Origin of the sequence: Dactylosporangium sp. CS-047395, assembly GCF_050942185.1 — a bacterium.
GTDB lineage: Bacteria > Actinomycetota > Actinomycetes > Mycobacteriales > Micromonosporaceae > Dactylosporangium.
This window is the reverse complement of sequence record NZ_CP192015.1, coordinates 6277784-6498427: the sequence shown is the minus strand read 5'-3', so window position 1 is coordinate 6498427 and position 220644 is coordinate 6277784. Positions and strand designations below refer to the sequence as shown.

Annotated in this window: 234 protein-coding genes and 4 pseudogenes (2 of these 238 only partly in view); 133 read left to right on the top strand and 105 right to left on the bottom strand. The window is 73.2% G+C overall.

What is annotated here, in order from left to right; all coding sequences use genetic code 11:
- The 3 genes from ACQP00_RS30615 to ACQP00_RS30605 form a co-directional block, all read right to left on the bottom strand.
- Window positions 1-155, bottom strand: partial view of a carbohydrate ABC transporter permease gene (locus ACQP00_RS30615; protein WP_433201488.1) — the start only. Its footprint begins 706 nt before the window's first position; only the first 155 of its 861 coding nucleotides appear in the window; it begins with the start codon at window positions 153-155; its stop codon lies beyond the left edge, outside the window.
- A complete protein-coding gene (locus ACQP00_RS30610; protein ID WP_433201485.1) occupies window positions 152-1003 on the bottom strand; it encodes a carbohydrate ABC transporter permease in 852 nt (283 codons plus the stop codon). The genes ACQP00_RS30615 and ACQP00_RS30610 overlap by 4 nt, the downstream gene beginning before the upstream one ends.
- 242 nt (window positions 1004-1245) lie before the next feature.
- Complete coding sequence (locus tag ACQP00_RS30605) at window positions 1246-2019, bottom strand: alpha/beta fold hydrolase (protein WP_433201482.1); 774 nt, start codon at window positions 2017-2019, stop codon at window positions 1246-1248.
- A 98-nt stretch (window positions 2020-2117) separates the two neighbouring features.
- Here ACQP00_RS30605 and ACQP00_RS30600 point away from each other — a divergent pair, with 98 nt between their 5' ends.
- Together ACQP00_RS30600 and ACQP00_RS30595 are read left to right on the top strand one after the other, a co-directional pair.
- A complete protein-coding gene (locus tag ACQP00_RS30600) occupies window positions 2118-2759 on the top strand; it encodes a TetR/AcrR family transcriptional regulator (RefSeq protein WP_433201479.1) in 642 nt (213 codons plus the stop codon).
- Window positions 2760-2791: 32 nt separating this feature from the next.
- Window positions 2792-5326, top strand: a complete 2535-nt coding sequence (locus ACQP00_RS30595; protein WP_433201476.1) for an MMPL family transporter — start codon at window positions 2792-2794, stop codon at window positions 5324-5326.
- Here ACQP00_RS30595 and ACQP00_RS30590 read toward each other — a convergent pair.
- Window positions 5323-5796, bottom strand: coding sequence for a hypothetical protein (locus ACQP00_RS30590; protein WP_433201473.1), 474 nt, complete (start codon window positions 5794-5796; stop codon window positions 5323-5325). The two genes, ACQP00_RS30595 and ACQP00_RS30590, sit on opposite strands and share 4 nt — an antisense overlap.
- Window positions 5797-5808: 12 nt before the next feature.
- Window positions 5809-6516, bottom strand: a complete 708-nt coding sequence (locus tag ACQP00_RS30585) for a siderophore-interacting protein (protein ID WP_433201470.1) — start codon at window positions 6514-6516, stop codon at window positions 5809-5811.
- A gap of 88 nt (window positions 6517-6604) precedes the next feature.
- Between ACQP00_RS30585 and ACQP00_RS30580 the strand changes: the two genes are divergently transcribed.
- Window positions 6605-8041, top strand: a complete 1437-nt coding sequence (locus tag ACQP00_RS30580; RefSeq protein WP_433201467.1) for a BTAD domain-containing putative transcriptional regulator — start codon at window positions 6605-6607, stop codon at window positions 8039-8041.
- 90 nt (window positions 8042-8131) lie between these two features.
- Here the strand turns inward: ACQP00_RS30580 and ACQP00_RS30575 are convergent, their stop codons facing one another.
- On the bottom strand, window positions 8132-8329 hold the full coding sequence (locus ACQP00_RS30575; protein ID WP_433201464.1) for a hypothetical protein: 198 nt from the start codon (window positions 8327-8329) through the stop codon (window positions 8132-8134).
- Between the two features lie 135 nt (window positions 8330-8464).
- Here ACQP00_RS30575 and ACQP00_RS30570 point away from each other — a divergent pair, with 135 nt between their 5' ends.
- From ACQP00_RS30570 to ACQP00_RS30530, 9 genes are all read left to right on the top strand, one after another.
- Complete coding sequence (locus ACQP00_RS30570) at window positions 8465-8950, top strand: TlpA family protein disulfide reductase (RefSeq protein WP_433201461.1); 486 nt, start codon at window positions 8465-8467, stop codon at window positions 8948-8950.
- Window positions 8947-9339, top strand: coding sequence for a S26 family signal peptidase (locus tag ACQP00_RS30565; RefSeq protein ID WP_433201458.1), 393 nt, complete (start codon window positions 8947-8949; stop codon window positions 9337-9339). Before ACQP00_RS30570 ends, ACQP00_RS30565 begins: the two co-directional genes overlap by 4 nt.
- Window positions 9336-11132, top strand: coding sequence for an ABC transporter ATP-binding protein (locus tag ACQP00_RS30560; protein ID WP_433201455.1), 1797 nt, complete (start codon window positions 9336-9338; stop codon window positions 11130-11132). Before ACQP00_RS30565 ends, ACQP00_RS30560 begins: the two co-directional genes overlap by 4 nt.
- Complete coding sequence (locus ACQP00_RS30555; RefSeq protein WP_433201452.1) at window positions 11105-11512, top strand: DUF3224 domain-containing protein; 408 nt, start codon at window positions 11105-11107, stop codon at window positions 11510-11512. Before ACQP00_RS30560 ends, ACQP00_RS30555 begins: the two co-directional genes overlap by 28 nt.
- Before the next feature lie 84 nt (window positions 11513-11596).
- On the top strand, window positions 11597-12811 hold the full coding sequence (locus ACQP00_RS30550; protein WP_433201449.1) for a prolyl oligopeptidase family serine peptidase: 1215 nt from the start codon (window positions 11597-11599) through the stop codon (window positions 12809-12811).
- Between the two features lie 101 nt (window positions 12812-12912).
- A complete protein-coding gene (locus ACQP00_RS30545; protein WP_433201446.1) occupies window positions 12913-13671 on the top strand; it encodes a glycosyltransferase family 2 protein in 759 nt (252 codons plus the stop codon).
- A complete protein-coding gene (locus ACQP00_RS30540) occupies window positions 13668-14381 on the top strand; it encodes a polysaccharide deacetylase family protein (RefSeq protein ID WP_433201443.1) in 714 nt (237 codons plus the stop codon). The genes ACQP00_RS30545 and ACQP00_RS30540 overlap by 4 nt, the downstream gene beginning before the upstream one ends.
- 37 nt (window positions 14382-14418) lie before the next feature.
- Window positions 14419-15327, top strand: a complete 909-nt coding sequence (locus tag ACQP00_RS30535) for an alpha/beta hydrolase fold domain-containing protein (protein WP_433201436.1) — start codon at window positions 14419-14421, stop codon at window positions 15325-15327.
- Window positions 15324-16262 carry an RNA polymerase subunit sigma-70 gene (locus ACQP00_RS30530; protein ID WP_433201433.1) on the top strand — a complete coding sequence of 313 codons (939 nt, stop codon included), beginning with the start codon at window positions 15324-15326 and terminating at the stop codon, window positions 16260-16262. The genes ACQP00_RS30535 and ACQP00_RS30530 overlap by 4 nt, the downstream gene beginning before the upstream one ends.
- On the opposite strand, the gene ACQP00_RS30525 is transcribed toward ACQP00_RS30530, so the two are convergent.
- On the bottom strand, window positions 16246-17439 hold the full coding sequence (locus tag ACQP00_RS30525) for a CoA transferase (RefSeq protein WP_433201430.1): 1194 nt from the start codon (window positions 17437-17439) through the stop codon (window positions 16246-16248). The genes ACQP00_RS30530 and ACQP00_RS30525 overlap by 17 nt on opposite strands.
- Window positions 17432-17893 (bottom strand): Lrp/AsnC family transcriptional regulator, encoded by a 462-nt coding sequence (locus ACQP00_RS30520; RefSeq protein WP_433201427.1) that lies wholly within the window; start codon window positions 17891-17893, stop codon window positions 17432-17434. The genes ACQP00_RS30525 and ACQP00_RS30520 overlap by 8 nt, the downstream gene beginning before the upstream one ends.
- A 63-nt stretch (window positions 17894-17956) precedes the next feature.
- On the opposite strand from ACQP00_RS30520, the gene ACQP00_RS30515 reads away from it, so the two are divergent.
- Window positions 17957-18601: a YitT family protein gene (locus tag ACQP00_RS30515; RefSeq protein ID WP_433201424.1), complete on the top strand. Its 645-nt coding sequence runs from the start codon at window positions 17957-17959 to the stop codon at window positions 18599-18601.
- Here the strand turns inward: ACQP00_RS30515 and ACQP00_RS30510 are convergent.
- The 3 genes from ACQP00_RS30510 to ACQP00_RS30500 are packed head-to-tail and all read right to left on the bottom strand — an operon-like array spanning window position 18598 to window position 20033.
- A complete protein-coding gene (locus tag ACQP00_RS30510; protein WP_433201421.1) occupies window positions 18598-19224 on the bottom strand; it encodes a hypothetical protein in 627 nt (208 codons plus the stop codon). The two genes, ACQP00_RS30515 and ACQP00_RS30510, sit on opposite strands and share 4 nt — an antisense overlap.
- 19 nt (window positions 19225-19243) lie before the next feature.
- Complete coding sequence (locus ACQP00_RS30505) at window positions 19244-19711, bottom strand: SRPBCC family protein (RefSeq protein ID WP_433201418.1); 468 nt, start codon at window positions 19709-19711, stop codon at window positions 19244-19246.
- 1 nt (window position 19712) lies between these two features.
- Window positions 19713-20033, bottom strand: coding sequence for an ArsR/SmtB family transcription factor (locus ACQP00_RS30500; protein WP_433201416.1), 321 nt, complete (start codon window positions 20031-20033; stop codon window positions 19713-19715).
- A 72-nt stretch (window positions 20034-20105) separates the two neighbouring features.
- On the opposite strand from ACQP00_RS30500, the gene ACQP00_RS30495 reads away from it, so the two are divergent.
- The gene (locus tag ACQP00_RS30495) at window positions 20106-20879 is read left to right on the top strand and encodes a hypothetical protein (protein WP_433201414.1); all 774 of its coding nucleotides are present in this window, start codon (window positions 20106-20108) and stop codon (window positions 20877-20879) included.
- Between the two features lie 22 nt (window positions 20880-20901).
- Window positions 20902-21075 carry a hypothetical protein gene (locus tag ACQP00_RS30490; protein WP_433201411.1) on the top strand — a complete coding sequence of 58 codons (174 nt, stop codon included), beginning with the start codon at window positions 20902-20904 and terminating at the stop codon, window positions 21073-21075.
- Here ACQP00_RS30490 and ACQP00_RS30485 read toward each other — a convergent pair.
- Window positions 20998-21879, bottom strand: coding sequence for a helix-turn-helix domain-containing protein (locus ACQP00_RS30485; protein WP_433201408.1), 882 nt, complete (start codon window positions 21877-21879; stop codon window positions 20998-21000). The genes ACQP00_RS30490 and ACQP00_RS30485 overlap by 78 nt on opposite strands.
- 101 nt (window positions 21880-21980) lie before the next feature.
- Between ACQP00_RS30485 and ACQP00_RS30480 the strand changes: the two genes are divergently transcribed.
- Together ACQP00_RS30480 and ACQP00_RS30475 are read left to right on the top strand one after the other, a co-directional pair.
- Window positions 21981-22724 carry an SDR family oxidoreductase gene (locus ACQP00_RS30480; RefSeq protein WP_433201405.1) on the top strand — a complete coding sequence of 248 codons (744 nt, stop codon included), beginning with the start codon at window positions 21981-21983 and terminating at the stop codon, window positions 22722-22724.
- Window positions 22725-22785: 61 nt separating this feature from the next.
- Window positions 22786-23268 (top strand): carboxymuconolactone decarboxylase family protein, encoded by a 483-nt coding sequence (locus ACQP00_RS30475; RefSeq protein WP_433201402.1) that lies wholly within the window; start codon window positions 22786-22788, stop codon window positions 23266-23268.
- A 39-nt stretch (window positions 23269-23307) separates the two neighbouring features.
- On the opposite strand, the gene ACQP00_RS30470 is transcribed toward ACQP00_RS30475, so the two are convergent.
- The 3 genes from ACQP00_RS30470 to ACQP00_RS30460 are packed head-to-tail and all read right to left on the bottom strand — an operon-like array spanning window position 23308 to window position 25485.
- Window positions 23308-24060 carry a metallophosphoesterase family protein gene (locus ACQP00_RS30470; RefSeq protein ID WP_433201399.1) on the bottom strand — a complete coding sequence of 251 codons (753 nt, stop codon included), beginning with the start codon at window positions 24058-24060 and terminating at the stop codon, window positions 23308-23310.
- Complete coding sequence (locus ACQP00_RS30465; RefSeq protein WP_433201396.1) at window positions 24057-24560, bottom strand: diacylglycerol/lipid kinase family protein; 504 nt, start codon at window positions 24558-24560, stop codon at window positions 24057-24059. The genes ACQP00_RS30470 and ACQP00_RS30465 overlap by 4 nt, the downstream gene beginning before the upstream one ends.
- A 34-nt stretch (window positions 24561-24594) precedes the next feature.
- Window positions 24595-25485, bottom strand: a complete 891-nt coding sequence (locus ACQP00_RS30460; RefSeq protein WP_433201393.1) for a TIGR03620 family F420-dependent LLM class oxidoreductase — start codon at window positions 25483-25485, stop codon at window positions 24595-24597.
- Window positions 25486-25573: 88 nt separating this feature from the next.
- On the opposite strand from ACQP00_RS30460, the gene ACQP00_RS30455 reads away from it, so the two are divergent.
- From ACQP00_RS30455 to ACQP00_RS30435, 5 genes are read left to right on the top strand one after another with little or no spacing between them, the layout of a single operon-like run.
- Window positions 25574-25735: a hypothetical protein gene (locus tag ACQP00_RS30455; protein WP_433201391.1), complete on the top strand. Its 162-nt coding sequence runs from the start codon at window positions 25574-25576 to the stop codon at window positions 25733-25735.
- A gap of 55 nt (window positions 25736-25790) precedes the next feature.
- Window positions 25791-26678 (top strand): glycosyltransferase family 2 protein, encoded by an 888-nt coding sequence (locus ACQP00_RS30450; protein ID WP_433201388.1) that lies wholly within the window; start codon window positions 25791-25793, stop codon window positions 26676-26678.
- Window positions 26679-26723: 45 nt separating this feature from the next.
- The gene (locus ACQP00_RS30445) at window positions 26724-26882 is read left to right on the top strand and encodes a hypothetical protein (RefSeq protein WP_433201385.1); all 159 of its coding nucleotides are present in this window, start codon (window positions 26724-26726) and stop codon (window positions 26880-26882) included.
- Between the two features lie 50 nt (window positions 26883-26932).
- Window positions 26933-27418 carry a MarR family winged helix-turn-helix transcriptional regulator gene (locus ACQP00_RS30440; protein WP_433201382.1) on the top strand — a complete coding sequence of 162 codons (486 nt, stop codon included), beginning with the start codon at window positions 26933-26935 and terminating at the stop codon, window positions 27416-27418.
- On the top strand, window positions 27415-27870 hold the full coding sequence (locus ACQP00_RS30435) for a hypothetical protein (protein ID WP_433201379.1): 456 nt from the start codon (window positions 27415-27417) through the stop codon (window positions 27868-27870). Before ACQP00_RS30440 ends, ACQP00_RS30435 begins: the two co-directional genes overlap by 4 nt.
- Window positions 27871-27969: 99 nt before the next feature.
- Here ACQP00_RS30435 and ACQP00_RS30430 read toward each other — a convergent pair whose 3' ends face one another.
- Window positions 27970-30165 (bottom strand): discoidin domain-containing protein, encoded by a 2196-nt coding sequence (locus tag ACQP00_RS30430; RefSeq protein ID WP_433201376.1) that lies wholly within the window; start codon window positions 30163-30165, stop codon window positions 27970-27972.
- Between the two features lie 264 nt (window positions 30166-30429).
- Here ACQP00_RS30430 and ACQP00_RS30425 point away from each other — a divergent pair, with 264 nt between their 5' ends.
- Window positions 30430-31281, top strand: a complete 852-nt coding sequence (locus tag ACQP00_RS30425) for a DUF1996 domain-containing protein (protein ID WP_433201373.1) — start codon at window positions 30430-30432, stop codon at window positions 31279-31281.
- Here the strand turns inward: ACQP00_RS30425 and ACQP00_RS30420 are convergent.
- Window positions 31242-32600: an RNA-guided endonuclease InsQ/TnpB family protein gene (locus ACQP00_RS30420; RefSeq protein ID WP_433201370.1), complete on the bottom strand. Its 1359-nt coding sequence runs from the start codon at window positions 32598-32600 to the stop codon at window positions 31242-31244. The two genes, ACQP00_RS30425 and ACQP00_RS30420, sit on opposite strands and share 40 nt — an antisense overlap.
- A 431-nt stretch (window positions 32601-33031) precedes the next feature.
- Here ACQP00_RS30420 and ACQP00_RS30415 point away from each other — a divergent pair, with 431 nt between their 5' ends.
- Genes ACQP00_RS30415 through ACQP00_RS30395 form a run of 5 tightly spaced genes read left to right on the top strand, consistent with a single transcriptional unit; the run spans window position 33032 to window position 41078 of the window.
- Window positions 33032-35623 carry an MGH1-like glycoside hydrolase domain-containing protein gene (locus ACQP00_RS30415; protein ID WP_433201367.1) on the top strand — a complete coding sequence of 864 codons (2592 nt, stop codon included), beginning with the start codon at window positions 33032-33034 and terminating at the stop codon, window positions 35621-35623.
- Window positions 35620-37530: an amylo-alpha-1,6-glucosidase gene (locus ACQP00_RS30410; RefSeq protein WP_433201364.1), complete on the top strand. Its 1911-nt coding sequence runs from the start codon at window positions 35620-35622 to the stop codon at window positions 37528-37530. Before ACQP00_RS30415 ends, ACQP00_RS30410 begins: the two co-directional genes overlap by 4 nt.
- Before the next feature lie 10 nt (window positions 37531-37540).
- Window positions 37541-39745 (top strand): xanthine dehydrogenase family protein molybdopterin-binding subunit, encoded by a 2205-nt coding sequence (locus ACQP00_RS30405; protein ID WP_433201361.1) that lies wholly within the window; start codon window positions 37541-37543, stop codon window positions 39743-39745.
- Window positions 39742-40587, top strand: coding sequence for an FAD binding domain-containing protein (locus tag ACQP00_RS30400; RefSeq protein WP_433201358.1), 846 nt, complete (start codon window positions 39742-39744; stop codon window positions 40585-40587). The genes ACQP00_RS30405 and ACQP00_RS30400 overlap by 4 nt, the downstream gene beginning before the upstream one ends.
- Window positions 40584-41078, top strand: a complete 495-nt coding sequence (locus ACQP00_RS30395; RefSeq protein ID WP_433224044.1) for a (2Fe-2S)-binding protein — start codon at window positions 40584-40586, stop codon at window positions 41076-41078. The genes ACQP00_RS30400 and ACQP00_RS30395 overlap by 4 nt, the downstream gene beginning before the upstream one ends.
- Here ACQP00_RS30395 and ACQP00_RS30390 read toward each other — a convergent pair.
- From ACQP00_RS30390 to ACQP00_RS30375, 4 genes are all read right to left on the bottom strand, one after another.
- A complete protein-coding gene (locus ACQP00_RS30390; protein WP_433201355.1) occupies window positions 41014-41754 on the bottom strand; it encodes an AraC family transcriptional regulator in 741 nt (246 codons plus the stop codon). The two genes, ACQP00_RS30395 and ACQP00_RS30390, sit on opposite strands and share 65 nt — an antisense overlap.
- Window positions 41754-42056 (bottom strand): putative quinol monooxygenase, encoded by a 303-nt coding sequence (locus ACQP00_RS30385; RefSeq protein ID WP_433201352.1) that lies wholly within the window; start codon window positions 42054-42056, stop codon window positions 41754-41756. The genes ACQP00_RS30390 and ACQP00_RS30385 overlap by 1 nt, the downstream gene beginning before the upstream one ends.
- 76 nt (window positions 42057-42132) lie before the next feature.
- Window positions 42133-42546, bottom strand: a complete 414-nt coding sequence (locus ACQP00_RS30380; RefSeq protein WP_433201349.1) for a rhodanese-like domain-containing protein — start codon at window positions 42544-42546, stop codon at window positions 42133-42135.
- A gap of 19 nt (window positions 42547-42565) precedes the next feature.
- Window positions 42566-42793, bottom strand: a complete 228-nt coding sequence (locus tag ACQP00_RS30375; protein WP_433201346.1) for a hypothetical protein — start codon at window positions 42791-42793, stop codon at window positions 42566-42568.
- A 155-nt stretch (window positions 42794-42948) separates the two neighbouring features.
- Here ACQP00_RS30375 and wrbA point away from each other — a divergent pair, with 155 nt between their 5' ends.
- On the top strand, window positions 42949-43548 hold the full coding sequence (gene wrbA / locus ACQP00_RS30370) for an NAD(P)H:quinone oxidoreductase (RefSeq protein ID WP_433201343.1): 600 nt from the start codon (window positions 42949-42951) through the stop codon (window positions 43546-43548).
- A gap of 46 nt (window positions 43549-43594) precedes the next feature.
- Here the strand turns inward: wrbA and ACQP00_RS30365 are convergent, their stop codons facing one another.
- The gene (locus ACQP00_RS30365) at window positions 43595-44380 is read right to left on the bottom strand and encodes a TetR/AcrR family transcriptional regulator (RefSeq protein WP_433201340.1); all 786 of its coding nucleotides are present in this window, start codon (window positions 44378-44380) and stop codon (window positions 43595-43597) included.
- A 69-nt stretch (window positions 44381-44449) separates the two neighbouring features.
- Complete coding sequence (locus ACQP00_RS30360; protein ID WP_433201337.1) at window positions 44450-46663, bottom strand: LuxR C-terminal-related transcriptional regulator; 2214 nt, start codon at window positions 46661-46663, stop codon at window positions 44450-44452.
- Window positions 46664-46740: 77 nt separating this feature from the next.
- Between ACQP00_RS30360 and ACQP00_RS30355 the strand changes: the two genes are divergently transcribed.
- The 11 genes from ACQP00_RS30355 to ACQP00_RS30305 all read left to right on the top strand — a co-directional run bounded on the left by ACQP00_RS30355 (window position 46741) and on the right by ACQP00_RS30305 (window position 60073).
- Window positions 46741-47880 carry an Acg family FMN-binding oxidoreductase gene (locus ACQP00_RS30355; protein ID WP_433201335.1) on the top strand — a complete coding sequence of 380 codons (1140 nt, stop codon included), beginning with the start codon at window positions 46741-46743 and terminating at the stop codon, window positions 47878-47880.
- Window positions 47881-47890: 10 nt separating this feature from the next.
- On the top strand, window positions 47891-49294 hold the full coding sequence (locus ACQP00_RS30350; protein WP_433201332.1) for an FAD-dependent oxidoreductase: 1404 nt from the start codon (window positions 47891-47893) through the stop codon (window positions 49292-49294).
- Between the two features lie 57 nt (window positions 49295-49351).
- Window positions 49352-49957: a hypothetical protein gene (locus tag ACQP00_RS30345; protein ID WP_433201329.1), complete on the top strand. Its 606-nt coding sequence runs from the start codon at window positions 49352-49354 to the stop codon at window positions 49955-49957.
- A gap of 82 nt (window positions 49958-50039) precedes the next feature.
- Entirely contained in the window at window positions 50040-50987 is a 948-nt protein-coding gene (locus ACQP00_RS30340) for a hypothetical protein (protein ID WP_433201326.1), read from the top strand.
- A gap of 137 nt (window positions 50988-51124) precedes the next feature.
- Entirely contained in the window at window positions 51125-52027 is a 903-nt protein-coding gene (locus tag ACQP00_RS30335; RefSeq protein ID WP_433201323.1) for a dihydrodipicolinate synthase family protein, read from the top strand.
- Window positions 52028-52087: 60 nt separating this feature from the next.
- The gene (locus ACQP00_RS30330; RefSeq protein ID WP_433201320.1) at window positions 52088-52648 is read left to right on the top strand and encodes a TetR/AcrR family transcriptional regulator; all 561 of its coding nucleotides are present in this window, start codon (window positions 52088-52090) and stop codon (window positions 52646-52648) included.
- Between the two features lie 71 nt (window positions 52649-52719).
- Window positions 52720-56805: a SpoIIE family protein phosphatase gene (locus tag ACQP00_RS30325; RefSeq protein ID WP_433201317.1), complete on the top strand. Its 4086-nt coding sequence runs from the start codon at window positions 52720-52722 to the stop codon at window positions 56803-56805.
- Window positions 56802-57119: an STAS domain-containing protein gene (locus ACQP00_RS30320; protein WP_433201314.1), complete on the top strand. Its 318-nt coding sequence runs from the start codon at window positions 56802-56804 to the stop codon at window positions 57117-57119. Before ACQP00_RS30325 ends, ACQP00_RS30320 begins: the two co-directional genes overlap by 4 nt.
- On the top strand, window positions 57116-58327 hold the full coding sequence (locus ACQP00_RS30315; protein WP_433201310.1) for a PP2C family protein-serine/threonine phosphatase: 1212 nt from the start codon (window positions 57116-57118) through the stop codon (window positions 58325-58327). The genes ACQP00_RS30320 and ACQP00_RS30315 overlap by 4 nt, the downstream gene beginning before the upstream one ends.
- A 145-nt stretch (window positions 58328-58472) precedes the next feature.
- Window positions 58473-58991, top strand: a complete 519-nt coding sequence (locus ACQP00_RS30310; protein WP_433201307.1) for a hypothetical protein — start codon at window positions 58473-58475, stop codon at window positions 58989-58991.
- Window positions 58992-59032: 41 nt separating this feature from the next.
- Window positions 59033-60073 (top strand): YihY/virulence factor BrkB family protein, encoded by a 1041-nt coding sequence (locus ACQP00_RS30305; RefSeq protein ID WP_433201304.1) that lies wholly within the window; start codon window positions 59033-59035, stop codon window positions 60071-60073.
- Here ACQP00_RS30305 and ACQP00_RS30300 read toward each other — a convergent pair.
- From ACQP00_RS30300 to ACQP00_RS30290, 3 genes are read right to left on the bottom strand one after another with little or no spacing between them, the layout of a single operon-like run.
- Window positions 60045-62324 (bottom strand): glycoside hydrolase family 65 protein, encoded by a 2280-nt coding sequence (locus tag ACQP00_RS30300; RefSeq protein WP_433201301.1) that lies wholly within the window; start codon window positions 62322-62324, stop codon window positions 60045-60047. The genes ACQP00_RS30305 and ACQP00_RS30300 overlap by 29 nt on opposite strands.
- Window positions 62321-63217, bottom strand: coding sequence for a PfkB family carbohydrate kinase (locus ACQP00_RS30295; RefSeq protein WP_433201298.1), 897 nt, complete (start codon window positions 63215-63217; stop codon window positions 62321-62323). Before ACQP00_RS30295 ends, ACQP00_RS30300 begins: the two co-directional genes overlap by 4 nt.
- Window positions 63214-64686: an aminotransferase class I/II-fold pyridoxal phosphate-dependent enzyme gene (locus ACQP00_RS30290; protein WP_433201295.1), complete on the bottom strand. Its 1473-nt coding sequence runs from the start codon at window positions 64684-64686 to the stop codon at window positions 63214-63216. The genes ACQP00_RS30295 and ACQP00_RS30290 overlap by 4 nt, the downstream gene beginning before the upstream one ends.
- On the opposite strand from ACQP00_RS30290, the gene ACQP00_RS30285 reads away from it, so the two are divergent.
- A complete protein-coding gene (locus ACQP00_RS30285; protein ID WP_433201292.1) occupies window positions 64687-65922 on the top strand; it encodes a M20 metallopeptidase family protein in 1236 nt (411 codons plus the stop codon).
- A 103-nt stretch (window positions 65923-66025) separates the two neighbouring features.
- Here ACQP00_RS30285 and ACQP00_RS30280 read toward each other — a convergent pair whose 3' ends face one another.
- Window positions 66026-66406, bottom strand: a complete 381-nt coding sequence (locus tag ACQP00_RS30280; RefSeq protein WP_433201290.1) for an STAS domain-containing protein — start codon at window positions 66404-66406, stop codon at window positions 66026-66028.
- 87 nt (window positions 66407-66493) lie between these two features.
- Between ACQP00_RS30280 and ACQP00_RS30275 the strand changes: the two genes are divergently transcribed.
- Window positions 66494-67699, top strand: coding sequence for a PP2C family protein-serine/threonine phosphatase (locus ACQP00_RS30275; RefSeq protein ID WP_433201287.1), 1206 nt, complete (start codon window positions 66494-66496; stop codon window positions 67697-67699).
- On the opposite strand, the gene ACQP00_RS30270 is transcribed toward ACQP00_RS30275, so the two are convergent.
- A complete protein-coding gene (locus ACQP00_RS30270; protein ID WP_433201284.1) occupies window positions 67700-68011 on the bottom strand; it encodes a hypothetical protein in 312 nt (103 codons plus the stop codon).
- 106 nt (window positions 68012-68117) lie between these two features.
- Between ACQP00_RS30270 and ACQP00_RS30265 the strand changes: the two genes are divergently transcribed.
- Genes ACQP00_RS30265 through ACQP00_RS30255 form a run of 3 tightly spaced genes read left to right on the top strand, consistent with a single transcriptional unit; the run spans window position 68118 to window position 70308 of the window.
- A complete protein-coding gene (locus ACQP00_RS30265; RefSeq protein ID WP_433201281.1) occupies window positions 68118-68540 on the top strand; it encodes a hypothetical protein in 423 nt (140 codons plus the stop codon).
- On the top strand, window positions 68537-69706 hold the full coding sequence (locus ACQP00_RS30260) for a zinc-dependent alcohol dehydrogenase (protein ID WP_433201278.1): 1170 nt from the start codon (window positions 68537-68539) through the stop codon (window positions 69704-69706). Before ACQP00_RS30265 ends, ACQP00_RS30260 begins: the two co-directional genes overlap by 4 nt.
- A gap of 38 nt (window positions 69707-69744) precedes the next feature.
- Complete coding sequence (locus ACQP00_RS30255) at window positions 69745-70308, top strand: DUF5709 domain-containing protein (protein ID WP_433201275.1); 564 nt, start codon at window positions 69745-69747, stop codon at window positions 70306-70308.
- Here ACQP00_RS30255 and ACQP00_RS30250 read toward each other — a convergent pair.
- Window positions 70236-71048, bottom strand: a complete 813-nt coding sequence (locus ACQP00_RS30250) for an alpha/beta fold hydrolase (RefSeq protein ID WP_433201272.1) — start codon at window positions 71046-71048, stop codon at window positions 70236-70238. The genes ACQP00_RS30255 and ACQP00_RS30250 overlap by 73 nt on opposite strands.
- Window positions 71049-71107: 59 nt before the next feature.
- On the opposite strand from ACQP00_RS30250, the gene ACQP00_RS30245 reads away from it, so the two are divergent.
- From ACQP00_RS30245 to ACQP00_RS30225, 5 genes are all read left to right on the top strand, one after another.
- On the top strand, window positions 71108-71776 hold the full coding sequence (locus ACQP00_RS30245) for a phosphodiesterase (RefSeq protein WP_433201269.1): 669 nt from the start codon (window positions 71108-71110) through the stop codon (window positions 71774-71776).
- A 117-nt stretch (window positions 71777-71893) separates the two neighbouring features.
- Window positions 71894-72352, top strand: coding sequence for an ATP-binding protein (locus ACQP00_RS30240; RefSeq protein ID WP_433201266.1), 459 nt, complete (start codon window positions 71894-71896; stop codon window positions 72350-72352).
- A gap of 72 nt (window positions 72353-72424) precedes the next feature.
- A complete protein-coding gene (locus ACQP00_RS30235; protein WP_433201263.1) occupies window positions 72425-72835 on the top strand; it encodes a phage holin family protein in 411 nt (136 codons plus the stop codon).
- The gene (locus tag ACQP00_RS30230; protein WP_433201260.1) at window positions 72832-73224 is read left to right on the top strand and encodes a DUF3618 domain-containing protein; all 393 of its coding nucleotides are present in this window, start codon (window positions 72832-72834) and stop codon (window positions 73222-73224) included. The genes ACQP00_RS30235 and ACQP00_RS30230 overlap by 4 nt, the downstream gene beginning before the upstream one ends.
- Before the next feature lie 25 nt (window positions 73225-73249).
- Window positions 73250-73540 (top strand): hypothetical protein, encoded by a 291-nt coding sequence (locus ACQP00_RS30225; protein WP_433201257.1) that lies wholly within the window; start codon window positions 73250-73252, stop codon window positions 73538-73540.
- 81 nt (window positions 73541-73621) lie between these two features.
- Here ACQP00_RS30225 and ACQP00_RS30220 read toward each other — a convergent pair whose 3' ends face one another.
- Complete coding sequence (locus ACQP00_RS30220; RefSeq protein ID WP_433201254.1) at window positions 73622-74074, bottom strand: Hsp20/alpha crystallin family protein; 453 nt, start codon at window positions 74072-74074, stop codon at window positions 73622-73624.
- 154 nt (window positions 74075-74228) lie between these two features.
- Between ACQP00_RS30220 and ACQP00_RS30215 the strand changes: the two genes are divergently transcribed.
- Window positions 74229-74822, top strand: a complete 594-nt coding sequence (locus tag ACQP00_RS30215; protein ID WP_433201251.1) for a hypothetical protein — start codon at window positions 74229-74231, stop codon at window positions 74820-74822.
- Between the two features lie 68 nt (window positions 74823-74890).
- Here ACQP00_RS30215 and ACQP00_RS30210 read toward each other — a convergent pair whose 3' ends face one another.
- The gene (locus tag ACQP00_RS30210; protein ID WP_433201248.1) at window positions 74891-75889 is read right to left on the bottom strand and encodes a LacI family DNA-binding transcriptional regulator; all 999 of its coding nucleotides are present in this window, start codon (window positions 75887-75889) and stop codon (window positions 74891-74893) included.
- A gap of 56 nt (window positions 75890-75945) precedes the next feature.
- Here ACQP00_RS30210 and ACQP00_RS30205 point away from each other — a divergent pair, with 56 nt between their 5' ends.
- On the top strand, window positions 75946-76743 hold the full coding sequence (locus ACQP00_RS30205) for a phytanoyl-CoA dioxygenase family protein (RefSeq protein WP_433201245.1): 798 nt from the start codon (window positions 75946-75948) through the stop codon (window positions 76741-76743).
- Window positions 76744-76795: 52 nt separating this feature from the next.
- Window positions 76796-78130 (top strand): annotated as a pseudogene (locus ACQP00_RS30200) (diguanylate cyclase); the annotation flags it as partial.
- 66 nt (window positions 78131-78196) lie between these two features.
- On the opposite strand, the gene ACQP00_RS30195 reads toward ACQP00_RS30200, so the two are convergent.
- The gene (locus tag ACQP00_RS30195; RefSeq protein ID WP_433201242.1) at window positions 78197-79189 is read right to left on the bottom strand and encodes a LacI family DNA-binding transcriptional regulator; all 993 of its coding nucleotides are present in this window, start codon (window positions 79187-79189) and stop codon (window positions 78197-78199) included.
- Window positions 79190-79254: 65 nt separating this feature from the next.
- On the opposite strand from ACQP00_RS30195, the gene ACQP00_RS30190 reads away from it, so the two are divergent.
- The 5 genes from ACQP00_RS30190 to ACQP00_RS30170 are packed head-to-tail and all read left to right on the top strand — an operon-like array spanning window position 79255 to window position 84687.
- Window positions 79255-80697, top strand: a complete 1443-nt coding sequence (locus ACQP00_RS30190) for an alpha-N-arabinofuranosidase (RefSeq protein WP_433201239.1) — start codon at window positions 79255-79257, stop codon at window positions 80695-80697.
- A gap of 1 nt (window position 80698) precedes the next feature.
- Window positions 80699-82018 carry an ABC transporter substrate-binding protein gene (locus ACQP00_RS30185; protein WP_433201237.1) on the top strand — a complete coding sequence of 440 codons (1320 nt, stop codon included), beginning with the start codon at window positions 80699-80701 and terminating at the stop codon, window positions 82016-82018.
- A 4-nt stretch (window positions 82019-82022) separates the two neighbouring features.
- A complete protein-coding gene (locus ACQP00_RS30180) occupies window positions 82023-82922 on the top strand; it encodes a carbohydrate ABC transporter permease (RefSeq protein ID WP_433201234.1) in 900 nt (299 codons plus the stop codon).
- A 2-nt stretch (window positions 82923-82924) separates the two neighbouring features.
- Entirely contained in the window at window positions 82925-83743 is an 819-nt protein-coding gene (locus tag ACQP00_RS30175) for a carbohydrate ABC transporter permease (RefSeq protein WP_433201231.1), read from the top strand.
- A gap of 20 nt (window positions 83744-83763) precedes the next feature.
- Entirely contained in the window at window positions 83764-84687 is a 924-nt protein-coding gene (locus ACQP00_RS30170; RefSeq protein WP_433201228.1) for a glycoside hydrolase family 43 protein, read from the top strand.
- A gap of 161 nt (window positions 84688-84848) precedes the next feature.
- Here ACQP00_RS30170 and ACQP00_RS30165 read toward each other — a convergent pair whose 3' ends face one another.
- Together ACQP00_RS30165 and ACQP00_RS30160 are read right to left on the bottom strand one after the other, a co-directional pair.
- Window positions 84849-85172 (bottom strand): STAS domain-containing protein, encoded by a 324-nt coding sequence (locus ACQP00_RS30165; RefSeq protein ID WP_433201225.1) that lies wholly within the window; start codon window positions 85170-85172, stop codon window positions 84849-84851.
- 105 nt (window positions 85173-85277) lie between these two features.
- Window positions 85278-87080, bottom strand: a complete 1803-nt coding sequence (locus tag ACQP00_RS30160) for an acyltransferase family protein (protein WP_433201222.1) — start codon at window positions 87078-87080, stop codon at window positions 85278-85280.
- A gap of 68 nt (window positions 87081-87148) precedes the next feature.
- Here ACQP00_RS30160 and ACQP00_RS30155 point away from each other — a divergent pair, with 68 nt between their 5' ends.
- Window positions 87149-87379 (top strand): CDGSH iron-sulfur domain-containing protein, encoded by a 231-nt coding sequence (locus ACQP00_RS30155; RefSeq protein ID WP_433201219.1) that lies wholly within the window; start codon window positions 87149-87151, stop codon window positions 87377-87379.
- On the opposite strand, the gene ACQP00_RS30150 is transcribed toward ACQP00_RS30155, so the two are convergent.
- On the bottom strand, window positions 87331-88362 hold the full coding sequence (locus ACQP00_RS30150; protein ID WP_433201216.1) for an iron-containing redox enzyme family protein: 1032 nt from the start codon (window positions 88360-88362) through the stop codon (window positions 87331-87333). The genes ACQP00_RS30155 and ACQP00_RS30150 overlap by 49 nt on opposite strands.
- A 61-nt stretch (window positions 88363-88423) precedes the next feature.
- Between ACQP00_RS30150 and ACQP00_RS30145 the strand changes: the two genes are divergently transcribed.
- Both ACQP00_RS30145 and ACQP00_RS30140 read left to right on the top strand, forming a co-directional pair.
- On the top strand, window positions 88424-89398 hold the full coding sequence (locus ACQP00_RS30145) for a methyltransferase (protein WP_433201213.1): 975 nt from the start codon (window positions 88424-88426) through the stop codon (window positions 89396-89398).
- Window positions 89398-90528, top strand: a complete 1131-nt coding sequence (locus ACQP00_RS30140; protein ID WP_433201210.1) for a carboxylate-amine ligase — start codon at window positions 89398-89400, stop codon at window positions 90526-90528. The genes ACQP00_RS30145 and ACQP00_RS30140 overlap by 1 nt, the downstream gene beginning before the upstream one ends.
- On the opposite strand, the gene ACQP00_RS30135 is transcribed toward ACQP00_RS30140, so the two are convergent.
- From ACQP00_RS30135 to ACQP00_RS30120, 4 genes are read right to left on the bottom strand one after another with little or no spacing between them, the layout of a single operon-like run.
- Window positions 90518-92122, bottom strand: a complete 1605-nt coding sequence (locus ACQP00_RS30135; protein WP_433201207.1) for an MFS transporter — start codon at window positions 92120-92122, stop codon at window positions 90518-90520. The two genes, ACQP00_RS30140 and ACQP00_RS30135, sit on opposite strands and share 11 nt — an antisense overlap.
- A 10-nt stretch (window positions 92123-92132) precedes the next feature.
- Window positions 92133-93149 carry an FUSC family protein gene (locus ACQP00_RS30130; protein ID WP_433201204.1) on the bottom strand — a complete coding sequence of 339 codons (1017 nt, stop codon included), beginning with the start codon at window positions 93147-93149 and terminating at the stop codon, window positions 92133-92135.
- Window positions 93149-93799, bottom strand: a complete 651-nt coding sequence (locus ACQP00_RS30125; protein ID WP_433201201.1) for an O-methyltransferase — start codon at window positions 93797-93799, stop codon at window positions 93149-93151. The genes ACQP00_RS30130 and ACQP00_RS30125 overlap by 1 nt, the downstream gene beginning before the upstream one ends.
- Before the next feature lie 36 nt (window positions 93800-93835).
- Window positions 93836-94312: a TolB family protein gene (locus tag ACQP00_RS30120; protein ID WP_433201198.1), complete on the bottom strand. Its 477-nt coding sequence runs from the start codon at window positions 94310-94312 to the stop codon at window positions 93836-93838.
- Between the two features lie 125 nt (window positions 94313-94437).
- Between ACQP00_RS30120 and ACQP00_RS30115 the strand changes: the two genes are divergently transcribed.
- Together ACQP00_RS30115 and ACQP00_RS30110 are read left to right on the top strand one after the other, a co-directional pair.
- Window positions 94438-95010: a dihydrofolate reductase family protein gene (locus ACQP00_RS30115; protein ID WP_433201195.1), complete on the top strand. Its 573-nt coding sequence runs from the start codon at window positions 94438-94440 to the stop codon at window positions 95008-95010.
- A gap of 17 nt (window positions 95011-95027) precedes the next feature.
- Entirely contained in the window at window positions 95028-95750 is a 723-nt protein-coding gene (locus ACQP00_RS30110) for a class I SAM-dependent methyltransferase (protein WP_433201192.1), read from the top strand.
- Here the strand turns inward: ACQP00_RS30110 and ACQP00_RS30105 are convergent.
- Window positions 95725-96108, bottom strand: coding sequence for a nuclear transport factor 2 family protein (locus ACQP00_RS30105; RefSeq protein WP_433201189.1), 384 nt, complete (start codon window positions 96106-96108; stop codon window positions 95725-95727). The two genes, ACQP00_RS30110 and ACQP00_RS30105, sit on opposite strands and share 26 nt — an antisense overlap.
- A gap of 51 nt (window positions 96109-96159) precedes the next feature.
- Between ACQP00_RS30105 and ACQP00_RS30100 the strand changes: the two genes are divergently transcribed.
- Complete coding sequence (locus ACQP00_RS30100) at window positions 96160-96942, top strand: helix-turn-helix domain-containing protein (RefSeq protein WP_433201186.1); 783 nt, start codon at window positions 96160-96162, stop codon at window positions 96940-96942.
- A 9-nt stretch (window positions 96943-96951) separates the two neighbouring features.
- Here the strand turns inward: ACQP00_RS30100 and ACQP00_RS30095 are convergent, their stop codons facing one another.
- The gene (locus ACQP00_RS30095; protein WP_433201183.1) at window positions 96952-97224 is read right to left on the bottom strand and encodes a DUF3253 domain-containing protein; all 273 of its coding nucleotides are present in this window, start codon (window positions 97222-97224) and stop codon (window positions 96952-96954) included.
- Between the two features lie 225 nt (window positions 97225-97449).
- On the opposite strand from ACQP00_RS30095, the gene ACQP00_RS30090 reads away from it, so the two are divergent.
- Window positions 97450-98715 carry an MFS transporter gene (locus ACQP00_RS30090; protein ID WP_433201180.1) on the top strand — a complete coding sequence of 422 codons (1266 nt, stop codon included), beginning with the start codon at window positions 97450-97452 and terminating at the stop codon, window positions 98713-98715.
- Here the strand turns inward: ACQP00_RS30090 and ACQP00_RS30085 are convergent.
- Genes ACQP00_RS30085 through ACQP00_RS30065 form a run of 5 tightly spaced genes read right to left on the bottom strand, consistent with a single transcriptional unit; the run spans window position 98651 to window position 102507 of the window.
- A complete protein-coding gene (locus ACQP00_RS30085; RefSeq protein WP_433201177.1) occupies window positions 98651-99172 on the bottom strand; it encodes a DUF3500 domain-containing protein in 522 nt (173 codons plus the stop codon). The two genes, ACQP00_RS30090 and ACQP00_RS30085, sit on opposite strands and share 65 nt — an antisense overlap.
- A gap of 11 nt (window positions 99173-99183) precedes the next feature.
- The gene (locus ACQP00_RS30080) at window positions 99184-99993 is read right to left on the bottom strand and encodes an ABC transporter ATP-binding protein (RefSeq protein WP_433201174.1); all 810 of its coding nucleotides are present in this window, start codon (window positions 99991-99993) and stop codon (window positions 99184-99186) included.
- On the bottom strand, window positions 99993-100760 hold the full coding sequence (locus tag ACQP00_RS30075; RefSeq protein ID WP_433201171.1) for an ABC transporter permease: 768 nt from the start codon (window positions 100758-100760) through the stop codon (window positions 99993-99995). Before ACQP00_RS30075 ends, ACQP00_RS30080 begins: the two co-directional genes overlap by 1 nt.
- Window positions 100757-101545, bottom strand: coding sequence for an ABC transporter permease (locus ACQP00_RS30070; RefSeq protein ID WP_433201168.1), 789 nt, complete (start codon window positions 101543-101545; stop codon window positions 100757-100759). The genes ACQP00_RS30075 and ACQP00_RS30070 overlap by 4 nt, the downstream gene beginning before the upstream one ends.
- Window positions 101545-102507 (bottom strand): ABC transporter substrate-binding protein, encoded by a 963-nt coding sequence (locus ACQP00_RS30065; RefSeq protein WP_433201165.1) that lies wholly within the window; start codon window positions 102505-102507, stop codon window positions 101545-101547. The genes ACQP00_RS30070 and ACQP00_RS30065 overlap by 1 nt, the downstream gene beginning before the upstream one ends.
- Before the next feature lie 143 nt (window positions 102508-102650).
- Between ACQP00_RS30065 and ACQP00_RS30060 the strand changes: the two genes are divergently transcribed.
- The 6 genes from ACQP00_RS30060 (at window position 102651) to ACQP00_RS30035 (ending at window position 107935) form a co-directional block, all read left to right on the top strand.
- Window positions 102651-103343 (top strand): 4-carboxy-4-hydroxy-2-oxoadipate aldolase/oxaloacetate decarboxylase, encoded by a 693-nt coding sequence (locus ACQP00_RS30060; RefSeq protein ID WP_433201162.1) that lies wholly within the window; start codon window positions 102651-102653, stop codon window positions 103341-103343.
- Window positions 103340-104398 carry a 4-oxalomesaconate tautomerase gene (locus ACQP00_RS30055; RefSeq protein ID WP_433201159.1) on the top strand — a complete coding sequence of 353 codons (1059 nt, stop codon included), beginning with the start codon at window positions 103340-103342 and terminating at the stop codon, window positions 104396-104398. The genes ACQP00_RS30060 and ACQP00_RS30055 overlap by 4 nt, the downstream gene beginning before the upstream one ends.
- Entirely contained in the window at window positions 104395-105360 is a 966-nt protein-coding gene (locus tag ACQP00_RS30050) for a VOC family protein (RefSeq protein ID WP_433201156.1), read from the top strand. Before ACQP00_RS30055 ends, ACQP00_RS30050 begins: the two co-directional genes overlap by 4 nt.
- Window positions 105357-106310, top strand: coding sequence for an amidohydrolase family protein (locus tag ACQP00_RS30045; protein ID WP_433201153.1), 954 nt, complete (start codon window positions 105357-105359; stop codon window positions 106308-106310). The genes ACQP00_RS30050 and ACQP00_RS30045 overlap by 4 nt, the downstream gene beginning before the upstream one ends.
- Before the next feature lie 174 nt (window positions 106311-106484).
- Window positions 106485-107246, top strand: a complete 762-nt coding sequence (locus tag ACQP00_RS30040; protein ID WP_433201150.1) for a class I SAM-dependent methyltransferase — start codon at window positions 106485-106487, stop codon at window positions 107244-107246.
- The gene (locus ACQP00_RS30035; protein ID WP_433201147.1) at window positions 107243-107935 is read left to right on the top strand and encodes a DUF6193 family natural product biosynthesis protein; all 693 of its coding nucleotides are present in this window, start codon (window positions 107243-107245) and stop codon (window positions 107933-107935) included. Before ACQP00_RS30040 ends, ACQP00_RS30035 begins: the two co-directional genes overlap by 4 nt.
- A 182-nt stretch (window positions 107936-108117) precedes the next feature.
- On the opposite strand, the gene ACQP00_RS30030 is transcribed toward ACQP00_RS30035, so the two are convergent.
- Together ACQP00_RS30030 and ACQP00_RS30025 are read right to left on the bottom strand one after the other, a co-directional pair.
- A complete protein-coding gene (locus ACQP00_RS30030; RefSeq protein WP_433201144.1) occupies window positions 108118-109041 on the bottom strand; it encodes a hypothetical protein in 924 nt (307 codons plus the stop codon).
- A gap of 128 nt (window positions 109042-109169) precedes the next feature.
- Window positions 109170-110285, bottom strand: coding sequence for a cellulose binding domain-containing protein (locus ACQP00_RS30025; RefSeq protein WP_433201141.1), 1116 nt, complete (start codon window positions 110283-110285; stop codon window positions 109170-109172).
- Window positions 110286-110423: 138 nt separating this feature from the next.
- On the opposite strand from ACQP00_RS30025, the gene ACQP00_RS30020 reads away from it, so the two are divergent.
- On the top strand, window positions 110424-111299 hold the full coding sequence (locus ACQP00_RS30020; RefSeq protein WP_433201138.1) for an aminoglycoside phosphotransferase family protein: 876 nt from the start codon (window positions 110424-110426) through the stop codon (window positions 111297-111299).
- A gap of 9 nt (window positions 111300-111308) precedes the next feature.
- On the opposite strand, the gene ACQP00_RS30015 is transcribed toward ACQP00_RS30020, so the two are convergent.
- Window positions 111309-112313: an intradiol ring-cleavage dioxygenase gene (locus tag ACQP00_RS30015; RefSeq protein ID WP_433201136.1), complete on the bottom strand. Its 1005-nt coding sequence runs from the start codon at window positions 112311-112313 to the stop codon at window positions 111309-111311.
- A 111-nt stretch (window positions 112314-112424) separates the two neighbouring features.
- Between ACQP00_RS30015 and ACQP00_RS30010 the strand changes: the two genes are divergently transcribed.
- Complete coding sequence (locus tag ACQP00_RS30010; RefSeq protein ID WP_433201134.1) at window positions 112425-112664, top strand: zinc-ribbon domain-containing protein; 240 nt, start codon at window positions 112425-112427, stop codon at window positions 112662-112664.
- A 133-nt stretch (window positions 112665-112797) separates the two neighbouring features.
- Window positions 112798-113472 (top strand): substrate-binding domain-containing protein, encoded by a 675-nt coding sequence (locus ACQP00_RS30005; protein ID WP_433201131.1) that lies wholly within the window; start codon window positions 112798-112800, stop codon window positions 113470-113472.
- 7 nt (window positions 113473-113479) lie between these two features.
- On the opposite strand, the gene ACQP00_RS30000 is transcribed toward ACQP00_RS30005, so the two are convergent.
- Together ACQP00_RS30000 and ACQP00_RS29995 are read right to left on the bottom strand one after the other, a co-directional pair.
- On the bottom strand, window positions 113480-114481 hold the full coding sequence (locus ACQP00_RS30000; RefSeq protein ID WP_433201128.1) for a chemotaxis protein CheB: 1002 nt from the start codon (window positions 114479-114481) through the stop codon (window positions 113480-113482).
- 89 nt (window positions 114482-114570) lie between these two features.
- A complete protein-coding gene (locus ACQP00_RS29995) occupies window positions 114571-115260 on the bottom strand; it encodes a GAF and ANTAR domain-containing protein (RefSeq protein WP_433201125.1) in 690 nt (229 codons plus the stop codon).
- 140 nt (window positions 115261-115400) lie between these two features.
- Here ACQP00_RS29995 and ACQP00_RS29990 point away from each other — a divergent pair, with 140 nt between their 5' ends.
- Window positions 115401-115781: an STAS domain-containing protein gene (locus ACQP00_RS29990; RefSeq protein WP_433201122.1), complete on the top strand. Its 381-nt coding sequence runs from the start codon at window positions 115401-115403 to the stop codon at window positions 115779-115781.
- 229 nt (window positions 115782-116010) lie between these two features.
- On the opposite strand, the gene ACQP00_RS29985 is transcribed toward ACQP00_RS29990, so the two are convergent.
- Both ACQP00_RS29985 and ACQP00_RS29980 read right to left on the bottom strand, forming a co-directional pair.
- Window positions 116011-117369 (bottom strand): M20/M25/M40 family metallo-hydrolase, encoded by a 1359-nt coding sequence (locus tag ACQP00_RS29985; RefSeq protein WP_433201119.1) that lies wholly within the window; start codon window positions 117367-117369, stop codon window positions 116011-116013.
- Between the two features lie 30 nt (window positions 117370-117399).
- Window positions 117400-117681: a hypothetical protein gene (locus ACQP00_RS29980; protein WP_433201116.1), complete on the bottom strand. Its 282-nt coding sequence runs from the start codon at window positions 117679-117681 to the stop codon at window positions 117400-117402.
- Between the two features lie 76 nt (window positions 117682-117757).
- Here ACQP00_RS29980 and ACQP00_RS29975 point away from each other — a divergent pair, with 76 nt between their 5' ends.
- The 6 genes from ACQP00_RS29975 (at window position 117758) to ACQP00_RS29950 (ending at window position 125429) form a co-directional block, all read left to right on the top strand.
- On the top strand, window positions 117758-118012 hold the full coding sequence (locus ACQP00_RS29975; RefSeq protein ID WP_433201113.1) for a hypothetical protein: 255 nt from the start codon (window positions 117758-117760) through the stop codon (window positions 118010-118012).
- Between the two features lie 60 nt (window positions 118013-118072).
- Complete coding sequence (locus tag ACQP00_RS29970; protein ID WP_433201110.1) at window positions 118073-118807, top strand: STAS domain-containing protein; 735 nt, start codon at window positions 118073-118075, stop codon at window positions 118805-118807.
- Window positions 118808-119114: 307 nt separating this feature from the next.
- Window positions 119115-119675 carry a DUF6892 domain-containing protein gene (locus ACQP00_RS29965; protein WP_433201107.1) on the top strand — a complete coding sequence of 187 codons (561 nt, stop codon included), beginning with the start codon at window positions 119115-119117 and terminating at the stop codon, window positions 119673-119675.
- An 18-nt stretch (window positions 119676-119693) separates the two neighbouring features.
- Window positions 119694-120149: a MarR family winged helix-turn-helix transcriptional regulator gene (locus tag ACQP00_RS29960; protein ID WP_433201104.1), complete on the top strand. Its 456-nt coding sequence runs from the start codon at window positions 119694-119696 to the stop codon at window positions 120147-120149.
- On the top strand, window positions 120146-121414 hold the full coding sequence (locus tag ACQP00_RS29955) for an MFS transporter (protein WP_433201101.1): 1269 nt from the start codon (window positions 120146-120148) through the stop codon (window positions 121412-121414). The genes ACQP00_RS29960 and ACQP00_RS29955 overlap by 4 nt, the downstream gene beginning before the upstream one ends.
- 286 nt (window positions 121415-121700) lie before the next feature.
- Window positions 121701-125429: a BTAD domain-containing putative transcriptional regulator gene (locus ACQP00_RS29950; RefSeq protein WP_433201098.1), complete on the top strand. Its 3729-nt coding sequence runs from the start codon at window positions 121701-121703 to the stop codon at window positions 125427-125429.
- On the opposite strand, the gene ACQP00_RS29945 is transcribed toward ACQP00_RS29950, so the two are convergent.
- The gene (locus ACQP00_RS29945; protein WP_433201095.1) at window positions 125420-125737 is read right to left on the bottom strand and encodes a hypothetical protein; all 318 of its coding nucleotides are present in this window, start codon (window positions 125735-125737) and stop codon (window positions 125420-125422) included. The two genes, ACQP00_RS29950 and ACQP00_RS29945, sit on opposite strands and share 10 nt — an antisense overlap.
- Window positions 125738-125828: 91 nt before the next feature.
- On the bottom strand, window positions 125829-126434 hold the full coding sequence (locus ACQP00_RS29940) for a CPBP family glutamic-type intramembrane protease (protein WP_433201092.1): 606 nt from the start codon (window positions 126432-126434) through the stop codon (window positions 125829-125831).
- Window positions 126435-126466: 32 nt separating this feature from the next.
- Here ACQP00_RS29940 and ACQP00_RS29935 point away from each other — a divergent pair, with 32 nt between their 5' ends.
- Both ACQP00_RS29935 and ACQP00_RS29930 read left to right on the top strand, forming a co-directional pair.
- Window positions 126467-127141, top strand: a complete 675-nt coding sequence (locus tag ACQP00_RS29935) for a helix-turn-helix domain-containing protein (RefSeq protein WP_433201089.1) — start codon at window positions 126467-126469, stop codon at window positions 127139-127141.
- Between the two features lie 28 nt (window positions 127142-127169).
- Window positions 127170-128063, top strand: a complete 894-nt coding sequence (locus ACQP00_RS29930; protein WP_433201086.1) for an SDR family oxidoreductase — start codon at window positions 127170-127172, stop codon at window positions 128061-128063.
- Here the strand turns inward: ACQP00_RS29930 and ACQP00_RS29925 are convergent.
- Both ACQP00_RS29925 and ACQP00_RS29920 read right to left on the bottom strand, forming a co-directional pair.
- Window positions 128053-129306 (bottom strand): hypothetical protein, encoded by a 1254-nt coding sequence (locus tag ACQP00_RS29925; RefSeq protein ID WP_433201083.1) that lies wholly within the window; start codon window positions 129304-129306, stop codon window positions 128053-128055. The genes ACQP00_RS29930 and ACQP00_RS29925 overlap by 11 nt on opposite strands.
- The gene (locus ACQP00_RS29920) at window positions 129303-131450 is read right to left on the bottom strand and encodes a CHAT domain-containing protein (RefSeq protein ID WP_433201080.1); all 2148 of its coding nucleotides are present in this window, start codon (window positions 131448-131450) and stop codon (window positions 129303-129305) included. Before ACQP00_RS29920 ends, ACQP00_RS29925 begins: the two co-directional genes overlap by 4 nt.
- A gap of 24 nt (window positions 131451-131474) precedes the next feature.
- Here ACQP00_RS29920 and ACQP00_RS29915 point away from each other — a divergent pair, with 24 nt between their 5' ends.
- Entirely contained in the window at window positions 131475-132266 is a 792-nt protein-coding gene (locus ACQP00_RS29915; RefSeq protein WP_433201077.1) for a hypothetical protein, read from the top strand.
- A 1-nt stretch (window position 132267) separates the two neighbouring features.
- Here ACQP00_RS29915 and ACQP00_RS29910 read toward each other — a convergent pair whose 3' ends face one another.
- Window positions 132268-133293, bottom strand: coding sequence for a DUF4034 domain-containing protein (locus ACQP00_RS29910; protein WP_433201074.1), 1026 nt, complete (start codon window positions 133291-133293; stop codon window positions 132268-132270).
- A 536-nt stretch (window positions 133294-133829) separates the two neighbouring features.
- Between ACQP00_RS29910 and ACQP00_RS29905 the strand changes: the two genes are divergently transcribed.
- Window positions 133830-134630, top strand: coding sequence for an LPXTG cell wall anchor domain-containing protein (locus ACQP00_RS29905; protein ID WP_433201071.1), 801 nt, complete (start codon window positions 133830-133832; stop codon window positions 134628-134630).
- 37 nt (window positions 134631-134667) lie between these two features.
- Here the strand turns inward: ACQP00_RS29905 and ACQP00_RS29900 are convergent, their stop codons facing one another.
- A complete protein-coding gene (locus ACQP00_RS29900) occupies window positions 134668-135165 on the bottom strand; it encodes a hypothetical protein (RefSeq protein WP_433201068.1) in 498 nt (165 codons plus the stop codon).
- Window positions 135166-135576: 411 nt separating this feature from the next.
- Here ACQP00_RS29900 and ACQP00_RS29895 point away from each other — a divergent pair.
- The 4 genes and pseudogenes from ACQP00_RS29895 to ACQP00_RS29880 all read left to right on the top strand — a co-directional run.
- A pseudogene (locus tag ACQP00_RS29895) lies at window positions 135577-135792 on the top strand (ArsR/SmtB family transcription factor); the annotation flags it as partial.
- A gap of 24 nt (window positions 135793-135816) precedes the next feature.
- The gene (locus ACQP00_RS29890; RefSeq protein WP_433201065.1) at window positions 135817-136524 is read left to right on the top strand and encodes an aquaporin; all 708 of its coding nucleotides are present in this window, start codon (window positions 135817-135819) and stop codon (window positions 136522-136524) included.
- Window positions 136521-136925, top strand: a complete 405-nt coding sequence (locus ACQP00_RS29885; protein ID WP_433201062.1) for an arsenate reductase ArsC — start codon at window positions 136521-136523, stop codon at window positions 136923-136925. Before ACQP00_RS29890 ends, ACQP00_RS29885 begins: the two co-directional genes overlap by 4 nt.
- Before the next feature lie 337 nt (window positions 136926-137262).
- A complete protein-coding gene (locus ACQP00_RS29880; RefSeq protein ID WP_433201059.1) occupies window positions 137263-137871 on the top strand; it encodes a calcium-binding protein in 609 nt (202 codons plus the stop codon).
- A 176-nt stretch (window positions 137872-138047) separates the two neighbouring features.
- On the opposite strand, the gene ACQP00_RS29875 is transcribed toward ACQP00_RS29880, so the two are convergent.
- Entirely contained in the window at window positions 138048-138989 is a 942-nt protein-coding gene (locus ACQP00_RS29875; RefSeq protein ID WP_433201056.1) for a helix-turn-helix domain-containing protein, read from the bottom strand.
- Window positions 138990-139088: 99 nt separating this feature from the next.
- Between ACQP00_RS29875 and ACQP00_RS29870 the strand changes: the two genes are divergently transcribed.
- The 4 genes from ACQP00_RS29870 (at window position 139089) to ACQP00_RS29855 (ending at window position 143830) form a co-directional block, all read left to right on the top strand.
- On the top strand, window positions 139089-141734 hold the full coding sequence (locus tag ACQP00_RS29870; protein ID WP_433201053.1) for a LuxR C-terminal-related transcriptional regulator: 2646 nt from the start codon (window positions 139089-139091) through the stop codon (window positions 141732-141734).
- A gap of 30 nt (window positions 141735-141764) precedes the next feature.
- Window positions 141765-142604 carry an alpha/beta hydrolase gene (locus ACQP00_RS29865; protein WP_433201050.1) on the top strand — a complete coding sequence of 280 codons (840 nt, stop codon included), beginning with the start codon at window positions 141765-141767 and terminating at the stop codon, window positions 142602-142604.
- 61 nt (window positions 142605-142665) lie between these two features.
- Complete coding sequence (locus ACQP00_RS29860; RefSeq protein ID WP_433201047.1) at window positions 142666-143487, top strand: alpha/beta fold hydrolase; 822 nt, start codon at window positions 142666-142668, stop codon at window positions 143485-143487.
- Between the two features lie 88 nt (window positions 143488-143575).
- Window positions 143576-143830 carry a hypothetical protein gene (locus tag ACQP00_RS29855; RefSeq protein ID WP_433201044.1) on the top strand — a complete coding sequence of 85 codons (255 nt, stop codon included), beginning with the start codon at window positions 143576-143578 and terminating at the stop codon, window positions 143828-143830.
- Here the strand turns inward: ACQP00_RS29855 and ACQP00_RS29850 are convergent.
- Window positions 143817-144209, bottom strand: a complete 393-nt coding sequence (locus ACQP00_RS29850; RefSeq protein WP_433201041.1) for an SRPBCC family protein — start codon at window positions 144207-144209, stop codon at window positions 143817-143819. The genes ACQP00_RS29855 and ACQP00_RS29850 overlap by 14 nt on opposite strands.
- 147 nt (window positions 144210-144356) lie before the next feature.
- Here ACQP00_RS29850 and ACQP00_RS29845 point away from each other — a divergent pair, with 147 nt between their 5' ends.
- The 3 genes from ACQP00_RS29845 to ACQP00_RS29835 all read left to right on the top strand — a co-directional run bounded on the left by ACQP00_RS29845 (window position 144357) and on the right by ACQP00_RS29835 (window position 148946).
- Window positions 144357-146063 (top strand): ABC transporter transmembrane domain-containing protein, encoded by a 1707-nt coding sequence (locus ACQP00_RS29845; protein ID WP_433201038.1) that lies wholly within the window; start codon window positions 144357-144359, stop codon window positions 146061-146063.
- Between the two features lie 132 nt (window positions 146064-146195).
- Complete coding sequence (locus tag ACQP00_RS29840) at window positions 146196-147911, top strand: ABC transporter ATP-binding protein (RefSeq protein ID WP_433201035.1); 1716 nt, start codon at window positions 146196-146198, stop codon at window positions 147909-147911.
- A gap of 12 nt (window positions 147912-147923) precedes the next feature.
- Complete coding sequence (locus tag ACQP00_RS29835) at window positions 147924-148946, top strand: hypothetical protein (protein WP_433201032.1); 1023 nt, start codon at window positions 147924-147926, stop codon at window positions 148944-148946.
- On the opposite strand, the gene ACQP00_RS29830 is transcribed toward ACQP00_RS29835, so the two are convergent.
- Entirely contained in the window at window positions 148937-149833 is an 897-nt protein-coding gene (locus ACQP00_RS29830; RefSeq protein ID WP_433201029.1) for an SDR family NAD(P)-dependent oxidoreductase, read from the bottom strand. The genes ACQP00_RS29835 and ACQP00_RS29830 overlap by 10 nt on opposite strands.
- Before the next feature lie 70 nt (window positions 149834-149903).
- Here ACQP00_RS29830 and ACQP00_RS29825 point away from each other — a divergent pair, with 70 nt between their 5' ends.
- From ACQP00_RS29825 to ACQP00_RS29810, 4 genes are all read left to right on the top strand, one after another.
- Entirely contained in the window at window positions 149904-150083 is a 180-nt protein-coding gene (locus ACQP00_RS29825; protein ID WP_433201026.1) for an antitoxin, read from the top strand.
- A 215-nt stretch (window positions 150084-150298) separates the two neighbouring features.
- Complete coding sequence (locus tag ACQP00_RS29820) at window positions 150299-150430, top strand: hypothetical protein (RefSeq protein ID WP_433201023.1); 132 nt, start codon at window positions 150299-150301, stop codon at window positions 150428-150430.
- Window positions 150431-150548: 118 nt separating this feature from the next.
- Window positions 150549-151313, top strand: a complete 765-nt coding sequence (locus tag ACQP00_RS29815) for an STAS domain-containing protein (protein ID WP_433201020.1) — start codon at window positions 150549-150551, stop codon at window positions 151311-151313.
- A gap of 61 nt (window positions 151314-151374) precedes the next feature.
- Window positions 151375-151566, top strand: a complete 192-nt coding sequence (locus ACQP00_RS29810; RefSeq protein ID WP_433201017.1) for a hypothetical protein — start codon at window positions 151375-151377, stop codon at window positions 151564-151566.
- Here the strand turns inward: ACQP00_RS29810 and ACQP00_RS29805 are convergent.
- The 3 genes from ACQP00_RS29805 to ACQP00_RS29795 are packed head-to-tail and all read right to left on the bottom strand — an operon-like array spanning window position 151563 to window position 154224.
- A complete protein-coding gene (locus ACQP00_RS29805; RefSeq protein ID WP_433201014.1) occupies window positions 151563-152477 on the bottom strand; it encodes an ornithine cyclodeaminase family protein in 915 nt (304 codons plus the stop codon). The genes ACQP00_RS29810 and ACQP00_RS29805 overlap by 4 nt on opposite strands.
- Before the next feature lie 2 nt (window positions 152478-152479).
- Window positions 152480-153589 (bottom strand): alanine racemase, encoded by a 1110-nt coding sequence (locus ACQP00_RS29800; RefSeq protein ID WP_433201011.1) that lies wholly within the window; start codon window positions 153587-153589, stop codon window positions 152480-152482.
- Window positions 153586-154224 carry a helix-turn-helix transcriptional regulator gene (locus tag ACQP00_RS29795; protein WP_433201008.1) on the bottom strand — a complete coding sequence of 213 codons (639 nt, stop codon included), beginning with the start codon at window positions 154222-154224 and terminating at the stop codon, window positions 153586-153588. Before ACQP00_RS29795 ends, ACQP00_RS29800 begins: the two co-directional genes overlap by 4 nt.
- A gap of 119 nt (window positions 154225-154343) precedes the next feature.
- Here ACQP00_RS29795 and ACQP00_RS29790 point away from each other — a divergent pair, with 119 nt between their 5' ends.
- The 5 genes and pseudogenes from ACQP00_RS29790 (at window position 154344) to ACQP00_RS29770 (ending at window position 157995) form a co-directional block, all read left to right on the top strand.
- Window positions 154344-155261, top strand: a complete 918-nt coding sequence (locus ACQP00_RS29790; RefSeq protein WP_433201005.1) for an NADP-dependent oxidoreductase — start codon at window positions 154344-154346, stop codon at window positions 155259-155261.
- Window positions 155262-155302: 41 nt separating this feature from the next.
- The gene (locus tag ACQP00_RS29785; RefSeq protein ID WP_433201002.1) at window positions 155303-155704 is read left to right on the top strand and encodes a YybH family protein; all 402 of its coding nucleotides are present in this window, start codon (window positions 155303-155305) and stop codon (window positions 155702-155704) included.
- A gap of 31 nt (window positions 155705-155735) precedes the next feature.
- Window positions 155736-157196 carry an FAD-dependent oxidoreductase gene (locus ACQP00_RS29780; RefSeq protein WP_433200999.1) on the top strand — a complete coding sequence of 487 codons (1461 nt, stop codon included), beginning with the start codon at window positions 155736-155738 and terminating at the stop codon, window positions 157194-157196.
- Window positions 157197-157220: 24 nt separating this feature from the next.
- Window positions 157221-157541: pseudogene (locus ACQP00_RS29775) on the top strand (aldo/keto reductase); the annotation flags it as partial.
- 64 nt (window positions 157542-157605) lie between these two features.
- Entirely contained in the window at window positions 157606-157995 is a 390-nt protein-coding gene (locus ACQP00_RS29770; protein WP_433224042.1) for an aldo/keto reductase, read from the top strand.
- Here ACQP00_RS29770 and ACQP00_RS29765 read toward each other — a convergent pair.
- Window positions 157970-159121 carry a PucR family transcriptional regulator gene (locus ACQP00_RS29765; RefSeq protein WP_433200996.1) on the bottom strand — a complete coding sequence of 384 codons (1152 nt, stop codon included), beginning with the start codon at window positions 159119-159121 and terminating at the stop codon, window positions 157970-157972. The two genes, ACQP00_RS29770 and ACQP00_RS29765, sit on opposite strands and share 26 nt — an antisense overlap.
- Window positions 159122-159230: 109 nt before the next feature.
- Here ACQP00_RS29765 and ACQP00_RS29760 point away from each other — a divergent pair, with 109 nt between their 5' ends.
- Genes ACQP00_RS29760 through ACQP00_RS29750 form a run of 3 tightly spaced genes read left to right on the top strand, consistent with a single transcriptional unit; the run spans window position 159231 to window position 161473 of the window.
- The gene (locus ACQP00_RS29760) at window positions 159231-159704 is read left to right on the top strand and encodes a VOC family protein (protein WP_433200993.1); all 474 of its coding nucleotides are present in this window, start codon (window positions 159231-159233) and stop codon (window positions 159702-159704) included.
- Window positions 159705-159747: 43 nt separating this feature from the next.
- Entirely contained in the window at window positions 159748-160122 is a 375-nt protein-coding gene (locus ACQP00_RS29755) for an effector-associated constant component EACC1 (RefSeq protein ID WP_433200990.1), read from the top strand.
- Window positions 160103-161473, top strand: a complete 1371-nt coding sequence (locus ACQP00_RS29750) for a caspase, EACC1-associated type (protein WP_433200987.1) — start codon at window positions 160103-160105, stop codon at window positions 161471-161473. The genes ACQP00_RS29755 and ACQP00_RS29750 overlap by 20 nt, the downstream gene beginning before the upstream one ends.
- 21 nt (window positions 161474-161494) lie before the next feature.
- On the opposite strand, the gene ACQP00_RS29745 is transcribed toward ACQP00_RS29750, so the two are convergent.
- Together ACQP00_RS29745 and ACQP00_RS29740 are read right to left on the bottom strand one after the other, a co-directional pair.
- A complete protein-coding gene (locus ACQP00_RS29745; protein WP_433200984.1) occupies window positions 161495-162187 on the bottom strand; it encodes a hypothetical protein in 693 nt (230 codons plus the stop codon).
- Window positions 162188-162464: 277 nt separating this feature from the next.
- Window positions 162465-164258: an ABC transporter ATP-binding protein gene (locus ACQP00_RS29740; protein ID WP_433200981.1), complete on the bottom strand. Its 1794-nt coding sequence runs from the start codon at window positions 164256-164258 to the stop codon at window positions 162465-162467.
- 46 nt (window positions 164259-164304) lie between these two features.
- On the opposite strand from ACQP00_RS29740, the gene ACQP00_RS29735 reads away from it, so the two are divergent.
- On the top strand, window positions 164305-164682 hold the full coding sequence (locus ACQP00_RS29735) for a S24/S26 family peptidase (protein WP_433200978.1): 378 nt from the start codon (window positions 164305-164307) through the stop codon (window positions 164680-164682).
- On the opposite strand, the gene ACQP00_RS29730 is transcribed toward ACQP00_RS29735, so the two are convergent.
- The 3 genes from ACQP00_RS29730 to ACQP00_RS29720 all read right to left on the bottom strand — a co-directional run bounded on the left by ACQP00_RS29730 (window position 164630) and on the right by ACQP00_RS29720 (window position 168912).
- Window positions 164630-164914 carry a DUF427 domain-containing protein gene (locus ACQP00_RS29730; RefSeq protein ID WP_433200975.1) on the bottom strand — a complete coding sequence of 95 codons (285 nt, stop codon included), beginning with the start codon at window positions 164912-164914 and terminating at the stop codon, window positions 164630-164632. The genes ACQP00_RS29735 and ACQP00_RS29730 overlap by 53 nt on opposite strands.
- Before the next feature lie 63 nt (window positions 164915-164977).
- Window positions 164978-168439 (bottom strand): ricin-type beta-trefoil lectin domain protein, encoded by a 3462-nt coding sequence (locus ACQP00_RS29725; RefSeq protein WP_433200972.1) that lies wholly within the window; start codon window positions 168437-168439, stop codon window positions 164978-164980.
- 92 nt (window positions 168440-168531) lie between these two features.
- Window positions 168532-168912 carry a VOC family protein gene (locus ACQP00_RS29720; RefSeq protein ID WP_433200969.1) on the bottom strand — a complete coding sequence of 127 codons (381 nt, stop codon included), beginning with the start codon at window positions 168910-168912 and terminating at the stop codon, window positions 168532-168534.
- Window positions 168913-169026: 114 nt separating this feature from the next.
- Here ACQP00_RS29720 and ACQP00_RS29715 point away from each other — a divergent pair, with 114 nt between their 5' ends.
- Complete coding sequence (locus ACQP00_RS29715; RefSeq protein ID WP_433200966.1) at window positions 169027-169548, top strand: RICIN domain-containing protein; 522 nt, start codon at window positions 169027-169029, stop codon at window positions 169546-169548.
- A 922-nt stretch (window positions 169549-170470) separates the two neighbouring features.
- Window positions 170471-170788 (top strand): hypothetical protein, encoded by a 318-nt coding sequence (locus tag ACQP00_RS29710; protein WP_433200963.1) that lies wholly within the window; start codon window positions 170471-170473, stop codon window positions 170786-170788.
- A 167-nt stretch (window positions 170789-170955) separates the two neighbouring features.
- Here ACQP00_RS29710 and ACQP00_RS29705 read toward each other — a convergent pair whose 3' ends face one another.
- Complete coding sequence (locus tag ACQP00_RS29705; RefSeq protein WP_433200960.1) at window positions 170956-171501, bottom strand: DUF3558 family protein; 546 nt, start codon at window positions 171499-171501, stop codon at window positions 170956-170958.
- Between the two features lie 182 nt (window positions 171502-171683).
- On the opposite strand from ACQP00_RS29705, the gene ACQP00_RS29700 reads away from it, so the two are divergent.
- The 4 genes and pseudogenes from ACQP00_RS29700 (at window position 171684) to ACQP00_RS29685 (ending at window position 174077) form a co-directional block, all read left to right on the top strand.
- Window positions 171684-171968 (top strand): hypothetical protein, encoded by a 285-nt coding sequence (locus ACQP00_RS29700; protein WP_433200957.1) that lies wholly within the window; start codon window positions 171684-171686, stop codon window positions 171966-171968.
- Window positions 171969-172199: 231 nt separating this feature from the next.
- On the top strand, window positions 172200-172568 hold the full coding sequence (locus tag ACQP00_RS29695) for a hypothetical protein (RefSeq protein WP_433200954.1): 369 nt from the start codon (window positions 172200-172202) through the stop codon (window positions 172566-172568).
- A gap of 15 nt (window positions 172569-172583) precedes the next feature.
- Window positions 172584-173237, top strand: a pseudogene (locus ACQP00_RS29690) (caspase family protein); the annotation flags it as partial.
- 249 nt (window positions 173238-173486) lie between these two features.
- A complete protein-coding gene (locus tag ACQP00_RS29685; RefSeq protein WP_433224040.1) occupies window positions 173487-174077 on the top strand; it encodes a DUF3710 domain-containing protein in 591 nt (196 codons plus the stop codon).
- On the opposite strand, the gene ACQP00_RS29680 is transcribed toward ACQP00_RS29685, so the two are convergent.
- Entirely contained in the window at window positions 174063-174974 is a 912-nt protein-coding gene (locus ACQP00_RS29680; RefSeq protein ID WP_433200951.1) for a helix-turn-helix domain-containing protein, read from the bottom strand. The two genes, ACQP00_RS29685 and ACQP00_RS29680, sit on opposite strands and share 15 nt — an antisense overlap.
- Window positions 174975-175120: 146 nt before the next feature.
- On the opposite strand from ACQP00_RS29680, the gene ACQP00_RS29675 reads away from it, so the two are divergent.
- Window positions 175121-175807 carry an SDR family NAD(P)-dependent oxidoreductase gene (locus ACQP00_RS29675; protein WP_433200948.1) on the top strand — a complete coding sequence of 229 codons (687 nt, stop codon included), beginning with the start codon at window positions 175121-175123 and terminating at the stop codon, window positions 175805-175807.
- 30 nt (window positions 175808-175837) lie between these two features.
- Window positions 175838-177025, top strand: a complete 1188-nt coding sequence (locus ACQP00_RS29670; protein WP_433200945.1) for an MFS transporter — start codon at window positions 175838-175840, stop codon at window positions 177023-177025.
- Between the two features lie 2 nt (window positions 177026-177027).
- Here the strand turns inward: ACQP00_RS29670 and ACQP00_RS29665 are convergent, their stop codons facing one another.
- A complete protein-coding gene (locus ACQP00_RS29665) occupies window positions 177028-177174 on the bottom strand; it encodes a hypothetical protein (protein ID WP_433200942.1) in 147 nt (48 codons plus the stop codon).
- A 101-nt stretch (window positions 177175-177275) separates the two neighbouring features.
- Between ACQP00_RS29665 and ACQP00_RS29660 the strand changes: the two genes are divergently transcribed.
- Complete coding sequence (locus ACQP00_RS29660) at window positions 177276-178175, top strand: hypothetical protein (protein WP_433200939.1); 900 nt, start codon at window positions 177276-177278, stop codon at window positions 178173-178175.
- The gene (locus ACQP00_RS29655) at window positions 178176-178913 is read left to right on the top strand and encodes a hypothetical protein (protein ID WP_433200936.1); all 738 of its coding nucleotides are present in this window, start codon (window positions 178176-178178) and stop codon (window positions 178911-178913) included.
- Between the two features lie 211 nt (window positions 178914-179124).
- Here the strand turns inward: ACQP00_RS29655 and ACQP00_RS29650 are convergent, their stop codons facing one another.
- Window positions 179125-179391 (bottom strand): hypothetical protein, encoded by a 267-nt coding sequence (locus ACQP00_RS29650; RefSeq protein WP_433200933.1) that lies wholly within the window; start codon window positions 179389-179391, stop codon window positions 179125-179127.
- A gap of 75 nt (window positions 179392-179466) precedes the next feature.
- On the bottom strand, window positions 179467-179850 hold the full coding sequence (locus ACQP00_RS29645) for a hypothetical protein (RefSeq protein WP_433200930.1): 384 nt from the start codon (window positions 179848-179850) through the stop codon (window positions 179467-179469).
- A gap of 63 nt (window positions 179851-179913) precedes the next feature.
- On the opposite strand from ACQP00_RS29645, the gene ACQP00_RS29640 reads away from it, so the two are divergent.
- The 3 genes from ACQP00_RS29640 to ACQP00_RS29630 all read left to right on the top strand — a co-directional run bounded on the left by ACQP00_RS29640 (window position 179914) and on the right by ACQP00_RS29630 (window position 182313).
- Window positions 179914-180426, top strand: coding sequence for a hypothetical protein (locus tag ACQP00_RS29640; RefSeq protein WP_433200927.1), 513 nt, complete (start codon window positions 179914-179916; stop codon window positions 180424-180426).
- A gap of 67 nt (window positions 180427-180493) precedes the next feature.
- Window positions 180494-181000 carry a SigE family RNA polymerase sigma factor gene (locus ACQP00_RS29635; protein WP_433200924.1) on the top strand — a complete coding sequence of 169 codons (507 nt, stop codon included), beginning with the start codon at window positions 180494-180496 and terminating at the stop codon, window positions 180998-181000.
- Window positions 180997-182313, top strand: a complete 1317-nt coding sequence (locus tag ACQP00_RS29630; RefSeq protein WP_433200921.1) for a hypothetical protein — start codon at window positions 180997-180999, stop codon at window positions 182311-182313. The genes ACQP00_RS29635 and ACQP00_RS29630 overlap by 4 nt, the downstream gene beginning before the upstream one ends.
- On the opposite strand, the gene ACQP00_RS29625 is transcribed toward ACQP00_RS29630, so the two are convergent.
- Complete coding sequence (locus ACQP00_RS29625; RefSeq protein WP_433200918.1) at window positions 182306-182884, bottom strand: TetR/AcrR family transcriptional regulator; 579 nt, start codon at window positions 182882-182884, stop codon at window positions 182306-182308. The genes ACQP00_RS29630 and ACQP00_RS29625 overlap by 8 nt on opposite strands.
- 109 nt (window positions 182885-182993) lie before the next feature.
- Here ACQP00_RS29625 and ACQP00_RS29620 point away from each other — a divergent pair, with 109 nt between their 5' ends.
- Both ACQP00_RS29620 and ACQP00_RS29615 read left to right on the top strand, forming a co-directional pair.
- The gene (locus ACQP00_RS29620; RefSeq protein WP_433200915.1) at window positions 182994-183728 is read left to right on the top strand and encodes an SDR family NAD(P)-dependent oxidoreductase; all 735 of its coding nucleotides are present in this window, start codon (window positions 182994-182996) and stop codon (window positions 183726-183728) included.
- A gap of 30 nt (window positions 183729-183758) precedes the next feature.
- Window positions 183759-184376: an NADPH-dependent F420 reductase gene (locus ACQP00_RS29615; RefSeq protein WP_433200912.1), complete on the top strand. Its 618-nt coding sequence runs from the start codon at window positions 183759-183761 to the stop codon at window positions 184374-184376.
- 325 nt (window positions 184377-184701) lie between these two features.
- Here ACQP00_RS29615 and ACQP00_RS29610 read toward each other — a convergent pair whose 3' ends face one another.
- The 3 genes from ACQP00_RS29610 to ACQP00_RS29600 are packed head-to-tail and all read right to left on the bottom strand — an operon-like array spanning window position 184702 to window position 186899.
- Window positions 184702-185703, bottom strand: coding sequence for a hypothetical protein (locus tag ACQP00_RS29610; protein WP_433200909.1), 1002 nt, complete (start codon window positions 185701-185703; stop codon window positions 184702-184704).
- A gap of 36 nt (window positions 185704-185739) precedes the next feature.
- Window positions 185740-186117 (bottom strand): hypothetical protein, encoded by a 378-nt coding sequence (locus tag ACQP00_RS29605; protein WP_433200906.1) that lies wholly within the window; start codon window positions 186115-186117, stop codon window positions 185740-185742.
- Between the two features lie 41 nt (window positions 186118-186158).
- Window positions 186159-186899 carry an SDR family NAD(P)-dependent oxidoreductase gene (locus ACQP00_RS29600; RefSeq protein WP_433200903.1) on the bottom strand — a complete coding sequence of 247 codons (741 nt, stop codon included), beginning with the start codon at window positions 186897-186899 and terminating at the stop codon, window positions 186159-186161.
- A 78-nt stretch (window positions 186900-186977) separates the two neighbouring features.
- Here ACQP00_RS29600 and ACQP00_RS29595 point away from each other — a divergent pair, with 78 nt between their 5' ends.
- The 3 genes from ACQP00_RS29595 to ACQP00_RS29585 all read left to right on the top strand — a co-directional run bounded on the left by ACQP00_RS29595 (window position 186978) and on the right by ACQP00_RS29585 (window position 189023).
- On the top strand, window positions 186978-187577 hold the full coding sequence (locus ACQP00_RS29595) for a TetR family transcriptional regulator (protein WP_433200900.1): 600 nt from the start codon (window positions 186978-186980) through the stop codon (window positions 187575-187577).
- 25 nt (window positions 187578-187602) lie between these two features.
- The gene (locus ACQP00_RS29590) at window positions 187603-188316 is read left to right on the top strand and encodes an esterase family protein (RefSeq protein WP_433200897.1); all 714 of its coding nucleotides are present in this window, start codon (window positions 187603-187605) and stop codon (window positions 188314-188316) included.
- Window positions 188317-188381: 65 nt separating this feature from the next.
- Window positions 188382-189023 carry an NADPH-dependent F420 reductase gene (locus ACQP00_RS29585; protein ID WP_433200894.1) on the top strand — a complete coding sequence of 214 codons (642 nt, stop codon included), beginning with the start codon at window positions 188382-188384 and terminating at the stop codon, window positions 189021-189023.
- 78 nt (window positions 189024-189101) lie between these two features.
- Here the strand turns inward: ACQP00_RS29585 and ACQP00_RS29580 are convergent, their stop codons facing one another.
- The 7 genes from ACQP00_RS29580 to ACQP00_RS29550 form a co-directional block, all read right to left on the bottom strand.
- Window positions 189102-189335 (bottom strand): hypothetical protein, encoded by a 234-nt coding sequence (locus ACQP00_RS29580; protein ID WP_433200891.1) that lies wholly within the window; start codon window positions 189333-189335, stop codon window positions 189102-189104.
- A gap of 14 nt (window positions 189336-189349) precedes the next feature.
- Window positions 189350-189961 carry an STAS domain-containing protein gene (locus tag ACQP00_RS29575; protein ID WP_433200888.1) on the bottom strand — a complete coding sequence of 204 codons (612 nt, stop codon included), beginning with the start codon at window positions 189959-189961 and terminating at the stop codon, window positions 189350-189352.
- 101 nt (window positions 189962-190062) lie between these two features.
- Window positions 190063-190851: a DUF1295 domain-containing protein gene (locus ACQP00_RS29570; protein ID WP_433200885.1), complete on the bottom strand. Its 789-nt coding sequence runs from the start codon at window positions 190849-190851 to the stop codon at window positions 190063-190065.
- Entirely contained in the window at window positions 190848-192122 is a 1275-nt protein-coding gene (locus tag ACQP00_RS29565) for a class I SAM-dependent methyltransferase (RefSeq protein ID WP_433200882.1), read from the bottom strand. The genes ACQP00_RS29570 and ACQP00_RS29565 overlap by 4 nt, the downstream gene beginning before the upstream one ends.
- Entirely contained in the window at window positions 192119-193372 is a 1254-nt protein-coding gene (locus ACQP00_RS29560) for a class I SAM-dependent methyltransferase (RefSeq protein ID WP_433200879.1), read from the bottom strand. The genes ACQP00_RS29565 and ACQP00_RS29560 overlap by 4 nt, the downstream gene beginning before the upstream one ends.
- Window positions 193369-194046, bottom strand: coding sequence for a DUF1365 domain-containing protein (locus ACQP00_RS29555; RefSeq protein ID WP_433200876.1), 678 nt, complete (start codon window positions 194044-194046; stop codon window positions 193369-193371). The genes ACQP00_RS29560 and ACQP00_RS29555 overlap by 4 nt, the downstream gene beginning before the upstream one ends.
- Window positions 194043-195278, bottom strand: a complete 1236-nt coding sequence (locus ACQP00_RS29550; protein ID WP_433200873.1) for an NAD(P)/FAD-dependent oxidoreductase — start codon at window positions 195276-195278, stop codon at window positions 194043-194045. The genes ACQP00_RS29555 and ACQP00_RS29550 overlap by 4 nt, the downstream gene beginning before the upstream one ends.
- An 86-nt stretch (window positions 195279-195364) precedes the next feature.
- Here ACQP00_RS29550 and ACQP00_RS29545 point away from each other — a divergent pair, with 86 nt between their 5' ends.
- Window positions 195365-195964 carry an alpha/beta hydrolase gene (locus tag ACQP00_RS29545; RefSeq protein WP_433200870.1) on the top strand — a complete coding sequence of 200 codons (600 nt, stop codon included), beginning with the start codon at window positions 195365-195367 and terminating at the stop codon, window positions 195962-195964.
- A gap of 4 nt (window positions 195965-195968) precedes the next feature.
- Here ACQP00_RS29545 and ACQP00_RS29540 read toward each other — a convergent pair whose 3' ends face one another.
- The 9 genes from ACQP00_RS29540 to ACQP00_RS29500 form a co-directional block, all read right to left on the bottom strand.
- The gene (locus ACQP00_RS29540; RefSeq protein WP_433200867.1) at window positions 195969-196640 is read right to left on the bottom strand and encodes a class F sortase; all 672 of its coding nucleotides are present in this window, start codon (window positions 196638-196640) and stop codon (window positions 195969-195971) included.
- A complete protein-coding gene (locus tag ACQP00_RS29535; RefSeq protein WP_433200864.1) occupies window positions 196637-197446 on the bottom strand; it encodes a hypothetical protein in 810 nt (269 codons plus the stop codon). The genes ACQP00_RS29540 and ACQP00_RS29535 overlap by 4 nt, the downstream gene beginning before the upstream one ends.
- A gap of 88 nt (window positions 197447-197534) precedes the next feature.
- Window positions 197535-199121: a serine/threonine-protein kinase gene (locus tag ACQP00_RS29530; protein WP_433200861.1), complete on the bottom strand. Its 1587-nt coding sequence runs from the start codon at window positions 199119-199121 to the stop codon at window positions 197535-197537.
- Between the two features lie 37 nt (window positions 199122-199158).
- Complete coding sequence (locus tag ACQP00_RS29525) at window positions 199159-199851, bottom strand: anti-sigma factor domain-containing protein (RefSeq protein WP_433200858.1); 693 nt, start codon at window positions 199849-199851, stop codon at window positions 199159-199161.
- Window positions 199851-200456: an ECF RNA polymerase sigma factor SigK gene (sigK, locus tag ACQP00_RS29520; protein WP_433200855.1), complete on the bottom strand. Its 606-nt coding sequence runs from the start codon at window positions 200454-200456 to the stop codon at window positions 199851-199853. The genes ACQP00_RS29525 and sigK overlap by 1 nt, the downstream gene beginning before the upstream one ends.
- Window positions 200457-200561: 105 nt before the next feature.
- The gene (locus tag ACQP00_RS29515; RefSeq protein ID WP_433200852.1) at window positions 200562-203303 is read right to left on the bottom strand and encodes a hypothetical protein; all 2742 of its coding nucleotides are present in this window, start codon (window positions 203301-203303) and stop codon (window positions 200562-200564) included.
- Between the two features lie 32 nt (window positions 203304-203335).
- Complete coding sequence (gene tnpB / locus ACQP00_RS29510) at window positions 203336-204715, bottom strand: IS607 family element RNA-guided endonuclease TnpB (RefSeq protein WP_433200849.1); 1380 nt, start codon at window positions 204713-204715, stop codon at window positions 203336-203338.
- A complete protein-coding gene (locus tag ACQP00_RS29505; protein WP_433224038.1) occupies window positions 204712-205311 on the bottom strand; it encodes an IS607 family transposase in 600 nt (199 codons plus the stop codon). The genes tnpB and ACQP00_RS29505 overlap by 4 nt, the downstream gene beginning before the upstream one ends.
- Before the next feature lie 142 nt (window positions 205312-205453).
- Entirely contained in the window at window positions 205454-206119 is a 666-nt protein-coding gene (locus ACQP00_RS29500; protein ID WP_433200846.1) for a TetR/AcrR family transcriptional regulator, read from the bottom strand.
- Window positions 206120-206232: 113 nt separating this feature from the next.
- On the opposite strand from ACQP00_RS29500, the gene ACQP00_RS29495 reads away from it, so the two are divergent.
- Window positions 206233-207189 carry an SDR family NAD(P)-dependent oxidoreductase gene (locus tag ACQP00_RS29495; protein ID WP_433200843.1) on the top strand — a complete coding sequence of 319 codons (957 nt, stop codon included), beginning with the start codon at window positions 206233-206235 and terminating at the stop codon, window positions 207187-207189.
- On the opposite strand, the gene ACQP00_RS29490 is transcribed toward ACQP00_RS29495, so the two are convergent.
- Entirely contained in the window at window positions 207132-208412 is a 1281-nt protein-coding gene (locus tag ACQP00_RS29490; RefSeq protein WP_433200840.1) for an MFS transporter, read from the bottom strand. The genes ACQP00_RS29495 and ACQP00_RS29490 overlap by 58 nt on opposite strands.
- Entirely contained in the window at window positions 208409-208975 is a 567-nt protein-coding gene (locus ACQP00_RS29485) for a PadR family transcriptional regulator (RefSeq protein WP_433200837.1), read from the bottom strand. Before ACQP00_RS29485 ends, ACQP00_RS29490 begins: the two co-directional genes overlap by 4 nt.
- A 108-nt stretch (window positions 208976-209083) precedes the next feature.
- Here ACQP00_RS29485 and ACQP00_RS29480 point away from each other — a divergent pair, with 108 nt between their 5' ends.
- The 3 genes from ACQP00_RS29480 to ACQP00_RS29470 are packed head-to-tail and all read left to right on the top strand — an operon-like array spanning window position 209084 to window position 211189.
- Window positions 209084-209578 (top strand): SigE family RNA polymerase sigma factor, encoded by a 495-nt coding sequence (locus ACQP00_RS29480; RefSeq protein WP_433200834.1) that lies wholly within the window; start codon window positions 209084-209086, stop codon window positions 209576-209578.
- A complete protein-coding gene (locus ACQP00_RS29475) occupies window positions 209575-210612 on the top strand; it encodes a hypothetical protein (RefSeq protein WP_433200831.1) in 1038 nt (345 codons plus the stop codon). Before ACQP00_RS29480 ends, ACQP00_RS29475 begins: the two co-directional genes overlap by 4 nt.
- Before the next feature lie 10 nt (window positions 210613-210622).
- The gene (locus tag ACQP00_RS29470; protein ID WP_433200828.1) at window positions 210623-211189 is read left to right on the top strand and encodes an AAA family ATPase; all 567 of its coding nucleotides are present in this window, start codon (window positions 210623-210625) and stop codon (window positions 211187-211189) included.
- On the opposite strand, the gene ACQP00_RS29465 is transcribed toward ACQP00_RS29470, so the two are convergent.
- From ACQP00_RS29465 to ACQP00_RS29450, 4 genes are all read right to left on the bottom strand, one after another.
- A complete protein-coding gene (locus tag ACQP00_RS29465) occupies window positions 211173-211685 on the bottom strand; it encodes a VOC family protein (protein WP_433200825.1) in 513 nt (170 codons plus the stop codon). The genes ACQP00_RS29470 and ACQP00_RS29465 overlap by 17 nt on opposite strands.
- 26 nt (window positions 211686-211711) lie before the next feature.
- Window positions 211712-212983, bottom strand: a complete 1272-nt coding sequence (locus tag ACQP00_RS29460; protein WP_433200822.1) for an MFS transporter — start codon at window positions 212981-212983, stop codon at window positions 211712-211714.
- Window positions 212984-212998: 15 nt separating this feature from the next.
- A complete protein-coding gene (locus tag ACQP00_RS29455; protein WP_433200819.1) occupies window positions 212999-214402 on the bottom strand; it encodes a calcium-binding protein in 1404 nt (467 codons plus the stop codon).
- A 103-nt stretch (window positions 214403-214505) separates the two neighbouring features.
- Window positions 214506-215909 (bottom strand): glycoside hydrolase family 6 protein, encoded by a 1404-nt coding sequence (locus ACQP00_RS29450; RefSeq protein ID WP_433200816.1) that lies wholly within the window; start codon window positions 215907-215909, stop codon window positions 214506-214508.
- 196 nt (window positions 215910-216105) lie between these two features.
- On the opposite strand from ACQP00_RS29450, the gene ACQP00_RS29445 reads away from it, so the two are divergent.
- Entirely contained in the window at window positions 216106-216432 is a 327-nt protein-coding gene (locus ACQP00_RS29445; RefSeq protein WP_433200813.1) for a nuclear transport factor 2 family protein, read from the top strand.
- 9 nt (window positions 216433-216441) lie between these two features.
- Here the strand turns inward: ACQP00_RS29445 and ACQP00_RS29440 are convergent, their stop codons facing one another.
- The 3 genes in view from ACQP00_RS29440 to ACQP00_RS29430 are tightly spaced (each overlapping or abutting the next) and all read right to left on the bottom strand, a layout consistent with a single transcriptional unit that may run on beyond the window.
- Entirely contained in the window at window positions 216442-217230 is a 789-nt protein-coding gene (locus tag ACQP00_RS29440) for a ricin-type beta-trefoil lectin domain protein (protein ID WP_433200810.1), read from the bottom strand.
- The gene (locus ACQP00_RS29435; protein ID WP_433200807.1) at window positions 217214-219544 is read right to left on the bottom strand and encodes a right-handed parallel beta-helix repeat-containing protein; all 2331 of its coding nucleotides are present in this window, start codon (window positions 219542-219544) and stop codon (window positions 217214-217216) included. Before ACQP00_RS29435 ends, ACQP00_RS29440 begins: the two co-directional genes overlap by 17 nt.
- On the bottom strand, window positions 219541-220644 hold the 3' portion of the coding sequence (locus ACQP00_RS29430; protein ID WP_433200804.1) for a hypothetical protein. 5949 nt of this gene lie beyond the right edge of the window; 1104 of the gene's 7053 nt are visible here — the last part of the coding sequence; the start codon falls outside the window, past its right edge — the gene reads right to left on this strand; it ends in the stop codon at window positions 219541-219543. The genes ACQP00_RS29435 and ACQP00_RS29430 overlap by 4 nt, the downstream gene beginning before the upstream one ends.

Genomic DNA, 220644 nt, shown 5'->3' with positions numbered 1-220644 from the left:
GTGATGACGTCGGGCGGGCTCTTGAACGACGAGAGGATCAGGTAGCCCAGCGGCAGCAGGACGACCAGGATCGCCAGCGTGATCGGGACGTAGTCGGCCACGAGCGCGCCGAGCACGTTGCGCCGCGACAGGGGTTTGGAGTCCACTGTGGTCACCGGTAGTGCACCCGTCGCTCGAGGAAGATCAGCTGGACCAGGGTCAGCGCGACCAGCAGCGCGAACAGGACCGTGGAGAGCATCGCCGAGTAGCCCGCCTGGTTGTAGCCGCCGAAGGCGCGCAGGTAGGCGTCGTAGATGAGGGTCGTGGTCCCGCGGCCCAGCGGCGTCATCGCCCGGATCAGGTCGAAGGCCTGCAACGAGTTCAGGGTGCTGGTCACCAGCAGGAAGAAGGTGGTCGGCGACAGCAGCGGGAAGACCACCGAGAAGAACTTGCGGCTCGCGCCCGCCCCGTCGATCGCGGCCGCCTCCAGGATGTCCGAGGAGATGGACTGCAGGCCCGCCAGGTAGATGACGGCCGCGTAGCCGAGGTTCTTCCAGACGTACACGATGACGACCATGACGAGGCTGAGCGTCTCGTTGTTGAACCACTCGGGGCTGTCCACGCCGAACGAGCGCAGGATCGCCCCGAGCGCGCCGACCGTCGGGTCGAAGATGTACTGCCAGGCGAGCCCGACGCCCACGCCCGAGAGGACGTACGGCGAGAACACCGTGGCCTGCGCGAGCCCGGCCCCGCGCACCTTGCGGTTGAGGCCGAGTGCGACCAGCAGCCCGAGGCCCATCGACAGCACCACGGTGGCCACGGTGAACAGCGCCGTGGTGAGGAGGACCTCGCCGGCCTCCGAGGACGTGAAGAAGTTGACGTAGTTGTCGAACCCGACCGCGCGGGCCCGGGGCGAGCCGAGCGTCCAGTCGAGGGTCGAGTAGTAGATGTTCTGGAACAGCGGACGGTACGTGAACACCACGATGAGCGCGAAGTTCGGCGCGGCCAGCGCGACGAATATCATGGCCTCTCGCAATGTCCGGCGCCGTTTCGCCCGCCGCGTGCGGTCCCGGTCGGCCGGGACGACGGCTACAGGCGTCACCGGCTCGGCCGTGGTCCGCCTGAGCCCTCCAATCATGATCGGCAGCTAAGTGAGGCGAGTTTTCCGATCTTTAACCGCGCGGTGAACGCAGACGATCTTCCGCCGGAAGTCCGTGCCGGACAGTGGAGAGCGCCGGTATCCACGCGGCCGGTCCACGACGGGCGTCACACCGGCAGGTTCCGCACCGCGGCCGCCACGGCGGGGGAGTCGTTGCGCAGGATCTTCGAGTGGTTGCTGGGCACCTTGGCGGCGACCCTGACGTTCGGGTTCAGCGCGACGATCGGGTCGAGCACCTTGCGCCCCTCGTCCATCTCGCCGCCCTGGCTGCCGAGGCTGTCGCCGGTGGCCAGGACGAAGTGCACCGGGCGGGTGGCCCGCACCAGGACCGGCCCGCTGGCCGCCGAAATCTCGTTGACCTCGATGTTCACGTCGGCGTGCTGATCGACGCTCATCCGCGCGGACAGCCCGAACCGGCTCACGAGTGGCAGGATGAACCGCATCCGCCGGAACAGCTTGCGGATGCGGGCGGCGCCCTCGGGGCCGGTCAGACCGATCGGGAACGAGTCGACGACGACCACGCCGGCGACCCGCTCCGGGTGCCGGTCGGCGAAGTGCCAGGCGAGGGTGCCGCCATAGGACCAGCCGACCAGGATCGGCGCCTGCGTGACGCCGCGCGCCGCGAGGACGGCGTCCAGGTCGCGCAGGCAGGCCTCGAACGAGTAGTCGGCGGAGGTTTGCGACTTGCCCCGGGCCCGCTCGTCGTAGGCGATGTGCCGGTAGCCGTCGCCGAGCTCGGCGATCACCTTGCGCCAGTGCGACTGGTCGGCGTAGGCGCCGTTGAGATAGATCACAGGACGGCCGGGGCCGCCGCTGTCGGTCACATACAGTGCGGTGTCGTCCACGGAGACCAGGCCCGACCAGGAGGAATGCTGTGTCATGGGGAATACGGTCGCGGACCGCCCTGACACGCGACCGCCACCGCCCTGACATGTCCTGTCATTTGCACCCAGTGCATCGTTGCACCTAGTGTAAGGGTGTGGTTGATCATTCGAGCGGCCGGCGGGAGGCGCTGAAGGCCCGGCACCGCGCCGCGATCCTGGCCGCCGCGCGCGGCCTGATCGACGAGCGCGACGGGGCGCACTTCTCCGTCGACGAGCTCGCCGAACGGGCCGACGTCGCCCGCCGTACCGTCTTCAACCACTTCGCCTCGCTCGACGACGTGCTGCTCACGCTCGGCACCGAGGTCATCTCCGTGCTCGTGACCGACTTCCTGGCCGAGGTCGCGGCGGCCCCCGTCGGCGACGGCAGCCGCGCCTCGATGTTCGACGAGCTGGCCCGGCTGTTCCGCGCGGCCGACCTGGCCCCGGCCGTGGTCTCGGTGACGAAGATCGTCGGCGGCCGCCACGACCAGGACGACCCGCGCAAGTTCATGATGACCCACACCGCCTTCAGCCGCGTCGCCGGAGCGCTCGCGCCCGAGGTGACCCGCCGCTACGCCGCCGCCAACCCCTTGGACGTCGAACTGCTCGTGCACTCCCTCATGAGCGGCATCACGGTCATCGCGGGCCGCTGGATCGAACTGACCGGCGCCGCCCTCGACGACGCGAGCCGCGCGGTCTGGGACGAGCTGCTCACGCGTTTGTTGGACAACATCCGCAACGGGTACCTGCCAACCTGATTTCGCCAATCCCGAAGGGAAACTCTGCGGCCATGGCCGAACTGCTCTACCGGCTCGGGCGTTTCAGCGCCCGCCGGCACTGGCTCGTGATCACCGGCTGGATCGTCGTCATGGCGATCGCCGGCGCCACGTACGCCATGTTCTCCGGCTCGCTGTCCGGGGCGATCACCATCCCCGGCACGCCCACGAGCAAGGTCGCCGACGAGCTCGCGGCGAAGTTCCCGAAGGCGAGCGGCGGCACCGGCACCATCGTGTTCTCCACCTCCGGCGGCGCGGCCTTCACCGACCAGCAGAAGACCGCGATCAACGCGCTGCTCAAGAACGTCGGCACCGAGCCCGGGGTGCGCGGGGTCACCGACCCGTTCCAGACCGACGCCGACCGGGCCGCCCAGGCGCAGAAGATCACCGACGGGCGCATGCAGCTGTCGCAGGCGACCAAGCAGCTCACCGACGGCGAGGCCCAGCTGGCCGGGGCCAAGGGCCAGCTCGCCGGAGCCCAGCAGCAGCTCGACGCGAACAAGGCCAAGCCCGGCCTCTCGGCGAGCGCGAAGGCTCAGCTGGAGGGGCAGCAGCAGCAACTGGACGTACAAAAGCAGGCTCTTGACGCCAAGCAGCAGGAGCTCGACGCCGGCAAGGCCCAGCTCGCCGCCCAGACCAAGCAGCTCGACCTCGGCGCCCAGCTGCTGCAGATGGCGGCGGAGATCCGCACCGTGGCCAAGGACGGCTCGGCCGCGATCGGGGCGGTGCAGTTCACCACGCCGACGCACGAGGTGCCCAAGACGGTCAAGGACTCGATCCTGGCCAAGGCGGCCGACGCGCACATCGACGGCGTGGCCATCGACGTCTCCAACGACATCGCGCAGAGCGTGCCCAGCGTGCTCGGCCCGGGCGAGGCGGCCGGTCTGGTCATCGCGGCGATCGCGCTGCTGGTCATGCTCGGCACCGTCATCGGCGCCGCGCTGCCGATCATCGGGGCGCTGCTCGGCGTCGGCGTGGGCGTGCTGGCCGCGCTGTCGTTCTCGGACGTGGTCACCATGATCTCGGTGACCCCGGTGCTGGGCGTGATGCTCGGCCTGGCCGTCGGCATCGACTATTCGCTGTTCATCCTCAACCGGCACCGCCGCCAGCTCAAGCAGGGCGTCGAGGTGCACGAGTCGATCGGCCTGGCCAACGGCACCTCCGGCAACGCGGTCGTCTTCGCCGGCTCGACCGTCCTGGTGGCCCTCCTGGCGCTCAACGTCACCGGGATTCCCTTCCTTGGCCTCATGGGTACCGTCGGTGCGGTCTGCGTCGCGGTCGCCGTGCTGGTCGCCATCACGTTGACCCCGGCCCTGCTGTCGCTCGTCGGCCTGCGGATCCTCAGCCGCAAGGAGCGCCGGGCGATCGGCGACGCGTCCGTGCAGCCGGTGGTGCCGCAGAAGACGATGTCGACCGGCCGTTCGGTGCTCACGCTGCTCGCGGGCATCGTCGTGCTCGGCGTCATCGCGATCCCGGCGATGTCGATGCGCCTCGGCCTGCCGACCGGCTCGTCGGAGGCGCAGGACTCGCCGCAGTACCGGGCGTACAAGACGGTCGAGGCGAAGTTCGGCGCCGGCGTCAACGGGCCGCTGCTCGTCGTGGCCCACCTGCCGAAGGCGGCCACCGGCAACGACCTGACCGCCGCCCAGGCCGAGATCGGCGGGAAGATCGCGGCCACCAAGGACGTCGTGGCGGTGGCGCCGATCGGCGCGTCGGACGACGGTACTGTGGCGGCCTTCCAGGTTGTTCCGAAGGAGGGACCGGCCGCGGAGTCCACCGCCCAGCTGGTCCGCGATCTGCGTGACCTTTCACCTTTGTCGGTGACGACCGGCCAGGTCTACCTCGGCGTGGCCGGCAACGCCAGCGGCAACATCGACGTGTCGCAGAAGCTGGCCGACGTGCTGCCGATCTACCTGGCGCTCGTGGTCGGCCTCTCGCTGATCATCCTGATCTTCGTGTTCCGCTCGATCCTGGTGCCGGTGACCGCGACCGTCGGCTTCGTGCTGTCGCTGCTGGCCGCGTTCGGCGGGCTCACCGCGATCTACCAGTGGGGCTGGCTCGGCGGAGTGTTCGGGGTGCACGACCCGGAGCCGGTGCTGAGCTTCCTGCCGACGATCGAGATCGGCATCCTGTTCGGCCTGGCCATGGACTACCAGCTGTTCCTGGTCTCGGGCATGCGGGAGGCGTACGTGCACGGCGCCTCGGCCCGCCTCGCGGTGCGCCGCGGCCTGTTCGCCGGCCGGGCGGTGGTCACGGCGGCCGCCATCATCATGTGCTCGGTCTTCGCGGGCTTCATCTTCTCCGAGTCCGCGACGATCCGCCCGATCGGCTTCGGCCTCGCGTTCGGCGTGCTCATCGACGCGTTCGTGGTGCGGATGCTGCTGATCCCGGCCGCGATGCACCTGCTGGGCAGGTCGGCGTGGTGGCTGCCGCGCTGGCTGGACCGCATCCTGCCGGACGTCGACGTGGAGGGCGCGAAGCTGGAGCGCACCCACCCGATCGACGGCGGGCACCACGCCCCGGCCTCGGAGCCGGCCCAGGTGTCCTAGACCGTTGCTGCTTCCGGGCGCTTGCGGGAGAACATCCCCGGCGCCCGGAACAGCACCACGGCCTCCCAGGCGGCCAGCGCCAGCACGAGCATCAGGGCGGCGGCGCCGAGCCAGACCCACTTCGCGACGTACGGCCGGGCGTCGGTGCCGCTCGCGAAGACCGTCGGCGTGAGCTCGTCGTCGGCCACCCGGATCTCGAAGTGGGCGCCGCTCGTCTTGCCGTCGGTGATCGTCGGGTGCTTGGTGTCGACGTCGTGCACCGTGCCCTGGACCGCCCCCTCGTCCCACGTCGCCGTGCAGGTGACCGTCGCGTTCTCGACCATGTCGTAGTCTTCGACGCAGCTGCCGAGCTGTGCGGTGGTGACGTGCTTGCCCCGCGCGAACTCGAACAGCCCGCCCGGCTGCGCGAGGATCGACACGAGACAGACGACGGCAAAGCCGAGCAGGGTGAGCCGGAAGGTCCGGAGCATGCGCGTCCCCCCTCAGTCCTGACCCGCCCCGAATCCCGGACGGCCCGGTGTCCATTGTGGCTGGGAGTGTATCGACCGCCGCAAAAATCCGCGGCCCTCGATAAGCAGGCGCTGCAGGAGCCGGCAGGTGTCACTCTCCCCGGCGATGTAGGCGGCGCCTTTGCCGGGCGGCAGCTCCAAGTCTTTGACGGCCCGGAGGAGGACCCGGGAGCCGGCCGCCGACGCGCGGCCGCGGTGCACCCACGGGAGCGGCTCCTCGGCCGGCATCTCCTCGGCGGCGCCGGGGGCCTCGAAGACGCCCACCACCGTCGCCGCTTTCGGCAGGGCGGCGCGCATGGCCAGCAGCGGTACGGCACCGGTCTCGTCGCCCGCGAACAGGTGGAACGCGGCCGTCTCGTCGAGCGTGATCTTGCTGCGCGGCGCTTCGAGGGTCACCCGGTCGTTCGCCTGCGTCTCGCGCGCCCAGACGCAGCCCGGGCCGCCGGCGTCGTGCAGGGCGATGCGCAGCGACAGGCGGGAGTGGCGGGGTTCGTGGCTCCAGATGGAGTACACCCGGCGCGCCTCGCCGGTGTCGCCCGGGACCCGGACGACGACGTGGGCACCGGGGCGGAACCGCAGCCGGGGGACCTCCGGGCCGACGAGATCGATCTGGCGCATGGCCGCGGCGACGTCGTGCACGCCCTCGACCCTGGTCAGAAAGTGCCGCCGCGGATACGTCATCCCGATGATCCTACTATGGCGGATTCTTGCGATCACGTGTTCAAATATTGCGAAGTATCGAGCGACTTCGTCACACGGGGGTGTGCGGGTGAAGTTCCAGCTGCTCGGCCCCGTCCGGATCTGGCGGGACGACACCGCGCTGCCCATCGGCCCGGCCAAGCAGCGCAGCCTCCTGACCGCCCTGCTGCTCGAACCGAACCGGATCGTGCCGCTGGACCGCCTGATCGCGATGCTGTGGGACGGCGACCCGCCGGCGTCCGCCGTGGCCAACGTGCGCACGTACGCCTCCCGCCTGCGCCGGCTCCTCGTCGACGCCACCGGTGCCGTGCGGCTCAGCGGGCAGGGGCCCGGGTACCGGCTCGCCGTCGGCGACGACGAACTCGACGTCACCGCGTTCCGCCGCCTCACCGCCGACGGCCGCGCCGCCCTGGCCGCCGGTCAGCCGGCCCGCGCGGCGCAGCTGCTGGGGCGGGCCGTCTCGCTGTGGAAGGGCGGCCCGGGCGAGGATCTCGAACGCTCGGCCGGGCTGGACCGGGTTCTCGGGCCGCTGCAGGAACAGCGGCTGACCGCGATCGAGGACTGGATCGACGCCAAGCAGCGCCTCGGCCAGGGCCTCGGGCTCGTCTCCGACCTGCGCCGGCTGCTGGACGAGCATCCGCTGCGGGAGCGGCTGTGGTCGCAGCTCATCCTGGCCCTGTACCGCACCGGCGACGTGGCGGCCGCGCTGTCCGCGTTCGCCGAGGCCCGCCGCTGCTTCGCCGACCGCCTGGGCGTGGACCTCGGCCCGCAGATGGTCCGCCTGCACCGCGCCGTGCTCCGCCGCGACCCGGCGCTCGAGGTCGCCGGCCCGGTCGAGTCGGTGCCGCGGGAACTGCCGGCCGACGCGATGCTGCTGGTGGGGCGTGACCGGGAGCAGGCGACGATGGCGGAGGCGGTGTTGCGCTCCGACGGGCCGGTCTTCATCGCGCTGGACGGGCCGGCCGGGATCGGGAAGTCGGCCCTGGCCGTGCGGGTCGCCACCCGGCTCGGGCGGCACTTCCCCGACGGGCAGCTCTACGTGGACCTGCACGGCTCCGATCCGGGTCGGCCGCCGCGCCGCCCGGTCGACGTGCTCGGCCAGTGCCTGCGCTCCCTCGGCGTCCCCGCGGGGCGGATCCCCGATGCCGAGGAGGAGGCCGCGGCACGGTACCGGACCCTGGCCGCCAACCGCCGCCTGCTCGTCGTGCTCGAGGACGCGGCCGCGTCGTCCCAGGTCCACCCGCTGCTCACGGCCACGGCGGGCAGCGCGGTCATCATCACCAGCCGGCACCGTCTCGCCATCCACGACCGTACCGTCCACATCGGACTCGGACCGCTCACGGTCGCCGACTCCGTCGAGATCCTGGCCGGCTTGGGCGGCGGCGGGTCGCGCAGCGGGCTGCTGCGATTGGCCCGCAGCTGCGAAGGCTCACCCCTCGCCCTGCGCCGCGCCGCGCCAACGTCCGGAGCCTCGGCGTTCGTGTATGGGGGTGACACGACGTCTTGAGGGGTGCTGGCCGACCGGCGACCATCACAAGGCCGAGGTATCGGGGCTGGGCGGCGGCCGCCGGGTTGGTTGCCGGCGGCCGCCTGCCGGTCAGCAGGAGTAGGTGCAGTGCGTGTAGCAGCCGCCGGGGCCGGTGAGGTTGCAGCAGGTGCGGGAGCGCCAGTAGCCGCCGTTGCACGGGCCGACGTAGTGGTACGGGACGGTCGAGCAGCCGCTGCACGCGGCCGCGTCGGCCTTGGGGACGAGTCGGCTGACCAGGCGGTCGGCGAGTTTGCCGAGCTGTCGCATGTTGCCTCCAATTCCTGATTGATCGAGATCGGGGCCGGAACGTACCGCCGGGCGATACAGCGGGGGTGTCGGCGGCGTGTATCGGGCGTGTATCGGGGGCGGTTAGCGTGCCCGGCACCGGAAAGGGGAGTTCTCATGGCGATACTCGCGGCCGCGGTTGCGGTGGTCGGCGTGCTGTGTGTCATTGATCTGCTGCTGACCGTCGGGGTGATCCGGCGGCTGCGGGAGCACACCGAGCAGCTCGCGCAGGCGCTGGCCGGGCGGCCGCCGGCGATCGCGGCGCCGGGGACGATCGTCGACTTCGACGGGTCGGCTTCGATCGTCGGGTTCTTCTCGCCGGGGTGCGGGCCGTGTGCGGAGCTGCTGCCGAAGTTCGTGGAGCGGGTGGCCGGGGAGCCGGTTCTGGCCGTGGTCGTCGGCGACGGGGCCGAGGTGGACTCGATGGTGGCGCTGCTGGCGCCGGTGGCCCGCGTGGTTCGCGAGGATCATGGCGGTACCGTTGCCGCGGCTTTTGGCGTTTCCTCGTTTCCGTCGGTGTTCGCGATGGACGGGCGGACCGTCGCGGGGAGCGGGCACGATCTCGGGGCGTTGCGGGCGCCGGTCGGGGCGGGGCGGGGATGATCGCCGGGCTCGCCGCCGGTGCCGTGGTGCTCGCCCTGGTGGTCTGGCTGCGGCGCGCGTTTCTCGTGGTCACGGTGACCGGGCGCAGCATGACGCCGACCTTCGAACCGGGCGACCGGGTGCTGGCGCGGCGCGGGCGGGCGCGGACCGGCGATGTCGTGATCGTCGGGCCCGGGCGGCTGGTCATCAAGCGGCTGGCCGCGTTGCCGGGGGAGCCGGTGCCACGGGATCGGGTGCCGGCGCTGGCGGACGTGCCTGAGGCGACGGTACCGGCGGGCAAGATGGTGCTGCTCGGAGACGCGGCCGAGAGTTCGGACTCGCGGCAGCTGGGGTACTTCGACGCGGATCGGATCGTCGGCCGGGCGGTGCGGCGGCTCGCGCGGCGATGAGGGTGCTCGCGTTGTACGTGCGGGCGGCGCCTGGGCACGTGACGGTACGACTGCTGACGTTGTTGCTGCTCGGTCTTGCTCCGGCGGGGACCGCTTGGGTCACGAAGTTTCTGCTCGATCGGCCGGGGTGGCCGCCGGCGCTGGGGCTGGCCGGGATCGGGGCGGTGGTTGCCGTGGCGGCGCACGTGAGCACCTATGCCGACGCCGAGATCGGGCGGCGGGTCACCCGGCTCACGCAGGAGCGGCTGTTCGCGGCGGTGACGGCGCCGGAGGGGATCGCGCAGCTGGAGGACCCGGCGTTTCAGGATCGGCTGCGGCTGGCCCAGGCGGCCGGGCAGTCGGGGCCGCAACAGCTGGCCGCCGCGGTGCTCGGGGTCGCGCAGGGTGCGCTGACCGGGGGCGGGCTGCTCGTGGCGCTGCTGGCGGTGTCGCCGCTCGCGGCCGGGCTGGTGCTGGTCGCCGCCGTACCGAGCCTGATGGCGCAGCTTCGGCTGGCGCGGCGGCGGGCGGGGGTGGCGGTGCGCATCACGCCGTACACGCGGCGGCAGTTGTTCTACGCGATGCTGCTGCTCGACGTGCGGGCGGCGAAGGAGATCCGGCTGTTCGGGCTGGGCGGGTTCTTCCGCGGCCGGATGCTCGGCGAGCTGGACTCGGCCCAGGCGGGGGAGCGGTCGGTGGATCGCGCCGCGGTGCGGGTGGACGGGGCGTTGGCGCTGGTGACGGCGGCGGTGTCCGGGGTGGCGCTGCTGTGGACAGTGGCGCGGATCGGTTCCGGCGGCGGCAGTGTCGGGGACATCGGGGTGCTCGTGGCGGCGGTCGCGGGGGTGCAGGGGGCCCTCGCCACCGTCGTCGGGCAGATCGCGAGCGCCGCCGAGATGCGCACCCTGTTCCGCAGCTACACGGCAATCGTTTCGGAAACACCGGCGGACCGGGCGCCCCAGGCTGTGCCACCTGCGCTGCGCGGGGGCATCGAGCTGCGGGACGTGTGGTTCCGCTACCACCCGGGCCACGACTGGGTGCTGCGCGGCGTCGACCTGCACATCCCCGCCGGCCGGTCGGTGGCCCTCGTCGGGCTCAACGGGGCCGGCAAGTCGACCCTGATCAAGCTGCTGACGAGGCTGTACGATCCGACGCGGGGCAGCATCACCTGGGACGGCGCTGACATGCGCGACCTCGACACCGCGGCGCTGCGGCGGCGGGTCGGCGTCGTGTTCCAGGATTTCATGAGTTACGAGCTGTCCGCGGCGGACAACATCGCGGTCGGGGATCCGCAGGCCCACGAGGCACGGCTGCACGCGGCGGCCACGGCGGCCGGCATCGGCGAAACGCTGCAGAACCTGCCGCGGGGGTACCGCACGATGCTCACCCGCATGTTCGGAGCGGCCGAGGACGACGGCGAGGCCGGCGTGGTGCTGTCCGGCGGGCAGTGGCAGCGCGTCGCGATCGCCCGGGCGGTGCTGCGCGAGGATGCCGACCTGCTCATCCTCGACGAACCGTCGGCCGGCCTGGACGCCGAGGCGGAGGCCGGCATCCAGCGCAGCCTGGCAGACCTGCGCGCCGGACGGACGAGCCTGCTCATCTCCCACCGGCTCGGCACCGTCCGGCACGCCGACCACATCGCGGTGCTCGACCGGGGCCGCATCGCCGAGCAGGGCACGCACGAGGAGCTGATGGCCCTGGACGGCCGGTACGCGCGGCTGTTCCGCCTGCAGGCCGACGGCTACCAGCTGCCGGGACCACCGGCGGTGACCGATAGCATCACGGTATGCGAGCCGATGGCACCTTCAGCGTGAAGAGCTTCGTCCCGACCCAGGTGACGCCCGACCCGCCGATCGAGACCGCGCTGCCGGTCGGGGTGGCGCTCATCGAGAAGCACTTCGAGGGCGAGATCAGCGGCCGCTCGGCCACGGTGTTCACGGCCGCGTTCGACCAGGCCTCGGGCGTCGGCACCTACGTGGCGATGGAGTCCTTCGCGGGCACCGTCGGCGGGCGCGAAGGCACCTGCAACTTCGTGCACTCCGCGGCGACGTCCGGCGCCGACCGCAGCGGCGAGTTCTTCGCCATCGTCGCCGGCAGCGGCACGGGCGAACTGTCCGGCATCACCGGCAGCGGCGGCCTCACCGTCGACGCCGACGGCACCCACCGCATCTGGTTCGACTACGACATCAGCTAATTTCGATTCGTCTATTGCGGCGGGCATTTCCGCCGCGTTACGTTCGTCCGCGAATGCGTGTCCGCTCCTGCACAGGGGGTAGGGATGTCCATTTCGCGACGCACGGTGCTCAGCGCCGGCGCGGGTGCCTTCGTGGCCATGCAAATGCCCGGCGGCAGTGGCGGCCCGTCCGTGAGCTTCGTGCTCAACGCCGTCACCCTGGACGGGGGTGAACAGGTCACGGCGCTGACCCTGGACACCCAGCGGCTCGGCCCGATCGCGCCGAGCAGTTTGAGCGCCGGCATGTTCTCGGTGCACGCCAAGGCGACCAGCCCGATCCCCATCGCGCCCGGCGACCAGATCTTCAGCGAGTACGACCTGGACCGTCCGGTGACCGCTGCCCGCCTCGACCGGCGCGGCAACATCGTCCTCGACCTGAGTTACGCCGAGGGCCAGCTCGGCGGCGGCACGCTGGGCTACATCGCGAGCAAGGGCCGCAACGTCCGGCTCGACCTGGTGTACACGATCACCCAGAACGCTCCGCTGCGCACGCGCACCGGCCGCGCGGTCACGATCGAGCGGTTCGCGCAGGGCCGCCTCGTCAACCCGGAAGTGGACGCGTTCAGCTATCACACGTCCGGCTCGGGCATGAAGTACCGGCTGTACGCACCACCCAAAGCAAAGGCACAGCATCCGCTCATCGTCTGGCTGCACGGCGGCGGGGAGGGCGCGTCACTGCCCGACGGCTACTACGACAACGAAACCACGCTGCGGGCCAACCGCGGCGCGCTCGGCTTCGCCACCCCGGAGGCGCAGCGCATCTTCTCCGGCGCCTACGTCGTCGCCCCGCAGAGCACGTCGTACTGGCTGGAGGACGGCGACCGCTTCGCCCCGCTCATCGACGAGATCGTCCGGGACCTGGCCCGCCGGCACCGGATCGACCGGCGCCGCATCTACGTGGCGGGGTGCAGCAACGGCGGGTACATGAGCCTGAAGATGACGACGGTGTACCCGCGCACGTTCGCCGCCTCGATCCCGATCTGTGGCGTCGTCACCGACGTGCTCACGGACGCCGAACTGCGCGCGATCAGCACCCCGACCTGGCTGGTGGCCTCGCGCGACGACGACACCGTGCCGCCGGGCGCCAACACCGTGCACGCGCATGACCTCATCCCACGGTCGCTGCTGTCGCTGTACGACACCGTGGTCTGGAACGGACACCAGTTTCCCGGCCACTGGTCGTGGATCTATGTCGCCCGCAACGACCCGAGTGTCGGCGGGACCCGCATCTGGCAGTGGACGGCCAGGCAGCGGCGGTGAACGTAGGGCCGCCTAGGGGAAGCGACCGGGGGTAAACCCCCGATCCGGTTCGGGGGAGTTCCGGATCGTTTCGAAGCGGTTGCTGGCAAAGACTGTGGCGCATGACAGAAAGGCCCAGGTTCAGCGTCGTCATTCCGTGCTACAACGAGGCCGGGTACCTGCAGGACACCCTGTTGTCGCTGCGGAAGCAGGATTACGACGGAGTGTTCGAGGTCATCGTCGTCGACAACAACTGTACGGACGACACGGCCGGGATCGCGCGGGATTTCGGGGCGCGGGTGGTGGCCGAGCCGGTGCCCGGGGTGTGCAACGCCCGGCAGCGCGGGACCGAGGAGGCGCGCGGCGAGATCGTCATCTCGGCCGATGCCGACACGGTGCACGGGCGGGACTGGCTGTCGCGCATCGACGAGCGGTTCCGGGCCGACGACGGGGTGGTGGCCGTGGTCGGGCCGTGCGTGTACGCCGACGGGCCGCGCTGGGGCCGCCACTACGGGCGGGCGCTGTTCGGGCTGGTGCACGGGGCGTACCGGCTGACCGGGCGGGCCATGTATGCCAGCGCCACGAACATCGCGTTCCGGCGGGAGGCGTTCACCGGCTACGACACGGCGCTCACGCAGGGTGGCGACGAGCTCGACCAGCTGCGCCGGCTGCGCAGGCAGGGGCGGATCGTGTACGACCACGGCAACCCCACGTACACGTCCGGGCGGCGGCTGGCGCGCGGGTTCGCGTACAACGTGTTCGTGTCGCTGCCGGTGCACTATCTGCTGACGTACACGGTCAACCGGGTCGCCGGGCGGCGGGTGCTGGGGCAGGCGCCGGCGTTCCGGCCGGAGCCCGAGACGCTGGAGGTCATGCCGTGATCGTGCTGGGGGTGCTCGCGGTCGCGGCCGCGCTCGGGGCCGCGTACTGGCTGCTCATGTCCCCGTTCTCGCCGACCTCGCGGGACTATCCGTACCACGGGCCGGACGCCGAGCGGGTGGTCGCGCTGACGTTCGACGACGGGCCGAACGAGCCGTACACGTCGCAGATCCTGGACCTGCTCGCGGCGCACGACATCCGCGCGACGTTCTTCCACGTGGGGCACTGCGTCGAGCGCCACCCGGAGGTCGCCCGGCGGGTGATCGAGGACGGGCACATCGTCGGCAACCACTCGCTGAGCCACACGTTCGGCACCTACCTGCGGCCCGGCGCGTTCGCGCGTGAGGTGGAGCAGACCCAGACGATCCTGTCGCGGGTCATCGGCCGCACGCCGGCGCTGGCCCGCACCCCGTGGCTGTGGCGGCAGCCGGCCCTGCTGCGCATGCTGCGCCGCCGCGACCTGCATCCGGTGGCCGGCGAGTTCTGCCACGCCCTCGAGGTGTTCCAGATCTCGGGTGCGCGGATGGCCCGCCGGGCGATCGCCAAGACCCGGCCCGGCAGCATCCTGATCTTCCACGACGGGTTCGACGGGCACGGCGGCGACCGCGCGCAGACGGTGCTGGCCGTCCGCGACACCATCGAGGGGCTCACGGCGCGCGGCTACCGGTTCGTCACCGTCGACGAGCTGCTCGGGGTGCCCGCGTACCGCTGACCGATTCCTTTCGGTGCCGCCCGCGGTCAATACCGGCATGGACGACATCTACTCCCTGAACAGCTTCTACCGCCGCAGCAACGGGCTCGCCCTGGCCCAGCCGCCACTCACCATCGAGCAGCGGCGGGCGATCGACTCGCACTGGGGCGACGTGACGGCCGAGCCCGGCGGCGTGGACTACGCCGAACGCGAGCTCGGCGGGGTGCCGGTGCTGTGGGCGGAGCCGGCCGGGGCCGCCCGCGACCGGGTGCTGCTGTGCATCCACGGCGGCGGGTACGTCGGCGGCTCCGTCTACACGCACCGCAAGCTCTACGCGCACCTGGCCAAGGCGGCCGGGGTACGCGCCGTGCTGCCCGCCTACTCGCACACACCCGAGCGGCAGTACCCGACGCAGCTGGACGAGGTCACCGCCGTGTACCGCGCGCTGCTGGAGGACGTCCGGCCCGAGCATCTCGCGGTGACCGGCGACTCGGCCGGCGGCGGGCTGTGCGTCTCGCTGATGCTGCGGGCGCGCCTGGACGGCCTGCCGCTCGCGGCCGCGCTGGTGCCGATCTCGCCGTGGACGGACATGACGCAGAGCGGCGCCTCCGTCGTCACCAACCACCCGACGGACCTGCTGTTCGGCGGCGACACCCCGATGGACATCGGCGGCCTCGTCGGGATGCTGCTCCCGGCCGGCGTGCGGCCGGACGATCCGCTGGTCAGCCCGCTGTTCGCGGACCTGAGCGGGCTGCCGCCGATGTACATCCAGGCGGGCGGCGGCGAGATGCTGCTCGACGACGCGGTGCGGCTGGAGGAGGCGGCGCGCAAGCACGGCGTGCCGGCCGAGCTCGACGTGACACCCGGCGAGCAGCACACCTTCCAGATGTCGGCCGGGCGGACCGCGGACGCCGATGCGGCGATCGCTCGCGCTGCCCGGTGGTTGCGGTCCAAGCTGGGCCTGTGAGAGACGATCAGGCGGCGTTCGCGGCGCGCACCGAACCGCTGCGGCGGGAGCTGCTCGCGCACTGTTACCGGATGCTCGGCTCGCCCGACGAGGCCGAGGATCTGGTGCAGGAGACGTACCTGCGGGCGTGGCGCGCCTATCCGCGGTTCGAGGAGCGGGCGTCGGTGCGGGTCTGGCTGTACCGGATAGCCACGAATGCCTGTCTGAACGCGCTCGAACAGCGGGGGAGGCGGCCGCTGCCGTCCGGGCTCGGGGCGCCGGCCGACGACCCGTATGCCCCACCGGGCGACGCCGATCCCGACGTGCCCTGGCTGCGGCCGATCGCCGACGCGCTGGTCACGCCGGAGGCCGCGGACCCGGCGGCGGTGGTGGCGCTGCGCGAGAGCCTGCGGCTGGCGCTCATCGCCGGGTTGCAGTTCCTGCCCCCGCGGCAGCGGGCCGTGCTCATCCTGCGCGAGGTGCTCGGGTTCCCGGCCGCGGACGTGGCCGAGATGCTCGGGTCGTCGGTCGCCGGGGTGAAGAGCATGCTGCAGCGGGCCCGGGCGCGGCTGGACGAGGTGGCGCCGGCCGAGGACGACGACCTGACGGCGCCGGACGATCCGGCGGGGCGGGCGCTGCTGGAGCAGTACATCGCGGCGTTCGAGCGCAGCGACGTGACCATCCTGGAGCGCGCGTTGCGCATGGACGCGTCGCTCGAACTGCTGCCGTCGCGCACGTGGTTCGCGGGGAAGACGACCTGCATCCCGTACCTGGCGCAGGTGCTCGCGTCGCCGGGCGACTGGCGGATGGCGCCGACGCGGATGAACGGGCAGCCGGCGGCGTTCGTGTGGTTCCGGGGCGCGCCGTTCGGGGTGGCGGTTTTGACGACGACGAAGACGGGCATCCGGCGCATTGTGGCGTTCGGGTTCCCGGAACTGATCAGGCCCGTCTCGTGAACTCGGGAGCGGCCGCACCGTACGCGGGTTCGCGCGGCCAGCGCAGCGGCTCGCCGTCGAACCTTCCCGGCGGGGCGATGCCGGTCCAGCCGCCGCCCAGGTCGACCCGGTAGGCGTCGGGGTCGAACGGCTCCTCGGCCCGGCCCGGCGGCCGGTCGAGGAGCCAGCGGGCGGTGCGCGCGAGCGATACCGACACGTGCGCGCCCTCGCCGGCCGTGAGCGCTTCGAGCACGCCGGCGGCGAGCAGATAGCCGGTGGCATGATCGAGCAGCTGGCACGGCAGGGCCCCGGGGCGCTCGCCGTCGGCACTGCACGCCCAGCCGATGCCGGTCGCGACCTGCACGAGGCTGTCGAAGCCCCTTCGATTCCCCCAGATTTCGCCGGTACCCCACGCAGAAAGCGTTGCCACGACCTTCCCCGGATGCCGCCCGGCGATCTGGTCGGGGGCGAGGCCGAGCTTGCGCATGGCGCCGGGACGGTACCCGGTGACGATGACGTCGGCCTCGCCCGCCAGGTAGTCCAGGGTCCGCCGGCCGTCCGGTGTCGCGGCGTCCAGGAGCGTGCTGGCCTTGCCGATGGTGCCGTCGACGGCGTGCAGCGGCAGTTCCGGGCGGTTCGGGTCGTCGACGCGCAGCACGTCGGCGCCGAGGGCGGCGAGCATCCGGGTGCCGACGGGTCCGGCGATCACGCGGGTCAGGTCCAGGACGCGCATGCGGTCGAGCGGCACGGGCCGGACGGCGCCGCCGGTGGGGTCGATGCGCCTCAGAGGACCGCCGGTGCGCCATTCCTCCTTGGTGCGCGCGGCGACGGCGAGGCCGCCGGCTTCGTACACCATCTGCTCGACCTCGGTGGCGGAGCGCGCGGCGATCGCGGTCTCGATGTTGTCGCCCAGGGCCCGGTGCAGGGCGGCGCGGTGCCACGGATAGTTCGCGTGCGTGCGCACCCAGCCGTCGGCCGCCCGCCACAGCCGCGACAGCGGTGCGAAGCCCTCGATGCCGTTCCCGTCCCGATCGCGCAGCAGCGCCTCGCTGCGCACGGCCGCGGCCACATGCGCGGGATCGAGCATGACGTCCGGCCGCCGCCCGGTGCGCGCCTCGGCGAGATCGGCGGCGGCGTCGAGACACGCGGCCACGGCGTCGATCGCGCAGTCCGCGACGGCGAGCGGCAGATCAGGCATCGGCGTGCGCCTCCAGCAGTGCGCGCAGGCGCAGCGGCATCTCCTCGTTGAGCGAGATGACGGTACTCGTCCGCACGATGTCCGGCACCGCCAGCAGCGCGTCGGCGATGCGGTGCAGGTCGTGCGGGTCGCGCGCGGCCACCTTGAGCGGGAAGTCGGCGTCGCCGGTGGTCGAGTGGATCTCGATCACCTCGGGGATGTCGTACAGCGCCGTCACCGCCCGCCGCCCCTGGGTCTGCGACACGGACACCGACACGAACGCGATCAGCCCGCGGCCGAGCGCTGCGGGGTCCACGCGGCGGCTGAAGTCGCGCAGGGCGCCCGAAGCGCGCATCCGCTGCAGCCGGGCGTGCAGGGTGTTGCGGGCGATGCCCAGCCGGTGCGCGAGGGCGAGCGAGGTGGCGTCCGGGTCGTCGTCCAGCGCGAGCAGGATCCGGGCGTCGAGGCTGTCCATCTGCGCATTCTGGCACGCATCGCGGCCAGCGCGTGGCAGACTGCGCAGCCGGATGGACCTCATTTGCGCAGGTGGGCGAGGTCGACGCACCCTGGCCGACATGACCAGCAGCGCGATCGCCGTTCCCCACTCCGCCGCCGAGGATGTCGTCGGCGTCGTGACCGGGCGTTCCTGGCCGCGGCCGGGCTGTTCCTGCTCCAGGCGGGCGGCGCGGTCACCGGCGGCACGGCCGGCCTCGGGCTGCTGCTCGCGCGCGGGACCGGCTGGCCGTTCGCGGTGCTGTACGTCGCCGTCACCCTGCCGTTCGTGGCGCTCGCCATCGCCCGCAAGGGCTGGCGGTTCGCGGTCCGCTCGGGCATCGCGGTCGCGCTGCTGGCCGCGTTCTCCCTCGCGCATCCGCACCTGCTCACCGTGGCCCGCATCGATCCGCTCTACGCCGCGCTCGCCGGCAACCTCGTCGTGGGCATGGGCCTGCTGGTGCTGTTCCGCCACGGCGCCAGCCTCGGCGGCTTCAACGTCGTCGCGCTCGTCTGCCAGGAGCGCCTCGGCTGGCGGGCCGGCTGGGTCCAGCTCGCCCTGGACGGCGCCGTCATCCTGCTCGGCGCGCTCGTCGCGCCGCTGTCCACGGTCGCCGTCTCGGCCGCGGGTGCGGTGGTGCTGAACCTGGTGATCGCCCTGAACCACCGCCCCGGCCGGTACCTCGGCTAGCTCATGATCCAGTCGCCGGGCAGGGCGGCGCGCACGGCGGCGATGCCCGCCGGGGTCGTGGCCCGTACCCACAGCCAGTCCTGCCCGTCGTCGCGCAGCAGCACGTCCGGGCCCCCGAACCAGCGCGTCGGCGGGCCGTCCGGCGCCGTCCACGTCGGATAGTCGGGCATCGGCAGCCGCTCGTAGGTGCGTTCCAGGGCGGCCAGGGTCGCGGCGTCGAAGCCGCAGTTGTCGGCATCGGTCTCGTCGCCGCCGAACAGCCAGCCCGTCAGCGCGATCTCCACGGCCGCGAGGGAGACCCGGTCCAGGTACGGCGCCCACGTCCCGTCCGGCAGCTCGTACACCACCGGCGGGTCCGGGTCGTCCAGCGCGGCCACCCGCACGCCCCAGCAGGTCACGCTCTGGGCCTCGGTGCGGAAGACGAGCACCGGGCCGTCCGCCTGCAACTGGGCCGGCCTCAGCAAACGGTCGGGGTGGTGGCCGAGCAGCGCGTACAGCTCACGCAGCGCCGGCGGCACGTCCACGGCGAGCGGCGGCCCGGGCGCGACGCGGCGCACGAACCGCCACGCGCCCTCGGCGGAGTCCGCCGCGTCCGCGAGCGCCGCGGCCAGGTCCGGGATCACGGCACGAGGATCTCATGCTTCACGCCTGCGCCACCTTCGCGTACGCGGCCAGGATGCCGTTCCAGGCGTCGGGGCCCTCGAAGGTCGTGCGCATCTGGGTCGCCGCGGCGCCGAACGCCTCGAGGTCGCGGTGCTCCAGCAGCACCCGGGTGCGCCCGTCGGGCTCCGCGACGAAGCGGACCTCGATCGACGTCACCAGGTCGTCGTGGTACTTCCAGTCCGCCCCGATCTGCCACGTCACCACGAACCGGGTGGGCGGCTCCCACACGGTCACGAAGCCGGTGGAGGTCTCGGTGCCGTCCTGGTGCCGGGTGTACCAGCGGCCGCCGACCCGCGGCTCGATGAGCACCTCGGCGATCGGGGCCGAGCCGATGTGGTGCGAGGCCGGCCACCAGGACGTCATGTCCCCGGTGAACACGTCGAACGCCCGCTGCGGGCCGGCGCCGACGACGATCTCGCGCTGAATGGGTTGCACGGTCTGCAACACGTCAGGTCTCCTCCTCTGGGAGCCGTTCCTCGAACGAGGAGGCGAACGCCTGCAACGCCCGGGCCCACACGCCGTCCAGGTGCGCCCGCAGCAGCGCCAGGCCCTCGGGATCGACCTGGTACAGCCGCCGCGTCCCCTCCTGCCGGTCGAGCACCAGCCCGACGTCCTTGAGCACCTTGAGGTGCTGGGACACCGCCGGGCGGCTGATCGGCAGCACGTCCGCGAGCCGCCCGACCGGCAGCGGCCCGTCGGACAGCCGATCGAGGATCGTCTGCCGCATCGGGTCGCCGAGCGCGGTGAGCATCGCCGTTACGTTCGTCATGGCGAACGGTAAGCTATCACTTACCAACGGACGGCGGCAACCATTCGCGTACATCCGGCCGTTCATATGGACATGAGGCGGTGGTTGACGGCGCTCGGCGGCGGCGCCGCGGTGGCGGGCACGCTCGTGGCGGTGACGCTGATCGGCGGCCACCACGGCACGACGCCGGCCGCCCCGGTGCCGGAGCCCTCCGGCATCTACACCGGCTGCGAGACGACGGTCATGTCACCGTCGTCGAGCGCGGTCGCCTGCGTGCCGCACTTCGAGATGACGCCGTCGCCCACCTACGGCACCAGCGCGACCCCGACCGTGCCGCCGGAGGACTACAACTCCGCGCAGATCGCCCGCCTGACCGCCGCCTTCGACAAGCAACTGCGGTCTCTGGTACCGCATGACACGTCCTTCCTCGACACGCGCGTCAACGGCCCGAGCGGGCACCCCCTCGAGTTCGGGATCGACGCCGGCGACCGGTACGCCGAACACTTCTCCGTCGCCCCCGACCTGCGCGACAGGTCCGGCGTGAGCAACGTGCTCATCGTCGTCGGCAAGGAGATCTCGTCCCAATGGCCGGAGGGCTACGGTGTCGGCCAGTTCCGCACCTGCCCGGACCCGGTCTGCTCCGAGCGCACCGGCCCGCACGGCGAGAAGGTTCTGACCATGTGGGACTTCCAGGCCAAGCCGCGCATCGCGCGCATCGACGTGACCAAGCCCGACGGCACCGGCGTCGTGCTCGAGGTGCGCAACTTCGGCCTCGACCACGCCGGCAGCCGCCCGCAGCTGCCGCTGACCCTCGACCAGATGATCGAGCTGGCGTGCAACGAGGCGCTCGTCATGCCGCGGCTGTGACGGTTCGGCTGATCTGCCACGCGTGGACGACGAGTCGTGGGTCGTCGTCGGCTACTGGGGCGCGACCCTGGTGGGGGTGTGGTGGCTCACGGCGTGGATGCAGCTCGCCTGGTACCTCTCACCGCTCGTCGCCGCGCTGGCCGGCCGCCTGCTCGGCCGCCGGCAGCAGGTCCTGGTTGCCCAGCACGCCGAGTAGCTCCAGCTGCTCGACCGCGTCGGTGCCGACCGCCGGGGTGAACCACAGCAGCCGCTGCCGCCCGTCCTCGCTGAACAGGTTGAGGCAGTTCACCTCGACCGTGCCCAGGGCCGGATGGACGATCCGCTTGCGGTCGTCGCGACGGACGGCCACCTCGCGCTGCTCCCACAGGGCGGCGAACTCGGGGGAGCGGTCGAGGAGGTCGGCCACGAGCCGCGCCGTCTCCGGGTCCTTGCCGCCGCGCCGGGCCACGGCCGCGCGCAGGTCGGCGGTGAACGAGCGGGACTGGTGCTCGTGGTCCTGCTCGGGGTACGAGATGCGGCCCTTGGGATCGGCGAACCAGCGGTGCACGAAGCTGCGGCTCAGCCCCTCGTACCGCGTCTGGTCGCCCAGCAGGGCGCGGGCCAGGCGGTTCTGCACCAGCGTGATGTGGAGGTCGGTGATGACCTGCGCGGGCGTGCCGTCCAGGCGCTCCAGCAGGTCCAGCATGCCGGGGTGCACGTGGGAGGCGGGGCCGCCCTGGACCGGGATCGGGCGTCCGGCGAGGTGGTACAGGTGGTCGCGCTCGTCGCGGGTGAGGCGCAGGGCGCGGGCGAGGGCGGCCAGCATCTGCTCCGAGGGCTGCGAGCCGGCGCCGCGTTCGAGCTCGATGTAGTACTCCACGGAGGCCCCGGCCAGCTGCGCCACCTCGTCGCGGCGCAGGCCCGGCACCCGGCGGCGCGGGCCGGTCGGCAGGCCCACGTCGGCCGGGCGGATGCGGTCACGGCGCGACTTGAGGAACGCGCCCAGCTCGGCCAGGTCCATGCGCCAAGTCTCCCGCGCGGGCCCGGCCGGAGACAGGGGTTCGCGTCCCCCCTGTCGGCGTCGTCTGTACCGCACGCGGCCCGCCTCGCACAGTGAAGTCCATGACCACTACGACAACCGGCCGCGTCGCCATCGTCACCGGCGGTTCGCGCGGCATCGGGCGGGCCGCGGCGCTGCGCCTGGCCGCCGACGGGTTCAGCATCGTCATCGGGTACGCCGGGCGGCACGCCGACGCCGCCGAGACCGTCAAGGCGGTCGAGGCGCAGGGCGGCGCCGCGTTCGCCGTCCAGCTCGACATCGCCGACGAGGCCGCGGCGCGGGAACTGTTCGACCGCACCGAGTCCGCGTTCGGCGGCGTCGACGTCGTCGTCAACGCGGCCGGCCGGATGACCCTGGCGACGGTCGCCGACTTCGACCTGGCCGAGTTCGACGCCATCCAGCGCACCAACGTCCGCGGTACCTTCGTCATCGCCCAGCAGGCCGCCCGCCGCCTGCGCCCCGGCGGCGCCCTCATCACGTTCTCCACGTCGATCGTCGGGCTGCAGGCGCCCACCTACGGCGCGTACGCGGCCAGCAAGGGCGCCGTCGAGGCGATGACCCTGATCCTGGCCCGGGAGCTGCGCGGCCACGACGTCACCGTGAACACGGTGGCGCCCGGCCCGACCCGCACCGAGCTGTACCTGGACGGCAAGGACGCCGAGACCGTCGCCCGCGCCGCACAGCAGCCGCCGCTGGGCCGCCTCGGCGAGCCCGAGGACATCGCCGCCCTCGTCGCGTTCCTCGCCTCCCCGGCCGGCCACTGGGTCAACGGCCAGACCATCCGCGCGAACGGCGGCGTGATCTGACCTGACATTCGAGTGGGTTGCGTCGTCGGTACAGCGGAACCCACTGCGAAAGGAACGACCCATGTCAGAACTCACCTCGCGCCTGCCCGATCCGCTGCAGTTCTTTCCCGAGATGGCGTCGTTCGGCGCGGAGACGTCCAAGGCGGTGCACAACGGCGCCGTCCCGGACGCGACGATCGGGCTGGTGCAGCTGCGCGCCGGGCAGCTCGTCGGCAGCACGTACCACACCGTGATGCAGTCCGGGATGCTGCGCACGGCGGGGGAGGCGGCGGAGCGCATCGACTCGCTGTCGTCGTGGCGGGACTCGCCGTACTTCACCGCCGGGGAGAAGGCCGCCCTGGAGCTGACCGAGGCGGTGCTCACCCCGTCGTTCTTCGGCGAGCGGGTGCCGGACGAGCTGTTCGCCCGCGCCGCCGAGCACTACGACGACAAGGCGATGTGGACCCTCGTGCTCGCCATCGCGCAGATCATGTTCTTCATCCCGGTCGGCCTGATCGCCAAGCCCATCCCGGGGCGGCCGTTCGGGCAGAACTATTCGCGATAGTCCGTCCATTGACGGTTTTCGCGTCGGTACCGCCGGTGCTCATGAATGTCGAACCGCCCGCCCGTGAAGCGGCGGTTCGACACCGTGAGCCGGTCGCCTTCGGCCTCGATGACGTTGTAGCTGTTCGGCTCCCCCTTGAGCCGGTTCGAGCACGCCGTGCCCGACTGGGGCCACCACCAGGCCGTCGACGGTACCGCTGTACGCCAGGTGCACGTGCCCGCCGAGCAGCAGGTCGGCCCGGCGGCGCAGGTGCCGCAGCGCGAGCGCGGAGCGGCCGACCAGCCCACGGCCGCGCCCGGCGTCGGTGAGCAGGAACGGGTGGTGCGCGATCGCCACCCGCAGGTCGCCGGTCGGGGCCGCGTCGAAGGCGGCGCCGATCGCGGCCAGCTGCCGCTCGTCGATCCGCCCGCGCGACCAGTCGGTGTGCCACGTCCAGCGGCGCGCCGTGTTCACGCCGACCGCGACCAGGCCGGGCGCGGTGACCGTCGTCGCGCCGAGCGGGTCGGTGTCCAGGTACGCCCGCCACCGGTGCCACGGCCGCGTGAAGCGGGACCAGATCCGCCAGCCGGGCAGGTCGTGGTTGCCGGGCACGACCAGCGCCGGGGCGGGCAGCTCGGCGAGGAACGCGCGCGCCGCCGCGAACTCCGCCGCCCGCGCCGTCTGGGTCAGGTCCCCGCACACCGCGACGAGCGTCGGTGCGCACTCGCGCAGATCGTGGAGCAACGCCTGTACCACCGCGGGCTCTTCACGACCGAAATGCAGGTCGGAGATCTGCGCGATGCGGACCCTCACGACGCCGCAGCGTTCGGGGCGAGCACCGCCAGGGCGCGCGGCGAGATGCCGTAGGTGAGCGGCGTGGACAGCTGCGCGATCTCGCCGTCGCTCATGACGCTCGTGTACGCCATCACGCTCGCCACGTCGATCCGCTCGACCGGGGCGGCGACGAGGGCCTCCACGGCGTGCTCGATGTCCTCCGGTACGGCCAGATCCCGCGCCAGCACGTTCATCGTCCCGCCCGGCAGGATCCCGAGCGGGACCTCGCCACCCAGCAGGTGCTCGGCCACCGACCGCACGGTGCCGTCGCCGCCCGCCGCGAGCACCGCGTCGGGCCAGCCCGCGAGCAGCTCCCGCACGTCGGCGGCGAGCGTCCTCGGGTCGAACGGCCGCGCCTGCACGGTCACGGCCCGCCGCGCGAACAGCTTCTCGAGCCGCTCCGGCAGCGACTGGGCGGCGCCGGCCTGGGCGAGCAGCGCACCGGAGCGCGCGTTGTACACCACCGCCACGTGATCCACGCAGCGCAGTCTATGGGCGCGGCGGGGATCCCGCTCAGGGCAGCAGCACCGGGGCGAGCTCCTCGAGCTGGCGCGCGATGTCGCCCGGGCTGTCGCCGAGCGGGTGGACCAGGACGTGGTCGGCGCCGGCGTCGCGGTGGGCCCGGATGCGCTCGGCGATGTCGGCCGGGGTTCCCCAGGCGACGATGGCGTCCACGAGCCGATCGCTGCCCGCGCCGGCCAGGTCGCTGTCGTCCAGCCCGAGCAGCCGCAGGTTGTTGACGTAGTTCGGCAGCTGCAGATAGTAGATCGTGTGCCGCCGGGCGACCGCGCGGGCCACCTGCGGGCTGGTCTCCACGATCACGGCCTGCTCGGGAATGAGCAGCCGGTCGGGTCCGAGGACGCCGCGGGCCTGGGCGGTGTGCTCGGGCGGCACGAAGTAGGTGTGCACGCCGTCGGCCCGGTCGGCCGCCAGCTGCAGCATCTTCGGGCGCAGCGCGGCCAGCACCACGGGCAGGTTCGCGGGCCGCTCGCCCAGCCCGTCGAGGTAGTCGCGCATGCGTTGCAGCGGATGGGAGTACTGCTGGCCGGACTTCTCGACGGCCGGCGCGTGCGAGACCCCGAGCCCGAGCACGAACCGCCCCGGCCACGCATCGGCGAGGGTGGCGGCGGCGGCCCGCGCGGTGCCGGGGTGGCGGGCCCAGATGTTGGCGATGCCGGTCCCGGCGACGATCCGCTCGGTGGCGGCCAGCCACACCGCCTCCTGCGCGAACACGTCGTTGGTCCCGACGACCTCGCCCTGCCACACCGAGCCGTAGCCGAGCGCCTCGATCCGCGCCACGAGCTCACGCTGCGCCGAGGCGGGCTCCCGCTGCACCGCGTTGGTCCACACGCCGACGCCGCCGAGCGCCTGCCTGGTCGCGGTCACGTGCTGTGGTGCTGCCATGCCTCGTCCCCTGCCCAGGAACCGCGCGCTCATGCGGCCCGCGCGCGGCGCTTCGCTTGGAAACGCCCGCGGCGGGTAGTTGATCGCCATGACCAAGCCGCACGACGACCCCGCCACCGCCGGGCCGGCCGGGGACGACGACCTCGACCGGGACCACGAGCAACTGGCCCGCGATCCGCTGGCGCTGGACCCCGACGAGACCGACACGCCGGCGGCGCGGACCGGTGAGCCGCTGGAGCCGCCGGACTGAATGACCAGTTTCGGGTGATTGTTTACGGCTGGTGCAACCGGGTCAGTGGAGCCGCATGGCCAAGGTCACCGTCGTCATCGCCACCCGCAATCGCCGCGCCGGGCTGGCCCGGACTCTGCTGCGGCTGCACGCGCAGGCCGAACCGCCGCCGGTCGTGGTGGTGGACAACGGCTCCAGCGACGGTACGCCGGGCATGGTCGCTACCACCTTCCCGCGCGTGCGCGTCATGGCGCTCGGTCGCAATGCCGGGGCCGTCGCGCGCAACTTCGGGGCGGCCGTCGCCGAGACGCCCTATGTCGCGTTCGCCGACGACGACTCGTGGTGGGCCCCCGGTGCCCTGACCCGCGCCGCCGCGCACCTCGACGCGGCCCCACGCCTGGCGCTGCTGGCCGCGCGGACCCTCGTCGGGCCCGAGGAGCGGCTCGACCCGATGTCTCGGTTCATGGCCGCGGCTCCGCTCGGCGTCGCCGCCGACCTGCCGGGGCCGTCCGTGCTGGGCTTCCTGGCGTGCGGCGCGGTAGTGCGCCGCGGGGCCTTCCTGGCCTGCGGCGGCTTCGACCCCGTCGTGTTCTTCATGGGGGAGGAGGCGCGGGTCGCCCTGGACCTGCGCACCGGCGGGTCCGGGCTGGCCTACTGCGACGACGTCGTGGCCCACCACCACCCGCGGGCCGACCCGGCCACCCAGGACGCCAAGCGGCTCCTGGCCCGGCGCAACCGCGTCCTCACCGCCTGGATGCGCCGGCCGCTGCGTACCGCCCTGGACGAGACGGCGATGCTGCTGTCCGCCGCCCGCTTCGACCCGGCCGCCCGCCCGGCCGCGGCGCAGCTGCTGCGGCGTGTCCCGCGCGCCCTGGCCCGCCGCCGCCCGGTCCCGGTCGAGGTGGAGTTCGAACTGGCCGTCCTGGCCGCCGGTGAACGCACCGCCGGGTACGCCACCACATGAGCGGCCATGGCTTCGAACCGGGGTGGGGCGGGTAGGTGACGGGGCATGACGCTGCCGAACGACGACCGCGACATCGCCGGCTCCGGCGTGCCCGCGGACGAGCAACTGCCGCGCACCGACGACATCGACGTGGACCTCGGCCGCCAGGTCCGCGAGCCCGGCGCCACCGACCCCGACGGCGAGCCGGTCGACCCGCCGGACTGACCGCACTGCCGGCCCGTGGGTCGCCGAGCGCCAGGTGCTAGGATCATTTCGTGCCGCAACGAAATGATGTGCAGCAGCTGGCCCGGGCGGTCATGCAGCTCATCGACACCGGGCACCGCCGGATCAGCCGGCGCATCGACCTGCCCCGGGCCCAGATCCTCGGCCTGCTCATCGAGGCCGGACCGCAGCGCCCCCGCGAGATCGCCGCCGAACTGGGCCTGACCGCCTCGGCGACCAGCCGGCACCTGACGGCGCTGGAGCGCGACGGTGCGGTCGCGGCCGAGCCCGACCCCGCCGACGCCCGGACGTTCCTGGCCGCCGTGACCGACGCCGGCCGGTCCGAGCTCGACGGCGTGACCGGCGCCGGCGCCGCCGTGTTCGCCAAGGTCGTCGGCGACTGGCCGGACGAGGACATCGCCACCGCGCATCGGCTCATCACCGCCCTCAACGCCGCCTGGGCCCGGCATCACGCCACTGCGGCGCCCACCGCCGCGCCCACCCCGTCCCGACGCCGGCGACCCGGAGGCCGCACATGAACCTCGTCCAGTGCGGCCGTGCGTTGCTGGCCCTCATCGCCGCGAGCCACGTCGTGGTGCCGGTCGTCATGCTGGCCGACCCGGACCCGACGCGCCGCCAGGTGATCGCCGACCATCCGCAGTTCGACGCCGCCACGGTCACCGCGTCGGTGGATGCGGCCCTGGTCGCCGCCGCGGTGTTCCACGGACTGCTGTTCGCGCTGGCGGCGCTGCTGATCTGGCGCCTACCTACCGGCCGCCCGTGGACCCGCCGGCTGGCGACCGTCTCGCAGCTGCTGAGCGTCGCGTTCGGGGTGGTGTCGTGGTCGTCGTCGCCGCAGTTCCACGCGGTGATCCCGATCGTGAGCGCCGCCGAGGCCGCCGTGGTGCTGCTGCTCTGGCTGCCCCGATCGTCCCGCGCGTTCTTCGCCCGCCACCGCACGCCCGCCCCGGCCCTCACGACCACGGCGTAGCTCGCCGGCGCCAGCCGACGCCACGGACGAGGGCGGCGAGCAGCCCGCCCGGCGCCGCGGATTGCGGGGCCGGGCGGGTTCGTCGGACATGCGGTGCGGTTACGGGTAGCTGACCACGGTGTGCGGGGTGACGCTGCTCGGCAGGGCCGCGGTACCGGTGTCGTTGATGACGTGGGTGATGGAGCCCTTGCCCAGCGACACCGTCAGGATGTTGTGGAACTTGACGTTGGCGTTCACCGGTGCCTCGTACGAGTGGTACGCGGCGATGGACGAGTCCGTCGTGAAGACGCAGTAGCTGCCCATGCCCCACGCTTCGTGCGAGGTGACGTTGTTGGCGACCTTGTAGGCGGCGTAGCCGGTGATCCCGTCGTGGGACCAGGCGGCGGCCGACGGCGGGTCGTACGGCAGCTCGTTCTGGAAGAAGATGGTCTTGCCGCCGTTGCCGTTCCAGATCACGTTGTACTTCTCGAAGTGCTCGACGAACAACCCGTACGCGGTCACGTTCTGGCCGTTGACGATCAGACCGGTGTCGGAGGGGTTGGACGTCCAGCCGGCCCCGTCACCGTGGTCGGCCCGCCACGACCAGATGTGGTCGATGATGGTGTTGTTGTTGTTGACGACCATGGCGTTGGTGACCTTGGCCGCGCCCGCGCCGCCGACGCGCAGGAACACGTCGGAGATCAGGTTCGGGGCACCGGCGTGGTTGCCGGAGGCACCGTTCGGGCCGACCTGCAGCAGGGCCGGGGAGTTGGTCGGGCCCGCGTCGAACAGCAGCGACGCGATCTTCACGCCGTCGACGTCGCCGACGGCCATCGGCAGCGCGCCGTTGTCGGCCACGATCGTGGCGTAGCCGAGGCCGAGGACCACGGTGTTGGCCCGGTTGATGTTCACCGTGGAGTTCAGGTGGTACACACCCGGGGTGAACAGCAGGTTCAGGCCCTGCGCGACCGCCTGGTTCAGCGTCGCCGCGCTCACGCCCGGCTTCGCCACGTAGAACTGGTTGATCGACAGCGACGTGCCCGGGGTCTGACCGTTGATCCACGTCGCGCCCGACGAGTTCGTCCGCAGCGACGGCACGAACACGCGGTAGGCGCCCGAGGAGTCGGCGTACAGGTACGGCTTCTCCTGCGTCACCGGCGAGGTGGCCAGCGTGGTGTACGGCGGGTTCGGGAAGCTGTTCGCCGGAGCGCCCTGCACGCCGGAGAACACCATGTTCCACAGCGCGCCCTTCCAGCTGCCGATCGTCGAGTCGCGGGTGAACCACTGCTGCTGCGAGCACGGGCTGATCTGGCCGCTGACCCGGCTGTCGGCGATGTACCCGCCCGACGCCCAGCCACAGTTCGGGCTGGCCAGGGTCATGCCGCCGTGCACGTCCATCCGCCGGAACGGGGCCGCCTGCGCGACCGCCCAGCGGTCCGTGCCGTTCACCGGGTAGATGGACATGTTCTCGGCCGAGCGCCAGAAGTTCTGCGTCGCGTTGCCGGCCATCCAGCCCGCGTCGACGGTGATGTCGCCGTGGATCTGCACGTCCTGCGGGTTCTGGCCGAGGCCGTTGATCGAGGTGTAGAAGCCGATCTGGGCGTTCAGGCCGCTGTACGAGCCCGGCTTGAACAGCAGCTGGTACCGCTGCGTGCCGAACTGGTTCTTCTCCTGCTGGGTGAAGATCTGGTCGAGCCGGGCCTGGATGGTCGAGGAGGACTGGCCCGGGTCGAACACGACCACGTTCGAGCCGAGATCGCCGCCGCCGGGCAGCTGCTCGCCGGACGGGGTGACGCTGGGCGAAGGGCTGCTGTCCGGTCCGGAGCCGCTGTACACCGCGACCTCGAACAGGGAGTAGCCGTACTGGGTGGCGCGGGTCAGGCCGTACACGCGAAGGAAACGACCGGATCCGTTGACGGCCAGGGTCTCGGTCCCGCCCGCGCCGGTGGTGGTCGAATAGATCGGGCTCCAGCCGCCGGTCCCGTCGGCCGAGACCTCGACGCGGTAGGACTTGGCGTAGGAGCGCTGCCAGGTCAGCACCACCTGGCAGACCTGCGTGGTGGCGCCGAGGTCGATCTGGATCCACTGTGGATCGACGCCGTGCGCGCTGGACCAGCGGCTCGTGCCGGAGCCGTCGACCGCCTTGGCCGCGCCCAGGCTCGCGCTCTCCTGCGACGAGGCGGTGGCCGGACGGTTCAGGGCGACGTTGGTGGTACCGCAGGCCGTCGCGGCCAGCGCCGGTCTCGTGATCACGACGAGGGTGTACGCCAGCAGCGCCGCGGCGACGGCGGCTAAGGCGATGAACGAGCGTCTCATGGGCTCTCCCAGGGGGCGTGCACCATCACCGCGCGGCAATGGCGGGCAGCGCGGGGATGCGGGGCGGATGAGTGGACCGTAGAACCGCCGCCCAACCGTGGGCAACCGTTTGCCACGAGTTGCCAAATCGATCAACGCACGTCCAATGTGGACCTTGATTTGGCATGGCAACTCTTTGGCAAACGCTTTCCTGAGATCTTCGAACGCTGCTACGGTCCGCAGCTATCCATCGCCGATGCTCGATTCAACCGCCAAGGAGTCGACATGCGCATCCGCTCCACCCTGCCCGTCATCGTTGCGGCGCTCGCCCTGCTCGGTGCGGCCGCCGTCGCCGGACCGGCGCTCGCGGCCGACGATCCGCCGCGGGCGCAGTACCATGAGATGCACGCCAACTGCACCGTGAACCACACGCTCAGCGACGACCCGATCGTCTTCCCGGGCCTGCCGGGCGCCTCCCACAACCACTCGTTCATCGGCAACCCCACGGTGAACGCCAACTCCACCCCGCAGTCCCTGGTCGGCGGGGCCACCTCGTGCGAGGACACCCTCGACGCGTCCGGGTACTGGTTCCCCACCCTCCTGCAGCGCGGCGTGCCGCTGCAGCCGGACAAGCCGACCGTCTACTACAAGTCCGACGTGAAGGACTACCGCACCGTCAAGCCGTTCCCGGCCGGCTTCAAGCTGCTCGTCGGCGACGCGAAGGCGACCAGCAACGCCGGCTTCACGGGCAACTACCAGTGCACCGGCTACAAGGGCGTCGACTTCCCGGCGTCCTGCCCGTCCGGCTCGACGCTGCAGGTCCGCCTGACGTCCCCGTCGTGCTGGGACGGCGTACACCTGGACACGGCCGACCACAAGTCCCACATGGCGTGGCCGGTCAAGGGCGTCTGCCCCGCCGACCACCCGGTCCCGCTGCCGATGCTCGAGATCAAGCTCCCGTACCCGCTGCACAACGGCGACACGGGCGGCCTGGCCTACGCCTCGGGTGGCAGCTTCACCTTCCACTACGACTTCATGAACGGCTGGGACGCCGCCCGGCAAGCTCAACTTGTCGCGTACTGCATCAATGGCGGGCGTCAATGCAACGGGTTCGGCGAGGACCCGAAGAAGCCCTGACGCGCGTGTGTTCGAGTGGCTCGGGGACCGCGTTCGGCGGCCCCGAGCTGCGCGACCTGGTTGAGTACTGCGTGACCTCCACCGGCGCCGTGCGGCGGCGGTTGCCCGTCGTTGTCGACGGGTGGTTGGCGCTTCACGGACCGCCCAGCGGCGAGGTCTCCACGCCCGGTGACCGCAAGCCCTGCGGCCAGAATGTTCTTCGCCGCGTTGACGTCGGCGTGATCCCGATGCCCGCAGCGGACGCACCGGAAGACCGCCCGGCTCGGGCGGTTCTTCGCGGTCGCGTGCCGGCAGGCGCTGCAGGTCTGTGAGGTGTATGCGGCCCGGACCTTGACCACGGTCGCGCCGTGCCGGCGGGCGGCGTAGTGGAGTCTGGTCAGCAGGCCGCTCCAGCCCTTGTTGCGGATGGCTCGGTTGAGCCCGGCCTTCTGGAGAACCATGCTGCCGGGCCGGTCGATGGTGCCCTTGGCGGTGGCGGTCATGGCCTTGATCCGCAGGTCCTCGACCGCGACCATGCCGTGCGCACGGGTCAGGCGTCCGGCGACCTTGGCGGCGAAGTCGGCGCGGCGTGCACGGATGCGCGCGTGCAGCCGGCCGAGCGCCGCCCGGGTGGCGTCGCGGCGGTTGGACGGGTTGTCGAGGCCGTGGGTGCGCGCGGAGCGGGCGAGGCGCTGCTGGAGCCGTGTGATGCGGGCGAGTTCGCCGGGTGTGGCGAAGGTCTGGTTGTGCAGGTCGCCGTCGGAGGTGGCGACCGCGACCGTCACGCCGAGGTCGATGCCGACCGGTGGGTGCCCGTTGGCCGGGACGTCGGCGAGGTCGTCGTCGATGCAGAATGCGATGTACCAGCGGTCGGCGTCGCGGCGGACGGTGGCGTTGCGGATGGCGCCGCCGAGCGACCGGATCCAGCGGAAGCGGATCCAGCCGAACTTCGACAGGCGCACGGCGCCCCAGCGGTGGTTCAAGCGTCGCACGAGGATCTGGTTGGGGTCGGGGAAGCGGAACGTGGGTGCGCTGCGGGCCTTGGAGCGCCATCGCACGTTGCGGGTGCCGTGGAGTTTGCAGGCGCGGTCGAGGTCGAGGAGGGTCTGCTGGAGGCAGTGGGATGGTGCGGCGGTGAGCCAGGTGCCGGCCGGGTCGCGTTTCGCCTCGGCCATCTGCCCGGCCTGTTCGAGGTACGAGATGGGGGTGTTGCGCCGTTGGTATTCGCGGCGCTGTTCCAGTGCGGTGTTCCAGACTGCCCGGCAGGCGGCCCCGACGGTTTCGGCGTAGGCGGTCTGTTCGGTGGTGAGGGCGAGTGGGTATCGGCGGCCGGTCAGCATCGGACGGCTCCAGGCATGGCGTCGAATGTAGAGCCACAGGGCCGGAAGCTCGAAACTTGTATCGCGTTGGGGTGACGTAACCCCCGGCGAGCCGGCCCGCGGCGAGGGGCCGGCTCGCTGGTCACGCGCGGACTCTCGCCGGGCTGAGTCCGCGCGCTCCGTCGCGGTGGTGGTCCGGAGAGCCGCCACCGTTGGCCGGACGTCTCCTGCTACCGCAGTCAATAGGGCAGTACAGCGGCAGGGACTCATCGCGGCGTACCAGACCTACTTGTGCCGCGGTTCCGGTATCGAAACAAATAAGTCGGTGAATTCTCTACAGAGCGTGACTGAAGTGCCGGGGGGCATTGACTTTCTGCAACCTGCACGCGGCGGCGGGGGTTCCTTCCGGGTGGGTGGGGGCGTTCCAACCCCGCGCATGGTCGCTTGGAAGCATGAGCAATCCCGAGCGGGAGCGGATCGACGCCGTCGGCAAGCCGGAGGACGGGCTCGCGCAGGCCAGCCCGTGGTACCGGTGGGGACCCTACCTGAGCGAGCGCGCGTGGGGCACCGTGCGCGAGGACTACAGCGACGGGGGCGCCGCGTGGGAGGCGTTCCCGCACGATCATGCGCGCTCGCGGGCGTACCGGTGGAGCGAGGACGGGCTGGCCGGGCTGTGCGACGCCGAGCAGCGGCTGTGTTTCGCGCTCGCGTTCTGGAACGAGCGGGACCCGATCCTCAAGGAGCGCATCTTCGGGCTGACCGGCAACGAGGGCAACCACGGGGAGGACGCCAAGGAGTACTGGTGGTACCTCGACGCCACCCCCAGCCACAGCCGGCTCAAGTGGCGCTACCACTATCCGCAGGCGGCGTTCCCGTACGACGACCTCGTGGCCGAGAACCGGCGGCGGGGGCGGGAGGAGCCGGAGTACGAGCTGCTCGACACCGGGGTCTTCGACGACGACCGGTACTTCGTGATCGAGGCGGAGTACGCCAAGGCCGACCCCGACGACGTGTGCATCGTGGTGCGGATCACGAACGTCGGGCCGGAGACGGCGCCGCTGCACGTGCTGCCGACGCTGTGGTTCCGCAACACCTGGTCCTGGGAGCCCGGCGCGCAACGGCCACGGCTCAGCAAGCGGGGCGACGCGATCAGCACGGGCGAGATGGTGCTCCAGGCCGAGGGGCAACCGCCGCAATTGTACTGTGACAACGACACGAACGCGGAACGCCTGTTCGGGGTCCCCTCGACGGTCACCTATCCGAAGGACGGGATCAACGACCACGTCGTGCATGGTGCCCCGACCGTCAATCCGGCCACGGAAGGTACCAAGGCGGCCTTCTGGTATCGGCTCTCCGTCGCACCGGGCGAGATCGTCGAGCTGCGGCTGCGGCTGGCGCCCGAGGAGCGCGGCTTCGGCAAGGCGTTCCAGCAGACGCTCCGGCAGCGCGAGGCCGAGGCGGACCGGTTCTACGCCGCGCTGACCCCGGAGGGCACCAGCGCCGAGGACGCCATGATCATGCGGCAGGGCTTCGCCGGGATGATCTGGGGCAAGCAGTACTACCACTACGACGTGGCCCGCTGGCTGGCCGGCGACCCCGCGCAGCCGCCACCGCCACCGGGCCGGCGGCAGGGGCGCAACGCGGGGTGGCGGCACCTGGACGCCAGCGACGTGATGTCGATGCCGGACCCGTGGGAGTACCCGTGGTTCGCCGCCTGGGACTCTGCCTTCCACGCCGTCGCGCTGGCGCATCTCGATCCGGCCTTCGCGAAGTACCAGCTGCTGCTGCTCTGCCGCGAGTGGTTCCAGCACCCGAACGGCGCGATTCCGGCCTACGAGTGGGCCTTCGAGGACCTGAACCCGCCGGTGCAGGCGTGGGCGGCGCTGCAGGTGTACGAGATCGACGGGCGCCGCGACCGCGAGTTCCTGCACCGGATCTTCTCCAAGCTGGTGCTGAACTTCACCTGGTGGGTGAACCGCGAGGACGCCGAGGGCAACAACCTGTTCGAGGGCGGGTTCCTGGGCCTGGACAACATCGGGCCGATCGACCGCTCGCACCTGCCGCCGGGGTACTCCCTGGAGCAGTCCGACGCCACCGCCTGGATGGCGTTCTACTGCCTGAACCTGCTGGAGATGGCGCGCGAGCTCGCCGCGCACGAGCCGGCCCTCAACGACCTGGTGGTCAAGTTCCTGGAGCACTTCGCGCTCATCACCGAGGCGATGGGCGGCCAGGAGCTGTGGGACGAGGAGGACAGCTTCTACTACGACAAGCTGCGCGGCCCCGACGGCGAGGCGACCCCGCTGCGGGTGCGCTCCATGGTCGGCATCATCCCGCTGTTCGCCACCAAGGCGCTGCGGGAGGAGGACTTCCAGGCGGTCCGGCGGCTGTCCAAGCACCTGGCCGACATCCCCGAGGAGCACATCGTGCACGACGGGACCGGCGGCCGGTTCGTCGGCGTCGGGGTCGCCGGGGCGGGGCGCGTCCGGCGCATCCTGCCGCACCTGTTCGACGAGGACAGCTTCCTGTCGCCGTACGGCCTGCGCGCCCTGTCCCGCTGGCACGCCGAGCACCCGTTCAGCGTCGAGCTGCCCGGATACACCGCGTCCGTCGGCTACGAGCCGGCCGAGTCGACGACCGGGATGTTCGGCGGGAACTCCAACTGGCGCGGGCCGCTGTGGATGCCGCTGAACTACCTCGTCCTGCGCACGCTCGAGGACTACGACGCCAACCTCGGCGAGGGCGTCAAGATCGAATATCCGACCGGCTCCGGGCAGCTGCGCTGTGCCCGGGAGATCGCGGAGGACCTGCGGCAGCGGATGCTCTCGCTGTACCGGCGCGGCGAGGACGGCCGCCGTCCCGCCTACGGCTGGGTCGACAAGCTCCAGCACGACCCGCACTGGCGGGACAACCTGATGTTCTTCGAGTACTTCCACGCCGACAACGGCGCGGGCCTCGGCGCGACGCACCAGACCGGCTGGACCGGCCTGCTCGCCGAGCTCGTCGCGCGCCCGTCGGACCGCACGCTCCGGGAGGCCCGGCGATGATCACGTTCGGCCGGCAGCTCTGCGGCGACCTCGCCGCGGCCAGTGCGCGCGAGTGGCTGGTGACCGACGGCCTCGGGGGTTACGCCTCGGGTACGGTCTCCGGCCTGCGCACCCGCCGCTACCACGGCCTGCTCGCGGTGGCCGAGCCGGGCGGCGCCGCCCGGCACATGGGTCTCGCCGCGCTGGACCCCGTGGTGCGCATCGGCACACGGACGGTGCGGCTGGCCACGGACGAGTGGGCGGGCGGCACCGTCGACCCGGCCGGGCACGTGCACCTGGCCTCGTTCACCCTCGACGAGGGGGTGCCCCGGTGGCAGTGGGACCTCGGCGACGTGGTGGTGCAGCGCGAGATCGCCATGGGCCACGGCCGTTCCGTCGTTGGGGCCGTTTTCACGGTACTGCGGACGCCGGCCCCGATCACGCTCGAACTCACGCCGTTGTGCACCTGGCGCGACGCGCACGGCGAGCGCACGGCGGCCGGCGACCCGGCGGTGACCCCGGTCGCCGGCGGGTTCGTGTTCGAGGACGCGTACCGGGTGTCGGGCCCGGCGTGGCAGCCCGGCGGCGCCTGGTATCGCGGGGTCTACGCCCGCGAGGAGGCGGCCCGCGGCCTGAACCCCGTCGAGGATCTCTTCGCCGCCGGGTGCTTCGTGGCCGAGGTGGCTTCCGGGGGTACCGCCGAGGTCGTCGCCGCCGCGGCCCCGTTCGACGGCCCGCTGCCCACCGCGGCCGGGCTCGTCGTCGCCGCCCGCAAACGGGCCCGGAAGCTGGCCCGGCAGGCCCGGGCGAGCGATGCGGTGGGGCGGCACCTGGCGATCGCGGCCGACCAGTTCGTGGTGTCCACCCCGACCGGGCCGTCGGCGGTGGCCGGGTACCCGTGGTTCGGTGAATGGTCACGCGATCTCATGACGTCGTTCGAGGGGCTGTTCCTGGCCACCAACCGGCACGACGAGGCCCGGGAGGTGCTGTTGCGGGCGGGCGCCACCGTCTCCGAGGGGATGCTGGCCAACACCGCCGACACCGGGACGCTCGAATACAACACGGCCGACGCGGCGCTGTGGTTCCTGCACGCGATCTCGCGCTATGCGGCCGTCACCGGGGACCTCGACACCGTGTCGTCGCTCGCCGGGGCGATGGACGAGATCCTGACCCGGCACCGGGACGGCACCCGGTACGGGATCGCCGCCGACCCCGCCGACGGGCTGCTCACGCAGGGCAAGCCCGGGTTCGCGCTGACCTGGATGGACGCGCGGGTGGACGGGCGGCCGGTGACCGAGCGGCAGGGCAAGGCGGTCGAGATCAACGCCCTGTGGATCTCGGGCCTGGCCGGGACCGGGGCGCTGTTCGACCGGCTGCGGCGGCGGCACGACTGGGGCTCCGCCGCGTCGCGGGCCGGGGACGCGTTCCGGCGGCGGTTCGTGCGGCCGGGAGGCGCCGGTCTCTACGACGTCGTGGACGGGCCGGGCGGGGACGATGCCGCGGTCCGGCCGAACCAGCTCCTCGCGGTGTCGCTGCCGTACGGGCCCCTCGCGGGGGACCCGGCGCCGGTGCTGGCGTGCCGGGAACTGGTGACGTCGCTCGGGATGCGGTCCCTCGCGCCGTCCGACGGTGCCTATCGGGGCGTGCACCGGGGCGGGCCGTACGAGCGGGATCACGCCTACCACCAGGGGACCGTGTGGCCGTGGCTGATCGGGCCGTACGCCGACGCCTGCGCCTCCGCCGGCCTGGACACCGGTGGGCTGCTGGACGGGTTGGAGCTGCACCTGGCGGAGTGGGGGCTGGGGTCGGTGTCGGAGACGGCCGACGGCGACGCGCCGCACGGGGCCACCGGGTGTCCGTTCCAGGCGTGGTCGGTCGCCGAGGTGCTGCGGGTGCGCACGGCGTTTGCCGGTCCGGCGCGCGGGTAGGCGGGGGCGCATGATCGGTGCGCGGCTGCCCCGGCGCGAGGACGCGCGGCTGGTGCGCGGGGCCGGGCAGTACGTGGCCGATGTGCGCGTCGCCGGCTGCCTCGACTGCGCGTTCGTGCGCAGCCCGCACGCGCACGGCGAGCTGCGCGCGGTGGACACGTCGCCGGCCTGGGCGGTGCCAGGGGTGCACGCGGCCTGGTCGCACGCGGACCTGCCGTACCTGCCGGCGACGCCGCCGATGGGCGACCAGCGCTCGATCGAAGGCCGCCCGTGGCCGGCGCTGGCCTCGGATCGGGTGCGGTACTACGGCGAGCCGGTCGCGATCGTCGTCGCCGACGACCGGTACGTGGCCGAGGACGGGCGCGACGCGGTCCGGGTGCGCATCGACCCGCTGCCGGCGCTGCTCGACCCGACCGAGGCGGCCGCCAGCGACGTGCGGCTGTTCCCGGGGCTGAGCAACGTCGCCGCCGAGCGCGAGTTCGGGCAGGCCGCCGCCGCGGAGGTGTGGCACGGCGCGGCGATGCTGATCGACGCCCGGTACCGCCAGCAGCGGCTCGTGCACACCTCGATCGAGCCGAAGGCGATCCTCGTGCGGCCCGACTCCGGCGGCGGGCTCACCATCTGGGTGTCGCACCAGGCCCCGCACCGGCTGCGTACCGACCTGGCCGGGGCGTTCGGGCTCGACGAGCAGCGGATCCGGGTGATCGTCCCCGACGTCGGCGGGGCGTTCGGCGGCAAGAGCGAGACCTGGCCGGAGTACCTCGCGGTGGTCGCCGCCGCCCGCCGGCTCGACCGGCCGGTGCGCTGGCTCGAGGACCGCGCCGAGGCGCTCGCCGGTCCGCCGCACGGGCGCGGGCAGAACCAGCGGGTGCGGCTGGCCGCCGACGCCTCCGGCCGCATCCTCGCCTACGACCTGGAGATCGACGCGGACATCGGCGGCTATCCGCACACCGGCTCGTTCATGCCGATGGCCACGTCGATGATGGCGACCGGCGCCTACGCGATCCCGAGTGTCCACGTGCGCACCCGCGCGGTCGTGACGAACAGCGCGCCGACCGCACCGTACCGCGGGGCCGGCCGTCCCGAGGCGGCCGCGGCGATCGAGCGGACGGTGGAGATGCTCGCCCGGCGGCTGGGCCTCGACCCGGCGGAGGTGCGTCGGCGCAACTTCATCGCCCCCGACGCCTTCCCGTACCGCACGCAGACGGGGTTCACCTACGACAGCGGCGACTACGCGGCCGCCCTCGAGGTCGCGCTGCGCGAGGTCGACGTCGAGCACTGGCGCGGCGAGCAGTCCCTCCGCCGCGCCGCGGGCCTGAAGCCGATCGGGATCGGGCTGTGCACCTACGTCGAACGCTCCGGCACCGGCGAGGAGTTCGGCGCGGTCGAGGCGTGCCCGGACGGGACGTTCATCGCCGTGTCCGGCTGCTGCAGCACCGGGCAGGGCCACGAGACGTCGTTCCCGCAGGTGGTCGCCGACGTGCTGGACGTCGACCCCGGGCTGGTCCGGCTCGTCGAGAAGGACACCGCGGCGGTACCGCGGGGTGTCGGCTCCTACGCCAGCCGCTCGATGCAGATCGGCGGGGCGGCGCTGCTGCGGGCCGCGACGAAGCTCGTGTCGGCGGCGCGGCAGCGATCCGCGGAGCTGCTGTCCGTGCCCGTCGCCGAGGTGGAGTACCGCGCCGGTTCGCTCATCGCGGGCGGGCACTCGCTGACCCTCGCCGACCTGGCGCCGCTGCGCGCCGAGGACACGTTCGGCCCGCCGGAGGCGTTCCCGTTCGGCGCGTACGCGGCCGTCGTCGAGGTCGACCCGGAGCTCGGAGACGTGTCGATCCTGCGGCTGGTGGCGGTCGACGACTACGGCGTGGTGGTCAACCCGCTCATCGTGGACGGGCAGGGGTACGGGTCGATCGTGCAGGGGATCGGGCAGGCGCTGTACGAGGGGGTCCGCCACGGCGCGGACGGCGTGCCGGAGACGCTGAGCCTCCTCGACTACCTCCTCCCGACGGTGGCCGAACTGCCGCCGCTGCGGCTGGCCGAGACGTGCACGCCGAACCCGAACACGCCGCTGGGCGCGAAGGGCGCCGGCGAGGCGGGGTGCATCGGGGCGCCGCCGGCGATCCTCAACGCGGTGGCCGACGCGCTCGACCTGGTCGATCCGACGGCGTTGCCGATGCCGCTGACGCCGTCCGCGGGCTGGAGCGCCGCGCGATGAAACCGGCGCCGTTCGAATACGTCGTGGCGCGCACCGCCGACGACGTGGTGGCCGCGCTGGCCGACGGGAAGGCGCGGGTGCTCGCCGGCGGGCAGAGCCTCGTGCTGGAGATGAACTACCGCCACGTCCGCCCGCAGCGGCTGGTGGACATCAACCGGGTGCCGGCGTTCGCCTCGCTCGATCTGGACGGCGACGCGGTGCAAGTCGGGCCGCTGGTGCGCCATCGGGTGTTCGAGTCCGGTGCGGTGCCGGGGCCGCTGGGTGATCTGCTGCGGCGGGTCGTGCACCACATCGCGCACCCGCCGATCCGCGCGCGGGGGACGATGGCCGGCAGTTGCGCGTACGCGCACCCGGCGGCCGAGTGGCCGGCGGTCGCCGTCGCGCTCGGGGCCCGGCTCGACCTGCGCTCCGCCTCCGGGATCCGCACGGTCGAGGCCGCCGACTTCTTCACCGGGCCGTTCGCGACCGTGCGGCGGGCGGAGGAACTGCTGCTCGCGGTACACCTGCCGAAATTGCCGCCCGGAACACTGGTCGGCTTCGTGGAGCATCGGCGCACCCACGCGAGCTTCGCCGGGCTGGCGGCGGTGGTCGCGGTGACCGTCACCGACGGCCGGGTGCGCGCGGCGCACCTCGGGCTCGTCAACGCGGCCGACCGCCCCGTGCGCGCCGCGACGGCCGAGCAGGTCCTGGTCGACCGCCCGCTCGACGACGCCGTCATCGCCGAGGCCGCTGCGGCCGCGGCCGGCATCGACGCCGACCCGCACACCGATGTCGCCTATCGGCGCCACGCCGTGGGTGTGCTCGTGCGGCGCGCCCTGCACCAGGCCCGGGACGGAGGCTGACCGTGCGGCTCGCGTTGCACGTCAATGGTCGTACGCACGAGGTGGACGTGCCCGCGCGGCGCACACTCGCCGACGCGCTGCGCGAGGACTGCGGGCTGACCGGCACGCACGTCGGCTGCGAGCACGGCGTGTGCGGGGCGTGCACGGTCCTGGTCGACGGCGATGCGGTCCGGTCGTGCCTGATGTTCGCCGTGCAGTGCGAAGGTGCCCAGGTGCGCACGATCGAGGGGCTCGACCATCCGCTGCAGGAGGCGTTCTCGCGGGAGCACGCGCTGCAGTGCGGGTTCTGCACCCCCGGCTTCCTCATGCTCGCCGCCGGCGCGCTCGAGGCCGACCCGTCGATCGTCGACGACCCCGAGCGGCTGCGCGAACTGCTCACCTCCAACCTGTGCCGGTGCACCGGCTACGAGGCGATCCGGCGCGCCGTCAGAGGAAGCTCTCCCGGTACTGCGTCGGCGACCGACCGGTCAACTCCCGGAACGCCGCATTGAACGCGGACAGCGAGGTGTAGCCGACCGCGAACGCGATCTTCGTGACCGGGGCGTCGCCGGCCGCGAGCTCCTCGACGGCGCGCATGATGCGCATCCGGCGCAGGACCGCCCGCCAGGTCAGCCCGGTCTCGTCCTCGAAGCGCCGCGCGAGGGAGCGCGGGGCCAGCCCGATCGCGTCGGCGACGTCCTCGAAGCGGACCTGCCCGCCGAGCCGCTCCTCGGTCAGGCGAAGGGCCCGGCGCAGCTCCGCCGACCGCCCCGCCGGCACCACGACCGGGCTGGGGGTCTCGGCGAGCCGCCAGGCGACCGCGGCCAGCGCGGTGAACAGGGCCGCGCCATAGGGTGTCCCGCTGTCGGCGCAATCGGCGCACTCGGCGACCAGGGCTCGGGCGAGGGGGGTCAGGTCGAACACGGCCAGTGGGGCGGCGGGCGGCGGGCAGAACGCGGTGTCGAACAGCACCGAGGCGGTGGTGACCGGCTGCGGGATGCTGACCCGGATCGCCCGGCCGGCCTCGATGAGCGCCGCCCGCGCGGGTGGCAGCAGCCAGGCCTGGCCCTGCGCCTCCAGCCGGAGGGCCCCGGCGGAGGCGCAGAGCAGGTAGTGCCGGTCGACGCACAGCTCCCGTTCGGGCTCGGGCGCGAACGTGCGCACGAAGCTGTACGCCTGGGCGGTCATCAGGCCACGGTCTCCAGCAACTCGGCGGAGAAGCGCCGGCTGACCGGCGCCGCGGTCATGAGCGGCCGCAGCACCCGGCCGGAGCGGGCGAAGCAGTCGCTGTCCAGGTACGGCACGAACGACGCCTTGTCCCGCCACTCGTGCACGACGGTGACGGTGGTGTCGTCCTCACGCGAGGCGTACACCCGGAAGGCGACGTTGCCGGGCATGGCGCGGACCTCGTCCCGCTCGGCTTCGAGCTGGGCGAGGGCCGCCGGTCGGTCGGCGGGGCTGGTCTGAAAATCGAGAATCGCGATGAACATGCGTCGATCGTGGCCCGCCCGGCCCGCTGCGCGCCGCCGCCGGTCGGACAGCTTCACGCTCGTATCGGTCACGCCTTCAGCGGCGCACATCGGCCGGTTCGCGGTGCAGCGGGAGCCCGGCGCGTAGCCAGGCCTCGATCCCGCCCTCCAGGTCGGTGGCCCGGTGCAGCCCGACGCGGCGCAGGCTCTCGGCGGCGAGGCTGGAGCTGAAGCCCTGCCGGCACACCACGATGATTTCGACGTCGTACGAGACGGCTTCGGCGATCCGCACGTCGCTGGCCGGGTCGAGCCGCCATTCGAGAACGGTCCGGTCGATGACGATCGCGCCGGGCAGCTCCCCGGTCTCGGCCCGCTGCGTCTCCGTGCGGGTGTCGACGACGATGGCGCCGCGCTGCCGGGCGGCCAGGGTCTCGTGCGGCGTGTAGCGGCGCACACCCCGGCGCGCCTCGGCCAGCACGGTGTCGACCCCCGGTCCTTGCTCAGTGATCACGCTCCCGATTCTGCCGGGTTCACAACTGCAGCCCCGCACTGGCCAGCCGCTTCCCGCGGACAACCACCACCAGGGCGCCCAGTTCGCGACCTTCGCGGCCGAGCTGTGTCCCGTGCACGAAGTACCACGGTTCGTCGTCGTATGGGATCGGGTCCTCCCGGTTGACGTGCTGCACCCGCAGGGTCAGGGCCCCCGTGCCGTACAGGTAGTCGCGCTCGGCGAGGACCAGGATGAGCCGGTCACTCACCCGACCGACCATACTGTTGTCCCACGGCAAACAAATCGGCGGACCGTCGCGGCCGCTGTGGCCATTCGGCCGTCACCCGCCCGGGCTACCGTTTCGCGGGCGAGCGGGCGGGTAATGGGCCGGGCCAATCGGGCCAAACCGGAGGGAAATACGCAATGCCGAAGCTTGCCGTCATCTACTACTCCGCGACCGGAACCCTGCACGGGATGGCCCGCCGCCTGGCCGAGGCCGGCGAGAAGGCCGGCGCCGAGGTGCGGCTGCGCCAGGTCACCGAGCTCGCACCGCAGGAGGCGATCGCCTCGAACGCGGCCTGGAGCCAGCACTTCGACCGGACCAAGGACGAACCGCGGGCCACCGCCGACGACGTCGTGTGGGCCGACGCGGTGCTGTTCGGCTCGCCGACGCGGTACGGCAACATCTCCAGCCAGCTCAAGCAGTTCATCGACACCCTCGGCCCGCAGTGGTCCCAGGGCCTGCTGGCGGACAAGGTCTACGCCGGCTTCACCGCGTCGATGACCGCCCACGGCGGCCAGGAGTCGACGCTGCTGGCCCTGTACAACACCATCCACCACTTCGGCGGCATCGTGGCCGCCCCGGGCTACACGGACCCGCTGAAGTTCGCCGACGGCAACCCGTACGGCGTCTCCCACGTCACCGGCGGCTCCAACGACGCCCCACTCGGCGACCCGCAACTGGCCGCCCTCGACCACCTGGCCGAACGCGTCGTCCGGATCGCCGCCAAACTCGCCGCCTAGCCCCGCCCGGCCGCGGCTCGCGTCCCGGCGGGCCGAGGCGGGAGCGTCACGCCGCCGTGATGGCTCGCAGGTCTTCCAGTGACGCGTCGAACAGTGGGCGGATCGCCCGCGGGTCGTCCTGCTGGACCCAGCGCGCGAACGTCACGTGGAAGACGGTCAGCCCGGCCTGCGCGGCCAGGATCGCGGCGTTCTCCGGGACCCCGCGGCGGATCAGCGCGGCCTTGATGGCACCCGCGAGGCGCTGCAGCTTGATCAGCTCGCGCTCCTGGAGTTCCGGGTTGGCCGCGATGACGCCGGCGCGCATCCGGGCGAAGCGGTGGCGCTCCATGAACATCTCCGCCACCGGCTCGAAGCCGGCCGTGACGGCGGCGAGCGGGGTGGCGTCGGCGGGGGCGGCCGCGATGCCCTCCAGCCACAGGTGTTCGAGTTGCTCGGAGCCCTTGAACAGGGCCTCGCGCTTGTCGGTGAAGTGGCGGAAGAAGGTGCGCTTGGTCAGCCCGGCGCGCTCGGCGATCTCGGCCACGGTGGTGGCGTCGAAGCCCTGCTCGTCGAAGAGTTCGATGGCGGCCTGCATGAGGCGGCCGCCGGCATCCGGTTTCCAGCGCGACATCCCGCCCAGCATAGCTTGACGGCACCCGGTGTCATAAAAGCCGAGCACGTCGTGGCCGGTGTCCCACAGGAGGGTGAGCAGGGCGCGGCGGGCGGACGGGTCCAGGGCGGGGGCGACGATCGTGGTGCCGGAGCGGACCGTGACGTCGCCGAAGCGGGCGCGGATCAGGTCGAGGACCGCGCGGGAGGGCGGGCCGCCGAGGTCGAGTTCGAGCTGGGCCATCCGGCCACGATGGGCGCGGGACGGGCGGCGGCACTACACCCGGGGGTCGGGTGCACCCGGGGTACCGGCTCAGATCAGCCCGAGCTCCCGCGCTACCCGGACGGCGTCGGCGCGGCCGGCCACCCCGAGCTTGCGGTACAGGCTCTTGTTGTAGGCCTTGACCGTGTTGATCGACAGGAACAGGGCGGCGCCGATCTCGCGCTGGGTGGCGGTGCCGGGCAGCATCCGCAGGATCGACAGCTCGCGGTCGGTCAGCTCCTCGGCCAGGGACGCGGTGCGGGCGGCGCTGCGGCCGGCGCGGGTCTCGGCCCGCTCCAGCCAGGATCGCACGAACGGCGGTACCGGCTCGTTGTCGACCACCTCGCGGGCCCGGATCAGGGCGGTGCGGGCGGCGGCGCGGTCGCCGGCCCCGAGTTCGGTGTCGGCGGCGAACAGGTGGGCCAGGACCACGTCGAGCACCCGGCCGGCGAACTCGGCCAGGCGCAGGCCGTGGGCCAGCCGCTCGCGGGCCCGGTCCAGGTCGCCGCGCTGGTAGGCGCGGCGGCCCTCGACGAGCCGGATCGTCACGACGTACCCGGCCGCGCCGTCGCCCCAGTCGCTCTCGGTGCGGTCGGCCGCCGGGACCGCCTCGGCCAGGTGCCGGTCCAGCTCGTCGTGGGCGTCCAGGGCCAGCAGGAACAGGGCGAGCTGCCCGGCGGCCTGCAGGTCCATGCCGGTCGCCCAGGGGCCCTGGCCGCGGGTGCGCCAGAAGCCGGCCAGGAGCGGCACCGCCTCCTCGAACCGGCCCGCCAGCCCGTAGGCCTCGCCGAGCGCGACCCGGATCACCGGGTGGTCCGGGTGGCCGGCGGCCGTCTCCAGGGCCAGGGCCCGCTCGACCACGTCGACGGCCTGTTCCGGCCGGGCCGGGTCGGTGCCGAAGAGCCCCCGGAGGCTGTACTCCGCGGCGCGCGCACTGGCCCAGCGCGGCACCACGGTGTGCTCGTCGATCTGCCGGGCGCACACGTCGATCCAGTGCACGATCCGGTCCCGGTGGCCGCTCGCGTCGGCGGTGTAGGCCAGTGCGAGGGCGAGCGCGGGCGGCACCGCGGCCTCCGGGAGCCGTTCGCCGAGGGCGAGCAGCGTGGCCGCCCACCCGCGGGCCAGGAACCACTGGTGGTTGGCGGCGAGCAGCCCGGCCGCGGCGGTGTGGTCGCCCGCGTCCTGCCGGCAGCGGACCGCGTCGTCGATGCGGCCGTGCTCCTCGAACCAGCCGGCGGCCCGGCGCAGCACCTCGCGGGCCGGTTCGCCGGCGGGCGCGCCCGGGGACCAGCCGAGGGCCTCGCGCAGCAGGCGGTGGCAGCGGAACCACTCGCGGTCGAGCGCGGTCACGAACAGGTCGGATCGTTCGAGCTCAGCCAGTACAAGAGCGGCGTCTTGCATGTCGAGAGCGGCGTCGCACAGCGATCCGGACAACCGCTCCAGCGGCGCCGCCCGCACCAGCAGGTCGCGCTGGCGCGGGTCGAGGGCGGGCAGGACCTCGGCGGTGAAATAGTCGAACAGGTGCCGGTCGGCGGCGGGGGCGGCGTGGCCGCGCAGGGACAGCCCGGCCAGCTGGAGACCGGCCGCCCAGCCCTCGGTGCGCTCGACGATCACGGCCAGGTCCGCCGGTCCGGGCTCGGCGGCCGCGACCGCCGTGAGTAGCCCCTTCGCCTCGTCGGCGGAGAAGCGCAGGTCGGCCGCGCGGACCTCGGTCAGCTCGCCGCGCACCCGCATCCGGGCCAGGGGCAGCGGCGGGTCGGCGCGGGTCGCGATCACGATCCGCAGGGCCGGCGGCAGGTACGCGACCAGGTACTCGACGCTCTCGTGGATGCCCGGGTGGGTGAGCACGTGGTAGTCGTCGAGCACCAGCACCTGCCGGGCCGACGCGGCGGCGAGCTCGTTGAGCAGCAGCGGCAGCGCCCGTGCGGCCGGACCATCGGCGGAGGCGAGCGCGTCGGCGACGGCCGGGGACACCTCGCCGCCGGCCCGGCCCAGCGCGGTCAGCACGTAGCTCCAGAACCGGACCGGCTCGTCGTCGCTCTCGTCCAGCGACACCCACGCGACCGGCTGCGCCACCGACCGGGAAGCCGCCCAGCGGGCCAGCAGGCTCGTCTTGCCCCAGCCGGCCGGGGCCGCGACCACGGTCAGCTTGGCCGCCGCGTCGAGGGCCCGTTCGAGACGGGCGCGGGGCAGGACCGCATCGCGTACCGGCGGCACGGCGTACTTGACCGCCAGCAGCGGGCTCGGCCGGCCGTCGAGGGTCACCCGCGCAGTCTGGCACCCCGGGTGCTTCCGGCCAACGGGTGCTGCGGCGGCACCCGCCCGGCGGCGACGGTGTCGGCATGCCCACTCACACTCGCCGGCAGGTGCTCACCGCCCTCGGGGTGGTCGCCGTGGCCGGGACCGGCGCCCTGACCTACCGGGTGCACGACACCGCCGCGCTGAGCCCCGGCCGCGGCGACGCCTACGACCCGTGGCGGCACTGGCGCGACACGCCCGGCCTGCCCGGCGCGGTCGCGGCCGCGATCCTGGCCCCGAGCCCGCACAACACCCAGCCGTGGGCGTTCGCGATCCGCGCCGACGCGGTGGACGTGCACGTCGACGCCGCGCGCCATACGGGCTCGGTCGATCCGTACCGGCGGGAGCAGTACATCGGCGTCGGCTGCGCCATCGAGAACCTGGTGCTGGCCTGCCGGGCCCGCGGGCTGCGGCCCGACGTGGCGTGGCAGCCGGACGGCCCGGGCGGGTCGCGGGTGGCCACGGTGACCGTGCGGCCGGGTCCGGCCGAGGGCGGTCCGCTGTACGACGCGATCGGCGACCGGCACACCAACCGCGGCCCGTACACGGCCGAGCCGATCCCCGCCGCTGACCTCGACGCGCTGGCCGACCCGAGCGGGCTGCCCGGCCTGCGGGTGCGCTGGATCGCCGGCCCCGGGCCGCGGGCGGCGCTCGGCCGGCTGCTGGTCGACGCGGCCGCGGCGCTGTGCGCGGACGAGACCCAGTCGCGGGACAACTTCGCCTGGTTCCGGGCCAACGACGAGGAGATTCAGCGGTACCGCGACGGGCTGACCCTCGGCGGCCAGGGCTTCGGCCCGCCCAAGCTCGCCCTGGCCAAGCTGCTGCCCGCGTCCTCCCGGGCCGACGGGGACAAGTTCTGGCTGCAGCAGACCGCGACCGTGCACACGGCGACCGCCGCCGCGTACGGGGTCATCACCTGTGCCACGCCCGACGACCGGGCCACCCAGCTCGCCGCGGGCCGCCTCCTCGAACGCATCCACCTCACCGCGACCGCGCGCGGGATCGCCCTGCACCACATGAACCAGATCACCGAGCGCATCGACCGGGAACGCGACGCCGGGCTCACCCCGGCGTTCGCGCCACGCTTCGCCGAACTGCTGCCGGCCGGGGAGCACCCGCTGCTCACGTTCCGGGTCGGCCGTCCCGTCCGCGCGGGGGCTCCGAGCCCCCGCCGCTCTCGTTAGGAGTCCGCTGATGACCACCGTTGCCATCGTCGGAGCCGGCCCCACCGGGCTGCTGCTCGCCGGCGACCTCGCCCGCGCCGGCGTCGACGTCACCGTCTTCGAGCGCCGCGGCGCAGAGTCGAACCTGACCCGGGCGTTCGGCGTGCACGCCCGTACCCTCGAACACCTCGACGCGCGCGGCCTCGCCGACGAGATCGTGGCCGGCGGCGCGCCCGTGCGCCGGTTGCGCCTCTTCGACAGCGTCCGCATCGACTTGTCCACGCTGCCGTCGCGCTTCCCGTATCTGCTCATCACGCCGCAGTACAACGTCGAACGGGCCCTGGAACGCCGGGCCCTCGCGGCCGGGGCCCGGATCGTGCGCAACGCGGCGGTGACCGGCCTGCGCCAGGACGCCACCGGCGTGGACCTGACCGTCGACGGCGGCACTGTCCGCGCCGAATATGTCGTCGGCGCCGACGGCGTGCACAGCACCGTCCGGCAGGCGCTCGGCCTGCCGTTCCCCGGCAAGTCGGTGCTGAGCTCGATCATGCTGGCCGACGTGCGCCTGACCGAGTCGCCCGGCGACGTGCTCGCGGTCAACGCGGTCGGCGACGCGTTCGCGTTCGTCGCCCCGTTCGGCGACGGCTGGTTCCGCGTCTTCGCCTGGGACCGCCGCCACCAGCGCCCCGACACCGATCCGGTGACCCTGGACGAGATCCGCGACGTCACCCGGCGGGTGCTCGGCACCGACTTCGGGCTGACCGAGGCTCGCTGGCTGTCCCGTTTTCACAGCGACGAGCGACAATCGCCACGGTACCGTGTGGGCCGCGTCCTCCTCGCCGGCGACGCCGCGCACGTCCACTCGCCCGCCGGTGGCCAGGGCATGAACACCGGCCTGCAGGACGCGGCGAACCTCGCGTGGAAACTCGCCGCCGTGGTGCGGGGCACGGCCCCGGACGGCCTGCTGGACACGTACGAGGCCGAGCGGCACCCGGTCGGCAAGCTCGTCCTGCGCTCCAGCGGCGCCATCATCCGCATGGCGATGGTCCGCTCCCGCCTGGGCCGCCTGGTCCGCAACCGGCTCGGCGCCCTGGCCCTGCGCCTGCCCCCGATCGCCCACAAGGCGGCCGGGACGATCTCCGGCATCGGCATCGACTACCCCGGCGCACCCCGGGCCGGGGACGTGGCGCTGGCGGACGGGCGGCGGCTGTACGAGGCCCTGCGCGACGGCAGCTTCGTGCTGCTCGCCCCGGAGCCGGCCGCACCCGCGCTGGCCGGCCTGGAGGCACAGGTGCGACTGGCCCCGCCGACCGACCCGTCGCTGCCGTGGACGCTGGTCCGCCCGGACGGGCACGTGGCCTGGCGCGGCGGCCGGGACGGGCTCGGGGCGGCGCTGGAGCGGGCGGTACGCAAGAATCCCCTGCATGTCGTATGACCTGGCGGTGACGTGGCGGCCGTACCCGGTTTTCACGGATGCTGACGGGGGACACTCGTGACGGAGTCGGTTCGGCGCGCCTGGATCGGCCGGGCGCTCGCGGCGGTCGTGGCGGTGAGCGCGGCCGTCGCCCTCGTGGGCCTGACGACGGGCGCGTGGGCCGCCGTCGCCTTCGTCGGCCCGGACTCCCACAACGGGGCCGCGCCGGCCGAGTACCTGCGGCTGGAGATGCATCCGGACGGGCGGCTCGACGTGCACTACGACGATCCGGACTTGCGGGAGCTGTACGACGCCGGCAAGAACAAGGGCTACCGGGAGGCACTGCGCCATGCCGTCCCGGACGTGCTGGACCACTTCGCGATCGCCTGCGTGGTCGCGGCCGGGCTGCTGGCGGTGGCGGGCGTGTTCCGGCGGCTCCCTGCGTACCTGTGGGCCGTTGGCTGCGCGGTGGTCATGGGCGCGCTGACCGCGGTCGCCGTGCTGCGCTTCGAGACGGTGTCCGCGCTGGCGACATACACGGACCAGATGAACCTGTCCGCGACCGTCCAGGCGCAGTTGCCCTGGGCCGGGCGTACGACGACCGCGCTGGTGGTGGCGCTCGTCGCCGCGGCCGCCTGCGCCCACCCGCTGCTGCACGACACACCCGGCAAGCTCGAGCCCTGACGGCAGGCCCGCACACCCGCGGACTTCCGGGCAGGTGGGCACCTCGATTGTCATCGCCCATATCCGGTGCCACGCTGCTGTCATGACCCGAGCGCTGGCGGTCCGTCCGTTGTCTGACGCATTGAGGCGCTTGCACGAGGTGTATGAGGAGACGGTCGCGCACGGCAAGTTGGACTGGGCCTCCGGCTCGCCCGCGCAGCTCGAGTCGACGATTGGCGACGAATGGATCGGTGACCGCGTCGAGGACGCCTACACCTTCGCCTCGAACCTGCTCAGTGTAGGTCTCGAACAGTTACGGGCACTCGCCGACCTGCTTGGCCACGATCATGGATTTTGGGCCACCGTCACGTTGTCGCGATCGGTGGCGGAGATGGCATCGCGAGCCGCGTACCTGCTGGACACGCAGGTCAGCGGGCGCGAGCGTGCGCGTCGGTTCGCCAATGAGCACCTGCTGAGCCTGCACGAGCAGGTCAGGCTGCACGTCGGGGGCCAGATGCACGAGGACGTGCCGGCGCTGCGCGCAGAGATCGCTGCAATCGAAGGGGCCGCGAGCAGTTGCGGCTTCACGGTGCACCGGCCGGGGAACCAGCAGGCGCCCTGGATCGGTGACCACCGGCCGGTCCGCGCCGACCTGCGCCCCGGCAACGCCGAGGTTCTTGCTCAGCAAATGGGTCGGACCGCCGACGGTTTCGACACCGGCAGGACGATGTACCGCGCATACTCCGCGATCTCACACGGCACGTGGCACGGCATCAACGAGGGAATGTGGTCGACCATCGACGGCGAGGCGACCCAGCGCATGCGAGACGACCCGTTCCTGCCCGCCACGCTGATCAGCCTCGCAGTGCTGTCTGTCCTTGACGCACTGGAGCGACGGCGCCTCCAGTATGGCGGTCAGCCAACATCGCTGGAGAGTGCCCGCAACGGGTGCTTGATCCTCCTCTCTGCATACCTGGGGGCTTGGCCGCCTGCGACGCCGGCCGAGGAGGGCCGCGCCGAGACGGTCCCGTCGGACGACGCCAGGACCTGAATCCGGCGACATCGCGCCGCATCTGGCGTCTCCGCCGGTGTTGCGGGGCGCTTTTCGGGTCGGTACCGCCATCACACTGGTCGGCGCGTGCCCGGGGGACTACGGCGCCGTTTTTTTAAAGGCAACGAAGGGTGAGCATGGGTACCGACGTCTACGTCATTCTCTCCACGCCGTTCTTTGCGGACGGGGGCATCGACTACGTCTCCTTCGACCGGCTCGTCGAGCACTGCGTGCAGGCGGGCGCCACCGGCCTCACCGTGCTCGGGCAGCTCGGCGAGGCGCCCAAGCTGGAGCACGCCGAGAGCGTGGCGATCGTGCGGCGGCTGTGCTCCCGGGTCGAGGTGCCGGTGGTGGTGGGCGTGACGGCGCCCGGGTTCGCGGCCATGCGGGCGCTGACGCGGGAGGCGATGGACGCGGGCGCCGCCGGTGTCATGATCGCGCCGCCCACGAGCCTGCGCACCGATGACCAGATCGTCACCTACTACCGGCAGGCGGCCGACGCGATCGGGGGCGGGGTGCCGATCGTGGTGCAGGACTATCCGCTGACGTTCGGCGTGCAGATGACGGCCGGGGTCATCGGGCGGATCGCCGGTGAGGTCGAGGGTGTGTACATGCTCAAGCACGAGGACTGGCCCGGGCTGGAGAAGATCAGTGCGTTGCGGGCGATGGAGGTGCCGTTGCGGATTCTCACCGGCAACGGGGCGCTGTTCCTGGACTTCGAGATGGAGCGCGGGGCCGACGGGGCGATGACCGGGTACAGCTTCCCGGAACTGCTCACCGGCGTGGTGCGGCTGTCCGGCGCGGGGCGGCGGGACGAGGCGCACGACCTCTTCGACGCCCACCTGCCGCTGATCCGCTACGAGCAGCAGCAGGGGGTCGGGCTGGCGGTGCGCAAGTACGTCCTCATGCGCCGCGGGCTGCTCGACTCCGATGCGCAGCGCGCGCCGGCCGGGGCGCTGTCGGCCACCGCCCGGCAGGAGGTCGACTACCTGCTCGAGCGACTCGCGCGGGCGGATCCGGGCGCGCGGCTGCGCCGGTAGCCGGGGCGAGCCGGGTGCGCAACGCAACGGTGCGTTGCGTTTCGTTGTAGACTCGCGGCCGTGAGCGAGGGGAGCGGGCCGCGGCGGGCGGCTGAGATCTTCGAGGCCACGCTGCGGCTGCTCGCCGAGCGGGGCTACGCCGGGCTCACCGTCGAGGGCGTCGCCGAGCGGTCCGGTGTGAACAAGACCACGATCTACCGGTGGTACCCGTCCAAGGCGGCCCTGCTCGGCGCGGCGCTGCTCGACGCGCCGGTGATGCGGGTCGCGGCGCCGGACACCGGGTCGCTGCGCGGGGACCTCACGGCGCTGGCCGAGACGCTGGTCACGCTGCTCACCGAGGCGCCGTCGGCGGCCGTGGCGGTCGCCGCGCTCGGGGCCGCCACGCAGAATCCCGAGCTGGCCGAGCACGCGCGGGCGTTCTTCGCCGACCGGCTCGCGGTCGAGCGGCCGATCTTCGAGCGGGCGGCCCGGCGCGGCGAGCTGCCGCCCGGGGCCGACCCGATGCTCGTCATGGATGCCCTGGCCGGGGCGGTGTGGGTCCGGGTCGTGCTGCGCCAGTTGCCGCTCGAGCCCGGGTATGCGGCCAAGCTCGCCACGGTCCTGTGTGCCGGGTTCCCCTGATTGAATCGCGGCGCGAATGGGAAAGGGGGGAGCCGATCGATCAACGGGTGCGAGCGCGAGAGGGGCGGCACATGCAGGACGGGAGGCATCCGGACGGGGTCGACCTCTTCGCCGTGGATGCCGAGGTCGGCCGGGACCTGGCCGCGGTGGACTGGGCGGCGACGCCGCTGGGACCGCCGGGCGGGTGGCCGCAGAGCCTGCGCACCGCGGTGAGCATCCTGCTGACGTCCCGGTTCCCGATGTGGATGGCGTGGGGTCCGCAGCTGACGTTCTTCTGCAACGCCGCCTACCGCCGCGACACCCTCGGCCGCAAGTATCCCTGGGCGCTGGGCCGCCCGGCCAGCGAGGTCTGGGCCGAGATCTGGGACGACATCGGGCCCCGGATCGACTCGGTGCTGACCACCGGCGCGGCGACCTGGGACGAGGCGCTGCTGCTGTTCCTGGAGCGCTCCGGGTACCGCGAGGAGACCTACCACACCTTCTCCTACAGCCCGCTCTACGACGACGGCGGCACGGTCAGCGGCTTCCTGTGCGTGGTCAGCGAGGACACCGAGCGGGTCATCGGCGAGCGGCGCATGGCCACCCTGCGCGACCTCGGCTCCGACCCCAGCGTGGTGCGCACCGAGCAGGAGATGCTCAACTTCGCCGCCGAGCAGCTGGTGCGCAACGGCCGCGACCTGCCCTTCACGCTCACGTACCTGTTCGACGACGACGGTGCCCGCCTGGCCGCCGCCACCGGGCTGCCCGCCGGGCACCCGGCCGCGCCCGCGGCGATCCGCCCCGGCGACCCGGCAGGCCCGTGGCCGGCCTCCGGCGCGCCCGCGCTCGTCGACGTCGCGACGATCCCCGGGCTGCCCACCGGCGGCTGGACCGAGCCGCCGACCCACGCCCTGCTCCTGCCGCTGCTGCAACAGGGCGCGTCCCCCTACGGCTTCCTGGTCGCGGGCCTCAACCGGTACCGGCTGCTCGACGAGGGCTACCGCGGCTTCCTGGAGCTCGCGGCCGGCCACGTCGCCACCGGCATCGGCAGCGCCCGCAGCTACCAGGCCCAGCAGCGCCGGGCCGAGGAGCTCGCCGAGCTGGACCGGGCCAAGACCGCGTTCTTCTCCAACATCAGCCACGAGTTCCGCACCCCGCTGAGCCTGATCATGGGGCCGGTGCAGGAGCTGCGCGACCGGCTGCCGGCCGGCGACCGGCGGGCCCACGACGAGGTCGAGGTCATCCACCGCAACGGGCTGCGGCTGGGCAAGCTCGTCAACACGCTGCTGGACTTCTCCCGCATCGAGGCGGGCCGGATGCAGGCCCGCTACGAGCCGGTCGACCTGCCGGTGTTCACCGCCGAGCTGGCCAGCGTCTTCCGGGCCGCGATCGAGCGGGCCGGGCTGGCCTTCGACGTGGTCTGCCCGCCGCTCGAGCGTCCCGTGTACCTCGACCGGGGCATGTGGGAGAAGATCGTCCTGAACCTGCTGTCCAACGCGCTGAAGTTCACGTTCGACGGCGGCATCCGGGTCGCCGTGGCGGCCGACGGCGAGCACGCGGTCGTGACCGTGGCCGACACCGGGATCGGCGTGCCGGCGGCCGAGATGCCGCGGCTGTTCGAGCGCTTCCACCGCATCACCAATGCCCGGGCCCGCTCCAACGAGGGCAGCGGGATCGGCCTGGCCCTGGTACAGGAGCTGGTCAACCTGCACGGCGGCACCATCTCGGCGGTCAGCGCACCGGGCGAGGGCACCACGTTCACCGTCCGGCTGCCGTTCGGCGACGGGCACCTGCCGGCCGACCAGTTCGCCGAGGCCACCGGCAGCGACACCGCGACCGAGACGGCCGAGCCCTACGTCCGTGAGGCGTTCCGCTGGCTGCCCGACGCCGAGGAGGACGGGACCGACGCCCGGCCGGTCGTGCCCGTCGCCGCCGCCGACGGACCCCGGGCCCGGGTGCTGGTCGCCGACGACAACACCGACATGCGCGAGTACCTGCGCCGGCTGCTGGCCGGGCGGTACGAGGTCAGCACGGTCGCCGACGGTACCGCCGCGCTGGCCGCCGCCCGGGCCCAGCCGCCGGACCTCATCGTCAGCGACGTGATGATGCCCGGAATCGACGGCCTGGCGCTGGTCGCGGCGCTGCGCGCCGACCCGCGCACCACCGGCGTGCCGGTCATGCTGCTCTCGGCCCGGGCCGGGCAGGAGGCGGCCGTCGAGGGCCTGTCCGCCGGTGCCGACGACTACCTGGTCAAGCCGTTCGAGGCGCAGGAGCTGCTGGCCCGGGTGCGGGCCAACGTGGACCTGGCCCGGCTGCGCAACCACCACGCCCGGTGGCGCGCGGCGCTGATCGACTCGCTGCAGGAGGGCTTCTTCGTCGCCGGCGCCGAGGGCACGATCGTCGAGGTCAACGCCGCCTTCGCCGACCTGCTGGGCTACCCGGCCGACGGGGTGCCCTACGCCGTGCCGCACCCGTGGTGGCCCGACCCGCAGGCCGACCCGGCCGCGTACGAGGAAGTCATGGCCCAGTACCGGCAGGTCGTCGCCGGCCGGCACGGCACCATGGTGATGCCGCTGCAGCACCGCGACGGGCACCGGCTGTGGGCGGCGGTGACCATCAACGCCGTGCACGACGACGCCGGCACCCAGATGATGGTCGGCACGCTGCGGGACATCACCACCGAGCGCTCGGCCGCCCAGCGCGAGACGGCACTCAACGCGATGAACGAGCGCCTCGCCGACGCCCGGACCGTCCCCGAGGTGCTGCAGGTGGCGGCCGAGCAGCTGCGCCGGCAGTGGCACGCCACCGGCGTCACCGCCCGGGCCGGCAGCCTCAGCGCCACCGACGCCGCCGAGGGCGCGGAACCGCCGGTGGTCCTCAACGACCTGCTCGACCTGGGCGCCTCGCGGATCCTCATCGAGATGGGGCCGGGCGGGCGGCCGACGGGCGCCGGGACGAGCATCGACTCGCCGCTCGGCCCGGTCGCCATCCGGCTGGCGCTGGATCCGGCGCGCGGGTTCGGTACCGAAGACCAGACCTTGCTCCTGCTCTTGTGCGGTTCGGTGGCGCAGGCGCTGCACCGGGCCTTCGCGTTCGACCAGGAGCGGGAGGTGGCGGTCACGCTGCAGCGCTCGATCCTCGGCCCCGCCGTGCTGCCGGCCGGGTTCGCGGTGCGCTACCAGCCCGCCACGCGGCCGCTGGAGGTGGGCGGCGACTGGTACGACGCCGTGGACCTGCCCGACGGCCGGATCGGCATCATGGTCGGCGACTGCGTCGGGCGGGGCCTGGCCGCGGCGACCGTGATGGGCCAGCTGCGCAGTGCCGCCCGCGCCCTGCTGCTGCAGGCGACCGGGCCGGGACAGGTGCTCACCGCCCTGGACCGGTTCGCCGCGCTGCTGCCGGGGGCGGTGTGCACGACCGCGTTCTGCGCGATCCTGGACCCCGAGGACGGCGGCCTGGTGTACGCGAGCGCCGGCCATCCGCCCGCGATCCTCACCCTGCCGGACGGCAGCAGCACCCTGCTGGACGGCGGGCGCGGACTGCCGATCGGCGTGCCGCGCGGCGAGCAGCGGGAGGAGTCCACGACGAGCGTCCCGCCGCGCGCGATCCTGCTCGTGTACACCGACGGGCTGATCGAACGCCGCCGGCGCCCGCTCACCGTGGGCATCGAGCACGCCGCCGACGCCGTGCAGTCCCACCAGACGCTGCCGGTCGAGCAGCTGGCCGACCTGGTCATGCAGCAGCTCGTCGGCGAGGAGGCGAGCGACGACGTGGCGCTGCTGCTGTACCGGCACCCGGCCCCGCTGGAGCTGTCGTTCGAGGCCAGGAGCAGCGAGCTGGCCCCGGCCCGGGCGGCGCTGCGGCGCTGGCTGCGCCGGGCCGGGGTCGGCACCCAGATGGCCCAGCAGGTGCTCGTCGCGGCCGGGGAGGCCTGCGCCAACGCGATCGAGCACGGCCACCACGACAGCCGCGGCTGGGTCCGGCTCCTCGTCAGAGCGATGGGCTCCACGTTGTACCTCACCATCACCGACAATGGCCAGTGGCGGCCCGAGCGGGTGGTGCCCGACCCGAACCGCGGCCACGGAATCAAGCTCATGCGGGCCCTCATGCAGCACGTCGATCTGCAGACCGGTGCCACCGGTACCACCGTCGAGATGTCCACGAGGATCACATCATGACCACGCCGCTGCACATCACCACCGCACGGAGCGCCGAGGGTGCCGGGCAGCTCAGCGCCGTCGGGGAGATCGACCTCACCAACGCGCCGGAGTTCGCGGCCCGCCTGCGGGAGGTGGTCGGCGACGGCGGTGGCCGGGTCGTCGTCGATCTCACCAGGGTCGACTACCTCGACAGCGCCGCCCTGGCCACCCTGTTCGTGCACGCCGACAAGCTCGACATCCGCATCAGCCCGCTCAACCAGGCCCTGCTGACCTTCAGCGGCCTGGACCAGCTGGCCGCGGTCGAGGTCGTCGGGGAGGACGCCGAACGGTGAGCGAACGGCGCGACAGCCGCGAGCAGCTGCGGCGACTGCAGCAGGTCACCGACGCCGCGCTGTCCAAGCTCGGGGTCGAGGACCTGCTCCAGGAGCTGCTGGTGCGCGCCCGCGAGCTGTTGCAGGCCGACTCCGCGACGGTCATGCTGCTCGACCCGGCCGGCACCGAGCTGGTCGCCACCGCCGCCAGCGGCCTGGAGCGCGAGGTCAACCTGGGCATCCGGGTGCCGGTCGGGCGCGGCTTCGCCGGCACGGTGGCCGCGCACGGGCGGCCCCTCGCGATCGACCACGTCGACGAGACCACCGTGGTCAGCCCGGTCCTCATCGACGAGCACATCGCCGCGATGCTCGGCGTGCCGATGATCACCGCGGGGCAGCTGATCGGGGTGCTGTACGTCGGCGCCCGCACCCCGCGGCAGTTCACCCCGGGCGACGTCGAGCTGCTGCAGCTGGTGGCCGACCGGATCGCCCCGGCGACCCAGGCGCGCATGCACAGCCTCGACCGGGCCACGGCGTTCGCCCTGCAGCGCAGCCTGCTGCCCACCCGCCCGCCGGACATCGCGGGCCTGGAGCTCGCCGTGCGGTACGTGCCCGGCGCCCAGGTCGGCGTGGGCGGCGACTGGTACGACGTGTTCGACCTGCCCTCGGGCAACATCGGCGTGGCGGTCGGCGACGTGGCCGGCAACGGGCTGCGGGCGGCCGTGGTGATGGGGCGCATCCGCTCGGCCCTGCGCGCATACGCCCTCGAAACCGACGACCCGGCCGACGTGCTGACCCGCCTGGACCGCAAGATCCAGCGGTTCGAGCCGGGCGCGATGGCCACGGCGATCTACGCGGTCATCGCCCCGTCGCTGGACACGGTCACCATGTCCACGGCCGGGCATCCGCCGCCGATGTTCGCCACTCCCGGTACCACCGGCCGGCTCCTCTCGGTGCGCGCGAACCTGCCGCTCGGCACCCACATGAGCCTGCCGCGCACCAACACCGCCGTCGCGCTGCCGCCGGGCGGGACGCTGCTGTTCTACACCGACGGGCTGGTCGAGCGGCGGGCCCACTCGATCGGGGAGGGCCTGGACCGCCTGGCCGGCGCGGTGACGGCCAGCCACCCGGACGACCTGTGCGCGACGGTGATGTCCACGATGCTGCGGGACCAGCCGGCCCCGGACGACGTCGCCCTCCTCGCCCTCCGGCGTTCTGTCAAGGATTGACAAATCATCGACGGTCGTCTTTGCTGAGCGACACGCATCGACAGGCGTTGGTTTGCTTGATGCTCGTGGCGTCCATCACGTGGGGGGACCGCCTCGACCGACGGCAACGGCTACCGCGAGGAGCTGCGCCGCCACCTCGCCGACGATGCCGGGATCGCGGTGGACTTCGTCGCAGGGTGCGCTCAACGTCGGCGGCTTCTGCTGCGGCCGGACCGGCATGGAGTCCGGCCGGCGCGCGGAGATCGCGCACGGCGGGACGTACGCGCTCATGTACTCGGGCAACGACCTGAGCGCTGCCGGCTCGTACTCGTACAACCGGCTCTACAACGTGCACCTCGCGCTCACCGCGGGCACCACGCTCACGTACTGGATCTACCCACAGTACGCGGGCGGCGGCTACGTCGCGCTGGACCTGTTCCTCACCGACGGGCGCAGCCTGCGCGACTCCGGGGCCGTGGACCAGCACGGGGTGCGGGCGCATCCGCAGTACCAGGGCCAGGGCGGGCATCTGGTCGCGAACCAGTGGAACCAGGTCACGGTGAATCTGACCCCGCTGGCGGGCGGCACCGTCGACCAGATCCGGATCGGCTACGACCAGCCCGCGAACACCGGCCTGTTCCGCGGCTACGTCGACGACATCGCCATCGTGCGCCCGGCAGTGTGACAATTGCGATTGGCGCCGCCCGCGGTGGGCATGGGTTCCACATGTCCGAGAACACCGAAGCACGGGAACAGGGGCGCACGGCCGCCGACGAGCCGCCACCGCAGCCGCAGAAGCCGACCGCGGACGACGGGCCGGACCAGCTCGGCGAGCTGCCCAAGCACTCATACATGCAGGTGCTCAAGCGCACCGTGAAGGAATTCGGCGACGACAACATCACGGTGTGGGCGGCGGCGCTGACGTACTACGGCGTGCTGTCCATCTTCCCCGGCATCCTGCTACTCGTCACCGTGCTGCGGCTGTTCGGGCGGGACACGGTGCAGCGGGTCATCGACAACATCGGCGACGTCGCGCCCGGCTCGGCCGGCGCGATCCTCGGCGACGCGGCGGACAACCTGCAGAACGGGCAGCAGGCCACGGCCGGGCTGCTCGCCGTGGTCAGCATCGCCGGCGCGCTGTGGTCGGCCTCCGGGTACGTGGGCGCGTTCATGCAGGCCTCCAACGCGATCTACGACGTGCCCGAGGGGCGCCCGGTGTGGAAGACGCTGCCGATCCGGCTCGGCGTCACGCTCGTCACCGGCATCCTGCTCACCGTCGCGGCGCTGCTGGTGGTCTTCACCGGCCCGGTCGCCGAGACCGCGGGCCGCTGGATCGGGGCCGGTGGGGCCGCCGTGACGACGTGGAACATCGTGAAGTGGCCGGTGCTGGTGGCGATCGTGGCGCTGCTGTTCGCGATCCTGTACTGGGCGTCGCCGAACGCCAAGCACGGCGGCTTCCGCTGGGTCAGCCCGGGCAGCCTGATCGCGGTCGTGATCTGGCTCGTCGCCTCGGCCGGCTTCGGCTTCTACGTGGCCAACTTCGGCTCGTACAACAAGACCTACGGCAGCCTCGCCGCGGTCATCGTGTTCCTCGTCTGGCTGTGGATCAGCAACATCGCGATCCTGCTCGGCGCCGAGTTCGACGCGGAACTGCAGCGCAGCCGGGCCATCCAGGCCGGGCACGACGAGACCGACGAGCCGTACGTGGAGCTGCGCGACGACCGCAAGCTCAAGAAGTTCAAGAAGGACCCGCACCCCGCGCGATAGGTTTCGGCGGCTCGGGCAACGCCTCGACGGGCGGTGGCGGCGGGATCGGCAGCTTCTGCGGCCGGCCCGCCGCCACGGTCGTCGCGGCCCCGTGATGGTGCACGTCGAGGGCCTGCCGATCCACGCTGTACGTCGCGTCGACGTGCGTGACGCGCACGCGCAACCGGATGCCGCGCACGATGAGCGTGAACGCGAGGTGCGGGATCTGCCGGGGGAGCCGCGGCGCGAAGTCCAGTCGTCCGCGCCCGTCCCGGAACCCGCCGAACCCGGCGACCAGCACGGTCCACACCCCGGCCAGGGACGCCATGTGCAGCCCGTTGCGCGACTTGTCGTCGACGTTGTGCAGATCCTGCCGCGCCGACTCCATCAGGTACGCGTAGGCCCGCTCCAGGTGCCCGACCTCGGCCGCGATGACCGCCTGGGGCGCGGCCGACAGCGACGAGTCGCGCACCGTGCGCCGCTCGTAGTAGGCGAAGTTGCGGGCCTTCTGCTCGCCGGTGAACGCGTCGGGGTCGCGCTGCATGGCCAGCACGAGGTCGGCCTGCTTGACCACCTGCTTGCGGTACAGCTGCAGGTACGGGTGGTGCAGCAGCAGCGGGTACCGGTCGCGGGCGGTGCCGGCGAAGTCCCACTCGGCGAGCTTGGTGAACCCGGCGTGCTGCTGGTGCACGCCGCGCTTGGCGTCGAACGGCAGGTGCACGCTCGCCGCGGCGTCCAGCCACCGCTGCGCCTCGTCGCCGGTGGCGTGTTCGGCGGCCGCCCGCAGGTTCCGGGCGGCCATCAGGTTCGTGTAGACGTTGTCGTTGCCGAGCGCGGAGTACTCGTCCGGGCCGGTGACACCGTCGATGTGGAATGCCCCGCGGTCGTCGAAGTGGCCGGCGGACAGCCACAGCCGCGCGGTTTCGGTGAGCAGTTCGGCGCCGGCCGCGCGCATGAACGCCTCGTCGCCGGTGGCCTGGCGGTAGCGGCGGACGGCGTCGGCGATGTCGGCGTTGACGTGCAGCGCGGCGGCGCCGGCCGGGAAGTACCCGGAGCACTCCCGGCCGTCGATCGTCCGCCACGGGAACGCGGCGCCGTCGAAGTGCAGCTGGCGGGCCCGGTCGACGGCGGCGGGCAGCGTGCGGTGCCGCCACAGCAGCGCGTCGCGGGCGGCGTCCGGGCGCAGGTACGTGAGCACCGGCAACACGTAGCTCTCGGTGTCCCACATGATGTGCCCGTCGTAGCCGTTGCCGGTCAGTCCCTTCGCCGGGATCGGCCCGACGCCGGTGTGCGCGGCCGCCTGCAGGACGTGGAACAGCCCGAACCGTACCGACTGCTGCAGCGCCGGATCCCCGCCCACCTCGACGTCGGCGTCCCGCCAGTACGCGTCGAGGTACGCCCGCTGCGCCTCGGCGAGCGAATCCCAGCCGGTCGACCGCGCGGTTGCCGCCGCCGCGCGGACGTGGGCCCGCACGTGCGGTACCGGCTGCTCGCTCGCGCACGTGAGCGCCGCGAACCTGGTGAACGCGAGCGGTTTCCCGGGCCGCACGACGGCGGTGATGCTCGCCCGCAGCAGGTCCGGCGCGGTCTCCCAGGCCACGCCCGTGTCGAACGCCACCGCGACGCCGACCCGGCGCAGGCTGCGGTGCGTCCGGTGGACCAGCACGCCGATGCCGTCGCCCGCCTCGTGCAGTTCGCCGCGCAGCGGGCGGGGCAGCACGGTCGCGGCGCGCGGGTCGCCGGGGTCGGCCGGCCGCTCGTGGTTCGCGCACGTCTCCGCGTGCACATGAACCCGCACGTCGCCGCCGGTCGCGGTGAGCACATGGCGGGTGGCGACGACGTCCGGCTGGGCGAACGACACCAGCCGCGTGCTCTCCAGGCGCAGCGTCGCCCGCGGCAGCGCCCACTCGGCCACCCGGTGCAGGGTGCCGGCGCGCAGGTCGAGCCGCCGCCGGTGGTGCCGCAGCCGCCCGTCGCGCGCGGTGAGCGGCTGGCCGTCGGCGAACAGCCGCACCGGCGTCGGGTCGGGCGCGCTCACCACGGTCTGGCTGGTCGCGGGTTGTCCGTACGCGCCCTCCGGGTAGTGCAGGTCGCGCTCCTCGAACAGCCCGGCGAGGTAGGTCGCCGGCAGCCCGCACGGGTCGCCCTCGTCGACCGAGCCGCGCACCCCGATCCGCCCGTTGCCGAGCGCGAACACGGACTCCCGCTCGTCCAGCGCCGACGGGTCGAACACGAGCTCCGTCACCGACCACGGCTCGACCGGGAAGCTCACGCAAGACCCCGCAGGTCCGGCCGGCCGCTTACGTGCCCGACGGTCGCACCGGAGGCGGCGACGGCCAGCCGGGCCGCTTCGGGCACCGGGTCGCCGCGCAGCAGCGCCACCGTCAGCGCGGCGATGAACGCGTCGCCGCCGCCGGTGGTGTCCACGACCGCGGTGTCGCCGAGCGGCAGGGTGAGCGTCTCGGTGTCCGGGCCGGGGCCGCGCCACGCGAACCGGTTGCCCTCGTCGAAGGCGAGCGCCACCACCCGCGGCCCCCGCTCCAGCAGGGCGAGCGCGGCCGCCGGGTCGTCGCCGGGCTTGCCGGTCAGCAGCCGCGTTTCCTGCGCGTCGGCGCGCACGACGTCGGCGAGCGCGAGGATCTCGGCGCGGATCGCCGGTGGGGGAGCGCCGTCGAGCACCACGAGCGCGCCGGCGTCACGGGCCCGGCGGGCGGCGGCCAGCGCGGCGGCTTCCGGCTGCTGCAGCTGTACCAGCACCGCCGCGGCCCCCGCGAAAGCGCGATCGGCGGCGGCGATGTCGGCCGCGCTCAGCTGCACCTCGTCGGGCAGGTGCTCCAGGTAGCGCCACCGGTTCCGCTCCCGCAGCAGCTCCACGATCAGGCCCGTCGGGACGCCCGCGCGGCGTACCACGGCGCTCACGTCGATGCCGTCCGTCCGGGCCTGGGCGAGCAGCGCGTCGCCGGCCGCGTCGTCCCCGGCGACCGCGACGAGCAGGGGCCGCGCGCCGAGCTGGGCGAGCGCGACGGCCTGGTTGGCGCCCTTGCCGCCGAGCTGTTCGCGGCGCTCCCGGACCCGTCCGGACGAGCCGGTCGGGGGCAGGTCGCCGTCCAGGACGAGCACGAGGTCGCGGGCGAGCTGGCCCACGACGGTGATCGGTTCGCTCATGCCACGACGCGGAAGCTGTCGAGCGTGGCGTCCGTGGCGTCCGGGACGACCATGCCAGCGGCCAGGCCCGAGCGCAGGTAGTCGACGAGCTCGGCGGTGATCCGCTCGCCCGGGATCAGGGCGGGAATGCCCGGCGGGTACGGCGTGAGCTGCTCCGCGCACACCCGTCCCACCGCGCGGGCGGCCGGCACCTGCTCGGCCGGGCCGAAGAACGCGTCGCGGGGCAGCACCACCGGTTCGGGCTCGAACTGCTCCGGCGAGGGCAGCGCGACCGGCGTGGCCCGCGGCAGCGCCGGGGCCGCCGCGACCAGGCCGGTCACCGCCGCGAGCAGCCGGTCCGCGCTCGCCTCGTCGTCGGCCAGGGACAGCGTCGCCTCGATCCGGCGGTGGTCGGACAGGCCCAGGTCGAGGCGGCACTGCTCGCGCACCCAGTCGGCCGCCTGGTAGCCGGTGATGCCCAGGTCGCTGACGTCCATGAGCACGTGCATCGGGTCGAGGTCGTGGCTGGCCTCCTTGGCCAGCAGCTCGTCGTGCAGCACGCGCACCCCGTCGAGCTCGCCCAGGCGCTCGCGGACCGTCGCGGTCAGGGTGAGCGCGGCGGACAGCAGCCGCTCGCCGTGCTCGGCCATCTGGCGGCGCCAGGCGTCGATGCCGGCGTAGACGATGACGTTCGGGCTGGTCGTCATGAGCAGGTCAGCGCAGGCCGAGAGGTGGTCGGGGTCGACCAGGCCGCCCTGGGTGTGGAACACCGAGCCCTGCTCGAAGCCGGTGCCCATCTTGTGCACGCTGACCACGCAGACGTCGGCGCCGGCGTCCATGGCCCAGGTCGGCAGGGCGTCGTGGAACGGCAGGTGCGCGCCCCACGCCTCGTCGACGATGAGCGGTTTGCCGCGCCGGTGGCAGATCTCGGCCAGCCGCTCGATGTCGGCGCAGGTGCCGTACGGCGTCGGGCTCACCACCAGCGCCCCGGACGCGTCGGGGCAGCGGTCCCAGGCCTCCTCGAACTGCTCCGGCGACGGCGGATGGGCCAGGTGCAGGTCCCGGTCGTAGCGCACCGGGATCCAGCGCGGCTCGACCCCGGCGAAGATCAGCCCGGCCACGACCGACTTGTGCGCGTCCCGGCTGAGCAGCAGCTGCCCCTGCCCGCCGGCCACGGCCAGCATCGCCGCCTTGACCGACAGGGAGCTGCCGGCGGTGGCGAAGAACGCCTGCTCCGCCCCGACCGCGTCGGCCATGAGCTCCTCGGCGTGCGACAGGTACCCGTTGGACGACTTGCGGTCGTCGAGCCCGGCGGAGGCGAGCACGTCGGCGCGGTAGGTGTCGGCGCCCAGGATCGCCCGCGCCCGCGGATCGGCGCCGCGGCCCTGCCGGTGCCCGGGCGGCGTGAATCCGTAGCGGTCGCGGCGGTGGTACTCCTCGAGGGCCTGCAGCAGGGGCGCCTGACGCTGATCCAGCCGATACTGTCGCACGTGACTGCCATACCACCCGCCGGGGCGCCGGAAACGATCAGGCCGGAACTGTTTCGCGAGCTCGTCGATCTGCGGCGGGCCCTGCACCGCCAGCCGGAGATCGGGCTCGACCTGCCGCGGACGCAGGCGCTGGTCCTCGCCGCGCTGGACGGGCTGCCGCTGGAGGTCAGCACCGGGCGGGGCCTGTCGTCGGTGACCGCGGTGCTGCGCGGTGCGCGGAGCGGGCCCGTCGTGCTGCTGCGCGGCGACATGGACGCGCTGCCGGTGACCGAGCTCGCCGATGTGGAGTACCGCAGCGAGATCCCGGGGGCCATGCACGCCTGCGGGCACGACCTGCACACGGCCGGGCTGGTCGGGGCCGCGCATCTGCTCGCCGAGCGCCGGGCCGACCTCGCCGGCGACGTGGTCTTCATGTTCCAGCCGGGCGAAGAGGGGTACAACGGCGCGGGTTTGATGATCGAGGAGGGCGTGCTGGACGCGGCCGGTCGGCCCGCGACGGCCGCCTATGGGCTGCACGTGCTGGCGACCGACTTCCCCCGCGGGGTGGTCGCGGCGCGGCCGGGCCCGCTGATGTCGGCCTCGGCCGGGCTGTTCGTGCGGGTCATCGGGGCGGGCGGGCACGGTTCGGCCCCGCACGACGCCGCCGACCCGATCCCGGCCGCGTGCGAGATGGTGACCGCGCTGCAGACCATGGTCAGTCGCCGGTACAGCCCGTTCGAGCCGGTCGTCGTCACCGTCGGCGCGTTCCACGCGGGCACCCTGCGCAACATCATTCCGGACGAGGCGGTGTTCGAGGCGACGGTGCGCACGTTCAGCGCCGCGGCCGGGGAGCGCATCGCGCGCGAGTCGGTGCGGTTGTGCGAGCGGATCGCGGATGCGCACGGGCTGCGGGCCGAGGTGCGGTTCGTGCCGGAGTACCCCGTGACGGTCAACGACCCGCGCGAGTACGACTTCGTCGCGGCGACGGCAAGCGAGCTGTTCGGGGCCGAACGGTTCACCGCCATGGAGCACCCCGATCCCGGCTCCGAGGACTTCAGCCGGGTGCTGGAGCGGGTCCCGGGCGCGTACTGCTTCCTCGGCGCCGCCGTGGCCGACGACCACCGCGGCCTGCCGAACAACCACTCGCCGCGGGCCCGCTTCGACGACAGCGTGCTGCTGGACGGCGCGACGCTGCTCGCGGAGCTGGCCGCGCGGCGGCTCAGTCCGGCGGCTCGCCCGCGCCCGGATCGGTCGTGACGTCCTCGTCGTCGGGCCGCCGGCCGTCGTCGGGGGCCGGCTCGTCGTCCGGCGCGGGTTCAGGCTCGGGTTCCGTCATGCCGCATCCTTACCCGGGGGTGGTTCAGGTATGCGCGGCGGCTTCCTCGGCGGTGCGAAAGCTCGGCAGGATCCAGCTCAGGTTGGTGAGCTTGAGGACGCTGCCGACCATCGGCTGCACGGCCGCCAGCCGCAACCAGCCGCCCGCGTCGAGCAGCGCCGCCCGGGTGCGGACCATGAGGTTCAGCGCGCTCGAGTCGCACATCGGCACCTGGCCGAGGTCCAGCACGAGCCGCGGGTGCTCGGCCGGGTCGAGCTCGGCCAGGGCCTCGGTGAGCGGGCTCAGCGTGTCGAACAGCAGCCGTCCGGCGACGCAGACGACGAGCGGGTCGCCGCCGAGCACATGCACCGTGACCTGGTCGGCGGGGTTGCCGCCGGCGGGGTTGCCGATGAATGAGGATCGCACGACTCCGAGCTTATCCGGGCCGGACGGCAGGCGGTCGGCCCGGATGTGCGAGATGGTGGTGGTGGCGTACCGACGTGGGGAGATCTCGTGAACGCAGCCGACGATCCGTGGCCGTGGCGGGCCGCGGTGGCCGACCTGCTCCAGCGCAGCCGGCTGGCCCAGCCCGACGAGCTGGCCGACGAGGTCGCCGCGGCCGCCGCGCCGCTGGGGCTGGACGTCACCATCCACCTGGTCGACCAGGAACAACGCAACCTGCGGCCGGTACCGCGGGCCGGTGTGGCCACACCGAAGCCGCTCGCCGTCGAGGACTCCCTGGCCGGCCGGGTGTTCATGACGGTGGAGCAGGCGGTGGAGCAGGACCGGCTGTGGCTGCCGCTGCTCGACGGCACCGAGCGGCTCGGCGTGCTGGAGATCGTCGGCGACGACCGGCTGGCCGATGCCGGGTTCCTGTCCGGTTGCGACCTGTTCGGGCAGCTCGTCGGGCATCTGATCGCGACCAAGGTGCCGTACGGCGACGCCCTGCTCAAGGTCCGCCGGGCCCGGCGCATGTCGGAGGCCTCGGAGCTGCTCTGGCGCCTGGTGCCGCCGCTGACGTTCGTCTCGCACCGCGCGGTGGTCTCGGCGATCCTGGAGCCGTGCTACGAGGTCGGCGGCGACGGCTTCGACTACGCCTCCGACGACTCCACGCTGTACTTCGCGATCTTCGACACCGCCGGCCACGAGATGCGCGCCGGGCTCGGCACCGCGGTCGTCATGTCGGCGATCCGGGCCGCCCGCCGCGCCGGCGACGACCTCGAGGCGATGGCCCGGGCGGCCGACCGCGCGCTGGAGGCCTACCTGCCGGAGCTGCGCTTCACCACCGCGGTGCTGGCCCAGCTCGATCTCGAGGACGGGCGGCTGCGGTACATCAACGCCGGCCATCCCTTCCCGCTCCTGCTGCGCGCAGGCCGGGTCGTCGGCGCCCTCGACGCCGGCCGTCGGATGCCGCTCGGCCTGGACGACTGGCACCAGCCGGTCGGCGAGGCGGTGCTGGAGCGGGGCGATCGCATCCTGCTGTACACCGACGGCATCACCGAGGCCCGCGGGCGCGACGGTGCCCATTTCGGCGCCGACCACCTGGCCGAGCTGGCCGAGCGCGACGCGGGGCGGCTGCCCGCGCCGGAGACCCTGCGCCGGTTGTGCCACGCGGCGCTGTCCCGCTACGACGGCCCCCCGGCCGACGACGCCACCCTGATGCTCGTCGAATGGTCCTACGACGCGGTCAGGGCGATGCTGCCGTCGGCCGGGCGCTGATCAGTCCTCGTCCGGGTCCGTCTCAGCGGGGATCGGCTCATTGTCGAGCCCGACCCCACCGGCCGCCGGCGAACCGTGGTACCGCTCGGTCGCGCCCACCGACTGCGGCGTCTCCGGCTCGGTCGCGGCCGGCACGTCCGGCACCGGCTGCGTCGCCTCGGTCAGCGGGTGGTTGGGCACCCGCGGCGCCTTGGCATGCTCCGTCATGGCCGCCTCGGCCGTGCCCGCGGTGTCGCGCACGGCCGAGCCGGCCGTGTCCATCGCCGCGCCGGCCTGCTCACCGCCGCCGTCTTCGTATGCGTGTTCTGCCATCTTGACCTCCATGGCTGGGGATAGGTCGCCGTCTACCCGCAGCCGGACAAGGCAAGCAAACCGGGTCGCATGTGTCGGGGGACGGCCGGCGGGTACCGGCTTCGCTATGCGCAAATCCCTCCTGGTGCTGACCGCCGGCGCGACCGTGGCGGCGGGTACGGCCACCGCCGTCGTGGCCCGCCGCCGGCGCGCCGCCGCTCGGCCCGACCGCTGGCACAGCGTCACCGTCAACTGCTCGCCGGAGACGCTCGACCCGCTGCCCGCGCCGCTGGACACGCTCGGCTTCCCGGTCGAGGTCCGCATCCGCCCGGCCCCCGGCGACAAGGGCACCGAGGTCGCGGCGCGCGTCGCCCCCGGCGCCGATCCCGAGCGCGTCCGGCACCTGCGGGCCGCGCTGCGCGAGATGCGCTCGCTGGCCGAGGTCGGCGAGGTGCTGCGGCCGGACTCGCCGCCGACCACGAAACCGACGCTGACCGGGGCGCCGCTGGCCCACGCCACGCGGCACGGGCGCGAGGAGGGCCGGCTGTGAAGGCGTTGTGCTGGACCGGCGTCAACAAGGTCGCCCTGGAGCGGGTGCCGGACCCGCGGATCCGCAACAGCGGCGACGTCATCGTGCGGGTCCGCCGGACCGTGACCTGCGGCTCGGACCTGCACCTGCTCGGCGGGTACATCCCGTTCATGCGCAACGGCGACGTCCTCGGCCACGAGTTCCTGGGCGACGTCGTCGAGGTCGGCCCGGGCGTGCGCAACCACGCGGTCGGCGACCGGGTCGTGGTGTCCTCGTTCATCTCGTGCGGGCAGTGCTGGTACTGCCGGCGCGAGGAGTACTCGCTGTGCGACAACGGCAACACCAACCCCGCGATCACCGAGGCGATGTGGGGCGCGGCGCCCGGCGGCTGCTTCGGCTACTCCCACGCGATGGGCGGCTTCGCCGGCAGCCACGCCGAGTACGTCCGGGTGCCCTTCGCCGACGTCGGCGCGTTCACCGTCCCGGACGGCGTCAGCGACGAGCGGGCCCTGTTCGCCTCCGACTCCGCCGCGACCGGCTGGATGGGCGCCGACCTCGGCGGCGTCAAGCCCGGCGACGTGGTCGCGGTCTGGGGCGCGGGCGCCGTCGGGCAGATGGCCGCCCGGGCCGCCATGCTGCTCGGCGCCGAGCAGGTCATCTGCATCGACCGGTACGGCTACCGCCTGGAGATGACCCGCAAGCACGTCGGCGCCGAGACCCTCGACTACTCCAGCACCGACGTGAGCGCCGAGCTGCTGGAGCGCACCGGCGGCCGCGGCCCCGACGTCTGCATCGAGGCGGTCGGGATGGAGTCCCACGCGAGCGGCCCGCAGCACGCCTACGACAAGGTCAAGCAGCAGCTGCGGCTGCAGACGGACCGCTCGGCCGCGGTCCGCTCGGCGATCTACAACTGCCGCAAGGGCGGCAACGTCTTCGTCCTCGGCGTGTTCGCCGGCATCGTGGACAAGTTCCCGCTGGGCGCCGTGATGAACAAGGGCCTGACCCTGCGGGGGGCGCAGATGCACGGCCAGCGGTACATCCCGATGCTGCTGGACCGGATGTCGCGCGACGAGCTGGTGACGGAGCACCTCGCCACCCACACGATGCCGCTGGAGCAGGGCCAGCACGGGTACGACATCTTCAAGGACAAGGCCGACGGCTGCGTGCGCACCGTCTTCACGCCCTGAGCCGGTTGGCGGCACCGGGTTCGGGTACCCCTCGGGGCATGCACACCGACGACTACCCGAACCCGGTCTCGGATCCCGAGGCCGCCGGCCTGCCCGACACCGCGGACGACGACTCCACCGCCCGCGCCGACGACGGCTCCGGCCGCATCGCCGACGGGCTCGACCCGGCCGCCCTGCCGCTGGACCGCGACGATCGGCCGCTCGGGCTCGACCATCACGGTACGACCCCGGACGAGACCGTCGCCGGCGAGCCGCTCGACGTGAAGCTCGACCGCGAGGTCCCGGACCTCGACGAGCCGGAGGTCGTGGTGCGGCCGGTCACCGACACCGGCTTCGACCCGGACGCGATCGCGGCCGAGGTCGACGCGATCGAGCGGCAGCCGGAGCTCGACCTGACGCCGGTCGAGCCCAACCTGGACTCGCCGGTCTCCATGTACGACACCGGCATCGGCGGCGGCGACCGCCCGGTCGGCCGGCTGGTCGAACCGGACGAGGGCGCCGGACCCGACCTGGAGAAGGACGCGATCGCCTACGACGCCGGTTCGGCCGGGGGCGGGGCGAGCGCGGAGGAGGCGGCGCTGCACGAGGTCGCCGAGCGCTGAGGCACGGCCGCGGCGACGAACGACGACGCGAGCGCGGCCACGGTCGCGCCCGCCGTCGTCACCGCGTTGTGCGCGGCGCCGGGCACCTCCGCGACGGCCGCCCGCGGGGTCAGCGCGGCGGCCCGGTCCAGCCAGCCGCGCGGGGCGATCGGGTCGTGCTCGCCGCGCAGGAACAGCACCGGGGCCGCGACCGCGGGCAGCCGCTGATCGATGCGGTGCTCGACGCTGCGGCGCAGGGTGGCCAGGATGCGGCGCGGCCCGGCGTCGCGCACGTCGCGGGCCAGGATCGGGATCTCCCAGGCCCGCTCGTGGACGGTGTCGCGCAGCCAGCGCCCGAACAGGCCGGCCGCGGTGGGCGAGGCCGGGTCGACCGTCGGGCCGACCAGGACCAGCGCCGAAACGAGGTCGGGGCGGCGTACCGCCAGTTCCACCGCGACCTGGCAGCCGAACGAGTTGCCGAGCACGCGGGCCGTGCGCAGGCCCTCCCGGTCCATCCAGGCCGCGACGACGGCGGCGTGCCGCTCGGTGCCGTAGACCGTGCGCGGCTTGCCGGAGCGGCCGAAGCCCGGCAGGTCGGGCACGTGCACCGAGTCCGGGCACAGGGCGGCGGCGGTGGGCATCAGATAGCGGTGCGAGACGGCGAGGCCGTGCAGCAGGACCCAGACGGGCGCACCGGCCGCGCGGTGCTCGCGGACGTGCAGGCGCAACCCATCGACCTCGACCATGCGGCTGACGAACATGGCCGTCCCATACCCGCTTCCGGCTGGTTGTCCCGGCGCCGGACGGGTAGCGGGACGGCATGGTCATTTCGGCGGTACGGCTGGCCGCCCGCGCCCGCGGCGCGCGGCTGCTGCATCCACGCGGCCGCACGTTCACCGGTGCGCTCGTGACCTTCGGGTCGCGGGAGCACCGATGGGGTGCCGCGCTGCTCGACGAACCGGCCACGCACCCGGCGACGGTGCGGATGTCGAAGGGCGCCCCGACCCCGCCCGGCTGGCCCGACGTGCTGGGGCTGGCGGTGCGGGTCGAGCTCGCCGGCGGCCCGGCCGACCTGCTCCTGTCGACCTGTCCGGCGATCCCGCTGCTGCGGCACCTGCCACTGCCCAGAAGAACCTTCGGCGGCCGGTACGGCACGTTGCTCGCCTACCGCGCCGGCGGCCGCCGGATCTTCCTGGCCACCCAGCCCGAGCCGGACCTCGGCCGGACCCTCGACGAGGTGGTGCGGGCGGCGACCGGGCCCGGGATCCAGCTGACGCTCGCCGCGGCGACCCGGTGGGGCACCTGGCGCTCGTTCGGCGCGCTGCGCTTCGGGCCGCTGCTGCCGGCCGGGACCGACCAGGGCATCGCGTTCGACGCCTGGACCAACCACGCGCCCGGCCTGGAACCGGTGGGCTGGGTGCAGCGGGCGCGGCACGGCGTGTACCGCGCGTCACAGCAGGGCCGCGGCGCCCGCCCGCCGGGTTTGTGAACGCCCATCGACGGGGATCATCTTGGGCATGAGGACTCGGGTGCCGGCGCCGGCGGTGCCCCTTGGCCGGAGGCGGTCAGCGTGTGCGGCGTCGATATCGGGGTATCCCTTCAACGCGTGGAACGATCGACCTGCCGGGGGAACCTGATGCACGACAGCGACGGTGAGCATCGCGCCGGGCGGGCCGTGCGCTGGCGGCCCCGCGACGGCCGCGACGTCTCGGTCGCCGCGGCCGCGCGCGCCTGGGTGCTCGCGGCGCTGCCCCGGGTGCTGACCCGGCCGGCCACGCCGCGGCTGTGCGACAACGTCGAGCTGCTGATCTCCGAGCTGGCCGCCAATGCGCTGCAGCACGCGGGCGGGGTCGAGCACATCGACCTGTACTGCAACGAGCACATCCTCGTCATCTCCGTCCACGACGAGCGGGGCGCGCCGGCCGTGGCCCGCAAGTCGCCGCCGCCGGACATGGACAGCGGCCGCGGCCTGCTGCTCGTGGAGGCCCTCGCCGCGCGGTGGGGCGTGCGCGAGCACCCCGGCGACGGCAAGGACGTGTGGCTGGAGCTGGCGCTCGATCGGTAGATCTTGCGCATTCGGAAGTTTGATTGCCGAATGACAAGGGAACTTGGACGGCGATTCAAGGAGGTGATCGCCGTGGCCGATACGCATGATCCGGGGTCGACGGCCGAGCTGGTCCGCCGGGCGGCGGAGCAGATCTCGACGCTGGTCCGCGACGAGCTGACGCTGGCCAAGGTCGAACTGGTCGAGAAGGGCAAGCGGGCCGGGATCGGCGGCGGGCTGTTCGGCGCGGCCGCGGTCCTCGCCTGGTTCGGCGTCGGGCTGCTGCTGACGCTCTTCGTGGTGCTGCTCGATCTGGTCTGGCCGCTCTGGCTCGCGGTGCTCGTCGTGCTGGTCGTGGTGTTCGCCGCGGCCGGGATCGCGGCACTGCTGGGCAAGAAGGAGTTCCAGCAGGCCACGCCGCCGATGCCGCAGCAGGCGGTCGACGGCGTGAAGGCCGATGTCGACGCGGTGAAGACCGCGGTCCAGGAAGGACGACGGGCATGAGCAGCGACCCGAGCCCCGACGAGCTGCGCGCGGAGATCGCGCAGACCCGGGCCGAACTGGCCGATACGGCCGAGCAGCTCGCGGCCAAGACCGACGTCAAGGCCCGCGCCAAGGAAGCGGTCGGCGACGCCAAGCAGGCGGCGGCCGACGCGGTCGGCACCGCCAAGGAGCGCGTCGGCGCGGCCGCGAGCACCGCGGCCGAGAAGACCAGCGCCGCGGCGGGCACCGTGGCCGACAAGGCGGGCAGCGCGGCGACCTCGGTGCGCCGGAAGGTCCGCGACACCGACTTCGCCGCCGAGGCGCGCAAGCCGCTGCCCTGGGCGGCGATCGCGGCGGGCCTGGCGACCTTCGCGGCGATCCTGTACGCCGTCCGCCGCCGGCGGGGATGAACGTCACAACGAGGAGGAGAACCGCATGCGTCTGCTGACTGTGGCCGCGGGAGTGGCCGTCGGCTATGTGCTCGGCACCCGGGCCGGGCGGGAGAAGTACGACCAGATCGTGGCCAGCACCGGCCGCCTGCGCGCCAACCCCACCGCCGGCCAGGCGGTCCAGACGGTGCAGGAGCTGTTCAGCTCCCCGGCGACCACCGCCACCCCGGCCGTCACCGACTCGGCGAGCGCCGCGGCCACGCCGACCCCGAAGCCGCGCAAGCGCGCCGCCGCCAAGGTCACCGGCACCCCGGCCGATCTCGACAACACCGTCTGACGTTCGAAGCCCGAAACCGCGCGGCCACGACTCCTCGTCGAGGCCGCGCGGTTTCGCGTGCTGTGTCGGTGGTGCCGAGCCTCAGGCGTCGAGGACCTTCTGGTCCGGCGCGGTGGTGGCGCCGGCGCCGACCGTGATCTTGCGCGGCTTGGCCCGTTCCGTGATCGGGATGCGCAGCGCGAGGACGCCGTTGTGGTAGGTCGCCTGGATGTTCGCGGTGTTCAGGGTGTCGCCGAGGAACATCTGCCGGGAGAACACGCCGAGCGGCCGCTCGGACAGCGTGGCCTGGGCGTGCTCGCCGAGGTCGATCGGGCGGCGCTCCGCGCGGACGGTCAGCACGTTGCGCTCGACGCTGATGTCGATGGCGTCCTGGTCGACGCCCGGCAGGTCGAACACGATCACGAACTCGTCGCCGTTGCGGTACGCGTCCGCGGGCATCCCCGCCGGGTGCGTCCACGTCCCGGTCGCCGGGGCGCCGAACAGCTGCTGGGCGAGGCGGTGGACCTCGGTGAAGGGTTCGCTGCGCATCAACATGTTGCACCTCCTGCACTCGACTGATGAGTCAATGCGCGATACCTTGTTTGTAGCATGTCATCGGTCCGATGACAACAGCTTCGTCAACGAAACGATGACAACGTAGCGATGACAATGTAGCGATGACAACGGAAACGATGACAAGGAGCCGCGCGTGATTCGGTCCGACGTCGCCGAGGCCGTCACCTCGGTCCTGGCCGTCGCCGCCCTGGCCGACGAGGCCGAGCCCGCGGCCCTGCTCGACGCCCTTGCCCTGCTCCGGGCCGTCCAGCAGGAGCTGGAACTGGTCGAGCCGGACCTGATCGCGGCAGCGCGCCGGGCCGGCGTCAGCTGGCAGGAGCTCGCCCCCGCGCTGGGCGTGGCCAGCCGGCAGGCCGCCGAGCGCCGCTTCCTGCGCGCCGCGACGGGCGCCCGGGCCGGCGACACCCGCGACGGCCGGGTCCAGGCCGAGCGCGACCACCGCGCGGGCATCCGGGCCGTCGCCCGCTGGGCCAACGACCACCGGGCCGACCTGCGCAGCCTCGCGGGTCAGGTCAGCGGGCTGACCGATCTCCCCGCGGCCGCGGGGGCGGACGTGGGCCGCCTGCACGACGCCCTCGGCGACGCCGATGCCACCGCCCTGCCGGCCCTGCTGGCCGCGGTCCGCCGGCACCTGGACCGCCACCCCGCCCTGGCCGGCCGGATCGACCGCGTCACCGCCGACACCGACCAGGTCCGCCGCGACACCCGGCGCGACCGCGAGACGTGACCGCGAGACGGGACCGGGACACGGGACCGGGAGGCGTGACCCGCGGCCACGCCTCCCGGTGCCGGCAACTACCTCGAGCTCTCCCGCACGAGCAGCCGATGTGCTACGACCACCGAGCGCGCCGGCCCCGCCGCCTCGCCCGCGGACAGCCGGGCGGCCAGGCACTGCAGGGCGGCGGCGGCGATCGCGGCCTTGTCCGGAGCGATCGTGGTCAGCGACGGCACGCTGAACCGGCCGTCCTCGATGTCGTCGAAGCCGACCAGGGCCACGTCCCTCGGCACCCGCAGGCCGCGCCCGGCCGCCGCCCGCAGCGCGCCCAGGGCCAGCTGGTCGGTGAAGCAGAACACCGCGTCGAACGGCACGCCGGTGTTGAGCAGCCGCTCCATGGCGAGCGCCCCGTCCTCGCGGTGCAGGGCCTCGACCGGCTCCTCCAGCACCGGGTGGCTGACGACCGAGCGGAAGCCGCGGTAGCGCTGCTCGGCGGTGCCGTTGGCCAGGTGCGGCTGCAGCCCGATGACGGCGATCCGGCGCCGGCCGGTGGCCAGCAGGTGCCGGGCCGCTTCGGCGGCCGCGGCGACGTTGTCGATCGCCACGCGGTCGAAGAGGCCGTCCGCGTCCTGCTCGCCCAGCAGCACGACCGGCGCGCCGCCCGGGCGGCGCTGCAGGTCGGCCGGGCTGAGCGCCCAGGGGCTGATCAGCAGCCCGTCGACGACCTGGCCGCCGGGGGCCCGGCCGCCGTCGAGCAGGCGCCGTTCGCGTTCGGGGTCGCCGTCGGTCTGCTCGACCAGGACGGTCCAGGAGCGCTCCTCGGCGGCCCGGGTGATCAGGGCGGCGAGCTCGCCGAAGTACGGCGAGGCGAGCTCCGGCAGCACGAGGCCGATCAGCCCGGAGCGCCCGCCGCGCAGGCTGCGCGCGGCGGCGTTCGGCCGGTACTGCAGCTCGTCGATGGCCCGCTGCACGCGCACGCGGGTCTCCGGCGCGACGAGCGGGAAGTCGTTGACGACGTTCGACACGGTCCGGATCGACACGCCGGCCCTGGCCGCCACGTCCTTGAGGCTCGCACCCACGGACGAATCCTAAGGCATCACTTGCAACGTTGCATGCCACGTTGCAAACTGGGCCCATGCAGGCATACGACGAGATATATCGAGACGGCATCACGGCGTGCAAGGGCGCGTTCCCGGTCGCGTGGGCGGACGAGATGCGCGAGGACATGGAGACCGCCCTGGCCGACGCGCTGGGCCGGCCCGGCGGCGCGGTCGGGCGCGGGCCGAACCGCTACTACGTCGAGATCCACCCGGAGCAGCTGCGCGGCTTCGTCGACCTGGCCTCCCACCCGTGGGTCGTGGCGGTGTGCGAGGCCGTGCTCGGGCCGCAGTACCAAATCGTGGAACTGGGCTTCGACGTGCCCGGCCCCGGCGCGGTCGACCAGCCCTGGCACCGCGACTTCCCGATGCCCCCGGTGACCCGGGAGACCGGCGTGCTCAACTCGCTCGCGTTCAACCTCACCGGCGTGGACACCACCGAGGACATGGGGCCGTTCGAGATCGCGACCGGCACCCAGTTCGACGACGAGCCGTCCTTCGAGCACGGCATGTTCCCGCCCAAGGAGCTCTACCCGCGCTACCTGGAGCGGGCGGTGCGCAAGTACCCGAAGCGCGGCGACATCTCGGCCCGCTCGGCTCTGACCATCCACCGGGGTACCACCAACCACTCGGACCTGTCCCGCCCCGTCCTGGTGCTCGGCGTCGACGCGCCCGGGGCCGGCAACGACGAGCGGCACGACATGGCGGTGACCCGCGACTACCACGCCGCCCTGCCGCCGGTCGTGCGCGAGCACCTGAGCTGCTCGGTCGTCGACAACCTGGTCCCGATCACGCAGAAGCACACCATCGAGGGCCTGGTCATGGGCGCAGCCTGACGGCACCGGCCCGGCAACCGGCCCGCCCGGGAGCCGGTGGACGCTGGAGCCCATGCGAGTTCCGGTGTGGTCGTGGCCCCTGCTGGCGGCCCCTGCGCTCGTCACGGCGTACTACGTCGTCAGCCAGGGCACCGGCAGCGAGTCGGCCCCGTCGCAGCTGCTGTACTCCGCCCCGTCCCTCATCGCCGTCCTCGGCCTGATCGCGGGCGCGTGGCGGCACCGGCGCACCGGCCGCGGCCCGTGGCTGCTGCTCGCGGCCGGCCAGGCCACGATGGTCGCCGGGGACCTCGTCTACTACGTGCTGTCGCAGCGGGGGGCGATGCCGTACCCGTCGGCGGCCGACGCCTGCTACCTGCTGGGCAACGCCGGGCTGGCGGCCGGGCTGTTCCTGCTGGTCCGGCGGCGCACGCCGGGCTGGGACGGGGCGAGCGCGATCGACGCCGCCGTGGTGGCCGTGGCCGTCGGGCTGGTCGGCTGGGTGTACCTGGTGCAGCCCTCGGCGGCCGGGGCGGGCGGGCTCGCGCAGGCGGTGACCGTGGCGTACCCGATGCTGGATCTCGTGCTGCTCGCGTTCGGCGTGCGGCTCATGCTCGGCACCGGCACCCGCCCGGCGTCGTTCTGGCTGCTCGGCGCCTGGGTGAGCCAGGTGCTGGTGGGCGACACGACCTATTCGGTGCAGGCCCTGCGCGGCTCCTACGACGGCGCGTTCGTCGACGGGCTGTGGATGTGCGCGGTGCTGTGCTTGGCCGCGACCGGCCTGCACCCGTCGATGGCCCGGCTCGACGAGCGCACCGCGGTCGCCGCCCCGGACGCCACCCGCTTCCGGCTCACGATGCTCGCCGCCGCGTCGATCGTGGCGCCGGTCGTGCTCGCGGTGCAGGACGCCCGCGGCGCCGCGCTGCACGTGCCGGAGGTCGTGGCCGCCTGCATCACGCTGTTCCTGCTGGTGCTCGCGCGGATGGCCGGGCTGGTCCGGGCCCAGCGGACGATGGCCGTCACCGACGGGCTGACGGGGCTGCGCACCCGGCGGTTCCTGGAGACGGCGCTGCGGGCCGAGGCCGGGCGCTCCCGCCGCACCGGGGCGCCGCTGGGCTTCCTGCTCGTCGACGTCGACCACTTCAAGCGCATCAACGACACGTACGGCCACCAGGCCGGCGACCGCGTGCTGGCCGAGCTGGCGCACCGGATGGGGGCGCTGGCCCGCCCGAACGACGTGGTGGCCCGCTACGGCGGCGAGGAGTTCGCGCTGCTCGCCCCCGGCCTGGACGGGCCCGGGCTGGCGGCGATGGCCGGGCGGCTGCACGCGGGGCTGGCCGCGCCCGGGGTCACGGTGTCGGTCGGCGGGGCCTGCCTGCCCGAGCACGCCGGCTCGATCGAGGAGCTGGCCCGCCGGGCCGACCAGGCGCTCTACGCGGCCAAGAACGGCGGCCGGGACCGGGCCGTCGTGGCCGGGTCAGGCACTCTCGCGCCGGGTCAGCCGGTGCGGGACCAGGCACTCGCGGGGCGGGTGGTCGGCGGCCCCGGTGATCCGCTCGGCGAGCAGTTGCACGGCGAGCGTCGCCAGCCGCGCGATGTCCGGCTCGACCGTGGTCAGGGTGGGAATCGAGAAGCGGCCGTCGTCGATGCCGTCGAAGCCCGCGACGGCCACGTCCCGGGGCACCCGCAGGCCGGCCTCGTGCAGGGCCCGCAGCGCGCCGAGGGCGAGGGCGTCGTTGAAGCAGAAGACCGCGTCGGGGCGTTCACCGGCCGCCAGTAGCGCCCGCATCGCCGCCGCGCCGTCGGCCCGGTGCCAGCGCTCGGCCGGGGCGAGCAGCGCCGGATCGGCGGGCAGGCCGGCGTCGGCGAGCGCGTTCTGGTACCCCTGCAGCCGTAATCGCGCGCTCACCCCTTCGGCGGTGTGCTGCACGCCCAGCGCCGCGATCCGCCGCCGCCCGAGCGAGGCCAGGTAGGCCGTCGCCTCCCGGGCCGCCGCGACGTTGTCCACGGCGACATGATCGGCGCCGGCGGCGCCCACCCGCTCGCCCAGCAGGACCGTCGGCGTCCCGCCGGTCAGCTCCGCCCCGGACAGGGCCAGAGGGCTGAAGATGAGCCCGTCGACGAGATGGTCGCGGATGCCGGCGGCCACCTCCCGCTCCCGGGCCGGGTCGCCGTCGGTGTGGTCGATGAGCACGGTCCAGTGGTGCGCGGCGGCGGCGGTCACCACGTGCCGGGTCAGCTCGGCGAAGTACGGGTTGTCCAGCTCGGGCACGGCCAGCGCGATCAGCCCGGTGCGGCCCTGGCGCAGGTTGCGGGCGCTCAGGTTGGGCCGGTAGTCCAGCGCCTCGATCGCCGCCTCGACGCGGGCCCGGGTCTCCGGGCGGATGTGGGGGTATCCGTTGACCACGTTGGAGACGGTCTTCACCGAGACGCCGGCCCGCTCGGCGACGTGTTTGAGGCTGTACCGCACCTGGAGGACTGTACCGCTTACCGAGCTCTTTACAACGTTGCCTACAACGTTGTAAAACCAGCACCATGAATTCCGCACGCGTCGTGATCGATCCCGCGTTCCGCATCGGCGAGGCCGACCGCCGGCTGTTCGGGTCCTTCGTGGAGCACATGGGCCGCTGCGTGTACGGCGGCATCTTCGAGCCCGGGCACCCCACCGCCGACGCGCTGGGGCTGCGCGGCGACGTGCTGGAACTGACCCGCGAGCTCGGGGTGAGCGTCGTGCGGTACCCAGGAGGGAATTTCGTTTCCGGGTATCGGTGGGAGGACGGCACCGGGCCGGTCGGGGATCGGCCGCGCCGGCTGGACCTGGCCTGGAAGACGGTCGAGACCAACCGGTTCGGCCTGGACGAGTTCATGGTGTGGACCCGTGCGGCCGGCGTGGAGCCGATGCTGGCGGTCAACCTCGGCACCCGGGGCGTGCAGGAGGCCCTGGACCTGCTGGAGTACGCCAACCACCCCGGCGGCACCCACCTGTCCGACCTGCGCCGCAAGCACGGCGCCGAGCAGCCCTACGGGGTGCGGCTGTGGTGCCTGGGCAACGAGCTCGACGGCCCGTGGCAGGTCGGGCACAAGACCGCCGAGGAGTACGGCCGCCTCGCCGCCGAGACCGCCCGCGCCATGAAGATGATCGACCCCGGGATCAGCCTGGTCGCCTGCGGCAGCTCGAACCGGGCCATGCCGACGTTCGGGTCCTGGGAGGCGACCGTCCTCGAGCACGCCTACGAGCACGTCGACTTCATCTCCGCGCACACCTACTACGACCCGTCCGACGGCGACCGGGCCAGCATCCTCGCCTCCGCGGTCGACATGGACGCGTTCATCGACGAGGTCGTGGCCACCGCCGACCACGTGGGCGCCAAGCTGCACAACCGCAAGAAGCTCAAGGTCTCCTTCGACGAGTGGAACGTGTGGTACCAGTCGCGGCTGCAGCACGACCTGGACCGCCGCGGCTGGGTCGAGGCGCCGGCGCTCATCGAGGACGACTACACCGACACCGACGCCGTGGTCGTCGGCGACCTGCTCATCACCCTGCTGCGCCACGCCGACCGGGTCGGGGTGGCGTGCCAGGCCCAGCTGGCCAACGTCATCGCCCCGATCCGCACCGAGACCGGCGGGCGGGCCTGGCGGCAGAGCATCTTCCACCCGTTCGCCCTCACCGCCCGCCACGCCCGTGGCACCGTCCTGCGCACCGAGCCGGTGACGCCGTCGCACGAGACCGCGAAGTACGGCAGCGTCCCGACCCTGTCCACCGTCGCCGTGCACGACGAGGAGACCGACGCCCTCGCCGTCTTCGCCGTGAACCGCGGCGAGGACCCCCTGAGCGTCGAGTTCGACCTGCGCGCCTTCCCGCAGCACCGCGCCCTGGAACACCTCACCCTCGACGGCCCGCCCCGCCGCCTCGAGAACGCCGGCCGGACCACCGTCCAGCTCGCCGGCGCGTCCTGGAACCTCCTAAGGAGCAGCTGAGATGACCCCCATCAGCAGACGACGTGTCCTCGGTTACGGACTCGGCCTCGGCGCCGCCGCGCTCGGCCTGGCCGCGTGCGGTGACGACGACGCCAACGACACCGCGCAGGCCGGCAACGGCGGCAAGGACTACACCGGCCCCAAGGTGACCCTCAACCTGTGGAACGGCTTCACCGGCGGCGACGGCGACATCTTCAAGAAGCTCGTCGACCAGTTCAACACCGAGCACGCCAACGTCGCCATCACCGTGGCCACGTACAAGTGGGAGGACTACTACGCCAAGCTGCCCGGTGCGGTGTCCAGCGGCAACGGCCCCGACATCGCCGTCATGCACATCGACATGCTGGCCACCTTCGCCGCCCGCAAGGTGATCCAGCCCATCGACGACGTGGCGAGCGCCCTCGGGCTGTCCGAGTCGGACTTCGCCCCGACGGTGTGGAAGGGCGGGATCTACAACGACAAGCGCTACGGCATCCCGCTCGACATGCACCCGGTCGGCCTGTACTACAACAAGGCCCTGTTCACCAAGGCCGGTCTCGACCCGGCCAAGCCGCCGACGAACAAGGCCGAGATGGAGTCCGCCCTCGCCGCGCTCAAGGGCGCCGGCATCCAGGGCTTCTGGATCAGCCCGTTCCAGTTCACCGGCGGGATGACCGCCTACTCGCTGGTGTACCAGTTCGGCGGCGCGCTCTACAACGCCGACGCCACCAAGGCCACGTTCAACGCCGACCCGGCGGTCGAGGCGGTCAGCTGGCTCACCAAGCTCATCGCCGACGGGCACTCGCCGGCCAACGTCGGCCAGGACGCGGACTATCTGGCCCTCAAGGACGGCAAGAACGCGTTCAACGTCAACGGCATCTGGCAGGTCAACGACCTCAAGAAGAGCCCCGATGTGCAGTGGGGCGTGGCGCCGGTTCCGCAGATCGGTACCAGAAAAGCCGTTTGGGCCAACTCCCACAACTTCACCATCGTGCAGCAGAAGAAGACCGACGCCAACAAGGTGGCGGGGGCCAAGGTGTTCATCAACTGGCTCAGCCAGCACTCCCTGGACTGGGCGGCCGGCGGTCAGGTGCCGGCCCGCAACGCCGTGCGCGACGACCCGAAGTTCAAGGAGCTCACCGAGGAGGCCACGCTCGCCGCCGAGCTGCCCGACGCCCAGTTCCCGCCGGCCGCGCCCGGCATCGGCGACGTGACCGCGCTGTTCTACACCGCCTTCAACGAGGCCGTGCTGGGCAAGAAGTCGCCGAAGCAGGCCCTCGACGACGGCGTGGCCAAGGCCGACAAGCTGCTCGAGGACAACCGGAAGAAGTACGGGAGCTGACCGGATGCCCGCCGCGACCGGGGTGGCGCACGGACGCGCCACCCCGTACCTCTTCCTGCTGCCCTACCTGGTGCTGTTCGGCGTGTTCGGGCTCGCCCCGATCGGGCTGGGCGTCTGGCTGAGCCTGCACCAGTGGGACTTCCAGCTGCCGAACAAGCCGTTCGTCGGGGCCGGCAACTACGCCGAGCTGTTCGATCCGGAATCGCTGGTGTACGGCGACTGGTGGGAGAGCGTGCGCGCCACCGCCATCTTCACCGTCGCCTCGGTGCCGCTGCTCGTGGTGCTCCCGCTGGGCATCGCGCTGCTGCTCAACCGGCGCTTCCCGGGCCGCACGTTCTTCCGGGCCGTGTACTTCGCGCCGTACGTGCTCGGCGTCGCCGTCATCGGCCTGCTGTGGCGGTTCCTGCTCGACGCCAACCTCGGCTTCGTCAACGCCGTGCTGGGCCGGCTCGGGCTGCCGGCGGACACCCCGTGGCTGACCGCGACCCCGTACGTGTGGGTGTCGCTGGTCGGCGTCACCGTGTGGTGGACGTGCGGGTTCAACGCCGTCATCTACCTCGCCGGGCTGCAGGACATCCCGGCCGAGCTCTACGAGGCGGCCCAGGTCGACGGGGCCGGGCTGTGGGCCCGGTTCCGCCACGTGACGCTGCCCGGGCTGCGGCCGGTGCTGCTGTTCGTCGTCACCACCACCATCATCGCCTCGGCCAACATGTTCGGGCAGTCGTACCTCATCACGCAGGGCGCCCCCGGCACGGAGACCCGCACCGTGGTCGCCTACGTGGTCGACCTGGGCCTCGGCCAGAACGACGCCGGCCGGGCCGCCGCGATGAGCGTGACCCTCACCGTCATGCTCGCCCTCGTCAGCGCGGCCAACTTCCGGCTGCTGCGGTACCGGGAGGAGTGACCGTGCGCCGCGTGCTGCTCTACACCGCCCTCGTCGCGCTCACCGCCGTCTTCATGCTGCCGCTGCTGTGGATGGTCGTGACGTCGCTCAAGACCTACCCGGCGGCCCAGCACTCCCCGCCGAGCTGGATTCCCGATCCGGTCTCCGGGTACGGCTACCACCGCCTCGCCGAGCCCGGCTCGCAGAACCCGGTGCTGCGCTGGTTCGCCAACAGCATGCTCGCCGCCACCCTGCACGCGCTGGTGGTGCTCGCGACCGCGTCGAGCGCCGCGTACGCCCTGGCCCGCATGCGCTTCCGGGGCCGGAAGCTGTTCTTCGGGCTCATCGTCGCGACCCTGTTCGTGCCGCCCGCGACGCTGATCATCCCGAACTTCCTCATCGCCGACACGTTCGGCTGGCTCGACACGCTCGTCGTGGTCGTGGTACCGGGTGCGGCGAGCGCGTTCGGGGTGTTCTTCCTGCGCCAGTTCTTCCTGTCGCTGCCCCGCGAGATCGAGGAGGCGGCGCTGCTGGACGGGGCGAACCAGTGGCAGGTGTTCACCCGGGTCGTGCTGCCGCTGTCCCGCCCGGCCCTGGCCACGCTCACCGTGCTGTCGTTCCTCACCAACTGGAACGACTTCCTGTGGCCGGTGTTCGTGCTGTTCAGCCCCGGCCGGCTGACCCTGCCCGCGGGCCTGGGGCTGCTGCAGGGCGCGTACGTGACCGACTACCCGGTCATCATGGCCGGCGCGGTGCTGGCGAGCGTGCCGGCGCTGGCGCTGTTCGTGCTGGCGCAGCGGTACATCATCGAGGGCGTCTCCCGCAGCGGGCTCAAGGGATGAGGTACGCCTGGGTTCTCTTGATGGTGCTCCTCACGGCGTGCGGCAAGGCGTACACCAACCCGGTCCACGCCGGTGACACGCCCGACCCGCAGGCGCTCCGGGTCGGCGACACCTGGTACCTGGTGCACACCAACGAGGGCGGCCGCAACGTCCCGGTGCTCACCTCGCCCGACCTCGTCACGTGGACACCGGCCGGCGACGCCCTGCCCCACCTGCCGGACTGGGCCGACGGCGGGAAGACCTGGGCCCCGGAGATCGCCGAACTGGCCCCGGGCAGGTTCGCCCTCTACGTGACCGTCGCCGACCGGGCCTCCGGCCGCCAGTGCATCGGCGCCGCCCTCGCGACCGGTCCCGCCGGCCCCTACGATGGCCTGCAACGGCTGGTGTGCCAGGCCGACCAGGGCGGCTCGATCGACGCGAGCCCGTTCCAGGACCAGGACGGCCGCCGGTACCTCCTGTGGAAGAACGACGGCAACGCGGTGGGCCAGGACACGTGGCTGTGGTCGCAGCCCCTGGCCGCCGACGGCCTGACCCTCACCGGCGCCCCTGCGCGGCTGCTGCGCCAGAGCGAACCCTGGGAGGGCCACGTCGTCGAAGCCCCGTTCCTGTGGCGCCACGGCGCGCGGCTGCTGCTGTTCTACGCGGCCAACGCCTACGACACCGCCGCCTACGCCGAGGGCTACGCACAGTGCGACTCCCCGCTCGGCCCCTGCCACAAGCCGCCGGGCAACCCGATCCTCACCTCCCACGGCCGCGCCTCCGGCCCCGGACACGCCTCGATGGTCGAGTTCAAGGGCAAGACCTGGCTCTTGTACCACGCCTGGCCCACCGGCGCCGAAGGCTCAACCACGCCGGGGCGCCAGCTCTGGCTGGACGAGGTGACCTGGAACGGCGACACCCCGGTGGTACACGGCCCCACCGACACCGAACAGAAGGTGCCTTAAGGCCTGTTTGGTAACTGAGGCAGGGCTGCGGCGGGCCCAGATTCCGCCTGCGCACACATCGCGAAGGCCCGGTTACAACACCGGTAGCCGGGCCTCCGCGCTGCGCACGCAGACGAAATCTGGACTCCGCCGCAGCACCTACCCCAATTACCAAACAGGCCTTAGCCCGGGCGGTTGGTGAGGACGTCGAGGAGGCCGACGATTTCCAGGACCTCGCGCACGATGCCTTCGGCGTGGCTGACCCGGAAGCGGACGCCGGACGTGCGGGCGCGGTTGCGGCCGGCCAGCAGCACGCCGACCCCGTACGCGTCGAGCAGGGTCACGTCGGCGAGGTCCACGGTCACCCGGCGGACGTCGTTGCGGCTGAGGACGTCGGCGAGGGCGTCGAAGAGGCGGTTGCCGGAGTCCAGGTCGACGACGCCCGAGACAGCGACCGCCGCCTCTTCGGCGCGGTGGTCGATGTGCACCGCGAACTCGTCGAGCAAGCCCCGCTCTCCCTCCGTTGTCCGGCACTCATGTGGGTACCCAGGAGGCCCGATCTTTGATCGTCGCCCGTGTGGGGTCGCCGGTTCGGCCGACGGGCTCGCGCATCAGGCGGCCGCCAGCCGGGCGAGTTGCGGGGCCAGCCAGGGTGCGACGACCGCCTGGACGCCGTCGGGGGTGAGGTGCAGGCCGTCGCTGCGGACGCGGGTGCCGCCGACCGTCCAGGTGAACGTGCCGGCCGGGCACAGGACGTGGTTCAGGTCGAGCACCGCCGGGTGGCTCGGGTGGGTCGCGGCGGCCCGGGTCAGCAGGTGGTTCCAGGCGTCGACCCGGCCGGGTTCGTCCTCCGGCCACAGGCCGCCGTCGGGGCGTTCGGCGCGCCGGGTGTACGGGGCGGTCAGCAGCACGATCCGCGCGCCGTGGGACGTGGTCGCGTCCAGGGCCCTGGTCAGCTGGCCGGACAGGTAGGCGTCGTAGTCCGGCTCGCCGACGTGGGTCCAGCGGCCGTCGAGTTCGCGGTCCATCAGCTCCCAGCGGTCGAGCAGGATCACCACCACGTCCGGATCGTCGGCGGCGACCGAGCCGGCCCAGCGGGATTGCCACGTTGCACAGTACGGATAGTTGGTGTGCAATGCCCCTCCGTAGCGTACGTCGGGCAGGGTGGCGATGCCGCAGCCCTGCACCGCCTGGTTGCTCAGCGTGAAGCCGGCGGCGCCGGGCCAGTACGCGCCGAGGGTCCACGCCACCGAGTCGCCGATCACGGTGACCCGCGGCGGGCCCGGGCGCCGGTCGGCGCGGTGGGACGGGGTCGCGGACGGCGACGGCGCCGCGACGGGCGACACCCAGGCGACCCGCCGCGGCGGGGCCGGGGGAGTGGCGCTCAGCGCGAGGGCGAGGACCGTGGCGGTGACGGCGATCGGGGCGGGGCGCAGCCGGCGGGCCGGTTGCTCCAGCGCGTAGAAGCTCACCGCCGCGACCGCGAGGGTGGCCGCGACCCGGAGCGCGAACAGCCGGGGGCCGGTCAGGCCGGTGCGGTCGGCGTTGAGGACCGCGAAGAGCGGCCAGTGCCACAGGTACCCGCCGTAGGAGACGCGGCCGACCCAGCGCAGGGCGGCGGCGGCCAGGAACGCGGGGGGTGCGGCGACGACGGCGGCCGCGGCGGCGGCGACTGCGAGGAAGCCTCCGTGGTACAACAGCGGCATCTGGCCTTTGACGAGCACCATGGCGGCGGCCAGAACGGCGGCTCCCGCCAGGCCGATGCCGCGGTGCATGCGCGGTGCGGTGGCGAGGGCACAGCCGATCAGCATCGCGGTGGCGCGGGTGTCACTGCCGAAGTACGCGCGGTCGGGCGCGTCAGGGTCGTACAGCAGCCAGCACGCCACGGTGGACACGGCCGCACCGGGCAGGCAGACGGCGGCAATCCAGCGGCGCGGGTTCGGTAGCAGCAGCGCGAGGGGCCAGAGCAGGTAGAACTGCTCCTCGATGGCGAGCGACCAGGTGTGCTGCAGCGGGGAGGCGGCCGCGGTCTGGGTGAAGTAGTCGCCGCCGCGCCAGATCATGCGCCAGTTGGCCCAGTACGTGAGGGCCGACACCGCGTCCAGGCGCAGCGGGCCCGGGTCCTGCTCCGGCAGCAGCCGCGGCCCGGCCAGCACCACGAACGCGACGACCGCCACGAGGGCCGGCAGCAGCCGCCGGGCCCGCCGGACCCAGAACGCGCCGAGGCGGATGCGGCCGGTCGACTCGTGTTCGTGCAGCAGCAGCGCGGTGATCAGGTACCCGGACAGCACGAAGAACAGGTCGACGCCCAGGAACCCGCCCGGGAGCAGGCCCGGCATCCCGTGCGCGACCAGCACCCCGCCCAGCGCGACCGCGCGGAGACCGTCCAGCGACGGCTGGTAGCGCAACGACACGCGCGGCGGCTACCCGGGGGCCCCGCGCGCAATCGTTTGACCGCGGGTGACGCGGGCATTCGGTCGGCATGGATCACGCTGCCTCCGTCACCCCCTGCGAAGACGGCCCGCTGCTGCTGCGCGGCGACTTCACCCTGATGACCCAGGACGGCGAGGTCATCGACCCGGGCCGCCGGACCGTCGCCCTGTGCCGGTGCGGGCGCTCGGCGATCAAACCGTTCTGCGACGGTACCCACAAGGTCGTCGGTTTTCAGGCCCCCAGCGCCCCGGCGACCTCCCGGCCCCTCGAAGCGACCTGACCCCGCAACGAGCTCTCGCCCGCCGCCCACCGGTCCAGCAGGTGGGCGGCGAAGCGCGCGTCGAGCGCGAGCCCGCACGCGGCGCCCCACAGCACGAGGGAGCTCTGTTCCGGGGCCGCCTCCGCGCAGTACGCGCCGCACAGGTCGTGCGCGGCCACCTGCTCGTGCACCGCGTCGGCCTCCACGTGCTCGTCGTAGAAGCGGGTGGCGTCCTCGCCGTAGCCGAGCCGGCGCAGCCCGTTGCCGTAGCGGCGGTTGGGCAGCGACGACGTCATCTCGTAGATCGCGAGGTGCCCGAGGATCGCGCCCAGCAGCCGGCGGTTGAGGCCGAACAGTGACATGAGGTTGTTGATGGCCAGCGTGACGGCCGGGGCGTCGGGCAGGTAGGCGCCGTAGGTGTCGTCGAGCCCCAGCTCGCGCATGGTGGCCCGGAACAGCTCGGCGTGCATGCGCTCGGTGCGCCCGCCGCCGTACTCGTCGGCCTGGATCTCGACCAGGGCCGCCTTGGCCCGCCCGCCCAGCCGCGGGATCGCCCACGTGTGCGGGTCGGCCTCGCGCTGGTGGTACACCGAGCGGTGCATGACGAACTCCCGGAACTGCTCGATGGTGGCCCGCCCGGTGAGGTACTTCGACAGCTGCGGCCCGTCGTCGGCCGCCATGATCGCGGTGAGCGCCCGCGGCACCTCGGCGGCCGGCACCGCGTCCGGCATCGGCACCAGGTCGCGCAGGGCGGCCTCGAAGCAGCGCTCGGCCGCCTGGTGCAGGGCCAGCCGGGAGGGCTGCCACTCCCAGCCGTCGTCGACGCCGTCGAAGCCGCGGTAGTGCAGCTCGTAGCCGATGTGCAGGGTCAGCTGGAGGTCCTCGTCGGCGAGGGGGTCACCCGCCGTGGTGACGGCCGGCTGCAGCATGAGGTGGCGCGGGGGACCGGCGAGCGCGTCGACGAGGGTGGCCGACATCGGTCCGCGTGGCTGGGGAAGCTCCATAGGGTGATCTCTGCCCGGCCTAACTTCGGTTAAGCATGAGATTTCGGGGAAGTCGCAGCGCATGACGTCCACCATCGACGCCCCGGCCGAGGCCGACGCCGCGCTCATGCGGCTCGGTGTGCGGCTCAAGGACGCCGGGTACCGGTTCACCACCGTCACCCCGGCGACCCACGAACGGGTGAATCGCCGCCCCGGCAACGCGCGCGCACGCACCGTCACCGACGTGCTCGGCTGGAGCCGCCCGTTCGAGCCCGGCGCCCTGCGCGACGACCTCGTGGAGCTGCTCGGCGCGGCCGGCGCGCTGCGCCGCGCGGACGACGGCTGGCACAGCCTGATCCGGGTCTCCAGCTACGACGACGAACTGTTCGTGCATTCCGCGTTCCCGCCCGCCGAGCCGGACGCGGTGTTCTTCGGGCCCGACACCCACCGCACGATCGACGCCGCCATGGCCCACCTGGCCCACCTGGCCGAGCGGGCCGAACCGCCGGCCCGGGTCGCCGACATCGGCACGGGCAGCGGCGCGGTGGCGATCACGCTGGCCAAGCGGCTGCCGGGCGCCGAGGTGGTGGCGGTCGACATCAACCCCCGGGCGCTGCGCTACACGCACATCAACAGCGCCATCGCCGGCACCGCCAACGTCCGCCCCGTCCACAGCGACCTCCTCGACGGCGTCGCGGGCGATTTCCACCTCATCGTGTCGAACCCGCCCTTCATGATCGATCCGGACGGCCGGGCCTACCGCGACGGCGGCGGCCGCCACGGCCACGACCTGCCCCTGCGGATCCTGGACACGGCGATCGAGCGGCTGGCCCCGGGCGGCTCGCTCGTCCTGCTCGCCGGCACCGGTATCAGCGCCGGTCACGACCCGTTGCTGGACGCGGCGACCGAGCGGCTGGCCGGCACCGACCTGTCGTGGACGTACCGCGAGATCGACCCCGACGTGTACGGCGAGAACCTGCAGGAATCCGCGTACACCCACGCCGACCGCATCGCGATCGTCGTACTCACCGCTGTCCGACCCGGGGGGAACTCCTGATGTCGCTCACCGCCCTGCAGCCCGCTGCGCTCGCCCGTTCGGCGTCGCGCCTGCACCTGACGGTCGGCGTCGAGGAGGAGTTCCTCCTGCTCGACCCGGACACGTGGCAGAACGCGCCGCGGGCCGACGCCGCCCGCGAGCGGATCCCGGCCGCCCTGCGCGAGCGCAGCCAGGTCGAGTTCCGGCGCAGCATGATGGAGATGGTCAGCCCGGTCTGCACGGACCTGTCCCAGCTGTACGACGCGCTGCGCGAGAACCGCACCGCCGCCGGCCTGGCCGCCGAGTCCGTGGGGGCCCGCCTGGTCGCGGTGGGTGCCACCCCGATCGGCGAGCCGGACCTGGAGGTGGTGGACACTCCGCGGTACCACGCGATCGCCCGCCACTACGGCCCGATCGCCTACGACCCGGCCCTGTGCGGCTTCCACGTCCACGTCGGCGTGCCGGACCGCGAGCTGGCCATCCAGGTCTGCAACGCGATCCGCCCCTGGCTGCCGCTGGTGCAGGCGCTGACCGCGAACTCGCCCTGGCACGCCGGCACCGACTCCGGCCACGCGAGCTGGCGCGGGATCGCCCTGGAACGCTGGCCGAGCCTGGGCCCGGCGCCGTACCTGCGCTCCTCGGAGGACTACGAGCGGGTGATCGCCGAGCTGGTGGCGACCGGCGTGATGCTGGACGCCTCGATGGTGCTGTGGTGGGCGCGGCCGTCCTCGCGCTACCCGACGGTCGAGGTCCGGGTGGCCGACGTCTGCCCGACCGCGGCCGAGACCGTCGTCGTGGCCGGCCTGGTCCGCGCCCTGATCGCCACGGCCATCACGGACATCGCCGCGGGCCGGGAGGCGCTGCGGCCGCCGGAGCACCTGCTGCGCGCGGCGCACTGGAACGCGGCCCACGCCGGCATGGGCGGGACGCTGATCGACCTGCGCACGCACGAGGCGCGGCCGGCCTGGGACCTGGTGGAGGACCTGATCGAGCTGGTCGGTGCGGCCCTGGACCGGCACGGCGACCGGGTCCGGGTGGTGCTGGGCCTGGGCCACCTGCGCGAGCACGGGACGGGCGCGGAGCGGCAGCGGCGCAACGGTACCGTCGCCGACGCGATGCTGACCGTGAGCCAGGCGACCGTCACGGGCTGACGGTGGCGGGCAGGGTGGGCAGCAGGTGCACCACGGTGGGCGGGCGCTCCGACAGGGCCCGCACCCGGTGGTCGACCTCGGCGTCGGCGCCGGTCAGCCGGCCGGTGTGCTGGCGCAGGTGCTCGTCCCAGCTGGGCACCACGTAGATCTCGACCAGCTCGCCCTCGGTCTCGCCGGCGCGGAACAGCCCCCACTGGACCGCGCCGGTGCGCATCCGGGTGCGCCGCAGCGCGTCGGACTCGGCCAGGAACGCCCGCTCGTTGCCGGGCGCGACGAGGTAGGTCACCTCGACCACGATCGGCCCGGCGAACCGCTCCGGCTCCACGGTCAGCCGCGGCTCGGGCCACGGCGTCGCCGGATCGCGGTCGAGGTGCCGGGTCTCGCGCAGCGGCCACAGCCGGATGGTCGCCGCGCCCGCCGCGGTCACCCCGGCCGCCGTCAGCATCGCCGGGACCAGGCCGAGGTGCTGGGCGATGAGCCCCCAGCCGAGGGCCCCGACCGCCTGCCCGCCGAAGAACGCGCTCTGGTACGCCCCGAGCCCCCGCGCCCGCACCCAGCCCGGCAGGAACAGCTGCAGCCCGGCGTTGGCGTTGGACAGCACCGCCATCCACGCCGCGCCGGCCGGGACGAGCGCGACCACGGCGACCCACGGCACCCGGACCACGGCCACGACGGCGAGCGCGGCCGCGTAGACCAGGCTTCCGGCGGCGAGCATCGCGTTGTCGGACAGGCTGGCGCGCAGCCGGGGCAGCACCAGCGCCCCGAGCACGGCCCCGACGCCGAGCGCGGCGAGCAGCAGCCCGTAGCCGCCGGCGCCCATGTGCAGCCGCTGACTCGCCAGCACCGGCAGCAACGCCCACAGCGCGACGGCGGGCAGGATGAACAGCTCGACGCGCAGCAGGAAGCGGCGCAGGGCGGGTGAGTGGCGCACGTACCGGCCACCGGCGCGCAGGGCGGCCAGGAACGGCTCGGGCAGCAGCGCGTCCTCGCCCGGATGGCGCCGCCACAGGAACAACACGATCGCGAAGCCGAGGAACGTCGCGGCGTTGATGGCGAACACCGCGGCGACCCCGGTGTGCGCGATGAGCACCCCGGCCACGGCCGGCCCGACCGCGCGGGCCAGGTTGACGCTGATCGACCCGAGCGCGGCGGCGCTGGGCAGCTGCGTGCGGGGCACCAGCTCGGGGATCATCGCCTGGTACGTCGGGTTCGTCACCGCCATCCCGCAGCCCAGCCCGAAGGTGAGCGCGAGCAGCAGCGGCGGCGTCATCTGCCCGGCCATGGTGAGCCCGGTGAGCAGCACCCCGACGGCGAGCATGAACAGCTGCACCCAGATGAGCAGCCGCCGCCGGTCGAGCGAGTCGGCGAGCACCCCGGCGGGCAGGGCGAGCAGTACCACGGGCAGCGTCCCGGCGGTCTGCACGAGCGACACGAGCGCGGCCGCGCCGGGGCGGTCGACGAGCAGCCACTGGGCGCCGACGGTCTGCATCCAGGTGCCGACCTGGCTGCCCAGCACGGCGAGCCACAGCACCCGGAACACGCCGATGCGCAGCGGGCTCCAGGTCGACGCCGGGGGAGGGGCGACGGTGCTCACCCCTGCGCCGCTACCCCGACCCCGATGCCGGAAACAACGGCGGCCGGTCCCTCGGCCGAGTCGCGACCGCGACGGCGACGCCGACGCACACCCCGATGGCGGTTTCGAGCAGCCGGGACAGGAGCAGCTCCCCGACGGGCTGCCGGTCGGCGAGCTGCCCGACGAGCAGCGCCAGCGGCGTGATGAACACGAGCGCCGCGGCGTAGTGACGCACCACGAGCAGTTCGGTGAGGGCCTGACAGCCGGCGACGAGCACGATGACGACCAGCGCGGGCAGCGGCAGCATCAGCAGGACCGCGGCGACGCCCAGCCCGACGACCGTGCCGGCGACCCGGTTCAGGCCGCGCGCCACCTGATGGTGCAGCCCGATCACGGCGAGCGGCACCACGGACGCGGTCATCGCCCAGTACGGGTGGCCGATCCCCGACGCCGTCGTGATCGAACCGGCCAGCGCGACCGCGATCGCGCAGCGCACGGCCGGCGTTGCGGTCGCGGCCGCCGGCGGGCCGTCGGTACGCCCGAGGAGGCGCGTCTCGAGCACCCCGAGCGCCACGGCGAACACCGCGGTGAGCGCCGCGGTCAGCACCGCTGGGCCGATGTCGCTCGCCCGGGCCGGAATCGCCGCGCACGTGGACACCGCGAACACCGCGAACATCGGCCCGGGCGGCCGCCACGCGAACCGGCCGGACAGCCACGCCGCCCCGGCCGCCCACGCCGCGGCGACCGGCACCGACAGCCAGGCCCGGTGCTCGAACGTCCCGATCACGGCGCCGCACCCGACGGCGGTGGTGAGCAGCGCCCCGATCGCCGCCTGCAGCCGCCACCGCGTGGAGGTGCGGGCGGTCCCGCCGTAGACGGAGGCGAACGCCCCGAACGTCGCGTAGGCGGCGTGGTCGAGCGCTCCCGCCCGCCACAGCACGGACAACGCGGTGAGCATGGTGAGCGCGGCCCGCGCGGCGACCCAGCGGCTGCCGGTGACCGGGGTGATGCGGGTGGCGGCGGCCAGCCACTCGCGGCGGGCGACCATCAGGTCGCGGCAGGGGACCGGCCGACCGCGATGCCGCCGCGGACGAGGCGGCGTTCGAACCGGTACGGGGTTTCGCGTTCCCAGCGGCGCAGCGTGCGCTCCTCACCGCGCCGGCCGATGTCGTCGAGGATGACGATCGCGTCCGGGGCGAGGGCGGCGGCGAAGTGGGGCAGCGCCGGGTAGCGGGCGCCGGGGTGCTCGTACGCGGGCGGGCCGTCGACGAGCAGCAGGCCGATCGGGCCGTGCCGCAGGTGCTCGAGGGCGCCCCGGTCGTACCAGCCGTCCCGGGCGAGGGGTGCGTGCACGACGGTCGCGGTGCCGGCGAGTCCCTCACGGTCGAGCGCCTCGCGGAGCAGGTCGGCCCATCGCGGGTCGTGCTCGACCGTGCACAGGTGACCGCCGCGGCGGTGCAGGAGCCGGGCGAGGTAGAAGGTGGAGACGCCGCCCCCGAGCTCGACGACGTGGCGGACGTCGTGGATGTAGACCTCGGCGAGCACGCCGGCGATCCCGCTCGGCCGCATCGCCATCGGCGACCACGGCACGTAGTCGGCGGACAGCGGGGCCAGGCTCTGCATCGCCAGGACGTCCATCCGGTGCCCGGCGAGCGGGCCGACGGTCCGTCGCGCGAGGCGGCCCACAGGACCGGACATTCGGTGCATTTCTCTACAGTACCGCCAGGTGGTCGGTCAGCCCATGATGTAGCCGACCTGCGGGGCGTCCTGGCTCACGCAGGCGGACGGGGCGAGGACCTCGGAGGTGTCGCCGCCGTTGACGCCGGTGCGGAAGGTGCCGGGGGCGCCGGTGCAGGAGGTGGCGGTGTAGGTGATCCGCACGCCGCTGCCGTCCCAGGCCGGGGTGCTGCCGGTGCGGTCGCTGACCTGGTGCTGGCCGCTGCCGTCGACGTTCATCACCCAGACGGTGTCGTTGTGCACGTAGGCGATCTGGGTGGCGTCCGGGGACAGTACCGGCTGCTTGTTGACGTCGTCGCTGGTGAGGCGGGTGGTGTGGCCGGCCTGCTTGACGTAGACGGCGCCGTGGCTGGCGTAGACGCTCGGGGTGGCGGCGGCCTGGGCGGTGGTGCCCCCGGCGAGGGCGGCGATCCCGGCGGCGGCGGTGAGCCCGGCGAGAACCAGCGTGCGCTTGATGGTCGTGTTCGTGGTCATCCCTGCCCCCAGTGTGTGTGTCGCTTCCGTGTGACGCTGAGACCATCGGCGCAACCGTCCGGCACCTGAAGAAAACCCGTTCCGAAATCCGATGAATCCGCGCGGGCCGGCTCGTCACAACGGGCATGACCTACGACTACGACATCGAGCCGCAGACGGCGGCGGGCAAGGTGCTCTGGCACTTCTCCATGTCCCTGGACGGGTACGTGGCCGGGCCGAACCACGAGATGGACTGGCTGGACGCGGGGATCGTGGCCCGGCCGGGGCTGGTCGACGAGTACGTGCGGACCACCGGCGCCGTCCTCGGCGGGCGCGCGGGCTGGGACGCGATGGTGGGCGAGGCCCGCCCGTACGGCGGCGCCTGGCAGGGGCCGATCTTCGTGCTCACCCACCACCCCGAGGACGCCACGCCGGCCGCGGACGTCACGTTCCTGAGCTGTGACGTGGCTGAGGCGGTGCGGATCGCGGTGAAGGCCGCCGACGGCAAGAACGTCGAGGTGCTGTCCCCGACCATCGGCGCCCAGCTGCTCGAGCGCGGCCTGATCGACGAGATCGACATCCACATCGCGCCGGTCCTGCTCGGCCACGGCCGCCGGCTGCTCGACGCCCCGGGCATCGCCCCGATCCGGCTGCACGCGGCCCGCGAGGGCGCCCCGCGCGCCGAGGTCAGCGTCCGGTACCGGCCCGAGCGCCCCTGACCCAGTACCGTGCACCGATGGACTACGACGCGGAACTGGGCCGATTCGACGCACCGCTCAGGCAGGCCTGGGCGGTGCGCCCCGGCGACCGTGTCCTGGACGTCGGCTGCGGCGGCGGCCGAACCACCCGTGAGGCCGGTCGGCTCGCCGGCCCGGACGGCAGCGCCTTGGGCGTGGACATCTCCGCCGCGGCGATCGAGCGGGCCGAAACCACCGGCAACGTCGCGTTCCGCTGCGCCGACGTGCAGACCGATACGTTCCCCAGTGGCGGGTTCGATCTGGTGATCAGCCGGTTCGGGACGATGTTCTTCGCCGACCCGGGCGCCGCGTTCGCCAACCTCCGGCGGGCGCTGCGCCCGGGCGGGCGGCTGGTGATGCTGGTCTGGCAGGCCGCCGAGCGCAACGAGTGGCACCAGGTCATCCGCGGGGCGCTCGGCCACGCGACCACCGACGGCCCGGACCCGTTCTCGCTCGGCGATCCGGCCACCGTCGAGGAGCTCCTGCGGACCGCGGGGTTCGGCGACATCGGCATCGAGGAGGTCGCCGAGCCCGTGTACTACGGCGCCGACCCGGAGGCCGCGCTCGACTGGGTGCGCCAATTCGCCTGCACCGCCCCGTTCCTGCGCGACGAGCGGGCGATGACCCGGCTCCGGGAGGCGTTCGCGGCGCACCGGACCGGGGACGGCATCTGGCTCGGGGCGCGCACCTGGCTGGTCAGCGCGCGGGTTCCCACCACCTGAGGTTCGCCTCGACCTGGGAGAGCGGCTCGATGATCTCGTTGCCCTCGACGATCAGGCCGTCCTCGAAGCGCCACAGCTCGATGACCGCGATCGCCGGGCCGCCGGGCAGCCGGCGCACGGTGTGCACGACGACGTGGTCGCCCGCCGGCAGCAGGTGGCGGATCTCGACCTCCATCGCGGTGAGCCGGGCCTGGGCGGCGCGAACGGCCTCCAGCCACTCGGCCTTCGACGCGTCGTGCCCGCCCGGGCGGCGGTGCACGAAGTCCGGGTGCAGGAACGTGCCGAGGGTGTCGACGTCGCCGGTCTCCAGGAAGCCGGACATGGCCCGCTGGACGGTCGCGGTGTGCTCGTTCGTCATGGTGTGCAGTGTCGACAGCGGGCCGCGCGGTTGTCGATGAAATGCGACTTCATGGACCTCGTCGGTACGCTCGATCGCGTGTTCACGGTGGGCGAGTCGCTGCGGCGGTGGCGGCAGCGGCGCGGGATCAGCCAGCTCGACCTGGCCATCGCCGCGGACGTGTCGGCCCGGCACGTGAGCCTCGTCGAGACCGGCAAGTCGCGGCCCAGCGCCGAGATGGTGCTGCGCCTCGCCGAGCAGCTCGGGGTGCCGCTGCGCGACCGCAACCGGCTGCTGCTCGCGGCCGGCCACGCCCCCCGCTACGGCGAGCGCCCCCTCGACGACGACGTGCTGCGCCAGGCGATCGGCCGGGTCCTCGGCGCCCACGAACCGTTCCCGGCGCTCGCGTTCGACCGGAGCTGGAACCTCGTGCTGGCCAACCGCGCCTTCGGCCGGTTCCTCGACCGCGTCGACCCGGACCTGCTGCGGCCGCCGGTGAACCTGCTGCGCCTCGGGCTGGACCCGCGCGGCTTCGCCGGGATGGTGGTCAACCTGGCCGACGTGCGGGCCATGTTCCGGGCGCGGGTCGGCCGGCAGCTCGCCACCGCGCCCGACCCGGAGCTGGCCGCGCTCTTCGAGGAGTTGCTCGCCGCCGCCCCCGAGGGCGTCGCCGGTCCCGCGGCCGACGTGGTGCTGCCGATGATCCTCCGCGTCGACGGCCGGGAGCTGCGGCTGTTCTCCACCATCACCACGTTCGGCACGCCGACGGACATCACCCTCGACGAGGTGGCGATCGAGTCGTACTACCCGGCCGACGACGACACCGCCGAGTACTTCACCGCCGGCCCGGCGTAGAACTGGCACTCACCATGCGGGGCCGCGGGCGAGGCGGATCGGCCCGGTCGCGGCGGCGATGTCGACGTCCTCGCCATGCTGGCGCACGACGATGGTCCCCCGGGCGGACAGCTCGGCGGCGACCTCCCGCGCCGTGGCCATCAGCGCCCGCCACGACGCACCGCCGGCCACCCGGGCGGCGTCGCTCGGGCAGATCGTGGCGTCCGGGCGGCGGTGCCGCAGCAACGCCCGCATCGCGGCGGCCAGCCGTGCCCGTTGGTCGCCGCGTGCCTCCAGGGCCACCTCGGCATCCCGCACACGGCACGGGCCGCGACCGGGTCGCTGTCCATGAGCCGGCGGGCCGCCGTGAGCTCGTCCACCAGTTCCCGGCGCAAGGATTCCGGCACGGCCGGATCGGTGGGATGCACCAGGCCATTGTCGCTCGGGCGAAGCCGCACTGCGGGTCGAGCACCTGCCGGGTCCTAAAATCGGGTGCCCGCGCGGCGGCCGCTCGTTACGCTGCCCGCCGTGCTGAGACGGCTGCGACACCTGCGCATGGACCTCCGGCCGCTGCGGCACCGGGACTTCCGGCTGCTCATGGCCAGCGGGGCGATCACGATGTTCGGCAGCTTCATCACCATCGTGGCGGTGCCGTTCCAGCTCAAGCAGCTCACCGGCTCCTACGTCGCGGTCGGCGCGGTCGGGGTCGTCGAGCTGGTGCCGATGGTGCTGACCGGGCTGTGGGGCGGCGCGATCGCCGACGCGGCCGACCGGCGGCGGGTCATCCTGTGGTGTGAGCTCGCGATGGCCGCGTGCACCGGGGCGCTGCTGGTCAACGCGCTCCTGCCGGACCCGGCGATCTGGCCGCTCTACGTCGTGGCCGGGTGCGTCGCGGCGCTCGACGGGCTGCAGCGGCCCTCGCTCGACGCCATGACCCCCCGGCTGGTACCGCGTGAGGAGCAGACCGCCGCCAACGCCATCTCCAGCGTCCGGTGGCAGGTCGGGGCGGTCGGCGGGCCGGCGGTCGGCGGCGTGCTGGTGGCGGTGGCGGGGGTGCCGGTCGCGTACGCGGTCGACGTGCTCACCTTCCTGGCCTCGATCGCGCTGATCTGGGCGCTGCGCCCGGTGCCGCCGTCGGCCGGGGCGGAGCGGCCGAGCCTGCGCGGGATCGCCCGCGGCGCCCGGTACGCCTGGTCGCGCCCGGAGCTGCTCGGCACGTACTTCGTCGACATCGCGGCGATGTTCCTGGCGATGCCGGTGGCGCTCTACCCGTTCGTGGCCGACGCGCTGCACGCGCGGTGGGCGCTCGGGCTGCTGTACGCCTGCATCCCGATCGGCGCGATGCTCGTCTCGCTCACCTCGGGGTGGGCCTCGCGGGTGCACCGGCACGGGCTGGCGGTGCTCATCGCGGCCGCGGTCTGGGGGCTGGCCATCGCGGGCTTCGGGGTCGCGCCGAACATCGGGATCGCGATCGCGCTGCTGATCGTGGCCGGCGGGGCGGACATGGTGTCGGGGCTGTTCCGCTCGACGATCTGGAACCAGACGATCCCGGACCACCTGCGCGGCCGGCTGGCCGGGATCGAGCTGCTGTCCTACTCGATCGGGCCGACCTCGGGCCAGCTGCGGGCCGGGCTGATGGCGCACGCGATCGGCCTGCGCGGGGCGATCGCCGCCGGCGGGCTGCTCTGCACGGGTGCGGTCGCCCTGTGTACCGTCCTCATGCCCGGCTTCACCCGCTACGACGAGCGGACGTCGCCCCACGCGCAGGAGTTGCAGCCGGCGGCGACGGCGTAGGGCTCGCGCCGCAGACGGCCGAGATCGCGTTGCCGGCGACGGCGAGGTTGACGGCCAGGCCGGGGCCGGTGAAGTGCACCACCCAGGTGCCGCCGGCCTCGGGCGAGCCGGTCAGCCGGACCCGATACCGGTCGATGCCGTCGGCCGCGGTGGCGTCCACGATCTGCTGGTAGCCGCCGTCGCTGAGCCCGGCCTTGAGCACGGCGAGCACCGCCGCCCGCTGCACGTCGCTCAGGTCCTCCAGGGAAAGCCCGCCGTCCTGGGCCGCCGCGGCCTGGTCGTCGTCGAGCGTGCCGAGCAGAGCCTTGGTGGCGTCCAGGACGTCCCCGGAGACCGCGCTGGAGGCCGGGGCGGGCGCGCACGACGGGGTCGGCGGCGGGGTGAGCCCGCTGTCGGCCGGCCCGCAGGCGGCGGTGGCGGCGGCCAGCACCAGGCCGGCCACGAAGCAACTGCGCACAAATCGCCACTTTAGCCCCGCAACGGCTCACCGTCCTGCTGGGAGCGGTGTGAATCGCGCACCAACCCCCAGACATGGGTGCGCAGCTCGGCGAAGCGCGGCGACGATCGGGTCCGCAGCTGGTCGCGATCCCCGGGGAGGTCGATGCGCACGTCCTCGAGCACCACGGTCGGCCGGTTGGACAGCACGAGCACCCGTTGCCCGAGGTACACCGACTCGTCGATGTCGTGCGTGACGAACAGGACGGTCACCCCGAGCCGGCGCCACAGCGTGCGGACGAGGTCCTCGAGGTCGGCGCGGGTCTGCGCGTCCACGGCCGCGAACGGCTCGTCCATGAGCAGCACGCTGGGCTCGTACGCCACGGCACGGGCGATCGCCACCCGCTGCTGCATCCCGCCGGACAGCTGCCACGGGTGCGCGTCCGCGCTCTCGCGCAGGCCCACGGCGTCCAGGGCGGCGCCGACCCGCGCGGTCCGTTCCGCCTTGCCGAGCCCCTGCTCCTTGAGCGGCAGTTCGACGTTGCGGCGAACCGTCAGCCACGGGAAGAGACTCCGCCCGTACTCCTGGAACACCACCGCCATCCCCGCCGGCGGCCCGGTCACCGGCTCCCCGTCGAGGCTGATCCGCCCGCCGCTCACCTCGAGCAGCCCGGCGATGCAGCGCAGCAGCGTGGTCTTGCCGGCCCCGGACGGCCCGACGATGCACACGAACTCGCCCTTGCCGACGCGGAAGGTCAGCTCGCGCACCGCCTCGACCGTGCGGCCGTGGCCGGTGTAGGTCTTGGCCAGCCCGTCGACGTCCAGCGCCACAGAATCGCTCATCACACTTCCCGTTCGGCTTGGCGCTGCCCGCGGTACCAACGCAGCGTCTTGTGCTCGACGAGCCGGAACAGCGCCGACAGCGCGACCCCGATCAGCCCGAGCAGGATGATGCCGGTCCACATCTGCGGGATCGCGAACCCGCGCTGGAACTGCACGATCGCCGCGCCGAGGCCGCGGTTGGCGCCGAACAGCTCGCTGATGACCATGAGGATGACGCCGATCGACAGCGCCTGGCGGGCCCCGGTGGCGATGCGCGGGCTCGCCGCGCGCAGGATGACGTGCCGCAGCGTGGACAGCCGGCCGAGGCGGTACGAGCGCGCGGTCTCGCGCAGCACCTCGTCGACCGAGCGCACCCCGTCGACCGTGTTGAGCAGGATCGGCCACAGGCAGCCGAGCGCGATCGTCACCAGCTTCGGCGTCCACCCGGTGAACCCCGCGAACAGCGCGATGACCGGGATGAGCACCGGCGGCGGCAGCGCGCGGAAGAACTCCAGGGCCGGCTCGGTGAGCGCGCGCAGCACCGGCGACGAGCCGATCGCGGTGCCGAGCAGCACCCCGAAGACCAGGGCGATCGTGTACCCCACGATGAGCCGCCCCAGGCTCGGCAGGACGTCGTGCACGATCGGATCGGCGGTCCACGTCTCCGGAAAGGCTTCGAGGATCGTGGCCAGCGGCGGCCAGAAGAAGTTCGTGCTGCCGGCCGAGGCGAACCACCAGGCGGCGACGAGCACCGCGGGCAGCCCGAGCGCGGTCAGGACGCGTCTCATGCCGGCTCCCGGACGGAGACGTGCCAGCGCAGCGCCCGCCGCTCGACCGCGCGGGCCGCGAGGTTGACCAGGACGCCGACCACGCCGACCACGATGACCAGCGCGTACGTCTCGGCCACCGCACCGGAGCTCTGGGCCACGCCGATCGCCTTGCCCAGCCCCGGCACGCCGATGATGAGCTCGGCGGTGATCTCCAGGATCAGCGCGACGGCGGCGGCGAGGCGGAACCCGGTGACCACGTACGGCAGCGCGGTCGGCCAGACGACGTGGCGCACCGTGCCCCAGCGGGAGAACCGGTACGAGCGGGCGGTGTCGCGCACGACCGGATCGACGTCGGCGACGCCGTACAACACCTGGACGAGCACCTGCCAGAAGGCCGCGTAGACGACGAGCACGAGCGCGGACTGCATGCGGCTGCCGTAGATGAGCACGACGAGCGGGATGAGCGCCACGGACGGGATCGGCCGCAGGAACTCGATCGTCGAGGCGGTCACCGCGCGCAGCACCGGCACGCTGCCGATGAGCACCCCGATCGCGATCCCGGCCGCCATCGCGATCGCCAGGCCGAGCGCCCAGCCGCGCAGGGTGTCGCCGAGCGCCGCCCAGAAGTCCGCCCCGGTCAGGACGTGGCCGAGCCGGGCGGCGATCGCCGTGAACGGTAGCAGGTAGGCGCGGTCGACGATGCCCAGCCGCGGGGCCGCCTCGACGGCGGCGGCGACTACGGCCAGGCCCAGCACCCCGAGGGCCGGTCGTTGCAGCGGTTGCGGAGGGGTTTGCGCAGGCATCACGGCAGCAGCGCGTCGAGGGTCAGCGGCTTGGTGATCAGCCCGTCGGTCCGGGCCAGGTCGCCGAGCAGTTGCACGGAGTCGCGGTCGACCGCGGCCGGCCACCTCGGCAGCGTCAGGTTGGCCTGGACCGTGGGGTCGAGCTTGGTGTAGGTGGTCAGGATCGCGCGGACCTCGTCCGGGTGCGCCCCGGCGTAGTCCATCGACTTCTTCATGGCGGCGGTGAAGGCGGCCACCACCTTGGGGTTCTGCGCGGTGAACTGCTGCGCGGTGAAGTACATGCCGACGGTGAGGTCAGGGTCGGTGCCGGCGTAGTTGGAGACGACCTGGCGGTACCCCTGGCCCATGGCGATGGTCAGGAACGGCTCGACGACCTGCCCGGCCGCGACGTCGCCCTTGCCGACGGCCGCGGTGATGTCGGGGAACGCGAGCTCGGTGAAGGTGATCGTGGACGGGTCGCCGCCGTCCTGCTTGACCACGTTGTTGATCGTCGTGGTGTTGATGTTCTTGAGGGTGTTGACCGCGACCTTCTTGCCGGCCAGGTCCTTCGCGGTCCGGATCGGGCTGTCGGCCTTGACGATGACGGCGCCGAAGTCCTTGCCGGGCGTGCCGGTGGAGGCGACCCCGGCCGCGACGACCTTCAGCGGCAGGCCCTGGGAGTTGGCCAGGAGCAGCGACGTGGTGTTGCTGAAGCCGAACTGGTACTGCCCGCTGACGACGGCGGGCACGATCGCCGCGCCGCCCTGGGCCGTTTCCAGGGTGACGTCGAGGCCCTGCGCGGCGAAGAAGCCCTGCTTGACGCCGAGGTAGATGGGGGCGACGTCGACGATCGGGATGACCCCGACCTTGATCTTCGTGACGCCGCCGGAGGTGGCGGCTGCGGCGCCACCTCCGGCGCCGCAGCCGGCGAGCAGGGAGACGGCGGTGATGGCGAAGAGGGAACGGCGGCGCAAGCGGGGCATGGGTCCTCCTTGGACACTCGCAGTGCCGACGCCGCGGATGTTACACAGATCGTCAACAATTGTGAAGTGGCTCCTAGCGTTGACATCAGTGATTGGCAGGTAGATTGTTGACAATCTAGATCCGAGCCCTGGGAGCTGAGTCCATGGCATCGCACCACGTCGTCCGGTCGATCGACCGGGCCGATCCCGAGGTCATCGCCGCCCTCCGCGCGGCGGGGGTCGCCACCGCCCACGAGGCCGCCGGCCGCACCGGCCTGCTCGGCCCCGAGATCCAGGCCCGCCAGGCCGGCGCGGTGATCGGCGGCTCGGCGGTCACCGTCTCCTGCCACCCCGGCGACAACCTCATGATCCACGCGGCGGTGGAGGTGTGCCGCCCCGGTGACGTGCTCGTCGTGACCACCACCTCGCCGTCCACCGACGGCATGTTCGGCGAGCTGCTCGCCACCTCGCTGCGCGCCCGCGGCGTGCTCGGCCTGGTCATCGACGCCGGCGTGCGCGACCTCGCCGAGCTGCGCGCGATGGGCTTCCCGGTCTGGTCCCGGGCCGTGCACGCGCAGGGCACCGTGAAGGCCAGCCCGGGCTCGGTCAACGTGCCGGTCGTGGCGGCCGGGCAGCTCGTGCGGCCGGGCGACGCCGTGATCGCCGACGACGACGGCGTCTTCGTGGTGCCGTGCTCCTTCGCCGGCACCGTCGCCGCCTCCGCCGCCGCGCGCACCTCCGCCGAGGCCGCGAAGCGCGAACAGCTCGCGCGCGGGGTGCTGGGCGTGGACCTGTACGGGCTGCGGCCGCTGCTGGAGCAGCTCGGCGTGCGGTATGTGGATCGGCTGCCCGAATGAGCGACGGGATTCGCTGCATGCTGCTGCGCGGGGGCAGCTCCAAGGGCGCGTACTTTCTCGCCGCCGACCTGCCCGCCGGCCCGGCCGAGCGGAACGAGCTGCTGCTGCGCGTCATGGGCTCGCCCGACGAGCGGCAGATCGACGGGCTCGGCGGCGGGCATCCGCTGACCAGCAAGGTGGCCGTGGTCGCACCCTCGGCGGACCCGGAAGCCGACGTCGACTACCTGTTTCTCCAGGTGGTGCCGGACCGGGCGATCGTCACCGCCGCCCAGACCTGCGGCAACCTCCTCGCCGGGGTGGGGCCGTTCGCGATCGAGCGCGGCCTGGTCCCGGCGGCCGGCGACCCGACCACCGTGCGGATCCGGATCGTCAACCCGGCGGTGAGCCTGGTCGAGGCGCGGGTGCGGACGCCGGGCGGGCGGGTGCGCTACGACGGCGACACGGTCATGGCCGGCACCCCGTTCCCGGCCGCGCCGATCGACCTGGCGTTCCCCGGCGGCCCGGACCCCGCCTTCCCCACCGGCGCGCGCACCGACCAGCTCGCCGGGCTCACCGTCACCTGCGTGGACGCCGGCATGCCGGTGGTGCTGCTGCGGGCCGCGGACCTCGGCCTCGACGGGACCGAGGACCCGGCCGACCTGGAGGCGCGCACCGAGCTGCGGGCCACCCTCGAAGCCGTGCGGCTCGCGGCCGGGCCGGCGATGGGGCTCGGCGACGTGCGGGACACGACGGTGCCGAAGCTGAGCATCGTCTCGCCGCCCCGGCACGGCGGCACGGTCACGACCCGCACGTTCATCCCGCACAGGGTCCACGCCGCGATCGGCGTGCTGGGCGCGGTCTCCGTCGCCGTCGCCGTGCGCACCCCGGGCACCGTCGCACCGTACGCGGGCGACCCGGTGGTGCGCGTCGAGCACCCCAGCGGCACGTTCGACGTCGGGGTGGAGCTCGAACCGGACGGCGCGGCGACCCGGGTGCGGCGCAGCACCGTGGTACGCACCGCGCGCAAGATCTTCGACGGGCTCGTGTGGCCCCGCAGCGGAAGGGCGACCGGATGACGTTCGCGCACGATCCCGACGGCCGGCGCGACATCGCGCACGTCGGCCCGATCGAGTTGTACACCCCGGTGCTCGACGAGTCCGCCGAGTTCTTCGTGCGGGTGATGGGGCTGCGGGCAGTACACCGGGATGCTGGTGCCGTGTATCTGCACACCTGGGACGACTATCAGTCCTGGACGGTCCGGCTCGTGCGCCGCGACCGCGCAGGCATCGGGCGCACCTATCTGCGCGCGGCCAGCCCGCAGGCGCTCGACCGGCTCACCTCCGGTCGCGCCTGCGAGGTCGTGCACGACGTCCACAACCTCGGCGAGGTGCGGGTGCTCACCGACCCGGACGGCCACGAGTTCGGCCTCTACTGGGACGTGGCCTGGTACGAGGCCGACGACACCGACCGGCCGGCGCTGAAGAACCAGGCCGCCGCGTACCCGGGGCGGGGCGCCAACCTGCGCCGCCTCGACCACGTCAACTACCTCACCGCCGACGTGCCCGGCACCGCCGCGTTCCTGCGCGACGTGCTCGGCGCCCGCTGCACCGAGCAGATCGTCAAGGACGACGGCCGCCCGCAGGCGATCTGGTTCTCGCTGGGCAACAAGACCTACGACCTCGTCTACACCGAGGACTGGACGGGCACCCGCGGCCGCCTGCACCACGTCGCGTTCGCCACGGACACCCGCGAGGAGATCCTGCGCGCGGCCGACGTCTGCCTGGACGCGGGCGTGCACATCGAGACCGGACCGCACAAGCACGCGATCCAGCAGACCTTCTTCCTGTACGTCTGGGAGCCCGGCGGCAACCGCATCGAACTGTGCAACGCCGGTGCGCGCCTGATCCTGGCCCCGGACTGGAGGACGATCAGCTGGACGGCGGCGGAACGGGCCAAGGGCCAGGCGTGGGGCCTGAAGACCATCGACACCTTCCACACCCACGGCACCCCGGTGATCGACCCGGAGTCTCCTGCATGATCATCGACTGCCACGGCCACTACACGACCGCGCCCGCCGCCCACGCCTCCTGGCAGCCCGGCGACACCTATCCGGAGATCTCCGACGACGAGCTGCGCGAGTCCGTCCAGGGCCAGCTCACCCTGATGCGGGAACGCGGCGTCGACCTGACCCTGTTCTCGCCCCGCGCCTCGGCCATGCGCCACCACCTCGGCCGCTCGTCCTGGTCCGAGCACTGCAACGACCTCGTGCACCGGGTTTCGCGGTTGTACCCGCGGCAGTTCGCCGCCGTGTGCCAGCTCCCGCAGTCCCCGGGCGTCCCGATCGCGGAGTCCGTCCCGGAACTGCGGCGCTGCGTGGAGCAGCTCGGGTTCGTCGGCTGCAACCTCAACCCGGACCCGAGCGGCGGCCACTGGACGTCGCCGCCGCTCACCGACCGCTCCTGGTACCCGCTGTACGAGGTGCTGTGCGAGCTGGACGTGCCGGCCATGGTGCACGTCTCGGCGGTCACCAACCCGAACTTCCACGCCACCGGCTCGCACTACCTCAACGCTGATACGGCCGTCTTCATGCAATTGGTGCAGGCCGACCTCTTTCGCGACTTCCCCGCGCTGCGGTTCGTCATCCCGCACGGAGGCGGCGCCGTGCCGTACCACTGGGGCCGGTTCCGGGGTCTGGCGGACATGCTCGGGCGCCCGCCGCTGCCGGAATCGCTGATGGGCAACGTCTCCTTCGACACCTGCGTGTACCACCAGCCCGGCATCGACCTGCTCTTCGCGGTCATCTCCCCGGACAACCTGCTGTTCGGCTCCGAGATGCTCGGCGCGGTCCGCGGCCTGGACCCGCAGACCGGCCACCACTTCGACGACACCCGCCGGTACATCGACGTCCTCGCCCTCAGCGCCGCCGACCGGTCGAAGGTCTACGAGCACAACGCCCGCCGCGTCTATCCCCGCCTGCAGCACCGTTAAGGCCTGTTTGGTAACTGGGGTAGGTGCTGCGGCGGAGTCCAGATTTCGTCTGCGTGCGCAGCGCGGAGGCCCGGCTACCGGTGTTGTAACCGGGCCTCCGCGATGTGTGCGCAGGCGGAATCTGGGCCCGCCGCAGCCCTGCCTCAGTTACCAAACAGGCCTTAGGCTTCAGGGATGCAATGGACCGGCCGTGCGGCGGCGTTCGCCGACAGTTACGCCCACCTGTGCGGGTACACCGCATCCGAGCTGCTCGATGCGGCCGGGGTCGCGGCGGGGGTTCGGCTGCTTGATGTGGGCACGGGTACGGGTACCGTGGCGGCCTTGGCTTCGGAACGGGGCGCGGACGTGGTGGCCGTCGATGCCGAGCCCACGATGGTGGAGCTGGCCCGGGCGGTGGTGCCCGACGTGCGGCTCGGGCGGCTGCCGGAGCTGCCGTTCGCGGACGGGTCGTTCGACGCGGTGGTCGCCAACTTCGTGGTCAATCACGTTCCGGACCCGGGCGCGGCGGTGGCCGACCTGGCCCGCGTTTCCCGGGGGCGGGTGGCGCTGACGGTGTGGCCGTACCCGGCGCCGCCGCTGCAGCAGCTGTGGTTCGACATCATGGCCGCCCTCGGCCTGGAGCCGTCGCCGCCGCTGGTGGCGCCGGAGCTGAACTTCTCCCGCGACGTCGAGGGCGTCACCGGGCTGCTCGAAGGGGCCGGGCTCAAGGACGTGTCGTGCGTGCGGCTCGAATGGAGTCACCGGACCGACCTGGACACCTGGTGGATCGGCCCGGCGAACGGCATGGGGGCCCTCGGCGAGGCCCTGGAACACGCCCCGCCGGCGACGGTCGCGGCGGCCCGGCGGGAGTACGAGCGGCAGGCCGCGCGGTTCCTGGACGGCGACGCGCTGGTGCTGCCCACGGCGGCGGTGCTCGGGTCCGGGGTGCGCGCGTGAGCCTCTACCCGGACGTCGACACCGCCGGCAGCCTGGCCGCGCTGCTACGGGCACTCGGCGTGGCGGCGGCGGTCGACGAGCGCGACCCGATGTACCGGGCGACCCTGCCGACGCCGGTGCCGTACCGCAACGACCTGGAGGTCAGCGCAATCCGGCACGAACGGCGGTGGTCGGTCGTCGGCGGGGAGTCGCACCAGCACCTGCCGCTCGTGGCCGGGTACACCGCCGACCCCCTCGACATCGCCGCCGTCGCCACCGCCTGGCACGACGGGGTCGCCCTGCCGGAGCTGTGCGAACTGGCGCCGTGGCTGCAACCGACGGGCCGCTTCGAGGTGCCCTCCGGCGACCCGGTGGCGCTGGGCCTGTCGGAATGGCAGAGCGTCCTCGCCGAGATGTCCGAGCCCGGGTTGTACCGCCTGCGCGCGATCACCCAGGCCGCTTATGCGTCGCCGGAACTGCGGGGGCTGTACCCGTACACGAGCCACTGGGTCCTGAAGTTCTCCACCACGACCCGGCCGTTCCTGCACGACGTCGGACTGAGCCTGTGGGCCGAGGCCGACGACGCGTACGTGGTCCGGTCCCGCTACCTCGGCGACGTGATCGGCTCCGCCACCACACCGGACGACGCGGTGGCGATCGCCGTGCGGCAGCTCCCGCCCGATTTGGGGCCGGTGACGTCCGGCCAGTGACATCCTCGTCATGCGCCGCCGGCCCGCGGCCGGTCCCAGCCTTCTCGGGGCAGGGCGCGGTCGGGCCGGAACATGTGCAGCACGTGCAGCCCGGTCCACGTCACTGGGGTGAGCCGCCACTCGACGGTGTGCCGCTGATCGAACGGAATCTCCCGCCGATCGCGTTCGTCGCTTCTCTGGGCTCACCCGTCAGCGAGTTCGTCGAGATCCTGGATCTTGTCTGCGGTGGCGGCCCGGCGGATCCAGGTGCCGAGTTGGACTGGATCGGTGCATTCGGCGATTCTGGAGCGCATCTCGTCGGGGATCTCGATACCGCGGGCCTCGAGGATGGCCAGGAGCGACGTGGCCTCGCCTTGGGCCTTGCCTCTGGCCTCGCCTTGGGCTTCGCCCTGGTCGAAGTACCGGCGGGCGAATTCGCTGTGGTACCTGTGGCTCGTGGCGGTCATGAATTCCTCCAGAAAGTCCTTGGCCGTGTCCGGCAGGACCGAGAATACGAGGTCAGTGTACAGGTCGGCATGGTATTCATCGATTACGTCGAGGGCCGTGAGCAGGGCTTCGAAGATCGGTGTGGGGTCGGGAACGGTGCCGTGGACCATGGCCGAAAGCACCGCGAGCTCTGGAATGCGGCGGGCGGTGTGAAGGTCCGTGACGACCGGGATCTGATCCGGGCCGAGCGCCATCGGCGTCACCACTGAACCGGGTCCCATCCGGATGGGTACCGCGGACCAGTCGGCCACCTGCCGGGACCGGCACAAGACCAGCACCACGACCGGGCTGTGGAGCCGGGCGTGCAGCGTGGTCAGATAGACGGGCCAGCTCAGCCGTTTGCGCGCATCGACCTTGAGCTGCACCTCGATGACGACCGCGAGCGCCGTGCCGCTGCGCGCGTCCAGCGTCACCACGGCGTCGGCTCGGTACTCGGTGGGTGCAACGGCGGTGAGGTCGGCGGGAGAAAGCTGCGCCTCCTCGAACGGCGGCACCATCATGTGGAGCGAGTCGGTCAGGAGGTCGGCCGCCAGCTGCGGCCGGCCTCGGAACATCTCGATGAGAATCTCGTGGACGTGTGAGGGGGGCACAGCGAGCAACGTAGCGGTGCCGATCACCATGAGCCAAACGTTGTATCACGCAGCGTGAACCAAGTTGACCTGGAGCTGCGCGGCTCCTCGTGCGACAGCTAGGGGTCCTCGGCCGGCGACGGCCGAGGACCCGCGGCGGTGTCAGCGGCTGCTGAGCGTCATGACGAGCAGGGGACGCCGTTGACCATGATGGCCGTCGGCGGGGCGGGGGTGGAGCCGGAGCGGGTGCCGTACATGCCGACGGTGACCGAGCCGCCCGGCGGGATGATGCGGTTCCAGCTCGCCGCGCTCAGCGTCGCGTTCGCGCCGGTCTGGGTGAAGGAGCCGTTCCAGGACTGGCTGATGTGCTGGTCGCCGCCGAAGGTGAAGGTGATGACCCAGTCCACGATCGGGGTGGAGCCGGTGTTCGTCACGGTGACCTCGGCGACGAAGCCGGTCGCCCACACCGAGCTGAACGTGAACGAGGCGCGGCACGACAGGGCCGGCGGGGCGGGGGAGGACGGGCTGGCGGCCGGGCTGCTCGGTGGGCGGGAGCCGCCCGTCACCGTCACCGAGTTGGAGGCGATCGACAGGTTGCCCGCCGCGTCGCGGGCGCGGACGTAGAACTGGTCGCGGGGTGAGACGACCGCGGCCTGGTACGTGGTGCCGGGGACGGTGGCGAGCAGGGTGGAGATGAAGACGCCGTCGAAGCGGTACACGTTGTAGCCCGTCACGCCGACGTTGTCCGTGGACGGCGACCAGGTCAGCGTGGTGCTCGGGCCGTTGGCGGGGTTCGCGGCCAGGCCGGTCGGCGCGGCCGGCGGGACCGTGTCGCCGGAGGTGGCGACCGGGGTCATGACGGTGATCTGGTTCGAGGCGCCGGAGCGGTGACCGAGGTCGTCGTGGGCGGTGACCCAGAACCGGTACTGCTGCCCGGGCTGGATCTCGGCGGTGATGGTGGCGGTGGTGACGTTGCCGACGCTCGCGTTCCAGCCGACGTCGTTGAACGCCTGCCAGTACGTGATGTCGTAGCCGGTCACCGCGCAGCAGCCGCGGGTCGAGGCGGTCCACGTCAGCGTGACCGACGTGGTGGTGACCGTGGTGGCCTGCAGGTTCGTGGGCGCGGACGGCGGGAACGGCGAGGTGTTCGGCGTGCCCGAGCTGGACGGGACCGGCGGCGCCGGGGTGCTGCCGCTGGCGTCGGTGACGGCGATGAGCAGGGCCCCCGTGATCAGGGCGAGCGCGGCGGCCCCGGCCAGCCGCACCGTCGACGCAAACGTACGAGTCCTGGACATGCGCCGACCCTCGCCGCGCCCGCCGCGCGTAGTCAAGTGATCAACATATATCGCCCGGTGAGCGGGGCGCGGGCGTGAAAGTTTCCCGGGGAAACCGGTTGCGGCGCCCGCCGGGATCGGCGAACCTGCGGTGTGCGGATGCATGACGACCAGCTCAGCGTGCCGGCCGACCTCGTGCGGGGCCTCATCGGCGACCAGTTCCCGCAGTGGGCCGGGCTGGCGGTCCGCGAGCAGCACCCCGGCACCGTCAACGCCGTCTTCCGCATCGGCGACGACCTGGTGGCCCGGTTCCCGCTGCGCCCCGGTGCGGCCGACGACATCCCGCGCGACCTGGACGCGGCGAGGCTGCTGGCCGCCCACACCCGCGTCCCGGTGCCGCGGCCGGTCGCGGTCGGGGCGCCCGGCCGGGGCTATCCGCTGCCGTGGTCGGTCCTCACCTGGCTGCCCGGCGCGCTCGCCGACGACACCGCCGCCGCCTCCGAGGCCCTGGCCCTCGACCTGGCCGACTTCATCGCCGACGTGCGCGGCATTCCCACCGACGGAAAACCATTCGCCGGTACCGGCCGTGGCGGGCGCATCGCCCAGCACGACGACTGGATCGAAACCTGCCTGGACCGCAGTCAGGGTCTGCTGGACGTGCCGCGGCTGCGTCGCTTGTGGACGGTGATGCGGGAGCTGCCCCGCGGCGCCGACCCCGACGTCATGTGCCACGCCGACCTGATGCCCGGCAACGTCCTGGTCGAGGGCGGCCGCCTCGCCGGGGTCCTCGACGTCGGCGGCCTCGGCCCGGCCGACCCGGCCCTGGAGCTCATCGGCGCCTGGCACCTGCTCGACCCCGGCCCGCGCGCCGTCCTGCGCGCACGGCTCGGCTGCGGCGAGGCGGAATGGGCACGCGGCCGGGCGTGGGCGTTCGTGCAGTCGATGGGCCTCGTCTGGTACTACGAAGCCAGCAATCCGCCCATGGCCCGCACCGGCCGCCGCACGCTCGGCCGCATCCTCGCCGACCCGGCCTAGCCCGTTGGGTCAGCCGGTGGGCGGCATCCCGCCGGGGCCGCCGGACGGGGGAGTGCCGCCGGGGCCGCCGCCGCCCGGGAAGCCCGAGGGGGGAGCGCCGCGCGGCGTGCCGTCCCCGCCGCCGCCCGGGGCCGCGCCGCCGGTCGGGGTGGTGCGGGTGTCGACCCTCGCGGTCAGCGCCACCTTGTAGCCGGCGCCCACGCTCCCGGTGACCGTGCCGAGCTGCAGGGCGCCGGCGTCGTTGCCGAACACGTTGTCGTTCTGCAGGGTCACCTGCGCGAGGTTCTGCACCGAGGCCGAGTACCCCGTCGTGGCGTACACCGCGTCGCAGGCGTCCTTGGGCAGCGCGACCTGGGAGGTGGCGATGGCCTTGGCCGAGTCGGTGATGCTCGCCTGGTCGGGATACACCTCGAAGTGGATGTGCGGCCAGCGGCCCGAGTAGCAGGCCGGGAAGATGCTCGTGTACGTCACCTTGCCCTGCGCGTCGGCGACCTGCACGCCGCGCAGGTAGTTCTGGTCGGTGACGCCCTGGGAGTACAGCGAGTAGCGCCCTTCGCGGTCGCAGTGCCAGACGTACACCGCGACGCCCGCGAACGGTTTGCCGCCGCCGGCCAGGTCCACGATGGACAGTTCGATGGTGAGCGGGATGCCTTCGGCGGTGCCACTGGCGGTACCGAAGCTGGATTTTATGTCGCTGCGGACGATCCCGCTCTGGTTGAGCACGTTGGGGCCGTTGGAGCCGTCGCCCGGGTAAGGGCCGGCGGTCTCGTCGGGGATCTCGCCGCTCGCGGAGCCGCCGCTCGTCGCGCTCGCCGACGGGGTCGTGGTCGTGGCCGAGTCGGTGCCGCACGCCGCGGTGAGGCCGACAACGGCGGCGCCGAGGCCGAACGCGCGCAGCAGCTGCCGGCGCCGCAGCATGGTGCCGAGGTCGAAGCCGAGGCCCTGGTCCACCAGCTCCTCGTCCGGCCGGGCGAAGGGCCGCCCCTCATACGTCGGGCGTCTGTCGTTGCTCACGTCCGGACCTCCTGCTCGGATTCACGTCGACCACTTGCTGTGGACCCAGGCTGGCGGGGGCGGCTGGCAGGGGGCTCTGCGCAACCTGTGAGCGGGCTGTACGTTCAAGCGGTGCTGGTGATTTTCGGGTTCCGGACCGGGCGCGTCGTGCTCGGGTGGGTTTCGTTTGTGTGCCGCGTTTGCGGGCAGCCGGGTCGGATGCCGCTCGTGCGCGAGGTCACCAAGCTCAGCCTCTTCTTCATCCCATTGTTCCCGATTCGCACGCGCCACCTGGTCGAATGCCAGAACCCGGCCTGCCGTGCCCGGAACCGGCTGAGCGGCGACGAGGCCGCATCGATGACGTCACGGTAAGCGCACTTGTCTTGACACCCCGCGCGTGACGCGGCTACAACCGTGCGGTGAGAGCGCTCTCAGGCGTTGCAAAACACCGGTGTCGAGGGGGCGGAGAGCGCTCTCTCATCCATCCGCGGGGAGAAGGAGAGTCATGGCCCGAGTGGTGTTCGTGCGCTGCCCGCATCCGATGACCGGCCCGTACGGTCTCGTCGTCGGGTCCATTGTGGAGCGTCTGGAGAGCCACGGCGCGGTGGCCATGCTCGGCACCGGCCCGGCGCCGGTGCGGGACTCGGTGTGCGGCGCGATCCTCATCGGCGGCGGTGCGCCGGTGCCGTACCCGGCGGTCGGGGTTCGCCTGCGACCCCCGCCCGACGGGGTGCCGGCGGCGGTGTGGGTGGACCGGGAGGCGGCGGCGCAGGCCCTGGTCGAGCACCTGCGCGGGCTCGGCCACCGGCGGATCGCCCGCCTGGACCGGGCGGCCGACACCGACCAGCTCGTCGACGCGGCCGAACCACCGGTGCGCGGGCACCGCCGCGAGCCCGACGGGGAGGGCCTGGTCGAGGCGGCGGCGTCGCCGAGCGCGCTGATCTGCGCCGACGAGATCCTCGCGGCGGGCGCCCTGCGGGTGGCCCGGGAGCGCGGGGTGGCTCTGGCCGTCGCGGCCTTCGACGACGCCGGGCTGGGGCCGCTCGCCCATCCGGAGGTGACGCTGGTGCGCCAGCCGTGGGCCGAGCTCGGGGCGACGGCCGCGACGGTGCTCATGCGCCTGCTCGACGGCCGCAACGACGGTCCGTTGCGAGTGGAGGTCCCCGCGAAAATCGAGTAGGGGCCGGTCACTCCCCGTGGTACCCCTCCGGCAGCAGTTCCGGGAAGTGCTTGCGGATGACGGAGGCCGCGGCCAGGATCTCCTCGGCCGCGTCGAGCTGGTGGCGCACCGTGCGACCGGCCGCGCCGGCCGCCGCCCGCTCGGCGAGGTGGCGGTGCACGTGGGCCTGCTCCTCCAGCATGCTCACGGCGGTCCACAGTGCCTGCTCGACCTTGTCGTGCTGCGCGGAGAGCAGCGTGTACGGCGACCAGGCGTGCCCGATGTGGCACAGGTAGTGGATCGCCGGGGCGGCCCCGAGCACGTGCATGCCGCCGCCGCAGTCGGGGCAGCCGATGCCGACCGGCCGGCCGGGGAAGGATTCGGCGCCGACGGTCGGGCGTTCACTCATGGCCATCTCGACCTCCGTGACCAGATCATGGTCGGGTTCTTCGGCCGCGGGCACCGGCTCCCGGACGAGCCTGACCACCGCCGCCCCGAGCGCCCAGGCGGCGGCGGACTCGGCGCGGGGCGTGATGGCGAGCGCGGCCTGCGGCATCCCCGCGTACACCGCGTCGGCCGGGTCCTGCACGAGCGCCGCCCCGCCCATCTGCACGATGGCGGCCAGCCCGGCGGCGCCGTCGTCGAGCGACCCGGACAGCACCAGCCCGACCGTCCGCGGCCCGTACCACCGCGCGGCACTGCGGAACAGCGCGTCGACGGCCGGCCGCGACCGGTTCTGCCGCGGCGCCCGGCTCAGCCGGATGGTGCCGTCGTGCACGAGCAGATGCCGATCCGGTACGGGCACGTAGATCCGCCCCGGTTCGATCGGTTCCCCGTCGCGGGCGGGCGCGGCCGGCAGCGAACCGCAGCGGCTGAGCACCTCGGCGGCGGCCGAGCGCGCGTCGGCCGGCATGTGCAGCACGACCAGCACGGCGGCGGGCAGGTCCGCGGGCAGCCCGGCGACCACCTGGCACATCGCCTCGAGACCGCCCGCGGAGCCGCCGATGACCACGAGGTCGCGATTTGCCATGGCCATAGCACTATCCGCTGATCGGCGGGGCAAACAACTCCATCACCCCCGGGGGATCTCCTCCAGCCGGCGCGGGACCCGGCCCGGCCTCAGCGGGGGCGGCGGGTGTGCAGTTCGCCGGTGTCGGCCAGGTGCCGGGCGACGTCGATGAGCTTCGTGTTCGTGGTCTGGCTGGCCCGCACCAGCAGGGCGAAGGCCTGGTCGGCGGTGACCCGGTGGCGTTCCATGAGGATGCCCTTGGCCTGGCCGATGAGGTCCCGGACGGTCACCGCCTGGCTGAGCTGCTCCTGCTGCTGGGCGCCGCGCAGGGCGACCGCGGCGTGGGTGGCGAAGAGCTGCCCGATGTGCTCGGAGCCGTCGTCGAAGGCGCCGGGTTCCTCGTTGTACAGGTTGAGCGCACCCAGGTTGTCGCGCTCGACGTAGACGCGCAGCGACAGCATGCTGCGGATGCCCAGGCTCGCGCCGCGCCGGGCGAAGTGCGGCCAGCGCCGCTCGGTGGCCAGGTCGGTGAGCCGGAAGGTCCGCTCCCGGAAGACGGCGTCGAGGCAGGGGCCCTCGCCCGTGTCGTACTGCGCCTGGTCGACCCGGCGCACCACGTCGTCGGTGGCCGCCCGGGTCTCGATGCGCCGCCGGCCCTCGACGACCATCACGCCCGCGTACTGCGCGCCCGGCACGGTGCCGACGGCCGCGGCGACGACGGCGTCCAGCGTCTCCTGCACGTCGGGCTCGTCGTGCAGCGCGCGGGCCAGGTCGCTGAGGCGCATCGCGAGGTCGGTCATCCCGGGTCACCCCCTTTCGCGACCACTGCCCGCCAGTCGCGCCGCGACGCATTTCACCGGGCGAGCAATACTTGCCACAGCCGGTCCTCGCTTTCGGCACTGGAGAGGACGCGACCGGCTTCGTTCGACGGAGACGCCTCATGGCGCTTGACCGATTTCCCATGTTGCTGCAGTCCTCGCACGACGTCGCCCTGCTGGAGATCGCGGTGCGGCCGGTCCGGCCGGGTGGCCCGGTCCGGGTCACGGTGGTCGGCGAGGTCGACGCGCTGACCGCGGGCAGCCTGCACGCCGCACTGGTCGGCGCGGCGCACGAGGCCGGACCGCGCCGCATCGAGCTCGACCTGTCCGGCGTGACCTTCCTGGGCTCGGCCGGCGTGCGGACGCTGCTGACCGGCCTGGTCGCCGCGCAGCGGGCCGGTTGCGACCTCGCGCTCGTCGCCGCCTCGCCGGTGGCGCACCTGGCGCTGGACCGCTGCGGCGTGCTCGACGCGTTCACGGCCCCGTTCGCGTCCGCGCAGTAGATTCCCGACGCGAGATTCCCGACGCGAAACGGCCCGGCGGGAAGTCCGCCGGGCCGCTCGTACGCAAGGTCGGTGCGCAGGTCGCCTAATGGCGAGTGGCGCGACGCGGTTCCAGCCGAACGGTATTCCGCGAAGGCATTTCTAGTTGAGGCCCTGGGACACAGGCACACCGACGCTCTGCATAACCAGGTGGTACCCCGGGACAATCCCGGTCCCGGCGTGACGACGGTCACGTGCCGGGCAGGCGCTGCCAGAAGGCGCACAGCGTGGCCGCGCCGGCGAGCAGGAGGTCGATGGCGGCGCTCTCGTCGCTGTCGTGCCAGGCGTCCTCGGGCAGGCCGGTCCCGAAGAACAGCACCGGAGCGGCGAGCTTGCGGGCCAGCAGGTCGGCCGGGCCGCTGCCGGCGTTGCCCATCCGGCCCACGGTACCGGTGCCGAAGCCCTCGGCCATCGCCGCGGCCAGGACGGCGACGGCCGGGTGGCCGGCCGGGGTGCGGTACGGGTCCGCGCTGATCCGCCCGGCCACGGTCAGCTCGTAGCGGACCCGGTCGGAGATGGTGGCGGCGACCCAGCGGCGCAACTGTTCGGCGACGACCTCGGCCCGCTGGTCGGGCACGGTGCGGATGCTGATCGTGGCGGCCGCCACGGCCGGGACGGCGCCCCGGGAAGGCCCGCCGAGGTCGCCGGCCACCAGCGAGAGCACCTCGGCGGCGGGCCGGGCCCAGAGCCGCTCCGGCACGGTGTACCCGGCCTCGCCGCCGATGCTGGCGGTGGCGGAGCGTTCCAGCCAGTCGGCGTCGCTGTAGGGGAGAGCGTCGTACCGGTCGATCGGCTCCAGCACGTCGTCGTAGAAGCCCGGCAGCGTGACGCGGCCCTTGTCGTCGTGCAGGCGGCCGAGCAACCGGCACAGCTCGACGGCCGGGTTGGGTGCCGGGCCGGAGACGGCGCCGCTGTGCACGTCGCGCGCCGGGCCGTACACCTGCAGGGTCGCACTGACCATGCCGCGCAGGCTCAGGCACACCGCCGGGTGCTCGGCGTGCCACAGCAGGGTGTCGGAGAACAGCACCAGGTCGGCCCCGACGCCGTGCTCGTCGAGCAGGCCGGCCAGGTGCATGGAGCCGATCTCCTCCTCGCCCTCGACGAGGACCTTGAGGTTCACCGCGGGCGCGGTCCGCTCGCCGGTGGCCAGGTGCGCGCGCAGGCCCCACAGGTGCGCGACGATCTGCCCCTTGGCGTCGGAGGCGCCGCGGCCGTAGACGCGCCCGTCGCGTACCGCCGGCTGGAACGGTGCCGTCTGGTCCCACTGCTCGTCCTTGGCCGCGCGGACGTCATGGTGGCTGTAGACGAGGACGGTCGGTGCGCCCGGGGCCGCGCACCACTCGGCGTAGACGGCCGGGCCGCCGCCGGTCGGCCACACCTCGACGGCCGGGAACCCGATCTCGCGCAGCCGGGCGGCGAGCCAGTTCGCCGAGCGGGCCAGGTCGGGGTCGTGCGCCGGCACCCCGGCGACCGACGGCAGCCGGATCCACTCCATGAGCTCGTCGATCAGCCGGTCGCGGTTGGCGCGCAGATACTCCTGAGGATTCACCCCCGGCCGACTACCCCGCCGGAGGTGGGGTTACTCGGCGTAGCGGGTCGGCGGGTACGGGTGGTCGCGGTCGATGTGCGCGTTCTCGCCCTCGGCCTCCTGCCGGGCGGCCATGCCACGGATGTCCTGGTCGATCTCGTCCTCGTCCGGGTCGTACGGCACCGGGTCGTCGGTCGCGGGCGGCACCGTGTCCGGGTCGTAGGCGGTGACGCCGGTGTCGGCGCGCTCGGCCGCGGTGCGCCGCTGCAGCTCGTCGTCGTCGGGGTGCTCGGGCGCGCCGCCGTGGAAGCGGCGGTCCTTGTGTTCGCTCATCGGGCCGACCTACCCGCGCTGCCGCCGAACCAACCCGCCGTTGTTTGACGGCTGCGCGGCCGGGAAGCGGGGCGCCATGGAACGCAGCAGCGATGCCGTTCTCGTCGGCGGCCCCCGTGACGGGGCCACGATCGACCCGGGCGGTTCAGCCGTCGTGGAGTACGAGATCGGCGGCTTCATCCACCGCTACATCCTCACCACCCAGCAGCGCGAGCGCGACAACCGCTCGTACCGGGTGTTCAACTACGACGGCGAGATCGACCCGAAGGGTGCCATGCCCGGCGCCGAGACCCCCGACGGCGGGGTGCACGACACCTTCCCGGAGCCGTGACGAAGCCGTCACGTTCGCGAATATGTTTCGGACACCCGTCGATGGATCATCTGGGCGTCCGTGCAGTTCTCGATCGGGACCGTACGGTTCGACGCGGCCGGGCTCGTGGTGGTGACCGTCGCCGGTGCGCTCGGCCGCGCCGCGCAGCCGCGGGTGCTGGCCGCGGTGCGCAAGTGCTTCGCTGACGGACCGGACGCCGTGGTGCTCGACCTGGCCGGCGCCCGCCTCGCCGACCCGGCCGGGCACGTCTGCGTCCTGGTCCTGCAGCAGGAGGCGGGCCGGGCCGGGGTGCCCTTCGCGGTGGTGGGCGACCGCGGCGAGCTCGCCCGGCGGCTGCGCGTGCTGTGCCCGACCCTTCGCCGGTACCGCACCCTCACCGACGCCCGCGCCGCCGCCCTCGCCGGCGACCTGGTGCCGCGCTGGGTGTTCCGGCGCGAACCCGCCGGAAGGCGGTTGCGCGCGACCGTGCGCGAGCTGGTGCAGCAAACCTGCGTGCAGTGGGACCTTGAGCCGCTCCTCGACCCGGCCCTGCTCGTCGCCGACCACTTGGTGTCGGCGGTGCGGGGCTGCGAGGCGGCGACGGCGGAGATCACGATCGCCGACCGGCCGCGGCACTGGCTGCTCGGAGTTCGCGCCGGGGACCGCCGGCCCTGGCAGGCGGCGGCCCGGGCGTCGCGGCCAGTGCTCGTCCAAGGCGTGCGCATCGTCGTCAGCCGCCGGAACGGCGGATGCACCATGTGGGCCGCCCTGCAGAAGCGCAGCGTCGCGGTGAGCCGGCGACCAGGCCGCCCGTAGGACTCGCCCCGCGACCCGGTCGCCGTCCCCCACGGGTGCGGCAGGCGGCGACGGGGGCGTCCTCGCCGCGTGCCGTGCGCACCGGGTCACCCGGCCGGCGCGCGAGTCTCCGCGCCGATGAGCGCCCCGGCCGGAAGGGGGGACGGACGGATGGATCCCGGCCGGAGCGCCCATCGGGGCGTACGACCCACCCCGCCAGGGAGGCGGCGTAGCGATCGATGGGCCGCACGCTGAGAGCTCGCTACCCCGCCACGCCGGCGGTCAACCAAACGATATTGACGGATCTTGACGGCGGTACCGTCGCGGCATGAACGACCAGGTGATCTTTCCGGACCGCGGGCTGCACGTCGGCGTGCTCGGCGCCCTGCTCGACCGGGGCCTGATCAGCCGCGCCGAGATCGTGGCCGGCTTCGACACGCTGACCGGCACCGGCCAGCAGCGGCTCACGGCCGCGCTCGACGGGCTGCACGCGCGGGCGCTCCCGGCCGGTGCGGTCGCCGCGATCGAGCGCCTCGACTTCGACGGCGGCAACTCGGTCTACATGGCCATCGAGGGCGAGCTCGACTACGACACCGGCGGCGAGACCGACGACCACAACGTGGGCTCCCTCGCCGGCCTGGGCGCGCTGGCCGCCCTGCGCGACCTGAGCCTGGAGGGCCACGGCTACCGCACCCACGTCCTCGACCTCGCCCCGCTCACCGGCTGTTCCCGCATTTCCCGGTTGTACCTCACGGGCTCCTGCTCCTCCGCGCAAGTCCTCGAGGCGCTGCCCAACCTGCGCGAGTTGAACGTGCGCTATGCGCGCCTCGACGACCCGGCCGTGCCCGAGCGCCTCCGGTCCCGCGGCGTACTTGTCTATGCGAAATAGCTATGTAACATAGGTAGCATGAAGCACGAGGAGGTCCGGCTCCTGCTGGAGCGGCTCGGCGCGCTGTGGCGCCGGCAGCGGCGCGAGCGCGTCCCGGTGGCCGGGCTGTCCCAGTCCGCGGTGCGCCTGCTCGCCGCGGTCAACCGCCTCGGCGGCGCGACCCGGCCCGCCCGGCCCACCCAGCCCGCCCGCCTCGCCGACGAGACGCAGATGACGAGCTCGAACGTCGCCGCCACGCTGCGCGAACTGGAGGCGGCCGGCCTGGTGGCCCGCGACCGCGACGAGTCCGACGCCCGCCGGGTCAACGTCAGCCTCACGCCCGCCGGCGCCGACCTGGTCGCCCGGAACCGCGGCCTGCGCGAGGCCTGGCTCGCCGCCGCCATCGACGACCTGCTCACCGAGCGCGAACAGCGAGTCCTGGCCGAGGCGAGCGACCTGCTGGGCCGCCTCGCCGCGTACGAGCCACCCCGATGAGACGCGCCACCGCCGCCCTGCGGGTGCGCAACTACCGCCTGTACTTCATCGGCCAGTCGATCTCGTCGGCCGGCACCTTCATGCAGACCCTGGCCCTGGCGTTCCTCGTCCTGCACCTCACCGGCAGCGGCACCGCCGTCGGCGTGACGGCCGCCGCCCGCTTCCTGCCCTTCGTCCTGCTCGGCCCCCTCGGCGGCGTCATCGCGGACCGGGGGAACAAACGCCGCATCCTGTACGTCACGCAGTCCGCCTCCGGCCTCGGCGCCCTGGTCTTCGGGGTGCTGGCCTGGACGGGCACGGCGACGTACCCCCTCGTCGTGGTGTTGTCGCTGGTCATCGGCGCCCTGGCGGTGCTCGACAACCCGGCCCGGCAGAGCCTGATCGCCGACCTCGTCCCGCGCGAAACCCTGGCCAACGCGGTCGTGCTGAACTCGGTCTCGCTCAACGTCGCCCGGATCGCCGGCTCGGTCCTGGGCGGGACGCTGGTCGCGCTGGTCGGCGTACCGGCGTGCTTCCTCATCAACGCCGCCTCGTTCGGCGCCGTCCTGGTCAGCCTGGCCCGGATGCGCCCCGACCCTTCGCTGCCGCCGCCGGTCCGCGCCCCACGGGCTCGCGGCCAGGTGCGCGAGGGCCTGCGCTACGCGGCGCGCACCCCCGAACTCCTGCTGCCGCTGATCATGCTGACGGTGACCGGCATCCTCGCGTACGAGTTCCCGACCACGCTGCCCCTCCTGGCCACGGACGCCTTCCACGGCACCGCCGCGACGTACGGCCTGATGGCCGCAGTCATGGCCGGTGGCGCGGTGGTGGGCGGGCTGGTCGCGGCGGCCCGCTCGACCCCACGGCGGCCGGCGGCGCTGAGCATCGCGGCTATCGGCTGGGGCGTTGCGATCCTGGCGGCGGGGGTCGCTCCGAACCTGCCGCTCTGCCTGGGGGCGCTGGCCGTTGTCGGGTACGGCAGCATCACGTTCAACGCGACGGCCAAGACGGCGCTGCAGCTGGCGGCTCGTCCCGAGATGCGGGGGCGGGTGATGGCTTTGTGGGCGCTGGCGTGGACCGGGAGCACGGTGCTCGGCGGGCCGCTGGTGGGGTGGATCGCTGAGACGTTCGGGAGCCGGTGGGGCCTGATCGCGGGCGGCGCTCCGACGATTGCCATCGGGCTCGCGCTCCTGCCCGCCCTGCGTCGCACCGGGGGTGGAGGTGGCGGCCCGGCCGATGCGCCCGCTGCTGAGACCGTTTCCCTCACCGCGACCGGGACCAGGTGAGCCGCTGACATGACCGTGGCAGCTTCGCCGTCAGCGCGGCGGCGGTTAGGCGGCGGCGTGCAGCGATGGCGACGCGGTGGTGCGGCGGCGGCGGTGGTGCGGCGGTGGTGCTGTGGTCCGCGGCCGTTGAGCGCGGATCGCTTTCGGAAAAATGTCGTAGGTGGGTGGTACGACTGTGGGGCGACGGAGGACCGGCGGTGATTCCTGGATAGCCGGATCGAGGATGAGCGGCCCGGTCTGACGCGCGGAGAGTGATGTTGGGGAAGGGAGGCCGTATCGTCGCAGGGTGCGTGTGGCGGTGCTGGGGCCGGTGGAGGTCGTCGACGACGGCGTGCTGGCCGATGCCGGGCCGCGCAAGCAGCGGGCCATTCTCGCGGCGCTCGCGTTGCACCGGCCGCAGGCGGTCGGGGTGGATTCGCTCGTCGAGCTGGTCTGGGCCGACGCGCCGCCGCCGGCGCCGTTGAGTTCGCTGCACGGGTACGTGGCCGGGCTCCGGCGGGTGCTCGAACCGGACCGTGCCGCGCGCGGGCGGGCGTCGGTGCTGGTGACCGTCGCACCGGGGTACGCGTTGCGGCTCGCGGACGACGACGTCGACGCCGCTCGGTTCGCGGGCGTGGTCGGGGACGTGCATCGGCGGCTCGCCGGTGGGGACACGCTGCCGGCGGTGCCTGCGGGCGTCGACGCCGGCGGACTCGCCGGGCGGCTCCAGGAGGCGCTGGCACTGTGGCGGGGCGAGCCGTACCAGGAGCTGGAGGACGCTCCAGCGGCCGTGGCGGAACGGGCGCGGCTGGCTGAGCTGCGGCTGCTGGCCGTCGAGGATCTGGCGTTGCTGCGCCTGGACCTCGGCGAGCAGGCCACGGTCGCCGCCGAGCTGACCGCGGTCGCCGGGCGGCATCCGCTGCGGGAACGGACGTGGGCGCTGCTGGCACTGGCCCTGGCCCGGGCCGGGCGGCAGGCCGACGCCCTCGAGGCGCTGCGGGCTGTCCGGCGCACGCTCGCCGACGAGCTCGGCGTGGACCCCGGGCCGGCACTCCGCGCGGCTGAGCAGGCGGTGCTGCATCAGACGTCTTCGGTCGTCCGCGCGCCGTCCGCCGAGATACCGCCGCCGTCCGTCGATCCCGGCGTCGACTTCGCCGTCGACTTCGATGACGAGGCGGCCGCTGTCGCCGCCGCGTCACCGTCCATCGTTCCGGCCGTCACCGTCGCGCCGCCATCCTCCGTCCCGGCCGTCACCGTCGCGCCGCCGTCCAGCGTTCCGGCCGCCGCCGCTGTGCCGCCATCCGCCGTCCCCGTCGCGCCGCCGTCCAGCGTTCCGGCCGCCGCCGCTGCGCCGCCGTCCGCCGTCTCCGCCGTCACCGTCGCGTCGTCGTCCGTCGTTTCGGCCGCCGCGGTCGCCGGTGACGTGGGCACGAGCGGCGTGGAGGCGGTGGCTCGGCTGGAGCGGCGGGATCCGGGTAGTTGGCCGCTGGTCGGGCGGGACGGTCAGCTCTCGACGCTGCGGGAGATGCTGGCTCAAGCGGAGCGTGGGCGGACGCGGTTTGCGCTTGTCACCGGGGAGCCGGGAGTCGGGAAGTCGCGGCTCGTCGAGGAGTTGGCGCGCCATGCTCGCGACGGAGGGTTCACGGTGCTGGTCGGGGCCTGCTCGCCCGATGCGGGAGCGCCGCCGTTCTGGCCGTGGAGCCTTACCCTTGCCGGGCTTGGCGAAGGCAACGGCAACCGCGAAGGCAATGGTAACGGCAACCGCGAAGGCAACGGTAACGGCAACCGCGAGGGCAACGGCAAAGGCAACAGCAACCGCGATGGCAACGGCGAAGGCAACGGCAACGGCGAACCGCTGTCCGAGGTTGGGCTGGGCGGGTCGGTCGAGGCTGAGCGGTTTCGGATCAGTGATGGCATCGCGCGGCGGTTGGCGGCTGCGGCTGGGCGGGCGCCGGTACTGGTGGTGCTCGACGATCTGCACTGGGGGGATCCGTCGTCGCTGCGGTTGTTGGGGCATCTTGCCGATCGGCTCGCTGATGCTCGGATCGCCATTGTCGGGACTCGGCGGGCGCGGCCCGCGCCGGGTGGGTTGCTTGCCGATGCGGGGGAGCGGCTTGCGCGGCGGCATGCGGTGCGGGTTGACCTGGCCGGGCTTGATGTTGATGGGGTTGGGGAGCTTGTGCGCGCCGTCACCGGGGAGGTGATGGGGGGCGAGCGGGTGCGGGCGCTGCAGGAGCGTACCGATGGGAATCCGTTCTTTTTGGCTGAACTGTTGCGCGAGGACGAGCCTGGCGGCATTCCGCCCGCGATCAGCGATGTCATCGCCAGGAGGGTTGGGCGGCTGCCGGAGGTGACGCGTGAGCTGCTGCGCACCGCGGCCGTGGTGGGGCGGTCGTTCGCGCTCGGGGTGCTCGCGGCGGCCACCGCGTCCGACGTCGATGGGGTGCTCGATGCGCTGGAGCCGGCGCTCGACGCGGGGGTGGTGCTCGGGGAGGACGACGGTGAGCGGTTCCGGTTCGGGCATGCGCTCGTGCGGGACGTCGTGTACGCCGATCAGCCGGCCGCCCGCCGCGTTCGCCGGCATGCTGCCGTGGCCGCGGCGCTCGAGGGGGGCGGGGCCGATCGGGTGATCGAGGTCGCGCGGCACTGGCTTGCGGCGGGGCCGTCCCGCGCCGGCGTTGCGTGGCGGGCGGCGGAGCTGGCGGCGGGCGAGGCGCATCGGCGGCACGGGTACGAGGAGGCGGCCGGGCTGCTGCTCGACGCGCGGGCCGCGCAGGCCCGGGATGCGGCGGCGACGGCGGTGGAACGGTACGAGCTGCTCATGGCCCACGCGGCGGCCTGCCGGCGGATCGGGGACCGGCCGGGGCAGCTGGGGGCGATCGACCGGGCCTGTGCGGCGGCGGCCGAGCTCGGGGACGTGGAGCGGCTGGCGCGGGCGGCGGTCGGTACGCCGGACGGGTCGGTGTGGACGCTGCGCGAACACGGGATCGTGCACGAGCCGATCGTGGCGGCGCTGCGGCGGTGCCTGCGGGAGCTGCCGGCCGGCGACGGGGAGCTGCGGTGCCGGGCGTTGCTGGCGCTCGGGGCGGAGCTGTACTACGCCGGTACCCCGCGCGAGCGCGACGCCCTCGCCGGCGAAGGGCTGGCCATGGCCCGGCGGCTCGGCGACCCGGCGCTGTTCGCGTGGGCGGTGGCGGCCGCGGCGGTGGCGATCTGGACCTCCGCCAACGCCGAGCGGCGGCTGGCCTTGATCGACGAGGCGCTGACCGGCGGGGAGGCGATCGATCCGGCGCTGCGGGCGCACCTGCTCACGTACCGGATGATCGCCCTCATGGAGGCCGGCCGGGTGCCGCAGCTGCGCGAAGCCGTCGCCGCGGCCCGCGCGGAGGCCGAACGGCTGCGGCTGCCCTATCCGCTCGTGGCCATCAACGGTCTCGAAACGCCGCTGCGGGCGATGGAGGGGCGCGCCGCCGAGGCCGAAGAGCTGCTGGGCGAGTCGCACGCCCTCGCGTCCCGGACGTCGCTGCCCGCGCAGGACTTCTCGTTCATCGCGCCGATCTTCGTGCGGTTGTGGGAGGACCGGGTGGGGGACTTCGCGCCGCTGCTGCGCGAGGTGTACGCGTCCGGGCCGGTCTTCGCCACCGGGTTCTACCTGCTCGTGCTGCTGCACGGCGGCGGGCGGGCGGACGACGTCGCGGGGGTGCTGGACCGGCCCGGGTACGCGGTGCCCGACCCGCACACCTGGTCGGCGTCCTTCGACCTGTCCGTCGCGGCGCACGCGGCGTTCGTGGCGCGGCGGCCGCGGATCGCGGCGGAGGCGTACGCGCGGCTGGCGCCGCTGGCCGGGCACCTCGCCTCCGCCGGGTCGGGGGCCGTCATCGGGCCGGTCGACATGTACCTCGCGCTGGCGGCGGCCGCGACCGGCGAGCAGGCCCTCGCCAACCGGCACGCCGACGACGCGGTCGCGCTGCTCGGGCGGTGGGAGCTGCCGGCCGTCGCCGCCTGGTTCGCGCGGGTCCGGACGTTTCAGGCGTAGCGGAACGCCACGCGCTCCCGCCGGGTGAACGGGCCGCGCAGCATCGCCCGCCAGATCCAGCGCAGCGGCGGCGGGGCCGGAAGGCTTCGCACGGCCGGCGCCGGCAGCTCGTGCAGCACCCAGGCGAACAGCGCCCAGCGCCGTTCGAGGGCCCGCCACACCTCCCGGTCGGCGACCGGCGTGCGGGCCACGGCGGCGGCGAACCGGTCGAGGTCGCGCCGGAACGCCCAGTGCATCGTGAACATCCCGATTAGGTCGTTGGGCCCCTCGGCCGTGGCCGCCTGCCCGGGCAGGGTGATCTGTGCCATCGTCGCGCCTCCCGCACTCCGCGCCGCGGCGGCCTGTCCGCCTGGCCCGGGCAGCGTCGCGCCGCCCGCTTGGCCGCCACTGGGATTCCGCTCAGATCAGCGCGGCGGCGAGCAGGAGCAGGTTGACCAGGACGTGGCTGAGCACGGCGGCGGGCAGCCCGTTCGGCCGGCGGGCGGCCACGGCCAACGGGAGCGCGAAAACGGCCACGGTCAGCCACGTCCAGGGCTGCCAGAGGTGGTACAGCGCGAAAAGCCCCGCATTCGCCGCCGGCGCGCCACGCGCGGGCAGGCGGGGCAGGAGGTGCCCGCGGAAGTACCGTTCCTCGGCGATCGGCCCGACCACCACGAAGCAGACGATCCACCCGACGACGGTGAGGACATCGTCGCCCGGCGAGAGCTGCCACCACGACGGGCGGTCCACGGCCGGCTCCAGCCACTGCACCAGCCCCGGCAGCAGCAGCGCGGCAGCGAACGTCGGCAGCAGCAGGCGCCACGAAACCCGGAACGACCACGGCACCGAGCGGGCCAGGTACAGCTCCACCGGCGCGAGGACCAGCAGTACCGCGGCGAACATGCCCCAGACCGGCGGGAGCCCGGCCGCGTGCAGCGGCGGGGCGAGGGCGGCGAAGACGGCGAACCCGGCGGCGCCCGGCAGCAGGTGCAGGGCGATCGCGCGCGGCCACGAGAGAGGTGTCATGAGACGGAACGGTGCGGCCTAGGCTTCTCGATATGACAGGCCCGGATTCGAGGAGCCGCGAGGTGCTCACGGTCGCCGACGCGGCCGCCGCGCGGATGGTGCTGCGGCCCGACCGGCGGCGGTTCCTGGAGCCGTTCGTGGCCCGGCACTGCACGCCCGGCGAGGCGGCGCGGGTGCTCGGGGTGCCGGTCGAGCAGGTGTCGTACCGCGTGCAGGCCATGCTCCGCGCCGGGCTGCTGCGCGCCGTGGAGACCCGCGCCCGCGCCGGCCGCGCGGTGACCGCCTACCGGGCCCCGGACGAGGTGCGCGCCCCGCTCATGGTGCTGCCCGACGGGGACGTGCGGGACTTCTTCCGGCTGGTCGACGAGCCGATGCGGGAGCTGTTCCTGGGCTCGCTGGCCCGGCTCGCGGGGAAGGCCGGACTGGGGGACTGGGTCGTCCGGTTGTACCGCGACGACTCCGGCCGCATCCGCCTCGACCTCGCCCCCGAGGGCGGCGACTGGGACCCGGCCGCGCTGCTCGCCCCGCAGCAGCCGGCCGTGATGTTCAACTGGGTGCCGCTGCACCTCACCGGGGCCGAGGCGAAGGAGCTGCAGGGCGAGCTGATGGCGGTCCTCGGCCGGTACGCGGGCCGGGTCCCCGCCGACGGCACCGCACCCACGCACCAGCTCGGGCTGTTCCTCACTCCAGTGGTGTCCCAGTCGTAGCCAAGACCGGCGCCGCAGGCTGGGCGGCATGACAGTTCTCGTGGTTGGGGCCACCGGCAGCATCGGCCGGGAAGTGGTGGCGGCGCTGATCGGGCGCGGCGCGGCGGTACGGGCGCTGGTGCGTTCGCCGGAGCGGGCGGCGCACCTGCCGCCGGGCGTGGAGGCGGCGATCGGGGACCTCGGCGACGCCGGCTCGGTGGCGGCCGCCCTGCGCGGGGTGCGCGCCGCGCTGTACGTGTCGCCGCACGACGCGGCCGAGGAGCGGCTCGCCGCCGTCTTCGTCAGGGCGTGCGAGGACGCGGGCGTGCGGATCGTGTTCGCCGGGGTGTACCTGCATGCCGGTACCGCTGCCGCGCGGTTCGCCCTTCGCGCCGCGATGGGACTGATGCTGCCGCATTATCGGGGCAAGCTGCGGCTGGCCCACGCGATCGGGCGGTCGCGGACGGGCCCGGTGCTGCTGTCGGTGACGAACTACTTCCAGAACGACGAGATGGTCCGCGACGACATCCTGGCCGGGAGCTATCCGCTGCCGGTGCACCGCCGCGGGGTGAACCGGATCGACCTGCGCGACGTCGCGGCGGTGGCGGCGCGGGCGCTGTGCGAGGCGGACTTTCCGGCCGGCGGGTACGCGCTGGTCGGCCCGGCGTCGATCCCCGGCGCGCGGGCGGCCGAGCTGTGGAGCGCGGCGCTGGGGCGGCCGGTGCGCTACGACGGGCCGGGCTCGGACTGGCAGGAGCGGGTCGGGCGGCACCTGACCGGCCGGAAGCGCCTCGACGTGCTGCGCTCCTACGGGATGCTGGCCAAGGTGGGCGTACCGACCTCGGCGAAGCAGGTCGCCGCGATGACCGGACTGCTGGGTCGCCCACCGCGAACCTACGAGTCCTATGTGGACGAAGCGGCGGCCCGGCTGGTCACGCGGTAGCGGAGAGCCAGGCGGTCGACTGGCCGCTGCCCTTGAGGTCCACCTCGGCCGGTTTGAAGTCGGCGCGCCGCAGGTGCCGGGGCTCGTCGTGGATGATGTCGTCGTAGACCCGCTGGGACGCGGCCACGACCAGGTCGGTGCCGAGGTCGTCGCGGAGCAGGTCGCGGGCCGGCGGGCAGTCGCGCAGCCGGCACGCCTCGACGACGGCGGCGCCCGCCCAGCCGTTGGCGGCGTCGGCGACCAGGCCGAGCTGCAGGCCGAGCCGCAGCCGGATGCGCGCCTCGGGGAGCACGAAGCGGTTCGTCTCCTTGAGTGCGATGCGCAGTTCGTGCAGCAGGTCCGGCAGGTAGCGGGGCGCATTCAGGGTCGGCGGCAGCACGGCGAGCAGGCCGTCGCCCTGCGGCTGGTTCTGCCACAGGTCGCGGCTCATCCCGGCGTGCTCGGCCGCGAGGTCCAGGGCGCGCACGAGGCGGCGCTGGGCGTCGAGGTGGCCGGCCGTGGTGCGCCGGCTGTACGACTCGATGTCGGCGGCGACGCACAGCCGCTGCGTGCCGTCGCCACCGTCCACGGTGGACATCGGCCGGGCCGCCGCCGGGGCCAGGATCGGGACGGTGAACGGGAAGGGGTCCAGGGTGCGGGTGGGGATCGGGCGGCGGAGGCGGAGCATGGGGCGTACCAGAGCGGCTTGTGGAGCCAGATCGCCGGTGAAGACCGTGGCGGCGCGGGGGAGTTGCACGACGCCGGCGACCACGAACCCACCGGCCGGCAGGGGGCCGCCGCGCGCCGCCGACAGGGTCCAGCGCATGACGTTGAAGCCCTGGCCGCTGGTACCGACGGCAATCCCGGCCGGCAGCGCCCGTCCGTCGTCGCCGGGGTCGTAGGCGACCGGGATCGCGGTGGCCGCCAGCGCGCGGATCAGCCCGCCGCCGTCCGCGCGCCGGGGCGGTTCGAGGTCGAGGACGACCGCGCCGGGGCCGGGGCGCAGGATCGCGACGGTGGCGTCGGCGAACTCGGCCGGGCCGGCGGGCAGCTCGAACGGCACGACGACCCGCACGTAGCGCCAGTCGCCGAAGTCGGTCAGCGCGCGGAACGACGGCGGGAACAGCTCCGGCCGGACCTCGCGGGCCTGGACGTGGCCGAACCGGAGCTCGCCCTCGGGCGTCGAGCGGACCGGCGACGGGCCCAGCACCTGCTCGAACGAGCGCAGCTCGGCGGTCGCGAACACCTCGGCGTCGTCGCTCACGCGGGCCTCCCGAACAGCACGAATGGCGCCCAGGCGTGATGGTAGCCGCCGGTCAGGCCGAGCTGCGCGTGTCGCCACGCCGCGGCCAGGGTCCGGCCCTCGCCGAGCCAGTGCTCGTGCAGGCGCAACACGATTTCCAGCACGGCATCCTCTCGTACCGTGCCGAGCGCCGTGATCAGCGCCTGCGGCCCGGCGGCCAGGAACGCCCGGGCGAGCCCGACGACCCCGTCGGCGCCGGCGACGCCGTGGCCGCTGCGGCACATCGCGAGGATGACCAGGCCCGCGTCGAGGCGGAGGTCGGCGGCGCGCAGCGGGCCGTCGGCCAGCTCGATGTAGCCGTCGCTGCCGTCGTCGCCGACCACGGCGTGGGTGCCGAGATAGAGCACCCCGCCCGGTGGGGACGCCTGCCGCAGGGTCGCGGCGGTCGGTCCCATCTGGACGGTGGAGTGTGGATAGTGGGCGGTGAGGTCGGGAAGGTACTCGGCGGTCAGGCGGAGGCGGCGGTCGACGAGGGCGGTGAGGTGCTTGGCCGGCGGGCGCGGTTCGGCGAGTACGGACAACGCCGGCAGGATCGCGAGGGCGTGGCGGTGCACGAGGGCGCGGCCGCCGGGGCGCAGGGCGGGGAAGGGCAGGAGCATCAGCTCGCGGTGCGGCACCACCAGCACGGCCTCGTCCGGATCGTCCGGCAGGAGCCGCCGGTCGACCGGATCCCAGAGCAGGTTCCCGAGGCGTTCCAGCAGCCCGGTCAGTGCCGCCTCGGTGGACCGGTCCGGGTGTTCGGTCTCCAGGAGGTCCCGCACGGCGACGACGTCCGGCTCCACCGCGGGGAAATCCACTGTGGACATGGTGATCGCGCCGCGGCCGTCGCCGGTCCACACCGTGAGGCGGCCGGCGGCGCGGAAGTACGCGACGAACGGGCGGTCGACGGCCTCCACAGTGGACGGGGTGACCCGCGGGGTGCGGGCCGGGCGGTGCAGCAGGTCGGCGAACGCCCGGGCGCGGCTCTGCTCGGCGGCGACCAGCGCGGCCCGCGGATCGTCCAGGGTGGACACCAGCCGCTCGTACACGGGTGTGGCGAGCTCCAGGGCGGCGATCCGCTCCGGGTCGGTGGCGAGCATGTCGCGCCAGCTCTCCAGCAGCCCCGTCGCCGGGTCGTGGCCCAGCGCCTCGACGAGGGCCGGGTAGTCGCGGGTGCGATAGGCGCCGCGCACCTTCGCGCCCGGCGTGACGACCTCGTCGGGTGCGGCCGCGTACAGCGCCGCCGCGTCGCCCGCGCGCCCGGCCGCCTCCGCCTCGGCGGCCAGGAACCGCAGCGCCGTGTGCTCGTCCGCCGTCCAGCGGGGGCGTTCGCGGTGCAGGTGGATCTGCTTCCCGTCAGCGGTGAGCCCGACCGCCTCGTCGACGGTGGACCCCAGCCGGACGAACCCGCCGCCCGGCAGCGCGGCCCGCTCCCCGTCACCCAGTGTGACCGTGCGTGCGCCGGTCCACTCGCCGCGCAGCGACGGGCGGGCGATCCGCCGCCGCAGGGCCTCCACGCGATGGGCGCGGACCCTTCCCGTGTACGGCATGACCCAACGCGACCCGTCGGCGTCCACGCGCAGCGAACCGGCGACGGTCAGCCGCCGGCGGTCCAGCGCGAACTCGAGGACCGCCTGGCCCTGGGCCGCCCGCTCCCGGCCGGCGTACACCGTCGCCGGCCCGACCGGCCCGTCCGACGTCCACCACGCGCCGGTGGGCAGCACCATGAGCGTTGCGGACTGGGCCGGATGCGCGAATCCGTCCTGCCACGGGTGCACCGTCAGCTCGAACAGCGGCTCCAGCGGCTCCCCGACGTCCGGGTACGGCGCCGGCCCGGGGACCCCGAACAGCGCCGCGGCGGCCAGCCCCGGCGGCACCTCGTCCGCCGGTCGCAGCGGCAGATCCAGCCACGTGACCCCGGCGCCGACGTGCACGCCGCGGAACGTCCCCCGATCGGGTGATAGATAACCATCCACGGCCCGTCCGCCGCCGTCGAGCTGGATCAGCCGCGAGCCGCCGTCGCCGGCCCAGGCACCGGCCAGGTCGGCGTTGTCGAAGCGTCCGGCGGCGGTACCGTCGGCGCCGAGCACGAGCAGCACCCCGCCGGGCGCGCGCAGCGCAAGCACCCGGCCTTCATATCATCGGCGGGCATGGAGCTGCGCTCGCAGGCTGACCCCGACCTCACCGTGCGTGCCGGGTTCCGGCACACCGACCGGCTCGCGGCCCGCCTGCGTGGCGCGGCCTGGCACTTCGGTCCCGACGGGCGGCTCGACGTGACCGGCGACGGGGTCGCGTTCGCCGGGCGGTACCTGGAGCGGGAACCCGGGACGCTCATGGTCTCCGCCGTCGACGAGTCCGGCACGACGCTCATGGGCCGCCTGGTCGCCGATCCGGGTGGTGCGGCGTGGACGGCCGAGGTCACCTATCACGCGTTCGGCCCGACCGGCGAGCAGACCGTCGACGTCACGCACCGCCTCGGCGTCGGGGCCGCGGCCGCGCCGGACGTCGTCGCGGCGGCGTACCGGGTGGTGCTCACCGGCCGTACCGGTGCCGCGTCGTTCGGACCGATCGAACTCGACCTTTCCCTGGACCGTGCGCCGGCGGCACTGCTCATCAGCGGCGAGAACCTGTTCCGGGTCGGCGAGCTGATGTGGATCACCGACGGCGATGAGTGCACGGTGACGGTCTCCGGCGACGAGCTGATCGGCCGCGTCGACGCCCCGGCCGGCACGGCGACCGTCACGTTCACCACGCCGTCGCAGGCTCCGCCGTCGCTGCTCGCCTTCGCCGAGCTGGCGGCGACCCCGGTGCCGGCCACGGCGGCGGTGATCCGGCTGCGGGTCACCTCGTCCGGGCTGACCGGCTCGGTGACGGCGACGGGCCGGCTGCCCTCCGGCGACCCGGTCCGCTACGAGGCCACCGTGACCGGGCGGCTGGTGTGAATCACCGGCGGCCGGCGTCTTCCCAGGCGAGGGTCGCGTCGGCCCGGATGCCGCAGAACTCGCGAACCGGGTCGTCGAACCACTCCCACGGCTCGGCGCCGCAGAAGCCGCCGATGGCGTAGAACTGGTTCATCGACTCGCGGTACCGGCCGGCCCGGTACAGCTTCGCGGCGAGCCAGTGCCGCAGGAACGGCAGCTTGACGTGCGACTGGTCGGCCGCCGCGGCGTCGGCGATGCCCGCGCTCAGCGCCCGCTGCATCCGCTCGCCGCGGTTGAACGCGGCCCGCTCGTCGTCGCCGTCCGGCCGGAACTCCTCGTGCAGCATCTGGATCCGGCTCATTGTCAGCAGCGACCCCGGCGGCGCGGCCGCGACTGCGGTCTCGACGAACTCCTCCATCAGCTCCAGCGACCCGTACCAGCGCGGCCGCCAGTAGTTCCAGGCCCGGTGCGTCGCGGTGAACGAGTGCGGCGCCCGCGCCGACAACTCACGCCACAGCATCCGGTACTCGTCGTTGGACCACTGCAACCCCAGCGCCCCGGTCTGCAGCGCGATCCACGGTGCCGGATCGGCCGGGTTGGTGTCCATGGCCGCCGCGCACACGTCGGGCACTTCGCGCAGCAGCCGGAAGAACCCCGCCCACTGCTCCTGGGTGACGTTCTTGGCCCAGTCGCTCGACCGGATCGCCCACGCCCGGTTGACCAGCGACTCCGCGTAGACGCACAACGCGTCGACGCTGCGCGGGTCGGCCGCGAGCCACCGCCGCAGCCACGCGTCGTCCTTGGCGGCGGCGTTGCCGAGCCGGGTCAGCAGCGCGAACCGGCGCTCGGACACCATCGGCACGGTCCTGAGAAACCCGGCGAGCTGGGGCCAGTTCCCGGCCGCCACGAGCGGGTCGACGACGTCGACGTCCGGCGCGGGCCCGGCGCGGTCGGCGCGCATCCGGGCCTCGGGGACGTAGCCGTACGCCGCCGGGTCGATGGTGCGGGTGTCCGTCCCGCCCCGGCCGCGCCGGTTGAACAGTCCCATGGCTCACGTCCCCGTTCCGCGGGATCCTGACTGCAGACGGGGCATCGTAGCCGGACGACGACGACGTCGGGGGGCCGGTCTTCCAGCTAGGCCGCCATCTCCGCCTTCGTCCCCAGCGCGGTCCGCCCGGCCCGCTGCGCCGCGTACTCATCTCGGGACAGTCTCCGGCGACTCACGCAGGACACCGGCGGCGTAGCGCCGCGGACCGCGATCGCTGGACCAGTGGCTGCGCGCAGTACCGCCGCTGCGCCCGCTCCTGGCCGGGGCCGCGGAAGCCGCAGCGGTCGGTGCCGTGGTACCTCGCCGTGTCGATCTGGCGAGAGCAAACCACAGATGCGGCCGGGGCACGGCGGATGCTCCCGGCGCCCGCCAACTGGCCGGCCGCCATGTCGCCACACCTCGTCCGTTCGGCCAGTGCTTGGCGGCGACGAAGACCGATGGTGGGATTTCGAGCCGGTTCGCCGGAATGGCGGGAGTTGCCGATCTGCGGTCCCGCCGATCGAATGAGCCGCCATTGTCACGTTGATGGGAGTCGCATGACCCTGCGGGGGATCGCACGAATCGCGGCGGCGACCGCTGCCGTCGTACTGTCCATCGGCGGCCTCGGCTTGCCGGCCCAGGCCGAGCAGACGCCGAGTCCCTCATTGTCGCCCGCCTGGCCGCCGGCGAATCCGGGCAACCTGTACCTCGAGGTTCCCGCCGGCGGCATCCGCGCGGCCACCGCACCGGCGCGGGGCTGCGCGGGCATCGACACCGGCGTTGCGACACCGGGCACCGACGGCTGGCTCTTCGCCCCGCCATTTGTGTGGTACGACTGGATCACGTTCTGGTTCGGCTTCGTCGACGAGCAGGAGGGCACCCTCACGGTCCTGACGATGAGCCAGGACGGGCCCACGACGTGGGCGATCGACGGCGCGGACAAGCCGGCCGTGATCGACGCGTTCGCCAAGCACGACAGCGCGCTCGTCGTGAAACTGGTTGGCGGGCACAGCGCCACGAAATGGCCGGCCGGTTGGTCCGGCTACCTCTCCGCCAAGCCGTGGATCAAGTCGCCCGCCGGGCTGCTGCTCATCGGCGGCGTCGCGTTCACCACGCCGGGGTACTTCGAGGTGAAGGACACGCCGTTCCAGCTGCTGCGGGCGTGCGCGCCGGGCACCGTGGACGCACCGCCGACGCCGACGGCCGCGCCGTCGGCGTACCCTGGCGCCGGGCCGTCTCTTCCGGTGACCGGTACGAACGTCTGGGTGCTGACCGGGGCGGGCATCGCACTGGTGGCGGCCGGGGTGGCGCTGATCGTCGCGTACCGCCGCCGCCGGAACGTCAAGTTCGTCTCCTGACCCTCTGCGGCATGAGTGGGGAGCGCCGACAGTACGCTCAGTTCCCGTTCGTCCGCGGGACGGGATGCGCCAGGACGATGTCGGCCCCCTCCTCGCCGGACGGATCCAGACTCAGCAGGTCCTCGTACAGCCCGGCCAGGACGTCGCCGCGCGGCGGCTCGCCGGGCTGGGTCGCCACCAGGGCCCACGACGGGAGGTCGGCACCGTCGTCGAGGCCGTCGCCGCCGAGGTGGTACAGCATCGCGAACACGGTGTCGAAGGCGACCGTCCGCGCGAACAGGATCAGCTCCGCCGGGTCCGCGCCGGCGTCCAGCAGCCGCCGGCCGATCCGCTTCTGGTCGGTGTCGTCCCACCAGGTGTCGATCATTTTGGGCCAGAGGGCGCTGAGGAAGCGGTACCGGGCGACCTGAGGCAGTCCTTCGCCGGCCGCCGAGTCGAGCCAGAGCTCCAGTTCGTCCCCGTCGAGCCCGAGCCGCCGGAACGCGTTCTCGAGAGCGTCGTCATCGACCGAACCACCATCTGCCGGGTTTGTCATCCGGCGATAATGGCACAGGTGACCGCCCAGGAGTCGTTCCGAGCGATGCTGCGGGACAGCATCGGCCCCGTCCTGCGCCGCGCCGGGTTCACCGGGACGGCGCCCGCCTGGCGCCTGCGGTCCGGCCTCGGCGACTTCGCGGTGGTCCAGATGCGGCGCTCGCGGTGGAACACTGCTGACGAGGTCGAGTTCTCCGTCGAATTGGCGCTGGTGCCGCGGCCGTGGTGGGACTTCTGCACCCGGTTCCTGCTCGACCGCGCGTCGCGGACGCCGCGCTCCGAGGACGGGCTCTTCGCCAAGCTCTGCCAACCGGAGCGGCGGTACGACGGCTGGCGGCTTCCGGTCCTCGGGCGCGACGGCTGGGTGGTCCGGGATGCCGCCTCGGCCGAGGTGTGCGGCGCTGTGCTGCCCGCCGACGGCGGCGAGATCTGCGTCTGCGACCTGACCCCGGCGTTCGAGCTGTCCGGCCCCACGATCTCGCACCACCTGCGTGCCCTGCGCGAGGCCGGCCTGGTCGACGCCGACCGGCGTGGCACCTGGGTCTACTACCGCGCCCGGCCCGGCCTGCTGCGTCAGCTCGCCGCGCTGCTGGCGGTCGAGCAACCGGTCATCGAGGCGGCCGGCTGACCCGCACACAGGACTTCCTGAACCGTGATCCCAGCCCTGTGGCGGCGGCTGCTCGCCGAGTTCGCCGGCACCGCACTGCTCGTCACCGCCGTCGTCGGCTCCGGCATCATGGCCACCACGCTCTCCCCGGACGACGTCGGCCTGCAGCTGCTGGAGAACTCCGTCGCCACCGCCTTCGCCCTCGGCGCGTTGATCCTCACCTTCGGCCCGGTCTCCGGCGCCCACTTCAACCCCGTCGTCTCCGCCGCGGACTGGTTCCTGGGCCGATCCCGCGGCACCGGGCTGTCCGGCCGCGACCTCGCCGCGTACATCCCGGCTCAGACCGCGGGCGCGATCGCCGGTGCGATCCTCGCCGATCTCATGTTCGGTCTGCCCGCCGTCGCGTTCTCCGGCAAGGACCGCAGCGCCGGGCACCTCTGGGTCGGCGAGGTCGTCGCCACCGCGGGCCTGCTGCTGCTCATCTTCGCCCTGGCCCGCTCCGGCCGGGCGTCGGCGGCCCCGGCCGCGGTCGGGGCGTACATCGGCGCCGCGTACTGGTTCACGTCATCCACGTCGTTCGCGAACCCGGCCGTGACGATCGGCCGCGCGTTCACCGACACCTTCGCCGGCATCGCACCCGCGTCCGTGCCCGGCTTCATCGCCGCGCAGCTCGTGGGCCTCGCGATCGGGGTCGGACTGCTGCTCGCCCTCTACCCGTCCGTCGTCCGTACCGCAGAAGGAACCAGCCGATGAGGCCCACCGTCCTGTTCGTGTGCGTGCACAACGCCGGCCGTTCCCAGATGGCCGCCGGCTGGCTGCGTCACCTCGCCGGCGACACGGTGGAGGTCCGTTCCGCCGGTTCCGAACCCGCCGACCGGATCAACCCGGTCGCGGTCGAGGCGATGCGCGAGGTCGGCATCGACATCACCGCCAACACCCCGCGCAAACTCGACTGGGACACCGCCGAGTCCTCCGACGTGCTCATCACCATGGGCTGCGGCGACGTCTGCCCGGTCTTCCCCGGCAAGCGGTACCTCGACTGGAAGCTCGACGACCCCGCCGGGCAGGGCATCGACGCGGTCCGCCCGATCCGCGACGAGATCAAGCGCCGCGTGGAGCAGCTCATCACCGAGTTGCCGCTCATCACCGGCTGACGCCGAACCGGGCCGGCGTCATGCCGCGGTGAATACGAGGTCGACGTCGACCGGGCCGCCGTCGACCATGTCGTCGCGCATCGGCCGCTCACCGATGCCGTGGTGTGCGCGCTGAACCCGGACAGCACGTCGCGGAGCTGCCGGACGCGTCCGCCCGGAATCGGGTACGCGTGACCCTGGCTTGCCGCTCAACGCGCCACGGACGGCAGGTCCCCGCGGTCTCGTACGTCCGGCCGCGTCGGGTTGCCGTCACGGCGGGTGGGTCGAAGGACACAGACCGGGCGCATGGCCGCGGGTGGAATGCAGGGCAACACCCCAAAACCAAAGGAGCCTTCCGATGCGTACTCGTACCCTCCGCCCCGTCGCGATCGTCCTCGGCGCCGTGCTGTCCCTCGCCGCCGCGCACCCGGCCGCCGCCGGTGGACCGGTGCCGATCCAGGCCACCGACTGCTTCGGCAACCCGTACTTCCCGACGGCGCCCGGCATGCCCACCATCGGCAACGTCATCTACGCCAAGCCCGGCGTAGACACGTTCGGTACCAATGGCGACGATCTCATCATCGGCACGAGCGGCCCCGACCGCATCTACGCCCTGCTCGGCGACGACGTCGTCTGCGGCGGCGACGGCAACGACCTCATCTACAGCGGCGTCCCGACCCCGGACGGCGAGTACACCGACCGCGACCACGTCGACGGCGAGAACGGCTCCGACGAGATCCACGGCGGCGCCGACCAGGACGTGCTGCGTGGCGGCGCCCTGGACGACGTGATCTGGGGCGACGACGAGAGCGACACCATCTACGGCGGCCCCGGCAACGACTACATCCTGTGCAACGGCGGCCCCGCCGACTGGGCCGACGGCGGCACCCACGTGGTCGGCGGCGCCCCGGACGTCGACGGGCCGCTGTCCGGCAACGGCTGCGAGAACCTCTACAACGTGCCCTGAGTCGAGGTGACCCGCAGGCCGTGCCGGCGTGGTGGGCGAAGTCCTCGGGCGTCGGGAACGTGGCGACGTAGCGGCCGTGCTTTTCGCCCTCCCACCGTTCGTGAGGATCACGTCGGCGCCGGCGCGGTCGCGCAGTGAACCCCCAGCATCACACGGCGGCGCGGACACGGCGCGGGTCAGCCGCGGCCGCGTTCGCGCCAGGCTCGGGGTGACTGACCGTAGGCGGCGCGGAAGACGCGGCTGAAGTGGGCCGCGCTGGCGAAGCCCCAGCGGTGGGCAATCGCGGCGACCGTCACGCCCGGCGCGGCCGTGGCGAGTTCGCGGCGGCACTGTTCGAGGCGACGGGCGCGGATCCAGTCGCCGAGCACGATGCCGTTGCGGCCGAGGACCGTGTACAGCTGGCGGACCGAGATGTGGTGTGCGGCGGCGATGCGGGCGGGGGTCAGGTCCGCCTCGGCGAGGTGGGCCTCGCACCAGGCCATGATCCGGTGGTGGAGGGTCTCGTGCAGCGGCTCGCGGACCAGCGCCTCGCCGGGGAAGTGGGCCGCGACGGCGGCGCGGATGAGTTCGATGGTCGGGGTGGCGACGCCCGGCGGTGGGCCGCCGGCGAGCTCGGCGACGAGCCCCTGCAGGTACACCGACAGCAGGCGGGTCACCGGGTTGGCCCGGTCGAGCTGCAGCGCGACCAGTTCGGCGATGACGCTGTCGGGCAGGGCCAGCTCGCGCTTCGGGATGCGGAAGTAGTGGTGGTTCACCCCGACGTGATTGACCAGGACGTACGGGTTCGTCGAGTCGTAGACGGCCAGGTCGCCGGGGTGCAGCACGGTCTCCTTGCCGGCCTGGACGATGCCGCTGGTGCCCGCGCGCTGCAGGCCGAGGAAGACGGCCGGCTCGGCGTCGTCGCGGATCAGCCTCGCCGTGCGGCGGATCTCGGTGCAGTTGGAGACGGCGGTGCACACCGACAGCGGGCCGAGCTGGTGGATGCTGAGGTCGGCGTCGACCGGGGGCTCGGGGTCGAAGCCGAGCTCGACGCGCACGAGGGAGGACCACACGGCCGTGCGCAGCACCTCGAACCGGTCCTTCGGGGCGAACGCAGCGGTGCTGAGCGTCAGCGCCATCGGCTCCTCCTTGCCTGCCCGTGCGGACCAGTGTTCCGGCCGTGCGCGCCCGGGCCCGCGGGCTCGCCCCGGAACGGCCCCGGGCGGCATGCTGGCGATGTGACCGAACTTGTCGGACGACAAGAGCCTATCGGGGTGCTCGAGGCGTTGCTCAATCACGCCGCCGGGCGGCAAGGGGGCGCGCTGGTCCTGCGCGGTGAGGCCGGCATCGGCAAGACCTCCCTGCTGGAGTACGGCATGCGGGCCGCAACGCAACGCGGGATGCGGGTGCTGTCCGTGACCGCGGTGCAGGGCGAGGTGCACGTACCGTATGCCGGGCTCGAGTCGCTGGTGCGCACCCGGCTGGCGGCCGGGTCGCCGTACCGGGCCGCCCTGGACGTCATCGACCTGCTGGCCGAGCCGGACGAGCCGGCGCTGCTCGCGATCGAGGACGCGCAGTGGCTGGACGGCCCGACCTGGGAGACGCTCGCGTTCCTGGGCCGGCGGATCGAGTCGGACCGGATCGCGCTGCTCATGGCCGTGCGCGACGGCGAGGACATGGACCGCCGGCTGACCGCGGCCGGCCTGCCGGAGCTGCGCGTCGAACCGCTGGACGGCGCGGACGCGGCGAAGCTGCTGGATCGCGTCGCGCCGGGACTGGCGCCGTCGCTGCGCGGCCGGGTGTTGGACGAGGCGGCCGGCAATCCGCTCGGCGTGGTGGAGCTCGGCTCCGCGGCCGCCCGGTCCGGCGGGGCCGCGCTGCTGCCCACGTCGCTGCCGCTGAGCACCCGGGTGGAGCGCACCTTCGGCGGGCTGGTCGCCGAGCTGCCGCCGGTGACCCAGCTGCTGCTGCGCATCGCCGCGCTGGACGACCACGACGACCTGCACGAGATCGTGGCGGCCGCCGCCCTCGTCGAGGGCGCGCCGGTGGCCGCGGACGCGATCGAACCGGCCGTGGCGGCCCGGCTGGTCGCCGTCGACGAGCGGTACCACCTGCGGTTCCGCCATCCGCTGCTGCGCTCGGCACTGCGCCAGCAGGCGCCGGCCGGACTGCGCCGGCGGGTTCACGCCGCGCTCGCGCGGCTGGTGTCCGCCGATCCCGACCGCCAGATCTGGCACCGCGCCGCGGCCTCGCCCGGGCCGGACGAGGCGCTGGCGCGGGAGCTGTCCGACCTTGCCTTCCGCTCGCGGTACCTGGACGTGACCGTCCCGCTCGGCGCGATAGAACGCGCGATCACGCTCAGCGAGGATCCGGCGGAACGCGGACGGCGGCAGCTGTTCGCCGTCGAGATCCTGATCTCGCGGGGCGACCGGGCCGCGATCCGCGAGCTCCTGGCCACCATCGACCAAACCTCGCTGCGCGGGTCGGACCGCGCCGCGCTCGCCTGGTTCCGGGAGGCGCACGCCGAACAGGTCTGGCCGGGCGCGCCGCGACTGGGCGTCTACGCCGACCTGATCGACGCGATGCGCGACGACGGCGACCACGCGCTGGCGCTGCTGTCGCTGCACCAGGTCTGCCTGCGCATCTTCTTCGACCGCGTCGACGACGAGACCGAACGCCGCTTCCTGGCGGTGGCCGACGCCATCGACGGGCCGCCCGACCAGCCGACCCGGGTCCAGGCCGTGACCCTGATCGCGCCGGTCCGGCGCGGGGCGGCCGGGCTGGGCCTGATGCGGCAGGCGGTCGACCGGCTCGACCTCTCCTCGACCGAACGCGCCGACTTCGCCACCCCCGCCAACGCCCTGGGCGCGTTCGACCTGACGAAGACGTTCGCCGAGGCCAGCATCCCGGACGTGCGGGCCAAGGGCCGGATCGGCATCCTTGTACAGCTCCTCAACGCCGTGGCCTACGCGCACGCGGGTCTCGGCGACGCCCGGGCCGCCGTGCCGGTGGCCGCGGAGTGCGTGGCCCTGTCGGAAGAGACCGCGCAGTCGCAGTGGGCCCTGGCCGGCAGCCTGTCCCTGGCCCTGGCCGAGGCGCTGCGGGGCGACACCGACGCGGCACGGGCCCGTGCCGGGGCCGCCGAGCAGGTCCTGCAGGCGTTGCGCCGGTTCCCGATGCTCGCCCTGGTCCAACGGGTCCGGGGGGTCGCGGCCCTCGCCGACGGTCGCGCGGACGAGGCCTACCGCGAGCTCGCCCGGCTGTTCGATCCGGCGGATCCCGCCTACCACGCGCCGCTGCGCATGGTGAGCTTCGGGCACCTCGCCGAGGCGGCCGCGCTCGCCGGTCGACGCGACGAGCTCGCCGCGGTGACGGCCGAGATGGAACCGATCGCCGAACAGAGCCAGTCGCCGGCCCTCGCCGTCGGCCTGGCCTACGCCCGGGCGGTGCTGACCGACGGCTACCCGGCCGCGCTGGCCGCCGATCTGACCGAGTGGCCGTTCGACCGGGCTCGGCTGCAACTCGCGTACGGCGCGCACCTGCGGCGGACCCGCCGCGTCGCCGACAGCCGGGCCATGTTCCGGGCCGCCGCGGCCACGTTCGACGCCCTCGGCGCGGTGCCGTGGGCCGACCGTGCACGGACCGAGCTGCGGGCGTCCGGCGAGACCCGGCGCAAGCCCGTCGACACGCTGGCCGCGCTCACCCCGCAGGAACAGCAGATCGCCCGGCTCGCCGCCGACGGGCTGAGCAACAAGGAGATCGGCGAGCGGCTGTTCCTGTCGCCGCGGACGGTCAGCACCCACCTGTACCGGATCTACCCGAAGGTCGGCGTGAAGTCCCGGGCCGAACTGGCGGCCGTCATTACGTCATCCGACGTACGCTGACGGGCCGCCCGCGCCCATAGCGTCACCGGCATGGATGTCACCGCAACTGTCGAACACCAGATCGAGGCGGCCAACGCCTCAGCAAGACGCCCGGTCGTGTTCATCCACGGCCTGTGGCTGCTGCCCAGCAGCTGGGACCGGTGGGCCGCCGTGTTCGCCGAGAACGGCTACGCCCCGGTCTCGCCCGGCTGGCCCGACGACCCGGAGACGGTCGAGGAGGCCAACGCCCACCCGGAGGTGTTCGCCGGCAAGAGCGTCGGCGACGTCGCCGACCACTACAGCGAGGTCATCTCGCGGCTGCACCGCAAGCCCGCGATCATCGGCCACTCGTTCGGCGGGCTGCTCACCATGATCGTCGCCGGCCGGGGGCTGGCCGCCGCATCGGTGGCGATCGACTCGGCCCCGTTCCGGGGTGTGCTGCCGCTGCCGTTCTCCGCGCTCAAGGCGTCGTCGCCGGTGCTCGGCAACCCCTTCAACCGGCACAAGGCCATCCCGCTCACCTACGACCAGTTCCGCTTCGCCTTCGCCAGCGCGGTCAGCGAGGAGGAGGCCCAGCAGCTCTACAAGGAGTTTGCGGTGCCGGCCTCGGGCGAGCCGCTGTTCCAGGCGGCGGCCGCGAACCTGAACCCGTGGACGGAGGCCAAGGCCGACTACCACAATCCGGACCGCGGCCCGCTGCTCATCATCGAGGGCATCGGCGACAACACCTCGCCGCCCGCCATCAACCGCGCCGCGTACAAGCTGCAGTCGCAGAACCCGGGCATCACCGAGATCGCCTCGATCGAGAACCGCGGCCACTCCATCACCATCGACAGCGGATGGCGCGAGGTCTGCGACACCGCGCTGACGTTCATCCGGAGGTTTGCGTGAAGCGACCCACCCCCTGGCGCGAGGTCCGCGCCACCGCCCCGATGTTCAACCGGAGGTTCGCGTGAAGCGACGCACCCTCGCCGCCGTGGCCGCGCTGGTCACCGCCGGCGGCATCCTCGGCGGCACCGCCCAACCCGCCCTGGCCCACCAGAGCAAGCCGAAACCGACGATCGTCTTCGTCCACGGGGCGTTCGCCGACGCGTCGGGCTTCGCGGCCAGCATCGCCGCGCTGACCCAGCTCGGCTACCCGGTCGTGGCGCCGGCCAACCCGTTGCGCGGGCTCGCATCCGACGCCGCGTACCTGCGCTCGGTCCTGGCCCAGATTCCCGGCCCGGTGGTCCTGGTCGGGCACTCGTACGGCGGCGCCGTCATCACCAACGCCGCCACCGGCAACCCGAACGTCAAGGCGCTGGTCTACATCGCCGCGTACGCCCTCGCGGAAGGCGAGGCGGTGGCCCAGGCCAACGAGCTCGGCGGCGGGCACTCCACCCTGCTGGACAACGTGGAACTGCGCGACTACCCCGGCGCACCGCCGCTGCCGCCCGAGGTCGGCGGCGGCGCCGACAAGGAGGCCACGATCAAGCAGGCCACGTTCCGGCAGATCTTCGCGGCCGACGTACCGGCCGGCCAGGCGGCGGTGATGGCCGCGACGCAGCGCCCGGCCGCGCTGATCTCGCTGATCACCCCGTCCGGTCCGCCGGCCTGGAAGACCGTCCCGTCCTGGTACCTGGTCGCCCGCGACGACAAGGCCATCCCGCCGGCGGCGGAGCGGGCGATGGCCAAGCGGGCCGGGGCGCACACGGTCGAGGTCGCGTCGTCGCACGCCGCGATGGTGAGCCGCCCGGGCGCTGTGACCGCACTGATCCTGGCCGCCGTCCGCTGACCGGGACCGGCCCGCGTCCCGGGGGGTGGGGCGCGGGCCGGTACGTATCCGGCTCGTCAGTGGGTACAATAGCGGCGGGTTCGCGGGTTTGACGGACGAGCGGATCGACGTCGGCGCGCTGACCCGCTGCGACGCCCGATTCGCGCGGGACTGCTACCACTGGTTCTTCTTCGCCCAGCCCGACAAGCCCGAGCGGGCCCTCAACGCAGACCCGGACGCCCCGATCTGGCGCCCGTGGGCCCCGGACCTGCGCGGCGAGCCGATCGAGTCCGGCCAACACGTCGCCGAGGAGAACCCCGCGGCGCTCACCGGGGCGCTGCTGCGGTTCCTCAGCCCGGCGTGAGGTTGTCCTCGACGTCGCGCTGCAGGCGGCGGATCACGTCGGCCAGCAGCTGCCCGGTGCGGTCCGCGTCGAGGGCGGTGTCCGGCGCCTCGATCGTCACGTGCAGTTCCGTGCCGCCCGCGGGGGCGTCGGCGGCCCGGACGGTGCCGTGGACGCCCTCGTGGTCCGACAGGCGCCACTGCAGGCGCAGGTCGGCCGGGGTCAGGGTGATAGTGCAGTTCAGCACGGTGCCGGCCGTTCGGATGCGAATGGTGTCCGGGCCGGCCTGTTCGCTGCATACGCCGCGCGGGAGCCAGCGGTCGAGGCGGGCGGGGTCGGTGAGGGTGCTGTACACGACCTCCGGCGGCGCGTCGAAGCCGTACGCGCGATCGATGTTCATTCGCAGCCGCTTACCCGGCCGTTCGCGCGCAAAACACCGCGACAATGACGCAGATGCGACGGCTTCGATGTGACCGTGGTCGTTCGCGTGCAGGTCGAGCCGCGCCCGGTCTGATCATGCCGGACGACTTAGGCTACCCTCACCCCGGTGGTGATCTCGCACGCCGGACCCCTGCGCGCCCCCGGCATTCTGCGCCGTGCGCTGGCGCGCAACCGGCGGCACCTGGGTCTGGGCACCTTGCTGTACTGCTGCCACCAGGTCTGTGAATCGCTGGTGCCGATCCTCATCGGGGTGGGCATCGACCGCGCGGTCGCGCCGGGGGACGGGCGGGCGCTGGTGGTCTGGGTCGTGGCCCTGGCCGTGCTGTTCGGGCTGCTGTCGATGGCGTACCGGTTCGGCGGGCGGCACCTCATGCGCGCGATCACCGACGAGGCGTATTCCCTGCGCGACGAGCTTGCCGCGAAGATCCTGCATCCGCGCGGGCTGCGGACGCCGCTGCGGGCGGGGGAACTGCTCACGGTGGCCTCGACCGACGCCGACAACGTGTCGTACCTGCTGGATTACGTACCGCGCATCGCCGGGGCCGTCACCGCCACGCTCATCTGTGCCGTGGCGCTCGTGGCGTTCGACTGGCGGCTCGGGGTGGCCGTGCTGGCCGGTACACCCATCGTGCTCGGCGTGTTGCAGTTGGCCGGGCCCCGGATCGCGCGGCGGGTCGAGGCCCAGCAGGACCTCGCCGGGCGGGCCTCGTCGCTGGCGACCGATCTCGTCGCCGGCATCCGGCCGTTGCGCGGCATCGGGGCCGAGCGCGCGGCCGCCCGCCGGTACCACGCGGTCAGCCGGGCCTCGCTCGGTGCGTCGCTGCGCGCGGCCCGCACCCAGGGCGCGTACCTCGCCGCGGCGACCGCCACCAGCGGCCTGCTCGCCTGCGGGGTGGCGGTGCTCGCGGGCTGGTTCGCGCTCACCGGCCGGATCAGCGTCGGCGAGCTCATCGCGGTCATCGGGCTGGCCCAGTTCCTCATGGAGCCGCTGGCCATGCTCGCCGCGGTACCGAGCTGGATCGCCGAGGCCCGCGGGTCCGCCGAGCGCGTGGCCCTCGTCGTCAACGCGCCGCACGTGGTGCCCGAGGCCACGCTCGCGGCGGCCGGGGACACGACCCTGGAAGTCGCGGACGCGCGGCACGGCAGCCTCGACGGCCTCGATCTGGTCCTGCGGCCCGGCGAGTTCGTCGGGCTGGTGGCCTACCGCCCGGCCGACGCCGAGGCCCTCGTCCGGCTCCTCGCGGGCCGGGTGGCACCGGAGGAGTTCGGCGGGGCCGTGCGGCTCGGTGGAGTACACCTGCAGCACCTGCAATCCGCGCGGGAACTGCTGCACGTCGAACCGCACCACACGGACCTGTTCGCCGGAACGCTGGCCGCGAACCTGGCCGCGAACCTGGCCCCCGAGGGCGCCGGCCCGCAGCAGGTGGACGCCGCGCTGCGGGCCGCGGCCGCCGACGAGGTGGTGGCCGCGCACCCGGCCGGCCTCGAGCACGCGATCGACGAGCGCGGGGCGGGACTGTCCGGCGGCCAGCGGCAGCGGCTCGCCCTGGCCCGCGCGCTGCTCGCCCGGCCGCCGATCCTGGTGCTGCACGACCCGACCACGGCGATCGACGCGGTCACCGAGCAGTCGGTCGCGCTCGGCGTGCGGGCGCTGCGCAAGGACCTCACCACGCTCGTCGTCACCAGCAGCCCGGCCCTGCTCGCGGTGGCCGACCGGGTCGTGGTCGTCGACGCCGGCCGGGTGCGCACCACCGGCACGCACGCCTCGCTCGGCGCGACGGACGCGGACTACGCGCGGGCGGTGCTGCGATGACGCTGCCGACCGCGACCGCGCGCGAGTGCGCGACGGACGCGGACTACGCGCGGGCGGTGCTGCGATGACGCTGCCGACCGCGACCGCGCGCGAGTGCGCGACGGACGCGGACTACGCGCGGGCGGTGCTGCGATGACGCTGCCGACCGCGACCGCGCGCGAGACGTGGCGCTGGGTGCGCGGCCGGCTGCGGGAGCGTCCGGGCGAGGTGCTGTCCACGGTGACCGTCGGGCTGGTCGGGGCCGGTGCGGCGATCGTGCCGGTCGCCGCGCTCGGCGTGCTCGTCGACCGCGTCCGCGCCGGGGCGGCGCCGGCCACGATCGTGGGCCTCGGGGCGGTCATCGGGGTCGCCGCGCTCGTGGCCGGGTTGACGGGCGGGCTGGCGGCGTACCTGGTCGCCCGTACCGGCGGACGGCTCCTCGCCACGTTGCGCGAGGCCACCGTCGAGCGCGCGCTGCGCCTGCCGACCGCCACCCTCGAACGCGCCGGCCGCGGCGACCTCCTCGCCCGGGTCGGCCCTGACGTGGCCGCCGTGCACCGGGTGGTCGCCGAGATCCTGCCGACCATGATCTCCTCCGTGCTGCTGGCCGTCCTCAGCCTGGTCGCGATGGCGGGGATCGACTGGCGGCTGGGGCTGGCCGGCGCCGTTTCGCTGCCGTTGTACGTCCTGGGCCTGCGCTGGTACCTCCCGCGCTCGGCCCCGGGGTACCGCGAACAGCGGGTCGCGATCGCGGACCGGGCCCGGCTGCTGGTGGAGAGCATGCTCGGCCGCGCGACGGTGCACGCGTACCGGCTCGAGGACCGGCACCTGCGCGGCATCGACGTCGCTTCCGCGCGGGCGCGGGACGTGGAGTACTCGGTGTTCAAGCTCTTCACGCGCCTCGTCGGCCGGGTCAACCGCGCGGAGCTGGTCGGCGTCGCGGCGATCGTGGTGGCCGGCTTCTCCCTGGTCCGCGCGGGCGCGGTGACGGTGGGCGAGACGGCGGCCGCGGCCGTGCTGTTCCACCGGCTGTTCAACCCGATCGGCGGCCTGCTGTTCAGCGCGGCCGACATCCAGGCCGCGGGTGCCGCCCTGGCCCGCCTGGTCGGCGTGGTCGGCGTGCCGTCCGCCGGGGAGGTGGCGGCGGCGCCCGTCGAGGGTCCCGTGGAGCTGGCGCTGTCCGGGGTGCACTTCGCGTACGACGACGGGGAGGACGTGCTGCACGGCGTGTCGCTGACCGTCCCGGCCGGCACGCGGGTGGCGCTCGTGGGCGCGACCGGGGCGGGCAAGTCGACCCTCGCCGCGATCGCCGCCGGGCTGCTGCGCCCCACGTCCGGCACGGTCACCGTGGGCGGGGCGCCGCCCGGCCCGCCGCACGTCGCCATCGTCACGCAGGAGACGCACGTGTTCGCGGGGCCCCTCGTGGAGGACCTGCGGCTCGCCCGTCCCGACGCCACGATCGCGGAAGCAGAGGCCGCCTTGTGTACTGTCGGTGCTCTGACCTGGGCCACGTCGCTCCCGGAGGGCCTGGCGACCGTCGTGGGCGAGGGCGGCCATCCGCTCACCGCCGCGCAGGCGCAGCAGCTCGCACTCGCCCGGGTGGTGCTCGCCGATCCGGCGGTGGCGATCCTCGACGAGGCCACGGCGGAGGCGGGATCCCTGGGCGCCCGGGACCTGGAGGAGTCGGCGCTGGCCGCGACCCAGGGGCGCACGACGCTGATCGTGGCCCACCGGCTGACCCAGGCCGCGGCGGCCGACCTGATCGTGGTTCTCGACGGCGGCCGGGTGGGAGAGGCCGGGACACACGCGGCGCTGGTCGCGGCCGATGGCGCGTACGCACGGCTGTGGAGGGCCTGGGAAACGCGCTAACCTCGATGGCTGGTGAACGAGCTTCCTGATGTCGGTGCGGCGCTGTCCCTCGAGGAGCTGCTGTACCGCGCCTCGCTGCTGCTCGATGCCCGGCAGTGCTCCGCCGCCGCCACGCTGATCGGGGCCGCACTCCGGGACACCCCGGACTCGGTTCCCGCGCTGGCGCTGCGCGCCCGGTGCCTGACGCTCGCCGGCGACCCGGAACTGGGCCTCGAAGCGGCGCGCGCGGCCGTCCGCCTGGCCCGCCCGTCCGACGGCTCCCTCGCGCAGGACGTGCTGGGCGAGTGCCTCCGCGCGGTGGCGGCCGCGCGTCTGGAGACGGCCCGCTCCGCGCTGCGCCGTCACGATCGGGAGACGGCCTGGACGATCCTGCGCGGCGTCGCCGAGCTCGGGCAGCAGGACCGGCTGTTCGTGCTCGTCTGCGCGTACGCGAGCGGCCGCGACCTGCCGCCCGGCCAGCTCGACGAGGTGCTGGCGTGGCTGCTGGACGAGGAACTGGAGGAGGCCGCGGCCGCGCTGGAGCGCGCGGATGCGCGCGATGCCCGCACCGCCCTCGACCGGGCGGGTGCCATCGACTCGCGCAGCCGGCAAGCCGCCCTGCTGGAGGCCGACGCCATCCACCGCGCCATCGTCACCGGCCCACCACGCACGGGCATGGCCCTGCGGCCGGTGCTGGCCGATCTTCGGCGCGCCTCGGACCTGCTGCAACGCCTCGACGACGATGTTGAGTACCGCGACCGGGCCCGAGCGTTACGCGCCTCGATCGACCACCTGTCCCGCCGCGTCGCCGCCGACCTGCGCGTGCACCGCGCTCGCGAGCTCATCGGGCGGCACAACGCGATCGTGTCGACGTACACCGGAAGGCCCATCTCCACATTCGAGGCGAGCAACGCCCGGCGCTCCCTCGCCCCGCTCGCCGCCGACGTGGCCAAGCTGCGCCGGCAGTGCCCGCCGGGGTCGCCGGAGGCCCGCGCGCTGGCCGACCTGGCGGCGGCGATCACCGCCCTGCAACGCCAGCTCCAGCACTACGTCTGAGGCCGGCTCGCTCGCCCCTGGCGTACCTCCTCGGCGGACGCGGATTCGAAGACGTTGCCGTTGTGGGGGGCGACGCGTTCGCGGGACAGGCCGGCGAAGCGCATGAGCGGACCGACCAGGGCGTCGTACAAGCGGGGCGTGGCCACGAAGCCGAAGCGGATCAGCCGGCTCGTCGCGCCGACCGTGACCACGGGGCGGGGGTGGTCGGCGCAGCGCACGATGGCGCGGGCGACCTTGGCCGGGCTGTCCACCGGCGGCGGTGGGCGGCCGATGCGGCCCGCGAAGTTCGCCGCGTTGCGGTAGATCGGGGTGTCGACCGCGCCCGGGGCCACCAGGCTGACGTGGATGTCGCGGGCGTCGCGGGTTTCCAGCTGCAGGACGCGGACCAGGCCACGCAGGCCCCACTTGCTCGTGATGTACGCGCTCGTGTACGGGGTGGCGATCGTGCCCAGCAGCGAGCCGCCGAAGATGAGGGTGCCGCGGCGCTGGGCGCGGAATCGGCGCAGGGCCACCCGGGCCACGGCTGCGGCGCCCAGCAGGTCGGTGCGGACCACCTGTTCGAAGACGTCGGCGGGGACGTCCTCGAAGCGGCCGTACGCCATGACCGCGGCCGTGTCGACCCACACGTCGATGCGGCCGAACTCGCGCACGGCGGTCTCCTCGATCGCGTCCAGGGTCTCCGGTCGCGCGAGATCGGCGGGGATCACCTCGACTCGAGCGCCCCGCTCGCGGCACGCCGTGGCGACCGTTTCCAGGGCGGGGCGGGAGCGCGCCGACAGTACGAGATGGGCTCCAGTGGTTGCGAATGACAGCGCGGACGCCCGGCCGATGCCGCTCGAGGCACCGGTGATGACGACGACGCGGGGGCGGGTCGGAGGATCTTGCACGTTTTGTGGAGTACCCGGGATCTGGGCGGGTACTCGAACGGCGTACCCGAGAACGAAAGGTGGCAGTCGTATGGGTCTCCTCGACAAGGCCAAGGAATTCGCCGGTAAGCACGACGACAAGGTGGACCAGGGCCTCGACAAGGCCGGCGACCAGGTCGACAAGCGCACCGGTGAGCAGTACTCGGACAAGATCGACAAGGGCGTGGACATGGCCCAGGAGCGCACGGGCGAGGGCGACACCAGCCGTTAGCGCACCGCATGGCACGGAGGGGGCGGCCACCTGGCGTGGCCGCCCCCGCGTCATATCCGGCGATGAACCGGCGCGTCACTCTTCCGGGCGACCCGCGCCTCCTTGAAGGGATGTGGATCGGCTACCCGCGAGGTCGGCGGGCAACCAAAACGTTTGGTGCGGCAGCGCTCGGTAAGTGGGCCCCCCGAAATCGTCGTCGATGCGAGGAGGTCCCCATGGTCATGCTCGTCGGAGGGCTGTTCGTCCCCGGCGCCTGGTTGCATCTGGTGCTCGGACTCGGGATGATCGCGCTCGGCCTGCTCTGCTCCCCACGCACCCGGCCCGCGTCCAGATCGTTCGCCCGCTGACGGGCCGGGGGCAAGAGCGCCACATTCCCCCGGGATGTGCGCGGAGCGTAGCGGGATGTTTACCGATCTTTGGATGCGAAACAGGTCCACGGAGTTCGTTGGGCGTGAGGGGGCGGGCATGCCATCCGGCCGCGAGGGCCTCCGGTGCCCGGTCGTCGAGGACTTCCCGCTGGCCGTGCTGGAACCGCAGGGCCTGCTGAACCGGGCCACGGCTCCGGTGCTGCGGCAGGCGTTGCGCAAGGCGCTCACCGCGCGCCCCGACCTCGTGCTCATCGACGCGTCGCAGTTGCGCGCCGACGGCGATCTGGTGCTCGCGGTGTTCGCCGCGCTCAAGCACCGCTGCGAGCACGAGGGCGCGCTGCTCGTGCTGTGCGGGGCGACGCCGGCGATGGCCGCGGCCCTGTGGCGGGTCGCCGTCTGCCGCAGCATCGCCACCGCCCCGTCGATCCGGGCCGCCCTGGCCGGGGCCGCCGCGCATCCGGCGCCGCGGCGGCGGCACGCGTTCCTGCTGCCGCTGTCGACGTCGGTGGAGCAGGCCCGTTCGGTGGTCGAGGAGGCCTGCCGCGCCTGGGACGTCACGGCGCTGCTGGACCCGCTGCTCATGGTCACCGGGGAACTGGTGTCCAATGCGGTGCAGCACGCCGGTACCGAAATCGGCCTCTCCGTGGAACTCGGGCGCTTCTACGTCATCGTGGCGGTCCGCGACGGCAGCCACGACCTGCCCCGCATGCGGCTTCCGGACCCGGACACCGGCGGGCACGGCCTGTTCATCGTCGAGGGCTTCAGCGCGTCGTGGGGGAGCGCCCCGACCGCCACCGGAAAAATCGTCTGGGCCACCGTCCGCCGGCCACCGCTGCGCCCGGGGCAGCCGCGCATGCCGTGATCATCCGGCGACGCTGGGCAAGATTGATTGGCGCGGGTGGGCGCGGGGTATGAGGCGCGCCGTGCCTCACATCGTACGTGCCGACAGCGTCCTTGCCACCACCGCCGCCGAGCTGCTCGCGCGGCACAGCGCCGACTCCGGCCTGTGCCCCACGTGCGGCTGGCCCGCTCCGTGCCCCGCCGCCCGGCACGCCGACCTGGTCCTGGCGGCCGCCCCGGTTCCGGCCGCCGAGCCGTCGCGCGCCGCCGCCTAACCCGCGCGCAGCAGGGCGTCCGCTACGAACAGATCCTGCAGCGCGATCCCGGAGCTGTCGAAGACCGTGACGTCCCCGGGCGAGCGGCGGCCCTCGGCCCGCCCCGTCAGAACTGCTCCAAGCGCCGTCACGTGTACCGTTCCAGCCTCCACCAAACCCGCGACGTGCTGCAGCTCGCCGATGCGCAGCGACTGGACGGGCAGGTCGCAGTACAAGCGGGCCGTGGTGAGCAACGAAGGCGGCAGTTCCTGCTTGCCCTGCGCGTCCGACCCCATGCTCGCCACGTGCGTGCCCGGCCGGACCCAGACCGCGTCGAACAGCGGAGCCGTCGACGTGGTGGCGGTGACGATGATGTCGGCCGCGGCGCACGCCTCCCGCGCGGACGTGAGCGTCGCGCGCAGTCCCCTCGCCGCCAGCCGGGCCAGGAACCGCTCGCCGCGCTCCGGGTCGCGCGCGACGACCAGGATGGTGCTGATCGGGCGGACGCGGGCGAGCGCCGCGCATTCGTACAACGCCTGGTGCCCGGTTCCGAACACGGCCAGGGTCGCGCTGTCCGGGCGGGCCAGCACGTCGGCGGCCACCGCGTCGGCGGCGGCGGTGCGGTAGGCGTTGACCACGCCCGCCTCCACGACGGCGGCGATCCGGCCGGTGGCCTGGTCGAACAGCAGCACGATCGAGTTGTGCCGGGGCTCGCTGGCCGGCCAGTAGCTGCCGACCTTCAGCCCGGCCAGGTCCGGCGACGCCGCCGACTTCACGGTGAAGCGGTTGCGCGGGTCCGAACCGTGCGCGAGCACCGCCGGAAACACCTCGGCCCGATCGTCGACGGCCGCGATGAGCGCCGCGCGCACCGCGGTGAAGGCGAGCTGTTCGTCGATGAGCGCGGCCGACTCCGTCTCGGGCAGGAACCGCACGCTCACCACCCCCGCACGCGCGGCCACTCGGCGGTGAGCGCGCGGGAGCCGGGGTCCAGCACGTGGTACCGGTCGTGCTGCGCCGCCGTCGCGCACGCGTGGATCGGCAGGATGCGCACCCGCGCGCCGACCGGCAGATCGGGCAGCTTCGCGGTGCTGCCCGGCCGCAGCGCGAGGATCCCGTGCTCCTGGCTGGCGTCGGCCATGAGCAGGTCGTCGTACGGGGTGCCGTCGAGGTCGCAGACCAGGCCGTACGCCTGGTCGACCCGCTGCCGCCCGGTGCCCCGGTCCCGCGAGGTCGCCATCCAGCCGCCGTCGGTCATGATCCAGCCCTTGTCGGGCCGGTGCCCGATGACGGTGACGACCACGGACAACGCCAGATCGGCATGGGTGCACACGCCGATGCCGGCCATCACGAGGTCGAAGAAGACGAAGTTCCCCGCTCGTACCTCACTGACGCCCGTCAGATCGGTCGCGAAATGCGCGGTCGGTGTCGACCCGACGCTCACCATCGGCGCCGCGAAGCCCGCCGCGCGCAACGCCTGCGCGGCTCGCACGGCCACCGCCCGCTCGTGCTGGGCGGCCGCGCGCAGCTGCTCGTCGCCGTCGGCGAAGTACGACTCGCCCGCGTGGGTGAGCACCCCGCGCACCTCGCCGCCGCGGTGTTCCAGCGCCCGCGCGATGTCCACGAGCACAGGATCGCCGGCCGCGACGCCGCCGCGGTGGCCGTCGCAGTCGATCTCGATGAGCGCCGGGACGCCGGCCGCCGAGGCCTGCTCCACGCTGTCGAGGAGCACCACCAGGTCGACGCCGCGGTCCCGCAGCGCGCGCACCCGGCCGAGCTTCTGCGGGGCGATGCCGACGGCGTAGAGGATGTCGCGGTACCCGGCGGCGGCGAACGCCTCGGCCTCCGCGAGCGTCGACACCGTGATCGGACCCTTCGCGCCGCCGTCGACGAGCGCCGCCACGTCGAGCGACTTCGCCGTCTTGACGTGCGGGCGCAGCGCCACCCCGAGCCGGTCGAGGTGCCGGCGCAGCCGCCGCACGTTCGTGTCCACCCGGTGCGGATCGAGCGCGAGAAACGGCGTCTCCGGATGCTCGAGGGTGCTCATGTGCGCGGTGCCTCCTTGCGGCTCTCGGCCAGGTCCGCGTACACCGCGGAGCGGGACACCCCGAGCCGGTCGGCGACCCGGGGCACGGCATTGCGGACGCGGAACACGCCCCGTTCGTCCAAGGCGCGCAGCAACGCGATGCGCTCGGCCCGCCCCAGCCCGGCGGCGGGCCGGCCGCGCGCGAGCTCCTCGCCGCGCACCAGGGCGTCCACGACGTCGTCGAAGTCGTTGCTGAACGTGGTGTCGACCGGCTGCGACGGTACCGCACCGGCGAGCGCGATCAGCAGATCCCCCGCCTGCCGCAGCGCCGTCACGTCGAGGTTGATGCACAGCGCCCCGAACACCCGCCCGTCCGCGTCGCGCAACGGCATCGTCGAGGACTTCACGACCCGCCCGTCGGCGGTGCGCGACAGGTAGTTGAGGTCGTTCCCGGCCGCGTCCCCGCGCGCCAGCATCGCCAGCCCGATCTCGCTCATCGCCCCGCCGACGGCCCGCCCGGTCACCGCCCCCGCGACGGCCACGACGGACTGCTCGCCGAGCCGGTAGTCGTGCAGCACCACCTCGCAGGTCGGCCCGAACGTGGCCGCGATGCCCTCGATGACCGGCCGCAGCGCGTCCAGGATCACGTCAGCCATGCGCCGATAGTAACCGTCCAGAGCCTGGACGAAAAGTCCACGGCGGTGGTCGTGGCGCACGACACCCGCCGCCCGCGGGTGACGCGTTTTCACCTGGCCCGACCGGGTAGCGCCGGCGGATGAGGGCGATCGTGGTGACCGACCAGGCCGCCGGAACGGCCGGGATGACGCTCACGAAGCGGCCCGACCCGCAGGCGGCGATCAACGACGTGGTCGTCGAGGTGCACGCCTCGGGCTACGTCCCGACCGAGCTCGACTGGCCGTCGACCTGGACCGACCGGGCCGGCAGGCAGCGGGCGCCGTCGATTCCCGGGCACGAGGTGGCCGGCGTGGTCAGCTCGCTCGGGTACGGTACGACCGGGCTGTCGGTGGGCCAGCGGGTCTTCGGCCTCACGGACTGGCACCGTGACGGCACCCTGGCCCAGTTCGTGGCCGTCGAGTCGCGCAATCTCGCGCCGCTGCCGGGCGATGTCGAGTTCACGGTGGGCGCGAGCCTGCCGATCTCGGGCCTGACCGCGTGGCAGGGGCTCTTCGACCACGGGCGGCTGCGGGCGGGGCAGACCGTCCTCGCGCACGGCGCGGCGGGTGCGGTCGGGACCATCGTGACGCAACTGGCTCGCGAGGCCGGGGCCTATGTCATCGGTACCGGCCGGGCCGCCGACAAGCAGAAGGCGCTCGACCACGGTGCGCACGCGTTCGTCGACCTCGCCGGGGACGCCCTGGAGGAGGTCGGCGGCGTCGATCTGGTCTTCGACGTCATCGGCGGTGACATCCAGCGCCGCTCCGCCCGCCTGATCCGCCCCGGCGGTGTGCTGGTGACCGTGGTCGGGCCGGCCGAGGCGAAGCCCGCCGACGGCTCGGCGGTCGACTTCGTCGTCGAGTCCGACCGCGAGCAGCTGCGCGAGATCGTCCAGCGGGTGCGCGACGGCCGGCTGCGGACCAACATCGGCGACGTCGCGTCGCTCGACGACGCCGTCGCCGCGCTCAACCCGACCAAGCGGATCAGCGGCAAGACGATCATCCGCGTTCGTCCGTGAGGCCGGCGGCCGCGCGCCCACACAACGAACAGGAGACCACCATGTCCCAGACCTTCACCCTGCCCACCGAGGCCGACGGCGTCATCCCGGCGCTGGTCGAGCGGTTCAACTCGGGCGAGGTCAGCGAGATGATGTCCCTGTACGAAGGGGCCGTGCTCGTCGAGGACGACGGGCACACCATCACCGACAGCGGCGAGGTCGCCGCGGCGCTCGAGCGCGACATCAAACTCGGCCTGCCGCTGGCGGCCAAGGCCCGGCACGTCAACGTCAACGGCGACATCGCGCAGATCGTGGTGGACTGGGCGATCGACGGCACCGGCCCGGACGGGCGGCACGTGCACGTCGCCGGCACGGCCGCCGACGTCGCCCGCCGCGGGTCGGACGGCCGCTGGCGCTACGCGATCGACAACCGCCTCGGCACGGCGGTGCGCCGGCCCATGTGACCCGCGGCAGTTCCCGAAGGGGGGATGCGCCATGACGATCAAGTTGTACCCCGATGACGAGCACAACCGGCGCACGATCCGCCAGGGCCATCCACCCGGCTGGGTGAACCGCGACGGCGGGGACTACGACCTGGTGGTGCTCGGCGGCGGACCCGGCGGCCTCACGGCGGCCACGACCGCGGCCGCGGCCGGGCACCACGTCGCGATGACGGAGCAGCGGCTGACCGGGGGCACGTGCGTCAACTTCGGCTGCACCCCGAGCAAGGCGCTGATCCGGTGCGCACGTGCGGTACACGAGGCGAATCGGGGCGACGAGTTCGGCTTCCGGCTCGACGCCCCACCCGTGGTCGACTTCGGCGCGGTGATGGAACGGGTCCGCCGGATCCGCTCGCGGAGCAGCTCGACCGACGCGGTCGAGGCGGCCGAGCAGGCAGGTGTCGAGGTCTATCTCGGGCACTCGCGCTTCACCGGGCCGGACACGGTGACGGTCGACGGCCGGGAACTGCGCTTCCGCAAGGCGGTGATCGCCACCGGCTCGCGGCCGGCGGTGCCGGCCATCGACGGGCTGCGCGACGGCGGCTACCTGACCAACGAGACGGTGTTCGCGCTGACCGAGCTGCCGCGGCGGCTGGTCGTCATCGGCAACGGCCCGATGGGCTGCGAGCTCGCCCAGGCGTTCCGCCGCCTCGGCGGCGAGGTGGACCTGGTCAGCCACCCCACCACCCTGATGCCGCACGACGAGCCGGAGGCGGGCGAGGTGGTCCGCCGCCGGTTCGAGCGGGAGGGCATCCGCCTGCACCTGGGGTTCACGGCCGCCCGGGCGCACGCCGGCCGCCTGCTGACCCTCGGCCCCGGCGGGACGCACGAGCTGCCGTACGACGCGCTGCTGGTCGCCACCGGCCGCAAGCCGAACCTGGAGGGCCTCGACCTCGACGCGGCCGGGGTGCAGGTCGGCGGCGACGGCGTCGAGGTGGACGCCTACCTGCGCACCGGCAACCCCGACGTCTACGCCGCCGGCGACGCGTCGTTCCCGCAGAAGTACACCCACGCGGCCAACGCGACCGCGCGGCTCTGCGTCGCCAACGCGCTCTACGGGGCCCAGCGCCCGGCCCGCGACCTCGTCATCCCGCACTGCACGTACACCGATCCCGAGGTGGCCGAGGTGGGCCTGACCCCGCGCCGGGCCCGCACCGAGGGCGTCGCCGTCGACACGTACCGGCTCGACCTGTCCAATGTGGAGCGCGCCTTCATCGACGGCGAGGAGGAGGGCTTCGGCGCGATCCACACCCGCAGCGGCAGCGGCGAGATCGTCGGCGCCACGCTCGTGGCCGCGCACGCCGGGGAGATGATCAGCGAGCTGACCCTCGCGATCACGAACCGGCTGACCCTGCAGGCGCTCGCCGACACGGTGCACTGCTATCCGACCCAGGCCGAGGTCTTCCAGCGCATCGCCCAGCACGCCGAGCCGCAGCGGATCGGCGCGGCCCACTGAGCGCAGTATGGTTGCTACGGCACGATGAAGCTCACCGGCTGGCCCCGGGGCGAGGCGCCGCCCCGGGACACCGCCCTCGCCATCCTCCGCCGGGCCGTCGAGCTCGGCGTCAACCACCTCGACACGTCGGACTACTACGCCCGCGACGGCGTGGCGGCGAACGAGCTGATCCGGTCGGCGCTGCACCCGTACCGGAGCGATCTGGTTCTGGTCACCAAGGTGGCCCTCGTCAACCCGCCGGACGTCGGGCAGCTGCGCGGCGGGGTCGAGGCCAACCTGCGCTCCCTCGGCGTCGACCGGCTCGACGTGGTCAACCTGCGCCTGAGCGACCGCGGCCCGTCCGACGAACTGCTCGAGACCGCGCTCGAAACGCTCCAGGCGATGGTCGGCGAGGGCCTGATCCCGGCACCTGGGCATCTCCAACGTCACCGCCGCCCAGGTCGCCCGGGCCCGCGCCGCCGCCGGCATCGTCTGCGTGCAGAACCTGTACAACATCGGCGCCCGCGACGACGACCCGCTCGTCGACACCTGCGCGGCCGCCGGGATCACCTACGTGCCGTTCTTCCCGGTCGGCGGGTTCCAGCCGCTGACCGGCGCGGCCCTCGACGCGGTCGCCGCCCGGCACGGCGCCACGGTGGCCCAGGTCGCCCTGGCGTGGCTGCTGGCCCGGTCGCCGAACATCGCGCTCATCCCGGGTACCGGCTCGCTCGCCCACCTCGAGGAGAACCTCGCCGCCGCCGACCTGCGGCTGACGGCCGACGATCTGGCCCTGCTCACGGGTTCCGGGGCGCCCGCATAGGGGCCGCGATGCGCAGGGCGAAACTCACCTCGACGATGGTGTCCGTCGAGTCGAGCGAGGCGCCGGTGAGCTCCTCGAAACGCCGCAGCCGGTACCGTAACGTGTTCACGTGCACCGGAATGCTGCGCGCCGCCCGGGGAATGTTCCGGTCGCAGGCCAGATAGGCGGCGACGGAGTCCAGGACCATCGTGCCGAACGCGCCCTGCGCCTCCAGCGGCGCGAGGTAGCGCTCCCGGAGCAGCTCGTTCACCTCGCCCGCCCCGGCCGCGACGGCGCGCCAGCTCAGATCCTCCAGGGTGAACACGCCGTGCAGGCCGAGCGCGCCGGCCGCGGTCAGCACGGCCCCGGCCGAGCGGAACGAGCGGGCGAGCGCGGCCGGCCGGGCCGGCGGCCCGAGGGCGACGACGGCGTCATCCAGCAGCGGCTCGGGCCGGAACGCCAGCACGCCGAGGCACCGCGGGCCGATGGTCGCGAGCACCGCCGCGCCGGGCCGCCGCGAGGCCTGGTGCTGCAGCTCGCGCAGCACCCGCCCGACGTCGCCGCGGTCGGGCCGGGCCAGCAGCGTCCGGTACCGCGCCGCCGGGTCGAGGCCGAGCACGGCGCCCGCGGTGGCCAGGTCGGCGTCGCTCAGGCTGTCGTCGACGAGGCCCTGCAGGAACGTCTGCGCCCGCCGGGCCCGTTCGAGCGCGCCCTCGATGTCCGAGAGGCGGTACACGGACACGACGTTGGCGGTGTACGCGTCGCTGTAGGACCACAGCAGCGTCGTGAGCCGCACGGTGCGCGCGGCCGGCAGCCCCGCCTCGCCGGCGATGGCCAGCACGGTGTCGCGCACCCCGCCCATCGTGAACCGGAACGCCTGCATGATGTCGTGGATCGGCACCCCCTGCCGCGCGCGGGCCTGCGAGGACTCCTCGGCCTGGGTGATGTCGGGCGGCGGCGGCACCTGGCCGGTGCGCAGGACCGCGCACACGTCCTCGACGATCTGGCCGATGGACACCTCGAGGTCCTTGCGGGGCACCACCGCATACGTCGGGATGTTCGCGAAGATGCGCGCGATCACCCCGTCGGCGAGCGTCTCGGTGCGCCGGGCGAGCTCGCCGGCGAGCCGCTCGACGGGTCTGTTCACCCTGGCCATGGTACTGCCGGCGGCGTTGTACGAGGCTCCAACGGATCTCGCCTGGGCCTGGAGCCGGATACGACGACGAGGCCCGGTCGCGGCGGTTAGCGTCGCGGTCATGCCACTTCCCACCAACCCGTCGCGCAATCCCGCCTCGCCGTTCGCCTCGATGCGCGGGCACCACACCGGCATCCGGTACCCGAGCTTCGAGGACGCCCGCTCGTTCTGGGTCGACAAGCTCGACTGGCGCATCCTGCAGACCTGGCCGTACGGCAGCCTCACCCTCGCCTACGTCATGCCGCCCGACCAGGACGACTTCCACCTGGAGATCCTGGCCGGCCCCGGTGCGGTACCGCAGCCGCAGTTCACCGACGTCGACGAGAGCCTGCTGGTCAACGGCCTCAACCACGTCTGCCTGTCGGTCGACGACGTCGACGCCACCCTGGCCGAACTGCGCCGGCGCGGCGTCGAGATCGTCAACGCCCCGTTCGAGATCGACGACATCAGCGCCCGGCTGGCGTTCTTCCGCGATCCGTGGGGCAACATGTTCGAACTGTCGCAGCGCCTGGCCCACCCCCACCCGGCCGGGTGAACACTCTGGCGGCGCCCGGTGCGCCGCCACTAGCGTGCTTGCGATGTTGACCGAAACCGGTGTCACCTTGCGGCTGCGCATCGACGGTTCCGACGCCGACGCCGACGACCTGTGGCGGTGGATGCGCATCGAGCCGGAGCTGCGCGGCCACGTACGACTCGAACCGGGCCCGCCGCCGGCCGGGGCGATGGGCGGCGGGGCGGCCGAGATCGTGGTGGCCGCGGCCGCATCGCTCAACGCGGTGGTCATGAGCGTCATGGCGTTCCTGCGGCACCGCGAGAGCCAGCGCCACGCCGACTGGCGGGTCAGGATCTCGGCCGAGGGCGGGGCCGACATCACCGTCGATCGCCTGCGGTCGCCGGACGAGCTGGTGCGCGTGATCGAGGCGTCCCGCGACCGTGGCCCTGCCGGATCGTGAGCGTTCGCGGGCGGTGCTGGTCGGCACCGGCCGGTACCGGACGCTGAGCGAGCTGCCCGCGGTCCTCAACAACCTGGAGGGCCTGCGCGACGCCCTGTGCGACCCGGCGGTGGGCGGCTTCGCGCGGCGGCACTGCACGGCGCTGCCGGATCCGCCGGGGCCGCCGGTCGAGGTGCTGCGCCGGGTGCACGCGATCGCCCGGGAGGCGACCGACACGCTGCTGGTGTACCTCGCCGGGCACGGGCTTCCCGGCGCGGGCGGGCGGCTGCGGGTGGCGCTGCCCGGGACCCGGGACCGCGGCGACGTCTTCTGGGAGCACGGGACGCTCGCGTTCGACGACCTCGCGACGGCGATCGGCGACAGCACCGCGCGCAACAAGGTGGTCATCGTCGACACCTGCTTCAGCGGCCTCGCCATCCCCGGCCTGCACGCGATGGCCGCCGAGCGGCTCGCCGAGGACATCCACGGCGCGTTCACCCTCACCTCGGTCGGCCGCGGCGAGTACGCGTGGGCGCGGCCCGGCGAGCGGTACACGGTGTTCACCGGGCACCTCATCGATCTGCTCACCGACGGGGCCGAGGGCGCCGGCGCGCTGCTGACCCTGCGCGAGCTGGCCGTGCACCTGCGGGCCCGGGCGGCCGGTGCGGTGGAGATGTCCAAACCACAAAGCAGCGTCATCGGTACCGTCGGTGAGCTCGCCCTTGTCCGGAACCGCCGCCATCGCCGGGCCGTCCCGCCGTCGCCGGCCGCGACCGGCGGTGACCCGATCGCCGATTTCGTCGGCCACCTCGCCGCCGGCGACGGGTCCCGGGGCGGCTATCGCCCGCGCGCCGTCAACCGCGGCCTGCGCTCGGTCGTGGACCTGGTCGCCGACCCGGATCGCTGGGCGGGCACCCGGCCGCCCTACTTCCCGCGGGTCATCGCACCGTACCGCCGCGGCTACCACCGGCCCGCGGTCGACGCCTTCGTCCTCGGGCACCGCCCCGCGCCCCGCAACGACGAGGACCGGCTTCGGCACCTGTTGCTGGACGAGGGCTGCACCGTGTACGACCGGCACACCCCGTCCCGCGCCGGTACCGACGTTCTCGGCGGCACCCGGTGGGTCACGGTGACCGCCCGCGAGGTCCGGCTGCACGCCCGCGGCGGCCCGGTCGTGGTCGCCTTCGAGGATCTCGGCCGGGTCTGGACCAGGACCCGCACCGATCGCGTCGTCACCTTCAGCGACCTGGGCGGCTCGGCCGAGGACGTCGACGTCACCACCATGCACCTTGGTGACCGGGTGATCCCCCTCGGCGGCCACGAGCTCGCCGTCGCCGCCCTGCTGTGGCGGATGCGACGCGTCGCGGCGTGACCCGGGGAGGCGTCGGCGCGCTCAGCGGCGTCGGGGTGGGCGTCCCGGGCGGCGTCGTCGCCGGGCGGGCCGCCGGCCGGCCGCGGGCTGATCGGCCTCGACGGCGCGGACCGCTTGCGACACGACCTCGGGAACCTGGCGCGGGCGCCCGGCGAGGCCGCACAGCCAGGCCAGCGCGGCGAGCACGAGCGGGGTGACGAGCAGGCCGGTGGCCAGGATCTCGTCCAGCTCGACCGGCAGCCGCGGGTCGACGAGGCCGCCCGGGTCGCGTACGACGGTGACCCGCGCGCCGACCGCGCCCTCCGCGTCCTCGCCGGGCCAGCGGCCCAGCACGCCGGGGATGGGGGTGCCGGCGGGGTCGGTCAGGTGGTAGTACAGGTGGCGGTTGCGTTTCGTGGCGCCCTCGATCGCGGTCACCGTTGCCTCGACGCGCTCGCCGCGGACGCCGAGGACCGTGGCCCACAGCAGCGCCGGGGCGAGGAACATGAGCAGCGCGGCGACCAGCCAGGCGGCGGCGAGCAGGCCGACCCGCAGGTCGCCGCCCGGGCGGGGCAGCAGCGCGGCGGCGATGAGCGCGCCGATCCACAGTGGAGTGCCGACGACGACCACGGCTTGCGGCGGGACCCAGGCCGTGGCGACGACCGCGCCGAGCAGTGCCGCCCCGGTGAAGACGGCGAAATAGCGCAATCCGGCCCGGTTGACCAACGATCGCATGCCCGCACGGTACGGCTGCGCGTCAACCGACCGGGCGTGCGTCGACCGACCGGGCGTGCGTCGACCGACCGGGCGTGCGTCGACCGACCGGCGCGTGTCGACCGAGCGGCGTGCGTCGACCGAGCGGCGCGTGTCAGTCGAGCGGCGCGTGTCGACCGAGCGGCGCGTGTCAGTCGAGCGGCGCGTGTCAGTCGAGCGGCGCGTGTCGGCCGGGCGGCGCGTGTCAGTCGAGCGGCGCGTGTCGGCCGGGCGGCGCGTGTCAGCCGAGCGGCGCGTGTCAGCCGACCGGCTCGGACTCCGGGCGGTAGCCGTCGGCCTGCAGGTGGAACAGGCGCGCGTACTCGCCGTCCAGGGCCAGCAGTTCCGCGTGGGTGCCCCGCTCGATGACGACGCCGCCGGAGAGGACGACGAGGAGGTCGGCGTCGCGCAGGGCGCCGAGGCGGTGGGAGATCAGCAGGCTCGTCGCGCCCGTGCGGTGGGCCCGTAGGCCGTGATGGATTGCGTGCTCGGCCTCGGCGTCCAGGCCCGAGCTCGGTTCGTCCAGGATCAGCAGGTCGCGCCGGTCCCGCAGGTATGTGCGGGCGAGGGCCAGGCGCTGCCATTGGCCACCGGAGAGCAGTACACCCGCGGAATCCTCCTCGGCGAAGAGCCTCGACAGCATTGTGTCGTAGCCGTGGGGCAGGGCGCGCAGGACCGGGTCGATGCCCGCGCGCGCTGCGGCCGCCGGAGCGGAATCCAACGGGGCGTGGATATCGCCCAGCGCAATGTTCTCCGCCGCGGTGAGCTCGTAGGACATGTAGTCCTGGAACAGGGCCCCGATCCGCTCGCGCAGGCCCGGCAGGGACAGCTCCCGGATGTCGGTGCCGTCCCACAGGATCGCGCCGCGGTCCGGGTCGTAGAACCGGCACAGCAGCTTCACCAGCGTGCTCTTGCCGGCGCCGTTCAGCCCGACCAGGCCGACCGCCGAGCCGTGCGGGATGACGAGGTTCACGCCGCGCAGAATCCACTTGTGCTCGGGTGAGTAGCGGAACCACACGTCGCGCAGTTGGATTTCTCGCCGCAGCGGGGGCACCGGCGCCGCGGCGAGGGGCAGGTCGGGCTCAGAATCCAACACCGCGCGGAAATGCCGGTACAGCAACAACGCGTGATGGATTAACGCCACCCGCGCGACGAGGGAGGCGAGGGTGGCCTGCAGCGCCGCGATCCCGGCCACGAGCGCGGAGATGTCGCCGACGGAGAAGGTGCCGGACAGCGCGGCCCAGGTGAGCGCCCCGCCGAGCACCAGCGCCGAGAGCACGCCCAGCGCGAACTGCACCCGCAGCGTGCGGGCGTCCAGCCGGCGGCGCTGCCCGTCGGCCGCGGCGAGCTCGTCGAGCATCCGCAGCCGGAACAGCTCCGACAGGCCGAGCAGCCGGACCTCCTTGGCCGCCGGCAGGCTGGTCTGCAGCTCGGCGTAGAAGAACTCGCGGCGCTCGTGCGGGCTGATGCTCCACAGCATCGCGGCCTGCTCGCGGCTGAGCCGGATCTCGGCCACCAGCGCCGGCACCAGGCCGAGCAGGGTGACAGCGGCGATCGCCGGGCTGATCGCGGCCAGCACGGCGACCAGGCCGGCCAGGGTGACCACGAGCTGGCCGGTGCCGAGCAGCCCGGCGATGACCTGGCCGGGTCCGGTGCGCCCGGCCGACTGGGCCATCCGCAGCCGGTCGTGGAAGGCGGGGTCCTCGAGGCGGGCGAGGCCGGTGAGGCGGGCGGTGGCCAGGTACAGGTCCGACTGGGCGCGCCGGCCGACCACCCGGCCGACCTCGTGCTCCAGGAACGTGGCGAGCGAGGGCAGGGCGGCGGCGAGCACGAGGACGGGCACGAACCAGGCCAGGGCACGGGCGGTACCGCCGCCGGGCAGCGCACGGGCGGCGCCGTCGCCGCCGGACAGCGCATCCAGCAGGCCGCGCAGGAGCCAGACGGTCGCGACCGGGACGGCCGCGGCGAGCAGCGTGACGGCCAGCCCGGCGGCGAGGCGCCCCGCGGCGGCCCGGACCCCGAGGCGGACCGCGTGCCAGGCGTCAGCGATCATCCGCGGACGGTATCGCGATCATCGTCGATGTGGTACATCGGTCGGCGTGCGTTGGATTCTGGTCCGGGTATCGGGCGACTCGATGGAGCCGGCATTGCGCGACGGTGCGCTGCTGCTGGCCCGCCGGTACCGCGGCCAGCCCCTGCACGTCGGCGACATCGTGGTGCTGCGCCGCCCGACCAGGCCCGTGGAACTTCCACCGGGCGTGCACGTCGAGGCGGGCCCCGTCGCCCCGCAGCGCTCGGGCCTGCTCGTGAAACGGGTGGCGGAACTCGTCGGTCCCGGTTCGATGGTGGTGCTGGGGGACAGCCCCGGGTACGACTCCCGGATCTTCGGCCCGGTCCCCGTCAGCAGCACCGTCGGCGTGGCGGTCAGTCGACGACCTGGACGTCCTTCCAGAACGCGACGCGGTCGCGAATCATAGCGGCGTCCGGCTTCGGCTCCGGGTAGTACCAGACGGCGTCGGGGCTGCGGATGCCGTCCAGTTCGAGGGAGTAGTACGAGGCCGTGCCCTTCCACGGGCAGACCGTGTGGGTGTCGGACTCGCGCAGGATGTCGTCGCGCAGCGCGGCGCGCGGGAAGTAGTGGTTGCGCTCGACGACGACGGTGTCGTCACTCTCGGCGATGACCGTTCCGTTCCAGACTGCTTTGGGCATGATCCCACCGTAACGCGCACGGGACCCGGGTGTGGCCGCGTCGGGCCCCGTGCGCGCACCGCGTCAGCCCAGCCGGAACCTCTGCGCCGCGGTGGTGTTGCAGTCCCAGATGCGCAGCAGGTCGCCGGCCGTCTGGTTGTTGTTGGGGTCGTCCATGCAGCGGCCCGACGGCGGGTTGAACAGGGTGCCGTCGGCCCGGGTCGTCCAGGTCTGCGAGCCGGTGCCGTTGCAGTCCCACAGCTGCACCGCGGTGCCGTTGGCGGTCCCGCCGTTGACGACGTCGAGGCACTTGCCCAGCGTGCGGATCGTCTGGTCGCCCGGGGCCGACCAGCGCTGGGCGTCGCTGCCGTTGCAGGTGTACAGCTGGACCGCCGTCCCCGACGCCGGCGAGGCGTTGGCCACGTCCGCGCACAGCCCGCCCGGCCCGGTCAGCGGCCCCGGCGGCAGCTTCCACACCTGCGCGCCGCTGCCGTTGCAGGCGTACATCTGCAGCTGCACCGCGCCCGGCGTGGGGTTGGAATTCGGCACGTCGAGGCATTGCCCGCCCGAGGTCAGCGCCCCGTTGGATTGATGCCCCCACTGCTGGGTCGCGGCCCCGCTGCAGGTGCTGATCGTGACGCCGGTCCCGGCGGTCAGGCACTTGCCGAGCACCCGCACGGTGGTGTCGGCGCCGTACGCGAACGTCTGCGCGGCCGTGTGGTTGCACCCGTACAGCTGCATCGCGGTCCCGTCGGTGGCCGTCCCGCCACGCACGTCCAGGCACAGCCCGCCGGTGCCGAGGATTTCACCGGACGTTGGATTCGCGGTCGCCGACCCGCTCAGCGACACGGTGTGCGCGGCGTTGAGCGGCAGCGCGGCCGTCGTGACCGTCACCACCCGGCGGTTGGCGTTCCACGCCCAGGCCGTCTCGGGCACCTGCACCCCGTCGACGAAGACCGCCGTCGGCGCGTTGGCGTTCGACAGCCGCAGCGTGTACTGCCGGGAGGTCGGCGCCCCGGTGAACGAGCCCGTCTGCGCGCCGATGGTCAGCGTGCGCGACGCCTCGGTCCAGCTCAGCGGCGCCGTGGTGGCGGCGGTCGAGGTACCCTCGCCGGCGTCGGAGTAGAGCGCGAAGCTGCCGTCGGCACCCGCGGTCACGTCCAGGGTGAGCTGGTTCAGCGGCCGCTGCCCGGCGTTGTCGACGTAGTCGGTGCGGGTCGGCATGATCCCGCCGGCCTTGATGAGCACCGGCATCCGGTCCAGCCCGGCCGAGACGGTCACCGTGGACGGTCCACTGTAGACCTGGCCGGTGAAGTAGTCGGTCCACGTGCCCGGCGGCACCCACATCGCGCGCGACCCGGTGCTGCTGGTGATCGGCGCGACGAGCACGTTGTCGCCGTAGAGGTACTCCGTCGGGTTCGTGTACGCCTCGTTGTTGCCCGGGTAGTTCAGGTACAGCGGCCGGGTGATCGGCACCCCGGTCGCGTTCGCCTGCTTGGCGAGGGTGTACGTGTACGGCACCAGCGCCTCGCGCAGCCGCAGGAACGACTCCGCGCTCGCCTGCGCCGCACCGGTGTAGTTCCACGGCAGCCGGTCGCCGTGGTCGGAGTGCAGCCGGTCGACGGGCTGGAACGTGCCGAGCTGGACCCAGCGGGCGTAGAGGTCGTCGGCGAGGTGCCCGCCGTGGAACGAGCCGATGTCGTGGCTGACGTTGGAGAACCCGGCGGCCGCCGCGTCAGGGGTGAACCGGGCCTCGAAGGCCAGCATGTCCCAGGTGGCCGGGGTGTCGCCGGTGAACTGCATCGTGTTGCGCCGCTCGGCCCACGGCCCGACGGCGAAGTTCGAGTCGTCGTTGCCGTACTCGGCGCCGCCGATCCGCCCGAACGAGAACCCGCGCAGCCCCCGCGCCGCGGCCGCGTCGGCGTACGCCTGGTTGATCCAGGTGTCGGCCGACACGTGCGGGTTCGACGCGATCGAGGCGCCGCAGGTCGTGCAGTAGTCCAGCCACCACGTGCGCACGCCCTGCTGCTCGAACGGCTTGTGCAGGTTCATGTAGGCGCTGAGCTGGGCCGGCTTCGACCAGTCGAACACGTAGTTGCTGCCGTCGGAGGCGAGCCCGCCGGCCTGGCTGTTGGCGGTGGCGAACTTCGGGTCGTTCCCGGCGATGCTGGTGTGAATATTCAACGAGACGTTGAGTCCCTGCTGCTTCGTCCAGTTCAGGAAGCCCTGCGGATCGGGGAACAGCCCGTTGTTCCAGTTCCAGCCGTTCCACTGGCTCGGGGATTTCCAGTCGGTGTCGATGACCAGCCAGTCGATCGGCGTGAACGTGCTGCGGAACGTCGGCAGCAGCGAGTTCTGGTAATCCGCGGTGCTGTAGCCGTAGTAGCGCGAATACCACACGCCGTAGGCCGACTGGGGCAGCAGCGCCGAGCCGCCGGTGAGCGTGTTGAGGTCCGCCAGGCCCTGCTTGTAGTTCTGCCCGTAGCCGAAGAAATATCCGTCCTGGTACGGCTGGCTGCCGTGCGAGGGCCGGTCGCTCAACGCGTGCGCGGCACTGAACAGTGCGGTGCGCGAGTCGTCGAGCAGGTACCAGCCGGAGCGGGCGAGAATCCCCGGGTGCTCGGGTACCGGAATGGTGCGCGGGTTGTCGAGCGAGCGCGACCAGCCGCCGAGCGCGTCCTTCGGCCCGGCCCCGTAGCCGGTGGTGAGCAGCGCCGTCGAGGCGGCCGGGAACGCGGTGGCGGACGTCGGCGTGAGCGCGATGCTGTCGATGTTCACGCGGCCGGAGTTGCCGGCGTTCTGCACCACGGTGACGGTGCTCGTCCCGGCCGGGAGGCTGACCGTGGTGGACGCCGTGCCCCAGGTGTCCCAGCTGCCGGTGCTGGGCAGGCTCAGCGCCGGCCCGGCGGTGGCATTGACCTTTGTGGACAGTGTCCGCGTGGTGTTCTGCCCGTCCCCGCCGGTCGCGTTGGCGTAGCGCACCTGCAGCTTGTAGTTCCCGGCCGCGGGCACCCCGCTGACGTCGACGGCGAGCCCCGATCCGGTCTTCTCGATCCCGGCGACGAAGGCGGATCCCGTGTACCCGCTGTGGTCGTAGGCGGGAGTCGCGTTCCCGGTCAGCAGGGCGTTCTCACCCTCGCACGCCGTGTTGTACGCGCAGTACGAGGGGAACGCCGGCTGCGCGGTCACGCCGGTGGACAGTGCGACGGAGAGGTTCGCGGCCGTGAACGCGCCGCTGCCCTGCTTGTACCGCAGCGTGAGCGCGCTCGTGCGGATCTCGCGGTACCCGTCGGCGGTCGCGCTCGTCGTGTAGGACGGCACCGGGACGTTCCGGTTGACCGCGTTGAAGGACGTCGCGTCCTGGAAGGCGCCGTCCCCGGCGTACTCGAGACGGACGAGGGTGGGGGAGAGGACTTCGAAGCGGGCATTGCCGTCGGTGACGACATTGGTCGCGGCCTGGGCGGCAGTGGCGCCGCCGAGCGCGACGAGGCTTCCGGCCACCAAGGCCAGGGCGGCGGTGTACGGCAGATGGCGGTGTCTGGGCACGCCATTCACTGAACGCTTTAGAAATGAAACCTGTCAATGTATGTTTTGGAAAGTGTTGACAGAACGCTTTCGGGTGTGGGTTCCGGCCGCTGTCAGGGCCAGGTTCGCGCCGACTCGGCGAACGTCGCGGGATCGCTGTGGATGGGCACCACGCAGAGCAGGTGGCCGCCCGGCGCGCGCAACGTGAACGCGTCCTTCCAGCGGGACACCAGTTCGGCGCCCAGCGCCGTCAGTCGGGCGACCTCAGCGTCCAGGTCGTCGGTCTCGATGTCGACGTGGTACCGCGGCGCGTCGTCGACCGCCTGCACCACGGTGAACAGCCCCGGTGGGGCACCGATCAGCGCCGTGAACTGCTCCTCGCCCGGCGCGGGATAGGGCTGGGCGCCCAGCGCGGCGGACCAGAAGTCCACCGCCGCGCCGACCCGCTCGGCGGGCGTGTCGATGAGGATCCCGACCAGCCGGCTGCGATGCATGACGCAGACCCTATCAGTGACGATCGATCACGAAGTTGATCTGCACCCTGGACAGCCGCAACCCGCTTTTGACAGGATGCGGTTCGGTCGATGTCAATCAACGGGGAGGCTGACATGCGCAACCGTGTCCTGCAGGCTGTCGCAACCATGATCCTGGCGCTCGCCGGCGCCGTAGGGCTGCCGGCCGTGGCCGCCCACGCAGCCGTGACGCCCGAGGGTCCGTACGAGATCATGGGCATCGGATCGCACAAGTGCATCGACGTGCCGCACGGCACCTTCGACAACGTCCAGCTGCAGATCTACACCTGCAAGGAGAGCGGCAACCAGCTCTTCTGGGCTCTGGAGGTCTACTCCGGGCAGTGGCAGATCTACAGCATCCAGACGGGCAAGTGCCTGACGGTGCTCAACGCCCGCGACAACGACAACCAGCCGATCATCCAGTACGACTGCAACCTGGGGCTGAACGAGCTGTGGAGCTTCCCGTCGGGGACCCACACCATCAAGAACGTCAAGAGCAAGAAGTGCCTGACGGTCAAGAACAACGGTACGGCCAACGGCGCGCTGCTGCTGCAGTTCACCTGCAACGGCGGCAACAACCAGATCTGGACCTTCGGCCGCGACCTCGGACCGGTGTAGTCCCGCACCACCGCACGACGCCGGCCTTGCCCGATCCGCGGGCGGGCCGGCCGCTCGCAACGGTGCCTACCCGTCGGCTCGGTGGACCTCCAGCAGCCGCTCGGCGCGGTCCGCAACGTCGCGATGTCGGCGTCCGGGCGGTGCCGGGCCGCCCAGATGTCGCCGTCGAGGGCGATCGCCGCGCGTTCCCATTCGCGCTCCGGGCCGTACCGTCCGCCATCTGCCGCAGCTCGTGCGTCACGGTAGATGCTGCGTCCCCACGCCTCGCGGGCCAGGCCGTAGGGACCGACGATGTCGTACCACGGCTGCTGCTCGGGGTCGACCACCGTCGGGCTCGGTTCGCCGGCATCGGGCAGCCCGAGGGCCGGCAGTAGGTCGAGCGGCAGCTCGTGGCCCCAGCCGAAGTCGCCGCGGTGGTCGTAGGCCGCGATGTTCCGGAGCAGTTCCGGCACAGCCGTCAGGCCGGCGGCACGGGCCCACGTTTCGAGGTCGGCGACGACGGCCTCGCTCGTTCGCGGTACAGGCTGCGGGCGATGCCGATACGGGCACGGCGCCTGGTCGACCGGCAGATGGAACGACGTGGTCCAGCCGTCGCTCGTGCGCCCGTACATGCCGATGCAGTCGCTGTCGTTCACGTACGCGGCCAGCACGCCGGTGCCCGTCGCGGCGACGAACCCCTCGGCGGCGACGGCGAAGTCCTGCGGATCCCGGATGCCTCTGGTCTCCAGCAGCTGCCATCCGCCGCCGAGTTCGTACAGCTGCTCGTGCTGGTACCCGAAACCGTGCGTCGCCTCGCCTGCGGTGAGGAGGCGGTCGGACCGCGCCAGCACGAATGTCCCGAAGAAGCCCATCGGCGTACGGTACGCGGACACGCCTCCGCGCTCCGGCTGCCTCGATTGACGTGTGTCGGTACGGTCAGAGCGTGGACAACCCGCTGCTGGTGCACCGCCTGCGCGCGCTGGTCGCTGTGTTCGTGTGCGGTTCGGCGCTGTTCCTGATTCATGCGATCGACACGTCCGGTCGCGTGGTGGTGGCGCGCACCGGGTGGGTGCTCGCGCTGGTCGTGGCGACGTACGCGGCCGCGGGCCTGGCGACCGCGACGGCGGCGTACACCTTCCTGCAACGCCGACCGGAACGGGCGAAGCGCTGGTCGAACGTCGCGACCGCCTTCGCGATCGTCGTCATCGTGGGCTTCAACACCGGCTGGTTCCTCGGCCTCGCGGTCGACGACACGCTCTGACCGGCCAACGGCAAGGAGACGGCATGGCGGCGCTGCTCGAACACACCGAGCTCTATGTTGACGTCGACTACCGGCTGTTCGCGATGGTCGACGACAGCAACGACCGGCGGGACGTGCTGCCCGCCCGGCCGAGCCGGCCTGAACCGGGAGCGCGGGTGTGGTCCCGGTCAGGAGTTCGGGATGTGGCTGACCGCCGTCTTGAGCAGCACACCGGCCGCCGCCACCGGGTCCTTCGCCGTGGACTGCACCCGGATCTCGATGTAGTACCCGCGCGCCCACGTGTCGCCGAAGCCGACGCCCGCCTGCTCCTTCGCCACGAACGCCGCGTCACCGACGCCCGGCAGGTCGGTCGCGGGGGAGTCCAGGCCGGCCTTGGCCGCGTCGACCGAGGCCTTCGTGTACGGCGCCCGCACCACGCTGACGTCGACGGCCTGGTTACCCTTCTGGTAGCTGCAGAAGGCGGCCGTACTCTCCTGCTGCTTCAGGCCACTCAGCCCGCTGGCGGAGGCCGCCTCGTCCACGCTCACGAGGACGCACGCGTCCTTGATCGCGCCGCCCGCGGCCGCCGCCGTGGTGGCAGGAGCCGGAGCCGCAGCTGTACTCGCCGTGGCACCACCGGACTGCGCGGGCGCCGACGCGTCGCCGCAGGCGGTCAGCAGCAGTATGCCGGCGACCAGGCCGACCGTCAGGGTGGTGCCCGTACGCAGGTTCATGGCGGCCAAGGTATCGACGCACGCGAACGCTGTCCGGCCTTGGTCCAATTCCAGACTCCCGAGCAACACACGCCAGGCCTCGTCCACGAGCCCACTGCGGGTCCGCACGTCGTTGCGGGCCGGCTGTATTTTCTGGGCGGCACGGGTCTCTGTCAGGAAGGAACCCGACCGGAGGACTGATCATGCAACCGTGGCAGCAGGCCCACCAGCAAGCCGCTCAGCACGCCCACAACCAGGCCGCTCAGCACGCCCAGCAGGCTCATCAGCACGCCATGCGCCAGCACCAGGAGTCGTCGCGGCGATTCCGGGAGACTGGCCGCGGGTACCCGGTGAACACCGGCTACCGGCCCCGCACTGCCGCCGGCCGCTTCGCCGCCGGGGTCTTCCGCGTCATCGGGGTGCTCTTTGCCCTCGCGGTGGTCGGCTTCATCGGCACCATCGCCTATCTGATCATCACCGGGCGCTGATCCGTCCGCCTGATCGCGCGACTCGCGGCCGACGCACGGATGGGCGGCAGCGCGGTGGGGGATCGGCGATGGTCGGCTGGTGCCCCGGCGCGCTTGCCGACCCTACCGGGTGAGGGTTCGCCAACACTTCTGGGCAGCGCTTCGTCACCGTGCGGTCGAAGCGGCTCGGGCACGGCCTTGCTATTGTCCTGTTCATCCCCCGTCGTCTGACATCTCACTCTGCGAGTCTTCTTGAATCCAGCAGACATCTCCCTGCGTGTCATCGCCCCCGGACTGGACGGCGAGTACGTGGAGCGGCTCACCCGCAGCTTGCGGACCGAGATCGTCGATCTCGATGTGGACGACGTCACGGCCGGTCCTGTCGCGATGGCTCCGGCGGGCACGAAATCTGCCGAGACGCTCGCCATCGGCGCTCTCGTGGTGGCATTGGCTCCCACGGTCGCGCAGAGTCTGATGGCAGTGATCTCGTCGTGGCTAAGCCGCCAGCCGGCGGAGATCGAGATCGAGATCGATGGGCACCGCATCACGGGGTCGTTCACCAAGGAAGAGCGCGACGGCCTGGTCGCCGCCTACCTGCGGCGGATCGAGGACAAGTCGTGACCGTGCCGGTAGCCGATGTCGAGCGGGTCTGACACATCGCCGACGACACGCCATGCGCTGATCATCGCGACCTCCGCGTATGGCGATCGTCAGCTGGCCCGGCTGCGCGCGCCGGCCACCGACGCGGTCGAGATGGCCGAGGTACTGGGAAGTCCGCACATCGGCGGGTTTGCCGTCACGATCGTGCAGGACGCCACGGAGGCTCAGCAGCGCCGGCGGATCGATCAGTTCCTGGCCGGCCGGAAGCCGGGCGAGTTGGTGCTGATCTACCTGTCCTGCCACGGGCTGCTCGACGAATGGGGAGACTTCTACTTCGCGGCCGTCGACACGGACAAGGCGATGCTCGACTCGACCGCGATCGCCTCGACGTGGCTGATGGGGAGGCTGCGGAAGTGTCGGGCCACGCAGCAGGTGCTGATCCTGGACTGCTGTTTCAGCGGCGCCATCGGGCGGATGAAGGGCAATCCCGAGATGCAGGTCGCGTCGTGGCTCGGCGGCCGTGGCCGGGTCGTGCTGACAGCCTCGGGAGCGGCGGAATACTCGTACGAGGGTGAGCCACTGCCCGGTGCCGACACGAGCCGATCGGTGTTCACCGCCGCCCTGGTCGACGGGCTGCGAAGCGGTGAAGCGGACCTGCGTCGCCGAGGTTATGTCTCCGTCGAGGACGCCTACCGGTACGTCTACGAACAGGTGCGGCGCGGCGGCACCGCACAGACGCCGCAGATCAACATGGATCACGGCGAAGGCGAGATCATGCTCGCCAGGAGCGGGCGACGGTTGGTCGTGGAGCCGGCGGAGCTTCCAGCCGACGTTCGGGCCGCTTTCGTGAGCACGGACCGGGATGTCCGGTTCGATGCGGTCGTCAAGATTTCGCAGTGGTTGGAGTCCGAGGACCCCGGCAAGCAGGCGGCTGCCCGGGTGGCGCTCAGCACGCTGCTTGGTGCACCCGTGCCCCGGGCAGAGGCCGAGAAGGCGCCGGCTGTGGGGCCGTACGATGAGACCGAGGCCCCCGCCGGGATCACCCAGCTCGACCTCGGCGCGCTGCTCCTTCCCGTCGTCGATGACGTCGAGGTACGGGTGCAGAGCGACGAGGAGGGACGCATCCAGCAGGTCGTACTCGTCAACGGTGAGAGTGCCCTGCAACTCGGGGTGTTCGCCGCGCCGCGCAACGAGGGCATCTGGGACGAGGTGCGCGGCGAAATTCATGCGCAACTATCCGAGGACGGCGTAGCGGCCAAGGAGGTCGAGGGCGTCTACGGGATCGAGCTGTACGCCCGGGTGCGCACACCCGACGGCCTGATCGACATCCGGTTTGTCGGCGTCAACGGCCCGCGCTGGATGGTACGTGCGGTCTACCAGGGCCCGGCCGCCGTGGACCCGGGCGTCGCGCCGGCCCTCGTCGAGTGCCTCGAGCACCTGGTGGTCGTCCGGGGCCAGCAGGAACTGCCGGTCCGGGAACCGCTGCCGCTACGGCTGCCCCGCGAGGAGCCGACCTCAAGCAGCCCTTGAGCGGCCTGCGTCGCCGCCCGGCGTGTCGGCGGCCGGTGGCGTAGTGGCGCGCCGGGGCCGGTGGTCGGCGTTCGCGGTGGGCAGGCCCGCCGAGGCCAGCAGCGCCAGTTTGTCGGCGTCGCCGGTACCGGCGTCGGGGTGGTAGACGACGAGCATCAGCCCGTCGGTCCCGTCGATGCGCAGCCGCTCGCGGTTCAGTGACAGGTCGCCGACCTGCGGGTGGTGCAGGCGGATCGGCGTCCCGCGCTGCCCCCGTACCTCGTGGCGGCCCCAGAGCTGGCGGAAGCGCGGGCTGGCCAGCGCGAGCTCGCCCGTCAGCTCGATGAAGCGGGGGTCGTCGACGTCGGTGCCCACCGCCTGGCGCAGGCTGGCGATGAAGCACTCGGTGACGTGCTGCCAGTCCGGGTACAGCGCCTGCTCGGCCGGGTCCAGGAACAGGTCGCGCAGCTGGTTGCCGCCCGCGGCCAGGCCGGGGGACAGGGCCCGGGCGAGGCTGTTCGAGGCCAGGATGTCGAAGTACCGGTCCTCGATGAACGCGGGCTGGACGAGCGACTCCATCAGCTTGAGCGCGCCGGGCGGCGGGGCCTGCCGGCGGGACCGGCTGATGTGCCGGCGGGGTGCCTCGCAGGCCAGGGCCAGCAGGTGCGCGAAGTGCTCCTCGTCCAGGTGCAGAACACGGGCGATGGATTCCAGTACCTGCACGGAGGGATTGCGGTTGCGGCCCCGTTCCAGCCGCAGGTAGTAGTCGGCGCTGATGCCGGCGAGCATGGCGACCTCCTCGCGGCGCAGTCCCGGCACTCGCCGTACGCCCGCGTCCGGCAGGCCCGCCTGCTGGGGCGTCACCCGTTCGCGCCGGGCCCGCAGGTACGCCCCGAGGGCGTTGGTCGTCGCACTCACCCTCCCAGCGTAAGACGCCGGACGCGGCACAGAGGGGGCCCTGACATACCCCTGGCACCGCAGTGCTCTGGTTCACGTCCGGCGGCGCTCCTAACGTCCACGACGGCCCGGTCCGGGCGATGTGATACGACAGGAGACGCAGACCAATGACCGTCACGCTGATCACGGGAGCCAACAAGGGCATCGGGTTCGAGACTGCCCGCCAGCTGCTGGCGCTGGGCCACACGGTGTACCTCGGCGCGCGCGACCCCGCGCGGGGCGAGCAGGCCGCGGCGACGCTCGGGGCGCGGTTCGTGCCGCTGGACGTGACCGACGACGCGTCGGTGGCCGGCGCCCTCGCCAGCATCGGCGCGGCCGAGGGCCGGCTCGACGTCCTGGTGCACAACGCGGGCATCCTGGCGAACGAGACGGCCGACGGCCCGGCGGCGCTGCGGGCGTTCGACGTCAACGCGGTGGGCGTGGTGCGGGTCACCGAGGCGGCGCTGCCGCTGCTGCGCAAGTCCGCGAATCCCAACGTGGTCACGGTGTCCAGCAGCATGGGGTCGTTCTGGGCGGTGACCAACCCCGAGCGGCCGGAGTACGCCATGCCGCTGGCGCTCTACGCGGCGTCCAAGGCCGCGGCCACGATGCTGACCATCCAGTACGCCAAGTCCGAGCCGGGCATCAGGTTCAACGCGCTGGAGCCCGGGACCACCGCCACCGACATGACCGCCGCCTTCGGCATCGGGCGGCCCGCGGCCGACAGCGCCGCGGTCGTGGTGCGGCTGGCCACGCTCGGCCCGGACGGCCCGACGGGAACGCTGCGCGACGAGCACGGCGAACTGCCCTTCTGACCCCGTCCCACCTGCGCTGAAGGAAACATGATGACCGATACCACCACCACGCCGGCCGACGCGCCGGCGGACAGCCGGCGCGCGTCCTGGGCCGGCGTCGTCTCGCTGGGCCTGGGCATCTTCGCCATCGTCACCTCCGAGTTTCTCCCGGCCAGCCTGCTGCCCCGCATCGCCGAAGGCCTGGACGTGTCGGCCGGTGCCGCGGGGCAGGCGGTCAGCGTGACCGCGTTCGCCGGTGCCCTGTCCGCGCTGCTCATCGCGACGGTCCTGCCCCGCGCCGACCGGCGGCGGGTGATGATCGGCTTGACCCTGCTGGCCGTACTGTCAAATCTGATCGTCGCCGTCGCCCCGAACCTGTTCGTCCTGCTGGCCGCGCGGCTGCTGCTCGGCGTCGCGCTCGGCGGATTCTGGGCCATGGCCACCGCGGTGGCCGCGCAGCTGGTGCCCGCCCATCGGCTCGGCCGCGCGCTGACCGTGATCAACTCCGGGGTGGCGGTGGCCACAGTCGCGGCCGTACCACTGGGAGCCTGGCTCGGCGACGTGTGGGGCTGGCGCGGCGTGTTCCTGCTCGGCGCCGGCCTCGGGGTGCTCGCGCTCGTCGTGCAGGCGGCGACGCTCCCACCGGTCGCGTCCACCGGGGCGGGCGGGCTGCGCGCGCTCGGCTCGGTCCTGCGCTCCGGCCTGGTCCTGGCGGGTCTGGCCGCGATCCTGCTGATCTTCAGCGGCCACTTCACCGGGTTCACCTACATCCGCCCGGCCGTCGACAGCCTGTCCGGCATCGACGCCGACGGTTTGGCGCTGTTGCTGCTCGTGTTCGGAGTCGCCAACTTCCTGGGCACGGTACTGGCCGGTCCGCTGGCCGACCGCGCGCCGCGGGCGGGCGTCCTGCTCTTTCCTGCGGTACTCGGGGCGGGCATGCTCGTCATGCACGTCACCGGGGCAGCGGTCGCCGGCCTGTTCCTCGCCGCCGCGCTGTGGGGCCTCGGGTTCGGCGGCGTGCCCACCACCGTGCTGAGCTGGGGCGCCCGCAGCGAGCCCGACCGGCTCGAACAGATCGGCGGCCTGATCGTGACGGTCTGCAACGTCGCCATCGCCCTGGGCGCCGCGGTCGGGGGCGTGGTGGTCGACCACGCCGGGGCCGGAACCCCGCTGATCGTCGGCGGCGTCGCGGCGGTCGCCGGCGCCGTACTCCTGGTGAGCCTGCGCCCGCGAAGCTGAGCCTACGGTTCGGGGTTCTCCCGCTGCGCACGCCGCTTCCAGGCGTCCTCGATCCCGGCGCGAACCGCGGCCCGGACCACGAGGTAGAGCGACACGCATCCCAGCACCCACAGCAGGACCGTGACGCCGGCGGCTCCCGAACTCGACATGCCGACGAGCATATAGAGATCCTCCTAATCCGCCCATCAGGGGATATCAGGGAGCGGACGGGAATACGCTCGTCGGCAGGGGCAACTCCGGGATGGTGCCGATGGACGATGAAGGCTGGGTCGACCAGACCTACACGTGGGTTTGGGTGACCGACCGGCCGTGGTCCGACGCCGACACCGAACGCTACGACTCGGGCCGGGACGGCTTCACCGGCATCAGGTTGATGTGCAGCCGCTCCGCGTACCGGGCCGCGAAGGTGGACCTGCACTTCCTCGCCCAGATCCGCCGCCCGGTCCGGTCGCTGCACATCGACGTGCCGATGTACGACGACACGGCGGTCTTCGCGCGACCGGAGATCGAGGAACTGGAACTCCTGACGATCTGCAAGAAGCCGCTGCGACTCGATCGGCTGCCGAACCTGTGGGGCCTGACCGTGCGGGCCCGGCCCGGCGTGGAAGAGGGCATACCCGGTGCAGTGGGGCTGACGCACCTGAGCCTGGTCAACTTCAAGTACCCCGACCTGCGCTGCGTCCGGAACCTGCCCCGCCTGCGCGCACTGCGCATCGACGCCCGCCGGGGCCGGTTCGCGCTCGACGGCATTGAGGACTGCGTCAGCCTTCGCTCGGTCATGGCGCTCGGCGCGACCATCGAGAACCTCGGCCCGTTGGCGGGCCTTGCGAAGCTGACGGACATCCATCTCACCGGCGTTCCGGGCGAGGCGAGTTCCGAACCGCTCGACCTGCGTCCCCTCACCGCCCTGCCGCGGCTGTACGAGATCCGGCTGGCGATGCAACGGCCGATCCGGTCCCTGGCGCCCCTGCTCGACATGCCGGCGTTGCAATCCGTCGCCGTCGGCGAGGACGTCCTCGACCGGGACATGACGCCGCTGGTCAAGCTGACGGAGCAGGGGGTCCGGGTCGGAAGCTTCGTCGACCACCCCGGATACACCCACACCAGCGACGAAATCCAACAGCTCCAAGCAGCGCTCGGTGTCATCTGAATGACGTTCACGGTGAACCCGGGCGAGTACCTGCTGTCGAACAGCGCCTGGCAGCCCGACGACACGCGACGGTTCGCCGACCGTGGATGTGACGCCGTCTACCTCTCGTTCGACAGCGCGGTCGGGCGCAGTCTCGACCTTGCTTTCCTCCGGGATCTGCCGGGCCTCGAACGCGTCTCGATCGTCGGGCCGATGCGGGACGACAGCGCCGTGTTCGAGGTACCGCAGCTGCGTGGGCTGCGGCTGCTGACGGGATCGAAGAAGCCACTTGCGGTGGAGCGGACGCCGCTGCTGGACGCATTGGTGGTGGGGGAGCGGCCCGGACTGGAGGGCATCGAAGTCCTGACGCGGCTGGAAACCCTGATCGTGGACCCCTTCCGCGGCAGCGACCTCACGTTCCTGGCGGCGGCATCCGCACTGCGGTCCTTCCGGGTCGACGGGCGCTACGGCGCGCTCGCGCTGCGCGGCATTGAGGGGGCGCCGGGACTACGGCAACTGGAACTCATCGACGTGAACGTCGCATCGCTGGAGGCGCTGCCGGCGCTGCCCGCGCTTCGTGTCCTGGTCGTGCCGAACGTGAGGATGACCGATCCGTTGTCCCTCGAACCGATCGCCGAGCTGGTCGAGTTGGAGGACCTGCGGGTCGGGCCGGTGCGGTCGGTGACGCCGCTGGCGGCGTTGAGCAAGTTGCGGCGAGTCAACGTCAGCGCGGTCGCGGACGACACCTGCGCCCGCTGATCGACCTGCCGAGCCAGGTGAGTGTCAGCATTCTCGACAACGTGCGGCAACGCCGCGAGGTCGCGTTGCATCGGTGACATTTGCCGGTACCGCCGTGGTGGCGGCCGGCGCGGTGCTGCTCGCTGCTGCCGTCGTGCGCGCCGTGCACGTCAGGCCGACCAGGCGGCGGACGGACGGCAGTACGACACCGTGACCTTGACCTGGTTGCATATCAGCGTTCCGGGAAGCCGATCAAGCCGATCAGCGTGCGGATTGCGATGAGCAACAGGATCGTGCCGAACGCGATGAAGGACGCGGCAATGAAGCGGACCAACCGCAGGGACTGGCGCTCCGTCATCGGCGGCGACGGTTGCCGCCCGGACCACGAGAACCGCGACCGGCGCAGCAGGCGGGCCGCCCACGACGCCAGCCCAAGGACGTCACCGAAGAGCACGGCACCCCACCCTGCGTACACCGCCCCGATCGCGATGGAGAGCACCGAATCCCGAGCGTCCACCGCAACATGGTCCCCCGAAATGTGGAGCCGGGCCAAAGTGGGGGAGATCGCCGGGCGTCAGGCGACCGGCGCGTGGCCCGCCTCGTCGAGGAGTACCTGGAGCCGGTCCCGGCACCGCAACAGCAGTCCGGCGATCTCGTCGAACGTCGTCGCGCTGACGATGCTGTGCTCCATCCACATCGCCCGGACCGCGGCGTGGCTCTGCGCCAGGTAGGTTCCGGCGGCGTCGACGAGGCCGACGAACTCGTCCCGCTGGTGCGGCGGCGCGAACTGCACCGAGCCGCGCGCGGCCCGCAACGGCTCTCCGGGTACGGCGAAGATGGCCGCCTGGTCGCCGCCCGCCTGATCGGCTCCGATCCACGCCAGGACGTATTCGAGCTCGGTCGCGGCCAGCGTCAGCCGGCCGACCGCCAGAACCGTCTCATCGTTGACCCGCCGCATCCGGCAACCGTATCGGAGACGCCCCGCGGGCGGCCGCTCGGAGCAGGATGCAGAATCGGGGGCGTGGCGGCTGAGGCGGTGTTCGGGCTCGTCGGTGTCCTGCTCGGGTCGGTGTCGACGTCGGTCGTCGCCGTGTACCAGGTGCAGCTGGCCGGAAGGCGGGAACGCGAGGCGCGCGAGCACGAGCGGGCCGAGGCGAGCCGCGCGCGCCGCGACGGCTTCCAGCGCGACAGCATCACCGCCCTGCAGGACGCGGTGGCCGACATGATCAAGGCGGTCTACGACGAGCAGGATCGGCAGCTGGAACTGATGGGGTCCACATCGGACTGGCCGGCGCGGCAGTGGGAGACGCCGACCGCGTTCGGCTGGTCGGGGGCCGAGATCCGGCTGCAGGTGGCCCGCGCGCGGGTCTACGACGACGAGCTGCGGACCCTGGCCCGGGAGACCCGCGCGACGGCGCGGGAGTGCGTGTGGGCGGCGACGCTGGAGGAGGCCAAGCAGGCGAACACCCGGCTCGACGGACTGTACGAACGCTTCAACGACCGGGTGGCGCAGGCGCTGCGCCAGCTTGATTGACGAACGATGTAACCCGTCGGCCGCCGGGCGGTGTCGTGTATGGGGACGGCGACCGATGGGAGAGCGTGTGAGTACCGGCGACGACGCCGCGTTCGAGGAGTTCGTGCAGGCCCGCGCGGGCGCGCTGCTGCGGTCGGCGTATTTGCTCACCGCCGACCGGCAGGCCGCCGAGGACCTGCTGCAGGACGTGCTGGAACAGATGTACGTGCGGTGGTCGCGGATCCGGGCCTCGCCCGAGGCGTACGCGCGGCAGGCGCTCGTCAACCGGGCCACGAACCGGTGGCGGTGGCGGCGGCGACGACCGGAGACGCCGCTCGTCGAGGGGATGGGCGCGCCGCAGCCGGACCACGCCGACCGGGTCGCCAGCCACGCGGCGGTGCTCGGCGTGCTGCGGGCGCTGCCGGCCCGGCAGCGGGCGGTGGTGGTGCTGCGGTACCTCGAGGACCGGCCCGAAGCCGAAATCGCGCAGCTGCTGGGGTGCAGCGTCGGCACCGTCAAGTCGCACAGCGCCCGCGGGCTGGCCCGGCTGCGGGCCGTCCTCGTTCCAGTCTCGCCCGATGGGAGCATCGCATGACCACCGACCGCGACACCGCCGTCGTCAGTGCCGCGCTGCGGGACGTGGCGGGCGGGATCGAGCCGAAGCCGGAGCTGGCCCGGATCGTCCGGCGGCGCGGGCGGGCCCGGCGGCGCCGGCGCACCGTCCTCTCCGCGGCGGTGGCGGCCGTGCTGGTGCTGGCCGTCGCCGGTGGGGCCGTGCAGTGGTACGGCATCGGCCGCGCGGAACGCGGGCCGGCCTGGGCCGTGGCGTGGGAGGGGACGCGGGGCGACCTGATCGGCGACCGGGCGTACGTGGACTCGGTGAAGGCCGCGTGGAAGGGCAGCCATCGCGCGTCCGACAACGCCAGCCGGGGGATCTTCGACGACCTGCGCGGCGAGCCCGAGGTCACATGGGCCGCCCGCACGCCGGCCGGGCGGGCGGCGGTGGTCACCCAGCGCGCGCTGCTGCACCGGCACGGGGATCTCGCGCCGAACGACGCCGGGCGGATGGCCACGCTGGTCGGGTTCGTCTCCGACATCGACGGGCGGCCCACCGTCCTCGACGACGACTACGGCCCGGGCGGGGCGCCGGAGGTCACCGGGTTCTTCGCCGGCGCCGACCGGTCCACGCTCGTCGTCATCGACTTCACCGAGACGATGCAGGTCTCCACCAGGCGCGAATACCACCCCGACGGTACCGTCACCCGCGACTGGCAACCGCTGCCGTTCCACGACGGGGTGGCGGTCGTGGCGGTGCCGAAGGACACCGACGCGACGCAGGTGCTCGCGGCCACCGACCCCGCGCAGCCCCTCCAGTACCGGCTGGCCAACCTCGCCGACGAGATCTGCTGCTCCGGACAGGACCGGCGCCTGCAGTGGAACGGCGGGTACCCGCTGACCGGACCGGACACGCCGCAGACCGACGTGGCCGGGTGGGACGTGTGCCGGACGCTGGCGGCGGACGAGTCGATCGGGGTCGACCCGGCCTTCCCCTCGTCCCGGCCGCTGTGGTGCGCGACCGGCACCACGCCCGACGGCCGGTCGGTGAGCGTCGGGGAGAAACAGATCGCCGACGATCCCAGCTATCTGTACTACGCGCTCGGCTCCGGCACCGCGATCCGCTACGGCAACGCCGGCTCGGCCGATGCCGGCAAGCCGCTGCCGGTACTGTTCGCGCTGCCCGACCGGCAGGGCTACGTCGCGGTGCGCAAGGACGCGACATTGCGGTACAAGATCGGCAATGGTCCTTGGCAAGGCGAGCGCCGCAACGCCGCGCTCCTGCCGCCGGAGGCCACGGAGGTTCAGGTGACCCCGGCGGGCGGCCAGCCGACGGTGGTGCCCCTCAGGTAGCGCCGTCGCGGGACAGCGCGTTGTCGATGAGGACGGCGGCGATGGCGGCGGCCGTGGCGAACGCGTCGGCGTCGAGGACCCGGCCGCGGGCCGAGGCGCCGTCCAGCAGCAGCGCCAGTTGCTCACCGAGCCGCTCGGGGTCGGCGGCGCCGGCCGCGCGGGCGGCGTCGGCGAACCGGGCGGCGAAGGCGAGTTTGTAGTCGCGGGCGAGTACCCGGGCCGGGTGGCCCGGGTCCGGGATCTCGACGGCCGCCGCGATGAACGGGCACAGCGGCGCGTGCACCTCGAACGCGGCGAGGAGCCGTTCGCGCGGCGTGAGATCGGTGCGGTCGAACACTTCCGGCAGGATGCCGGGGTCGAATCGGCGCAGACACTCGGCGATCAGCTCGTCCTTGCCGGAAAAGTGTTGGTACAGCGTCCGCTTGGACACCTCGGCCGCCGCGCACAGCTGGTCCATGCCGGTGCCGTTGATGCCCTGCTCGCGGAACAGCTGCTGGGACGCGCTGACGATGCGCTCACGCGCGCCCCGCCCGCGGCGCAGCCCGCGCGGCCCCTTCTCCAACTCCGTCACCAGCCGAGCATAACCCAGCCGGTACTGACCGGTGTACTTAGCTTGCGCCCCTCCCGGACGCCCGATACGCTAACCACACGGTTCGGTGTACTTAACTTGGGAGTGCGTTGTGGGCAAGCTCGATGGCAAGGTCGCGGTCATCACCGGCGCGACGAGCGGGATGGCGCTGGCCGGGGCCAAGCTGTTCGTCGAGGAGGGAGCGCACGTCTTCATCACGGGCCGGCGCAAGGACGCCCTCGACGAGGCCGTCGCGCACATCGGCCGGAACGTGACCGGCGTGCCGGGCGACGCGGCCGACCTCGACGACCTGGACCGCCTGTTCGACACGGTGCGGCGGGAGAAGGGCGCGCTCGACGTGCTGTGGGCCAGCGCCGGCACGGGCGAGCAGGGCCGGCTCGGCGAGATCACCGAGGCCCAGTTCGACGCCGCCTTCACGCTCAACGCGCGGGGCACGCTGTTCACGGTACAAAAGGCGCTGCCGCTGTTGCGTGACGGCGGCTCTATCCTCATGACGGGCTCGAACGCGTCGCTGCGGGGATATCCCGACTGGAGCGTGTACGCGGCGAGCAAGGCCGTGCTGCCCGCCTACGCGCGGGTGTGGGTGGCCGAGCTGCGGGACCGGAAGATCCGCGTCAATGTCCTGACCCCCGGCCAGGTCGCCACCCCGATGATGCGCGACGCCCTCGACGAGCGGCTGAAGGCCCAATTCGAGGCCGTCATCCCGCGACGGGAGATGGGCCACCCGGACGAGATCGCGTCGGCCGCGCTGTTCCTCGCCTCCGACGACTCCAGCTACGTCAACGGCATGGAACTCGTCGTCGACGGCGGCACCACGGTCATCTGACAAAATCCATCACGAGAGGGATTCCACGCCATGAGCACCATCAGCATCATCGGCTCGGGCAACATGGCCGACGCCATCGGCCGCCGCGCGGCGCAGCACGGCCACACCGTCGAACTCCTGAGCCGCGACCCGGCCAAGGCACAGGCGCTCGCCGAGCGAATCGGCCCCGGCGCCACCACTGCCCCGTTCGGCACCAGACCGGCGGGCGACATCGTGATCGTGGCCGTCCTGTACGCCGCCGCGGCCGACGTGGTCGCGCAGTACGGCGACGCCCTGGCCGGCAAAATCCTCGTCGACATCACCAACCCGTTCAGCGCCGACCTGAGCGGACTGGTGACCGGCCCCGGCAACTCGGTGACCGACCAGATCGCCGCCGCCGCTCCCGCGGACGCCCAGGTCGTCAAGGCCTTCAATACCATCTTCCGCGGTGTACTGGCGGCAGGCACACCCCTGGACGCATTCTTCGCCGGCGACGGCGCGGAGGCGAAGTCCCGCGTCGCGGAATTCCTGCAGAGCCTGGATTTGCGCCCCCGCGACGTGGGTGGCCTCGACATGGCCCACACCCTCGAATGGGCCGGCCTGCTCCTGGTCGGCGCGGCCCGCAACGGCGCCGGATTCGACGCCGCCCTGAGCGTGGAAAGCCACTGAAGCATCCGAACGGCGGCCCTGCGGGCCATTGCACCGCCCAGCGTCGTCCGCGGCCCGCTCAACGGCGGCCGGGTACGGCTGCGGGTGCGACCTGCGGGACTGTCCAACGCCTGGCGGCCGGTACTGCGCCCGGCTGGGTTGGCATCGGCTCGTCGAAATCTTCACCGCCGCGCTCGCCCTGGCCGGAGCCACCGCGGGCATGATGCTGCTGGGCGGAGCGATCGTCGGCACCGCGGCATGGCCGGGCCGGGACGAAGCCGGGACCCTCAACGCGGGTCGCCGAGGAGCTCGGGGCCGCCGGCTGAGGGCCCGCCCGCGGCTCGTCCTATTCGGTGCTGCGGAGGACGTTGAGTGCTCCGGTGGCCAGGACGCAGGCCGCCCGGCCGGCGGCGGTGGCGTCGGGGTCGGGGTCGTCCAGCAGGCCGGGGTCGGCGGCGGTGTCCCAGGCGACGATGTCGGTCGCGATCGCCAGGGCGTCGTCGTCGCGGCCCTGGACGAGAGCGTGCGCCAGGTTCAGGTAGGCCCCTGGCTGCGTTCCGGCGACCTGCCCGGCCAGATCGGCGATGTCGTCGCCGACGTGGCCGGCGTGGTCGGGGTACAGCGCGGCCAGGCACGCCAGGGCGTACCGGATCGCGGGTGGTTCGGCGTCCCAGCGGGCCAGCAGGGCCGGGAGCTGCAATCCAACGGTGCGGTGGACGTCGTCGGCCCATGCGCCGGTGCGGTCGGTCGCGCAGAACAGCACGTAGTACAAGTCGAGGCGTTCCTTCGCCGGTAGCGCCCCGGAGACGATCAGGCGGGTCAGGAACGGCAGCGCCGTAGCGGTCGCCGAATAGTAGGTGCCCTGATGCAGCAGCTTGCCGCCGACCAGTTCGTCCAGGGTCAGGTCCCAGTCGCCGTACGGGTCGGCCAGCGCCCGCAGCAGCTCCGGGACGTCCTCGGCGTCGCCCTGGGCGTGTTCCAGGTCCGCCCAGGCGATGTCGTCCAGCCCGGACAGGTCGATCGGGACGTCCTCGGCGTGGTCAGGCGTGAGCGGGAGCGTGGCGGGCGGCGGGGCGGGACCGAGGACGATCGTGGGGATGGGCGGCCGACCGCCGGGGTTGGTGCACGCGATCCGGCCTGCCGGCCGACGGCGTCGATCGTGCGGTGACCGACGACGTCGACCGGATAGGGGCCCTCGTCGACGGCCCTGACGGTCCAGCCGTCCGACATGCCCGCCGGCCAGGCGGTGACCAGGGGGAACCCGTACGCGGCGAGTTCCTCGGCCAGCGCTTGCGCGCGTTCCTCGTCCGGTACCAGGAAGTCGTGCGTCCCGGACAGCGCCGACCAACCCGCCATCGCACCGAATCCCTTCACGAAGCCCGGGTCACGCCGGAGGTACCGTACGCAGCCACATCGGTGGCGCTTCTCCCCGGCCCATCTGTTCGAGGTCGTCGAGCATCTCGACGAGCCGGGGTCCGGTGAGGCCGTCCTCGCCCCCGACGCTGAACCCGGCGTCGGGATCGTCGGTGCGGACGGCGGTGATGTCCACGTGCGGGCCGTAGAACAGGTGCACCTCGGCGTACAGCAGCGGCCCGGACATGCGCAGCATCCACGTCGGGTCCATGCCGGGGGCGTCGAGCGGACCTTCGAGCTCGAGGTCCATGGACGTCGCGTGGGCGTCGGCCCAGGACCGCAGGGCACGGCCGAGTGCGAGGTCGCGGCTCTCGAACGGCTCCTCGGCGGGCACCTCGCGTGGCGGCATACCGAGCAAGATAGCGGCCGGCCCGGTTCGGTGCCGCTGCGTTACCAGGGCGCCCGGGTGCCGTCCCAGGACCAGAGGGCGCCGGTGGGGCCGTCGTCGGGGAGCAGGGCGAGGCGCACGGCACCCGTGGCGGCCTCGGCCGGGTCGCCGCCGACGGACATGCCGGGGAAGAGGTTCGTGCGGCGCAGCCCCGGCGCCAGGGCGTTGACCTTGAAGCGGTCGCCGAGGGCCTGCGCGGTCAGCAGGGTGACGGCGTTGACCGCGGTCTTCGAGCTGCGGTACGCGAGGCCGCCGCCCCGGACGCGCTCCCAGTCGAACTGCGGGTTGGGGCCGCTGTTCCAGGTCAGTGAGCCGGTGCCGCTGGAGACGTTGACGACGCGCGGGTGCGCCGAGCGTTCCAGGGCCGGGAGGAAGGCCTGCGTGACGGCGATCAGACCGAAGACATTGGTCTCGTACGCCATCCGCAGCTGCTCGATCGTGGTGCCGGTGATGTCCTCGCCGCCCGGGTTGACGCCGGCGTTGTTGACCAGGATGTCGAGGGTGTCGAGCTGCTCGGCCGCCGCGGCGATCGAGGGCGGTTGCGTCACGTCGAGCTGGACGGCGCGGACGGCCGGGCCGAGGTCCTGCGCCGCCCGCCGTCCCTTGTCGAGGTCGCGCGCGCCGATCCAGACGGTCACGCCGCGCTCCAGCAGCTGCCGCGCGATGTGGAATCCGATGCCGCTGTTGCCCCCGGTCACCAGGGCCACCGTGCCCGGCTCGGGTACGCCGATCTGCTCAGTCATCGTCGCTCCAATCTCCAACTCCAACGTTGCAGTTGGAAATGTACCACCACCGAGCGGCGGCGTTGTTAGGCTTGCGCGGTGGCGTGGGACACCGAGGCGACGCGGCGCCGGTTGCGGGAGGCCGCGCTCGTGGAGTTCGCCGCGCACGGGCTCGAGGGCACGACGGTCGGCGCGATCGCGGCCCGGGCCGGGGTGAACAAGGAACGGCTCTACAGCTACTTCGGCGACAAGCAGGCGCTCTGGGACCTCGTGCTGTCCACCGAGCTGGAGCGGCTCGCGGCCGGGGTGCAGCTCACCGGGGCCGGGCTGGACGACATCGGCGAGTTCGCGGGCGCCACGTTCGACTACCACGCCACGCACCCCGAGCTGGGCCGCCTGTTGCAGTGGGAAGGCCTGCAGGACGGCCCGCCCGCGCAGGAAATGGCCCGGACCGCGCACTACCGAGAGAAAGTGGCGCGCTTCACGGCCGCCCAGCGCGACGGCCGGATCGACGGCGGCCTGGACCCGGCCCACCTCGTGTTCGCGTTGATCGCCCTCGCCGCGTGGTGGCAGACGGTGCCGCAGCTGGCCGGCATGATCACCGGCGCCGGACCGGACGACGAGCAGGAACGCGCCCGCCGCCGCCAGTTCGTCGTGGAGGCCGCCCGGCGCCTCGCCGCACCGCCGCGGGTCCGCTAGCCGCCGCGGCGGATACGGTCGTCGGATGCGTGAGGTGCAGCTGACCGGCGGGCGGATCGTGCAGTACGGCCACTGGGGCCGCCCCGTGCTCGTGTTCCCCTCCGAGGGTGGCACCGCGCACGAGTACGCCGACCGTGGCATGGTGCACACCCTCAGCCCGCTGATCGAGGCCGGGCGGATCAAGGTGTACTGCGTCGACTCCCGCGACGCCGGCGCGTGGTCGGCCCGCCACCTCCCGCTGGAGGAGCGGGCGCGGCAGCACGAGCGGTTCGAGGCCTGGATCGTCGGCGAGGTCGTCCCGTTCGTGCACGACGACACCGGCCCGGACATCATCGCGACCGGCTCGTCGCTCGGCGCGTACCACGCGCTGAACCTGGCCCTGCGCCACGCCCACCTGTTCCCGCAGGCGATCTGCCTGTCCGGCAACTACGACGTCGGCTCGTGGGCGGGGTGGGGTGAGCGCGGCGACGCGACGTACTTCAACAACCCGGCCGACTACGTCCCGGGCCTGCACGGCGCCCACCTGGACTGGCTGCGCTCCCGGCTGTCGCTGGTCCTGGTGTGCGGGCAGGGGCAGTGGGAGGACACCACCGGGTCGCTGGAGCAGACCCGCCGGATGGCTGGGATGCTGCACGACAAGGCGATCCCGTGCGAGCTCGACGTGTGGGGCCCGCAGTGGCCGCACGACTGGCCGTCGTGGCAGGCGCAGATCGCCAAGCACCTGCCCCGCTTCTGCTGAGCCCGGCGCGGGCCGCAGGCCGACGTGCGGGGAATAGTTGCCTGGCCAGGCCGGTTGCGCCGACCGTGACAACATTCGGAATCATCGGGGCAGGCAACATCGGCAGCCAGGTCGCCCGGGCGGTCATCGCGCTCGGGCACGACGTGGTGATCGCGAACTCGCGCGGGCCGGAGACGCTGTCCGCGCTCATCGAGGACCTCGGCCCGTCCGCTCGCGCGGCCACCGCGCAGGAGGCGGCCGCCGCGGGCGATGTGGTGGTCGTCACCGTACCGTTCGGCAAGTACCGCGACGTGCCCGTCGAGCCCCTCGCCGGCAAGATCGTGCTCGACACCAACAACTATTACTGGGAGCGCGACGGCCGGTTCGACGAGCTGGACCGTGGCGAGGCGACCACGGCTGGGCTGCTGCAGGCGCACCTGCCCGAGTCCAAGGTGGTCAAGGCGTTCAACCACATCGGTGCGGGCGACATCACCACCGACGGGTCACCCTCCGGTACGCCCGGCCGGCGCGCGCTGGCCGTGTCCTCGGACTACCCCGAGGCGGCCGCGTTCGCCACGGACCTCTACGACCGGATCGGGTTCGACGCGGTGGACGTGAGCCCGCTGAGCGAGTCCTGGCGGGTCGAGCGCGACCGCCCGGCGTACGTCGTCAAGCAGGACAAGGCCGAGCTCGAGACGAACCTCGCGAAGGCGCCCCGCACGATCTGATCGGGGTCGTCCGTGATGCGCCCCTCACCTGCCGCGGCCGTGAGCCGGGGCGGGTGAGGGCGCGGCGCGCTGCCGCCGTCAGCGGGACGCGGCCCCGCCTCCGGCCACGGCCACCGGCGAGCAGTCCCGCAGGCAGCGCGGGCACCGGTGCGGTCCCTCCGGGGCGCGCTCGCCGACCCAGCCGTGCCGGCTGAAGAAGCTCCACGCCAGGTCCCAGTTGTGCAGGTTCGCGGCCAGCCGGCCGACGATCAGGCCGCACTCGTCGCAGACCAGGCTGAAGTCCGTGCGCTCCTGCGCGTACATCGCGGTCATGTCCGTCCTGCCGCTCAGCAGGCCACGGGCTGCGCGGCGCGCAGCCACTCCAGCGCGCTGACCTGGTCGGCGTGCGCCGGCAGGACGTCGTGCAGGCACAACAGCCGCAGCGCCGCGGACACCGCCTCCGGCGGACCGACGAGACACGTCCGGCCGCCCCGTTGCGCCGCGCGTCCCGCCGCCCGGACGAGGACGTCGACGGTGGCGGAGGAGAGCCGGCGCATCCGGCTGACGTCGACCATGAGGTGCCGGCACGGCCCGGGGTCCCCGCTGAGCAGGTCCCAGAGCCGGGCGTCGTCCGCGCACAGCAGCTCGCCGCGCAGGTAGACCGCACGGACATCGGCCAGCAGTTGCACGACGAGGCGCGACGATCCACGACCGGCCGGCTGTACGGACGGTGCGTCCAACGACCGCGCGACGATCCCGCTCAGCGAGGTCGGCGGCCCGCACCGGCCACAGGCGTGCGGCCCGATCGCCAGCTCGCTGCCCGTCCAGCCGTCGAGGCCGAACAGCCTCCAGGCCACGTCCCAGCCGCCGGTCGAGCGGGCCAGATTCCCCACGATCGCCCCGCAGGCGTCGCAGACGAGGCTGAAGTCCGTCCCGTCCCGGCTGACCAGTGCCGTCATACTTGCGTCCGTACAACCATGTGCATCATGCAACTATGTGTCGCGCGTACGACGATCCGCCCGCAGCCGCATGACGGTTCCATGACGATCCCCCGAGGGAGCTACACCTTCCGCCGGGGCGGCCAGGGGACGAAGCCGCTGGTGCGGGCCACGTACGCGGCGTACCCCGGCCGGCGCTCGGTGAGATGGCGTTCGAGCAGCGGCTTGCCGGTCTTCGCGGCCAGCAGCCAGGTCATGAGCAGCGGCGAGAGCACGGTGAGCGGGCCGGGCCAGGCAGGGGCGGCCAGGGCGTAGAGGCCCCACCAGACGCAGGCGTCGCCGAAGTAGTTGGGGTGGCGGCTGTAGCGCCACAGCCCGGTGTCCAGCACGCGGCCACGGTTGGCCGGGGCGGCCCGGAACCGGTCCAGCTGCCGGTCGCCGACGGTCTCGAAGGTGAAGCCGACCAGCCACAGCGCGGTGCCGATCGCGGCCCAGGCGGTCAGGCCGCGGCCGTAGTACTGGGCGGCCTGGACCGGCAGCGACACGAACCAGAGCGTCAGGCCCTGCAGGAGGTAGATCGACCTCAGGGCGTACCACATCCGGCTGCCCTTCGCCTTTGCCAGCAACTCGTCGTAGCGCGGGTCCTCGGGGGCACCGCGGCTGCGGCGTCCGATGTGGACGGCCAGGCGCACGCCCCAGGCGACGGTGAGGGCCGTGACGAGCCAGCGGGTGCCGTCGGCGCCGCGGCCGTGCGACAGGAGCAGCCCGGTGGCGGCGACCGCGGCGAACCCGGTGCCCCAGGCCACGTCGACCACCCGGTGCCGGTCGGTGGCGGTGCCGATGGCGAAGAAGACCAGGACGACGGCGAGCGCGGCGCCCAGTGTCGCGGCGAGGAAGGCGAGCGGGTTCACCGCCACGCCTCGCCGAGCGGGGCCACGCCGCTCGCGCCGGCCGGGCCGGGGCGGACGGCGAGGATCTGGTCGACGCCCATCCGGCCCTCCTCGAAGGTGAGTGCCCCGCCGACCAGGTACAGCCGCCAGACCCGGGCGACCGGCTCGCCGACCAGGTCGACGACCTCGTCCCAGCGCCGTTCGAGGGTCTCCAGCCAGGCGGCGACGGTGCGCACGTAGTGCTCCCGCAGCGCGTGCACGTCGCGGATCTCGAGGCCGGCCGACTCGAGCAGGGACACCGTATCGCCGACCGGCCGCATGTGCATGTCCGGGGCGACATAGGCCTCGATGAACGCGCCGCCGCCGGGCGCCCGGCGGCCGCGGGACATCTGCTGCACCAGGAGCCGGCCCTGCGGGGCGAGCAGCCCGTGCAGCGCGGCGGCGAAGGCCGGGTACTGCTCGTCGCCGACGTGCTCGCCCATCTCCACGGTGGCCACGGCGTCGTACGGGCCGTCGGCGACGTCGCGGTAGTCCTGCAGCCGGACCCGGGCGCGGTCGCCGAGGCCGAGCGCGGCGATGCGGGCCGCCGCATAGTCGCGCTGCTGCGCCGAGAGGGTGACGCCGGTGACGTCGACGCCGTAGTGCCGGGCGGCGTGGACGGTGAGCGAGCCCCACCCGCAGCCGACGTCGAGCATCCGCATGCCGGGGCGCAGGCCGAGTTTGCGGCAGATGAGGTCGAGCTTGTCGCGCTGGGCGGCGGCCAGGTCGTAGCCGGGGGCGTCGGAGGTCCAGTAGGCGCACGAGTACGCCATGTTCTCGTCGAGCAGCAGCGCGTAGAACTCGTTGGACAGGTCGTAGTGATAGCTGATCGCGGCCCGGTCGCGCGCCTTCGTGTGGAGCCGGCCGCCGAGCTTGGCCTGCGCCTCGGGGGCCTTGGGGCGGGGCCCGAGGACGCCGAGCCGGACGGCGGTGCGCAGGGCCCGGAGCCGGTCGCCCGCCCCGACCTTGACGCCCCGACCGGCCAGGCCGGTGGTGCGGGCGTGCCGCCACACCTGGCGCAGCCCGTCGGCGAGGTCACCGTCGACGTCGATCTCGCCGGTGATGTACGCCTGGGCCAGCCCCAGCTCGTTGGGGTGCCACAGCATCCGGCGCAGGGCGGTGCGGTCCCGGACGACCAGGGTCGGCCCGCCGGCCGGGCCGGTCTCGCTGCCGTCCCAGGCGCGCAGCCGCACCGGGAGCGCGCCGCCGGCGACGTCGCTGACCAGGGAGCCGAGGCGTTCGGCGACCGTCATCGGGAGCCCCTTTCGAGGATGAGGTGGTGGACGTCGAGGTAGCCGGTGCGGAACCCGGCCTCGCAGTACGCCAGGTAGAAGTCCCAGGTGCGGCGGAAGGTGTCGTCGAAGCCGAGCGCGGACAGCTCGCCGGCGCGGGCGGTGAACCGTTCTCGCCACAGGCGCAGGGTGGCCTCGTAGTGCCGGCCGAAGGCGAGGTCGTCGGCGACGCCGAGGCCGCGGGCGGCGAACGCCTCCCGCATCGCGCGGACCGACGGGATGAGCCCGCCCGGGAAGACATATTTATGGATCCAGGTGTACGTCGAGCGCGTCGCCCGCATCCGCTCGTGCGCCATGGTGATCAGTTGGATGCCGGCCCGCCCGCCGGGCGCCAGGTGCCGCTCGACGGTGGCCGCGTAGTCGGGCCAGAACCGCTCGCCGACCGCCTCGACCATCTCGACGCTGAGCACCGCGTCGTAGCCGCCGGCCAGCGGCGCGATCTCCCGGTAGTCGCACAGCCGCACGTCGACCCGGTCGGCGACGCCGGCGGCCCGCGCCCGGCGCAGCGCGAGGTCGCGCTGCTCGACGGACAGGGTGACACTGTGGACGGTCGCGCCCCGCCGGGCGGCCCGGATCGCCAGCTCGCCCCAGCCGGTGCCGATCTCCAGCAGCCGGGTGCCGGTGCCGACCCGGGTCGCGTCGAGCAGCCGGTCGATCTTGCGGTCCTGCGCGGCCGGCAGGCACGCCCAGGTGGCGGCGGCCGGGTCCGCGTCGAAGAGGGCTGCGGAGTAGCTCATGGTCTCGTCGAGGAACAGCGCGAAGAGCTCGTTCGACAGGTCGTAGTGGTGGTGGATGTTGCGCCGGGAGCCCTCGGCGGTGTTCAGCGTCGCCCGCGGCGTCCGGGCGCCGTGCACGTGGCGCAGCACCTGCAGCGGCCGCGGGACGATCGTGCCGACGTGGGTGGCGAGGACCGCGAACAGGCCGGTGAGGTCGTCGGCGTCCCAGTCGCCGGCCTGATAGGACTCGCCGAGCCCGATGAGGCCGGCGGCGCCGACCCGCCGCCGGAACGCGTCCGGCCGGTGCAGGACGAGCGCCGGGCCGGCGGTGCCGAGCGTGGTGCCGTCCGGGTAGCGCACGCGCAGCGGGAGCCGGGCGACGATCCGGTGCAGCAGCGCCGCGGCGATGCGGGCGCGCAGCCGCGCGTCCGGTACGGCGGCCACGTCCGGCCAGCGGGCCGGGTCGATCGCCGGGCGAGACACGGTCGAGGTCATCGGACGTCCTCCTGGAGGTGGTGCCGGGGGCGCTGGAGCACCGGCAGGCCGCGCAGCAGCAGCCGGATGCCCTGGAGCCGGATTCGTGCGCTGACGGCCAGCGCGGTGAACGGGTGCCGCCGCACGGCCGGGCGCCGGACGCCGCGCAGGGTCGCGGTGAAGACCGGGCCGCCGTCGCGGTCGAGGGTGATGGCCAGCGCGAGGCGGTCGGCCGGCTCGGGCAGGCGCATCCGGTACCGGCCGCCGGTGCCGAAGAACGGCGAGACGTAGAACGCCTTGCCGGTCTCGGCCCGCCCGTCGGGATCGGTGTGCAGCAGGTAGCAGTGCCGTTCGCCGTAGGTGTTGTGCACCTCCGCGATGACGGCGGCCAGGCGGCCGGCGCGGTCGTGGCACCAGTACACGGTGAGCGGGTTGAACACGTGCCCGAGCGCGCGGGCGTTGGCGAGCATGAGGATCCGGCCGTCGGCGACGATGCCGCGGTGGGCCAGGAAGCGCTCCACGTTGGACCGGATGGTGGCGGCCGGGTCGCCGAAGTGGTCGCGGGCCCGGAACCGCCGGTCGGGGCGGTCGTCGAGGTCGACCAGCCACTGGTACGTGCGATACGCGAAGGCGTGCCGGACCGGCGCGGTGCGGGTGTGCCGCAGCGTGCACTCGTAGAGCGCGGCCCCGCTCACCAGGTCACCCCGAGCGACTCGGCGGCCTGCACGCCGGAGCGGCAGCCGTCCTCGTGGAAGCCCCAGCCGTGATACGCCCCCGCGAACGCGGTGGTCCCGTCGTGCAGCTCGGGCAGGCGGCGCTGCGCGGCGATCGCTGCCGGGGTGTAGATCGGATGGGTGTACCGCATCCGCGCGACCACGGCCTCGCCCGGCACGCGGTCACCGTTGAGCGTCACGAGGTACCGTCGCCGCGCCTCGAGCCGTTGCAGGCGGTTCATGTCGTAGGTGACCCGGGCGGGCCCGTCGGCCGGGTCGCAGCCGGGCAGCAGGTAGTTCCAGCTCGCCTGGGCGCCCGGCCGGTCGGGCAGGACCGTGGCGTCGGTGTGCAGCACGGTGTCGTTGACGCTGTAGGTGAACGCGCCGAGCACGGCCCGCTCGTGCGGGGTCGGATCGGCCAGCACCCGCAGCGCGTCGTCGGCGTGGGTGGCCAGCACGACCGCGTCGAAGCGCTGCTCGGCATCGGCGTCGTCGCGGACCCGCACGCCGTCCGGCCCGCGGTGCACGGCCCGGACCGGCACGCCGGTGCGGACGGTGCGCAGCTCCTTGGCCAGCAGCTCGACGTAGGTGCGGGAGCCGCCGGTGACGGTACGCCAGGTGGGGGAGCCGGTGACGGACAGCATGCCGTGGTTGGCCAGGAACGTGAACAGGTACCGGGCCGGGTACTCGAACACCGTGCCGGTCCCGCAGGACCAGACGGCCGACACCAGCGGCACGGCGAAGTGGCGCACGAAATGCGCGGAGTATCGCCCGCGGCGCAGAAACTCCCCGAGCGTCGGGTTGTCCTCGCCGGCCAGCAGCGCCCGGGCCCGGCGGTGGAACAGCGGGACCTGGGCCAGGGTGGCCAGATAGGCCGGCCGGGGCGGCTGCGCGAACAGGCCGCGGGCGCCCCTTGCCCCGGCGTACTGCAGCCCGCACCCGAGACAGCGCACCGACATGCTCATCTCGGTCTCCTGCGTCGGCACCCCCAGCTCGTCGAACAGCCGCAGCAGCCGCGGATAGGTGCGCCGGTTGTGCACGATGAACCCGGAGTCGACGGCGAGCGTCGCCGGCCCGTCGGCCACGTCGTGGGTGTGCGCGTGCCCGCCGAGGCGCGGTTCGGCCTCGAACAGCGTGACGTCGTAGGCGTCGCGCAGCACGTACGCGGCGGTGAGGCCGGCCACGCCCGCCCCGATCACGGCTACGGATCTCATACCGGTGATTCGGTCCCGCACGGCCGCCGGATTGGTGTGATCCACTTCTCACCCGTCCGGGTCGCGGCCGGTCACGAATCGCGGACATGGCGAATCGGCCCCATCTGGTCACCCACGGTCCCGCCGCGCCCCGCGCCGTGGTGCTGCTGTTGCACGGCGGCGGCGCGGACAGCCTCGCGGCCGCGCCCCGCGGCGTCGCGTACCTGCGCATGCTGCCGTTCGGATGGGCCGCCGCTCGGCCGGGGGTGGCGGTGTGGCGGCTGCGGTACCGGTACCGGGGCTGGAACGAGCCCGAACGGCACCCGGTGGCCGACACCCGGTGGGCGCTGGACCGGGCCGCCCGCGAGCATCCCGGCGTGCCGGTGCTCCTGGTCGGGCACTCGATGGGCGGCCGGGTCGCGCTGCACGTGGCCACCGACCCGGGCGTGGCCGGGATCTGCGCCCTGGCCCCGTGGATCGAGCCGCCCGACCACGGCCTGCCGACGAGACCGGACCGCCCGCTGCTGATCGCGCACGGCGACCGCGACCGCATCACCGACCCGGCCGCGTCGGCCCGGTTCGCGGCCGGGCACGGCGGCCGCTTCGAGCTGGTCCGCGGCGACGACCACACGATGCTGCGGCGCTGGCGCACCTGGAACCGCCTCGTCGCGGCGTTCGTCGCGGCGTTCGTCGCGGCACCGCTGTGACGCCTCAGCCGGAGGCGGCCGCCGACGGCCAGGAGGGTTGCGGTCCGGGGCCGGGCTGGGCCTGTTTGAGGTCGGCGAACGCGACGATGTTGTCGCGGTAGTGCCCGGTGGCGGCGTCGAACTCGCCGCCGCAGGTGATCAGGCGCAGGGCGGCGTGGTCGACCGGGCCGTAGACGGCGTCGGTCGGGAACGCGTTCTTCGGGTACCGGCCGACCTTGGTCACGGCGAAGACCGCGCGGCTGCCGTCGAGGCGGGTCACGCTGACCTCGTCGCCGGGGGCGAGGTCGGCCAGACGGTAGAAGGCGCCCTTGGTGCCCTTCCAGTCGACGTGGCCGGCGAGCACGGCCGGGCCCAGCGCGCCCGGGGTGGGGGCGCCGGTGAACCAGCCCACGGTGCTCGCGTCGTCGGGCACCTGCATGGTGCCGTCGGGCTGCGTGGCGAGGTCGACCAGGCTGCTGGTCACGCCGAGCTTGGGGATGCTGACGTTCTGCGGCGGCGAGGACTCCATGAGCGGTCCGGAGGTCAGCTCGCCCGGGTGGCCGGCCCCGGGCGCCGCCGCCGACGGGCTCGCCGCCGGCGGCCGGCTCGCCTCCGGGCCGGCCGCCGGTGGCGGGGCAGAACACCCCGCCACCAGAAGGGCCGCAGACACCGAGAGGACCACGACCCGACGGGTCATGCCCGCGCGCCCTTGCGGCGGCGGTAGAAGGCCAGCCCGAGGGTGCCGAACACCGCGGCGCCGCCCACCGAGTAGATCAGCGCCGGGTCCGGGCCGCGCTGCAGCGAGGAACCGTCGCCGGTGTTGACGCCGCCCGCCGGGACCGAGCCCGCGGCCGCACCGGACACCATGCCGCAGGTCGCCACGTCCGTTGCCTCCTCGGGGATGTTCGGCACGCCGAGGGACTTGGCGAACGTCGACTCGCCCAGCGCCTCCAGGTCGTACTTCCCGTTCTTGTTCGCATCGATGCCGTGCTGGACGATGTGCAGGTCCTTCAGGTGCGCGATGGTGCCGGCCGGCAGCTGTGCGGCCGGGATCGTGCGCTCGTAGGCCAGGTTGCCCTGCGCGTCGGCGGTCGGGAACCGGTCGACCGCGAGCCCGCTGGCCTTGGTGGTGTCGCCGGAGGTGGTCAGCGAGACGAAGATGTCGCCGTACATCGGCAGCCCCTCTTCGACGCTGATGTACCCGTTGCCGTTCTTGTCGTCCTTCATGGTCGGGCAGTGGAAGTCCATGCCGGCGGCGGAGCCGTGCAGGTGCTGGGCGTGCGGGGAGTTGGGGGTCATCCCGGTCGACTTGATGGCGATCTTCAGGTCGCCGTTGTCCATCGCGGTGAGCGTCGCGGTGCCCTTGGCGCCGGTGCTGCCCATCTCCTGCAGATCCACCGAGACGGCCTCGGCCGCGAACGCGGGCCCCGGTGCCACGAGCGGCACGGTCAGCGCGATCGCCGCGACGGGCAGGACCGCGATGGCGGCTCGTTTGAGGTTCATGAGGGGGTCTCCGTTCGTACGGGGTTGTGACAGGAGTGATTCGGGGCTGTCCCCCGTTCGGATGGGTGGCAATTTCCGAACGGGCGAATCAGCGCTGCTCGAAGCCGTCGAACACGGTGTGCAGACCCGCGAGGGCGGCATCCCAACCGGCGTCGGGCGCGGTCCAGGACACGACGAAGCCGGGGCCGGCCGCGGTGCCGAAATTGCGGCGCAGGGTGTGCCAGCGGGTGCCGTTCTCGTCGAACGTGTACTCCCAGTCCGCCGCACCGTGCTGGTAGAGCGCGACGCTGATGGCGATGCGCCGGTAGCCCACGGGCGCCGAAGGTCCGGCCAGCAGCTGCCGTTCCTGCTCGGTCCAGTACGCCACCCGATCGGCGTCCGGCGGCGGGGTGGCATCGACGGTGAACCCCTGCCGCCCGTCCGGGTCGAGGAAGCACACGACATCGCCGTCGGCGGCGCCGGCGAAGGTCCCCGGCGCCGGCGTGCTGAACTTGTCGAAGTCGTAGCGCCGCCAGCCCTCCGGCAGTCCGCCGGCCGCCCGGCCGGGTCCGGCATCGAGGGTTCCCGAGCATTGCAGTGGCGCGGGGAGGACGGGTCGCGCCGCGGACGCCGAAACCGAGGGTGCGGCCGCGGGGCCGGCGGCGCCGCGGTCCGCCGGGCGAGCGGCGGCCCACGCACCCACGCCGCCCGCGCCCAGGATTACCGCGGTCGCTCCGGCCACGAGCAGCTTGCGCCGCCCGTTCAGCACCGGCAGGCCCGCGGGCTTCCAGGCCACCGTGCGACCTCCGTCGTCGGGCGCGGTGCGCTGCCGCGGCGGGTGCCACTGCGGGTCGCCCGGCGGGTCTCGCAGCGCGGCCTCGAGCAGCGGGCGGGCCTTCGCGGCGGTCAGCCGCTCGCCCGGTTCCCGGCCCAGCAGCCCGAGGACGACCGGTTCGAGCGGCCCGGCCCGCAGCATCACGTCGGGTGGCTCGCGCATCAGCGCGGTCAGCTGCTCGACCGGCGTCGGGCGGGTGTAGGGCGGCCGGCCCTCGACGGCCAGGTACAGCGTGGCACCGAGCGACCACAGGTCCGTGGCCGGGCTCGACTCGCCGGCCGTCACCCGCTCGGGCGCGACATAGGCGGGGGAGGCGAGCAGCACGTCCTCCCGCGTCGCGTTCGTGCGGAAGCTCTCCTCGGCGAACACCGCCACCCCGAAGTCGCCCAGCAACGCCTGCCCGTCGGGTGTGAGCAGCACGTTTCGCGGCGTGACGTCGCGGTGCAGCACCCCTGCGGCGTGCGCGGCGGCGAGCCCGTCGAGCAGGGCCAAGCCGACCTTCGCCGCGGCCGCCACCGGCAGGGCCCCGTCGTCGCGCACGGTCGCGTGCAGGGAACGGCCCTCGACGTACTCCATGACGATCCACGGCCGCCCGTCGGCGAAATGCACGTCGTACACCCGGACCAGGCTCGGATGCCGCAGTCGTGCGGCCGTGCGCGCCTCGCGGATCGTGCGTTCCCAGATGTCGGTCCGCCCGGGCGCCACCCCGGCGATCGGCAGGATCTCCTTGACCGCCACCTCGCGGTCGAGGACCTCGTCGCGCGCCTGCCAGACCCGGCCCATGCCACCCCGGCCGACCACCCGCAGGAGCCGGTACCGGCCGGCGACGACCCCTTCCTCCGCTCCGCCGTCCACTGCCATGACCGGGATTCGGAGCCGGACCGCGCGCGGATGGGTGCTATGTGAGGGGAATCTTGGCCAGCATCGTGCCCTGCGGGGTCGCGACGCCGCCGGCCCGCTCCTCGGTCAGCGCCAGCGCCGCCTGCCCGCGTACGCCGCGCACGACCGTCTGGCCCGCGTTGGCCCCGGCGGCCAGGGTCCCGGCCGGGCGGGCCGTCGCGCCGTCGGTGAGCCACAGTTCGTAGGCGCGCGTCGCGTCGATCGCGGGGGCGGCCGTGACGTACACGACCCCCTGGTCCCGGCCGGCGGAACTGACCAGGGTGACGGTGCCGCCGCCGGGCAGCGCCGCCTGCCGCACCGTCGCGTCCGGAGCGCTGAGCACCAGTTCAACCGCCGAAGACGAAGCGCTCATCTCGTACGTCACGACGCTCGCCCCGGCCGCCAGCGCGACCGCGGCCGCTGCCGCCGCGGCGACCGTACGCCAGCGCGGCCCGGTCCGGGCGGCCCGAGCACGTATCGGCGGCCCGTCCTGGCGGGTCCGCGCCGCCCGATCGAGCACCGCGGTGCGCAGCCCGCGCGGCGGCGCCGACCAGGCGCCGTCGGCCAGGTGCGCGGCCGTGGCCCGGAACTCGGCGGCGTCGGCCGCGCACGCCTCGCAGCCGGCGAGGTGCCGCTCGAACGCGGCGCGTTCCAGGTCGTCGACCGCGTCGAGCGCGTACGCGCCGACGAGGCTGTGGATGTCGTCGTGCATCAGGCCACCTCCACGCCCAGGCAGTCGCGCAGCCGGATCAGTGCGTCGCGCATGCGGGTCTTGACCGCCGGGAGCCCGATCCGCAGCAGTTCGGCCACCTCCGGATATGAGCGTCCCTCGTAGTAGGCGAGCCGGATCGCCTCGCCCTGCAGCTCCGTGAGCCCGTCCAGGCACCGGCGCACCTGCTGCTGCTCGAGCCGGCGCCCGGCCGCCTCCGCGACCTCGTCGAACGGGGTCTCCACCGCCGCGGCCCCGGCCTTCGCCAGCCGCTCGGCGCCGGCCTGCTCGGACCGGACCCGGTCGACCGCCTTGCGGTGGGCGATGGTGAGCATCCAGCCGGCGGCCGTGCCGCGGGACGGGTCGAACCGCGCCGCCGAGCGCCACACCTCGACCAGCGCCTCCTGGGTCACCTCCTCGGCCTGCGCCGGGTCCCGCAGCACCCGCCGGATCAGGCCGTACACCCGGGCCGCGACCCGGTCGTACAGCCGTCCGAACGCGGCCTCGTCGCCCCGGCCGACCGCTACGAGGAGGTCGTCCTCGGTCGCGCGGGGTACGGGTTCCGGGACCGGCGACAGGTGCCGACGCCCCGGTTCCGGCTCACCCATGTCGCCCACTCACTGCTGCAGCCATACGGAGAATTCGAACCTGCGGGCCCATCGGATGGCCGCCGATCAAGGAATTTCCGCCGATCCGGTTGCGTGCCGGGGAGCTCAGCCGGCCTTCGGTACCTTCGGGTCGGCGGTGCGGGTGGGGCCCTTGTCGTCCGGTACGTCGCTCGTGACGTATCCCCACTCGGTGTTCGTCGGCTCGATGTAGCGCCAGCGGACCTCGTCGCCGTAGTAGATGCGGTACTGGTCGTCGGTGTTCGACCAGTTGCCGCCCGCGTCGCCGAGGGAGCCGAGCTGCTCCGGTCCGGTGCCGGCCGCGTACTGGCTGAACTGCGTGTCGTACCCGCCGCCGTGCTGATCCGGATGCGAGTCCGGGCTGCCGACCATGGCGTTGATGGAGTCGTGGATGAGTTCGGTTTCGTACACCCCGAGCTGGTTCAGCAGCGGCCGCTTGACCTCCTCGGGGTACTGGCCCGCGTCGTTCGTCGTCACCTGCACCCGGTTGCCGTGTTCGTCCGTGTACATGATCGGCTGCCCGGCGTACTGATGGGCCTGGATGGTCATGGTGAGCACGTTGCTCAGGCCGCGCGACTGGGCCGCCGCCTCGGCCGTCTGCGCGCCCGCCAGGTCCTGCACGTAGCCCAGCAGGCCGCTGATGTACTCGTCCTGGCTCGGGGGCGTCGGCGGTTCGAGGACGGCGCCGGTGATGAGGCCGAATGCGGTCGAGCCGACCTGGTACCCCACGCCGGCGTCGACCGACATCTCGATCATCCCGGCCACGCCGAGGAGCCGGTTGACGGTGTCGATGTTGCCCTTCTTGACGTTGTAGTCGGACATCGCCTGGGCGTACGCGAGGTCCTCCCGCAGCTTCGTGATCTCCTTGTCCCCGGCGCCCTCCTTCACCGCGTCGAGCAGGACGCCGGCGGCCGCGCCGTCGGTGGCGGCCGTGAGCCGGATCGCGTTGTCCAGGGCCTTCGCGTACGCCGGGTCGCTCGGGTCGGCATGCCCGTGCTCCAGCGCCATCTCCAGGTACTGGGTGCCCCGGACCAGCGTCGCCTCGCGGAAATGCTCGTAGATGTCCTTGTCGCCGGCCGCCACGAACTTCAGGAAGTTGCCGCGGGTCTCGGCGTCCATCGAGAAGCCGGAGACCTGCGACCCGTCCGGCAGCGTGATCGTGATGTACCCCTCGGTGCCGGGCGTGGCATTGTCGTGGCGCGCGAACGAGTCGAGGTAGAAGATGCCGACGTCGGCGATCGCGCCCTTGACCTTGCTGTTGGCCATGCCGGCGAGGCCGTTGTAGTCGGTGGCGGCGTCCTGCACGATCGCCAGGCCGGCCCGGGCGGCCTGCTCGTCGGTGAGCCCGTGCCCGCGCATGGTGGCCGCGAGGATGACGTCGGCCGCGCCCTGGCCGGACTGCCAGTTCATGCCCATGACCTGCCGGCGCTCGGCCGCGTTGTCGGTGATCCAGTGGTTGGTGAAGTCCCGGTTGCGGGCCACGACGCCGAGCGCGTCGGAGGCCAGCTCGTCCGGCATGAGCCGGTTCCACTCGGCCTCGGTCAGCTGCGGCCCGTGGTCGAGTCCGTAGCCCTTCGCGATCGGGTAGTCCGCCTGGTAGTTGGCGTACATGACGTTGAGCTGGTGCTTCCAGCGCAGCGACGCGTCCTTCAGGTGCGTCGCCAGCCCGTCACCGGGCGCCGCGGCATCGCTGGAGTAGTCGTTGAGCAGCCCGACGAACCCCGCCGCCTTGACCAGGTTCGGGTCGGTCTGCGGCGGCCACGGCTCGGCGAGGTGCCGCTCGCCCGGCGTGCGGAACATGCCGGTCTGGTCGGCCGGGTCGGTGACGCCGAGGTTGCTGGCCAGGATGTCCTGCGCCGGCTTCGGCAGTTCCTCGTACGGCACGCTCTGCGACAGCGCGAGGAACCCGTCGCCGATCCGGTCGACCAGCTGCACGAGGGGATGGTCCTGCGGCGGTTTCTGGCCCGGCTTCAGCTGCAGCTGCTTGTCGGCCCAGTCCTTGATCTCGCCGAAGTGCGGGGTCAGCTGCTCGTAGTACTGCTTGAGCCAGTTCTTCTCCGCCTCGGTGAGCTGCCCGCCGGCCTGCTGCTTGGCGTTGAGCAGGTCCAGGTACTCGGTGTTCGTCCGGAACATGGCCAGCGCCAGCTGCTGGTCGGCGGTCTTCGTCGCGGCCAGCGTCCCGTAGGCCGCCTGGGTCGGGTCCGGCACGACGATGCCGCCCGGCCCCTCGTCGAGCTCGGTCGGCGGCAGGTACCCGAGGTCGGCCATCGCCTTGATGTGGTCGGCGAGGAACTGCTCGTACTCGGTGATGGACGTGCTCAGCGGGCCCGAGTAGTCCTGGACCTTCTGCACCGCCCGCGCGACGTACTTCGCCTTGGTCGTCTCGTACTGCTGGTGGAAGTCCGGGTCGTAGGAGTGCTTCTTGGCCAGCGCGTTCCACTCCGCGATGATCCCGTTGACGTCCCCGACCAGCTGCGTGACCTGCGCGTTCGCCGTCGCGGTACGCTGGGCGAGGTCGCTGGCGGTCTCCGACAGCAGCTTCGCGATCTTCCCGAGCTTCTCGCCGTTGTTGCCCAGCGACCGGCTGACCTGGCTCACCTGCGCGTCGACGTCGATCGGCGTCGCGTTGTTCACCTTGTACCCGTCGCCGGCCGTTTCGAGGCCCTTGGTGGCCAGCGTGACGGCGTCGCCCTGCTGCGCCGCGGCCGCGTTGAACCCGCGCGCCATGGCGTAGATCTCCTCCGGATCACCGGTGGCGAACTGGTCCCGCAGCTTCCACGGGTCGACGCCGGCCGCGGCGACCAACGACTCCTGAGCGAACGAGCTCATGCTGACAGCACCCCTGATCCCGCCGTTACCTTTCAGTGCGCTTGAGCGAGCGCACGGTTGGTAGTCCTTCCTTGCGGTAGGACGGTCCCGGTCTGACCCACGTGTGTGGTGCCGGTTTCACGCTTCACGGCCACCTGCCCGCGTACGCGGGTCTTCCGGTCGGCTCCACGTGCTGCCACCGGGCCACTCCCGGCGGTGTCGAACTGCGCCGCGAGCGCGGCCAGGTTCAGGGCGGCGTTGCGGTCCCGCTCGATGACCAGGCCACACACCTCACATGTGTACGCACGCTCGGACAGGGCCAGCTTGGTTTTCACCGCGCCGCAGCCCGAGCAGGTTTTCGAGGACGGATACCAGCGGTCGGCCACGAGCAGCCGGCCACCGTTCCATCCGATTTTGTATGCCAGGTGGCGGCGGATTTCGGCGAACCCGGCGTCGGCGATGTGCCGGGCGAGGCGCCGATTGCGGAGCATTCCAGTGACGTTGAGGTCTTCGACCACGATCGTGGCGTACGTCGTGGCGAGGCGGGTGGTGAGCTTGTGCAGCCCGTCGCGGCGCAGGTTCGCCACCCGGGAGTGCGCGCGGCCGAGCCGGGCGGCGGCTCGTTCCCACCGTTTCGACGGCCGCTGCCCGGTGCGCCGGTCGGGGCCGGTCTTTCGCGACAGTGCCCGGCCGAGCGTACGCATCCGCTGCTGCGCGGCCACGAGGTGGCGCGGGTTGTCGACCAGCTCACCGGTGGACAGCACGGCAAGGTGTCTGATCCCGACGTCGACACCGACCACCGGCTGCGGCCGGGCTGGGGCAGGTTCGGCGCGTCGCACTTCGACGGTGAACGACACGTGCCAGCGTCCGCCGTCTCGCCGCACGGTCGCGGACATGATCCGCGCCGTGCCGTTGTCCAGGCGGCGGGCCAGCTTGCGGGCCGACTCGTGCAGCGTCAGGCGCCCCAGCCGGGGCAGGACCACGTGTATGCGGTCGGGCTCGACCCGGATCGCCCCTGTGGTGAACCGCACGCTGGGTGTGCTGCGGCGGCGGGACTTGAACCGGGGGAAGCCGAACGGCCGGCCAGTGCGTTTGCCGGTGCGGGAGTCGGCCCAGTTCTTCAACCCCCGGGCGAGAGCGTCGAGGCCGGTATTGAATGCCTCTTTCGACACCTCCGGCCACCACGGAGCGATATCGCCCTTTGTCTGGTTCCACGCCTTTCGCAACCCGGCCAGTGACCAGGACAGCACTGGCGTCAGCAGGTCCTCAGGCACGCCGTAGGAGCGTTCGGCGGTCCGCTGGTCCATGATCGCCTTGACCTTCGCAAGCGCCCAGTTGTGCGCCACCCGTGCCGCCCCGGCATGCGCGAGCACATCGCGTTGCTGGCGCGCAGTGAGGTCGAGAGCGAACCGGTACGCCTGGATCGTCTTCACGCCGCATCCTCGGTTGCGGCCTCGACGGCGCGGCGGGCACGGTTCGCAGCAACCCGACGGCCGTGGAGGCGTGCGCACAACGATGTCACGATCTCGGTCACGTCGCCGACCAGCTCGTCATCGACCTCAGCCGGGCCGACAATGAGCAGCCGACGACCCTGCGCGGTCAGCGCGGCCGAAACGTACTCGGCACAGAACCGGGCGAACCGGTCCCGGTGTTCGACCAGGATCGTCGACACCGCAGGGTCGCGGAGCAGGGCGAGGACCTTCCTACTGTGCCCGTTCAACGCGGACCCCACCTCGGTCACCACCCGGTCCACACCAGGCCTTCGCCCAGTGGTCCACTCGGTCACCCGGGCCACCTGCCGGTCCAGATCCACCTGCTGATCGGCCGACGACACGCGTGCGTCCACCACGATCTGCCCAGTCCCAGCCGTCGTGCCGGTCACCGGTTCCCCGACCATGATCAGACGGCCGAGCCGGTGGGCGGAAACAGGCAGCGTCCCGGACTCGTCACGCCGACGAGCCGTCGCGTACGAAATCCCACTGACTGCTACCCATCCCTTCAAATCACGACGCTGACCATAGCCGACCAGTGAGCACTATTGATGACAGATATGTCAGCAGCTGGCCCCCCGGCGGGCGTCCTGCCGGAGGATCACAACAGCGCCATTGTCCCGTGCCGATCGATATGCCGTTGCCCCGCGATGTCGAATGGTGACAAAGCGTGCGGGTCGGTCAGGGGCGCGGCAGCACGCCCAGGAGTGTCGCGGTCACGGCCAGCCTCAGGTACGCGTCCGGCTCCAGGTGGAAGCGGGCCAGGTCGGGCTCGGCCGCGTAGGCCGCCTGCAGGCTGGGCGGGGGTGTGCTGTAGGCCGACACCGCGCCGGCCGTGGCCATGGTCTGCAGGCTGAACAGCACCGCCTGCTCGCCCAGTTCCGGCAGGTACCGCTGGAGCAGGGCGGCCATGGTGGTCAGGCGTCCCAGTGAGGCGCGCTTGTAGCGTGCGACGACCTCCACGGACACGTTGTGTTCCAGCACGCTGTACTGCGCGCCGAAGAGCTCGCACAGCGTGGTGCGCCCGGACAGGGAGCGGCTCAGGATCTCGGCCACCGCGCTCGCCCGCCCGGCCAGGGGGAGCGCCTCGCCGACGCCGGCGGCCAGTTCGCCGGCCAGGTCCGCGAGCCAGTCCTGCAGGAAGCGGTCGAGGAGTTCCAGCAGGATCGCCTCGCGGGACTCGAAGTACCGAAGGACGTTGGGTTTCGCCAGGCCGGCCCGCCGGCTGAGCTCGTTCAGGGTCACGGCGGCCACGGGCATCTCGTCGAGCATGGACGACACCGTGTCGAGGATCGCCTGCCGGCGGATGTCGCGCTGCTCGTCGGTCCGGGCCCGCTGGAACGTCACGCCGCCAGCCTATCGCACTTTACGTACCCCCGGTACGTTGACAACGTACCGGGGGTACCTTAGCGTTTGGGGTACAAGATACCTTCGGTACTTTAGTGATGTGGGGGCGCGGCATGAGCACGACGTGGACTGCGGCAAGCATTCCGGACCAGGCCGGGCGGGTGGCCGTGGTGACCGGGGCGAACACCGGACTGGGATACGAGACCGCCAAGGCCCTCGCCGCGCGCGGGGCATCCGTGGTGCTCGCCGTGCGCGACGTCGAGAGGGGCGCGCAGGCCGCGGCCCGCATGCCCGGCGACGTGACCGTGCAGGCGCTGGACCTGACCGCACTCGACTCGGTCCGGGCGGCGGCCGGGGCGCTGCGGTCCCGGTTCGAGCGGATCGACCTGCTCATCAACAATGCCGGCGTCATGTATACCCCGAAGCAGACCACCCGCGACGGCTTCGAGCTGCAGTTCGGCACCAACCACCTCGGGCACTTCGCGCTCACCGGGTTGCTGCTGGACCTGATGCTGCCGGTACCCGGCTCCCGCGTGGTCACGGTCAGCAGCACCGGCCACCGCATCCGGGCCGCGATCCACTTCGACGACCTGCAGTGGCAGCGCTCGTACAGCCGGGCCGGCGCCTACGGCCAGTCCAAGCTGGCCAACCTGATGTTCACCTACGAGCTGCAGCGCCGGCTCGCCGTGCACGGCACCACCGTCGCGGTCGCCGCGCACCCCGGCATGTCCAGCACTGAGCTCGCCCGCAACACCCCGGCGGCCGTACGGCTGCCGCTGACCTGGGTCGCGCCGGTGATCACCCAGCCGCCGGCGATGGGCGCGCTGCCGACCCTGCGCGCCGCGACCGACCCCGCCGTGCTCGGCGGCCAGTACTACGGGCCCGGCGGGCGCAACGAGATCAAGGGGTACCCCCGGCTGGTCACCTCCAGCCCGGAGTCGTACGAGGTCGGCGTCCAGCAGCGGCTGTGGGCCGTCTCCGAGGACCTCACCGGGGTGACGTTCCCCGGTGTTCAGCCCGCGCGCGTTTCCTTCGCCGGCCCGGGGACAGGGTGGACAGCGTCGGCCTGACCGGCCGGTTCCGCATCATGTGTGGCGACGCGCCCGGGCGGGTTGCCGAGGACGGCGGTGGCCGCGGTGGCCGCCGCGACGGCGATGATGACCGCGGGGGCCGGGATGCCGCCGGCGCCCAGGGCCATCCCGGCGGCGGCGACGCCGGCGAATCCGCTCTGGGTCATCGCGGTGAAGCCGCCGACCGCACCGCGAACCCGGTCCGGGGTGCGCTGCTGCAGGCCGGTCAGGATGAACACCTGGGCCGCGCTGACCGCGACCGACCCGATGGCCAGCAGCGCGAAGGCGATCCACAGCCGGGGCGCGAGGGGAAACGCCACCAGTGCGCCGCCCGCGACGATGCCGCTGAGCAGGATGGCCCGGCCGGGGGAGGCGGGTTGCGGGCGCAGCGACAGGAACACCCCGGTGACGAGGGCGGCGATGCCGGGGGCCATGCGCAGCAGGCCGTAGCCGATCGGGCCGCCGTGCCAGCGGGTCTGGTCGAGCACGGGCAGCAACGTCTCGGTGCCGATCACCAGCGTGCTGGTGCTGAACAGCACCACGAGCAGCCGGAGGATCGCGGGGTTGCGGCCCGCGAACCGGGCTCCGTCGAACAGCCGCGGCGGGCCCGACCGGCCGTCGGCGGCGGCGGTCGCCGGTTGCCGGAGCCGGGCGGAGACCGGGCGGAACGCGATCAGCGCCAGCACGCTGCTCACCGCGTTGAGCGCGAACACCGGCGCCGGGCCGGCGACCGCCAGCAGGACGCCGCCCAGGGCGGGCCCGATCAGCGCGGAGGAGCTGTAGACCACCGAGGACAGCGACTGGGCGCTGTGCAGGTCGGCCGCCGGGACCAGGGTGGCGATCAGGGCGTTGCGGGCCGGGATGTCGAGCGCGAGCCGGCTCGCCTCCAGGGCGGCGGTGAGGTACAGCATCCAGGGCCGCACCGTGCCGGTCGCGGCCGTGGCGGCGAGGGCCGTGGCCAGCACCGCCTCGGCGGCCATCGTGGCCTGCAGCACCGCGGTGCGCGGCAGGCGGTCGGTGAGCGGGCCGGTGAGCAGCGGCAGCAGCATGATGGGCAGGCTGAAGCAGAGTCCTTCGATGCCGAGCGCGACGGCCGAGCCGGTGATCGCGTACAGCACCCAGGCCTTGGCGACGTTGCTCATCTGCGTGCCGACGGCGGACACGACGCCACCGGCCCAGACGCGGACGAAGAGGGGATGTCGCAGCGCGGGCGGCGCCATCATCGCGGTGCCCCCGCGGCCGGGCCGAAGGCGCGGTCCCACTCGTCGTGCCAGGCCAGTTCGGCCTGCGCCCGCAGTTCGCTGCGGCGGAACGCGGCCGCCTGCAGGGCGGACACCTCGGGCCGCAGGAAGCCCTCGGCCTCGCCCCGGGCCCGCTCGGCGGCGAGCCGGGCGAGCTCGGCTTCGACCGCGGCCCGATGCCGCGCGAGCAGGTCGCCGAGCGATGCGGCCGCGGTGGTGCCGGTGAAGACCAGCGCGGCGGCCACCGGATCGGTGGCGGCCTGCAGCGAGGTGAACGCCTGCTCCCGTAGCAGGTCCAGTTCGGCGCGCCCGGCTTCGGTGATCTGGTAGATCGTCCGTTCCGGCCGCCGCTGCACACGCTCGACGCGCACCGCCGCGATCAGTTCCTCGTCGGCGAGTTTGCGCAGCTCGCGATGCAGTGATCCGGCCCCGACGCCGGCCCATTCGTCGGCCTTGGTGAGCCGGATGTCGTGGCGCAGCTGGTGACCGTGCTGGGCGCCGCGCTCGGCCAGCAGTCCCAGGACGACCAGTCGGGTTAGATTCATGAATCTAGAGTATTGAAGCTATGCGAAAACGCAAGCCCAGACGACAGGGCCGCAGCGCGCGGCCGGGCGGGTCAACGTTCGCGGTGACCGGATGCGTCTGTTCGGGAGATGGACTTCCACGAGTACGTGTACGCCCGCGGGCCCGCGCTCCTGCGGCTGGCCGGCCTGCTCACCGGGGACCCGCACCGCGCCGAGGATCTGGTGCAGGAGGTGCTGGCCGGGGCGTACGCGAAGTGGAGCCGGATCAGCACCGCCGACCGGCCCGACGTGTACGTGCGCCGGATGCTCGTCAACGCCAACATCTCGTGGTGGCGGCGGCTCACCAACCGCGAGGTGAGCACCGACCACGTCCCCGACCGGCGGGGCGGTGCCGAGCACGAGCAGGCCGTGGCCGACCGCGACCAGATGTGGCGGCTGGTCGGCACGCTGCCGCCGAAGCAGCGCGCGGTCCTCGTGCTGCGGTACTACGAGGACCTCGGCGACGCGGCGATCGCGGAGATCCTGTCCTGCTCGGCGGTGACCGTCCGGACCCATGCCATGCGCGGGCTGGCGACGCTGCGGGCGCACTTCCCGGCCAATGCGACCTCGAGGAGCGCGACGTGATCGACGAGCTGCTGACCGAGACCTTCCGCGAGCGCGCCGAGCACCGGGCCGACCTCGCCGTGCTCGCCGAGCGCGCCGTCGTGCGCGGGCGGCGGAAGATCGTGCGGCGGAGGGTCGTCACTGGCGGTACCGCTGCGGTGGTGGCCTGTGTTCTTGTCGCCGGGATCGCGCTGAACCGGCCCGGGCAGGCGCCGCCGGTGGCCGTGTCGCCGCTCGAGGTCGTGGCCGGGGTGCCCGGCCTGCCCGTGACCGGCGCGGCCGCGCTGCCGACGCGGGCCGAGGTGACGGCCGGGGATCCCGACGAACTGTTCTTCGCGCTGGAGAAGATCCCCCAGGTGTACAGCCTGATCGACGTCCGGTTCGGCCAGGCCCAGGACATGATGCTCCGCGACGGCGGGGCGGGCACCGCACACCTCGAGCTGCTCGACCATCCGGAGCCGATCAGGGACGCGACCAGCACCGAGGCGATCGGCGTGGGACGGTGGCCGGCGACGCTGTACCGCTACAACGAGTTCCACCGGATCGTGTGGGAGGTCGGCGACGGGGCGTGGATGCACGTGACGGCCGGCAGCGACGAGCTCGCCATGGAGCTGGCCGCAAACGTGCGCTTCGACCGGCGTACCCACTGCGCCACCCCGGCCGCGCCCGTCACGCTGCCGGCCGGGTACGCGGTGCAGGCCTGCGACGTGGCGCTGCGACTCACGCCCGGGCAGCCGGGGGCGACCCTGGTCGGCGCGACCGTCGACTACGACCAGGCCGGCACCGCGCACCACGTCATCCTCATCGTCGCCCGGCTGGAGCAGGACGGGCAGCAGCTGTTCGCGCCGAAGGACCGCAAGGTCGCCGGCCTGCACGCGGCCCTGGTGCCCGCCGGGGACGGGATGCAGCTGCAGCTGGAGGAGGTCGGCGGCCTGCACGTGAGCCTGACCTCCTCGCGCAACGCGACCGAGGCCGAGGTGCTGGCGATGGGCGAGGCCGTCCGGTTCACCGCGGATGCCACGGCGTCGGACCGCTGGCTGCCGGCGACGCCGTAGGGTTGGCGGCATGCCGCTGCTCCGCCCGCTCGACGCGCTGCCGGGCCGGCCGCAGCGGATCCTCGTCGCCGGCACGTCCGGGTCGGGCAAGACGACCCTCGCCGCCCGGATCGGGGCCGCGCTGGACGTGCCGCACATCGAGATCGACGGCCTGTACCACGGCAGCGGTTGGATCCCGCGGCCCTCGTTCGAGGACGACGTCGAGCGGTTCAGCGCCGGGCCGCGGTGGGCGACGGAATGGCAGTACAGCAGCGTCCGGGCCCTGCTCGCCGAGCGGGCCGACCTGCTGGTGTGGCTCGACCTGCCCCGGCACCGGGTGATGCGGCAGGTCGTGCGGCGCACCGTGGACCGCAGCGTCAACCGGCGGCGGCTGTGGAACGGCAACGTGGAGCCGCCGCTGTTGACCATATTCAACGACCCCGAGCACATCATCCGGTGGGCGTGGACCACCCATGGCAGGAGCGCGGCCCGGGTGCGCGACCTCGCCGAGCGGCGGCCCGACCTGCCCGTCGTGCGGCTGCGCAGCCGGGCCGAGAGCCGCCGGTGGCTGCTCGGGCCGCTCAGCGAGGCGCGCTGACGGTGCTGCCGGGACGGCCGGTCATCTCGCGGTCGTAGGTCTCCTGGGCGTCGCGCATCGCTTCGGCGTACCGCGGTTCGGCGAGGCGGCGCATGCCCTCCTCGGGGTCGACCTGTTCGACGACGGCGCTGACCCACCAGATGTTGCCGAACGGGTCGCGGACCCGCCCGCCGCGCTGCCCGAACGCCTGCGTGGCCGGCGCGGTCACCACGCGGGCCCCGGCCGCCGCGGCCCGCTCGATCGCCGCGTCGGCGTCGTCGACGAAGACCCGCACCAGCGACGGCATGGCCGGCCAGTCCGGCCGCTGGTCGAAGGCCAGCACGACGGTGTCGCCGACCCGGATCTCGGCGTGCCCGATCGTGCCGTCCTGCAGCGGCACCCGCCCCAGCTCGACCCCGCCGAACGCCGCGGCGATGAAGTCCAGCAGCCGCCCGGTGTCCGGGGTGACGATCCAGGGCGCGACGGTCGTGTACCCACTGGGTGCGTTGGTGTCCATGCCGCCGACGGTACGGCGGGTTGCGGTCAGGCCGCGTCCTGATCGGCCGGAGTCCGTCCCAGCCGGCGCAGTGGCGACAGGATCATCACCAGCGGGGAGATCAGCAGGCCGCCGGCCGAGATGAGCAGCGCGGCGCGCAGTCCGTGCTGGCCGGCCAGCAGGCCGCCGAGCAGCGCCCCGAGCGGGCTCATGCCCATGCCGGCGAAGCTGACGGTCGCGGCGACCCGGCCCTGCAGGAAGCCGGGGGCCACGGCCTGCCGGACGGCGATGAGGCCGACGTTGATCAGCTGCCCGCTGGCGCCGAACGTGACGTTGATCGCGATGAGTGCGCAGACGGTGGCCGGCGAGTCGCCGTGCAGCGCGGGCAGGCACAGCATGGCGCCGTTGCCGAGCACGGCGGCGGCGATGAGGACCCGGCCGTAGCCGAGGCGGCCGGGCAGGCGCGCGGCGAGCAGCGCGCCCACCAGCGCGCCGGGTCCGGTGGCCGCCAGCGCGAGGCCGATGACGGCGGCGGACAGGTGCAGCTCCCGCGGCAGGAAGAGCAGGTAGGCGGTCGTCGTGGCGGCCAGGGACAGCTGGAACGCCGCCGAGGCGAGGCTCACCGTGCGCAGGATCGGGTTGCCGGCGACGAAGTGGATGCCCTCGCGCAGGTTCTGCCGCATCCTGCGCGGAGCGCTCGGCTGCCGCGGGATCGTCTCGCGGTGCCGGATGCGCGTGATGGCCAGGAACGAGGCGCCGAAAAACAGCGCGCTGGACACGATGGCCGGCGGCGCGGACAGCAGCGACGTCAGCGCCCCGCCCAGGGCCGGACCCGCCAGCTGGGCGGCGGACCGGCTCGCCTCGATCGCGCTGTTGCCGCCCAGGAGCTGATCGCGCGGCAACAGGCGCACCAGCGACACCTGATAGGCCGTGTTGAACAGCACCGACAGCGCGCCGACCGCGAGGGCGGCGGCCAGCAGCATCGGCAGCCGCAGCAGCCCGGCCAGGGCGCAGGCGGCGACGGCGCTGAACACCAGCACGCGGCCGAGGTCCGACAGCGCCATGACGGTGCGGGTCTGCCGGCGGTCCACCCACACGCCGGCGACGAGCGTGAGCAGCAGTTGTGGTGCCTGCTCGACGGCACGCAGGGCGCCGAGCTGGCCGGGGCCGACGTCGAGGGTCAGCACGGCGATCAGCGGCAGGATGATGAAGCCGGACTGCTCACCGAGCTGTGAGGCCGTCTGCCCGGCCCAGAGACCGCGGAAACTCGGGTTGCGCCACAGGCTGGCACCGCTCGGCGGCACCGGGGTCGACGGCACCGGGGTCGATGATCCTCACTCGCAGTTGACGGTGGCGTCGGCGTGGACGCAGGTGTCGACGCCCGGGCCGCCGTCGGCCGTGTCGGCCGCGCCGGTCACGCCGTCGAGGATGTCGTTGCCCGACAGTCCGTACAGCGAGTCCGACCCGTCCCCGCCCGAGAGCAGGTTGTCCCCGGCGCTGCCGGTGAGCACGTCGTCGCCGCTGCCGCCGAGGATGCCCTCCACCGACGTGGTGATGGTGTCGCCCTCGCCGGGCTGGCCGTCGTCGGCGGCGTTGTCGATGTCGGCGGTGACCGCGGCGGTGCGGCCCGCGTAGTCGGCGAAGTCGATGCCGGTACCGCCGATCAGGGTGTCGGCGCCCAGGCCGCCGTCGAGCCGGTCGTTGCCGCCCTGCCCGTCGAGGATGTCGTCGCCGCCGGTCGTGCACGGGCCGAGCAGGGTGCAGACGCCCTGGCCGCCGGTCAGCACGTTGGTGCCGGCGTTGCCGGTCAGCGTGTCGTCGCCGCGGCCGCCGGTCAGGTTCTCCACGTCGGCGTGGATGGTGTCGCCCTCGCCGGGCGCGCCGTCGTCACCGTTCACCCCGTCGAGGTCGGCGACGACCGCGTCGGCGCGCCCGGCGTAGGTGACGGTGTCGAGTCCCTCGTCGCCGTGCATGACGTCCGCGCCGGTACCGCCGTTGAGCAGGTCGTTGCCGGGGCCGCCCTGCAGCGTGTCCGCGCCGCCGAGGCCGGTGATCGTGTCGTTGCCGGTGGCGCCGGCGAGATAGCCGTCGCCGACGATCTGGTTGTTGGCGGCGTTGCCGGTCAGGACGTCGTCGTGGGCCGTGCCGTAGATGGACTCCACGTCGTCGTCCACGGTGTCGCCCTCGCCGGGCTCGCCGTCGTCGCCCGCCGCGCCGTCGAGGTCGACGTGGACCCCGGTGGCGCGGGTGGGCTCGTTGTACATCGCCGCGTCGAGGCCGCCGCCGCCGTGGATGGTGTCGGCGCCCGGACCGCCCCAGATGCCGTCGAGGCCGGGGCCGCCGTTGATGGTGTCGTTGCCGTCGCCGCCGAGCAGGCTGGTGGTCACCGAGCTGTCGACGCTGCCGCCGATGGTGATCGTGTCGTTGCCGTTGCCGGCGTTGACGACGATCGCGGTGATGGGGGCGCTCGCGCACCGCACCTTGGTGGCGTCCATCGGTACCGCCGAACACCCGGCCCCGGCGGCGATGGCGTAGACGTCGTCGACGTAGGTCCAGCCGCCGGACTCGGTCACCGTGATCGCGTTGGTCTGGTGGGCGGCGGCCAGGTACTGCACGCGCCACGGATAGTCCATCGCGACCGTGCCGGGCACCGCGGCCAGGGCCGGCCCGGACATGCCGAGCACGGCCCCGCCCGCCGCGACCACCGCCGCCACCATCACCCTCACCAGGCGTCCCATGGCAGCACGGTGCCACGGGCCCGATGCGGGCGTACCGCCGGAGTCGGAAACCCGATGCGCGGCTGGGCGCGGACCGTCTCCGGCCCGCGCCCCGGCCGGTGGGTCAGGAAGCGGTGCAGCTCACCGTCGGCGTCGCCGCGCTGCCGTTCGCGGTGAAGCCGAACTGCGTCGAGGCGCCCGCGCCCAGTGCGCCGTTGTACGGCGCGTTGCGAACCGTGACGTTGCCGCCGCTGGTCGTCAGGGTGCCGTTCCAGAGCTGTGTGATCGACTGGCCGCCCGAGAAGGTCCAGGTCACCGTCCAGGTGCTGATCGCCGACGAGCCGGCGGTCACGGTGACGTTGCCCTGGAAGCCGCCCTGCCAGGAGCTGGTGGTCTGGTACGCCGCGCTGCACCCGCCGCTGCCACCGCCGGTCGAACGGCTCGGCGACGGCGACGTGCTCGCGCTGGGCGAGCGGGACGCCGACGGCGAGACCGACGCGGAGGGGGAGCGGCTGGCCGACGCGGAGGCGGTCGGGGACCCGGCCGGCGGGTACGGGGCGCTGGAGGCCAGGCTGTAGGCCAGGGCGGGGACGAAGTTACCGGCGGGGTAGTTGCAGCCGTCGGCCTCGCCCGGCGGCTTGATCCACAGGTACCCGTCGATGTTGCCGTCGCCCGTGTTCAGGGTCGGGTAGGTGCCGATGCGCCGGTCGGTGTTGTCGTCGGCGCACCAGTCGCCGGCCGCGCCACCGTTGCGGCTGGTGTCGATGACCTGGCGCTTGCCGCTGATGCCCCGGCTCTGCAGGTACGAGATGATCGACCGGCCGTAGGCCTGCTCGTTGCCCAGCGGCTGGAAGTTCGAGACGTTGGTGAAGAACCCGTCGGCGTACTGCACGCCGGCCGCCACCAGCCGCGAACCCTGCTCCGACGCGGAGTTCCACGCCGAGTGCCCGCCGTCGAGGTACACCTTGGCGTTGGGGTTGGCCGACTTCAGCGTCTGCACCGCCGTGCTGATCGCCTGCGCGCGCTGCTGCACCTCGCTCGAGCTCAGGCACGTCTGCAGCGCCAGCGCGTCGGTTTCCATGATCACGATGACGGTACGGCTGCCGAGGCCCCGGGCATAGCCGCCGATCCATTGCTGGTACTGGTTGAGGTCGGGCGCCCCGCCCGCGCTGGCCCCGCCGCAGTCGCGGTTCGGGATCGCGTAGCTCGTCAGTACCGGCACCTGGTTCACGGCGTTGGCCGCGCCCACGAACGACGAGACCTCGGACTGGATCGTGGAGATGTTGAAGTTCGCCATCCAGCGCGCCTGCGACTGGCTGGCGATCTTGTCGCGGATGACAGGCATGCGCGAGTCGCCCTGGTTCGCCGCGACCCAGCGGACGACCTGCGAGTCAGGATCGCGGTAGAGGGTGCCGGACAGCGTGCCCGCCGCCGCCGACCCGACCACGTACCAGCCGGCGGCGAAGGCGACACACGCCGCCGCGGCCGCGGCGGCCACGACTCGGCGCCGATGACGGCGTATGGACACGGGAACTCCTTCGTCGAGCGATGTGGATGGCGCCCATCATCGCCACCGCCCGCCGAACGGTCCATCACACCGGCCCGCGCGACCGCCCCGGCCGAGGCGGGCGCATGAAACATTCACCGGCGCCGCCCCATATTCGCGAATACCGTAAAGGCGCCGGTGTTGACCCTCTCCCCGGGAGAGCTTCTACGGTCGGCGTATGGATCTTTCTCCGGCAATCGCGACCTACCTGACCGCCCACAACGCCCGCGACACCGAGCGGGCGATCGCCTCGTTCACGCCCGACGCCGAGGTGGTCGACGAGGGCCACAGCCACCACGGCACGGACGCCATCCGCGAGTGGCTCGGCAGTGCCGCGTCCGAGTACACGTACACCACCGAACTGGTCTCGGCCATGCGCGTGGACGACGACCGGTACGACGTGGTGCAGCACCTCGAGGGCAATTTCCCCGGAGGTGTGGTCGACCTGCACTACCGCTTCACCATGCGCGGCGACGCCGTCGCCCGGCTGGTCATCGAGCCGTGAGCGGCGGGCTCACTTCCAGTACCACTTCTGGTTGTTCTTGCCGTTGCACGGCCACAGCTTGATGGCGCTGCCGGGTGCGGTCTTCTCGCCGAAGACGTCGGCGCACTTGTTGGACTGCTTGCCCACCAGGTCGTTGGAGCCGTTGAGGCGCCACTGCTGGGCCTGGTTGCCGCTGCAGCCGGCCACCTGGATCTGGGTGTAGTCGTCGGTGGAGGCCCAGGCGGCGTCCATGCACAGCGACACGGTGCGGATCGTGCCGTCACCGAGCTGCTCCCAGTGCTGCACCGCCGAGCCGTCGCAGCGGGCGATCGTCAGGGCGCTGCCGTCCTTGCCCGCGTTCGCGCTCAGGCACAGGCCCGACTGCACGCCGACGATGGCGCGGCCCGGGATGGTGGGGGCGTTCGTGGTGGCCGGCGGCGGCTTCTGGCCCTGGGCGCCCACCGTGGTCGGGGCGGCCTTCGTCGTCGCCGGCGCGGCCGCACCGCCGGTCTTGGCCGGGGGCTTGGCGGCGGTCGGCGTGGCCGACTTGCCCGGGGCGGGCGACGTCGGGACGGCGGTGGTCGCGCTCGGCGACGGCACCGCCTGCGTGACCGCGGCGGGGAAGGCGTACTGCGGCGGCTCGGCCACCTGAGGCCGATCGGTGGGGCGGCTCCACGAAAGCGGTACCGCCACCAGGACCGCCAGCACGGCCAGCCCCCCGGCGGCGATCCACACGCGGCGGTCCGGCAGCAGCCCGCGCGCCGCGGTCGCCGGTTTGCGCGCGTACGCGGCGGCGAAGGTGTCATCGGACTGGGGCACGGTCGCTCCTCACGGAAGGCAGGTCCTCGGGCAGCAGCAGCACGAGGTCGTCGGGGCCGGCGCCGTCGAGTTCGGCGACGCGCTGCGCCTGACGCTCGGTCAGCTCCTGGAACACCTGGCGGGCGAGGCGGCCGTTGCCGAACCCCTCGCCGCGCTCCAGGGCGTCGAAGTACGCGGACAGGCCGGTGGTGGCGGGCCCGGTGAGCTCGTAGCGGTGCTCGCCGGCCTGGTGCTCGACGATCGCCACCAGCTGGGCGGTGTCGTAGTCGTCGAAGTGCAGGGTGCGGGTGAAACGGGAGGCGAGGCCCGGGTTGGCGCCGACGAACCGGGTCATCTCGTCGGGGTACCCGGCCACGATGACGACCACGTCGTCGCGGTGGTCCTCCATCATCTTCACCAGCGTCGCGATCGCCTCGTGGCCGAAGTCGTCGCCGAAGCGGGGCACGAGGGAGTACGCCTCGTCGATGAACAGCACGCCGCCGAGGGCTTTGGTGACGGCGGCGGCGGTCTTCGGGCCGGTGTGCCCGACGTACTCGCCGACGAGCGCGGACCGGTCGACCTCGACGAGGTGGCCGCGGCGCAGCAGGCCGAGCGCCTTGAGGAGCCGCCCGTAGAGCCGCGCGACGGTCGTCTTGCCGGTGCCGGGGTTGCCGGCGAAGACGAGGTGCCGGCTCAGCGGCGGCGCGGGCAGGCCGGCCTCCTGGCGCATCCGGACCGTCTGCATGAGCTTGACGAGGGTGTGCACGTCGCGCTTCACGCGTTCGAGGCCGACCAGGACGCCGAGCTCGCCGAGCAGGTCGTCGAGGCTCTCCTCGTCCGGGGTAGGAGCCTCCGCCGGTACCGCTGCCGCCTTTTCGGCAAGGGTCGCGCGTTCGCCGACGTGGACCGCGGTGAACCCCGGTTCGGTGATGCGATAGTCCTCGATGGTGGCCGCGGCGTCGTCGGCGACGAAGACCCCGTTCTTGGCCACCCCGTGCACCCGCAGCCCGGTCACGACCGGCTTCGCGCCCGTCCACACCACCAGGCCGGAGCCGCCGCCCCCGGTCACCGTGGCGCCGTCGATGCGCACGTCGGCGGCGCTCTGCACGACGATCCCGGCCGCGCCCGGCTCGCGGACCGTGACGTCGGCGAGCGTTGCCGCGCCGGTGCCGGTGACCTCGAAGCCGACCTTCGCCGGGCGTACCACGGTGCAGTTGGTGACCGTCGCCGCCGCGGCCGAGGCGAGCTGCACCCCGATGCCGGCGCCGTCGACGCGGCAGTCCTGTGCGGACAGTCGCGCCCGGCCGGTGGCGTGGACGCCGCTGAGCGCCAGGTCGGACAGGTCGCAGCCGGACAGCTCGACGGCGGCGTCGTCGGCCGCGTGCACGCCGTGCTCGGCGCCGCCCAGCACCCGGCAGCGCTCCAGCCTCAGGACCGCGGTGCCGGCCCCGTGCACCGCGCCGAACGTGGAGCCGACGAGGTGGCAGCCGGTCAGCCGGGCCTTGGCCGCTCCGGTGACGAGCAGCGCGTTGGCGCCGGCGTCGCGGACCGTGCAGTCCTCGGCGACGAGCTCGCCGTCGTCGGCCACGACCAGGCCGCTGGCGCCCGGTCCGGTGATGCGGCACTCGGTCAGCTTCGCCCGCGACGCGCCATTCACCTGGACCGCTGCCGTCCCCGCTTCGGCGATGCTGCTCTGGTCGGCGAGGGCGGTGGCGGCGTCCTCGAGCAGCAGGCCGGTGCGCCCGGCGCGGTCGATGCGGCAGTCGGTGAGGGCGAGCCGCGCCGTGCCGCGCAGGCGGATGGCGGAGCCTTCGGTGGCGAACAGGCGCAGGCGGGTGGCGGAGAACTGGGCGTCGCCGGAGACCACGACCCCGGCCCCGTCGCCGATGCGCACGTCGGTGGCCTCGGCCCGGGCGGGGCCCGCGATGTGCAGGGCGGCGCCCTTGGCTCCTTCGATGGCGCAGTCCCGCAGCAGCAGGGCGGCACCGTCGCGGGCCTCGACGCGGCCCCCGTGCACGGTGACGCTCTGCAGGAGCAGCCCGCTGCCGTCCACAGTGGACACCAGGACCTGCGCCGGACTGGTACCGGCGATGGTGAAGCCGTGCACCGCACAGTCGGCCGTCACGGTCAGCACCGGCTCGGCTCCCGGCGGCGTGAGTTCGACGCTCCCGGTGCCCGCCTCCGGCTGGAGCGTGACCGCCTTGTCCAGGCGCAGCGACTCCGGGTAGCGGCCCGGGGCCACGACGACCGTGTCGCCCGGCGCGGCCGCCCTGAGCGCCGTGGCCAGGTCGCGGTGCGCGCCGCGGCGGCCGGGCGCCACGAGATGGACGGTCATGCCCAGCCTCCGGGTTGGTAGTACCACGGGTTGTCGCTGGCCCGGAATGCCTTGAGCAGCTCCGAGGTGACGACCTTCTCGACGACCTTCCACGGCAGCTGGAACCCGAACTCGGCCAGGCCCTGGCGGTGGAACGCCCGCCCGCCGAGGCCGGAGTTGAACAGCGTCTTGCCGATCGTCGTGGTCACCGCGCCGGTCACGCCGGACGCGGCCGCGAGCAGCCCGTCGAACGCCGCCGCCCCGCCGGACAGGTAGATGGTGTCGCCGTTCGCGTTGGTGATGCCGAACACCGAGGCGTTCATCGCGCCGTTGACGAAGCCGGTGAGCCCGGCGACCGGGACGTTGAACGCGAAGTCATACGTGCCGCCGCGCCAGCGGGTCGCCGTCTCGTTGCCGGCCCACTCGTTGCTCCAGTGCTTGTCGTGGTTGATCGGCTTGCGGAACCAGGACTTCCCGCCGTCGATGTTGCCCAGGCCCGCCTTCAGGTCGGCCGTGCGCTGCAGCGGCCCGAACCGGTTCTCGTGCATCAGCGAGCCCACCGCGCTCTTCACCGCCGAGCCGACCGCCGCGTTCGCGAACGCCTTGAGCGCGTCCTGGCCGTTGAACTGCTTGCCGGCGATGGCGTCGACGATCGCGTTCACGATGAGGTTCGCCGTGAACTCCAGCAGGAACTCCTGCGCGAACTCCAGCGCGATCTTCTGCAGGGCGTGCTGCCAGTACGGTTTGTACAGCGCCTCGTTGAGATTGCCGACGTGCAGCTCGCCGCCCCAGGCCATCCGGTTGCTCTCCCGGATGCGCCGGTTCCAGCCGCGGATCTCCGACGCCCAGCCGCGGTAGTCCAGCTCCCGCCCGGCCAGGTCCATGCCCCGCCCGACGCCCGGCACGTGCACCCAGCCCGCGTCGTCGCGGCTGGCCACGATGTTGCCGAGGTTGTCGTACTGCCGCCACTGCCCCCGCCACGCGTCGGTCTCCAGGAAGCCGACCCCGGGCAGCGGCTTGCGCTCCCGGACCACGGCGCCCATGTCGAACTCCTTCCACACGCCCCGGTCGCCGCCCCGGAACTCGCGAACCCGGGCGATGTCGCCGGCGGCGCTCGCGGG

Coding starts and splice junctions, on each gene's coding strand:
- ACQP00_RS30410 (WP_433201364.1), top strand. CDS start 35,620: ATGATCACGTTCGGCCGGCAGCTCTGCGGCGACCTCGCCGCGGCCAGT.
- ACQP00_RS30565 (WP_433201458.1), top strand. CDS start 8,947: ATGATCGCCGGGCTCGCCGCCGGTGCCGTGGTGCTCGCCCTGGTGGTC.
- ACQP00_RS29960 (WP_433201104.1), top strand. CDS start 119,694: ATGAAGCACGAGGAGGTCCGGCTCCTGCTGGAGCGGCTCGGCGCGCTG.
- ACQP00_RS30325 (WP_433201317.1), top strand. CDS start 52,720: ATGCAGGACGGGAGGCATCCGGACGGGGTCGACCTCTTCGCCGTGGAT.
- ACQP00_RS30055 (WP_433201159.1), top strand. CDS start 103,340: ATGAGCGACGGGATTCGCTGCATGCTGCTGCGCGGGGGCAGCTCCAAG.
- ACQP00_RS29540 (WP_433200867.1), bottom strand. CDS start 196,640: ATGACCCGTCGGGTCGTGGTCCTCTCGGTGTCTGCGGCCCTTCTGGTG.
- ACQP00_RS29945 (WP_433201095.1), bottom strand. CDS start 125,737: ATGGCACAGATCACCCTGCCCGGGCAGGCGGCCACGGCCGAGGGGCCC.
- ACQP00_RS29980 (WP_433201116.1), bottom strand. CDS start 117,681: ATGAGCGAACACAAGGACCGCCGCTTCCACGGCGGCGCGCCCGAGCAC.
- ACQP00_RS30420 (WP_433201370.1), bottom strand. CDS start 32,600: ATGCTGACCGGCCGCCGATACCCACTCGCCCTCACCACCGAACAGACC.
- ACQP00_RS30425 (WP_433201373.1), top strand. CDS start 30,430: ATGCGCATCCGCTCCACCCTGCCCGTCATCGTTGCGGCGCTCGCCCTG.
- ACQP00_RS29560 (WP_433200879.1), bottom strand. CDS start 193,372: ATGACCTCGACCGTGTCTCGCCCGGCGATCGACCCGGCCCGCTGGCCG.
- ACQP00_RS29545 (WP_433200870.1), top strand. CDS start 195,365: ATGGCGAATCGGCCCCATCTGGTCACCCACGGTCCCGCCGCGCCCCGC.
- ACQP00_RS30100 (WP_433201186.1), top strand. CDS start 96,160: ATGGACCTCGTCGGTACGCTCGATCGCGTGTTCACGGTGGGCGAGTCG.
- ACQP00_RS29795 (WP_433201008.1), bottom strand. CDS start 154,224: ATGGCTGACGTGATCCTGGACGCGCTGCGGCCGGTCATCGAGGGCATC.
- ACQP00_RS29790 (WP_433201005.1), top strand. CDS start 154,344: ATGAGGGCGATCGTGGTGACCGACCAGGCCGCCGGAACGGCCGGGATG.
- ACQP00_RS30305 (WP_433201304.1), top strand. CDS start 59,033: ATGTCCGAGAACACCGAAGCACGGGAACAGGGGCGCACGGCCGCCGAC.
- ACQP00_RS29915 (WP_433201077.1), top strand. CDS start 131,475: ATGGAGCTGCGCTCGCAGGCTGACCCCGACCTCACCGTGCGTGCCGGG.
- ACQP00_RS29530 (WP_433200861.1), bottom strand. CDS start 199,121: ATGGCAGTGGACGGCGGAGCGGAGGAAGGGGTCGTCGCCGGCCGGTAC.
- ACQP00_RS30520 (WP_433201427.1), bottom strand. CDS start 17,893: ATGGACAGCCTCGACGCCCGGATCCTGCTCGCGCTGGACGACGACCCG.
- ACQP00_RS30130 (WP_433201204.1), bottom strand. CDS start 93,149: ATGGTCGCCCGCCGCGAGTGGCTGGCCGCCGCCACCCGCATCACCCCG.
- ACQP00_RS29825 (WP_433201026.1), top strand. CDS start 149,904: ATGGGTCTCCTCGACAAGGCCAAGGAATTCGCCGGTAAGCACGACGAC.
- ACQP00_RS29655 (WP_433200936.1), top strand. CDS start 178,176: ATGACGTTCACGGTGAACCCGGGCGAGTACCTGCTGTCGAACAGCGCC.
- wrbA (WP_433201343.1), top strand. CDS start 42,949: ATGCCGAAGCTTGCCGTCATCTACTACTCCGCGACCGGAACCCTGCAC.
- ACQP00_RS30390 (WP_433201355.1), bottom strand. CDS start 41,754: ATGACCGCCCAGGCGTACAGCTTCGTGCGCACGTTCGCGCCCGAGCCC.
- ACQP00_RS29780 (WP_433200999.1), top strand. CDS start 155,736: ATGACGATCAAGTTGTACCCCGATGACGAGCACAACCGGCGCACGATC.
- ACQP00_RS29675 (WP_433200948.1), top strand. CDS start 175,121: ATGACCGTCACGCTGATCACGGGAGCCAACAAGGGCATCGGGTTCGAG.
- ACQP00_RS29435 (WP_433200807.1), bottom strand. CDS start 219,544: ATGACCGTCCATCTCGTGGCGCCCGGCCGCCGCGGCGCGCACCGCGAC.
- ACQP00_RS29715 (WP_433200966.1), top strand. CDS start 169,027: ATGCGCAACCGTGTCCTGCAGGCTGTCGCAACCATGATCCTGGCGCTC.
- ACQP00_RS30550 (WP_433201449.1), top strand. CDS start 11,597: ATGTCCATTTCGCGACGCACGGTGCTCAGCGCCGGCGCGGGTGCCTTC.
- ACQP00_RS29975 (WP_433201113.1), top strand. CDS start 117,758: ATGGAACGCAGCAGCGATGCCGTTCTCGTCGGCGGCCCCCGTGACGGG.
- ACQP00_RS30355 (WP_433201335.1), top strand. CDS start 46,741: ATGCCCACTCACACTCGCCGGCAGGTGCTCACCGCCCTCGGGGTGGTC.
- ACQP00_RS30120 (WP_433201198.1), bottom strand. CDS start 94,312: ATGACCACGAACACGACCATCAAGCGCACGCTGGTTCTCGCCGGGCTC.
- ACQP00_RS29485 (WP_433200837.1), bottom strand. CDS start 208,975: ATGAATCTAACCCGACTGGTCGTCCTGGGACTGCTGGCCGAGCGCGGC.
- ACQP00_RS30545 (WP_433201446.1), top strand. CDS start 12,913: ATGACAGAAAGGCCCAGGTTCAGCGTCGTCATTCCGTGCTACAACGAG.
- ACQP00_RS30450 (WP_433201388.1), top strand. CDS start 25,791: ATGGCCAAGGTCACCGTCGTCATCGCCACCCGCAATCGCCGCGCCGGG.
- ACQP00_RS30070 (WP_433201168.1), bottom strand. CDS start 101,545: ATGCCTGCGCAAACCCCTCCGCAACCGCTGCAACGACCGGCCCTCGGG.
- ACQP00_RS29955 (WP_433201101.1), top strand. CDS start 120,146: ATGAGACGCGCCACCGCCGCCCTGCGGGTGCGCAACTACCGCCTGTAC.
- ACQP00_RS30270 (WP_433201284.1), bottom strand. CDS start 68,011: ATGGCAGAACACGCATACGAAGACGGCGGCGGTGAGCAGGCCGGCGCG.
- ACQP00_RS29600 (WP_433200903.1), bottom strand. CDS start 186,899: ATGACTGAGCAGATCGGCGTACCCGAGCCGGGCACGGTGGCCCTGGTG.
- ACQP00_RS29565 (WP_433200882.1), bottom strand. CDS start 192,122: ATGACGGTCGCCGAACGCCTCGGCTCCCTGGTCAGCGACGTCGCCGGC.
- ACQP00_RS29840 (WP_433201035.1), top strand. CDS start 146,196: ATGACGCTGCCGACCGCGACCGCGCGCGAGACGTGGCGCTGGGTGCGC.
- ACQP00_RS30560 (WP_433201455.1), top strand. CDS start 9,336: ATGAGGGTGCTCGCGTTGTACGTGCGGGCGGCGCCTGGGCACGTGACG.
- ACQP00_RS29800 (WP_433201011.1), bottom strand. CDS start 153,589: ATGAGCACCCTCGAGCATCCGGAGACGCCGTTTCTCGCGCTCGATCCG.
- ACQP00_RS30460 (WP_433201393.1), bottom strand. CDS start 25,485: ATGGCAGCACCACAGCACGTGACCGCGACCAGGCAGGCGCTCGGCGGC.
- ACQP00_RS30025 (WP_433201141.1), bottom strand. CDS start 110,285: ATGTCCAGGACTCGTACGTTTGCGTCGACGGTGCGGCTGGCCGGGGCC.
- ACQP00_RS30105 (WP_433201189.1), bottom strand. CDS start 96,108: ATGACGAACGAGCACACCGCGACCGTCCAGCGGGCCATGTCCGGCTTC.
- ACQP00_RS30000 (WP_433201128.1), bottom strand. CDS start 114,481: ATGGCAAATCGCGACCTCGTGGTCATCGGCGGCTCCGCGGGCGGTCTC.
- ACQP00_RS30335 (WP_433201323.1), top strand. CDS start 51,125: ATGGGTACCGACGTCTACGTCATTCTCTCCACGCCGTTCTTTGCGGAC.
- ACQP00_RS30320 (WP_433201314.1), top strand. CDS start 56,802: ATGACCACGCCGCTGCACATCACCACCGCACGGAGCGCCGAGGGTGCC.
- ACQP00_RS30385 (WP_433201352.1), bottom strand. CDS start 42,056: ATGTTCATCGCGATTCTCGATTTTCAGACCAGCCCCGCCGACCGACCG.
- ACQP00_RS30225 (WP_433201257.1), top strand. CDS start 73,250: ATGCGTCTGCTGACTGTGGCCGCGGGAGTGGCCGTCGGCTATGTGCTC.
- ACQP00_RS29615 (WP_433200912.1), top strand. CDS start 183,759: ATGAGCACCATCAGCATCATCGGCTCGGGCAACATGGCCGACGCCATC.
- ACQP00_RS29590 (WP_433200897.1), top strand. CDS start 187,603: ATGCGTGAGGTGCAGCTGACCGGCGGGCGGATCGTGCAGTACGGCCAC.
- ACQP00_RS29905 (WP_433201071.1), top strand. CDS start 133,830: ATGACCCTGCGGGGGATCGCACGAATCGCGGCGGCGACCGCTGCCGTC.
- ACQP00_RS30005 (WP_433201131.1), top strand. CDS start 112,798: ATGGCCCGAGTGGTGTTCGTGCGCTGCCCGCATCCGATGACCGGCCCG.
- ACQP00_RS29580 (WP_433200891.1), bottom strand. CDS start 189,335: ATGACCGCGATGTACGCGCAGGAGCGCACGGACTTCAGCCTGGTCTGC.
- ACQP00_RS30145 (WP_433201213.1), top strand. CDS start 88,424: ATGACGTCCACCATCGACGCCCCGGCCGAGGCCGACGCCGCGCTCATG.
- ACQP00_RS30475 (WP_433201402.1), top strand. CDS start 22,786: ATGTCAGAACTCACCTCGCGCCTGCCCGATCCGCTGCAGTTCTTTCCC.
- ACQP00_RS30140 (WP_433201210.1), top strand. CDS start 89,398: ATGTCGCTCACCGCCCTGCAGCCCGCTGCGCTCGCCCGTTCGGCGTCG.
- ACQP00_RS30535 (WP_433201436.1), top strand. CDS start 14,419: ATGGACGACATCTACTCCCTGAACAGCTTCTACCGCCGCAGCAACGGG.
- ACQP00_RS29720 (WP_433200969.1), bottom strand. CDS start 168,912: ATGCATCGCAGCCGGCTGGTCGGGATCCTCATCGACACGCCCGCCGAG.
- ACQP00_RS29525 (WP_433200858.1), bottom strand. CDS start 199,851: ATGCACGACGACATCCACAGCCTCGTCGGCGCGTACGCGCTCGACGCG.
- ACQP00_RS30265 (WP_433201281.1), top strand. CDS start 68,118: ATGCGCAAATCCCTCCTGGTGCTGACCGCCGGCGCGACCGTGGCGGCG.
- ACQP00_RS30575 (WP_433201464.1), bottom strand. CDS start 8,329: ATGCGACAGCTCGGCAAACTCGCCGACCGCCTGGTCAGCCGACTCGTC.
- ACQP00_RS30080 (WP_433201174.1), bottom strand. CDS start 99,993: ATGAGCGATTCTGTGGCGCTGGACGTCGACGGGCTGGCCAAGACCTAC.
- ACQP00_RS30595 (WP_433201476.1), top strand. CDS start 2,792: ATGGCCGAACTGCTCTACCGGCTCGGGCGTTTCAGCGCCCGCCGGCAC.
- ACQP00_RS30555 (WP_433201452.1), top strand. CDS start 11,105: ATGCGAGCCGATGGCACCTTCAGCGTGAAGAGCTTCGTCCCGACCCAG.
- ACQP00_RS30060 (WP_433201162.1), top strand. CDS start 102,651: ATGGCATCGCACCACGTCGTCCGGTCGATCGACCGGGCCGATCCCGAG.
- ACQP00_RS30605 (WP_433201482.1), bottom strand. CDS start 2,019: ATGACACAGCATTCCTCCTGGTCGGGCCTGGTCTCCGTGGACGACACC.
- ACQP00_RS29760 (WP_433200993.1), top strand. CDS start 159,231: ATGCCACTTCCCACCAACCCGTCGCGCAATCCCGCCTCGCCGTTCGCC.
- ACQP00_RS29445 (WP_433200813.1), top strand. CDS start 216,106: ATGGATCTTTCTCCGGCAATCGCGACCTACCTGACCGCCCACAACGCC.
- ACQP00_RS29645 (WP_433200930.1), bottom strand. CDS start 179,850: ATGCGGCGGGTCAACGATGAGACGGTTCTGGCGGTCGGCCGGCTGACG.
- ACQP00_RS30220 (WP_433201254.1), bottom strand. CDS start 74,074: ATGTTGATGCGCAGCGAACCCTTCACCGAGGTCCACCGCCTCGCCCAG.
- ACQP00_RS29965 (WP_433201107.1), top strand. CDS start 119,115: ATGAACGACCAGGTGATCTTTCCGGACCGCGGGCTGCACGTCGGCGTG.
- ACQP00_RS30485 (WP_433201408.1), bottom strand. CDS start 21,879: ATGGACCTGGCCGAGCTGGGCGCGTTCCTCAAGTCGCGCCGTGACCGC.
- ACQP00_RS30400 (WP_433201358.1), top strand. CDS start 39,742: ATGAAACCGGCGCCGTTCGAATACGTCGTGGCGCGCACCGCCGACGAC.
- ACQP00_RS30415 (WP_433201367.1), top strand. CDS start 33,032: ATGAGCAATCCCGAGCGGGAGCGGATCGACGCCGTCGGCAAGCCGGAG.
- ACQP00_RS29550 (WP_433200873.1), bottom strand. CDS start 195,278: ATGAGATCCGTAGCCGTGATCGGGGCGGGCGTGGCCGGCCTCACCGCC.
- ACQP00_RS30190 (WP_433201239.1), top strand. CDS start 79,255: ATGAATTCCGCACGCGTCGTGATCGATCCCGCGTTCCGCATCGGCGAG.
- ACQP00_RS29700 (WP_433200957.1), top strand. CDS start 171,684: ATGCAACCGTGGCAGCAGGCCCACCAGCAAGCCGCTCAGCACGCCCAC.
- ACQP00_RS29575 (WP_433200888.1), bottom strand. CDS start 189,961: ATGACGGCACTGGTCAGCCGGGACGGGACGGACTTCAGCCTCGTCTGC.
- ACQP00_RS30310 (WP_433201307.1), top strand. CDS start 58,473: ATGCCGGGATCGCGGTGGACTTCGTCGCAGGGTGCGCTCAACGTCGGC.
- ACQP00_RS29535 (WP_433200864.1), bottom strand. CDS start 197,446: ATGAACCTCAAACGAGCCGCCATCGCGGTCCTGCCCGTCGCGGCGATC.
- ACQP00_RS30250 (WP_433201272.1), bottom strand. CDS start 71,048: ATGTTCGTCAGCCGCATGGTCGAGGTCGATGGGTTGCGCCTGCACGTC.
- ACQP00_RS30455 (WP_433201391.1), top strand. CDS start 25,574: ATGACCAAGCCGCACGACGACCCCGCCACCGCCGGGCCGGCCGGGGAC.
- ACQP00_RS30435 (WP_433201379.1), top strand. CDS start 27,415: ATGAACCTCGTCCAGTGCGGCCGTGCGTTGCTGGCCCTCATCGCCGCG.
- ACQP00_RS29490 (WP_433200840.1), bottom strand. CDS start 208,412: ATGATGGCGCCGCCCGCGCTGCGACATCCCCTCTTCGTCCGCGTCTGG.
- ACQP00_RS30045 (WP_433201153.1), top strand. CDS start 105,357: ATGATCATCGACTGCCACGGCCACTACACGACCGCGCCCGCCGCCCAC.
- ACQP00_RS30405 (WP_433201361.1), top strand. CDS start 37,541: ATGATCGGTGCGCGGCTGCCCCGGCGCGAGGACGCGCGGCTGGTGCGC.
- sigK (WP_433200855.1), bottom strand. CDS start 200,456: ATGGGTGAGCCGGAACCGGGGCGTCGGCACCTGTCGCCGGTCCCGGAA.
- ACQP00_RS29705 (WP_433200960.1), bottom strand. CDS start 171,501: ATGAACCTGCGTACGGGCACCACCCTGACGGTCGGCCTGGTCGCCGGC.
- ACQP00_RS29785 (WP_433201002.1), top strand. CDS start 155,303: ATGTCCCAGACCTTCACCCTGCCCACCGAGGCCGACGGCGTCATCCCG.
- ACQP00_RS30340 (WP_433201326.1), top strand. CDS start 50,040: ATGACCCGAGCGCTGGCGGTCCGTCCGTTGTCTGACGCATTGAGGCGC.
- ACQP00_RS29995 (WP_433201125.1), bottom strand. CDS start 115,260: ATGACCGACCTCGCGATGCGCCTCAGCGACCTGGCCCGCGCGCTGCAC.
- ACQP00_RS29865 (WP_433201050.1), top strand. CDS start 141,765: ATGGATGTCACCGCAACTGTCGAACACCAGATCGAGGCGGCCAACGCC.
- ACQP00_RS29660 (WP_433200939.1), top strand. CDS start 177,276: ATGGACGATGAAGGCTGGGTCGACCAGACCTACACGTGGGTTTGGGTG.
- ACQP00_RS29745 (WP_433200984.1), bottom strand. CDS start 162,187: ATGCGATCGTTGGTCAACCGGGCCGGATTGCGCTATTTCGCCGTCTTC.
- ACQP00_RS30110 (WP_433201192.1), top strand. CDS start 95,028: ATGGACTACGACGCGGAACTGGGCCGATTCGACGCACCGCTCAGGCAG.
- ACQP00_RS29755 (WP_433200990.1), top strand. CDS start 159,748: ATGTTGACCGAAACCGGTGTCACCTTGCGGCTGCGCATCGACGGTTCC.
- ACQP00_RS29670 (WP_433200945.1), top strand. CDS start 175,838: ATGACCGATACCACCACCACGCCGGCCGACGCGCCGGCGGACAGCCGG.
- ACQP00_RS30590 (WP_433201473.1), bottom strand. CDS start 5,796: ATGCTCCGGACCTTCCGGCTCACCCTGCTCGGCTTTGCCGTCGTCTGT.
- ACQP00_RS30180 (WP_433201234.1), top strand. CDS start 82,023: ATGCCCGCCGCGACCGGGGTGGCGCACGGACGCGCCACCCCGTACCTC.
- ACQP00_RS30495 (WP_433201414.1), top strand. CDS start 20,106: ATGAGGCGGTGGTTGACGGCGCTCGGCGGCGGCGCCGCGGTGGCGGGC.
- ACQP00_RS30020 (WP_433201138.1), top strand. CDS start 110,424: ATGCATGACGACCAGCTCAGCGTGCCGGCCGACCTCGTGCGGGGCCTC.
- ACQP00_RS29465 (WP_433200825.1), bottom strand. CDS start 211,685: ATGGACACCAACGCACCCAGTGGGTACACGACCGTCGCGCCCTGGATC.
- ACQP00_RS29730 (WP_433200975.1), bottom strand. CDS start 164,914: ATGCCCAAAGCAGTCTGGAACGGAACGGTCATCGCCGAGAGTGACGAC.
- ACQP00_RS29665 (WP_433200942.1), bottom strand. CDS start 177,174: ATGTCGAGTTCGGGAGCCGCCGGCGTCACGGTCCTGCTGTGGGTGCTG.
- ACQP00_RS29455 (WP_433200819.1), bottom strand. CDS start 214,402: ATGGGACGCCTGGTGAGGGTGATGGTGGCGGCGGTGGTCGCGGCGGGC.
- ACQP00_RS30065 (WP_433201165.1), bottom strand. CDS start 102,507: ATGCCCCGCTTGCGCCGCCGTTCCCTCTTCGCCATCACCGCCGTCTCC.
- ACQP00_RS30205 (WP_433201245.1), top strand. CDS start 75,946: ATGCAGGCATACGACGAGATATATCGAGACGGCATCACGGCGTGCAAG.
- ACQP00_RS30230 (WP_433201260.1), top strand. CDS start 72,832: ATGAGCAGCGACCCGAGCCCCGACGAGCTGCGCGCGGAGATCGCGCAG.
- ACQP00_RS30185 (WP_433201237.1), top strand. CDS start 80,699: ATGACCCCCATCAGCAGACGACGTGTCCTCGGTTACGGACTCGGCCTC.
- ACQP00_RS29495 (WP_433200843.1), top strand. CDS start 206,233: ATGAGCACGACGTGGACTGCGGCAAGCATTCCGGACCAGGCCGGGCGG.
- ACQP00_RS30030 (WP_433201144.1), bottom strand. CDS start 109,041: ATGGTGATCGGCACCGCTACGTTGCTCGCTGTGCCCCCCTCACACGTC.
- ACQP00_RS29930 (WP_433201086.1), top strand. CDS start 127,170: ATGACAGTTCTCGTGGTTGGGGCCACCGGCAGCATCGGCCGGGAAGTG.
- ACQP00_RS29480 (WP_433200834.1), top strand. CDS start 209,084: ATGGACTTCCACGAGTACGTGTACGCCCGCGGGCCCGCGCTCCTGCGG.
- ACQP00_RS29940 (WP_433201092.1), bottom strand. CDS start 126,434: ATGACACCTCTCTCGTGGCCGCGCGCGATCGCCCTGCACCTGCTGCCG.
- ACQP00_RS29885 (WP_433201062.1), top strand. CDS start 136,521: ATGAGGCCCACCGTCCTGTTCGTGTGCGTGCACAACGCCGGCCGTTCC.
- ACQP00_RS29740 (WP_433200981.1), bottom strand. CDS start 164,258: ATGATCGCTGACGCCTGGCACGCGGTCCGCCTCGGGGTCCGGGCCGCC.
- ACQP00_RS30245 (WP_433201269.1), top strand. CDS start 71,108: ATGGTCATTTCGGCGGTACGGCTGGCCGCCCGCGCCCGCGGCGCGCGG.
- ACQP00_RS30050 (WP_433201156.1), top strand. CDS start 104,395: ATGACGTTCGCGCACGATCCCGACGGCCGGCGCGACATCGCGCACGTC.
- ACQP00_RS30155 (WP_433201219.1), top strand. CDS start 87,149: ATGGATCACGCTGCCTCCGTCACCCCCTGCGAAGACGGCCCGCTGCTG.
- ACQP00_RS29850 (WP_433201041.1), bottom strand. CDS start 144,209: ATGAACATCGATCGCGCGTACGGCTTCGACGCGCCGCCGGAGGTCGTG.
- ACQP00_RS30430 (WP_433201376.1), bottom strand. CDS start 30,165: ATGAGACGCTCGTTCATCGCCTTAGCCGCCGTCGCCGCGGCGCTGCTG.
- ACQP00_RS30365 (WP_433201340.1), bottom strand. CDS start 44,380: ATGGCCCAGCTCGAACTCGACCTCGGCGGCCCGCCCTCCCGCGCGGTC.
- ACQP00_RS29875 (WP_433201056.1), bottom strand. CDS start 138,989: ATGGCGCTGACGCTCAGCACCGCTGCGTTCGCCCCGAAGGACCGGTTC.
- ACQP00_RS29880 (WP_433201059.1), top strand. CDS start 137,263: ATGCGTACTCGTACCCTCCGCCCCGTCGCGATCGTCCTCGGCGCCGTG.
- ACQP00_RS29470 (WP_433200828.1), top strand. CDS start 210,623: ATGCCGCTGCTCCGCCCGCTCGACGCGCTGCCGGGCCGGCCGCAGCGG.
- ACQP00_RS29900 (WP_433201068.1), bottom strand. CDS start 135,165: ATGACAAACCCGGCAGATGGTGGTTCGGTCGATGACGACGCTCTCGAG.
- ACQP00_RS30295 (WP_433201298.1), bottom strand. CDS start 63,217: ATGAGCGAACCGATCACCGTCGTGGGCCAGCTCGCCCGCGACCTCGTG.
- ACQP00_RS30525 (WP_433201430.1), bottom strand. CDS start 17,439: ATGCCTGATCTGCCGCTCGCCGTCGCGGACTGCGCGATCGACGCCGTG.
- ACQP00_RS29605 (WP_433200906.1), bottom strand. CDS start 186,117: ATGCCGCCACGCGAGGTGCCCGCCGAGGAGCCGTTCGAGAGCCGCGAC.
- ACQP00_RS29515 (WP_433200852.1), bottom strand. CDS start 203,303: ATGAGCTCGTTCGCTCAGGAGTCGTTGGTCGCCGCGGCCGGCGTCGAC.
- ACQP00_RS29815 (WP_433201020.1), top strand. CDS start 150,549: ATGCCATCCGGCCGCGAGGGCCTCCGGTGCCCGGTCGTCGAGGACTTC.
- ACQP00_RS30585 (WP_433201470.1), bottom strand. CDS start 6,516: ATGACGTATCCGCGGCGGCACTTTCTGACCAGGGTCGAGGGCGTGCAC.
- ACQP00_RS30610 (WP_433201485.1), bottom strand. CDS start 1,003: ATGATATTCGTCGCGCTGGCCGCGCCGAACTTCGCGCTCATCGTGGTG.
- ACQP00_RS29990 (WP_433201122.1), top strand. CDS start 115,401: ATGGCGCTTGACCGATTTCCCATGTTGCTGCAGTCCTCGCACGACGTC.
- ACQP00_RS30350 (WP_433201332.1), top strand. CDS start 47,891: ATGACCACCGTTGCCATCGTCGGAGCCGGCCCCACCGGGCTGCTGCTC.
- ACQP00_RS30075 (WP_433201171.1), bottom strand. CDS start 100,760: ATGAGACGCGTCCTGACCGCGCTCGGGCTGCCCGCGGTGCTCGTCGCC.
- ACQP00_RS30040 (WP_433201150.1), top strand. CDS start 106,485: ATGCAATGGACCGGCCGTGCGGCGGCGTTCGCCGACAGTTACGCCCAC.
- ACQP00_RS30500 (WP_433201416.1), bottom strand. CDS start 20,033: ATGACGAACGTAACGGCGATGCTCACCGCGCTCGGCGACCCGATGCGG.
- ACQP00_RS29910 (WP_433201074.1), bottom strand. CDS start 133,293: ATGGGACTGTTCAACCGGCGCGGCCGGGGCGGGACGGACACCCGCACC.
- ACQP00_RS30445 (WP_433201385.1), top strand. CDS start 26,724: ATGACGCTGCCGAACGACGACCGCGACATCGCCGGCTCCGGCGTGCCC.
- ACQP00_RS29630 (WP_433200921.1), top strand. CDS start 180,997: ATGACCACCGACCGCGACACCGCCGTCGTCAGTGCCGCGCTGCGGGAC.
- ACQP00_RS30570 (WP_433201461.1), top strand. CDS start 8,465: ATGGCGATACTCGCGGCCGCGGTTGCGGTGGTCGGCGTGCTGTGTGTC.
- ACQP00_RS29935 (WP_433201089.1), top strand. CDS start 126,467: ATGACAGGCCCGGATTCGAGGAGCCGCGAGGTGCTCACGGTCGCCGAC.
- ACQP00_RS30125 (WP_433201201.1), bottom strand. CDS start 93,799: ATGTCCGGTCCTGTGGGCCGCCTCGCGCGACGGACCGTCGGCCCGCTC.
- ACQP00_RS30170 (WP_433201228.1), top strand. CDS start 83,764: ATGGTGCTCCTCACGGCGTGCGGCAAGGCGTACACCAACCCGGTCCAC.
- ACQP00_RS29820 (WP_433201023.1), top strand. CDS start 150,299: ATGGTCATGCTCGTCGGAGGGCTGTTCGTCCCCGGCGCCTGGTTGCAT.
- ACQP00_RS30255 (WP_433201275.1), top strand. CDS start 69,745: ATGCACACCGACGACTACCCGAACCCGGTCTCGGATCCCGAGGCCGCC.
- ACQP00_RS30480 (WP_433201405.1), top strand. CDS start 21,981: ATGACCACTACGACAACCGGCCGCGTCGCCATCGTCACCGGCGGTTCG.
- ACQP00_RS30150 (WP_433201216.1), bottom strand. CDS start 88,362: ATGGAGCTTCCCCAGCCACGCGGACCGATGTCGGCCACCCTCGTCGAC.
- ACQP00_RS30115 (WP_433201195.1), top strand. CDS start 94,438: ATGACCTACGACTACGACATCGAGCCGCAGACGGCGGCGGGCAAGGTG.